Genomic DNA, 225502 nt, shown 5'->3' on the forward strand with positions numbered 1-225502 from the left:
TGGAGTTCATGAAGTTAGACTCTTTCCAATTGGAGTTACAAGGTTTTCAAGAACGAGAGCACTGACGAGAGAGGAGCTTCTCTTTGTGAAGAATGTTGCGTTAGAGAAGCAAAAGGAGCTAGATATAAAAATTATCATCCCTCCAATTTTCCAAGCCCTTTTAGGGGAGTTCACAACTGGCTTGAAACCCTTTGACATTGATATGAATATTCCAACGTATATCCTAACGGGCGAGCTTGCATATCCGGAGATGAAGCGCTTATTCCCAAAGCTCAACGTTGTTATGGTTAAGAATGAAGTATTTGGCGGGAATATCGGCACAGCTGGACTTTTGACGGGATATGATATATTGAGAACTGTCAAACAATTGCCGGAGGTTGATTTAGGCATTCTCCTTCTCCCAGAGGTCATGTTTCATGGCGACGTTACTTTAGACGGCTGGAGGAGGGAGGAACTCTTTAACAAAATTTTAATTGAAAAAGGTTATATCGTTGAGACTGCGCTTGAGCCTCAAGATATCCCAAAGATTTTAGAGAGATTTTAACTCCAAAGCTTTAAAAACCCAATTGTAAAACCTAAGAAAGGCGAGACAAAGAAAGAGGTGAGAGAAATGAAAAATCCTTTTGAAAAAATGCCAACTATCCTTTTAGCTGATGAACTCATTGATAAAGCCTTTAGGAGAGCCGAAAAAGCAGCATCATCATTCACCCCGCGAGGGAATAAAATAAGCAAAGCGAGACAGAGGGAGGAGCTTAGAATAAGAACTGTTTCAAACGTCATTAGGGATAATTTGAGGAAAATCCTTGACAGAACTCCTGGTGTCTCAACTCTGCCTCCATTCTATCAAGAGTTAGTTGACACGCTAGTTGATAGAAAGATGTTCCATAAGGCTTTAGCGTCTGTGAATTGGGCAATAAAGACAATAAGAACGCTTGAAGAGAGATACGTGGAAAAGATTAGATATTCAAGAGACCCAAATGAGATTGCTCAGCTTAGAAGGCAGTTTTACGGAAGAGTTGCAAGCGTCATTAAGGACATTGCAGACAACTTAGAGTATCTCAACAAGGCGAGAGATGTTTTGAAGGATTTGCCAGTTATTGACCTCAGCCTGCCAACCATTGTCATAGCTGGACATCCAAATGTTGGAAAGTCAACTCTTCTCAGGCAGCTCACAAATGCAAAGCCAGAAGTGGCGAGTTATCCCTTCACAACCAAGGGAATTAACGTTGGGCAATTCGAGGAGCACTGGCTCAAGTATCAGGTTATAGACACTCCAGGTTTGCTTGACAGACCTCTGAGTGAGCGCAATGAAATAGAAAGGCAAGCAATTTTAGCATTAAAGCACCTTGGAAGAGTAATAATTTACATCTTTGATCCATCAGAGTACTGTGGATTTCCACTTGAGGAGCAGATGCATCTCTTCGAAGAGATTTACGAGGAGTTCAAAGATTTCCCATTCATAGTTGTTTTGAACAAAGTTGATGTAGCTGATGAAGAAAAGATAAGTAAAGTTGAAGAGTTCTTGAGAGCTAAAGGGATAGAGCCTATAAGAATTGTGGCTAAAGATGGGCTTGGAGTTGACAAAGTTAAAAAGAAAATATTGGGAATTCTAAAGCCAGAGCTAGAGAGGGCAATTTACTCCGCCAAAGATGTTCCGCAGTAAGGACAAAATTCCAAATGAACTGGCTTCATTTCTCCACATTTTTCGCATTTCTCCCTCAGCTTAGCTTCACAGTTCGGGCAGACTAGATAATCATCTTTTATTGGAAATCCACAGATATAACATCTGTTTTGCCCAATTCTGCGCTTGTAAACTTTTTCGAGCTTGAAGTATTCTTTTCTGATGTAGTATAAAGCTAAAACCGTTGCTACAGCACCAAAAAGGCTCAAGCCAATTACTTGAAAAGTGTTCCAAACTGCTTGAACTATCAAGTAAGCGAACAGGAGGGACGAATAAGCGATTAGGGATACAGCATAGATGTTCTTATAACGCCTAAATATGAGGAACGAAGCCAAAAATATGGGGATTACAAAAATGAGCTTTAGGGCTAAAACTTTTGCTCGATAAGCAGAGTAAGCATTTCTATACTCTTGATAAGCCTTTTCTCTCAGCTGATCAATCTGTTGGTTAACGCTGTTTAGCTGTTTTTCTATATCTACATACGCCCTTTCAATGACTTGAAAAGCTAAATATGCTTTTTCATATTCCTCTTTTGCCCTTAAATACTCATTTTTAATCTCTTCTGCGGCATTGCCACTCTCTAAAGCAACCCTATATTCCTCACGCTTGAAAATATAGAGCTCATTTGCCTTTGTTAAATTGGTCTTTGCTTCTTCATGTAGGTTCCTAAAATGCTTAAACATGACTAACAATCTGCTCCGGTTTTCCAAAAGCTCTTTAGATACATACTTAGATTCATAATCTCGAAAATCTGGTCTTTCAATGGCATTGTTAAGCTCGCTCAGAAAATTTATGCTCGCTAAAAGGAGGAACAAGACAAAAGCACTCGCTAAAATCTTTTCAATTCTGCTATACTCCACAAATCTCACCAATCAAACATAAGCTCACATTATATATTAAGCTATTCACATCACAATTATTATGCAAAAAGGGTCAGCAAAAGTAAAATTATAGAAGAGGCTCAAAATCAGGCGCTCTTCTCCTCTTTTATTAAAACAGCGTTAACAACACCATCTTGCCCCGGTCTTGAGGTGACGATTGCCTTCCCAATCTCAGTCTGAATGATTGCGCCCTTTGTGATGATGTTTCTTCTAACGTACTGCCTGTTTGCTGGGTTCTCGACGACACCCAAAATTTTAACTTTCTTGCCCTTCCCGCCGTCGAAGACATTTGCATAGAGTGCCTGAACAAGTCTTACCTTTCTGTTTCCACCGAATGTTCTGATGATTTTTCTTTCCTCTTTGTATTCAGCAACTCTAGTGAAGGCTGGTTCTCTTCCAAGCTCCCTCTTTCTTTTCTTTCTTGCGAGGACAATTCTTCCACCTGAAGGCTTTTTGAGTGATCTTCCTTGCCAAATAGCCATATCTCTCACCTCATGATGATCTTAATCCTATGGGCATTTTAAGGAGTTTGTTTATAAGCTTTTTCCCAGAAAAGATTTAAAACATTCCAAACAATTACTGATTAAGGTGGTAGTTAATGGGAGCTATAAATGCCTTTGCTAAAACTATTGAGACTATAACCAAACATCCAAAACTATTGCTTATCCCTCTTGTTATTGCACTTCTGCTAGCACCAATCTCAGCTTACCTTCTGAAGGACTACACAGCGTTATTTACTGAGGAGATGCAAAAGAATCTTGAGCAAAAACAAGAGGGAAACGTTATTGTGGAGGAATATGGTAGCATAATTTCAAAAGAAGATATGGAGAAATTCATGGATTACATTAAAATTCTCTCCCTTCTGGGAGTTCTCTCGGCATTGCTAAATGCAATCAGCCAGTATGCAATTATAAAAGGAGTTCTCACGGCAGAGAAAGGTGAGGAATATCCCATATCCCAGCTATTCACAGAAGGTTTCAGGAATATGATCCAAGTATTCCTTGTAAACCTCATCATAGGGTTAATTGTGCTTGTAATAATAATGATCCCGCTCATTCTGGTTATTATCCCTCTGGCAGCTGGAGCAATGACGGGATCTGAGGGTCTTCTATTGGCAGCTATCTTCCTTGTGATACTAATTGAACTTCCCCTAGTTTTCTTCCTCGTTGGCTTGGGCTCAATGGCAGTTCCAATATATGTAATCAAAGGCTCAATAAGTGCGGCACTTGAATGCTTTAGTGTAGCTTTTAAAAACAAGCTCTCAACTTTGGCGTTTGGGATTCTTTTGTTGATTTCTACGGCTCTGATAATGGTGGTGCCAGGCTCTTTCATGGGGCTTGCAACACTGGGAGCGTCGGGATTTGTAACGCAGCTGCTTTTGAATTTAATTGAAGCACCGTTTCAAGCTTTAATGCAAGCTGTGATGTCTGTTGGAGGGCTAATGCTTTATCTCGAACTTACAAAAGAAGAGAGGAACCTTGAAGAGGAAATCTTGGAAGAAGTGCAGAAGGAGTTTAACGACTTTGGAGTCTGAAGTTTTCCACCTTCATCTTCCATTCTTTTCTCCTTGTATATAGTAACATTTTTAACCTGTGGAGTCGTTTTAACTATGGTGATGTTTGTGGGAGCTGTAAAGTCTGTAGAGAACGCCATTAACATGCTCACAAAAAATCCAGCCTTGTTGTGGTGCCTATCCTGATAGCATTCATCTTAGCCCCCATCAACACCTCCAACAACAATGCCAACTTCCAGTTTCCCCAGGAAAGTGCCGAGGTTGCAAAGGAGCAGCTGAGAAACTTTGTCCACGATTTTGTGAAAGATGCTGTAATTTTTGGAATTTTGACGTCTATCATACAGGCAATTTCGAGCTATTCAGTTAGTAGAGAAGTTTTAGATATTATAAGACAGAAGGACTACCAAATAACACAGACTGTATTTGAAGCCCTTAAAAATCTGCCTCAAGCGGCTTTTTTGAATGTTCTTAGCTGGATGGTTACCATTTTAGTGGTTGCCCCACCATTTGTGTATCTCTACAGCGAAATAATGAAAGCGGAATCCTTCACGATACCCGGAAGCGTCGTGAATAACTTCTTTTTCTTGGCAATTGTATCTCTGCTTATCTTACTTTATGTCGCTCCAGCATCCTTGCTTCTTATACCGGCATACGTGAAAACGAAATCCATAAGGTCAGCGCTTAAGGTTTACAGGCTTGCACTTAACAAGCTTTTTTCAACGATTGGCTTTGGAATTTTTGTCTTTACAGCCATGGTGATTATAGGCCTTCCCACAATGCTCACAAGATTCATTGACAACCAGCTCCTTGCGGGCATCATAAAGGCTCCATTTAACGGACTGAGCAACGCCTTTTCGATGACTGCTGCAACCTTGTTTTACCTCTCCCTAACAAAAGAAATAGAAGAAGAGTAAGTTCATTTATCAAATTTCTTTTCTTTTGCCGCTTTTACCAGCCCTCTGAATACTGGGGCTGGTTTCATAGGTCTTGACTTGAACTCTGGATGGAACTGTGTTGCAATGAAGTACCTATGCTCTGGCAATTCAAGTATCTCCATCCTCCTCCTGTCATCTCCAGATATTCCGCTGAAAATTAAACCGGCTCTCTCAAACTCCTCAATGTAATCCGGATTGACCTCCCATCTGTGCCTGTGTCTCTCATACACAAGCTCTGTTCCATATACTCTATGAGCTAACGTATTTGGTTTAATTTTCACAGGATAAGCTCCCAAGCGCATTGTTCCTCCAAGCTTGTCAATGCCTCTCTGCTCAGGCAGCAAATCAACGACGGGATAGGGTGTATTTGGATCAATTTCCGTCGAATGTGCTCCTTTGAGCCCCAAAACATTCCTTGCAAACTCTACAACAGTCAGCTGGAATCCAAAGCATATCCCCAAGAATGGAATGTTATTTTCTCTTGCATATCTGATTGCCATCATCTTGCCTTCAGTCCCTCTTGCACCAAAGCCTCCCGGTACTATTATGCCATCAACACCCTCAAGCAAGCCAGTGCCGTATTTCTCAACGTCCTCTGCTTCAATCCACCTGATTTTGACTTTTACTTCATTTGCAACACTTGAATGCTTCAATGCCTCGATTATGCTCAGATATGAGTCCTTGAGCTTCACATACTTTCCGACTATTGCGATTTCAACAGAATCTTTGAGGCTCTTGTATTTAGCAACCATTTTTTCCCAGGCTTTCAATTCAGGCTCTCTATTTTCAAGACCGAGCCTCTTAACGAGGTATTTTCCGAGTCCTTCTCTCTCAAGCAAAAGTGGAACCTCGTAAGTGTCTTCAACGTCATATGCGCTTATCACAGCTTCCTCTGGAACGTTCGTGAAGAGGCTGATCTTTTTACGTGCGCTTTCTTCAAGAGGATCTTCACTTCTTGCAACAATGGCATCTGGTTGTATACCCAAAGAGCGGAGTTCTTTAACACTGTGCTGAGTTGGCTTTGTCTTCTGCTCGCCAACAACCTTAAGCTTTGGAACATAAGTTACATGCACGAATGCAACATTCTCTCTTCCTTCCTCAAGCTGCATCTGACGGGCCGCCTCTAAGAAGGGCATGCTTTCAATATCACCAACAGTTCCACCAATTTCCACAATGACAACATCATAATCTCTGGCTATTCTCCTTATTCTCTCCTTAATTTCATTTGTGATGTGTGGGATGACTTGAACCGTCGCACCCAAATAATCTCCTCGCCTCTCCTTTTCAATAACTGCAGAATAAACTTTTCCCGTTGTTATATTATGGTCAAATGTAAGATTTGTATCTAAAAATCTCTCATAATTGCCTAAATCCAAGTCCACTTCTCCACCGTCATCGAGAACAAAAACTTCACCGTGCTGGTAAGGATTCATAGTTCCGGCGTCATAGTTGAGATATGGGTCAATTTTAATGTTTGTAGTCTTAAAGCCCCTTGCTTTCATGAGAAGGCCTATTGATGCGCTCGTTATTCCTTTTCCTAGACCACTCACGACTCCACCTGTGACAAATATGAACTTTGTCATGGCAAAACCTCCACACGTTATGTTGTGGATTGATTGATAAGTGCTTAAAAGCTTTATTTAGAAAAGACTAAAAATCTTCAAGGTAAGATTCATAATCCCCAGTAAGAAAATAAGAAAAAATTTTCAACAAAATCCTTTTAATTTCTCAAGAATTTTTCCTTTCTGAGGGAGAACATGAAAAGAACAAGCATTTTGATTTTTCTCCTGCTTATCACATCAGCATTGGTGAAGTCTTTTTCCACTGTGGAATATGGTAATGTTGAGTTCATTCCAGTTGCAACAGAAAGTGAGCTTAACGAGGTTATTGATGCTAATGAAGGTCAGTATATCCTCATTTACTACTACTCTCTAACCTGTCCCGCATGTAAATACATGCGTGATAATGTCTTCATAGACCCCAATGTAGTCCAGCTTCTCTCAGAAAGAGCTGTCCCTGTAATTGTGGACATTTACAAGGGAAGGGAAGTAACATCACTCCGATATAAAATTTACAGCAAGGTTCTCGTGATTCAGCCCGATAATTTAGGATATTACACTCCTAAATCCCCTGGAGAAGAAATTACAGTTTCAGTTCCAGGAACTCCTACAATGGTGATTTTCAAAGTTGAGAATGGAGAGAAGATTCTAACGGGAGTTGCTGTTGGAGCGCTGAATAAACAAGGTTTCGAGTTTTTCATTAAGGAAACCACTAAAAAGAGAGCAAATATCCAGACATCAAACTTCAAAACATCTACCACAACTGTTGTACAAACCCAAAACGAGAGCCATTTAACCTTTGCAGTCCTCTTAACAATTTTCTCTGCTGGTATTTTGAGCGTATTTTCTCCTTGTGTTTTGCCCTTGGTTGTCAGCGGATTTGCTCTGATACTCGCTAAAAGGAATCTTCAAATCATAATACTCGGCATGATTGCTGCATTTTCTTTAATTGGTGGATTGGCTGGAGCCTTGGGTTCATATGTGGCTCAGATTACGGCACTTTTCTATTTAATTGGAGGAGCTGGATTCATAGTTCTTGGTACGATAATGGTGAGTGAAAAAGCTAATCTATACTTCACTTCAAAAATGAACAAAATTCAACGCCTTGCTGAAAAAAATCGCAAATTTAAAGGTAAATTTGCAGACTTTTTGTTTGGAGCAGCATTGGGAGCTACTTGGATTGGGTGCATAGCCCCATACGTTGGCTTTGCAATCCTAACAGCAACATTAAGCGGAAACTTTACAAAAGGAGTTATTGTAATGTTCATTTATGCCCTTGGAATGGGATTAACTTTCTATCTGATACTCAGCTCCAAGGATTTAGCCCAGTGGATAAACAAGAAATTCCTCTCAAATAAGATTACACTAAAGGGCAGTGATAGAAAATGGGAAAAGGCAATTGGCATTTTAATGATCTTAATCGGCATACTGATGCTTACAGAATTAACTCCATTAAAGCTCTGGAGCCATCTTTTTGAAAAAATAGCTTGATAGAAATCTTTTTATATCCTAGGCTTTTTAACTTTTTTGGGTTGTATAATGCTCGGCACTATAATGGGAAATTCATTAACTGTCATTTTAAAAAGCAAGGAGATCAGAAAACTTGTTGCTCTAGCATTTCTGCTCCTTGTAGTTCTGCCTTTCCCGTTAACGTCGAGGTTTGCAGAGGACTATCAAGAGGCTAATGGGGATAAGTATTGGAATGCTCAAGAGGACATTAACGAATACTTTGAGCGGAACTGCATCGCATTAGCCCCACACAATGGGGACGAAGCAGAATGGAAAGTGATAGTTCTACACAAGAACTGTGACATTGAAAAGCCCGAGGGGAATCCATTGATAACAGTCAAAGATGGATATCTAATTTACAAAGAGCCTGTTTTTGTAGTCAAGGAGAAGAGAGAAGAGTTCATCTCCAATGTTCTTAAGTTCTATCTTGCTCCAGCTTTGATTTTTATGTTAATCTCTTTTGTTGTTGAGTACTCCCTAGTCAAAGCTTCTTGGCTCTGGCTGAAGGGAAAGCGGAATTTTTCAGCAAAATCCTTGCTTAAGGAAGGGGCAGGGAATTTACCCTCAGTGGTTCTGGTCTATCTGCTGAGCTTAGCTACGGTTCTTGCTCTAGGTGTGCTTATATTCTTTGTGGGTTTTGCTGCATATTTCTTTGTGAGTCTGATTAAATATGAAGCTGGCAGCTTTGTTCTTTCCATTTTAAGGGCAGTTCTCATTGTATATGCTGTTTTGCTTTCCTCGACATTTTCAATGGTTCTCCCAATATATCTTCTCCAGGAAAAGCTCTCCGCAATTTTAGAGGCTTTTGAGCTGGTGTGGAATAATTTCTGGACTTGCGTGGGATTTGGAGTAATCATCACAGCTCTCACATGGATTGCTAACAAGCTCATGCTCATTCCGAAAACTTCAACAATTGTCTTGGTATCTCTGCTGTCATTTGCAGCTTTTCTACTCTCAGCGGTTGGTGGATTGAATTTGTATGTCACGCTTAGAGGTATCAAGGTGGGGACAAATGAAATCTACTAGGCTTTTAGTCGCACTCCCAATTTTAGCGTTAGTATTTAGCCACTTGATATTTCTCCCTCTCACTCTCCCAGTCTTCCAGCTTTACGTAGAGCTTAACAAAATCCAAGAGCAGATGATAAAGGAAGATGACTCAATAATGTGCCATAGAGTTATGGAAAACACAAAAGAGGCAAAAGAGCTGCTTGAAAAGGGAGCGAACATTTCATGGAGCTGTGATGACACTTACTATCGGGAAAATGCTCCAACAGTTACCGTTAATGGACTGACAGTTTACAAGGATACATATCAGCGTTATATGAGAGTCAAAAGTGAGCTCAGAAGGAAATTCAAGCAGTTCATATCTATTTTTACTCTCAGCATTCTCATGAGCATTGCTTTTAATTATGCCATGTCTATTGCTTTCATAGAAGCCCAAACGAGAAAGGAATTCAGCTTACTTGGAATAATTGGAGAGGGTTTTAAAAATACACCTTTCCTAATCTTAGCTTACCTTCTCAACGGCTCTCTGCTTTTTGTTGTCTCTCTACTCATTGCAATACCCATCGCCTTTGCAATACCCATAGCTAAAGTAGTCATTGGAATTATGTTAACGGGTGGAATTTCACTAGTTGCTCCAATCTATGCTGGTGAAAAGAAAATTTTCTCCCTCGACGTTATGTGGAACATAACAAAAACAAACCCACACATCTTCATTCTACTTGGAGGGGCTGTCTTTGCAGTAACGGAGCTTCAATCATACTCTCTGAAGAATGCATTAATCTGGCTGTATTTTGCTGCTATTCTGCTGAATACCACAATTTCAAATTATGGAGGTGCATTTGCTTACATGAGCTCTGCTGAAAATTTAGGGGTATAAAGAAAAAATCAAGCATTTTCTTCGTCAAAATGAACTCCTTCCCCCTCTCTTCCGTTATGAATTTCCTTAATTTCAAAAACTTTGAGCGGAACTCTCTTCAAGGCCTTTCCAACAACAGCTTTTGCAATTCTCTCTGCATGCTCTAAGCTCTGGGCATTGAAGACTTTAAGAGTCAGATAAATTCCAACTAAACCAACACTCCCAATAACGAAAGCACTCTCAAACGGACTTCCACACACAGGGCATTGGGAGTAGCCAATTTCAACCTTCACGAAGTCAAGCTTTTCTTTATTCAAAGCCTTCGCAACCTTTGATACGGCAACATTTATCGCATCCTCTGGTGTCTCAACGTCTCTCACAATTATTGGAGCCTCCAAAACAACGATGTAGTCACCCATCTTTCCCACCTCGTCACTCACCCGAAGGCAAAGAGTCTGTTGTCTTCGCCTTTAAACACCCCAAGTCTAACTCCAGCATCAATAAAGCCGTGTGCATAGTTTAAAGCAGCGAAAGCAGTCACATAATCACCTTTCTTGTAGTAGTATTTGGCATCACTGTAGTAGCTTTTAGCCATGATTAAAAAGTCTTTCGCAACAGAATAGAGGAGGCTTTTCTCATGCACTACTATTTCAAGTTTCTCGAGAGCTTGTTTTGTTATTTCAAAGTATTTTTTGAGTTTTTCTTCGCTGATCTCTCGCTCCACCGGTCTCGCCTCAGCTATAGCTAACTTGAAATCCTTATAAACCTTGCTTATTCACTAATGATGAGTGAGGTGATATCTATGTACACGCTCATTGATTTATTCGCTGGTGCAGGAGGATTTAGCAGGGGTTTCAAGGAAGCGGGATTTAAGATTTTAGCTGCTATAGAGAATTTTGCTCCAAAAGCTGATACTTACAAGTTCAACTTTCCTGAGGTTAAGATGTATGTTGAAGATATCAAGAAGATTCACACCATAGATGTCATGAGAGATATTGGAGTGCCAGATGTAATAATAGGTGGACCTCCATGTGAACCTTACACAGCCGCAAATTTAAAGAGAAAGGAGAATCCTCTTGATAGGCTTTACAATGACCCGATTGGACAGCTTGTTTTACACTTCATTCGCTTTGTGAAAGATTTCCAGCCAAAGATATTTGTCATGGAGGAAGTGCCCCAGATTATGGAAGGTGAGCTTAAAGATGCCTTGAGATACGAGTTTGAGAAAGCTGGCTATGAGGAGATTTACTTCAACATTCTTGATGCTCAAGATTATGAAACCGCTCAGAGAAGGAAGAGAGTGTTCATCTCAAACATTCGCATCAAGCCTAAGAGGGTTAAGGAAAAGCTGACAGTCTGGGATGTGATTGGAGATTTACCTGATCCGAGGCTTCCCGAGGCATTAGAAATTCCCAACCACAGATATGTTCCACTTTCACCAAGGAAGCAGAGGAAAATTATGAGGCTTAAGTGGGGAATGGCAATGCATAAGTTTGGAGACTCACAGAGGAAGTTCACGAACTGGGTCAGGCTTCATCCTTACAAGGTTGCACCCACAGTCAAAGGCGGTAGCAGGTTCATTCATCCCTTTGATGACAGGCTTTTAACTGTCAGAGAGCAGGCAAGGTTAATGGGATATCCAGATTACCACATATTCCTCGGTGGAAGGGATGTGCAGTATGATAGCGTTGGTGAAGCAGTCCCTCCAACAGTTGCGAAGGCAATAGCTGAATACGTGAAGGAGAAGCTTGATGAAGGCGATTATTAAGATTAGCGAAAGATTTATAATCTCCCCTTCGCTTTAACTTTGTCGGGAATGGGCCCGTGGTCTAGTTGGTCATGACGCCGCCCTTACGAGGCGGAGGTCCGGGGTTCGAATCCCCGCGGGCCCACCAGAAAACGAGCAATCTTCTAATCACATCCTCATACGTTTCACCCATCCTACCAATCTTTCTAAGCTCTTCCTTCAACTCCACACTCACCCAGATTGTCGTTTTCCGCCCACTTTCAACACCCATTGCCAGCGCCTCCAACTATAGAGCCTATAACCCCTATGGCAACAATACCATCAGCAATAGTAAGTGATATAAATCTAGATATAAAACACTTTTGCCAAACTGGAAGAAAAGAAGGAGAGGACTATGATGCATTCTCAAGAAGCGCTGCAACAATGAGGAGGAGAGCTCCAGGCAATGAGGCTACTGTAATTACTAATCCCGCAAGAAGTCCCAAGAGGAAAGCTACAAGTCCTAACTCTCCTCTCTCATTATATGCTTCAACTGCTGTAATGACAGGTTCGGCTTTGTTCAAGATTTCATAGATAAACAGTACAAGCAGACCTATCAGTATAATTCCTGAACCGACCATTACGTAAAAGCTTGTCAGTATCTCTTTGAAAGCTTCTATCACTGCACCTATGGGGTCTATTCCAGTAGCTAACAAAAGTCCTATAATAAACCCAGCACCAGCATACTTCCCCTTACTCATAGGCAACACCTACACAATTGTATAAAACAAGTTGTCACTTTCTTTCTTCTCACTTGAAGTTTAAATCTTTTTCTGCTTGCAAAAACAAACTTGCTAACTGGTGGGGGTACCGAGCCTCCAGCCACAAGAGAGAAGAAGCGGAGGACCGGAAACAACCATGGACATAATAATTATTAGTACACCCTCTCTCTGGTATCCCTTACCCCTTACACTACTTCCTGTCCACCAAAACGTCATAATCTACAGGAGGCAAGGGCTTGAATCTAAATCCACCAAATCGCCCCCACTCGATAACCGCATATCCGTCTCGGAGTGCGAGTACTACTTGCTTCCTCACTATACTGCCTTGTTCGACCTCAGCTCCTCTCAAGTATATTCTTGTTGGGATTTTCGTCCTGATTCTCCAATCGACATTCTTGAGTGTGTGAGTTGACATGATGAGCGAAACCCAACCCTTCCTCAGGTCTTTGATGATGTCTTTGACCCAATCTTGGAGAATAAACTGAGCACCTCTCGGTGTCTCTGGAAAGATGTCATCCACTTCGTCAATAAACACGCTGTACCATCTCCTATCCTTCCTGGTGAGGAGGCGGTAGAGGAGTTCAAACCAAAAGTAAGCGGGTTTCTCCTCCTCTAACTTGTCAGGTGGAATGATTTTTCCGGTCCTGTCCTTCACATCTTGTACCAGTTCTTCAGAAATTCTGTAGCTCACAGGTTCATAGATGACATTCAGCTTGTCTTTCCTTGCCAAACGGAGGATGTCCTCAGCACTTTCATAGGTAACGAGGTCCGGGATTTCAAGCTTTGTTGCTGGTGAGCCATCGTACGGGAGTTTCAAGAATTCTATGTTGTCATCCTTGTGAACCAGTATTCTTACTTTCTCCTCCCAACTTGGGAAGCGATGCCATTGTGCTAGGAATCTGCCTCTCCAGAAACAGATGTCAGGCATCTGGGAGATTAGAAACTTGGCAAAAAGTAGCTTCAAGGTGGTTTTCCCACTGCCTTGTTCTCCGGTGATTATCCCGACATTTCCTCCTCTTTCGGGTCTTCTGGACAAGAATTTGTTGAGAAGTTCAGCGCCCACTTCTGCGAAGATTTGGTCACCGGATTTGAGGCTTAATCCTTTCTTCTCCAGCACCATAACCACCCTCCCTCTCCCTGTGTAGATAGTTAAATGGACTTCTGATACAACCTTTTTGGACGGGGAGAGAGGGTAGATTACGGCAGAGCGAAAACAGGAGAAGATGCGGGAAAACTGAAGAAAGAAAGCATCAGCTAGGACAAGCCATAAGGAGATATGGGAACATAGAGATATAGCTCATTTCTCTACCTGCATTTGTCCTGATGCTTCTTACAGTAGTAGATTATCAGGTTGTCAATGACTTTGGGGATTGTTTGGTTCCATCCTCCAATTTTCTCGTCAATTCTCACTAACTCCTCCATTTTCTGCCGGCACTCCTCATTCCTAACGAATTCTGAAAGTACTCTGTGTACTTTTATGAACCTCTCTACTTCATTCTTAGGTGTAACTCCAAAGTGGAAATGAACCATAGTGTGTGTCCAATCAACAGGCATGATAAGGTTTGGGAGAAGGAAGTGCAGAAGTTTAGAACGCCCCACAATCTTTGTTTTAGTTCTTATAGGGTCAAGAGGCTCAAGACACCTATAAAGTTTCGTCACAGTTGTTTCAACATCCATAAACTCCTCTACTGAATGACCTGCTAACTCTTCAAGGCTCTTGAGAACTTTGGGTGTTCTTAAGTTGGCACTGAACTCCTCAAATGGCTTAAGCTTAGGACCTTTGTTTTGAAAGCGGAAGTTGTGCATTCCCCATGATACTAGACTAGCATAGAGAATGTTTAGAAATCCTCTATCCTCAAGAAGTTTGACAATCCTTTGTGGTGAGGCACATTTGGTTTGCTCAACAACCTCGAGATAGAAGTGAAGGTCTGGCCCCTTACCTAGAATTGAGTTAATTTTCTTTCCAAGGACTATTACCTCTTCTTCTAGGAATTTCTCAAGTTTTTTCAAACCTTCCCATACTCTACTCTCAAATCCCTCTACCATTCAGTTCGCCATGAGCATACTACAACCTTCATCCTAATACATGTTTCGTAGCAACTCCTCCCATCACTCTCAATGTTTTCCGCACTCCCCAAGTTATTCGATTAGGTGTACATTTTTATTTTCATCTGAACACACAAATCTCACTGCACATGTGTTCTTTGTTTGACCTGATTGTCCATAAAAAACATAACCTAATCGAATAACAGATGAAGTGAGGAAGAATTGTGGATAAGAAGTTACAGCCAAATCGAATAACGGAAGGCGTGAGGAAAGTAGAAGAAGTCAGAAAAAAATGGGAGAGTGTAGGGAGGACTAATCTTTCTTGAGAGGCTTGACTGTTATCCCGACCCATGCACGGACATAGTTGTTGGTTGATACAGCCTTCATGCTCTCCTGAATGTCTGGAAGGAGTCTTCTTAGTTCTCTGGCGAATGCTTTTTCTGTCAATTTTGGAAGTTTTCTACTCTCACAGAAGTCAACAAAGATTTCATACAACTCATCTTTTGGAATCCAGCTGTCTTTGTCTCTTACAACAAGCTCTTCAACAAACATTGCTACTGGATTTGATAGCTTCTCGTAGAGTTTTTCGACTTCTTCTGGTGATTTAGCGTATATGAAACCGTTGTAATGCAAGAGTAAAGCCAATCCCACAAGCGCCAAGTTGAATATACCTGAAAGCTCTTCGGGAGTCGCTATCTTCTCATCAAGGTTTGGGATTTTTTTCTCTGGAGGAATCCTTTTTGGGAGTATTACTATCAACAGACGCCTGTAGAAAGCTTCAGTAGCATCGTGAGCTCTTGGAAGAACATTACCTGCGAAGATGAATTTTGCTCTGTTTTCAAACTCAAATGAATTCTTGAACTTCTTTTCTGCTGTTATTGTATCTCCGCTAGTGAACATCTTAAGTAGACCTGTTGACTTAAAAGCCTTCCATGGAATATCGTCAGAAATGTTAACCATCTTTCCGTACAAATCTGCTCTTGCGAATCTGTTTTCAATGAGGTCCTGGGGAGGACGAGCAGAGATGTTCTCCTTCCCTAGGAAGTGTTTGATTATCTTGATGAGTGTTGACTTTCCATTGTTCCCTGGACCAAAGAGAATGAGCATCTTTTGGTATCTGTTGTCCCCTAGAAGGATATAACCCAGGAACTGGGTGATAGTCACATAGTCTTCTCTTGTGCCTAGGACCTCATTGAGGAACTGAACAAATCTTCTAGGGACAGCATCAGGGTTAAACTCGGCGTTAATCTGTCTGAGGCTCAGGTACTCTGGTGTGTGAGGCAAGAATGTCCAGTTTTCAATGTCGAGAAGTCCGTTTTTGCAGTTCACTATGTATGGATTTTTGTCGAACTCGTCACGGCTCACGTAGGTGCTTCTCTGAATGTGTCCGATGACTTCATTCACGAAGTACCGAGTAGCTTTGTGTTCAAGTCCAACTTTTTTCATCATGTTTTGAACTTCTCTTTTGATGATGCGTGTTTCAGCACCAAAGTGATACTTGCCTTGATAGTAGAATAAGACTTCTTCTGTGTCATCAAGTGTTGCAAACCTGTAGTACTTCATAAGAACATCTGCAACATGTGAAGGTTTGATGTCATCTGGATGCTGTGGGTCAATCTTTTGTTGGAGGAGCTCATGCGGTTCAGGCAACTTGGCACCCAGCGGTCTTCCCCATTCGTCATACTTTGGAATGCCGCCAACTTTTATCCTCTCTTGAATGAAGTTTCTGATATCTTGAAGGATTTTCTCAAGCTCTTCAGGAGTCCATAAAGTACTTATACTGCCTCCAGCATAATCACTATTAGGGGTTACAGCTTCCATCCTCTATCACCTCTCTTTAGTTTTTAATCTGTTTTGTTTTGACTCAACAGCTTCTCGACCTCACTTTTTGGGATTAGATAGTACCCACTTAGTGTTTTGACAGCATGTAGTTTTCCAGTGTGAATCCAGTACACTACAGTATCGCTGGCGACATTCAGCATTGCAGCAAGCTGAGAAGGACGTAGATAGTCTTTATTTGGGTCAATACCATATTCATGCAGTAGTCGTTGAACCTCTTCTTCTGGAATTCTGTACCAGCCTCCTGCATACCTGTATGCCTTAATCTGGCCCTTTTCGATAGCTTTCTTGATGGTACTGTACTCTACTCTTAGCAACTTTGCTAGTTGGGTTGCCGTATGGTATGTTCTTCCCATTTTTTCCTCACCTCTCAATCCTTCTCTTGTTCAAATGTATTCTCCAAGAACTATAAATACTTTTTGGAGGTTTTTCATGCCTCTTTTCTTAACTTACACGGCTCTAAGAGGAGTAAGTTAAGATTTCTACTAGCGAGTGTAATCACACTTGGTCTTTAGTGAAAAGCAAAAAACACCCTTGACAGAACACCAAAATCTTTGACCAAGAACAGGTCTGGAAGCTCAAGGACTGGAGCCTGTCACTTAAGTTCTGGAAAGTTTGGCTTGTTGATAAAGACTACATTCTTTCTATCTTTCAAGAGGTCGGTGATGTCAATGTAAAAGTCAGCAGTGCGCTTATAAGGAAACGGATGACCATGCCAGTTAACTATGATTCCATTGTAAGACTTAAGTTTGACGAGCAGGTGCCCTCCTTCTGTTTTTGTCTGAGTTGGTTCAAGTATGAGGAGCATCTGGGCTGTAGGAGGAGACCCTTCTACTGTTAGCAAAACTGTTGACGTCAAGCCATACCAATCGGGCATAAAGGCAACAAACACTCGTCTTTCCCTTGCCTCTGCACCCATCTTTTCTACCAAATCTTCAAATCTTAGTACTGTTTCCATTCTCACCACCACTTTTAGTACACTTCCAGATTTTTAAGTATAGAGGTCTGGTCCTCCTGTCTCCTTGTTGTTTTTCAAAAAACCAAAGTAAGGAAGATGCTGTGGGCTTTAGGGAGGAGCAGGTGAATCTGTCGGTTTTCATGTTCTTCTCCCCTTACTGATTTTCTCAAACAGTTCCAAAGCAACTTGTTTTGCCTTCTCAATTTCTTCACCAGCAATCCGAATGCTGATGTGAAGGTCAGGCTTACTGATTTCTAGTTCCAGTAATGGTGATTGTAGGAGTTCCTCCTCTCTCTCAATTTCAGCATCTTCGCCTTCCTCATCGGTTGGTTCCACAGGGAGTTTAGGTGTGTCTTCAATCATGAGCTTGGGCTTCAGGTGTGGAGGCACTGTTTATCCCTCCGTTGTTTTTCAGCTTCAGGACTTCGCTTTCAGGTATCTTGTAGTAGAGGCCTACCTTGATGCCTCTGAGTTTGCCCTGTCGCACTAACTCACTTACAACTTCTTGCCTAACTCCAAGAATTTCAGCAGCTTGTCTGGTACTGAGGAGTTTATCTTTTGGAGGTTTCTCCTTCTTGAGCCTTTCAACTTCTTCTTCAGGAATCCAATGATAGACCCTCATCCCATAGCGGATTTTCAGGGAGGCGACTTTCCCCTGTTCTATCCACAGATAGATAGCGTCAGTCGAAGTGTCAAGAATCTTGGCTACTTCTCGTGGGGAGAGATATGGTCCTTCAGGCCTTGGAATCTTTGGTGTTAGCATCCTCCTCACCCGGTTGTTCTTCTGCAAGTTTGATAACTCCAATCTTTCCTTTCCAAATGGCCACCAATCCGCAATCTTTGGCTCTGCCATTGACTACAACCTTAGCGTCTTTGAGGGTGAGGAATTGATTGGTCTCCTGGACAAGAATGCCGACATAGGTGGTTCTGCTGTTCCTTTCGCTTACAATCACCTTGCGGTTCCAGAAAGGTTGGAATTCAGCCCAAGTGAGGTTCATGTTGCTCATGTTACTTCACCTCCTTTGGGATACTCAATGACAACAAGGTTCTGGATGAAGAGTTTTCTCACCACAGCAGCAGGTCTGTTGGTGAATTTTCTGCTTCTGGGAATCTTTATGTGGCAATCTGTTAGGTACAAGAATGCCCAGTCTTCGTTTTCGACAGTCCCGACAAAGACGCTTCCGTCATCCATTTTGATGCTGACCTTGGCACCAAAGTACTTCTCAAACTGGAGTTTGGGTTTCATTTCTCCTCACCTCCCAACTCTTTCTCTAAGGTCTCAACAAGGTTGATAGCCTCCTCGACATTCCTTCCAACACCTTTCCAGTACTTTGACACCTTTGTTGCTCGGATGCTGTACAGGTTGGTCTTGAGGTCTCTTACCAGCCGTTTGATTTCTTCTTCCTTCCCCATCTCGTTTCACCTCCGTCCTTTACTGATATTAAATCCTATTTACTGTTAGTAAACTTTTTGGACGGTTGTCATTGCTCTATTTTCTTAACATTCGTCAGATATCAGTTTGAAAGTTAAGAAAAGCCCGGTAAGAACTTTTAACTTTCATACAGAAAGTTAAGATTTCTGGGAGGCCATTGGTGACAGTGAGGAGAAGCGGAAGGTCTGATAGTGTTTAAACCGGTAAAACACTATGAAACCAGTCCAAAAAAGTTGTGTAAGTAGAGGATTAAACAGAAAATTGGAGGATGGGGGCAATTCTCTGTCCCTGTCCTCCCCTACAACCACAACAAACTTAGGAGGTGGTAAAAGGTGCTGGGGTACTTGAAGTGGTTCTTGAGTAAGGACAGTGCCTTCACAGATATCGAACTAGCAGGAAGAGCAATGATGTTTATCGGGATTCTCAGCTTAACATTCGTGTTCTTAGGCTATACAGCGAAAGTAACCCTCGACAACATCAACGTAACCGACATAACAGCGCTTCCGATATTTGGCGGTGTCTTCGGTCCACTGAACAATGCAATGAACGTAGGTGCAGTAGTCATACTGTTATTCTTCCTGATAATGGTCATTTACGCTTTGTGGAACATGGTTCAGCAGTTTGGCGGGCTTGGATACGGCGGATATCCAAGAGAGTAAAGTCCTCTCCCAAACTTTTCTTTTTTTCAGGTGGTTGGAATGTTAGGATTGCTGTTTGGGAGGAAGATTGTCAAGTCTGGTCTTGATGAAGTCCGCCAGGCCAGTGCATACTTCAGAAAGATTGAAAAACTGGAGAAACAGAGACAAAAACTGCTGGAAGAGAGGGCAAGGCTCATTCAGGAGATTAGGATGATTGACGCTGAGCTCAGGGAGATTGATAGGCAACTAGAGTTCTTGAGGAGATTGGAGTATTGGTGACTTTTGTTTCTTCACGGTTTTTTGTCATTGAGTGCTGGTTGTATTGGTTAAGAATGGCAGGAAAATCAAGAGCTTGTTTTAGCCTCCCTACATTCTCCTTGTATGCTTTTCTTGCCTGATGGAACAGGTTGATGTAGTGGGTTGCCAAAATGTCACCACTTTGGCTATGACCTATCATGAATTTGACTACAGACTCCTGAACCCCAGCTTCAATCATCTTGTTTATGAACCATTTTCTGGCGTATTTCAGTGGGAGACCTCGCTTAACAAAGTATCCTCCAACTCCGTCATACGTCACTCTGAATCTCCTTAACCTTTCCGCCAATTCGACTGGCATAAACACATAGTAGGATATCTTGCTCTTTCTCCTCCAGCCAAGCTCATAGTAGGCTATTCCGTCTTCTATGTGAAGTTTGCTCCTGTCGAATTCATTGACCAACTTGATTGCTTCCTTAACCCTGATGCCGCTGAAAACACACACAAGGCCAACAAGGAGATAGTCCTCCCTTGTTACCTTGCTTAAAGCCTGTCTAACTTCCTCATCGCTTGGCAACCTGACGTCAATCCCGTCTGGCCTCTCTTTTAAGAGTTTCAGGAGGCTTGAGGCAAATTCCTCACTAATCATGCCTTTCTCCAGTTGGAACCGGATTAGTGCTCTTACACTCCTAACAAACCAATTCCACCGTCCACTTTTGCCACTATCAACCTTGGAGAGGATTCCTCTTAGGTCAGCTGGGCTTGTGATGTCAGCCTCACCAAGATACTTGTCGAGATAGCGGATATAGTCCCGAGCAACATCTTTGTTTAGTTTGTTGTTAAGGTAGCGAGCAAACTCCTCTCTGATTGGCAGATAAGTGAGCCTATCCCTGCTGTTGCTGGCTGTTTTGCGGTTTTGCTGACCCTTACGAGGCGGAGGTCCGGGGTTCGAATCCCCGCGGGCCCACCATTCAACTCAAAAACGTTTCTAACAAAAAGTTTGATTAAGAATAACTGGTATTTGCTCAAATTCTGGATTATGCCCTCTGTCTTTATAGGGGATACGAAATCAAGATTTACACAAACAAAGTTTTCAGGAAAAGCTTTTTATTTCGTAAAATGTTTAACAATAGTGTAAAGCTTTGGGAGGTATGTTCATGGGAGTTGAAAAGGTTCCAAAATACGATATTCCTGTTAAAAAGGTTGAATATGTTTTTATTGAACTGGAAAAAATGAAACCTCACGAGCAGCTAGTTCAAAAGGAACTTGAAGCATTCATTGAAAGTGTTACAGGTTCAGGCGTTTTCTGGAAGCCTATGCTTCTGGCTAAAGTTCCTGGAGAGGATATGTACTTAATTGTGGATGGTCACCACAGATGGGCTGGTCTTATGAAGCTTGGGGCTAAGAAAGCCCCATCAGTAATTTTGGACTACTTCAGTGACGATGTAAAGGTTTATACTTGGTATCCAGCATTCAAAGGTGATTTAGATAAGGTTCTGGAAAGGTTAAAGAAAGAAGGGCTTACAGTTGAAGAGTGCCAAAATGCAGAAGAACTAGCGGAGAAAGGGGAAATTGCCTTCGCTCTCATCGGTAAACATAAAGCATTCAAGATTCCAGGTGGATTACAAGAACAAAAAATTGTGAGCAAAGTTCTTGATGAAATGAGTGTTGAAGGAGAAATTGAACTTATTTACTATGGTCTTAAAGAAGATGCAAAAGAGGATATGGACAAAGGAGAAATTGACTACGTCTTTATCAGAAAAGCACCAAGCAAAGAAGAAGTAATGGAGCTAGTGAAAAAAGGAGAAGTTTTCTCACCAAAGACAACGAGGCATGTATTGCCATTTATACCAGACAAAATTGATGTCAAGCTTGAAGACCTCTTCTGAAAAAGTTTTTAACCTCTCTTTTTTAGTTCTTTTTGACCAATGATGACGGATCAACCGGCTGAATAGTAGTGATGATATCGGTCTTGTCTGAGGTGTGTAAATTGATCAGGGCAGTTATCTTTGATGTTGACGAAACGTTGATATATTATGAAAATTACAATGCTCAAGAATGGTTTAACAGCTATCTCAAACCTGCATTCCAACGACATAGTATAAATGTAGATTTTGAAACATACAGGAAGATGGTTAAGGGGATTCTTCCTCGAAGTTATGTTGAAAAGCTCGGAATTAACCATGTGGAGTTCTGGAAGCTTGTCGATAATGTAAATCTTAAATATCGGAGAGTGTTGGCAAAAGAGGGTAAGATTAAGATTTTTCCAGATGTTTCTCAAACTCTCCAAGAGCTAAAAACAATGAGATTGAAACTTGCTGCTGTAAGCAACGCTTCTCAGGACTGTACAGAATTCGTGCTGGAGCTTTTTGATTTGAGAAAGTATTTTGAAGTAATTTTTGGCAAAGATTATTCATATCTCGATGGTGCAAAGCCAAATCCATACCTAATCCAAAAATCCCTTAAAGTTCTGAATGTTTCTCCCAGCGAAGCTCTCGTTGTTGGAGACAGTGAGCTGGATGTAAAAGCAGCACATAGAGCTGGAATTAAAGCAGTTCAAGTTTTGAGGTTTGATAATTTTGTGGAAGAAGCTGACTATCATGTTAGAGATCTCAATGAGCTTGTGGATTTAGTCAAAAAGTTAGTGAATGAAGAGAGACATTAATGTAATCTTTTCAAACGACACTACGACAGAATACGTAATATTACAAACAGCAAAATTGCCAAGAGTGTAAGGACTATTGTAACTCCAATAGCCTCTTCCTCCTTGAGCTTATACTGTGTTAGGATAACATTAGCAACAATAGCTGGAGGCATTGAAGCTTCAACAAGTACCGCCCAAAATATATCTCTCGGGGCTTTAAGTGTTAGGAAAACAAAAATAAAAGGCAAAACTATCCTAAAAGCCGCAACTTCAATTAGCTTTTTCACTTCAAACTTTCTCAGGTTTATTGTAGATCCAAAATAAATTAAAATCAACGGAATACTCCACCATCCAATTTTGTTCAGCATATTAAGGAACTGCGGAGGAAGTTCTATCCCACCTAACACAAAAAATAGGGCCAATAAATTCGCACTTACAGGAGGGAATTTCAATGCTCTTTTTATTGTTTCCGTCAATGAAGCTCTGCCACTTGAGTAATGAGCGGCTATAAAGCTTGAAATCGGCAGAGCTATAAGCGTATTTGTGCTTGCATAAATGATTGCTGGAGTCAAATCATTTAGGAATAAGCTTGCTATTGGAAATCCTAAGGCAACGGTATTTGGATATATTGAGAGAATCATTAAAGCAGCTTTCCATTTCTCGTCTTTTAACCTGAGACCATAGAGATATGCACCAAGAAATGAAACTCCAATTACCAGAAACACATAAATGAAAACTACCCTCACCTCCATTAAATATGCCAAGTCCTTTGAAGCAACGTTTGAGAATACATAAAACGCTAAAAGAACATTACTGGCAAGAAATCTAATTACAGAAAAAGGTTTTCGTGATTTAATCACTCTTTTCAGCAAAAATCCAATTGCTATCAACGAGAGCATCTCTGGAATATTCATGGTTTGAACTCAGTTTGGGTGTTAAAATCTTTTTTGGTATTAGCGGTCAAAGAATGTATTCATTTTCGACCAATAAATTTTTATATACTAAACACTCAATTTTAGTACAGAAAAATGTACTACAAAAATTTGTACCGTGATGAAAATGGAGGATTTGAGGAGACAACTTGAAGAGCTTAAGAAAAGGTTGGAGGTGCTTGAAGAAAGCATAGACCCGGTAGATGAGATAATGCTATCCATTAAGATGCGTCTAAGGAAGAAGCTTGAAGCCGGGAGCTTAGAACTAAATGAGGAAAAAGCCGCAAAGATTCTCAAAAGTCTTGCCAATCCAGATAGAATTAGGATTCTCAAAATGCTCTCGGAGAGACCTATGTCTTTCAAGGAGATTAAAGATGTCTTGGGAGTTGAGAGTCCTACTGTTTCTCACCATCTCAAGCTCCTTAAAAAAACTGGAATGGTGAGGAGTGTTGAAATGTATGAGATTACCGAAAATGGTCGCTTACTTTTGCGCTTACTTGAAATTATCACTGCTTTAGGGGAGGTGGAAGAATGAAATGGGATTATAGTATTTTCGAGGAAAAAAGCTTACGATTCAGGCTTGCTGAATATCTAAAAACGCTAACTGCATTAATGCTAATCCTCTGGCTCCTAAAAGGACCTCTTAGGCTCACTCCCTATAATGATTACATGGTCTACGCAATAATAGGCTTGATTTTTGCCTTTGAGCTGTTGGGTGTGGGTAAATGGATGGGAGTAACCCTTAGTGGTATTATATTTGCTTTAGCCAAGGCCTCATTCTGGACAAGTATCTTCCTGTTCTTTGGGAAGTGGCTTGGAATGTCACCTAAGCTAAGCGGTTACGCTGGGACTGCATTTGCTTATGCTGTTGTTCTGATGATAGCTGGAGTCCTAACAGCAAAGTTCAGCAAGGAGAGATTTGAGTTAAAGGTCGAAGGGAAAGCCTACGAATTTAAAGGGGCTGACTTTGGTGATGTAAAAGTTCAAGGTGACGGTAAGGTATATCCAATAAAGTTTGGAAAGAAAAAGGCTGGGTGGGTGATAGATGGAGATGTTGAGGTCATAGCAAAAACACCGCTGGGCGAGATTAGAAAGAGACTCATCTCTCCAGTTGCAATTTGGACTTCTGTCAATATAGCCGGTGAAAGGACTTCTTCTGATCCAGCATTCGTAGAGCGAGTAAATGAGCTGATAAATCCCGACAGACTCTACAAGAAGAACAAAAGCGATACTGTTGTTGACCTTGGCTTCATAAAGGTTTACGAAGGAGAAGGGTTTGAATATGTGAAGCTACCATTCATTGAGGTTATAGAAACACCAAGCGGTGAAGAGGTTAGAATAGGCCCAATTAGAATTCGTGAAGGACATCCAGAGAAACCATCAAGTGAGATGCTCACCATAAGAGAGCTCACCAACGGATTCCAGCTTACGAAAGTTGGAGGCAGGCTGAAAGTTCAGACAGAGGATTACTCAATAGAGGTTAGCGATGAAAGGGTCGTATATAGGAGTGGGAATGAAAGTTTAACTTTGGGAACGGATTACGTCTCACTTCACTCTGGAGAGATTTCAATAACTGTGGGAAGGGGTAGAGCCAAGATACGCATTGAAGATGTAGTTATTTCGGCTAGAGAAGGAAAGGTTAGGATTAGGGTTGGCGGGAAGAGTTACTCCATCGAAAGTTCTCAGGCTTACAAATTGGTTCTTGAGAAGGCAAAGGAAATCGTGGAGGAGCAAAGCACCGAGCTTATTGAAGGCTTGGGAATAGACAGAGCAAAGCTGAACAAGCGTGTAAAGGAGCTATTGGACGAGCTGATGCAGTATCTGGGGTGAGAATAGTGATATTTGAAAGTGTTGAAAAGATTAAGGTAAGCATAGAAAACGGTACCATAACAGTTGAAGGATGGAATGAGGGCTATGTTGAAGTTGAGTACACTGCAACTGACGAAGCGGGTATTATAACAAAAATGGAGGGGAACAAACTTATTATCGAGACTCCCCGAAGAAGATTTTTCAAGCTGTTTAAGAACTCTCCAAAAGGCGAAGTAAATGTCAAGATTAATATCCCCTCAGATGTTCCAGTTCAAGTTGTAATTGCAAACGGCTCTGTTAATGGTAGAAATGCTTTATTCGAGCTAATTAGCAGTGTAAACTGTGATATATCCCTTGAAGGCTGCAGGGCAAAAACCTTGGCAACGGTAAGCGGCAGAATAAGGGCATCAATAAAGACCGCAGATTCTCTGACCGTAGCCACTGTGAACGGTCCAATTGAATTAACCTTAGAGGAGCTTGAAGACAACGTTACGGTGAGTAGTGTAAATGGAGATATTCATATATTCCTGAGTGAATTCTGCGACGCTAAAATAAGAGCAAATGCAGTCAACGGCAGTATTCACATAGAAGATACCCACAGCATAAATGCAGGCAAATATGGGGTGAATGTAAGCACATTAAATGGTTCGATAACGATTGAGCTCATCTGACCAGTTATCCTCCAAAAGTTTTTTTGAAAAAAATCCAGAGGGTAGTGGAAATGCTCAATCTTGGGAAGAACTTCTGGCTCTACGCCATAGGGAGGTTCATTTCACAGCTCGGCTGGGCAGTTCAAGACGTAGCATTGCCCCTCTACGTCCTTGATGTAACAAAAAGCGGTGCAATGATGAGCATCTTCCTCATAGCCGAGCTGGTTCCTCGTTTAGCTCTATCACCAATTGCGGGTGTTGTAGGCGACAGATACAACAGAAAAGCCCTTATGGTGTGGCTCGACATAGCGAGAGGCGTTCTACTCTTTGGAGTAATTGCTTTTGAATTGCTTAATCTCAAGACGCTCTTAATTGTGCAAGTCTTGATGAGCATAATGGGAGCTTTCTTTGCTTCGGCAACAGGTGCCATGTTCGCTGATCTGGTTGAAAAAGATGAGCTTACGAGAGCTACATCAACGGTTCAAACTCTTGGCATAATAGCAAGGATAGCTGGGCCACTTCTAGGTGGCATTATCTACGCTTTTGGAGGCATAAGGTTAGCGCTCTTAATAAACGCAGTCTCGTTCTTTGGCTCTGGACTATTTGAGATGTTCATACATTATGAATGGAAAACAAAAGAACTGAAGGGCATAAGCGAAATTAAAGGAGATTTGTTAGAAGGTTTGAGGTTCATCAAGACGAAAAGGGCTTTAATGATTTTAATGAGTTATGCCTTGCTCATCAACTTCCTCTTCAATCCAATTGGAGCCGTCGTTTTGCCCTACGTCTTCAGGATTCAAATTGGCTTCTCAGCCCAGCAGTTCGGGGCATTGCAAACCGCTATAATGGTGGGCATGCTACTTGGAAATGCTCTGATAATGGCAAAGCTTGGCAATAAGGCAGAGATGTTGCTGTTCAAAGCTCTGTTCATGGAGTTGACTCTATTCTTGGTGATAACTCTGCTATGCTCACCATTCATAAGCTTAGAGGTCTGGACACTGTTTGTGGTGTTTATAGCAATTGATGTTTTACTGGGAATCTTGAATGCTCTCGTGAATGTCCCGATTTCAGCGAAACTGCAGAAGATGGTGCCGAGTGAGCTTAGGGGAAGGGTATTCTCGGTGTTTGAAATGCTTGCAATGGGGACGACTCCAATAGGAATGGCAATTGTCGGAGTTCTTTTAGAGAGTCTTCGGCCATATCAGCTGATGATTATCTCATGGCTCGCTGGATTTGGAGTCACTTTATATTATTTCATCAGATATGAGAGCGTTATCTTGGCACCAGAAGCTGAGAAAGAAGGAATTTAAAAATCACTCAAGCCAAATGCTGTCGTCTCCGAAGTAGTTCAACTTAACGACAAAAAGCCTAAATGGCTCTTCATTTTCATTGATGACCCAGTGAACAGTCTTGGGCTTAACTAAAAAGATATCTCCAGGCTTTGCATCATATTCTTTTTCTCCAATGCCGAGCTGTGCTTGTCCGCTAATTATGTAAAACAGCTCGTACTGCTTCTCGTGATAGTGCTTTGGAACAGTCTGCTTAGGCTTAATCTCGACTATTTGGGCATAACTCCCTTCAGGAAGCTCGCCCTCAAATAATGGAGCTTTCTTGTAAGTTCCCCTATCAATGAACTCATTAATTTCGGCTTTCATTTCCTTCACCTCTAGTGTAATTTAATTTTACTTCTCTAAAAAGACTTCCTTCAGATGAGTATTTAAGTGTTCAAATCTGCGCAAAATCCTTTTATATGGTGGTAATGTAGATTACTTGAGGAATAAATTCGAGGTGATCAACATGCAAGATGTTCTTGAAAAAGCCCTTGAATGGGCGATGAACAATCTGAAAGCAGAATACATAGAGTTGCGCTATGAGAATCTCAAAAAGACTAATCTTGAACTTAAGGATGGAACTTTTGTAACATTCACCAACAAAGTTCAAAGAGGAGTTGCAATAAGAGTTCTTGCGGATGGAGCTTGGGGTTTTTCCTCAACCAACCGTTTGGAGAACTTGGAAAAAGCAATTGAAGAGGCATACAAGCTAGCAAAAGCTGGAGCAAAAGCAAAGAGGGAAAAGATTCAGCTTGCTGAGATAAAGCCTGTTGAAGACGTTGTAAAGAGCAAGATGAAGATTAAACCGGCTGAAGTTAACATCGATGACAAAATTGGGCATCTCAAAGAACTTGAAAAACTCCTTAAGGAAGATAAAGTTGTCAAGTCCACAATGGTTCGCTATGAAGATGCAAGCGGTGAAAAAATCCTTCTCACAAACGAAGGGACAAATATAAGGTGGGACGTCAACTATCTTGTCCAGTACATCTGGGCAACTGGAAAAGAAGGAGATAAGTTAGCTGCAAGCAGAGACTCAATAGGGCAGGTAGATTATGGCTGGGAGATATTTGAGACAAAGGAAACCAATGAAGCTGTTGCTCAGAGAGTTTTAAAGAAGCTCCACGCTCAGCTCAACGGTGTTGCACCGAAAAGAGGAGAATTCCCAATTGTTGCGGGGCCAATTATAGTTGGAATCATTGCCCACGAGGCTTTAGGGCACCTAGCTGAGGCAGATCTTACAATCAATTCACCGTTTAAAGACCTCATGGGCAAGCAGATTGCACCGGAGTTCGTTACGATGAGTGAGAGAATCGTTGATGGCGGCTTCGGAAACGACAAATACGATGATGAGGGTGTTCCTGTTAGGGATATCCACATCATTGAGAACGGAATTCTGAAGGAGCTTATGGTCAATAGAGAATATGCCCACAAGTGGGGAATTGAGCCAAATGGGCATGCAAGGGCTCAGGATTACACTTTCCCACCAATCATTAGAATGCGCAACACAGTGTTTGAGCCCGGTGACTGGAGCTTTGAAGAGATGATTGAAGACATTAAGTTCGGCTATTATGTCGTTGACTTCAGAGGAGGTCAAGCTCAGCTCAATTCAGCATTCCAAGTTGGTGTGCAAGAGGGCTATATGATTGAGAACGGTGAAATTACAAAGCCAATAAGAGACACTTCTATCAGCGGAATTGCAATTGAAGCTTTGAAGAAGATAACTGCTGTGGGAAAGGACTTTGGAATTGAGACAGGCTTCTGTGGAAAGGGACAAACTGCATTTGTCAGTTCAGGTGGACCTCACATGAGATTTGATAGAGGAATAATCATCGGGTGATTGAAATGGAAGAACTTATTCGTTACGGTGAAAAGTTTTTTGACGAGCTTGAAATCGCTGTGTATAGAAACAGGGACGTTGGAGTTAACATTGAGCTCAATGAGGTTTCAACATCCTCCGTGAGACAAAGAACGATTACTGTAATTAGGGGCATAAAGGACAAACGCATAGGAATAAGCATAATTGACAGCGAGAGTAAAGAAGAAATCAAGAAGGCGATTGAGGAAGCATATAAGATGGCAAAGCTAAACGCTCCAGATGAGAAGTGGGTTTCACTTCCGGAGCCTGGCAAATATAGAGAGCCAAAGAAGATAAGCAAAGAAGTTAAGGAGGTTTCTCCAGATTACTTTGTGGACTTAGCAACCAAAGCCATCAAGCTTGCCTTGGAGAAAGACAAAGGCTTTGTTGTTGCTGGTGGCGGAGGAGGAGCAGAGTGGAGCGAGAGCTTAATAGTGAATTCTCATGGAATAAACGTCTTCCAAGAGGGGGGTGGGGCTTACTTCTATCTTCAGCTCATTGGTAGGAAAAACGGCAATGTAACGCCAGGTATATTTGAATTTGATGCCAAGCTAGGCTTGAACCTTGAGATTGAGAAGATCGTTGAAGAAGTTGCCCAAAAAGTTAAATGGGCCTACAATGTTGAGAAAAGCAAGACTGAGGAGGCGAAGGTGATAATCGGACCATGGGCAATGGCTTCACTGCTGAGCTATGCTCTCCTCCCGGCCTTCAGCGGTGAAAGGGTAATTAAAGAAACGACACCCTTACTGAACAAAGTTGAACAAAAAATTGCAAGCGAACTTTTGACAATTTACGATGATCCATTCCATGAGCTCAGCTTAAAGCCAGTTATAGCTGATGATGAAGGAGTTCCAACGAGAAAGAACATTCTCATTGAAAATGGCATCTTCAAAGGCTTCGTATGGAACAACTACTGGGCCAAAGTTTATGGAACAGAAAGCACTGGAAACGGGACGAGGAATCTCTCAACAGGTGGAGTTGGCGTAGGATTCCACAGCATTGTCATTGAGAAAGGAAAAGAAAGCCTAAGTGACTTGATAGCTGAGATTGGGCATGGTTATCTCGTTGATGGCTTCCAAGGAGCACACTCAAGCAACCCGGACAACGGAAACTTTGCAGTTGTGGCAAATCCAGCTTTCCTAATTGAGAATGGTGAAATCAAAGGTTCAACAGTCTTTATGATGTCTGGAAATGTTTATGAGCTTATTAACCAGATTTACGCAATCAGCAAAGAGCAAAAGGTAATTCCATTCCACGGAACGACAATAACTCCGTGGATTGCCTTTGAGAATGTTAAGATTGCTGGGAAGTGATTTTCGCTTTCTCTTTTATTCTTCAAATTCAAACTCAACTCCGTTTTCGTCTCCTTCCCAGAGGACAATTCTCTGAAGTCTGACATTTGAAGGTAGTTTCTCTCTAACCTTTTGGGCAATCCACAGTGCTATATTTTCGGTAGAGGGGTTGTCAAAAAACTTATTGAGATTTTTGTGTTTTAAGTTAGCTATAACGCTTTCAACAATCTTTCTAAGCTCCAAGAAATCAATTACATATCCCTCTCTAAGCTCTCCCTCTACAACTACTTCAAGCCTGAAAGTATGACCGTGGATTTCTTCTGGCTCCCCATTGATAATAACTGCATGAGCTGCATCAAATGTAAACTTCTCCCTTACCCGTGCTTTCATGCAATCACCGCAATGCTTTTTGAAACCAGGTATAAAATAAGTTTTTGGTGATCCTCATGGGCTGCGGCATGGAAGTAGAAGCACAAAAAGTGATTGCTGGTGGGCTTATGATATACGTTGATAGGGACACATTTTTAAAATTTGTAAAACTCAAAGAAACTCCTATTGTAGTTGTTGGAGAAACAGGGACATTTAAGAAGATTAAAGTCTCAATTCTTCCATATGAAGGGGCTCTAATCATTTATCGGGGGGAGATTGAACTCCCAGAAGGATGTATAATTGTGAAAGCTGAGAATCTTACAATAAGTGTGAGATAAATTATGTATACTTTTGCATATTTTTCTCTTTTGAAAATAACTCACCGTAATGTTTAAATTTCACAGCACTTATAAAGCCAATAATGTTAGTTTTTCGAGGTGATAATGATGACAAGATATATGGTAACATCAGCTCTACCTTACGCTAATGGTCCCATCCATGCAGGACATTTAGCTGGAGCATATCTGCCAGCAGATATTTTTGTCCGATATCTCAGACTAAAAGGAGAAGATGTCATCTATATCTGCGGAACTGATGAACATGGAACGCCGATAACATTTAGGGCATTAAAAGAAGGTAAAAGCGCAAGGGAGATTGTTGACTACTATTACGAACACATAAAGACCACTTTTGCAAGGGCTAAAATAAGCTTTGATTACTTCGGAAGAACGGAGTTGCCAGTTCACTACAAGGTCAGCCAAGACTTCTTCTTAAAAGCCCTCGAGAATGGACATCTTGTAAAGAAGGTAACAAAACAAGCCTATTGTGAGCATGATAAGAGGTTTCTTCCAGATAGGTATGTAATTGGAACTTGTCCCTATTGTGGGGCCGAAGAGCAGAGGGGAGATCAATGTGAAGTTTGCGGTAGACCACTAACACCCGAAATTCTGATAAATCCAAGGTGCAACCTCTGTGGGAATCCCATAACCTTCAAAGATTCAGCCCATTATTATATCAAAATGCAGGACTTCCAGGAAAAGCTTAGAAAGTGGATTGAGGGTAACGAACACTGGAAGCCCAACGTTAGGAATACTGTTCTTGGGTGGATAAATGAGGGACTTGAAGAGAGGGCTATAACCAGAGACCTGGACTGGGGAATTCCAGTGCCACTTGAGGATGAAGATATGAATGGCAAAGTCCTCTACGTTTGGTTTGAGGCTCCAATAGGGTACATATCGATAACAATTGAGTACTTCAAGCGCATAGGTAAGGAGGAAGAATGGAAAAAATACTGGTTAGCAAATTATGACGGAGAAGAAACAAGAATAATCCATTTCATCGGAAAGGACAACATACCATTCCATGCAATTTTCTGGCCGGCTTTCCTAATGAGTTATGGAAAGTTTAAAGACGAAAATGGAGAATTTGAGTGGCTACTGCCTTATGATATCCCGGCCAATGAATATCTCAACTTGGAGGGCAAGAAGTTCTCAACCAGCAGAAACTGGGCCATTTGGGTTCACGAATTCTTGGATGAATTCCCCGCTGACTACCTCCGCTATTACTTGACGGCAATAATGCCAGAAACGAGGGATTCCGATTTTAACTTCAAGGATTTCAAGGCAAAGATAAACGAGGAGTTAGTTAACATCCTCGGGAACTTCGTTCACAGGGCTTTAACCTTTGTTAACAGATATTTCGATGGAAAAGTTCCTGAGAGAGGGGAGCTTGATGAATTGGATAGACAAGCGTTCGAGGAAATCGAAAAGACATTTAAGGAAGTCGGAGAGCTGATAGCGAAATACCGCTTCAAAGATGCACTGAAGAGAGTAATGGCACTTGCTGCCTTTGGAAATCGCTACTTCGATTACCAGCAACCTTGGAAGACTGCAAAGACTGATAAACAGAGAACAGCGACAACAGTTAACGTTTCCCTCCAGATAGTCAAAGCCCTTGGAATACTCATTGAGCCGTTCCTCCCGGATGCGAGCGAAAAAATATGGCACCTCTTAAACCTTGAAGAGCTTAAAAAGTGGGAGTTCACTGAAATTCCGGCTGGACATAGAGTTAGAAAAGCTGAAATACTCTTTAGGAAGGTCACTGATGAAGATATCATATTTTTCATAGTCAAGCACATCGCCAGAGGAAATCCAGAGAGCGCAAAGCTTCTTCTTGAAAAATACTATAAGATGGACGAAGTCGTAAAGGTTACTCTTAAGAAGTTTGGCGAGAAAAGAAAGGAGGAAGCAATAGCAATACTTAGGAGCATCTACGGGGAAAAACTTGAGAAGAAGGAGAAGAAAAGGGAGGGCAAAAAGATGGAATATGTAAAGTTTGATGACTTTGTAAAGCTCGACCTAAGAGTTGGAAAGATAATAAGCGTAGAGGATCATCCAAATGCTGATAAGCTCTATATCGTCAAAGTTGACCTCGGAAATGAGGTTAGACAGCTTGTTGCGGGGCTTAAAAAGTACTACAGCAAAGAGGAGCTGCTCAACAAATATGTTGTTATTATAGCAAATCTTGAGCCAAAGAAGCTTCGTGGCATAGAAAGCCAGGGAATGCTTCTAGCTGCAGATGATGGTAAAAATGTTGCACTGCTAATGCCGGACAAAGAAGTAAAATTAGGGGCAAAAGTCCGTTAGAGTGTTAGTTCTATCCAGTTTTCTTTTCTTCCTTTGATTATTTTAACCAATCCTTGCTTTTCAAGGCGTTTAAACATCCTCCACGCTGTAGTTTTTGGAAGCCCTAAAGCATTTCTAACCTCGGCTTGACTTGCTCTTCCACCTTTTTCGAGAATGTACAGCAAAGCTTCTCTCTCTTCGTCATTTAAGTCGAATTTCTCCATCTTCTTTAAAAATGCCTCCTTGTTAACTTTAATGTCTTTTGAGACTTTTTTGCTAGAGATCCGCTTTATCCCAATAAATACTGCACTGATGGTTAAAACTCCTGCAAGGAAATAGTATACTACATTTTGAAAATTCCTCTCCGCATTGTATTCTAAAGTGTACGATATACTTTGATTTCCTGGAGGCATGGAAATAACATTTGAGCTTATCGAGAGTGGGATATCACTTAAATCAACAACTATCGAATTTTCTGGAAGCACAACTTTAAAAGAGTAAGGAGAAGAAACGTTTAGAGTCCAAACAAGTCCATGCTTGGAAGTTAAATCAGGAGTGTAATATGAGACCTTTATAAGCTGAGCATTGTTAACATAAATTATCACACTATTCCCAGAAACTTCAAAATTAAGAGGTTTTCCGTTTTCATCTTCCACAATTAGGTTTTCATAATTTTCACCTAAAAGAGGAACACTTATTTGAACAACATAGTCACTAGGAATAATTTGGTAATAAACCTTGACGTATCCATCCCTACAAATAGTGAGCTCTAAATCAGAAACAGTAAATTCAGCACTAACCAATGGAATCACAAGCAGAGCTATCCCAATCAGGATCATGATTTTTCTCATTTAATCACCTCTCCAAAAATTAAAAAATCAGGAATGGAGGAGGATAAACTGCTCAACATTGTAGAGCAGTCTCAGTGCAATGCCAAAGTGCTCCCTTGCAAGGGCAAGTTTCCTCTCTTTGAGCAGCCTCAATCCCATTTGTAACTCCTGTGCGGCAGTTCTAAGCTCGATCTCAGCTCTTCTTGTATCAACTCCCCTATTTTTAAGCTCCCGTAATGCTCTAGAGTCTTTTCTAATTCTGTCCTGCATCTCTTTGAGGAATACTTTCACATCTCTCTTTATCTTCTCTTCAGCAAATCTTTCGTGGATCTTATTGAGAGCCCTAAAAAATGCATCAATTTTTGGTTTGTTTTCGATTATAACTGTTAAAGCGTCTTTCCATTTTTCCTGCTCTGCCAAGCTTTTAACTTCTTCATAAATGGATTTTATTTCTTCAAGCTTAGCCTCTGCTTCAGAGGTATCTATTCCTCTCGCTTTTGCTTCTTGTATTGCTCTCTCAGCAAAGGTTATGCCCCTATCTGTTCTAACTAAAAACTCTTTTACAATCTTGTCAGCGTTTGCATAAGCCAGTTCTTTTCTGACCTTCCTTAATTCTTCATCGAGCTGTGCCTTCTTTTCCCTTGCTACTCGGAGATCTTCTCTTGCTTTCTCAAAATCTTTTGCCCTGATATCGTCTAACACGACTTTGTATGCTTGCTTTGTTTCATTATAGAGCCTTGTCAAGTTATTGACGTCAATTCCCTCTTTTTCAGCTAGGTGGATTGTCTTCTCAACGAACCTGAAGTATTGAATTGTTCTCTCTATTTCTGCTCTTATCCATTCTCTTGCATTCTCAAATTTTTCTTTTCCTTCTTTTAACTCCCTTAAAACAATCTTGTAATGGTGCATGGCCGTTAATGCATCGAGTATTGAGTTGTAATAATCGCCGTTGTTGAACTCTTCAAGTGCTTTTTCCTTGAACTCCTCTGCTTTCTCATAATGCACCAATATTGTTGAATTCTCAGGAAGCTTATCTCTAATGGGCTCAATTCTCGTTTTAGTAAATTCACTCAATCTCATAAGTTGGTTAATGAGCTGTTCTGCAATTATCTGCTCCCTTGTTGCGTTATCAAAGGTTAGCTGCTGAACCTCTGTTGTATTGCTGGCCTTATCCTGGGCCATGCTAAATGGCATCAAACTTCCAAGAAGCAACACTACTAGCGCCAAGGCACTCCATCTCATGGACATCACCAGTTATGAATGTGAGTTCAACTTATTTTAGGAACCCGATGAAAAGAACGTTTCGGAACGTTCCACTTATTAATTTGGATTTGCTTTTTGAGTATTTAACTTTTTTGAGCAAGAAAATTCCAAGATTTTGAATTTGAAACGATAAGAAAAAGAATAAATACCTCAAACTCAAATCTGGCATCTAGTTTAACAAAAAGTTAAGAAAGAGCGGAGGAATTATCAACAGGCATCACCAGAGCAAAGCCCAAGCTCAAGAATGCCATAGCAAATCCTGGCGAAAGCACCCACCACCAATAGCCACCATATAATGCTCCCTGTTGTAGAGCTTCAACAACGAATGAGCCCCAGTTTACGCCGGGTATTAATCCAAAGAAACCGAATATTGAAATCAGGGCAACAATTCTTGGCATTAAAAATGTAAAGTATCTGATGCTGTGTTCTAAAACTACAGGTAAAATGTGCTTTTTGATAATATGAAACCCAGAAGCTCCCAGAGAGATGCTGACAGTAATGTGCTCCCTCGACTTTTCTTGGATTGTCATTATCCTAATAGTCTTGGCAAATTTGCCCACCAGCAATATTGAGACCAAAAGCATGAACTTTACGGGATTAACTTCAACATGAGCCCCAATACCTTGCCTTGACATTACCCATGTGAGAACAACGAGGATGGGCAAAATTGGAAGAGCTGTAAGGACTTCTAAGAAAAATGTGACTATGGATGAGAGCAAGTTTTCAAAATAGCCAGAAACCAAGCCAAGTAGAAGGCCTAAAGCAATTATCATAACCGTTGTAAAGATTGCCAAATAAAGTGTGTTGACCATGCTCTTAACAAACCCCGCCCATATATCTCTACCATAGCTGTCGGTTCCAAGTAGTCCATAACTTGTCCCATAAACGATGATTTCCGGTGGAGCTGAGCAGTTGCATAGGATTCTAAAAATATAGGTTCCTTTTAGTGTGCTGAACTGAGAATTTGTGGAGAAGAGAAGTTCTGTAGGTGTTCTCGTGCTCAAATCTGAATCCATTAGGTTAAACTTTTTTCTTAAAGCTCTAAAAATTGAGAGAGTGGTCTTATCGTTTGTGTTTAAAGTAATATTTTGAAAAAGCATTCCATCATAAACATTAACTAAAATCTCATCGGGTCTCTTTACATCAACAACATAAAGGGCTGGGTGGTATATAATAATCGCAATGTCGTTGGGTTTTTCATCATATTCATGCTCATAAGTGTAGATATACTCTCTGTATCCTTGGGAAGACCAGTTTAGCTCGGAGAACAGCTTGATTGTTGATGTTCCCCCTAACCAAATGGGCTTTGCTCTCTTTGGATAATTCGTCCAGTATATGCCATTTTCCCAATTGTCAAGTTTCTCCTTTGAAACTGAGAGATAGCTAGCAATGACAAAAATTGTGAAGAGCGCTAAGATTACTGCACCGACTTTTTGTCTTCTCATCATTTCAGCTCACCCTTGGGTCTATAATGCCCTTAACAAATTCGAGGATTAAAGAGACAGCAAAGGATATTGTAGCAATTATTAGAGTTGTAGCAAAGAAAAGGTAGAAATTAAAGCTTATGGTAACGCCCACAACAGGTACTATCTCTCTCACAAATGAGTTCTTGAGAATCAAACCGAGACCCATTAATCCGAAAAGATAGTCTATGACAAGATAGTCTGTGAACATTTCCATGAACTTTTGGGCTGTGAAACTGCTCAACACGATTCCAATGTTTCTCAGAATGTGTTTTCTATAGATGACCTTTTCTGGAATACCTTTTGCTCTTTCCGTTTGTATATAGGGCTGATACATCTCTTTCTGTGTTTCTCTAGCAACTATACTCATAAACTCCCAAATAAATACCAGAAATAAAGTCATTATAGGAAGGACAAGATGCTTTATCAAATCAATAACATATGCAACACCATATAGAGGTTTTGGCGTGAAAAGACCGCCTGTAGGGAGGACACTCAGCTTAACAGCAAAGATGACTATCAGCAGAACACCAATCCACCAAGAAGGCAAACCATTGAAGAACCTCGTTATGCCTTCCACAATCTCTAACACTTTTGGATGATTTGCAAGCTTCATTCCAAAGAGAACTCCAAAGACCACAATTAACGCCATAGAGCTCAGCATTACAGTTAGAGTTACGAGGGTTGCACGAGAAAGACTTAATTCTCTTTCCTTCCTTTTATCAATTTGTGTTTTTAAAGGCTCTCCTTTATTTAAGAGGAGCTGAACCCCCATAATGAACGGATTCTTTGACAGACCGTACTTCTCAAGGAGGAAATGCTCGTAAACATACTCCCAAGGTTCAACACCTTCTTTTGCTGCCTCTCTTTTTATCTGCTCATAAAGAGCCGGATTTTTCATTCCAATGCCATATTCGGCTAAATCCTTAGCTTTCTCTTTTAGAAGGTGATTAGCAGTAACTCCTGCAGTTAAAATCAAAATCAACATGACAGTAATGTATATCGTAATAATTCTTCCCAATGCTCTCTTTGCAATCCTCATGGAGCACCTTTATCAATTTCTCTTGTCAAAGTTATAAAATTTTCTGATAAAGATAAGAAAATAACAATAACATTTTGTTATAATCTATATAAAAACAAAACAAAGTAGCGTTCAAAAAGTTAGATATCAAGGTATGACAAAGCCAAAACCCCTCAAAATCATCCTAATTGCGATTATGATAAGTATCAGTGAAAAACTCCTCTTAAGATGCTCCGGATGTGTATTATGCGCAATTTTAGCTCCTAAAAAGCCCCCCAATATTAGTCCCGGGGCTAGTAATATGGCTTTGTCAAAATGAACTTGTCCAAGCGTATAATGTCCAATTACACCAGCTAGAGCTGTGAAGAATAGAGCAACGCTTGAAGTACCGATAGCATAGTGAATCGGAAGTCCTAACGAATAAAAAAGCGGAACGTTTAAAATTCCACCACTTATTCCTAAAAGTCCAGAAGAAAAACCGGAGATAATTCCTATCATTGGAACCTTCTTGTAGTCAACTTTAACCTTCTTTTTTGTTGAGACTATTTCAGGCTCTTTAATCAGCTTGTATGCAACGTATATCAAAGCAAAACCAAATATCGCACTTAATTGCCTTGTATTTAGGAATGCAGTTATGTAGGCACCAAACAATGCGGATGGGATTGAAAATACTTCTTTTAATATCACAACTTTAAAAATAACATTCTCTCGTTTCAAGTGCCCATAAGCAGATGCGAAGGAACTCATAGATATACATGCTAGACTCGTTCCAATCGCATCATGGATGGGCAAACCCATGAGAGTTAGAACAGGGACTATCAAAAAACCTCCGCCAACTCCGAATAGACCAGCAAGCAAACCTATGAAAAGGCCAATGAAAATGTTGAGGATATACTGAAGCATGAAAAAGAGTAAAAAAGAACAATTTTAAAGATTACGGAACCGCGATTCCTAACCCTTTTAAAATCATTCTTAAGGCTAATAACGCTAAAACTACTGCAAATGCTTTTTTCAAGTTTGAAGCCTTAGTTCTCTTTGCTATTTTAGCTCCAAGCTGTGCCCCAATTATCAAGCCAGGAACCAAAAGGACAAGCCACTGAATTTCAACGTTTCCCATCATGTAATGCTTGATTGCCCCACTTGTAGCGGTGAAAACTATTGCAAAGCTTGAAGTTGCAACAGCATAGTGAATTGGCATTCCAAGCCAAACAAGGAATGGAACATTTACTATTCCTCCTCCAACCCCTAACAGTCCAGATGCTATTCCAGCGAAAAATCCACCAACTGGAACAAGCTTATAATTTATTTTAACATCCTCTAGCTTAACTTCACTTGGCTCTGCTGTCTTCTTGCGGTAAATCCTAATTGCAACGAGTATTAACGTAGCACCAAAGATCACCTTAAGCTGTGCTGGATTCAGCAGAGAGGTCATCCAAGCTCCAATGTATGCTCCGATTATTGCAGTGCTTGCCAATAGGAGTCCAGCTTTGTAATGAACTCTTTTCTGCCTTGAATATGCTAAAGCAGAACTGAGTGAAGTAAACACAACAGCTGCTGATGATGTCCCTACAGCGTGGTGAATTTCAACTCCCAAGAGGTTGAGTGTAGGAACTATCAAAAATCCCCCACCCAATCCGAAAAGAGCAGCTAAGATTCCTATGAAAACACCAACTGCGAAATAGCTGATATATTTGAGCAATTAATCACCTCCATTTAAAGCTCAAACACTATTGCCTCAATCAGCTTTATCAAGGCATCCAAATCATCCAAGTGAAGCATCTCTGCTTCGCTGTGCAGATATTTAATCGGCACGCTTAAGGCGAGGACTTCGCTCTTATGCTGGAATACAGACGCATCAGTCCCTCCACCGGTGACACCTATCTGAAGAGGTATCCCATTCCTGTCAGCTATTTCAACAACTCTCTTTGCGAGTTTTCTTGTGTAAACTGCTGAGTTGTCCACAGCCCTAATCACAGCACCTTTGCCTAACCGGACATCACCTGTTAAGAAAGAGCAGCACGCGAAAGAGTCAATAGCGAAAGCAAAGTCTGGGCTGTAATGTTCCACCAAAGACTTAGCGCCCTTAAGCCCTATCTCTTCCTGCACAGTGAAGGCGAAAATGAACTTTCCATTCAAGTCATGATCAACTAAATCTTTGATAGCCTCAAACAGTGCAACAACGCCAAAGCGGTCATCAAGAGAGCGAGTTGAAACATAACGTTTGTTTAAAACCGCAAAGTGCTTTTTGAATACAACATAGTCTAAAGGCTTAACCCCCATTTCAAGGGCTTCCTCTTTTGATTCTGCACCAATATCGATTTCCAATGCATGCCAAGGAATCGTGTCAAACCTCCTCTCGAGGTTAAGATGAACTGGTGTGACCCCTATAACCCCATCGAGCTTTCCATTCTCTGTTATCACATCCACATGTCTACCAATCAATAGTCTGTCATCAATGCCGCCGATTTTCCTGAACTTCAGCTTTCCATCATTTGTTATTCCTGTAATCAAAAGCCCAATTTCGTCCATATGTGCCATGAAAATTGCTCTCTCTTCTCCTTCTCCGAGCTCAACTATTAGGTTCCCTATTCTGTCAACTTTATAATCCGCGAAAGGCTCAATCCATTCAATCAGCTTTTCTCTAACTTTTTCCTCATATCCAGAAATTCCCGGAATTTGGGTTATTTCCCTAAGTTCTCTAATGAGATGCTCCATGATATCACCTCACAGCATCTTTATGCTTTCAATTGGTCTAATTTTCAATACCTCCTTGTTTACTAAATCCTCTGGAACCTCCCCTCTGAGGATTTTAAGCAAGTTTTTAACCGTTTGAAATCCCATATCTTCCATTGATTCTTTAGAGAGGCCAGCGTAATGAGGTGTTAAAACTGTCTCCCACTCCATCTCAAATAGCTCACTCTCTTGGATAGGCTCATTTTCAAAGACATCTGTAGCGTAGCCCTTCAGCTTTCCCTCTTTGAGAGCTTTAATCACAGCTTTTTCGTCAACCAAAACGCCGCGACCAATGTTCACAAGATACTTGCCTTCCATGAGTTTGAGCCTCTTCTCGTTGATTATGTGGTATGTCTCTTTTGTCGCCGGAAGTGCCAGAACGATGATGTCGCTCTGCTTGAGAACTTCATCAAAAGGAAGATATTTGGCATTTACTTCCTTCTCTATGTCTTCTTTTCTGCTTCTTGACCAGTAGAGAATTTCAGTTCCCAAGGCTTTTGCTCTCCTTGCTATTGCTTTTCCAATTGCTCCCATGCCAAGAATTCCAACTTTTTTTCCATAAACGGTTTCGATATCTTTGAATCCACTCCAAACAACCCTATGGGATTCCCATTTTCCTTGTCTGATGAACTTATCGGAATATACTATCTTTCTGAGCAAAGCAATTATTAAGCCAATGGCAAATTCAGCAACGGCTTCACTTAAAACTCCACTTACCTTTGTGACATAGATGCCTTTTTTTGTTGCCGCATCTACATCAACATGGTCATATCCAGCGGAATGACAGCTTATTACTTTGAGCTTTTCAGCTTTCTCGATGATTTCAGCATCAATTTTGTTTAGGGGCGAGATCATAAGACCGTCATATTTGTGGATTATGCTTAAAAGCTCCTCCTTGCTTGGATATAAAATAACATCAGCATCACAGTATTTCCTAAGCTCCTCTAACGGTTTGCTCTTCATCTTAAATAATACGGCAACTTTTGGTCTCATGCTATCACCATTCAAATGTTTATCGAAACGAGCTAATAAATCTTTTTGATTTGAAGCGAAAAATTAAAAACTTCTTCTGAAGTTTTAAGGGGTAGGTGGTATTATGGTAGTTGAAAGAGAAAAATGGCAAAACAATTTCAGCGAGTGGTATAATGAGTTAATTGAAACAGCGGGAATACAAGATAAGAGATATCCAGTCAAGGGAATGAACATCTGGCTACCCTATGGATTAAAAATTATGAAGAACATAGAGAAGTTTATTCATGAGGAAATGGAGAGAACTGGTCACCAGGAAGTTTTATTCCCAGCCTTAATCCCTGAAACAGAATTCAAGAAAGAGGCGGAACACATAGCGGGGTTTGAAGGAGAGGTATTGTGGGTCACTCATGCAGGTCTTAATCCTCTTGACGTCAAACTAATCCTAAGACCAACAAGTGAAACTGCTATGTATCCAATGTTTGCACTTTGGATTCGCTCTCATGCAGATTTGCCCTTCAAGATATACCAAATCGTTAACGTTTATAGATACGAGACAAAGCATACAAGACCGCTGATTAGAGTTAGAGAGATTAGCAGATTCTTTGAGGCACATACAGCTCACGACAGCTTTGAAGATGCTGAAAGACAGATAAAGGAAGATTTGGAGATATTTGACAATTTAGCTAAGAAGCTTGCGTTGCCTTATATAATATCAAAGAGACCAGATTGGGATAAATTCCCCGGTGCTTACTACTCACTCGGTGCGGAGGTAATAATGCCCGACGGAAGAACCCTGCAGATAGGAACAATGCACAACTACAAGCAGAACTTTGCAAAGGCATACAACATAATGTATGAAAAAGAGGACGGAACTCACGATTATGTCCATCAGACAACATATGGAATGAGCGAGAGACTTTTAGCCGCTGTCATCGCTATCCACGGCGATGATAGAGGAATGGTACTCCCACCAACAATTGCACCAATTCAGGTTGTAATCGTGCCAATTCCAAAGAAGGACTCACCGTATGATGTCTTTGCCTATGCAAGAGAGATTGCTGAGGAGCTTAAGCTTGCTGGCATAAGGGTTCATGTTGATGAGAGGGACATAAGGCCAGGAAGGAAGTTCTATGACTGGGAGCTTAAGGGAGTTCCATTGAGAATTGAAGTTGGTCCAAAAGATGTTGAGGGACAAAAAGCTGTGTTTGCAAGAAGGGACACGTTAGAGAAATTCACAATTGAAAGAGCTGAACTCGTTGAAAAGGTCAGAGAGACACTTGATGCAATAATGGAGAACCTCTATGTAAGAGCTAAAGAATTCCTCGACAGCCACATTAAGAGAGTTGACACACTCGAAGAGGCAAAGAAAGTCTTCGAAGACAGAAGGGGAGTCGTTGAAATTCCCTGGTGCGGTGAAGAAAGCTGCGGACTTGAAATGGAAGAAATCCTCGATGCGAAGATGCTTGGAATTCCATATCCGGAAGAAACAGCCAAGATTGAAGGTAAAAAGTGTGCCCACTGTGGAAAAGAAGCAAAGTTCATCGCAAGATTTGCAAGAACTTATTGAATTTTCTTTCCTTTTCTATTCTCTTGGTGATTCATTATGATACTTGGAATTCACGATGGTCATGACGCTGGAGCAGTTCTAATTAAAGATAAAGAAATTTATGCAGTCAATGAAGAGAGGCTTAACCGAATTAAGCATTATCGTGGCTTTCCGGAGCTGAGCATAGCCAAAGTGCTAGAAATGGCAAAAGCAAATCCAGAGGAAGTTGAAATTATTGCAATTGCTGGTATCTTCAGAAAACGCTCCCGTCTTTTAGAGCTTGAAGAGAACTTAGCAAGGATTTTTGGAAGAGATTTCAAGAGAAAAGTTATCTATGTTGAACATCACTTAGCTCATGCTTCATCCGCTTACTTCACTTCCGGCTGGAGAGATGCAGTTGCTTTAAGCATTGACGCTGCTGGAGATGGCTTAAGCTCATCAGTTTACATTTGCAGGGATGGTGAGATAATTAGGATTGCCCAGAGCACGTATCTAGATTCTTTAGGGGATTTTTACGCATCAATTACAGAGCTCTTGGGATTCAAACCGATGAGACATGAAGGGAAAATTATGAGCTTGGCAGCTTATGGAAAGCCAAGCTATGATTTGTCTGCGATAATTGAGCTTAATGATTTAACCTTTGAAAATCATCTCAAAGTTGTTGGAATTGAAGCAACCAAAAAGCTTGCTGAATTTTTCAATTTTCCTTTTGAGAAAGCTAAAGAAGTTTCTGCAAATCTCAAGATGGGAAAACTCGACGGCAAACTGGAGAGAAAAGCAATTGAGATAGCAGCATCAGCCCAAAAACATCTGGAAAAGATTATTGATGAACTCGGACTTAGACTTACAAGCTATGGGCTGCCTTTGGCCTATGCTGGCGGTGTTGCGCAGAATGTTAAAGCAAACATGATTTTAAGAAAACACTTTCCGGATTTGTGGGTGTTTCCAGCGATGCATGATGGTGGTTTAGCCTTTGGAGCTGCTATCTTTGTCAAATCCCAGCTTGAAAGACTAGATGGTAGGTGGAAGCCATTTAAGCTGAAGCATGTTTATTTGGGACCTTCTTACTCTGAGAGCGAAATTGAGGAATTTTTGAAAAAAGAGGGAGTGAAATATGATGAAATCAGTGATGTTTCTGGTTTTGTTGCCGATTCTCTAATTGATGAAAAGATTGTGGCCTTTTTCCAAGGAAAAATGGAATTTGGACCAAGAGCTTTGGGCAACCGCTCTATTTTAGCTGATCCAAGAGATGAATCTGTGAAGAAAAAACTCAACTTAGCGTTGAAGAGAGATGTCTTTCAGCCATTTGCACCCACAATTTTAGAGGAAAGGATTAGGGATTATTTAGTTGATCCCTATCCCAACAAGTTCATGACAATGAGCTACTATGCCACAGAAGAATTTGCAAAGGAAGCACCAGCAGTTGTTCACGTTGATAGCACAACAAGGCCCCAAACCCTTGAAAAAGAAGATAACCCGAGGTACTACAACATAATTAAGCTCTTTGAAAAGCAGAGTGGAGTTGGTGCTGTGCTGAATACCTCATTTAATATGCATGGTGAGCCGATAGTTTGCTCACCTAGAGATGCCCTTAACAGCTTCAGAAAGGCAAAGCTTGATGTGTTAGTTTTGGAGAAGTTTGCTGTTTATTTGTAATTTTTCGACTCTATTTTCCTTAAATCGAATATTTTACAGCGGCAAAATTATAAATCTCAAAGCTGAGTTCATTTTGGTGATTCTCATGGCGCTAAGTGATGTATTGGAGCGTGTAAATCCTTCTGAAATTAGAAAACTTTTTGATTTGGCTCAGGGTATTGAGGGAATAATCTCATTAGGAATTGGAGAGCCGGATTTTGATACGCCAGAGCATATCAAGGAGTATGCAAAAGAAGCTTTGGACAAGGGACTAACACATTATAGCCCTAATGCTGGAATCTTAGAACTTAGAGAAGCGGTTTCTGAAAAGCTGAAGAGAGATAACGGTATTGATACAGACCCTAAAACGCAAATTATGATAACTGTCGGCGCTAATCAAACCTTACTGATGGGATTTGCAACATTTCTTAAGGATGGGGATGAAGTTTTAATCCCCTCACCGATGTTTGTCAGTTATGCTCCCGCTGTTATTCTAGCAGGGGGAAAGCCGGTTGAAGTCCCAACCTATGAAGAAGATGAATTCCGCTTGAATGTTGATGAGCTTAAAAAGTACATAACACCAAAGACAAAAGCGTTGATAATAAATACCCCAAATAATCCAACCGGATCAGTTTTAACTAAAAAAGACCTTGAAGAAATTGCAGACTTTGTAGTTGAGCATGATTTGATGATTCTAAGCGACGAAGTTTACGAATATTTTGTTTATGATGGTGTTAAGAACCACAGCATCGCTTCTCTTGATGGAATGTTTGAGAGGACTATCACAATAAATGGCTTCTCAAAGACTTTTGCAATGACTGGCTGGCGTTTAGGCTTTGTCGCTGCTCCAGAATGGGTTATTGAAAAGATGGTTAGGTTCCAGATGTACAACGCAACCTGCCCAGTAACATTTGTCCAATATGCAGCTGCTAAGGCTTTGAGGGACGAGAGGAGCTGGAAGGCCGTTGAGGAGATGCGCAAGGAATACGACAGAAGGAGACAGATGGTCTGGAAGCGCTTAAATGAGATGGGACTGCCAACAGTCAAGCCTAAGGGAGCGTTTTACATATTCCCACGCATAAAAGAGACTGGGCTAACGAGCAAAGAGTTCAGCGAGCTTATGATTAAGGAGGCAAAAGTTGTAGTAGTTCCGGGAAGTGCTTTTGGACGAGCCGGAGAGGGCTACATAAGGATCAGCTATGCAACAGCCTATGAGAAGCTTAAAGAGGCCATGGACAGAATGGAGAAAGTGCTGAAAGAAAGAAAGCTTGTGTGACTTTTGCATTCCTATTTTCAATTTTGCATCAAATTTTTGTAATGGCTGGATGCCTAACACTTGCTAAAGCTTCTCCAGCGTTATGTTTACTCTCCCCCTTTGTCTACATCAATCACAGCGTAATATCCTCTAAACAACGGACCTGGATTGACTATCAATGTCTTTCCAATTTCATCGACTCCCCTCGCTTCGTGAATGTGCCCGCAGATGACTAAAGGAGGCTGCTTCTCTTCTATGAATTTTCTCAAAGCTTTGCTTCCTACGTGAAGACCAGTGAATGTCCTATCAACTTTTGTTCCATAGGGTGGAACATGCATAAGCAAAATGTCTCCATCGCGATAGTTTCTGTTTAAGCTCTCCCAGATTTTATCTTCATGAAACTCCCAGATTGTTGAGAAAGGAGTTATGTTTGAACCACCAAAGCCTACAATCCCAATTCCATTAATTTCAATTCTTTTGTCATGAAGACTGATTCCAAGTTCTTCAAGCAAATCCAAAACATTTCTACCATCACAGTTGCCCATTACAGCGTATATTGGCTTTCTAAGCTCCAAAAAGTAGCTTAGACTCTTTTCTGCACTTTCTCTGCCTTTGAAATGCGTTATGTCACCAGCTATCAAAATGATATCAAACTCCTCTCCTTTAAGTCTCTCAGCCAACTGTTCTGCTTTGTTGGAATTTCCGTGGATGTCAGTTACTGCAATTATTCTCATCTAACCACCCCCATACTAATTTAGCAATCAATCCTTTAAGCGTTAGCCTTAAGTCTATGAAAAGTTTTTCATAAATTGGTGGGAGTATGGAAGAGTGGAAAGAACAGCTGAGAGAGGAAGGATACATAGAGATTGGGGACTTTTTCATCGAGCTGAGTATTGATATGGAGTGTCCCTGCAAAGATGACGAAGTCTATCCTGCAATAACCGTTTATGATAACAAAACTGAGAGCTGGTACTATATAGATGAGCCTTTCGAGCCAGTCAATAACTTCACTGAGGCGTGGGAACAGACAATAAAAGTTCTTGAGGATTATATAAACGGAAGAGAACCGAGGCTCAAAAGAAGTCCAAAGAAATTTGCACCTAGCGATGTAATTCAGAGGTTTGCTGAGGCTCTAAAAGAATTCAAGAACAAATGATTTAAATACCCTACTCTCTGAATCAGCGCCCATGAGACAAATGAGAAATCCAATTGCCAGAAAGTTTATGGAAGAGTGGCTTCTCACTCTAACACTTGTGGGATTGGTTATAACATCCCTTTACTTGGAGCGTTTTCCGTCATACAGCAAAAATGACTTTAAAGTTATCTTTACACTCTTTGTCTTTTTAGTTATCATTAGAGGTCTAGAAAGGAGTGGCTTTTTATACAGCATAGCGTCCAAAGTTGAAAAAGGACGACATTTATCTTTAAAGTTGATTTTCCTCACAGCTCTTCTATCAATGTTCATGACAAATGATGTTGCTCTATTAACGATTGTTCCACTAACATTGGCACTAAACGTGGAAAATAAAGGCATTTTGGTAATTCTAGAGACTATAACAGCCAATGGGGCTTCTTCACTCACCCCCTTCGGAAATCCACAAAATATCTTTATCTATTATCACTATCACGTTCATCCCTGGGAGTTCATTAGGACAATTGCACCTTTCACATTCGCCTCACTTATCTTTGTTTTATTTATCGCTTATACGAAGGCTAAAATTAGGGGCTATGGCAGAGAGATAGCAAACTTCGACAAAAAAGCTTACCACTACTTATTTTTCTTTGTACTATTTATTTTGGCCGTTTTGAGAGTGTTACCCCTTGAAGTTGGCATTCTACCAGTAATCTACTCCCTACTATTTGATATGAGGGCTTTGTTCATTGACTATTTCCTTTTGGCAACATTTCTAGCCTTCTTTGGTTTTACAGACAATCTTATGCACATCCTAAGCTTTAACCTTCAGAACTCCACTCAGGTTTTCCTATATTCATCTCTTGCAAGTCAAGTAATCAGCAATGTTCCTTCGGCTCTGCTCTTTGCTGACTTTACGAGCGACTGGAGAGCCCTGCTCTGGGGAGTTAGTGTTGGCGGCTACGGAACTTTAATCAGCTCTTTGGCAAATCTAATCTCCTATCGCCTCTACAGAGCCTACTGCAACGATTCGAAAAGCTATTTATTAAGATTCCACTTCTACAACTTCCTAGCTTTCCTAATGGGAATTTTAGTGTATTTTATATTTGTAATGAATCATTTGTCTATTCTCCAAATTTTGTCCTAATGTGTTGGAAATGAAAGGACAACATGAGGGGCAGAGACATTTAAGTCAGTGTAGAAGAAAAGTTGAAATAGAGTGGCTTTAATAAAGCACAACCTCCACTTCTTCCCCCTCCAGATATCCCTCGCTGTCCTCTGGAATTGTTATGTATCCATTGCTCTCCACTAAAGAGCTTATCAACCCACTTCCACTCTTCCTTATCGGCTTTGCTTTTCCATCCTCATACCAAACCTTGACAAACTCATACCTTCCCAAAGTTGATGAAACCCTTGCTGTTAGCTTTGCTTTGACCTTAATTGGCTCGAAGTTGGCCCCAACAAGCTTTGCGAGGGCATATTTGACGAAGAGGTGAAATTGGGCAAAAACTGCAACTGGATAGCCACTCATTACAAAAACCCTCTCGCCGTATCCTACAGGCCTTCCTGGCTTTATTGTGGTTCCGTGGAAGAGCAACTTAACAAAGCGATGAGCATAGTCCTTGTCTCCAAATGCACTACCGCCCGTGATCAAAACCAAATCGCACTCGTTCTTAGCTCTCTCAAGCTTTTCTTTGATAGTACTTTCATCATCTGGAACAACTCCGTAAAACACTGGCTCTCCGAAGTACTGCCTAACTAAGCCTTTTAACATTATTGAGTTGCTCTCTAAGATTTTACCCTCTGTCAGAGCTTTTTCATCGAGCTCTTCAATGAGCTCATCTCCCGTGACAATTATTCCTACTCTCGGCTTCCTCTTAACCTTCACTTTCTTTATCCCAACACTTTTTAAGAGAGACAAATCCTGAGGTCTAAGAATTTGTCCTTTTTTTAAGATAACTTGCCCTTTCTTTATGTCTTCACCTTTGAAGGCAACGTTCTGTCCTGGAGCAACAGGTCTTAACACATAAATTTTGTTTCCTTCTCTCTTCACATGTTCCTGCATAATGACGGCATTAGCACCTTTTGGCATTTTATTTCCTGTCATAAGCTTTACAGCCTTTCCTGATGTAACCTCTGCCTTGCTCTCCATCCCTGCAGTTATCTCATATATGACCTCTAATTCAACGGGGGCATATTCTCTAGCTTGGAAAGTGTCTTCAGCTCTTACAGCGTAGCCATCAACCGCTGAACGGTCGAAAGGTGGAGAATCTATCGGGCTTTTTACATCTTCAGCAAGAACTCTTCCAAGGGCTTCATCTAAGCTTACTTCTTCAACATCTGGGATTTCACTAATGTCATTAAGCATGAGCTGGAATGCTTCTTCGTAGGGTGTCAGCTTTTTAAACTCGCGCATTTGAATCACCGAATTACCTAATTAAGCAATTATGTAATTATATCATTCTCTTGCATGCTTCAGGATGTGATATGCTTCCTTCTTGATTATCTCAACCCCAGTTTTCACTGCATTCAAGCTACCTGGTAGGCAAAAGACCACTTTGCTCTCTTTATCCCTTATTATTCCAGCTGTTGTCCTTGTCAATACAGCAGCAGTTCCAACTTCCTCAAAGCTCTTGAGTCTGAAGATTTCACCAAAGCCCACAAGCTCCTTGTCGAATAGAAGTCTTATAGCTTCAATTGTAACATCTCTTCTTGTTATTCCAGTGCCGCCCGTTGTAATTACTACATCGGCCTTTTCAAGGGCCTCAAGTACCGCCCTGAGGATTGCCAGCTTTTCATCTGGAACAATCTTATAATAGGTATTCTCATTTCCTGCTTTCTTCAGTTCCTCAATTATGTAATAACCGCTCAAGTCTTCTTTTTTACCAGCACTTGCAGTATCGCTAACCGTTATAACAGCAAATTTAAACTTCTTAGGGGCTTTTGCTCTATGCTCTTCATGGGACATTTTTACACCACCATTTAACAATATGCAGAGAGGTTAATAACTTTTAGCCTTAGGTTTACCTCAAATTTATAAGAATTCCTTTTCACATTTCTTTGGTGATGCTATGTACGAGCTCTATACCGTTTTGGCTGAGTACTACGATGCGATTTACCGACGCAGGGTAGAGCGGGTTAAGGAGGAGATAGACTTCGTCGAGGAAATTTTCAAGAACGATGCAAAAAGAGAAATCAAGAAGATTCTTGACTTAGCTTGCGGAACTGGAATTCCAACGGTTGAGCTGGCAAGGAGGGGTTATGAAGTTACCGGTCTTGACCTTCATGAGGAGATGTTGACCGTTGCCAAGAAGAAAGCTGAGAGAGAAGGTCTTAACATTGAGTTCATCCATGGTGATGCTCTTGATATGGACTTTGAAAATGAATTCGATGCAGTGACGATGTTCTTTTCAAGCATCATGTACTTCGACGAAAATGCAATTAAAGAATTATTTAATTCTGTAATTAAAGCATTAGAGCCAGGAGGAGTATTTGTTGCAGATTTTCCGTGCTGGTATTATGGGAGGAGTGATAGGCCAATAGTATGGAATGCAGAAAAAGGTGAAGAAAGGCTAATAATAACAGATTGGCGTGAAGTTGAGCCAGCGACCCAAAAACTGCATTTTAAAAGGCTTGTTCAGATTATCAATCCGAATGGAGAGGTTAGAGCCTTTTTTGTCCATGATGTACTCAACATTTATACAGTCAGAGAGATGAAGCTTTTAGCTAAAGAGTACTTTGAAGACGTGAAGATATACGGCAATCTTAAGAGGTCGCTAAGTCCCAATGACCAAAGATACTGGCTCGTTGGAATAGCACCTTAAACTTTTTAAACTTCGAGTTCATCTTTATTCTTTGGTGGTGCCTATCGTCCATCGGAAGACAGGAGAGTGGTCCGAAATGTTCCCAGTTAGGAAAGCGCTACATAGCAACTGGATTACTGGGGTCTCTGGCTTCGTCGGTTCTTGGCCCGTATCTGAGTCTATGGCTTAAAGGCATTGGTCTGAGCTTTTCTGAGATAGGTTTAGCCCAGAGCGTTTCTGAGATTGCGCAGCTCCTCACTGACTTTCCGACTGGAGGAGTTGCCGACAGGCACGGTAGAGTCAAGACCTATGCTGCTGGAAGTTCCCTCTTTGGTGTTGGACTGCTTATCATAGGACTCACACAGAGCCTTTCGGCAGTTCTGGTGGGGGCTACACTTTCGGGTTTTGGCATGGCACTCGTAAGTGGAACGTTAGTTCCATGGCTCTACGATGCGTTAAACGACAGAAAGGCCGTCCAGCAAACTCTTGGAAAGTTAAAGGCAATCTCGGGACCAGTGAGATTCGCTGGAGGATTCATTGGCGGTTGCCTTGCCTCGGTCGCTCCAAATCTGCCCGTGCTAACCGCGGGGATGCTCTCGATAGCCTCTGCGATAATCGCTCTGTTTTTGCTGCCCGACAACTACGGCAACAGAAAAGCAAAATATGGGGAGCTGCTCAGAAGAGGGTTGAGGGAAATCAGAAAGAACAGGGCACTTCACTTACTGTTGGCTTCCTCTTTCTTTCTGAGCTTCACTGCGAGAGCATTCTTCACATTTTGGATGCTCCTGCTGGTTCAACGCGGTCTCCCCAGAGAATATCTTGGAGTGTTCTTCGCTTTACTGCTTCTCTCAACATCTGCAGGAGGTCTGATTGCCCAAAAGCTTGAACCAACATCGAAAACCGCGGCAATACTAACCGCCCTGCTTGGGGCAGAGATTGCCATGCTTGGCATCATTGAAAACTTGGCTATAAGCATTGCCCTGCTCTTTGCGCTTGAGGTAACTCTCGGTGCAAGGTTTCCTGTGGTAGCGGTGCTTAAGAACAACTTTATCCCGAAAGAAATCCGTTCAACAGTAACTTCAGCGATGAGCACTATCGGAAGCGGATTTACAGCTATAAGCAATGTGCTGGTCGGTGCCTTTGCTGAAAAACTGGGTCTTGGGAAAGCGTATTTTATCGCGGGATCTCTTGGAATGCTGGCGGCACTCCCCCTGCTAGGATTAACCTTTTTAAGTGTCCCTGATGAAAGAGGAAACATGCCTGAAAAAAGTTGATGGAGGTTGATAACATGCTACCGAAGAATTATAATCCCGAAGAAGTTGAAACCAAGTGGCAGAAGTTCTGGTTGGATGAAAAGATTTACAAGTATGAGCTTGATGAGAAAAAGCCACCATATGCAATTGATACACCACCACCATTTACAAGCGGAACTCTTCACTTAGGTCACGTGCTGAGTCACACATGGATTGATATCGTGGCGAGATATAAAAGGATGAGAGGTTACAATGTTCTCTTCCCACAAGGATTCGATAACCATGGACTCCCCACAGAGCTTAAGGTGGAGAAGGAGTTTGGAATCAGCAAGGATGAGCCAGAAAAGTTTCTGCAGAAGTGTATCGAGTGGACCTGGCAGGCTATTGAGGCAATGAGAAACCAGTTTATCAGAATTGGTTATTCCGCCGACTGGGATTTGGAGTATCACACTATGGATGACGAATACAAGGCTTTAGTGCAGAAATCTCTGCTTGAGTTCTACAAGAAAGGTATGCTTTATCAAGCAGAACACCCTGTATTCTGGTGTCCAAACTGTAGAACGTCCTTAGCTAAAGCTGAAGTAGGTTACGTGGAAGAGGACGGCTTCCTTTACTACATAAAGCTCCCATTGGCTGATGGCAGTGGATATATTCCAATAGCAACAACAAGACCAGAGCTTGTGCCAGCTTGTGTAGCTGTATTCGTGCATCCTGAAGATGAGAGATATAAGGATTTAGTCGGCAAGAAAGTAAGGCTCCCAATCTTTGAGAGAGAAGTTCCAATCTTAGCCGATGAGGATGTTGATCCAAGCTTTGGAACCGGTGCTGTTTATAATTGTACTTACGGTGATGAGCAAGATATAGTGTGGCAGAAGCGCTACAACTTGCCAGTGATTATTGCGATTGACGAATATGGAAGGATGACAGAAGTTGCCGGTAAATACAAGGGCATGAAGACAGAAGAAGCAAGAGAAGCAATTGCAAAGGACTTGGAAGAGATGGGCTTGCTATATAAGAAAGAAAAGATAAGGCACCGCGTTTTGAGGCACACAGAGAGAAGCTCATGTATGGCTCCAATCGAGTTATTACCCAAGAAGCAGTGGTTTATTAAGGTGAAGGAGTTCACAGAGGAGATCGTAGAGGTTGCGAGACAAATAAGGTGGTTCCCAGAGGACATGTTCCTAAGGCTTAAGGACTGGGCAGAGAGCATGGACTGGGACTGGGTTATCAGCAGACAGAGAGTATTTGGAACTCCAATTCCATTCTGGGTATGTAAGGACTGTGGACATATAATCCCGGCAAGAGAGGAAGACTTACCAGTTGACCCAAGATTTGACAAGCCACCTGTAGAGAAGTGTCCAAAGTGCGGCTCAACTAACTTAGAAGGAGTTAGAGACGTCCTCGACTGCTGGATTGATTCATCTATAACCCCACTCGTCATAACAAAGTGGACTAGGGATGAGAAGTGGTTCAAGCACAACTTCCCCACAGCATTGAGACCTCAGGGAACAGACATCATCAGAACATGGGCATTCTACACAATCTTCAGAACTTACATTCTCACTGGACAGAAACCATGGCATGACATCCTAATCAACGGAATGGTGGCTGGACCAGACGGAAGAAAGATGAGCAAGAGCTACGGGAATGTTGTCTCGCCGGAGGAAGTGATTCCAAAATACGGCGCTGATGCTTTAAGACTCTGGACAGCACTGGCTCCACCGGGAGAAGACCATCCGTTCAAGTGGGAAACTGTGGATTACAACTTCAGATTCCTGCAGAAGCTCTGGAACATCTTCCGCTTTGCGGAGAGACACATCAAGGATTTGGACTACAATGCAAACAAGAACATCAACCTAGAGCCTCTTGACAAGTGGATACTCTCAAGGCTTCACCGCTTAATCAAGTTTGCAACAAATGAGATGGAAATCTACCGCTTCAACTTGCTCACAAGGGAGCTTATGACGTTCATATGGCACGAGGTTGCAGATGATTACATTGAGATGATTAAACACAGGCTTTATGGAGATGACGAAGAGAGCAAGCTTAAAGCAAGAGTGGCATTGTATGAGTTGCTCTACAACATCCTCTTACTGCTCGCACCATTTGTGCCACATATAACAGAAGAGCTCTACCAAGAGGTATTCAAGGACAAAGTCGGGGCAAAGAGCATTCACCTCTTGGAGTGGCCTGCTTACAATGAAGCAAGGATTGATGAGGAAGCTGAAAAGCTCGGAGAGCTTGCGAGGGAAATTGTTGGTGCGATGAGGAGATACAAGAACTCCCACGGCTTGGCTTTGAATGCGAAGCTCAAGCATGTGGCAATTTATGCAGTAGACAGCTATGAAATGCTCAAGCTCATAGAGAAAGACATTGCTGGAACAATGAACATTGAGAAGCTTGAAATCATAAAGGGCGAGCCTGAGCTTGAGGAGAGGATAATTGAAATCAAACCGAACTTCAGAACAGTTGGCCCAAAATATGGAAAGCTCGTTCCAAAGATTGTTGCATACCTCAAGCAGAACGCTGAGGATGTGGCAAAGGCACTCAAAGAGAGCGGAAAGGTAGAGTTTGAAGTTGAAGGGCAGAAGATTGAGCTCAGCAAGGACGATATAGTGCTCAGAAAAGCTGTGTTCAGCGAGGGAGAAGAGGTAGAAACAGCAGTTGTGAAAGATGCCGTGATGGTGTTTTTCTGAACTTCCTTTATTTTTAATTTCCCTGAAAGATTACGCCCCCGTAAGTTACTTATGGTATTGTGGGTTATAGGGCGTTTAGAGGCCAACAAGAGGAGGTTTTGTTTATCCAACTTATTTGGTTAGATATATCTCAGCAACTAGATTCTTACTATCTTTTTTAGAAATTTTAAACCAAGATAATTTTTTGATGTTACCACATAACTCTGCTTCAATGCGGTTTTTAATGCTTCTTGCCATTGAATACAAGATAATCTCATCATCTTCACAGTAAATCACATAGTTTTTTAGTATGATTTTGAAATCTGGTTCTCTATGGGTTGTTTCTGCTTGATTAAGATTAAATTCCCTAGTTAAAAGTGCCTCTAATTTTTCTATACAGATTTCAATATTCTTATTCTGTTGAGGTTTCATCTCTTTAATAGTAGGTTTAGTTGAAATGACCCTATTTGAATTTCTTTCGAATTGTACAGAATACATGTTACATTTAGGAATGTATTTCCGTAGTAGAAGCTTGTTTTTAATTCTCTCCCACCAAAGAAGCCATTCCCAGTTTTCTATCCAGCTATCTAAACTCATGATAGGTAATCGCTGGTCGAGAACATAGTATTTGCCGTTTATCCTTACTGCTGTAGCAACATGGTTTGGAAGAGTAAGGAAGTAAACTTCTGGATATTTGTTAAGAAGCAATGCAGCTGTGAGTTTTGCATAATCTCTACAAACTGCCAAGTGATAGTCCAGGATTTCAGCAAGAGACAGATTTGGCTTGATAGTGTGCCAAACAAATTTAGCTAATTTTTTAAATTTCTCCTTACGAGTTATTTCTCGTTCTCGTGCTATATAACTATAATAATTGTAGGGTAGCATAAAACATACAAATCCAGCAAGAAAAATGCCTATAATTATGCTAATTAGTCCAAATGCCAGAAGTGTCTTCCTTGCGATTAAAGTTAGATACGGAACGTTAATCACGCTGAAGAGTATGACTAAAAATACAACTACCAAACTTACTAAGAATATTATCAACACATTGGAGACCCAATATCGTTCTTTCCAATATCTTATATTCTGTTCTTGCCATTCTAACAAATTTGTGAGCGTTTCTGCCTCGAAATTCCCCGCTAAGCGTTGATAAATCGCAGTCACGTATTGAACATCTTGAAGAGTCGGTAGAGACGTCTTAACTGACCTCTTCATGATATGTAGTGTATCCCACGAAATATTTTAACTTTCTCCTTAGGAATAGAAAGTTCTCAGCAGTTATAGCAAAGCAAAGCCGCTCTCTTCAGCAGAATAACTCTGTAGAGCTTCCCGTTGATAATTCTCGCTACCGCTATCTTATTGAGATGATGTATCCTCTTCCTCTCAAGGGCAACAAAGTTGAGTTCTCTTAAAACCTGTACGAAGTCCTCCCACCTTATGTTGAGCCATTTTGAATACTCATCAAAGAGTTCCTTTTCAACAACCAGATACTTTCTGCCGTCTATCAGATACCTCCGCTTGTGCTTTGGCAGTTCCTTTCTCAGTCTCCACCTTGCATGTAATGGCGACTGCACTGTAAGAATGGCTTCCTCCATGCTTTTGCCTTCTACGAGCATCTCAAAAAGAATTTTGAGTATGTGGTTGATTCTGTCAGGAACTCCGATTATATCTCCCCTCAGCGTGATTTTCCTTCTCCTGACTTTGATTCCCTCACTCTCAAGAGCTTCTCCAATCTTTGCAGTGGTTCCCTTCTTAGTACCGCCAGTATCAACAATCCCTCCAATGATGAAAGCTCTAACATCAAAGTCTCTCTCGCTTAAAACTTCCTCAGCTCTTGGATCAAGGAGAACAACTTCATCAATGCCCTTCTCCTTTAAGAACTCCCCAGTTGAACCTTCATAGGCAGTAATCTTCTCAAGGGGAAAGTGCGCCTTCTTCTTAAATTCCTCATTAACCCATGTTAATGCTAAAAGCTCGCTCCATAGATAATCCCTCAAAACACCGTAGCTTTGAGCGGCTTGAAGGGCAACTTTGTTCTTTTCCTTTTCTGTGTGCTTTTCCCAGTGCATGAGGTCGATTATGAAGTAGGGATAATCCTTTGGAAGCTTATCTCTCAGCTCTTCGGGAGAAATGATAACTTTAAACTTCTTTGCTATGCACAATGGAGCATAGGCGTATTTTGATCCATCTGTTCTTTTCCCGCTCAAGTCCCAAGCTATCGCTGTAGGTTCATCAACTTCGACTATAGCTCCCTTACCTTCAAGAACATCCAACGCTATATCTTGGAGCTTGTTCTTTGATTTTCTGTATCTCTTGGAGAGTATACCTATCTTGTCTATTCCCTTTTCTTTGAGCAGCTCTGCAAAGATTTCGCTAAGTTTTTTCATTGGCATCGGTTTGAGCATCGGCAGTGAATTTTTAAGGTTTTCTCTCAAAGCTTAATAACTTCAAAAGCAGATACATTAGTGATGAGAAGAGGAATTGCTGAACTTCCTCTCCACGGTGGTCATGTACCTCCTTGGCTAGCTGCACGTATGAAAAGGCTAGCAAGGTTAGTACTGATTCTTTTGGTTGATGAATACGGCACAAAGGGAGTTCTTGAGAGGTTAGCTGACCCGGTTTGGTTTCAAGCTTTGAACAATTTAATTGGAATGGATTGGGATTCATCAGGGAGCACTACTGTAACAACAGGCATACTAAAAGAAATCCTCTCAAAGGAAGAGTTCGGCATAAAAGCTGCTGGAGGTAAAGGTGCAAAGAGCAGGGAAACTCCAGCTCAATTGAGAGATATATGTGAGAAATATGAATTAAACAGCAGTGAATATGTCAGAATTTCCCGATTGGTTGCCAAAGTTGATACTGTAGCATTACAAACAGGTTATCAGCTCTACCATCACGTCTTTTTCATTGATGAGGAAGGAAATTGGGCAATTGTTCAGCAGGGAATGAATCCAAAGATCAAGCTTGCAAGAAGATATCACTGGTTTGACGCTGAAAGCTTTACGCTAGAGCCTCACAAAGGAATAAGCGGGATTAAGCTTGAGTATGCACTGAACACCGTTGATAAGAACGCAAGAGAATATCAAAGAACCCTGCTCGATCTTGTAAAGGAAGACCCAAGAAAGCTCGAGAGAGAGCTAAGAACAATTACAGCAGTTGCAAAGGGCTACAAGCCATTAATTGTTTACAAACCCTACGAGAAGTTAAACCTCTTTGATACAGTTACGAGATACAAAAGTCTAGGGCAGATTGAATTAAATCAAAGGGCTTTGGAGCTTGCGAGAGAGCTCGATATTAAGAATTATGATGAGCTCTTACTCCTCAAAGGACTTGGCCCAAGCACACTAAGGGCTTTGTCCCTTGTATTGGAGCTTGTTTACGATGTTCATCCTTCATGGAGAGACCCAGTTACTCACCCACCTGATCCCTTCAAGTTTGCCTATGCCGTCGGTGGAAAAGATAGAGTACCTTTTCCAATTGACAAGCCCACCTACGACGAGCTGATTTCTTTCCTTGAAAAGCTCGTTGAAAAGAATCCGCAGGAGAGGCAGATAGTCAAGGCTGTCACAAAGATAACCAGAAACTGGAAGCCGCCTGAGGAGGATAAGGTGCCAACATGATTTGAACTCTAAACTGATATCTTGAAATATTGTTTTGGTTAAAAAAGCTGTCTTTTAGAAGAAAAAGTTTGTAATGGAGCCGGGACCGGGATTTGAACCCGGGACCTGGGGATTACGAGTCCCCCGCCCTACCGAGCTAGGCTACCCCGGCACTCAAGAAAAGATGATAGGGAGTGAATTTATAAGCTTTTCCTTAAACGAGTTCTTTTCCAGTAGTAGTCATAACAAGTTTCCCATGTTTAACTCCCTTGAGGCTGATAAGTCTCTCAGCAATCTTCTTTATTCTGCTTGCTTTTCCTTTAACAACAACGACTTCAAGACAGTTGTGCTCATCCATGTGGACATGCAAACTTGAGACAATTTCATTAATGTAATCATGTTGCAAATCCAAGAGCTCCTTGACAACCTCAGCCTCATCGTGATTGTAAACTATTGTAATTGTTCCAGCGACATCTTCATCACCAACTTCCCACTCATACCTAACAATGAAGTCTCTAATTAAATCTCTAATAGCTTCACTTCTGTTTGTGTATCCTTTCTCCTCTATAATTTTGTCAAACTTTGTGAGCAGGTCTTGTGGAATAGAAACTCCAAAGCGCACTATCTTCATAGCATCACCTAGAAATAGCTCACCTTCGGGATATTTAAAGATATTTCAGAATTCAGAAAAGTTGATAAAGTAACACACCCATTTTACAAATAGGGAAATGTTATGCAAATTGACTTGCGCAAGCTTGCCTTAATTCTTGTGCTATTATACCTTGTAGGTTTAGTAATCATATTGCATCCTCATCAAGTTAAAAAAAGTGTCCTTCCAACTAAATCATATTCCCCAGAGGATGATTATGAATACATAGCTGAGCATCTTGGATTTCTAAATGATGGAAAGATTGATGAAAAAGAACTGAAAATCGTAGAGCAGATCTATTCCCTTTACAAGTATAGAACAACATTATTTGAAGAGGTTTACATTACTAATCCTGAAAAGTTCGCAAATCTCAGTCAAGAAGCTATTCAGACCCTTAATATTGTTCCGCTAGCCTTAAGAGATGACATGGTTAGATTCCTGTTCTCAGATGCTCCTTATACCTTGGAAGAATTTTCCCAAAAGGTGGAACTATTCAAGACTCAGGTAAATGAATTTGTTAGCATTTATCTAACTCTCCCCCCGCATATTCGTGTTGGTATTGAGAACTCTCGCCAGATTTATCAAGTAAAAACTTTAACTGACTATATCCAACTTGTGAAGGAGCTTAGAATGGCACTTTCAGGATTACCCCCAGATGTTATTGACGCGATTGATAATATGCAGGGGCTTTTTGGAGGATTTGAACCAAGTGAAATATCTGAGTTTGTCTCCGGATTAAGGCAAATTAAGTCAGAGATTTTTATAAACACAACTTATAGGGAGTGGTTTATTAAAAATGCTCATAATTTCGAGATAGCAGAGATTTATAAAACGTGGACAGAATTCAAAACAGAACATGAAAATGACAAAAAACCGCCAGAGATGACGGGAAAAGTGGAGAGCCTACCTTCTGGATTAATTGAAGTCTCATTAGGCATTGAGGATAATGCAAATCCTCCAAAGAAGGTTAGAATACTCATAAATGGAAAAGAAAAAATTGAAATTTTAATGAGTACAGAATCCCTAAGATACGCAGATGTACTCCAGTTCTATGAAGATTGGGGGAATTATACAATAACAGTAGAGGCATATGATGCAAAAGGAAATAAAAACTCAGTGGATGTAATTCTTGGTCACTACCCATTAGTATTTCCAATTTATTTTAATGGGAAGGCTCCTTATGATTTCCAGAATGCAAAGCTTTATAACAAAAGCGAAATCGAGTATATGTGGAGGAAAGCTGCTCACTACAAACCTCTCCAAGTTTTTGAAGCAGTTTACCCTGACCTGGGTTTCATTCGTTACCATAAAATAAAGCTTGATGGTGCAATGGAATTTTTCTACAATGATACAAAACGTAAGCTTTTAAATTATTACAAGAAGCCCGTACCTTTTTATTCCATGACTCCTCTCCATATTGCATATTTTGTCAATGTTTACGTTCATTCCTTTAATACCCCAATAATAGGAACTCTTGAATCAGGAATATGTGGTTATGACGGTGAAACAGAAGTTATTCTAATGAACAACCTATTCATGGATTTTAATCTCAATGCATGGGCAATACAAATTCCAGCAAGCTTAAGCGGAGGAAAGCTTGACCATTCGGAAGTGGTAGTAATCTGGAAAGTCCCGCTATTAATTGGAAGTAGTTACAAGGCACTTTATGTTCTCGGTCTTGACCCATATCCCAAAGTCCCAGAACATATATATCCCTTCGAATCCGATTGGCCTAAAAAGTATTCCAGAGAGACTGTTGAGCTTATGACATTGGGACTTATTCCCTATAGACCAGATAAATTTGCTCTGAGGGAATTCTACAAACGCTTTGGTATAAGAGTTACACCTGCATATCCTCTCAAAGACCTATCAAGAGAATTCATAACAGGCTATGAGTTTTTTGCCTCTTACATAAACTTTCAGATAAGTGAAGCATATATGCAAAAACTCCTTAAAATGATTAAAAACGGCGATCTAAGGATTCTCGATGAACTGAATAAGCTTGAAGCAGCTAGAGAGTTATGGTATCGCTTAGATGGGCACAACCTCTACTATGGTCCGAAATATTCTCCAGATTACATTTACATTGATAGCGAAGGAAACTTCTACTATGTTCACAAGAACCGTTCCAAAGCTTTCCCATAGTTTGTTTTCTCAGTCCATCAATCTTCCACCATTCACATCTATCAGCTCTCCAGTTATGTGGTCATTCTCCAAGAGAAAAATCACTGCATGGGCGACATCCTCTGGCTTTGCTATTTCCCCAGTAAGAGAAAGCTTTCTCAGCTTCTCCTTGATTTCTGGAGTTATAAGCTCTGTATCAACTGGGCCCGGAGCAACGGCATTTACCAAAATATCTGGAGCTAGATGCCTTGCTAAATTGAATGTCAAAGCGATGAGCCCTCCTTTTGATGCAGCATAGTGAGCACCAACGGTTCCACCGTCCTTTCCAGCAATTGATGCTATGTTGACTATCTTTCCTTTTTTCATGTACTTCAGAACTTCCTGAGTTACAATGAAAGCGCCTTTTAGATTTACATCCAAGACTCTGTCCCATTCCTCATCAGTTATCTCCATGGGCTTCATTGCCTTCCCGAGGATTCCTGCATTGTTAATTAGAATATCTATTCTGCCAAACTTCTCAATTATCTTCTCAACCATAGCCTTAACTTCCTCTCTTTTGCTCACATCAGCTTTTACTACAAGAGTGTCAACACCATAGGCTTTGCAGAGTTCTTCAGTTTTTCTTGCCTCCTCTTCGTTATGACCATAGTTTATAACTACATTCGCTCCCTTCTGAGCTAAAGCAACTGCAATTGCTCTTCCAATTCCTCTTGAAGCTCCGGTAACTAGGGCAACTTTCGCTCTCAACTCCATGCTATCACCCTTTAAAATTTGCAGTGCTGAGATTAAAAACCCTTGCCCAATACCCGAAAATATTTTTACGTTTTAAACGCAAACAGAATAATATGGAGAAACTGCTAATTGGTTTTGTGATATTCGTTCTTTTGGCATCTGGATGCCTTCAGAAAGAGGAGGAGAAAGAAATGAGCTTGAAGGTTACTTCTGTCTTTGGTGAGAATGAATTTATACCAAGCAAATACACCTGTGAGGGCTTAGACATTAACCCACCTCTAAAGATTGAAGGGCTTAGCGAAAAAGCTGTTAGCATAGCGATAATTGTAGATGATCCTGACGCTCCGGTAGGAACTTTTGTGCACTGGGTTGCATGGAACATTCCTCCAGCGAAGGAAATACCCGAAGGAATACCTAAGAAAGAGACTGTTGAATTACCAATTCACGTTGTTCAAGGGAAAAATGACTTTGGAAGGATAGGATACAACGGACCGTGCCCGCCTAGAGGACATGGAATTCACCATTATCATTTCAAAGTTTATGTGCTTGATACAGAGCTTAACTTAAAACCAGGGGCTACAAAAAAGGATTTAGAGAAGGCAATGAAAGGGCATATTATCCAATATGGAGAATTGATTGGATTATATGAGAGAAAATAAAAGACAAGTTGAAAGTAGCTATCCATATCTAACTTTCACATAGAGATTAACAGCGCTCTGAAAAGCGGCAAGAGCGTTTAATACCAAAAATATCCAGTCTCCAATAATATACGAATAAATAGTCAGTAAGCTTGAAGCAGTCACATATATCAAAATAAACCTAAAGTTCAGGGGACAGTACTTTGTTTTTATAGTTTCAATGGTCTGAGGAACCCATGAACTTACCAAGAGCAACATTCCAATTAATCCTATTACTTCTCCACCACTCATTATTCTCACCTCACCTTATTTTTAAAGCCGCATAAACTTTTGAGAAAAGATAAAAAAGCATTGTGAATTAAATTTAGTCAAAGAAAATGGTTTAAAAAACAAAAATTAACAGAATCGTGTTTAATCTTCTCTCCTCTGATTGAGCTCTGCAGCTAGTCTTGAAGTAGCCCATGTCTTAACATCATCATCAAGGATATTATTGATTATTTCTAGAGCTTCTGGGATTTTCCCTTTCTTTGCAAGTGTTATAGCAACTTCTGCTTGAATTTTAGACCTGTTTGAGACATCTTTAATCATTGAAGCAATTTTAAGTGTTTCGTCAATCAAACCAAGGTTCAGGAATTCAAAGGCAAGGCTCATGAGTGCTTTTGTTATAGCCTCATCTTTTCCCATTTCAAAAATGGCATCGAGAGTTTTCTTTAGGATTTCATGATAATCCTCTCCAAGCCTAGCCATTTCAATAGCTATTTTTGAAAAAGCTTTTGCTTTTATTCCCTTGTCGGGAATTGTCTCAGCAACTTGAATTGCAGTTTTGAAATTGCGATTGCCTATGAGCTTTGAAATAGCCTCATATAAAGCTCTTGATTGGTACCATTCTTGCATCAATAACACCAAACTGAAATTTCACTTTTAATAGATTTAAGCTTTCCTAAAATTTAGAATCAATAAAAGAAGAGGACATAAATTCCAAGGATTATCAATGCAGAACCAGCAAGTATTGAAAGCTCTCTAGACCTTTGAACTATCTTCTGTGACAAACTTTTGCTTTCAGTTATGCTTCCAACAGTGAATAGGATAATCAATAATGGCAAAATAAAGATAATGTTGTATAATCCGAGCAGAATCCATGTTAGTGCTCTTCCGATTTTTGAAATAAGGATTGCATAAATCAAATAACTGCCAGCCGAACAAGGCAGCAAAGTGAACGATACCATAACTCCAAGAGCGAAAGCACCTAAAATACTTGCTTCCTGTCTAAAGATGCTCTTTCTAACTTTTTTCTTTCCAGCAACCCTGGATTTCTCAAGGTAACCTGTTATAACAGTATACCCTCCAAAAATTATCGAAACAATACCCGCAATCCATGTAGGAATGCTCTTTGTGAAAACCACAAGTCCAACTCCTAAGAGATAATACGAGATATATATCGCAATCACAAACGCCAAACCTATCGCATAAATTCTCCTCCTTGAAATGCTTTCCTTAAGTGAAAGGGCAATTAAAAACATCGTGTAGATTACAAATGTACATGGGTTTATAGAGTCAGATACTGCTAGTGAGATCAAAGGAAAGATCATAGACTGTAGATGTACTAATGAAAGTACTACAACAGTGAGCCCAAAAGATAGAGAGATAATTAAGAGCAGGGCTTTGATTTCATCCTTCACTGGGCTCACCATTCATGAAAATATTTTCAAGCTTTTTAATTGTTTCTGTTTGATTTGAGGGGAAGAGATATGTTTTATCTGCTATAAAAAGAACACCATTCTCCTTCAACGCAGTATTGACTAACCAAGGAACATTTTTAGCAGGATCGGGTATCTCCCCCTCAATGACTGCAACTAGATGATTGTCATAGAATATTCCTATTACTGGAACACCTGTAACTCCCAAAATATTGTACAATTCCGAGAAGAGTTGGGTATTATGCTCATTTCCTTGGAGCTCATAATATGTAAATTTATCTTTCCCAAAAATCTCCGGCAACAGCTGTTTCATTTTCCCACAGTGGGGACAGGTAGATACTCCAAACATATAGAAGTGAAGTTTTGTAATATCGATATTCTGCTCATGTGTTGATGTTGTTTCAGTTGAGGAAGGCCCTGAAGATTGAATAGTAGAAGTGGTTGTTAAAACTTGAGTTGTTGAAACAGTTGCTTGACTATTAGAAGTAGAAGCTATCTGTGTGGATGTTGATGAATTATTAGAGATACACATGCTCATAACTGTGCTTAAAACTAGTACAATCAGTATTCCATTCAAAATTCTTCTCATTTAATTCACCTTGTACAGTTATCCAACGATGACAATTTAAGTATTTTGGGTACTGCATATAGCAGCTCATGAATGCATCTCTCTTTACAAAAATCATTAAATAGTCAGAAATCTTAGAATAATCTGGTGATAAAATGAGTGAGATTGAAAGAGCCCTCCAAACATTCCACTCACTTAAAGTTAGGCAGATTATGCCCCCATTAGCCTCAATGCCAATTGTAACAGTAGATTCATCAATCATCGATGTACTAAAGCTACTCAAAACAAGACATCATGTATGGGTTGTAAACAACAGAGAAGAAATGAAACTTGAGGGTGTAATTAGGTATCTAAATGTGGTTGATGTACTCTTGCCACCTGATATCCATAAAGCTAGACTTGGGAATATAAGCAGCATCTTCAAATCAATTCTTGGAGGAGCAGACAGAGCAGAGCATGTAATGGAACGTAATGTTCTCACAATAAAAGACGATGCAACTGTTCTCGATGCTTTGACAAAAATGAAGCGATATAAGGTGCCCCTCCTGGCGATAGTTGGTGAAAATGAAAAACTCGTAGGGGAAATAAGCCTCAGGATACTTGTTAATGAGTTCATAAGACTGATGCGGATAGGTGGTGCCCAATGGAACCAGAGTGGATCCTCTTTACACTTGGAGTAGCACTAATTGTGGGAAAGATCGGCGACAACATAATGGAACGCTTTGAGCTTCCTGGCGTTCTGGGAGAAATTTTGATGGGTATGATCCTAGGAAACCTTATTTATTTTGGGATTATAAGTCCCGAATACCTAACTCTTCATTCAAATGAAACTTTTGAGTTTTTAGCCAAACTTGGAATAATTTTCCTTCTCTTCTTAGGAGGTCTCGACACAGATATAGAGATGATAAAAAGAACTGGAAAAGTAGCAACGGTTTCCACCCTTATGGGTGTGTTTACTCCATTAATAATGGGCTATTTTGGACTTAAACTTATGGGATATCCTTCAAGAGAAGCCTTTGCAGGTGGTGTTCTACTCACTGCAACAAGCATTGGAATTACAGTTAGGGTAATGATGGATCTAGGTGTTTTAAGGAGTGAAGTTGGCGCAGCTTCACTAAGTGCGAGTGTTATGGACGACTTTCTCGGCATAGCACTGATAATCTTTGCCGTTGGAACCGGAAGTATTTTGGGACTAATTGGAAAGATGGCGGCGTTTTTCATAATTACTGGAATCTTAGCATGGTATTCAATTGACAAATACGTACGCTTTTCTGAGCGACTCCACGTAGAGAAGGGAGTTCTAGCCATGGTTCTGGCGTTAATGTTTCTCTTTTCAGCCCTCGCAGAGAAGTGGTTTGCTGCCGCAATTGAAGGTGCATTCATGGCAGGTCTTGTTTTATCAAAGCTCCCAGAGGGGAGGAAAATAGCAGAGGACGTCAAAGCTATTGGATATGGCTTCCTAATCCCAATATTCTTCGTGTACACTGGAGCAATGCTTGATCTGAAAGTGTTTGCAAGCAGAGAGGCATTGGCTTTAGCAGTCGTTCTAACCACCATTGCAGTTATTGGAAAGGTTGTGGGGAGAGGAATCGGAGCAATGATAATGGGATGGGACTTCAAAAAGTCTCTCCAAATGGGGATAGGTTCAATTCCAAGAACCGAAGTTGCTCTCGTGGATTTGATGGTTGCAATTCATGGAGGTGCAATACCCCAAAGTGATGCACAAAAGTTCATAGCTGCAACGCTGATTTTCATCACGGTCTCCGTACTGATAACTCCCCCACTGCTGAAGTGGGTATTTAAGGAAGATGTTGAAAGGAAGAAGAAAGAGAAAGCAGAGAATAAGAAAGAGAAAGTTAAAGAAACTAAGAAGAAAATTGCAAAGATTAAACAGAGCTGAGTTTTTCTTTTACTCTCCTTTCAAATTCTACAAACGATGGAACTCCAATAAACTCAACTCTATTGTTTATTAGAATTGTTGGAGTTCCTAAGATGTTGTGCTCCATTGCTTTTTTCCTCCCTTCTGGAGTTGCAACGCTTAGCTCTTTCACAACTATTCCTTGATATTTTCTCGCTATCTCCTGTGCCATTTGAACTGCTATTGGACAGTAAGGACAAGTTGGTGATGTGATAACTTCAATAACAACTCTTGGCTTCTTTGGTTTGACCTCAACCATCCCCATCTTCTTCATAAGCTCAAGCATCTTTTTTCTTCTGATCATCTCAAGCTCATCCATGTTCTCACCAAGGAGAGCTTGGAGAAAGGGTTTTAAAAAGAAATTGTTGAAGAAAATTTCATGATTCCGTAAATTCAATCTCTAAATCAACGTCAAGGCCTTCAAAAGCTTCTTTTATTTGTTCTTCAAAAACTTCAGCCTCTGGGCTGTCCTTGGGAATATTAAGCATTATCTTAACTTTTTTGCCTTCAATCTTGCATCCCTTATATTTATCTCCCTTAAGAACACTCTCTCCAGTAAGTGGATCAATAACTGCCGCGAGAATCAATTTAACAAAGCTTTCGTCAATTTTTCTCCTCCCTTGGATAACATCCCATTTCGCCAAAGCCTGCTTAAGTCCTTCAGCCGCTAAAATTGCACAGTGATATTTGATCTGTGGCAATCCCCCAAGCTCTTCCACAATGTCCTTGAATTTAATTTTCTTAGCTTCTTCAACAGTCTTTCCTTTTATCATTTCCGTAAGCACTGATGCAGTTGCAATATTTGCAGCACAGCCATAACTCCTAAATTTAGCGTCAACTATTTTGTCATTCTCAATCTTCAAATAGAGCTTTATCATGTCTCCACATGCTGGACTTCCCGCTTTTGCTGTAACACTTGGATTCTCTATTTCCCCAACATTTTTTGGATGAAGAAAGTACTGTAAGACCTTTCTTGAATAGCCTATTCTTTTTTTCTCGTCCCATTTCCTAGCATCAAATCTTTCCATTTATCTCACCTTTTTCACGACGATTCTCCAAATACCATCTTTCTCATCAATTTCAAGGATTTCCTGCCCAGTTTCGTCTGCTGCTAGTGCTATTTCTCCCTTACTTAGCTCATGAGTGCCAACAATTTCAATTATCTCCCCAACTTTGGCTTTTCTCAAAGCCTTTCTGAATTCATTGAGAGGGATTGGACATTCTTTTCCTATGACATTGATCTTTATCATCTCTTACCACCGTAGATGCTGATTTCCCTTAGTTTTTCAACGACATCCTTTATAATCTCATACGCTTTTACTATCTCATCCTCAGTTGTCCACTTGCTCAAGCTCAGCCTCACTGAACCGTGGGCATCCTCAAATGAACCTCCAATAGCCCTAATTACATGACTCGGCAAAAGTTCTTGCGAATAACATGCAGAACCAGTTGAAAACACTAATCCCCTCAAATCACAGTGGAGTAAAATGCTTTCTCCTTCAACATGAGCAAATGAAACGTTTACATTATTGGGCAACCTTTTATCTCCTCTTGGACCGTTGAGCTTTGTATCAGAAATGCTTAAGAGCAAATCAATTAGCTTATCCCTGAGCTTTGCCATTCTCTTGGCATCATCATAGTTTATTAACTCTACAGCTTTTCCAAAGCCGGCTATTGCTGGAACATTTATCATCCCGGGTCTTATCCCTTTCTCCCTTACATCTCCATCGAGAAGAGGCTTGAGTTTAACCCCGTCTCTTATATAAAGTGCGGCAATTCCCTTGGGACCGTGGATTAAGTGGGCAGTAATGCTCATTAAATCAACATCCAGCTTTTTGACGTCGATTTTAACTTTACCAAAGGCATGATTTGCATCCAAATAAAGGAGAGCGCCTTTATCATGAACTATCTCAGAGATTGCTTTGATGTCTTGGATAGTTCCAATTTCAAAGTTCCCTAAGTGAGTAGCGAAAAGAATTGCATCATTCAAATTGTCTTGAAGGTCTTCAAGGTTGATAAAACCCTCTCTATCAACACTAACCTCATAAGTTTCGAATCCCCAATCTCTTAATCTTTTGACCGTGTTAAGAATTGCCTTTCTCTCAATTTTACTTGCCAGAACTTTTCCTTTCTCTTTAGTCCATGCTATACCTTTTATCGCCAAATTATCAGCTTCAGTTTCATCAGAGACGAAGATAATCTCGTCTGGAGACGCATTTATTTCCTTCGCTATCTTTTCTCTCGCTTCTTCTATGGCTTCTCTAGCGTCCTCGTCAAATATATGCCCAAATTCACCTCCCGGAGTTCCGTATTTCTCTTGCAGATATTCAAGCATTACCCTAATTACCTCTGGATCGGGCTTAGTCGTGTTTGCATTATCCAGATAAATTACCATTTTCCTCACCTGGGTATCACTAATCGGAGATCATTTTTAAGTATTGCTGGACATAACTGTATAACTAACCAAATAGATTTATACATATCTTGCATTCTGCTGGATTTAATTCAGGATCAATTTCTTCATGAAGAGAGCAGAGATAACCTTTTCCAAGCATTTTTAGTGCAATTTTAACAAGTTCCGCGTGTATTTGGTATTCAGTTGGTCTCTCTCTAATTATTTCTTCTGCAAGCTTTCTAAGATCTGTATCAATATCTGGAAATTTTGAAACTTCTATGAGTGCTCCCCTATTCATTCGCAAATACCTCGAAACAGCAGATTGAGTAATATGCAGAAGTTCAGCAACTTGAGTTTGAGTCAATTTATGCTCCTTGTAGAGAATTTCAACTAACCGCCTCCTTAATGAGGGGTAAACATACTTAGCCGCAACTTCAAAAGCATTTATTTTCATGATTCCTAATATGACGTGTGGCATATATAAGGATTTCGAATTTTAGATTTAGCGAATTTTTATATTCATTCTACAAAAATAATCTTTATATATTTCCAAAAATCAGCGTCTCTAGATTTTTATGACGCTTGTCATATAACTTCACATTATACATTACATAATTTTATGTTTTATCTGATTTATTGACTAATTTTATTACAAATTTGTGCCAAAATCAACATATTATGTCAAATTTTTACATCCAATTCTTTTCCTTTAGGTTAAACAACCAAAAAGTTTTTATGAATAAAAATTCATAAATTAGTTCGAATGATATGACAAGTGTCATAAAATTGGAGGTGGAAATATGTTGTGTAACCAATGTTCAATGAGCTTGGTTGGAGGATGTACTATCAAAGGAGTTTGTGGAAAAGACCCAGATTTGAATGCCCTCCAAGAAGCTCTACTCTACGGAATAAAAGGAACAGCGGCATATTATTACCATGCTCTAGAGGTTGGCTATGATAACAAGGAAATAGGTCACTTCTTAGCAGAGGCTTTGTACTCAACACTAACTAACGTCAACTTCGATAAGAATAGATTCTTGGAGTTAATTCTTGAAAATGGCAGGATACACTTGGAGGCTATGAAGCTCCTTGACAAGACCTATGTCGAGACCTTTGGAAGACCAGAGCCCACTTGGGTCTCTACGGGTACAGAAGAAGGTCATGGAGTTTTGGTAACAGGTCACAGCTATAAAGCCCTCTATGAACTCCTCAAGCAAACTGAAGGGACTGATATAAAGGTATACACCCACGCAGAGATGTTTCCAGCTCATGCATATCCAGAGTTCAAGAAGTTCGATCACTTGGTGGCAAATTGGGGAGGAAGTTGGCTTTATCAAAAGAAAGAGTTTACAGAATTCCCAGGCGTTATTTTAGGCACAAGCAACTGTGTTCAGCAACCAACAGAAGCCTACGCTGATAGGATTTTCACCGTCGGGATAGCTGGTCTTGAAGGAGTCCCACACATTAGAGATTATAACTTCGAGCCTTTGATAAAGAGGGCTTTGCAAACGCCAAGAATGGAGAAGAGAGAAGGAGAAAAGTTACTTACAGGCTTCCATCACACCAACATCTTGGCCATGAAAGACAAGCTTATTGAGCTCATACAAGAGGGTAAGATAAGGCACATCTTCGTGGTCGGAGGATGTGATACTCCTGATCCAAAGATGAGCTATTATGAAAAACTCACCGCCATGATTCCTGAAGATGCAATCATACTCAGCGCCGCTTGTGGAAAGTTCCGCTACAATGCAAGGAACTACGGTACAATTGAGGGCATTCCAAGGTTTCTCGACTTCGGACAGTGTAACAATGTTTACTCAATAATTGAGATTGCTGTAGCTTTAGCCAATGAGCTCGGAACTGATGTCAATTCATTACCAGTCTCAATAGTCCTCTCATGGATGGAGCAAAAAGCAATAGGAATACTGTACACACTGCTCTACCTTGGGGTTAAGGGAATTTACATCGGTCCAAGACCTCCAGAGTTCCTAACACCGAAAATCTTTGAAATCCTCAGGAAACAGTTTGATCTAAGGCTCACAGGTGATCCAGAGAAGGACCTTAGGGACATGCTCAATAAAGGAGTTAAAATAGAAGAAGGCCCAATATTGGCAGAAGAGCTAGATTGAGCTCGTTTTTTTCAATTTTTAATTTTTCAACAGTTATTTAGACGTTCACTTAAAAAGATTTTTTGATAGCATGGACAAAAATGTGTAGAAAGATTTAAAAGTGTTTAACTATGACATATGTCATGAAGGTGATAAGATGACTGAAATTTTGAAAAATCGTGAGTATAAAAAAGAGAAAATGAAAGAACTATTGAAGAAAATCCACGAGGGAAAAGATGTTGAAAAACTTAAGGAAGAGTTTAAAGAGCTCTTGAGAAGCATCTCACCGCTGGAAATACCACTTATTGAGCAAGAACTTGTTAAAGAGGGCATTTCTGCTAGAGAAATCGCAAAGATGTGTGACATCCACGTTGAACTTTTCAGAGAAGCAGTTTCTGGAGCTGAGAAGGAAGAGCTGAGTGATATTCCTCCGGGCCATCCTCTCCATACACTGTATGAAGAGAACAAAGAAATTATGAAAGATGCAGAAATGCTCAATCTTTACGCCTCAACTCTAGCCAACACAAAGGATGAAAGAATGAGAAAAGAAATTCTCGGAGTTCTTAAAGAGATTGCCAATCAGCTCAGAGCAGTTGGGTTTACTCACTACAATAGGGAGGAGATGCTACTCTTCCCATATCTCGAAAGGAGAGGCATTACAGCTGTTCCAACAGTCCTCTGGACAAAGCATGATGAAATAAGGGCAATGATCAAGCAGCTAATCGGAATATTAAACAGAGAAAACGAAATGGAGTGGGAAGAATTCGTAAGTAAAGTGAAAGAAAAAGCTTCAGAACTTTCGAGAGCTCTAGTTGACATGGTGTTCAGGGAGAACAACATACTTTACCCAACTCTAAAAGCTCTGCTCTCAGAAGGTGAATGGGTTGCTATTAGACAGCAGGAGGATGCGATAGGTTACTATAAAGTCAAACCAGGTAATGAATGGAAGCCAAAAGCAAAGCCGCTTCATCCCTATGAAATTGACACAACCTTAACCGCCGAACAGATCTTAAGCCTTCCAAAAGAAGTTCAGATGGCCTTGAGAGGGCAAAAGCTTGAAGGAGACAAAACAAAAGTAAAGAGAGAAGGTGACTTGGAGTTAGACACTGGCTATCTCTCACCAAAAGAAATAAACGCAATATTCAAACACCTGCCCGTTGATATAACCTTCATAGACAAAGATGACAGGGTAAGGTTTTTCTCAGGTGGAGATAGAATATTTACGAGGACTCCATCAGTAATTGGAAGACCTGTGCAACTCTGCCACCCACCGAAAAGCGTCCACATAGTTAATAAAATTCTCAGAGCTTTCAAGGAAGGTAGAAAAGACGTTGCAGAATTCTGGATTCAAATGGGAGGAAAATTCATACATATTCGCTATTTCGCGGTGAGAGACGAGAACGGTGAATACTTGGGAACTCTTGAAGTCGTCCAAGATGTTACCGAAATTAGAAAGCTCGAAGGAGAAAAGAGACTTTTAGATTGGAGGGATTGAAATGATTGTTGTAAGAGTTGAAGAAGCTGAGAAAGTTGAGAACCCTCATGGGGTAGATGTTAGAAAGCTGATTGATATGGGGAATGCCCAGATATTTCATATAACACTAAAGCCCGGAGAAGAACTTAAGAGGCACACAACACCAGTGGATGCATTTTTATACATAATAAAAGGAAAAGGGATAGCTGAAGTTGGAGAAGAGAAAGAAGAGGTAAAGAAAGCTACATTAGTTTACCTTCCTAAGGAAGTTCCTCATAAGGTCGCAAACACGGGCAGCTTAGAGATGGAGTTTTTGGTAATTAAGGTGAAATGAGAAATGAGAGAAAATGAAAAAATATTCAAAAAAAGACTGGAAAAATTCCAGAGGCTCCTAAAAGAGAACGAAATAGATGGGGCCGTTATAAGAACCCTCTCAACTTTTATTTATTTTACTGGGACTAAATGGCTCAGGCCTTCTCTCCTCATTCCAGCAGAAGGCGAGCCAATAGTTATTGTAGCTAAAGGAGAAAAGGAGCTTTTCATGGAGAGAAGCTGGATCAAAAATGTGGAAGAATTTCAAAAGACGGAAGATTTGATGGCAATGGTGACAGTATGGATTAGGAAAAACGGATACAACACCATTGGGATGGAGTTTTCCATTGAGAGGGATGCATACATTCTGTTTTATGAAATTTTTAAGCGGCTTAATCCCGGCGTGGAAATCGAAGATGTTAGACCCCTTACAATGCAGCTCAGGATGATAAAGGACAAGTGGGAGCTTGAAAACATAAGGAAGGCTGGAAAAATCGCGGTTAGAGGCATGGAAGTTGCAGTAGAAACTATAAAACCGGGCAAGAGTGAGCTTGAGATAGCTGCCGAAATTGTAAGAGAGCTGATGCTCAACGGGAGCGAAGACCCAAAAGTCTACGTCTCTGCAACGCCAAGGGCACATGCTGAGCCTTTTAGAGACATTAAAGTCGAGAGGGGTAAGTTTGTGACCGTAGTAATCGGTGCTGACTACAACAACTATTATGCAAACATGACGAGGAGCTTTTTTATTGGTGAACCAAATGGGAGATCCAAAAGTGCTATTGAAGCCATGGAAAGAGTCCATCAAATAGCTCTGGAGAAGACTCAGCCGGGAGTTACTTTCGCTCAAGTGGAAAGAGAAATAGCCACAGTTTACAGGGAGAAAGGACTTCAAGAGTACTACATAACAGGCTATGCTCATGGAGTCGGGCTCTTAATTGAGGAAGATCCGATAACGACAATAGTTGTTCCACATAGGGCAATGAAAGCCCAAAAGGGAATGGTTTTAGCAATGGTGCACGCACCTCTCATGATTCCTGAAGGTGCTGTGAAGAAGGAAGACACCATAATACTCGGCAGAGGACTTGAGAACGTCACACTCTTTGATGCCTCAATCTCCCCCTGATTTTATATTTTGATTAAGGTTCATGCATAATTTTGCCAATTTGTTAAAAATAAGAGTTATATCCTGTTCAAAAATCTGTTAGATTGACCTAATAAATGTTGGAGGTGCTAATCCATGAACATTGGAGCCTTCCTGATAACCTTTAGGGAATCACTTGAGGCCGCTATAATTGGGACAATTATCATAGCATACCTGAAGAGGACAAAAAGAGAACAGCAAATTAAAAGTGTGTGGACGGGACTTGGGCTCTCAGTATTGGCGAGCTTCGCCCTTGGGGTAGCAGTCCTTAAAATCTATGGCGGACTGGAGGAGAAAGAGCTCTTTGAGGGACTGGCATCATATTTAGCTGTCATTGTCTTGACGAGCATGATATACTGGATGGCGACTAAGGGCGCGAACATAAAGGAGGAGATAGAGAGCAAAGTGTCTCAGGCAATAAATCCCCTGGCTTTGACAGCTTTCACATTCATAGTGGTCTTTAGAGAAGGCCTAGAAACTGTACTCTTTTTAACACCGTTTGCAACTCAAGACTTAAGTGGTACTTTATTGGACTTGATTTTAGGGCTGGCTGGAGCTTTAGGCTTGGCCTATCTCATCTATGGTATTGGAATGAGGATTAACATGAGGACCTTCTTCTACTACAGCTCAATACTCCTGATATTCGTTGCCGCTGGACTTTTAGGCTATGGAACACACGAACTCATTGAATTTGCCGAAGAAGAGGGGATAAGCTTAGGTTGGTTTGCCCAAACAGCTTACGACTTAGGAATTCCTAAAGACAGCATCTGGTATCACAAAGGTGCTGTAGGCTCAATATTTGCGGTGCTCTTTGGATATTCAACAAAAATGGAGTGGGGGAGGTTAATTTTGCAGTCTGGTTATATGGTGTTTGCTCTCCACCTCGTGATGAGGGCTTATAAAAAAGAGCCCCAGCTCAGTCTGCAAGGGCAACGTGGAGTGCTAAGAGAAGGTACATGATCACCGTCCATGTGATGTGAAGCTTTCTCCATAGTCTAAACTTTTTAAGGAGCTCTTTGAGCAGAGGGTTGTCTACCTTCACCCTAAGTCTCTCTATTTTTGCATGGAGGTAGCGTCCATAAAACCCGCTGACGTTCTCTATAAGCAGAGATACTCCAAGGAGGAGTCCAGTAATTCCAAATGGTGTTGTGTAGTCCTGGCATGAGAGGAAGTGGGGCACTGTAAGTAATGAGCCAACAATAGCAAGTATCTGATGAACCCCGAGAGGCGTTATAGGTGCTCTAACCCTTAAGAAAGGCATCTCTGGACTTATTGCTATGCTAATTTTTCCTTTCCTGAAGTCCATGAATGGCGTCCTCTTCACTGTAGAGTAGAATAATACTCCAATAGTTATGAGCACAAAGCCGACCTCAGCCAGTCCAGCGAACTCTGCTCTATCCTCTTCATAATCATCATCCGCAAGAATTAAAGGAAGAATAAGAAGGAAGAGAAGCATTAGAACTGCTATTTTGCTACCCTTCATCTACACCACCAAAATAGTTGGAAGATTAAAAAGCTCCGCTTCCAATTCCGCAAATCTTTGCAAAGGGACACTTCTCGCAGTTCTCAGTGTATGGTTTAAGATAAGGCTCTCCCTTAATCTGCTTTGTAATCTCCTTCGCTTTTTCCATGTCCTCATCGTCGCCTTCCAAAACCAAAGTTACGCTTCCCTCTGCCCCTCCCGCTCCTCCGGCGGCTATTGGAATTGCATCAACGTTGGCCAAGATGTCATAGGCTTCAACCTCAGTTATTGGTATCGCGTGTGGAATTGGCACTAATGCAGCGTAAAGCCCTGTTCCCCAATCGAATGAGTGAATTCCCGTTATTTTCGCACTGTATTCGACAGGTGTTGGAACAAGTTTCTCTAAGCTTATTGGTGTAATCGTTAGGACACCTTTCGTTATAGTCCATCCAAAGGTTCTACCTATCGTTCCTCCATCTGGAGCTGCAGCAAAGACAGCTACGTTCCAGTTAACATCTATCGCATTTGCTCCCTTGATGAAAACATCATCTGGACCCATTTCTTTCAACGCCTCTATCGGCTCGCCTTCAAATGGTTTACCTTTATAAAGAACGAGATGTTTAGGCCATGTCTCTTTTGGAGTTACACAAGTTCTTCCCTTGCTTATAACTCCCACAGTCCACTTTTCTTTCTCAATTCTTTCCCCTAAAATTTCCTCCGCGATGTAAGCGGCTGTTGTGCCTGTTGCAATGTAAACGAAGCCGTGCTTTAATGCATATTGGACTTCATCCAATGCCACAACGGCTTTGGCAATTAAGCGCTTGCTCTCAGGTGGGGTGAGTGTGACTAAAGCTCTTTGCATGTGCATCACCACCTTAAAATTTGCATCGAAGTTATATTAAAGTTTGTGAAAGGCGAGTCCAAAAATCAAAAGACCATGGGAACATAGCCTTCGTTTATGAGTTTTGAAATGACTGGCCCTATATACTCCACCTTTGTATATGGCTTTAAGCTCTCTACAATGCCTTCATCTTCCGCTATTTTCCTGCAGGCATATGGAGTTTTGTTGAGTTCGTTGAGCTTCTCTATCCAGGGCATTAGCTTTTCATTTCCTTTTGCAATTTCCCGCTCTATTGGGCCAAATAGCACAACTTCAACTTCTTCAAGCCAGCTATACCTCACTGAGTTGACTGCGTACATAAATCCTGTTAGGGCTTTTTCTATTTCGGCTGTAGAGATTATTATCAAAACTTTAGTCATTTTTAATTCTCCAAAGCCTTTATGAACTCGTCCAAGCTCTCCGTGGATATTTCTTTTCTCTTATCCTAACGTTAATCCTCCCACAGGCGTATTTAGCGCATAGGCCAATGCACTTAATGACTTCAACTCTGTAGTTCTTTGATTCTAAAGTTGCTCTAATTTCATCCAGATACTCCCCAGCACAATATTCACAGACTTCAGCTTTCATAGATATCGCTAATTAATAAAAATTCCATCGTGCTTATAGATCTCATTTTTGACAAAATGAATAGTCCATACCTCTTGAAGTTATCAGAATTAGAAATCTTTGGCTCAAAGTTAAGGAGCCTGAGCAGTTTGAGATAATTACAAAAAAGAGTTAGAACTAGATGTATGAGGAAGTCCTAAGAAGCAGATAGAGAGAATGATAACCAAAAACAAAATTAAGTTGTTAATCCAAAGTATTCATCAACATTTATTTTCTTTCGTGGTTCCACACTAATAGGCATTTTTGAAAAGGCAATAATTTGATAAATCCTAGCCAACAGCCATAGTATTGCGCCAATTAGGATTATTAAAAGCCACACCCCCATCCACAACCAGTCAGCAACATTCTTAAATTCCTCTGTTCTTGTAATCCAGTACATCTCCATCCAGACCTCTTTCTCAAAATAAATAGCTAAGAACAGTAGTGCATAAACCCCAAGGAGTACCAAGAGTAGAACAAGTTTTGAGTCAGTTTTATCTAGGATTATTATCCCAAATCCTCCGATTAGCATTAAAATAGAACTCCACATTCTTTGATCTTTTTCACCGTGTACATTCACCAATTATACCACCATAGTATGTAACAAATTAACTTTTAAAAGTTTTTTGTAATGTGCAAAAAACCAAGTAGAAAAGAGCAAGAAAAGAAAATCATGAAGAGTTTTCTTCACTCTTTTGCCCTTTTTTCTCCTCAGGTTTCTTCACTTTCTTTGCTTCTTCTGCTTTTGGAGCTGCTGGTTTAGGCTTAGCTGCTGCCGGCGGTCTAACTCCATAGCCAAGAATCTTAAACTTGAACACATCGCCATCTCTGAGGTAGTATGTTACTTCTTTCGTCTCCTTGTTGAATTCAATCTTTCCAACGGGGAACCTATAATCTGGGAACTTTTCGTTGATCTCTCTGAGTTTGTCTGGATGTATTGGAACCCAGTCAAAGAGCTCAAGCTCTTCATCTTTCCACTCAGTTGTCAGCATGAAGTTCTCAACAAATCCAAGTGCACCTGTTGGACATACATCCACACAAAACTCACAGAATGTACATCTTCCATAGTCAATCTTTGGATGCGGTCTCTTCTCGACTTTGCCATCAACCTCAATCCACGTCATCTCAATTGCCCTTGCCGGACATATCTGACCGCAGAAGTTACAGCCAATGCACTTCTTCCAGTCGAGTGAGTGGAATCCCCTATAATTTTTAGCGATTTGAGTCTTTTCATAGGGTATCTTAATCGTCACAGGCTTCTTGAAGAGATACTTTAGCCCAAGCCAAGGCTTAATGTATGAAGGTCTTTTCTTAATCTTACTCTCAGGTGCAACCTTAAAATCGATCTCCTCCATTTTCATCACCTATCAATGTCAGGTGGACAGTTATCAAGGCTCATTAGAATGACTGGCACATCCGCTATTCTCGCTCCAACTAATAACTGCTCAAGGACTCTGATACCGTGGGCAATGCTTGGACCCCTTATCTGCACTCTGTAAGGCTTGTTTCCTCCAGTGCTGACTACATAGGCACCAAAGTCACCTTTTGTTGATTCCACATGAGCAAAAGCATCTCCAGCTGGTACCTTGAACCTTGGTAAATTCTTTAGCCTTGGATCTTGGACTTTGTATGGCCCACTAGGTGGCCCCATTTCAAGAAGCTGCTCTAATATGTATAAATCCTGCTCAAGCTCGTATCTTCTGATTAATGCTCTTGCTAGTGCATCTCCTTCTTTCAATACTGGAACTTCAAAGTCAAGCTCTGGATAAAGTAGATATGGATCCATTCTTCTCACATCATATGGAACTCCCGTTGCTCTCAAGTTCGGTCCAGTTACACCTTCAGCTAGGGCAAACTTCTTGTCCATAACACCTATTCCTTCCATTCTCCTGTGTGTAATGTAGTTTTCAAACACAAGATTATCAAAGTCAGGAAGCTTGCTCTTAATGTACTCTACTGTATCCTTCAGCTGGCGGAGCCACTTGTCTCCAGGAATGTCTCTTCTAACGCCTCCCGGAATTGTGTAGATGTGATAAACTCTCGCACCGGTTAACTCCTCAAAGAGCGCCATAAATCTCTCTCTATAAGCTGCTGCCCACTGACCAGCTGTGTAAACACCTAACTTAAAGCTGAGACCCATAATCCAGAAGAGATATGCAGAAACCCTTGCCATCTCCAAAACAGTTGTTCTAATCCACTGTGCCCTCTCTGGAACTTCCCAGCCCATCAATTCGTCAACAGCCATCGAGTATATCATCTCTGGAACATCAGGTTCTGGAACACAAATTCTCAAGAGCAGAGCAATGTTTGTGTACCAAGGCCTAAGCTCCGCTAGCTTTTCAAATCCTCTGTGCAAAAATCCAGGATTAGCTATTGCCTTAACAACCCTGTGTCCATCCATTTTGAGAATTATGCTGAAGTTCTCGGTAGCCATGTGCTGCGGACCGAAGAACAACTCATAAGTATCTTTATCGAGAGGTAAAAGCTCCATGCCATTTTCTCTCGCTTCTTTAATAAGTTCGCTTTGTGAGACCATTTCTCTCACCTCAAATCACGTAATTATCTTTGTTCTCATCAAATCTGTCCAAAATCTTGTACTTCCTTTTCACATAGGCAAGCATGTCAAAGTCCTTCCTGTGTGGGAACAGTCCTTGCTCTGCATCATCGAGAATCCATGGCATCTCCATCTTTTCATTGCCCTCAAAGTAGACTCCATAGAAGTCATGGGCATCTCTCTCATAGGTTTCTGCAACTGGGTAAATATCCTTGACAGTTGGCATCCTTGCCTTATCTAAATCCCTTGGAATCCTCGTTCTAACCATTGCGTGAGTTCTGTGGGTTATGCTCCACATTTGGTAAATCAGCTCATATTCTCCCTCCTTAAGCCAGTCAACCACCGTTATCTGCAGCATGAGCTCGAAGTTGTTCTCTTTGAGGGTCATCAGGAAGTCTCTTATTCTATCCGCTGGAACTTTGAACTCAATCCTCCTTTCTCTTCTGACTTTTCCTTCAGCATAAGGGGCTTTTTCTAGTATTTTCTGAACAATAGCTTGTTCTCTCTCCCACTTGACCTCTGTCATTTCCTTCACTCCTCCTTTTTCTTCTTGTCCATTAACCATGGAATCCACCTCCTCGCTTCTCTCTCACGCCATCCTTCTCCAAACAGCTCGTCTTGGTTCTTCTTGTACCATTCATAGTTCTCTTTGTATCTCTTCCAGCCATCAGCAGTTCCGTTCTCAATCATTTCCATGATTTTCTTAATTCCATCCATCACAGCCTCTGGTCTTGGCATACATCCAGCTATGGCAACGTCAACCGGAATATATCTGTCAAGATGCTTGATTGCATTGTATGCATCCCAGTAGATTCCACCGTTGAGCGGACATGAGCCGTGGGCTAACACGTATTTGGGATCTGGCTGCATCTCGTAGGTTATGATAATCCTTTTGAGGGTCTTTGGAGTAACGTAACCAGTAATTAAGAATAGATCAGCCATTCTCGGGGCTGGATTTGGCATCATACCGAATCTTTCGAGGTCATATCTTGATGTCATGAGCGGCGGCATTTCTATTCCACCGCATCCTGTACAGAATGAAACAATCCAAAGGCTTCTCTTTCTCGCAAATTCAAAGAGAGGTTCAAATAAACGCCAATCTACCATTTCAACCACCTCACAGAGCTGCTAATATAGCACCTGCAGCTGCTAATATCGTTGGCCACTTCCAGTAAAACCTTGCAGCTTGATCAATTGTAAATCTTGGAAATATTGCTCCAACGAAGATTGCAATCATCAGCACTGCAATTTGCTTAACTAGGAGTATAGCTAAGCTTGCTATTGTGTTGAGGATTGGGCTGGTAAATGCAGTGACGACTGCTCCTCCAAGGAATATGTTTGCAAAGAATAATGTCTCAGCGAAGAGTGCTATAGCGTGCTGTATCTGAAGGATTCCCATGTGCTTTCCGCCGAACTCAACCATTGGACCCAATGAGATTTCACCCGGGGCAATCATGATGTCAAATGGCTCCTTACCAAACATTGCCTGCAAAACGAGATCGTAAGCTATTGCCACTAGGAGTAAGGGCATATGAGTTATGCTCCATCCCATTGTCTGCTGGGCCATAACTATCTCATATGTACTGAATGTTCCGTAAAATTCTGCCAGAGCAACTATTGCAAATCCTAACGGCACTTGAATAGCCAGCAAAGTAAGTAAAGCTCTTTGGGCACCTAAGCCAGCCCATGGGTTTCCTGAGCTCATTGCTGCAAACATGATACCAAGCATTGGGATTTCAAGTAGGAAAGTGATTAATATTAAGTCACCATATGCCCTCAGTATGCTGACTCCACCGATAGGTATGAACATCAGAGCAAGGATTGTTGCTCCTAATGCATAGATAATTCCAAAGTCGTAGATAAGTCCGTGAGTTATGTTGCTCTTCTTTGAGAGCAGTTTAATCGTATCAAGGATAGGCTGGTAAATCGGTGGTCCAACTCTTCTGTGAATTCTCGCAGTTACAATCCTGATTATTCCCATGAACATGAAGCCTACGAAGACCGCATAAAGTAAAATTAGGAAAGCTCTAACGGCAGTCATCAACATTCTTCACACCCCCCAAAGTGCAAGGATTAACAAGATTATCGCCAGATACCAAGCGTAGGCTTGAACATTTCCGTTGTAAATGTAATGCCTCAAGGTTTCTGCTAAGTCCTCAACCCAGCTTCCAATGTCTTGATAGAGCCTGTCAAAGCTTATCCTGAGCCAGAAAGCCAATGCCTCCTTGAGCGGAAGGAAGAAGTTTCTTCTGATTGTTAAGTTGTACTCCATTGTCACTGGGTTACCTGCTTGGTAAGTGTCTGTAACTGGAACTTTTCTGACCTTTGCTCCAAGGAAGTAAATTATCGCTGCAATTACCAAGCCAACTACAAGCCAGATTGTGAGGAGTAAAGCATTGTATCTTCCGAAACCGAGGTTGAGCTCATATATTGTTCCCTTAATAACTTCCTGACCAAATATCTTGTTGATCTCCTTGGCGACTAATCCCGGTGCAATTCCAAAGACAACATTGAGCAATGCCAATATTCCCATAGCTATTGCAAGCGGAAGTGGTGCATCCTTTGTATCATCTAAGTCTGTAGGTCTTTGACCGAACCACACTGCATAAGTAAACCTGATAAGGTAAACGAAACCTATTGCACTACCAAAGAAGACCATGCCACCAAGGATTGGCATATTCTCGTGAATTACTGCTTCAAAGAGCAGCCACTTGCTTGCAAATCCAACCAGTGGCGGTATTCCAGCCAAGCTGAGGATTGCAACGAAGGCCATTGCAAATGTTATCGGCATCTTCTCAGCCAAGCCTCCCATATCTTTGAACTCTGTCTTTCCGGTGCGGTAGATTATTGTTGCTACTATGAGGAAGAACAGTCCCTTGAAGAGTGCGTGGCTTATTGCGTGGTAAATTGCAGCTTCAATGCTCAACGCTGTTCCGACGCCTATACCAATGAGAATGTACCCTATTTGGCTTATACTTGAATAAGCAAAAAGCTTCCTTATGTCCTCTTGTAAAGCAGCTAAGAGACCACCAACGATTATAGTGAGACCTCCAAGGATAGCAATTATGTAGCCGAACTTTGGAGCCGCACCGAATTTTCCAAACTCATACATGAGTCTAGTGCCTAGTAGAATGTAAATTACTAGCATACCATAAACTCCCGCTTTGCTCAAAACACCGCTGAACATTGCCGTATAGCTCTGATTGGTTTCGCTGTATGCATCCGGTGCCCACACGTGAAGTGGGAACATTCCGGCTTTGACACCAAATGCTATTAGGAACAATCCAAAGACTAATATTATTTCATTTCTGCTGAAGAGTGTATCAGTTCCAAAGGCTCCTCTCATAGCATCTTGATAAAGTACCTGTTGAATTGTAGCGAAGTCTAAGGCTCCAACCTTTGCATAGATGATTCCTATTGCTATGAGCATTGCGTAAGCTCCAAAGACGCTGAGCAGGAAGTATTTGAGAGATGCTTTTCTGTTGTATTTGAGCACCATCATAAATGAGGCAAATGTCATCACTTCCCAGAAGATGAAGAATCCTGCCAGGTCATCTGCTAAGAACACTCCAAGTACTCCTGTTAAGCTCATCAAAGCAAATAGCCACTCATAGCTGTCCTTCGCTGTTGATACCATTCCCAGTACTGCTGCAAAGCCTACAACTCCAGCAATCATTGCAAATATCCAGTTGATTTGATAGAGAAGGAACTCAAACTTAAAGCCTGCAAGGGTTATTGAATACTGAATACTCGGCTGTGTGCTGAGAGCTTGATAAGCCTGAATAAGATAAGCCAAAGGAATTGCAGCACCAATTACTCCTATGGCCTCTCTAATACCCTTGATGTCAATCAACCAAGCTAGCACTCCAGCCAACAATGGTGCAAAAATTATTATGAGGAGTTCGTTAATCATGGGCTCACCCCCAGAAGTGGGACATTTTTAACATAGTTCGCTACATTGTACAAGTCTGTAGCAGCTTTCTGGATGATGTTCCAGATGGTTTCTGGATAAATACCTATGATTATTATTAAGGCAACCAGTAGGAGCATTATTATGCTCAATACTAGATTTTCCTCGATCTTCTCTCCTCCTCCTTCAAACCATATTGTGTGAATCAGCCTGAAGTAATAAACTGCCTCCACGAGGCTTGCACCAAGGATTAATGCCACTATCCCTGTTTTTCCTACTTGGAGGGCTGCAAGTAAAAGCCTAAATTTGCTCCAGAAGATGTTGAACAGTGGGATTCCTATGACACTTATTGCCCCAACTGTGATGGCAAAAGCAGTGAGTGGCATTCTCTTTCCTAATCCCTTGAAGTTCTCTATGTGTGGGCTTCCGAATGTTACTGCAACATAGCCAACAGCTAGGAACATCAGAGCTTTAACTATTGCATGATTAACCATGTGGAACACAGCGGCATCAACGGCTTGAGGTGTTGAAACTCCAAAACCGACAGCGATAAGGCCAATCTGGGCTATACTTGAATAGGCGAGCATTCTCTTAACGTTTGTCTGTCTTAATGCAGAAAGCTCACCTATGATAACGGTAAGCGTACCAAGGATTAGAATTAAGTTAAGTATTCCCATGAATGCTGGAGTGTCTTTGAAGAGGTAAACAATTCTAACCATTGCATACAGGCCAGCTTTAACGACAAAGGCTGAGAACATCACTGTTACTGAATGAGGCGATGCCTGATATGCATCTGGTGCCCAAGCGTTAAGTGGGAAAAGCTCAGCTTCTACCGCTAAGCCAAAGACGAGTAATGCTAATGCTGCTTGAGCCACTGTTGGATTCATCTTTGAGGCGAGCATAGCAATTTGGGCCAAGTTGAGTGTTCCAAGGCTTCCATAGAGCAATGCCACACCAACTAAGAAGAAGCTTGAACCAATCCCACCTAAGATAATGTACTTCATTGCTGCTTCACTTGCCTCTCCAGTCTTGTTGTAGCCTGTCAAAGCGTAGGCGCTGATTGCTGTGATTTCCATGAAGACAAAGAGGTTGAATATATCCCCCGTTGCAATCATTCCGGTGGCACCAAGCATTAAGAGGAGGAACAGCATTGCGTATTTGTCAATTGGCTCAACGTTAATTGCCTTCATGCTGAACACTGCCATGAAAAAGCTTACTATTGCGATGATCAGCACAAACAGTGCTGCAAAGTGTCCAATGTAGAGGTTTATTCCAACTGGTGGCTGAAATCCACCAGCAAGGACTATTATCGGCTGTCCAGTTGTGTAGACTTCCTTGAAAGCCCAAGCCGCTATACCAGTCTGAATTAGGGTTACTAAGGTCAGATAAGGTAAGATAACCTTTCTACCGGCTCTCTTGATGAGCGGAACGAGGAATGCGCTGAATAAAGGTAGAGCTATGAGGAGTGAAGCATATTGGGGATTCATCCTCTCAACCCCCTAATCTTTTCGATATCCAAAGTCTTGTACTTCTCGTAGAGGTTTATCGCAACAGTTAATGCCAAAGCAGTTGTTGCTACACCAATAACAATTGCCGTAAGAACAAGAGCCTGTGGTATTGGATCAACTGCAGTTTGAGGTGTTGCACCTTCTGTCAAAATAGGCGCAGTTCTGCCACTTACATATCCAACGCTTATTAGGAGCAAGTTCACGCCAGTCTCCATTATGCTGAGTCCTACGAGGATTTTGAGCAGATTTCTCTTTGTGAGGATTGCATAAAGCCCAATCAAGATGAGCGAGATTGCTCCAAAGTAATAGACACTAATCATTGCCCTCCCTCCTTGGGCTCCTTAACCATGTTGTCAACGATTCCAGTAAGCTCAGTTCCAACCTTGAGACCTATTAGCGTGTAGATTATTGGTATGAATCCAGCACTGAAAAGCTTCCCTATGTTGTCATGGCCAAGTTGCCATGTTTGCCATATCCAGTCAAAGAGGAAGTAGCCGCCTATTGCAAGTCCAATAAGGCCAACGATTACATAGCTCATTCCCGCTAAGCCTTCGAGAGGCTCGAAGACCTTGTGCGGAATTTCATACTCTCTGAATGCCAAGTAGAGCATCAGGAATGCAGTGGCAATCGTTGCTCCGCCCGGGAAGCCTCCTCCCGGTGTTAAGTGGCCATGGATGAATATGTAGGCACCAAAGAGCATTATGAATGGCAACAATAACCTTGAACCAGTCTGGAGAACAACGCTACCTTCGCTCTTTGCCGTTCTTTCTCTCTTCTTTCTCCAAAGGAGTGCAGCAACACCAGTTGCTGCTATAAACAGAACAGTGACTTCACCGAGTGTATCGAGACCTCTGTAGTTGACAACAACTGCAGTAACAGCATTTACAGCACCAGTTTGGTCTTTTACATTCTCAAGATAGTACTTCCCTACAAGCATTTTATCAGCACCAAATGGAACTTGAGCCAGTGCATTTGCAAGCCAGTATCCTGTAATTAATATAAGGACGATTGCAAGTGCCCTCTTCACCATCTGACCCACCACCCTGTTCCTTCCTCCTCGCTCTCATATCTCTCAGTCCTCTTTATTGCGAAGATAAACACAGCAGCACTCATTGCTGCGCCAATAGCTGCCTCAACCATGGCAACATCTGGAGCTTGGAGCAGGAAGAAAGCGATTGAAGCAAATAAGCTCACTGCTGCCATTCCAACTACTGCTGCCAATAAATCCCTCCACTCTACTGCGAAGATTGCTGAGATTATCATGAGGATAACAATCAGGTACTCAATACATTGGACACAGTTAATCATTGTTCTCCCTCCTTTGTCTCATCAGAAACTTCCTCTTTGCCCTCTTCTTTTTCCAAATACTCCCTATACTTGTCAACAATGCTGCCTTCCCACAGAGGAATTCCGCTCTTATATGCTGCTCTAATTAATGCATGGGCGCTTATTGGGTTAGTTAACAGCAAGAACACTGCAATCACGAAAGTCTTTGGAAGCCACGCATAGGAACCAACATGTCCAATTGCCCAAATGCCAACTCCTATGATGACACCCAATGAACCAAGTGTAGCGCTCTTAGTTGCAGTCTGCATTCTGTTGTAAACATCGGGCATTCTGATGAGACCGAGAGATGATAGGAAGTAGAATATTGTTCCAAAGAGGACCAAAAACTCTCCAATAATTTCTGAAATCATATTCCTCCCTCCAAGTATCTTGCGAATGCTATAACACCCAAGAAGGCTAGAACTGCATATACCAGTGCAACATCAAGGAATATCGCTCTCTTATAGTAAAGTGCAAACAGAACCATTAGCCCGGTAGTTATTGTAGTCATGATATCAACGGCAACCAGTCTGTCAACTGTTGTCGGCCCTCTAAAAACTCTGTACATGCTGAGGAGTGTTGCTATTGCTATAACCGCAAGATAGATGTTAATCCCTATCATTCGAAAATCACCTTCAGGAATTTTTCAAAAGGTCTTGTTATGTTATCTGAGGCACCTTCAACACTTGCATCCTTAACGTCGATCCAGTGGATAAAATAGCGGTCCCCTTTAACGTCAAGGGTTATTGTACCTGGTGTTAGGGTAATTGAGTTCGCCAAAGCTAACTTTCCTGCATTGTTCTTCAGAACAGTTTTGCACTCAACAATTCCTGGATTTATTGGCCTCTTTGGATGTAAGACCCTATATGCAACATCCAAATTTGCCATAATCATGGCCCATAGGAAGTATGGTATGTATGCTATTGCATAGGCAATTCTTCTTGGGTGAAGATTTGCTAAGCCCCTTTCTGTAAACACTTCATAAGTCAATGCACCAATGATGATAGAGAATAGCAGTCCAATTGTAAGCTCTTGCGGATCTAAGCTGCTGGTTAGGAAAAGCCAAATCACAAAAAGCACAATCACGGTATATAGGTAACGGCTTATCTTGCTTGCCTTCTCCATTACCAACCCTCCAAAGCTTAAACTTGAAACTTTTTACATCTTAACATTTGGTTCAAAATTGATGTTTATAAACTTTATCAAGTGAACTTTTAGTTTTAAACTGAAAGTTAAAAATAGAGGTAGCAAAAATGTCCTTTGCTGTAGCAGAGCATTCTTTAAAGTGCATAGCATATCGTCAATGCTAAAATTATTTTTTGAATTGTAAAGATTTAACAAAGCCACACAGCCACCCAGCAGTTATAACAAAAATTTAAGCAAAGAAGAATCCAAGCTAATAAATTGAGATTCTCTTGACGCCTTCGAGTTTTGAAAGCTCATTAATCAAATCGCCAGGAATTGGTCTCTCCGTAATTATAGTTAGGGTAGCCTCTGGATAAAGCTCCGGATCTTCAGCTACTACTTGAACAATGTTTATCCCTCTCTCTGCAATCTTTCCAGCAATCTTGGCTAGGATTCCAATAGCTCTCGGCTCTGGCTCAATTTCAATAACCCCATAACCAACATGTCTACCAACGAATTTCATGTGAACTGTTGGTTCCAAGTTAGTGTAGATTTCTCTAAGCTCTGGTATTTTAAGAATCATCGCCACTGTCTCTTTAACAACCCTTCTGTCAACGTCCAGTGCCTTTGCTATCTTTGTATATGGGACTTCAATGTTTCCACACTTTATCTTCATGTCATCTGAAACTTTAAGTCCATACTTCAGGAGCGTCTTTGCTATTTGCTTTCTAACAGGATATTCATCAAAATAATGCTCAATCTTTCCCCACATAGGTACCACCTTGAGCAATTCAGTCCAGCATTATACTCTAGACGACAATAATATTAAAATGTTTCCATGTTCACATTTATCACTAAGAATGTACGAATGAGACATTATAAAACTTTACTCAAGATTTTTAAGCCACTACTTATGAATGACAAACATGATCAAAATTAAGTTTTCCTATTCATACTTTGAAGATTTAGGTGAGAGCGTTAGATTAGTCTGGAGAAACACTCTCTATGCAGATTTTGAAAAAAAGCTCCTTGCAAGGGTTATAAAAAAGAAATACCGAGTTAAACCAGAAATTACGGCTCAAGATGGATATCTTCTCATTAACGTTGACAACCCAGATGTTGAGAAGTTCATCACATTTTTCATTCAGAATAATCTTGGAGAGTTTTTGAGAAACAGATACACAAGAAGGAAAGTGATTTATATTCATGAAGGCATGAGTGTTCCCTTATTGGGGTACAACGCCTTTGGTCTGATTGATAGAGGCACAAACCTAATTCAAGTAAGGGGCTCAAGTGGATGCAATCTTTCATGCGTTTTCTGCTCAGTTGATGAAGGGCCGTATTCGAGAACTAGAAAGCTTGACTATGTTGTTGATATAGACTATTTAATGAAATGGTTTGATGAAGTTGCAAGATTTAAAGGCAAAGGGCTTGAGGCACACTTGGATGGGCAAGGTGAACCATTGCTTTATCCATTCATAGTAGAGCTTGTGCAGGCACTGAAGGAACACCCGAATGTTGATGTTGTATCAATGCAGAGCAATGGTATGCTTTTGAATGACAAGCTAATTGAAGAACTCGCTGAGGCTGGGCTTGACAGAGTTAACTTATCAGTTCATTCACTCGACCCTGAAAAAGCAAAGATGCTCATGGGCATGAAAGATTATGACCTAAACCATGTTCTAGAGATGGCAGAAGCTTTGGTAAATGCTGGGATTGACGTCCTTCTTGCTCCAGTAATTATCTTTGGAGTGAATGACAATGAGGCTGAAGCATTCATAGAGTTTGCAAGGAGGATTGGTGCTGGAAAAAGGTGGCCAGCATTGGGCTTCCAGAACTACATGCCATATAAGTTTGGTAGAAACCCGGCTATAGCTAAACTTGTGCCGTTTAAGCGTTTTTATGAATGGCTGAGAGAGCTTGAGAAAAAGACAGGGATGAAGCCCCTCGTCTTAAGACCAGAGCACTTTGGGATGCATAAGAGAAAATTTATCCCATTAGCCTTTAAGACTGGAGAGATAGTGAAAGCCGAGATTGTTTTGCCTGGAAGAATTGAAGGTGAGATGCTCGGAGTTGCGAGGAACAGGCTGATTGAGATAATCAACACCAATGCCAAGGTTGGAGATAAAGTAAAAGTAAAAATTGTGAGGACGAGGCATGGAATTTATGTGGCAACTCCAGTTTAACTATTTATGTATTAAAGATAATAACTTCGAAAAGTTTAAATTTTTAGCTGAGAATTTTTGTAGGGTGGGTTATGAAAAAAAGTACACTTGTAGTCGTCAGCTTTCTGTTTGTAGCACTCATATTCTTTGCAGGAAACTTCGTCTTTGTCAAGTCTCACTCAACTTCGAATGCTGCAACCGGTATTGCAAAAGCAGGAAATATTTCCACCTTTAAAGATGGCTTCTGTGTTTATCCAGACTCCTATTTTAGAAAGCTTGTGGCAGAAGAACTCAGAAATGAAGGACATAAAGTGAAACTGCTAGAGGAACCAAAAGAATGTGATGGACAGTTTCTAGCAGTATGGATTGAAGAGATTAACTTAACGTATACCCCTATTAAATCATCAGGAGCAGTTAGAGTTATTGCCATCTACTCTAGCATTGGAAGGCCCAAGCATTATTTGGAATACATAAACTCCGAGAACAAGACCGCAGCACTAAAAAGCTTCGTAGGTGATGTTAACGGTGAAGTTCAGGCATACACAATAATTACAGTTAGAGACTCTTCATGGGGCATTATGAGCCTTAGAGGATATCAAGATTATCTCCTCAAGCTTGCAGCTAGAGAAATTGTAAAAGCAATTGATAAAATAAGCCAGAGATAAAATGGTCCCGCATTAGATAAAATGCTATTGGAGCCTCAAAAGAAGTTTAAGAAAATAAAGTGAAATATCCTGAGACAATAAAATCGGAGTAGCATATTGGAAAACATAAGGATAGCTAGGGAAGACGTAGAGAGTAAATGAAAAGCTAAATAAACCTCGAGCTCTTAACTCTCAGTTCTCCTTTTTCATAAAGTTCAAGTAAAATCTTCACAATTCTTTCTCCTGCTTTTCCATCTCCAAAGGGATTCTCTGCAGATGCCATTTTTTTGTAGAAGTCCTTATCATTCAAAAGCTTGTTAACATAATGCAGTGCTCTATCTTTCTCAAGTCCGACTAAAATATTGCCACCAGCTTTAACTGTCTCTGGCCTCTCAGTATTGTAGCGCAAAGTTAAGCATGGAACATTGAGAATTATGCTTTCCTCCTGCACTCCGCCAGAATCAGTCATTACAATCTTGGCATTCTTCTGCAACTTTAAAAAGTCAAGGTATCCCAGGGGCTGTGTGACAATGAGGTTTTCAATTTTCTTAACTCTCTCCCACAGCCCAAACGCTTTAAGTCTGTTTCTCGTTCTCGGATGTATTGGATAGATAGCCTTTATTGGGAGGGCTTCAAGAATCTCAACTAATTTTTCAAGATTTTTTTTACTGTCGGTGTTTTCTGCTCTGTGAGCTGTTATAAGGATATATTCTTTAGGCTTCAGCCCAAGTTTTTCAAGAATTCTGCTTTTCCGCTCAGCTATCTCTGAGTTTTGCAAAACTGCATCAACTATAGTATTTCCAACAACATAGACACCTTCTCTAATCCCTTCATTCTCCAAATTTTTCTTAGCCTCTTCTGTTGGGGCGAAGAGAACTTCACTTGCATGGTCTGCTAAAATTCTGTTTATTTCTTCGGGCATTGTTCTGTCAAAGCTCCTTAGTCCAGCCTCAACATGAGCAATGGGGATTTTGAGCTTAACACTAGCCAAAGCTCCAGCCAAAACGGTATTCGTATCTCCCTGAACAAGCGTAACGTCGGGCTTCTCTTTCATCAAAACCTTCTCAATCTTAATCATAGCGATTCCGGTTTGTTCCGCTTGAGTTCCAGAGCCAACTTCAAGGTGATAGTCAATGCTGTCAAGCTCAAGTTCCTCTAAGAAAATGCGGCTCATCTCGTAGTCATAATGCTGTCCAGTATGAATTAAGAGAGGTTTAACCCCTCTTTTTTCAAATGCTCTAATAACCGGAGCAAGCTTTATAATCTCAGGTCGTGTTCCAAAGACAAAGGCTGGCTTCAATACTCGCCCCTCCCAATGCCCCTAAATATGAAACCCTTAGGAGGTTTGTCTATTATATGCCTGCCATCTACTATAATTTTATTTCTCATCAGTTTTCCCAGTTCTTCCCAGTTGAGTCCCGTAAACTGTGAATGATCAGTTGCAATTACAATTGCATCAGAATCTTTTACTGCTTCCTCAAGGGTTTTATGCGTCCCATTAACATATGGGTCATAAGAACGAACCTCTTTAACGTCATCTTGGATGACCTCAATAAACACATAGGCTGGCGAATTCCGTGTGTCATCAGAGTTTCCTTTGTATGCCAAGCCAAGAACTGTCACAACAGCTTCCTCTGGAGGCAGGTTTATCATCTTGAATGCCTCAAATAGCAAGTCCTTTGCCATCAAAGGCATGCTCTCATTGATTTCTCTCGCTTTCTTAATTAACCCAAAGTCTTCTTTTGCCGAACTGAGCAACAAATAGGGATCTTTTGGTAAACAGTGGCCTCCAACTCCTATTCCGGGAATGTGGATTTTAACCCTTGGATGTGTGTTTGCCAGCTCAATTGCCTCAAAGATGTTGATCTTATACTGGTGAGCTAAAAAGGCGAATTCATTTGCTAATGCAATGTTGACATCTCTGAACGTGTTCTCCATGAGCTTTACCATCTCACTTGTGGTAGAATCTGTTTTGAAAATCTGTCCTTTAACAAAGGCTCTATACAAAATTTCAGCCAAGTCAGCGCTCTCTTTGGTTATTCCACCAAGAATTCTTGAATTATAAACAAGCTCCTTGAAAATTCTTCCCGGCATTACTCTTTCTGGAGCGTGAACCATGTAAAAATCTTTGCCGGCTTTAAATCCAGTGAGGCTCTCAATTAATTCTGCCATTCTTACAGTGGTCAAGGGAGGAACAGTGCTCTCAATTATCACCAAGGAACCTTTTTTCATGGATTTTGCTACAGTTTTTACTGCACTTTCGAGATACTCTAAGTTAGGTGTCTTATCCTCTTTGAGCGGAGTTTGGACACAAATTATGTAGATGTCCTTATTCTTAATATCCTCCGGGTTTGACGTGGCTCTAAGTTTGCCATTTTTCAGAGCTTTTAGGAGTAGCTCATTTATTTCCGGCTCAACTATATGAGCGTTCCCAGAGTTAAGTTTTTCTACAACTTCTCTCCTGATTTCATATCCAGTTACATTAAATCCAGAGTTAGCAAACATTATAGCAGTTGGAAGGCCAATGTATCCCAACCCAATTACAGCAATCTCTGCCTGTCTGTTTTCTATCTTCTCCCTCATTTCACTCACCTAACATTAAAGGTAGAAAAAATAAATTTAAGGGTTTTCTAAGTAACGATTTCAGGGCTCAATATGATGTACTTGCTGTGAAATTCCAATTTCAACAACCGTACGAGCATGTTTCTGCTGTGTTTTCCAAATATGTCTGTTTATATGGGTAAGATCATTTGATGAAAACGTAATAAACGTTAAAACATTGAAATCAACGATAAGAAATCCTAAAAAACAAGTTCTCACAATCGTTTTACGGAAATCCTTTTAATGGACAAAGTTGCTCATTATAATTAGGTGAGAATATATGAAAATATGGATTGACATTGTAAATTCACCTCATGCTCACTTTTTCAAGGGTATAATCAGAGAGCTTGAAAAAAGAGGTCATGAAATTTTAGTTACAACGAGAGAGTTTGATGGATTAACTGATATTCTTGACATGCTTGGAATTGAATATTATGTCGTTGGCAAGCATGGAGGATCAACCTTAGAAGGCAAGCTTATTGCAAGTGCTGAGAGGCAGTATAAACTTGCGAAGCTGATAATCGAAGAAAAACCTGACCTATGCGTATATAAAAATTCCCCCGAAGCTCCAAGAGTAGCTTATGGACTAAGAATCCCAACAATTGGATTTGTTGATAACGACACTTCAATTCCGGTTAACAAACTCATGCTGCCATTCACAAACAGAGTTATTTACCCAAAAGCCATTGATGCTTACGACCTAATTAAATGTGGAGCAGATGCCAACTCTTTGAGACCAATTAATGGATTTCCAGAGCTAGCTCACTTATATGGATTTAAACCAAATACAGAACCTTTAAACGAACTTGGACTTGAAAAATATGATTATATCGTTATGAGAACCGAGCCAATAAAAGCAAACTACTTCAACGGAGATGCAGAAAAAAGCATCCTCGAGGACATAATTCCTCTACTCCCTGATATTCCAATAGTCCTATTCCCAAGAACAGAAGAGCAAGCAAAGAGGTTTGAGCGTTTCGAGAATGTTATAATTCCAAAACATGTAACAGACAGCCTAAGTCTCCTTTACTACGCAAAGCTCATGATCGGGGCTGGAGGAACTATGAACAGAGAAGCATTAGCATTAGGCACTCCAACGATTTCAACGTATCCAGGAAAGCTTCTGGCAGTTACAAAGTGGCTCATAAGTCTAGGAATTAAATACCACTCAACTAATCCAATTGAAGTTGCAAGTAAAGCGTGGGAGATGATCAGAAAGAACGGTGCGTATCGGAATTACATTCGCAGTGTTGTTTCCGCTCTTGATAATCCAATTGACGTAATGCTTGAAGAAATAGAAACCTACGAGGAATTCGGAACTTTCATTTCGCCAGAGAAATCAAAGATAAAAACTCATTAGGGGGTAGCTATGCCACTTAAATATTTTTTTGTCGCTTGGATTTCATTATCATTATTGATGGTATTTTCAGAGCAAATACATGGTTTGGGAATTATTATAGACAATCCAAGTAATCATCATGAAGAACTCTTAAATGAGAACAGATTTGACATTTTGCCTGTGACATATGTTTCTGATCCAGATGAAAGGGGATATATTTATGGAGTTAACTATCACGAATACAGGAGTGAGCGCAAAATAATTTATAGGAGCAGTGATTTTGGAGAAACATGGGAGGAGGTGTACCACCACAGATGGGAAATAACTTCAGTGTATGTATGGAAAAATCTTGTGTTCTTCTCTGACATTAAGGGGCAGATATTTGTGAGCAAAGATAACGGGAAAAATTTTGAAAAAGTATTACAGCTCGATGACGGAAAATATGCTGTGTGGTGGTCATGGGCTTCAAATGATGATTTTCTTTTAATCGGGGAATATGGAAGGAAATCTAACGACGCTAAGGTTTACAAAACCAAAGATGGATTTCATTTTCAGGTGTTTTTTGATATCAGAAATCACTACAATGTTACAGATAAAAACTGCCACATCCATAAGGTTAGCATTGACCCATATGACAGCTTGGTGTACGTATGCGTAGGTGATGGATTAGACTATAGAGGAGTATACATATATAATCTCACCTCAAAGCAATGGAAATTTAGAAATGTAAAAAACCATCCCAATGTGATAGTCGTAAGTAATGGTCCTCTTGCTGCTACCTATCCTGATAGGCATAGAGTATTCTTTTATACTGACAATTTCCCAGTAGTTCTTGAGTACGATAAGCAAAAGGATGAGATTACAATAATAGCTGCATGGTTTGGATGGTATTACAGTGTAGGGATGAAGTTCTATGATGCAGTCAAAGATCCAAGAACAGGAATACACTATACAGTCAGCGTTGACTATCTAGATGCAAACGCCAAATATCTGTGGATATCCCTTGATGGAATCACGTGGTATAGAATTGACAATAGAGTTATTAATGGAAGCAAAATTCTGTATCCAATGCACATCGCTGGTAACTGGCTTTTTATGAACAATATCAGAATGAAACTGCTTACAAGAGAGGAAGCTGTTAGGCTCATTTACAATGGAGGTCTCAATTTACCCATTTCAACGACATTAATTGAGGGTAGGACTGTACTATTGCCTGTTAAGAATCCCAAGAATATAACGGTTGTTGTAATTGGAAAAAGACTGCAAAATCTCATACCCAATCCCGAGAACTGGATAGTCAGGGGAGGAAAATCTGAACTTAGGGGAAAGACTCTCAAAGTCACATCTTCTGAAGAAAATGTCATCATAGACATACTGAAGACCAAAAAATTCAACCTGAAATCGGGAAGATGGTACACCTTAGGAGCATGTATAAAAGCAAACGTTTCATGGAAAAATAGACTCAGTCAAGCTTTCATCAGTATGTGGACAGAGAATCAAGAGGGTGCCATTAACATAACGGGAAGCAGGATTCAGGTAAGTAATGAATGGAGATGCACTTACTTCACAGTTTACATCCCAGAGAGTAGCAGATTCAACAGGATACGCATATATCTTCCAAATGAAAGTGGCACATATTGGATTAAAGATGTCTTCCTGTCATCTCAAATGGGCAGTCCAATTGTTAATGGAAAATTTCTGGAGGGAGATACATACTCCAAGGATGTAAAAATTTGCATTGACAATAGGACTTATTATATTGGGGATTTAAAGCCTGGAGCGAAATATATAATAAAGCTAGAAATCCTTAACGGCAAATTTAAACTTCTCTCTGGAGGTTCAGTGGATTTAGTGGTAACTAAGGATAGGAAGGATGGTTTTAACCTTGTGCTGGTAGAAGAGGCAATCGAGAATAAGAAAACATCAAATAATCTGATGTTCATTCTTTTCATAACCCTAACAGGTGCACTAATTCTCCTACTTAAAGTTCATATCCTGCTAAAGAGGGAGTGATATAGGCCTCAATAAATGCTGCAATTAAAAGCAAGAAAATCGCTATACCGAGCATTTTCATAGCTATTTTAAATCCTTTTATAAATCTCCCCCCAACAGTTCCCTCTCCTTTAATAATTTCCAGATACCACTCGATTCCTCCCAAACCAGCAATTGCAAATGCGGGAATTTCAACAATACCATGAGGTAAAATTGAGAGCAAGATTTTTGTTAGGCTTTCACCTTGGAGATATGAGTATTCCACAACAATTCCAACTAAGAAGCCATTAAAGAAGAGAATTCCCAGCGGCACAACACCAAACAATACACCGCCAAAAGCTGCTAAAATTGCCACTCGTGTATTGTTTAGAAATATCAATTTGAAAAGGCTAAAGCTGTCTTGGACTCCATCAAGCTTGCCACCAAAAAGCTGTTTTAAATTTGAGAATAAATTCTCTGCAAACTGTAGATTTAAGACCGTAAAAACTATCCCCAATGAAACTCCGATCAAAAATGTTCCAAGTAATGCCAAGAAAATTCTACTCTTATTCATTTTCTCCCCTCAATGCATTCTTCAGTGCTATTTTAAAATCTTCAACATTTATATATGGCATTTCAACATCCAATCTCATTGCAAAAAACTCATCAATTATATGCTCAAGCTCTTCAAGTCTATGTCCTTTGAGTTTTTCTTCAAGCTCCTCGATAGTATTTTCGGGATATATAAAGAAATCTCCAGTAATTTTGACGCTCTCTGCAATTCCATCCCTTTCTTCGATCTCAAACCTAATTAAACCCTTCTTTGCTTTATGTTCTCCAATTCTCTTCATTGTCCTCACGTAGGAATGTAAGGCGGAGAAGTTTTTAAAGGTTAAGCTCAACTCCACGTTAGGTGGTGGCAGATGGCTTACGATGACATAAAAGAAGAAGTAAAATCAATCCTAGAAAAGAGGATCAAAGATATGCTTGAAAAAGAGGGAAAAAGTTGGGAAGGTGAGATATTATTTGACGAGACACCAAGTATGGAACTTGGTGATTTTGCAACTACAGTTGCTTTCCAACTGGCGAGAGTTTTTAGAAAGGCTCCTCGTTTGATAGCTCAAGAAATCGTAGAAGGAATTAAGGATGAGCTGCCAGAGTACATTTTGAAAGTTGAAGTTGCAGGAGCAGGTTACATAAACTTCTTCCTCGACTATGAAAAATTTGGAAAGCTCATTACAGAAGAAATCCTCACAAAGAGGGAAGATTACGGAAAGAGCAACATTGGAAAAGGAAAGAAAGTCATTGTAGAGCACACTTCAGTAAATCCTACTAAACCACTTCATATGGGACATGCGAGAAATTCAATTCTTGGAGACACTATGGGAAGGGTCATGAAAGCTTTAGGATATAATGTTGAAGTCCAGAACTACATTGACGACTTAGGAATCCAGTTTGCCCAAGTTCTATGGGGTTATCTAAATCTAAAAGAGGAGTTTGAAAAAATTAAGGCTGAAATTGAAGAAAAGGGCATAAAAGAAAACATCATAGATCACGTTCTTGGTTTGCTATATGTAGAGGTTCATAAGAGAATGGAAGAAAATCCAGAAGTTGAAAAAGAAGTTAGAGAACTCATGAAAAAGCTTGAGGAGGGAGATAGCGAAATAGCAGAGCTTGGAAGAAGATTAGCAGAAGAAGTTGTTAAAGCACAAATGGAAACCACATATCGCTTGAACATTGCCTATGATTTGCTGTCATGGGAGAGCGACATAGTGAGGAGCGGTATCTTTGAAGAAGCTTATAAGAAAATAGAACAAAATGAGCACTTTGAATGGGCTAAAGATGGTAAGTATAAAGGAGCATTCATAATGAAGCTTGGCGACCTTTTCCCTGACATGGAGAATCCAGATATGGTTCTCATAAGAAGCGATGGAACTGCCACCTACACTGGAAAAGATATAGCATATCACATGTGGAAGTTTGGGCTTGTAAGTGCAGATATGCTTTACAAGATTTGGGACAGGGTAATTTTTGAAGGAAGGGAACATGAGACATGGACAACTGCAAAAGACGGCAAATCGATGCCCGGAAAGTTTGGACATGCGGACATCGTTATAAACGTCATCGGCGCTGAACAGAGGTATCCTCAAAAAGTTGTTGCTTATGCACTCAAGCTTTTAGGTTATGAGGAAGCTTACAAGAATTTCCATCACTTAGCCTATGAGCATGTGGTAAGGCCAGAAGGTAAGTTTAGTGGTAGGAAAGGAACATGGATTGGATTCACTGTTGATGAAGTTGTAAATGAAGCTGTAAAGAGGGCAAAAGAACTTGTTGAAGAAAAGAACCCCAACTTATGTGAAGAAGAAAAGAAGAAAATAGCAGAGGCTGTAGGAATCGGAGCAATAAGGTACAACATGCTCAAATACTCCCCAGAAAAGATAATCACATTCCGCTGGGAGGATGTGCTCAACTTTGAAGGCGAAAGCGCCCCCTATGTTCAATACGCACATGCGAGATGTGCTTCAATCCTGAAAAAAGCCGAGGAAAAAGGGATTGTCTTAGAATTCGAGAAGCTCTTAGAGAATGCGGACTTCTCAAACCTCGACAAAAAAGAAAAAGAACTCATAAAACTGCTCTCAAGATTCCCAGAAATAGTTAAGGAAGTAGGAACAGAGATAAAGCCTCACCTTCTAGCTTGGTATGCCAATGAAGTCGCAATGGTGTTTAACAAGTTCTATATGGCATTGCCAGTGCTTAAAGCAGAGAAAGGAATACTCGAAGAGCGTTTATTATTGGTTATGGCAACAAAGCAAGTCCTAAGGAATGTGCTTAATTTAATGGGAATAGAAGCTCCAGAAAGAATGTGATTATAAAAAGGGCTTTCCAGTGTTTACTTCAATTTTTTGTTTTCTTTCACTTGTTAATATCACTGTCCCAACCCCTATTAAAATCACAGAAATTGCATATTCTATAGCTGAAGGATGTTGCCTAAGTTCGGCATAAACTATGCATTCTTGATCGCTTTCAACTTCTATTAGATGTTCACCCCTAAACCTTGCAGAATAAGTTTTGAATTCTCCAACTTTCTCTCCATCGATTTTTACTGTAAATGGTGTATCAGAGGTCAGCCTCACTGAAATATCACCATTCAAATAAAGAGCATCCGTAAACTGGTTGTTTTTATTTAATACCATTTGTTCATGTGAACCATATTCCCTTACAAGCATTGGATATAAAGTAAGGAGAAACACCAAATACAAAAAGCCGCACAATAAGATCGATACACCTAGAAGTTTTCTCATGCTCTCACCTATTTTGATTATCATTATTTGTCTATATAACTTTTACTCAAAAATCGAGTATTACTGAAATTTGGAAAACCCTAAATAGAACAAAAACTAAAGGAATACGGTGAGTTTATGAAAGGTGTGATAGTCCCGTTGGTTACTCCGTTTAATGAAGACTATTCACTGGATTTCCAGGCTTTAGAGGAGCACATAAACTACCTCCAAAGAGTCGGGGTTCATGGAATTTTTATAAACGCAACTACTGGAGAATTCACGAGCTTAACCAAAGAAGAAAGAAAGCTCCTAGCTGAAAAAGGACGGGAACTTGTGAACGCATCGTTTTACCTAGTAGGAACGGCCTCAACAAACACTTTTGAAGTTATAGAGCTCACAAGACACGCTGAAGATATTGGGGCAGATTACGCAGTGATCGCTCCACCATACTACTGCCCCTTAAATGACGAAGCCCTCTTCACTCATTATTCACTGATTGCTGAGAAATCAGACATTCCAATAATTCTCTACAACATTCCAAGTTGCGCGAATCCTCTGAGTGTCCCACTGATAAAAAAGCTAGCCCTTGAGTATGATAACATAGCTGGAATTAAAGAAACAATAGACAGCATAAGCCATGTGAGAGACGTTATCTTTGAGGTTAAAGGAGAGAGAAAAGACTTTAAAGTGTTTACTGGTTTGGATCATCACTTCCTAAACACACTAATTCTGGGAGGCGATGGTGGAATAATGGCGTGTGCAAACTTTGTTCCTGAAATTCATCTCAAGCTTTTCAAGGCATTTGAAGAGAAAAAGCCCGAGATGTTTGAATATGCCAAAAAACTGGCAAAACTTTCCCAGATTTACAGCTTGGCATCTTCCTTTGGCTCTGCAATAAAGATTGCAATGCAACTTAGAGGATTTTCAATAAAGCCAGTATTGAGACCTCCATATGTGATGGATGGAAAGGAAACAAGGGATAGAATAAAAGAGCTTCTAGCTTCACTGGAGCTTATACCTTAAGAATGCTCCCAGTCCACCAAAGGCCTTATAGAACTGCTGTCCTTCCTCGGTGTCAAGCGAAATGATTTCAACGTTAGCCCCTATTTCTTCTGCCATTTTTATTAGCTCCTCGGCAACATCCCACTTCTCAAAGCTGATGTTCTGACTTCCGCACTTTGGACATGTCTTAAGTTTCCTCTTGTAAACTTCAAACTCCTGCTCGCTCATTGTTTTAAGCTCTTCCCAACCACAGTTGTTACATTTAGCTTTGACTCTAACTTTGTCGTATCCTTCGCTTATCAATAATGTATCAACGGCTCCAAGCTCCAAAGCCTTTCTAACTTCCTTTTCACCATAAGTTATCAGTCCAGTGTCTTTAACTAGGTGTCTGAAGAAGTCCTGAACAAGCTTTTTCTCCTTAATTGCTTCATGTTCTGATAGAATATCGCTTGCCTTTTCAACAAGTTCCCTCAGTCCATATTCTCCATGATAGCTGATGTCGACTACTCCAATTATCTTTTTCCTGAGTTCATGATGGAGGTAGTCCCCTTCAACAAACTCCTCTTTTGTTGGTCCGGGACCACCAATAATTATCCCTTTGAGCTCTCCTTTCTCTAGAAGAGGGAGAAATGCCTTATTAGCATGCTCTCCAATCCTTTTCATGAATTCGTGAGTCTCCTGCTCTCTAATTCTCTCGTATCTTCTTGCAGACTGACCACCGGCTCTGGTCTTTCCTGGAACGTTGGATGTGAGTTCATCAACAACTTCAATTCTCTTTCCTCTGAGGATCCCTATAGTAGCCTCGTTTTTCTCAACTGTTATAAGACCATAAGCCTCTTTAACACGAAGCATTTCTTCCAATGGTTCTGTAACAAAAGTCTGATCACATCGATATAGTCTAACTTTTAGAGGCTCTGGTGGAATAATTGCAAATACCCTGATGTCGCTAACTCCTTCTTGCTCGCTCACGTTTCCGACAAACAAAGCTAGCCCAGTTGGTGGTGTCTGTTTGTAGAGTTTCAAGTGCTGCATTGCCCTTTCCAAAGCCCCAAGGACATTCTTTCGAGTTGATTTTGACTTAATATTCTGGGCGGTTCCATACTCTTCCCTAAGCTGCTGCATGACTTTATTGAGATCATAACCTGCGGGGATATACAGAGAGACAAGCTCAGTTGCTCGCCCTCTAAATTTTTTCAATTCCTCAACCTTTTTCTTCAATTCATACATTTCAGCTGAAGTGTGAGACATGAGCATCACCTCAAAACCGCTCTCGCTAACGACTTAAAAGAATTCGAATTTATAAAGATTTGGTCATAAAAAGGCAAAAGGCTAGATAAAAGACAATACCAACAAAATGAAAACTCCAACAACTCCACCCACAGCTATTATCAGAAGATTAATGAGGTTCAGTTCAATATGAGCAACGCCGAGGAAATTAATTATTCCCACCAAAATCAATCCCACTATTGTGTTCACTGCCATCCATTTTAATATTGCCAATGTCAGTTTCAAAATTAAATAACCTGCCAAGATAAGAAAAATTAAAAGTATGAACCATTCAAACATTTTTATCCCCCAATACCTATTAATGGATTGAAGGTTAAAGCTTTTTTGCATAGTTAACTTTAAAACTTCAACATAGAGGTTAGTTTAGGCAATGAAGAGAGCGAATTGCACTGAAGGGTGATGAACCTCCACTGCGGAGCCTTTCAGAGGTGATAAGATGGAAATTAAAGAATTCCAACAGATGATAAAAAACATATACTTTCACAGGGATTCAAAGAGGGGACTAGAGAGAACTTTCTTATGGTTTGTTGAAGAAGTTGGTGAGCTAGCTGAAGCTTTAAGAAAAGAAAAACAAGAAAATATAGAGGAGGAATTTGCTGATGTTCTTGCATGGCTTGTGAGTTTAGCAAATTTGGCTAATGTTGACCTTGAAAAAGCAGCCCTAAAGAAGTATCCAAATAGGTGCCCCTATTGTGGAAAGAATCCATGTGAGTGTGAGAAGGAGTAGCACTACACCTTTGATTACCTTTTTAACTTAAAAAGAAATATTAAGAATCATGAAATAGAGAGATCTAGAATTCCTCTAAAGGTGACAAAATTATGAGGAATAAAAAAGAAGTCACATACTTTTCTGTTATAGCAATATTCTATTTGCTTACGCGATTATATCTAACCTTAACTTATTTTGATGAATATTTTGATTATGACGAAGGGACATATCTTTTAATCGCCAGACTAATAAATTGGGGATATCTACCATATAGAGACATCTTTGCTGTGCATCCGCCTCTCTATTACTACACATTAGCATTGATTTTGAGAATGTTTGGAGACAATTATATCATTGGACGACTATTTTCCGTATTTCTAGGTTTTGCATCACTAATAATTGCCTACTATGTTGGAAAAGAAGTGAGAAACGAGAGATTGGGAATAATACTTGCTGGATTTTTGGCTATGAACCCTACTTTACTTCTCACGAACTTTTTAGCAGTACAGGAAACATTTATAGAATTTTTTGCTCTTATTTCGCTCTATTGTCTTATCAGATATCTAAAGACAGAAAAAAAGCACTATGCATATTTGTCTCTATTCTTAGCAGGTCTTGGGTCTACAGTTAAATTTACAATAATACCCCATGCCATCTCTATTTATCTAGCATTGTTAATTTTCAGGAACAAAAACATTTATAGGTATTTATTAAAAGCAAAACAGATTATCGTGAATAAAGAACAAATAAAGATAATTACGATAACATATGTCCTAATGACCTTAGTTGTATCCTCTTTTCTTGTTATATTCCCAACAAAAGCAACTAAAGATATAATGGTTGTACCTGGATTTTGCAGGATGGATAATTTTTATCAAACTCTCCCTTCACTTCTTTTAATTTCAATATGGTTCATTTTTACAGCAATGTCGTTTAGGATAAAATTTGTTAATGCTTTTTTGGAAATTATGTCTCTAATAATTAATGATACAAAGGAAATTTTAAAATATGGTCTTATGATACTTCTGCCGAAGATTATTGTAGAGGGATTACTTGGATTAGTGAGCACAACCCAATATGTTAACCAAACATACCTGCTCCAAGGTGCAAGAATGTGGCCAGTATTTAATTTCTTTTGGTATATTGGGGAGGTTTTTAATGATGTGTTTTCTAAGAGATTTGATGATTTACTTTTTAGGTTTCCTATTATCCTTTTGGTGTTATTTGTTTTGATAGCTAGTTTATTTAAAATTGATTCATCAAAAAATGCAATTCGTGGAAAGTTAGTAATTTTGTTCTTAATCAACTTTTTTGTATATTTCTTTATGTCTCCCATAGTCCCATTTGAGAAATTCCTCATCCCAATGTGGATAATTTTGTACATAATATTGCTCGATTTTCTTTTAGGTAGTGGGTTATCAAAAAGACAAGCTATAGCTTTTATATTAGCTGGCATTTTGTTCCTCTCGATTGCTGATTTTGGAATTATATACCGGTATTCCGAACAGAGAGTTATAATCCGGAAATATGGTAATCATTCAAAGGAATTAAGAGATGAATTAGAACTGTACTTGAGGGAAAATTATACTATAAAAGGAAAAGTTTATTCTGCGAATCCTATGAATACGTATTATCTGAACTTAGGTACGGCTCCAAGGTACTTGGATCTATATGGCCTAGCCGTGCTTAAAGAGTTAAATGCCTCACAATTTTTCAAGATTTTAAAACAAGAAAATATCACCCACTTTATCTGTAGTACCTGGTGCTACATAACATGGCCAAGCAAAAACCTCAACAACATTTTGCGCTCTCTCTTAAGAACTTTACCAAGTAACTACACTCTTTTATATGGCAGTTCTTATGAAAATGGAGATACTATTGAGCTATATAGCCTTGAGAAAAATAATTCTACAATTACAATAAAGCCATATTTCGGGACTCTTTTACTGATAGTTGAGGGGAAATATATTGGGAAGATGTATGTAGAGGATAACAAGATGGTGTATAATTTCAAAACAACTGTTTCTCAGCTTAACGAGAACAAATATAAAATTATCCAATATTCAGCCAATAAAAATAAAAAACATGAATTTATGGCAAAGATTAGGAGTAATGGAGTTATATTCTATTTTAAGAATTCAACAACAATATTAGTAAAGTTCTTATCTCCAATAGCTGTGTTAAATCAGACTAGAGAGACAAAAAGTGCTGATGGTGTAATTCTCATTATAGGAGATCGAAAAATAAAAATATATGGAGAAGATCTAGAGATTACGAAAATATCTAGAACAAAAATTAGAATACATGGAACAACTCTAATATTGCAGGAGGAATGGTAACAATGAATATCACTAAATTCAAAAAAATCGAATTGTTTGCAATTTTAACAATTTATGTGGTTCTAAGATTGCCCCTCTTGACTGTTATGAATGAATACTGGGACTATGATGAGGGAACATATCTGTTGATTGGGAAACTTATAACTCAAGGTTATTTACCATATAGAGATATTTTCGCTGTTCACCCCCCAGGTTATTATTACCTCCTAGCTCTCTGGATGAAAATATTTGGCTTCAGTTACATTGTAGGAAGAAGCTTGTCTCTCTTTTTGGGTGGTATTTCTGTAGTTATTGCATATCTCCTAGGAAAAGAAGTTAAAGATGAAAAGCTTGGCTTTGTCTTGGCCTTAATTATTGCCCTGGATCCTATGCTCCTCCATGTAAACACTTTGGCAATGATTGAAAATGGTTTTGAACCAGTAATCCTAGCTTCCCTTTACTATTTTGCAAAATTTTTAAAGAGCGAAAAGGATAAGTACGCAAACTACTCCCTTTTGCTAGCAGGCTTTGCAACAACGATAAAGTTCACTGCAGCCCCGTTTGCTGCTGGATTGTTCCTAACAATCTTATTCTACAGACTTCAAGAGCTATGGGAATATATTAACAGCTTTTTAAGTGTGATTTTTAACAAACGCCAGGTATTTATCCTCCTTTCAAGCTTCACAATTATGACAATTATTGTGACTCTAATAATTTCGCTCTTTCCAAGTGACCTTAATAGAAAGCTTTTTGTTGTCCCAATACTTCACAAAATTCCCTTAGTCTGGACTGTTATTTCTGTTGCAATATTCCTGTTAATTTGGGGGTTTTTAACCCTATATGCTTACGACATCTCCTATGTTCAAAAAGTGATTAGAACTATAGTATTGGTTGTTTCAAACTTCAAAACTGTGCTAACTCTTGCTTTTTGGATCCTTTTGCCAAAGTTATTAGTTGAAGGAACCTTGGGAATTCTCGTAAGTCCCAATTATCTCTCTCAAACTTATGGTATTCAAGGAAGCAGATACCCACCAATTTTAAACTTTTTTGATTTTCTTAGTGATAAGATGGAAGCCATTAAAGTAAACGAACCTGAGTTTTTGCTCTTTGACTTATTAATTATCATAATCCTTGCAGTTTTGTTCTTTAAGTTTGTAATGGATAAAAAAAGCGAGCAAGACAAGATACTTAACGGCTTTGCGTTCCTATTTGTGGCAAGTCTGGGCATTTATACAATTATACCTACTATTATGAATACAAGGTTCCTTATTCCAACGCTTTTAACACTTTATACTCTCTCGGCTTATTATATATCAAAACTTAATTTCACACGAAAACAATTTGTGTCAATTTTCATTCTTTCAATACTTGTCCTTTCTCTTGCTGATATATCTTTAGCATTCGTCCAGCCAAGGGGTAAGTTAAAACTTGCATCAACACCTCATGCTAAAGAGCTCAGAGATTCTCTAAAAGAATATCTTATGAAAGTTCCACTAGATGGAATCATTTATGGGGTCAGTCCAATGGAAAACTTTTACTTGGGATTAGACACTGTGCCATATTATGTTGACAACTTTGGGTTAATTTTAGCAGGAATGAACTCAAGTGAACTTTTAGAAAGAATTAAAGAGAATGGGACAAAGTATGTAATTGTCAACACCTGGGTTTATGCTTTTACTTCCGAAAATAAGCTCAGAGGTGAATATCTAAAGCTTGTGAAAAATTTAAGGGCAAATTATTCTCTTGTATATGGTGATTCCTATGACAAAGGGGATGTCAAGGAGCTTTATTTCATAGGAAAACTGAACCCTCAAAATCTAACATTCCGCAGTGGATGGGGCAAGCTTGAGCTTTTGGATGGAGATTTTAAACTGATTAATGTTTATCCTCAAATTGATAATGAAACATTCAACCACCGCTGTAAGGTCTTCCTTGCGGATAATGACGAATACTGGCTGAAATTTTATTCAAATAACTCAGAAACTTCCATGAAACTCATCAAAAGAGGAAACATCGTTAGGATAAGAGACATTCCAAAAGACACGAAGTTTATAATCGAGTTCGAAGGAGTTAGCAAGATAGTGAAGGTTGGAAATGAAATGTACCCCATAGAGGTTTTATCAAAAAAGAATAATAAAGAAGTGACACTGTTTCCATTAAAGGGTGGGGAATTGAAAATCCTAGGCAACTTTATCATAGAGTCGATGGACAGTAATATCGTAGTAGAGGTGAAATCAAATGAAATTACGATTCAATTCCTTAAATCCTAAGGTCATGATAGTGCTACTTTCAATACTCACTGTTCTATTAGCCAAACTGAATCCTTATTTATCTCTCCTTTTACCATGGTATCTTGGATTCCTCATGATTTCTGAAGAAGACTTTGATTTTATTGAAAAACTTGCCCTTGCTCCCGCACTCGGGTTAGGAGTGGTAATTTTCATAATGCATATCCTAAGCTGGTTGAAAGTATCTTTAAGGTATTCATACCCAATAATTGTCCTTTTAGTTATTGCACTCTCCTTAGCAAGAGAATTGAAACTCGAATTAAGCGCAATAGATAGAACCACAATCTTTGGTTTGTTAATTGCTGTTTTTCTTTCCGTAGGAATTAAGATCCCCTTTCTTCATGTCCCTCCATACTACGGGAAGGACACAATTTTCCACGCTTATAAACTATTGGAAATCATGAAAGAAAACTCACTATTTATTTCTCAGATTCCCAGCTATGCTCCTATTGGAATAAGGACTTATCCTGCAGGGTACCATTCTATTTTAGCATGGATTATTCTACTAACTAACATACCTATACCAACCGCTATGCTGTGTTTTAGGGTATTCATATGGCTTTTATTACCTTTAGCAACTTTTATCGTTTCGTCACAGATGTTCAATAAACAAACTGGAATACTATCCTCGATTTTGGTACCATTAACGTATTTATACTATTATTATTTGCATTATACTCTTTTTCCAGCATTTTCAAATTATTATTTCTTTTTAATCGCTCTCTTCCTTTATAATCAACTCCTATTGGAGATTGAACAAAAAGATGGGAAAATTTTAAGACTTTTCATATTAACTTTCTTCATCATAACAACTATGCTACTGATACATCCATACTCTTATTTACTCTTCCAAGCATATGCAGGAATAACTTTAGTTATGTTCTCGCTAATGAATAGAAGAATAGACCCAACTATAATACGAATCTTTATAATACAATCCATTGGAAGTTTTTTGTGTTATTTTCTTTTGGAGTATCCCACGAAGTTAGATATTATTTCTCACTCCCGGCCTATTTTTAATTTGCCCCAATATTCTCTTAAAGATAATCTAGCATGGTTTAACATGGCACTATCTAATACTTTTATTCACAATGGACAACTATTTTTAGGCCTCTGTTTTATCATAGGGATTTTGTATATGTTACTAAAATGTGAAGATACAATCCGCCTATTATTTTGGAACTCATTGCTCTTGACAGTTGTATATGACATCTTCCTAATTTTAAACAAAGTTCACTTTCATATTCCGATTCCTCTCTATTCCTCAATATGGAATGCAGAGAGAATATACATATTAATAACCCCCATTATACCAATAATTGAAGGAGTGGGCTTATATTTGATTCTTCAAAAGGCCATTTCTTTAATATCTATCCACATTTCTCCAAGTTGCACAATAGAGAAAGGATTAAAAACAATTCTAATAGTTATGTTGATTTCTTTTTTAATGCCATCTCTTTTCTATACACTAATAATTGATATATCTTTTGAAAAGATGCACATACTAAACCACGAAAGTTATTCTGCTTTTAATTGGATTAACAACTCTCTCCCACCCAATGCTTCGCTTATAGTCTCCAATACCCACGACTCTGGTGAATGGATACCTGTCTTTACCGGAAAAATAATTATCTTTTCTCATAACTCTGATATCCCCTTTAGAGAGAGTAAAAATACATATGTTTATATAGATTCAAGAGGAATTGGGGCAATTGGTGATAACATCGTTTCTTTAAACCCATTTGAGTTTTTTGGCAAGTATGAGTTATTGTACTTTAATTCAAACATTTGGATTTACAACCTGTCCGCAACTTGGAATGCTACAGATCCAAGAGTGATAGAAAAACTTAAGGAATATTACAAACTCCCCAAAGATGACATAATTGGAACGGATTTCAGAGATTGGAAGTATTTAGCTTATGGATTTCTCCTCAGAAATCCGGTTGTAATTAGGGGGGCTATATTAAACAAATGGAATTTCGCGTTTGCTCCAAGAGGATGCGGCTATATAGTATTTGTTCCCACTCAAAGTTATAACAATCTATTCCTAAAAGTTATTTTCTCAAAACAAGATCAGACTATTGAGATTTGGGTAAATAACAAGAAGATTGGAGAAATTAAAAATGAAACCCAGACATTTAGATATGAATTTAAGGAGAATGGGCTTTATATAATTGAACTAGAAAGTGAGGAACCTTTCGGATTTATACTCCTAGAGTTGGAATGAACAAAAAATAGGGTTAAAGAATTGAGAATAAAAACAAGTCAAATCAACTTGTTGCTGATTGTAGTTGTTCGCTTAACTCGCTGCTTATTGCTCCAACACCGCTCTCTACAGTACTGCCAGCGGTGCTAGCTGAACCTCTTAGGAATCTGATAACAATTGCTACTATGATTAACACTGCCGCAATTATAAAGAGGTATTCGACTGCACCTTGAGCCTTCCTCATCATTTCCCAACACCTCCCCGAAAATTTTACAATATATTGGACACAGAACCCTTATATATACCTTCCTCCGTAAATATGGGCATATACTACTTAAATTTGGAGAAACAAGTTAAACAAAAAATAAAAACAACAAATTCCAAATATGCCAAATGGTTTACATCAGTATATTCTTTCACGAACTTGATTTTGACAATTGCTCACTAAGCTCACTACTGATAGCACCAACGCCACTTTCTATTGTCCCACCCGCTCCACTACTACCCCTCTTAAGGAATCTTAATGTAATTGCCACTATAATCAACGCAGCCGCAATGACGAACAAATACTCAACAGCAGTTTGTGCCTTTCTTTTCATAAAAACACCCCAAGCAGATATCAAAACAGTATAAAAATAAAATTATCGCAAAAACTACAAAATTTGGAAGGAAAATCACTCCGTAGCTGCTGACTGCAATTGTTCGTTTAACTCTTGGCTTAATTGTGCAACGCCACTACTTACTGTACTACCAGCAGCACTAGCTGCATCTCTTAAATACTTAATAACAATTGCTACTATGATTAACACTGCCGCAACCATAAAGAGGTATTCGACTGCACCTTGAGCCTTCCTCATCATTTCCCAACACCTCCCCGAAAATTTTACAATATATTGGACACAGAACCCTTATATATATCTTTCGCCCTAAATTTAAGGAAATTTTACCCAATAATGTATGTGCGAGGTGTCATCGATGGCATTAATAATATTACAATCTGAGTCCTCAAGCATTAAAGATTGTTTAAGAGATCTCGCGGAAAATGCAGAAAAACAATTCAGAATGTATAAAGGCACAATCAGGCAAGCAAAAATTAAATTAAGTTTTGGTGCTTTTATGAATGTGACTATGACACTTAGTATTGATCAAACCAAACATGCCAAAAAAGGCATAATCGCAACGTACTCCACAGGAAGAAACAAGCAAGAAGCATTAAGAAAATTACAAGAGTCAATAAACTCCCAAATAAACAATCATGTAAATATAGTAGATTTTGAAATTGGAACTTATGTGACTCCGGTTACAAGGAGAACATACGCTGTAGGAGTTGTTGTATACAATACCCCACTTCACAAGATAGAACTTGACAAGTTAAGCATAAAGGAGAGGAGAAAAATACTTGCCAAAGCTCTAGAGCTGTTTAACTACAATCCAAAAGTGCTGAATATTTCAGAGGTTGCAAGAACCTTCGGAGTGTCTAGAGACTCAATTTATTATGACATAGAGCAGATATTAAAAGAAAGAAAGTCAGCTGGTAGCTAGAGGCACAGGTGTTACAGAGAGAATAAATATCAGAAGGGTTATAATTGCTAATACTTTCCTTTTTGTGGAGATTGGACTTACTTCATCAAGAGCTCCTGGATTCCCTATTCTTCCCATTAGAAGTATAATCCCACCCCATATTAGCCAGCCAACCCAAAGATAACTCAAAGCAAGCAACGCAAAACCTAAACCAAAAGTTAGGTAAGCATGAGCCTTTTCATTTAGAAACGCCCTAGCAATGTGCCCTCCATCGAGCTGGGCTGCAGGAATCAAATTCAGAAAAGTTACCAAAATGCCCACCCATCCAGCTATTGCCACCGGATGGAAAAGTATTACATAGTTATCTCCAATATGGAGAAAGTACTTTTCTAGGATTATGAAGAATAAATTTGTCCCAAAGATTATACCTCCCTCAAGAGGCACAAGTGAGGCCGGTAACGTTATGGAGAGCTTCAGTCCGATTATAGAAACTGGTAATGCAACTAAAAACCCAGCCAAGGGTCCACTAACTCCTAAGTCAATAGCTGCATTTCTTGTTGGAATTGGAGACTTAACCCTAATTACTGCACCCATTGTTCCTATAAATGAAGGGAAGGGAATAAAATAGGGAAATGTTGATTTTACTCCATGCAGAGTTGCCGCTATTTTATGTCCCATCTCATGAGTTCCAAGAATTGCCATTATACTTATTGAGAACGCCAAAGCATTGAGATAGATGTTTCTAATTCCAGGAAGATTGTACTGATCCAACGCTTGAACATAACCTAAAGATAGAACATAACCAGCGCCAAAAGTGCTTATTAGAGTTGCTATAAACAGCATTATCCCAATGAGGGGATTTTCCTCTTTCATATGCTGTGCGGGAAATACATAGAGGACAATTTTTCCATTCCTCCTTTTTAATGCTGCCCAATGTCCTAAGACCTCGAGTTCTTTTAACACTTTCTCAAAATTCTTTTCCTTAATTGAATGAACTTCAAATGCAATTAAATTGCCTTCTTGTCTGAGAATACCCCCAATCTCGTAAAATTCCCTAATTTTATGCATCAACTCTTGGGATATTGGCTCTTCCACAACTTCAATTTCCTCAGTAAATCCTACAAGAACCATGTCTCCTCCACAATGGGGGCATGAATCTTCAAGTAGAGGTTCAGTAAAGTCTTTTGCTTCTCGATGGCCACAGTTAATACATTCGTAAATTCCTTTTGGCATCTTTCCACCTTATTTTTCTTTTTATTCAATCATTTAAATGCCTTACTTCTCATGGATTATAACATCACCCTTATCAGCATCAACCTCAATGATCTGGCCGCTCTTAATTTTCTTTATGTCAATTTTATCCACCATTGGAATTTCTGCAATTATTGCACCAGTTGCCACTATCGTCTCAGCATCTTCAACTACAATGGCTTTTGGAGCAACATTATTCTTTTTGAGCTGGTAGATAACGTAAGATCCAACAGTTGATCCCTTACCACGTGGAAATACGAGGATTTTGTCTTTTACACTCTCTCCCTTTATGTCGCTCTCGGCATCAGTCACAATACCTGTTTTAGGATCAATTCCACCTAAAAATGAGAGCGGCTTTTGGGAAACCAACGCAATCCCTTTTGCCTTTCCTTTTGTTATCTTTCTCCCTTTAAGCACTTTCATTTCGATCACCTCATGGAGCTTCGAGAATCAACCTGTCAGTCTTATCAAGCCTTACTTTTAGTCCAGCCGATGAAAAGTAGAAGCTCGCCTTTCCACTGTTCGTTGCAATTCCCCTGTACCAGCTCTCAATTGGTGAAACAATTAAGCATGCATCAACGATTATTCTTCCGTTGTAGCGCTCTATAACTTCGGTATAGCCCAAAGAATCTGCCAGATATTTTACAACTTTACTTGCTGTTATGAAAAGGGGCATTTTCAGCGGTTTCCCTCTCATCTTCAAAAACTCAGCAATTTCTTTAATTTCCTGGATTGAAGCATGTGGACATCCAATTAAAATGGCATCGATTTCGTTCCAATCAGCATTGTATCTCTCCTTAACCTCTTTGAGCTCCCTATCATCAACTTGTATTTTATCAAGCTTGTCTGCAATGGCAGTTTTGTACTCTGGAGTTTCTCCTTCAACATGATACAAAGCAATTGAGCCTGTTGCAGCCATTGAAGCCCCAAGCTCCTTTAAATAATCCATCTTTTCAGGTTTCAGCCCTTTAAAATAGGGAATATCGTTTTTGAGAACAGTTCCAAGGTAATATCCTAAAAAGCTGTAATCAACAAAATCCTTAACTTTAGCCTGAACTTCAATGATAACGGTTGCTTTTCTGTTTTCTTCTAAGTGAAGACCATAATTTGGTGTTTTCCCCACAATTGCAGCTGCCAAACTTGAGGGTCCACCTTCGCGGTTTGTTCGTGCACCGAGAACAGAGTTTGCGAAGCTTACAGCAGAGCTTTCACTCCAAGCCAAGTGATCACCAAACTTAGGTATATTTGCTCCATAATATGGGGTGCATGTTGAAGTTACCTCAATCCCCATTGCTTTGTAAAGATCTAAAATCTCTCTTTGTTTTTCCATGAACTCTTCATTGCCAATTCCTGCAGGATTTAAGGTCGTATACACACTAACCTTAGCCCCTGCATCTACAAAGTCCCTCAAAAATTCTATGCCAGCATCTCCAATATTTTTATAAGAAACTCCAGCTATTTGGGCACTTTTAATTGGAATTAGCCTATCGGCACCATAAATTTCACCAAGAGCAACAAGAATTTCCATTGCTTTCTGAAGAGCGTATCCGTACTCTCCTGCCAAAATTAGCTCCTCTTCTTTTGTTAGATACATACCATCACCGTAAGAGATACCTCATAAGGGTTTAAAGCTTTTACAGTCTTTAAATTTTGACTAAAAAGATTGCAAAGGCTTAGTTTGATACTAAGCTTCGTCAAATTGAAGATAGGGGTTATATAATAAGAGTTTTTGGACAGTAAAGTTTATAAACCCACTGTATATTAGTATGTATCGGGTTGTGCAGCGGGGTGGGGCAGCTAGGAGTGCCCGCCGGGCTCATAACCCGGAGGTCGGAGGTTCAAATCCTCCCCCCGCTACCATAAAAATTTTGGGTTTCTCTCAAAATTTTCGAAGGTTTTTCAGAAAGTTTTGAGAAAGTCATTTAACTTTATTTGTTTTCTCTTGATTAGGAGGTTAAGACTGTGAGAAAAGCTCAGATATCAGTTGAGGATATTCTCGTAATCACTGTAGCCATTATCTTAGTAGGGCTTGTTTATCATTATCTAGCAACTACCACCTCTAATTATGGAGAAATAATAACCCAGCTTTCAGAAAACCTAACAAAAATGATGAATGACCAGACATGCGGAAACACGTCTACTATTGTCATTTACTATGTCCATTACAATGCTAAAGGGAACGATTGGCTAAATCTAAACGATGAATACGTTGTTATTTCCAATATAGGATGTAAAGATGAAGATCTTACAGGATGGCAATTAAAAGATGAAGCTGGACATATCTATACTTTCCCAAAATTCGTATTAAAAGCTGGGGCAATGGTTACTGTTCATACAGGTAGTGGAACAAATACAGCCACTGATTTATATTGGGGAAGAAATGCTCCTGTATGGAACAACAATGGAGACACTGCGTATTTGTACGACTCAAAGGGAGTGCTCATAGACAAATGCTCTTGGACAGGAAAAGAGGGTGACGCTGTTACCTGCCACTAAGGACAAACTTTTTAAACACACTTTGGCAATTCCAATTGGCTATGCCATAAGGGGCGGCTGGCGGGAGCTGGCCGTCGCCAAGGAGGTGTTGTGCATGGCAAGGATACATGCGAGAAAGAGAGGTAAATCTGGATCAAAGAGACCCCCAAGGACTGCTCCGCCAACTTGGGTGGAATATACAGCTGAAGAAGTTGAGAACCTCGTTATAAAGCTTAGGAAAGAAGGTTACAGCACAGCTATGATAGGAACTATTCTCAGAGACCAGTATGGAATCCCAAGCGTCAAGCTGATTACAGGCAAAAAGATAACTAAAATTCTCGAAGAGCACGGATTAGCTCCAGAGATCCCAGAGGACCTGATGTTCCTCATCAAGAGAGCAGTTAACTTAAGGAGGCACCTTGAAGAGCATCCCAAGGACATACACTCAAGAAGAGGACTTCAACTCATTGAGAGCAAGATTAGAAGACTTGTGAAATACTACAGAAGAACAGGAAAGCTCCCACCAAAGTGGAGATACGATCCAGAGCAAGCAAAGCTCTTAGTCCGCTGATTTCTTACTTCACTTTTTCCTTCTTAAGGTGATATAATGGACAAGAGCGGCTTTTTAGATAAAGCTAGGGAAGGTGCTGAACTAATAAAAATGCACATCGAGTTAGGACACACTATACGCATAATTTCTCATAGAGATGCCGATGGAATAACTGCAGGGGCTATTCTAGCAAAAGCCGTTGCACGGGAGGGTGGAAACTTTCATTTAAGCATCGTTAAGCAGCTCAGTGAAGATTTAATCAAGGAACTTGCAGATGAAAAGCAGAAAATTTATGTTTTCAGTGATTTAGGCAGCGGGTCGATAAAACTCATTGAGAAATACCTTAGTGATGCAAGCGTTGTTATAGCTGATCACCATCCACCAGAGGATGGGGAAATTAAGAACGACAATCACATCCTAGTTAACCCGACACAATTTGGAGCTGACAGCGTCAGAGATTTAAGCGGTTCTGGGGTTGCTTATTTTGTTGCAAAGGAAATCAATGAGAAAAACAAGGATTTAAGCTATTTGGCCTTAGTTGGTGCCGTTGGAGATATGCAAGAGATAGATGGACAGTTCCACGGCATGAACTTGGATATAATAGAAGATGCAAAAGAACTCGACTTGATTGAGATAAGGAAAGAGATTAGGCTCTATGGAAGAGAGACAAGAAAGCTTTACCAAATGCTTGCTTATGCCACTAATCCAGAACTTCCAGAGATTACTGGAGATGAAAGAAAAGCTATTGAATTCCTCAGAGCTAAAGGATTTGACCCAGATATGTACTACTGGCAACTTAGAGAAGAAGAAAAGAAGAGGTTCAACGACTTAGTAGTCATTCATCTGATTAAACATGGGGTTGGAAAGGAAGTAATTGACAGAATAATCGGCGATGTGGTTCTAATAAAGCTCTACAAAGAAGGAGATCCAAGACATGAGGCAAGAGAATTTGCCACTCTGCTCAATGCGACTGGAAGACTAAATGCTGGAACTCTCGGAGTAGCTATATGCCTAGGAGACGAAGATGCATTTAGGGCTGCACTAAAGCTGGTTGATGAATACAAGAGAGAGCAGATTGAGGCTAGGAAATACCTAATACAGAACTGGAACAGCACAGTTATTGAAAAGGAAAACGTCTATGTTTTCTATGCTGGTAAGAACATCAAGGATACCCTTGTTGGCATAGCAGCAAACATGGCAATAAGCTCCAGATTAGCAAATCCAGAGAAGCCAGTGATTGTTTTAGCAGACAGTGAAGAAGACGATAGCCTCATTAAAGGCTCAGCAAGAACTACTGAAAGAGCGTTAGCTAAGGGATACCACCTAGGAGAAGCATTGAGAAAAGTTGCAGAGATTATTGGCGGAGAAGGCGGAGGTCATGCGATAGCCGCTGGTATTAGATTTCCAAAGGACAAACTAGAGGAATTTGCAGAGCTTATCAACAAAGCGTTGGAGGAGCAGACAAATGGAAATTAAAGCCAGAGCAGAGATAATCTGGCACTATGAGGATGAAAAAACCGCTGAGGCAATAGCGAGAGCTGTTGATGTTGATAATTTAAACCTTCCAAAAAATTTAAAGGTTAAAACTTATTGGGAAGATTGTAAGGTCATGACAAAAGTTAAATACTCCGGTGAGATTGAAAGCCTTATAGTGGCTTTGGATGATTTAGTGTTTTCAATCAAGATCGCCGAAGATAGTTTAAAACTGTGAAAGTTAGGAGGTGTTAAGATGGCTAGAGCTAACCCAAGAAAAAAAGCTGCCGCTGCAAGGGATAAGTGGAAGCTTAAGCAATGGTATATTGTTTATGCTCCTGAGTTTTTTGGAAGTCAAGAGATTGGTTTAACACCAGCAGACGATCCCGAGAAAGTTAAGGGAAGAGTTATAGAGACAACTCTCAAGGACTTAACTGGGGACTTCACAAAAGGTCATGTTAAGCTTTACTTCCAGATTTATGATGTCAAAGGCCAGAACGCTTACACAAAGTTCAAAGGGCACAAGCTTGCAAGGAGCTACATTAGGAGCTTAGTTAGAAGAAGAACAACAAGAATTGATGGTATCTTTAATGTTACCACAAAAGACGGCTACAAGCTTAGAGTTATGGGAATGGTAATTGCAATAAGAAGAATCCAGACAAGCCAAGAAAGAGCAATTAGAGAAATTATGAGGAATATCATATATAAGAAGGCTGAAGAGTTACCATTCACACAGTTCGTCCTTGAGGCAGTCACAGGCAAAATGGCTGCTGAGATTGCCAAGGAAGCAAAGAAGATATATCCACTCAAGAGAGCAGAAATCAGAAAGATTAAGGTTCTTGCTGAGCCAGAGATTTGATTTCTCTTTGCTTCCATTTCTCCCCTAAAGCGCTTCTGCTAAAGCTTTTAAGCTTATTCTCCAATTTTCATCAGGTGGTAGTGATGAAATTCCTGATAAAGACCCAGAGAGGAATGGAGGCTGTCGCTGGCAATTACATCAAAGAAACTTTGGAAGATGCTAAGGTTTGGATTTCACCTCAAGGTTATTCCGGATTGATTTTAGTTGAAACTGACGATGAAAATGCAAAAGAGAAGATTTTAGAAATCCCGGAAGTTGAAAGGGTTATTGAGGTCTTACATGAGGTTCCTGCGAGAATTGAAGATATTTTGAGTGTTGCTGAAAATCTTGCTAAGTTTATTAATGATGGAGAAACTTTTGCTGTCAAGACCAAGAGGAGAGGAAAGCACAACTTCACAAGTGTTGATGTAAATGTTCAGCTTGGAGCTAAAATAAAAGAGCTTACAAATGCTGAAGTTGATTTGAGCTTTCCAGATAAAGCAATTTTAGTCGAGATAATCGGTGATAAGGCATATATCTCCATTGTTGAAAAAGAGGAGTGGAAGAAGTACACTCCAGAGAAGACAGATGCTAGGAAGCTTTTCAAAAAAATCAGCATAGTCCAGATGCCGTACTGGGGAGATTATAAAGCATGCAGAAACTTTGGTGAGAAAATTGGCAGAGCTGCTCAGGCATTTGAAGTTAAAGAGCTAATAATAGCACCGAAAGAAAAAATTGACGGTTATGAGCTTATGGAATTCTTGAGGGGAGTAAAGATTGGGCAAGAGTCAAGGTATCAGATTCAAAGAGAAGCTTACCCCTGGAAAATTGAGAAAGTTCCTGTGTATGTTTGGGATTTATATCAAGTGATAAGAGACAAAAGGAGAAACAAGCGTTTGCTTATAATTACAGATCCCAAAGGGCATACTTTAGCTGAGGTTAAAGATAACTTGGCGAAAGACATGTATTACGCAAAGGAAGTTGTTGTGTTCATTGGTTCGCGAGAAGGCATTCCAAGGGGGCTGTTTAGATTTGCGGATTACGTTGTTGACTTAGCCCCCTATATGACATTTGCAACAGAACATGGAATTCCCGGTGCATTAATAGCACTGTGGACAATTTATGAAGAAGAGCTTAGGAAAAGGACACAAAAGGATATTACCCAAGAAACATAGGGCTTTTTAAAGTTTTCCGAGAAGACTTATTAATCTCAATCCCTATTTTTCTCTTGGGTGGTGGTTGTGAAGTATAGCGAGCTAGATTCAAGGCTTAGAAAAGTTTATTCCAGAATCAGAATGTTGGATGATTATCACTGGGATTTGGGTGAGGACAAGATACTTGGGAGACACAAAAAGAGCAACCTAAAAATCAGGATTCGAGTTGCAAACAGCAGAGAAGAAGCTGAGAAACTCAGTGAAGTGAAGGAAGGAGAAGGCCTCGACATAGTGGTTGTCCCAGACAAAAGCACATTTTACATTCACAACGGGACATTTATCATGACATCAAAATTCCTCAAAGGAACACTGGTAGACATAAACGACCACATAGTCTGGAAAGGGTTCAAGGTTGTTGAGCAGGATGGAAAGCTCATTCAAGAGGATTTCTACGAATACTTAGGGGGCAGATTTATTGAGCACTTGAAGAACAGTATGACAATCGGGCAGGACTTTGTGTTTTGGCAGTTCTACAAATGTGAGGTGTGTGGCAAATACGTTGATATCGACAGCGTGAGGAGCCACTTAAGGAGTCACGGAATTAAGATTGAGGACAAAGACGAGATGATGTACGAAGTTTTTGAAATTAACTTAATTGAAGGCAAAGTTTATGACAAATATGGAAAGGAAGTTAAAGAGGAAAAGCTTAGCGAAGAAGCTAAGGACTTCATTAAAGAAACCTTTGAGAGCTTTAAATCTTAAAAGCAGCTTTTAAATCTTGTCCTTAAATCTTTTATTTGTTACTTGCTGAACAAACAGAGGAAGAAAGAAAACCAATAAGTTGTGAGTAAAAATCAACCTCTAAACTTGGGTCTCTGGGAAAGCAGTAACGGTAGAGGCCTTGGCTTGTATGGGAAGCCTTCTGTCTTCTGTCTTATCTCCTTTATTAGATCCTCAAGCTGCATCTCATACTGCTTGCCATCTTCTCTCTTTCTGACAGTAATAATGCCCTGTCTCTTCTCATTTTCACCAACTACAATAATGTATGGGATCCACTCTTTCTCTGCCTTTCTAATCTTCTTTGTAAGTCTGTCACTTGTGTCATCAACATCTACCCTAATTTTTGCACCCTCCAGCTTTCCTGCAATGTAGAGGGCGTAGTCGAGATAATCTTCGCTAACTGGGATAACCCTAACTTGTACTGGGCTGAGCCAGAGAGGATACATTGGCTTCTTTCCTTGATTTCTGAGTTTCGCCTGTTTCTCAAGTATTGCGTACATCACTCTTTCAATTGCACCGCTTGGTGAGCAGTGGAGTATAAGTGGGTACTTCTCCTTTCCATCTTCATCATAGTACGTAATTCCAAATCTCTCCGCGTTCTCAACATCAATCTGCACTGTGCTCAAAGCGGCAGCTTTGTCTAAGTTGTCAACGAAGTTGAACTCGAACTTGAGGATGAAGTAGAAGAACCTCTGCTTCCACATCTCAATTAGGACTGGTTTTCCAATAATCCTCGCTAATTCAATTATGAAGTCCTTGTTCTCGTTCCAGAAGTCCTCTGTAAATCTTATTGCAACCTCATAGTCCTCTGGTGTTAATCCAACGCCCTTAAGAACTTCCATGCTTAACTTATACTGCTTCTTAAACTCTTCCATTGCCTGCTTTAAGTCCTTAGCGACTGTGTGCATATCCGGCATTGTGAATGCTCTAAGTCTTCTGAGACCGCTTAACTCACCACGCTTCTCTCTTCTGAATGAATACCTTGTGAGCTCGTACATTCTCAATGGCAAGTGCTTGTAGCTTATTGTTGCATCTTTCTTTATGAGGAACTGACCAAAGCAAGCAGCAAATCTGAGGAAGTACTTCTTATCACCGCTCTTGACAATGTACTGCCTCGCTGGGAATCTGTTTAGATACTTTTCAAGAGCTGGGTGTTCAAAGTCATACATTATTGGCGTCTCAACTTCCATAGCACCGTATTCTATAACTTTCTCTGTAACATATTGCTCAAGCAATGACTTGATGAGTCTTCCCTTTGGATAGTATCTTAAGTTTCCTGGGTCGCTTCCTGGCTCATAGTCAACTAGCTCTTGCTCAAGCATTATCTTAACGTGAGGTGGCTCCTTTTCTGCTATTCTGCTTTTGCTTATCTCATAGTTTGCAAACTTCTTAAGATTCTCATACCCTGTGAAGTCAAACTTATCAACCTCAATCAGCTCTCCTTCTGGTGTGAGAATATACCAGTAGCTGACAAGCTCCTCTTCTTCTTTCTTCAAAGCTTCTGGAACTTCCTCCTCTTTCCTAGCCTCTCCTGGGACTACTGTCCTTGAAAGCTCTGCCAATGGGTGACCTTTACAACTCAGCTTAAACGCTTTGTAATATCCAAATGGTGCCCTCTTAACGTTGAAGCCCTCTTCCTTGAGCTTCTCTTCAATCGTCTTGAGAATCTCGAGAGCAACATCTGGTGAAGCTAATTCACTGCTTAGGTGCGCGAATGGATAAACAAATATGTTTTGGGCTTTGACTTGAGAAGCAACATCTTTAATTTCAGCAACAGCTTTTTCGACAACTTCCTCTGGATTTTGCTCGTCAACCTTCTCAACGCTTACAAAAACAGCAAGAACTTCTTCAAGCCTCCCTCTTTTTTGCTCTTCACTTATCTCTTCGGGCTTTTTCAAAGCTTTGTCTTTAACTTCATACTCAAGATAATCGCTGTGGATTAGAAGCATTCTCATCTTTACCACCATCCAAGCCTTTTGATAAACTTACTAAAAATAATTCCCGGGTTTCCTTATAAAGTATATGCTGTGCCCATAAGCTTAAAAGATTAGATTATCAAAATTCACTGGGGTGTGAGAAATGGATGTAGATAAGAGAAAAGAATCTGCGAAAAATGGAGATTTTGTCATTCCAGGTGATTATCTTGGGGTTATCGAAGAGTTTCTCCCAGGGGAAGGGGTTATTGAAGAAAATGGCGAACTTTATGCAACAAGAGCTGGAAAAGTTAAGATAAACCAAGAAAAGATGGAAATAAGCGTAGTTCCAGTTACAGATACTCCCCCAATTCCAAAAGTCGGGCAAGTTGTAATTGCAAAAGTGATTGAAGTGAAGCCTCAAGCTGTGATTGTCCAGCTTCTCAGGATTGAAGGAAGGGAGGATTACAGGGAGATAGCAACTTCAAAGCTTGCTGGAATTCATATATCCCAAGTTAAGGATGGTTTTGTTGAAGACATGAGCAGGGAATTTAAAATTGGAGACATAGTAAGAGCAAGGGTTTTAACTGACGAAAAAAGCCCAATTCAGCTCACAACCAGAGCTTCAGATTTGGGAGTTGTCTTTGCATTATGCTCAAACTGTAAAACCCCATTAGTAAGGAGAGGCAATCAGCTTGTATGTCCTAGGTGTGGAAACGTTGAGACTAGGAAGCTCTCAACGTTTTACCGGAAGATTAAAATCTAGTGTACGGTGTGAAATATGAAAGCCAAAAAAGTAATCGTTATCCACGTAAAAGATGATGTGGAAAAAGAGGAGTTTATGAAGGAACTGCAGAAGCTTAATCTGCCCGCTTTTATTTATGTCCACGGAAAGCTGGACTCCCTAAAGATCAACATTCAAGGTACCAAAGATGAAATTAAAGATGCTATTTATAAGATTAAGGACATTCACAGAAGAGTCCGTTCCCGTTTGTATGCAAACAAGCGTGGATTGTATAGGTACACACTCGATGATATATTCAGAGAAGCGGGTGTCAGCATTTCAGCCCCAATTCTGCTGAAAACACTTGAGTTGCTTGGAGAGACCGTTGAACTTAAAGACAATGAACTTGAGACATCAATGTCTTGGAACGAAATAATTGCCCTAACAAGGAAGCTTGGAGAGTATCTTGGAGATATTTCACTCCAGACTACAAGGCAGATAAGAGAAGTTGCATTGCCTTTGGCTATTGTCTTTAACATTGATCCAGAAGAGATTCTGGACTTAATGATTGAGCTTGGAGTAGCAGAGTACAAAGAGGATAAGTTTAAATACGAACTCGTGAAGAACAAAGAGCAGGCTATGGAAATAATGCTAAAGTATTTGGTGGGTGAGGGGAATGAAGATTGAGGTTATTAAGCGCGAAGGGAATGTAATGGAGTTTTACCTTGTTGGAGAAGACCACACATTTGCCAATCTTCTCAATGAAGTTCTTCATGAAAACAAGCACGTTACATTTGCCGGCTACACGATTGAGCATCCAATCTTAACTGCCAGAAAGCCGAAGTTTAAAATTGTTACAGATGGCAAAATAACTCCAGAAAAGGCTTTGGAAGAGGCAGCACAAAAAATCTTCGATAGAGCTAAAGAGGCCCTTGAAGTTTGGGAAAAGGCTATTAAGAAGTGATTTTGATTTTTCAATTTGATCTTATTTTTCGACTAAATCTTTCAAATTTTGGTCTGAAATTAGACCAAAAAGCTTAAGTTTTAAGCAGTTTTCAGATCGAATATGAGGTATTCAAAAGACTTCACAGATAAAAACCTCTCAAAGTTCGGGGATTCTTTGGTCAATTTTATATTCTCCCTAGCCCTAAGCGAGTATTTAGGATATCCAGCGGCTGACAGAGTCCCGAATTCCTCTTTAGCCTTAGCTCTTGATAGAGCCAACCTCTCCCATTTGATTCCCCCAAGAACGGACAAGCATAGGAAAGGGGATATAGCCGAGGCAATAATAGCCTATGCATGGCTAGAGAGAAAGATAACAATCCAAGAGGCGGCTGAAATAATTAAGAAAAATCTTACTCCTGATGTAGTTCACTTTGTAAGAAGGAAGGAGATAATTGGACTGGCCTTCGGAGAACTCTTAAAAGTGATAAAGGAGAGAATTGGGCTCTAAATGCTTGTCAGAATTTCAATCAATGTCTGCTTGTCTGGCAGCTTTGCAAATTTGTCTGGGTCTTTGACTTTAAGCAACAGTGGGACTTCTCCGAATAGCTTAAGGACTTTTCCAAATGGTATCTTGCCTTCACCGGGTAGGAGATGCAAATCACCTACTCCGTAAGCAAGTGCATCTTCTGGTTCAACTTGAGGTGTGAGCTTTCCAAAGTTGTCATGAATCATTAGAATTATTGTTTTTTCAGTTCCTAACTTAACATCTTCAAGAAGTTTGTTCTCGTCTCCCTGAGCACTTAAAAAGGCATGAGCAACATCTAAAGCAAAACCAACATTTTCTCTATTTACATTGTCCACAACATAAAGTGTGTCTTTAACACTAAAGGTGTTCTCCAAGGCTATTTGAATTCCAAACTTACCTGCCACATCTGCCAGCTGCTGAATTGCTTCGATCTCCAAGTCGAGTCTTCCTGTTTTTCCGCTCTGCATGACGATGATTTTTGCACCCAGCTTTATCGCAACATCAACCACAGCTTTTGCAACTTTGAAATGTCTGGAATAATAGATGTGATCTCTGAGGTTAACTGAGAGGGGCATTCTGACTATATAATTTATTCCCACCCCTTTTAATGCTGTTTCAACAGAGCGAAGTTTCTTCTCAACTACTTCACCATTTTTTATCAGCCCAAGAGCGTGAGGAAATATCTGAACGAAGTCGTACTTCTTGATTTTCACATCAGCTAAGACTGATGGCAAACTCTTATCTTTATTCACAAAGTGAGGATATATACTAACTCCAATCTCCATCTTTTACACCTGCCTTTGTTTTTCTTTGAATTGTATAAAAATCTTTAGCACCACATTTAAAAGTTTCCAGCATAATTTCTAAGTTAGGTGATATAGGTGGAGAAAGGGGAAGTCTGGAAGTACCTCACGTTCATCTTGACTCTTCTACTAGCTTTAGCAATTGTGAGCAACGTACTGCTTTACACACAGAACAGCGAACTTCAGAAGGCTTTAATGAAAAATAGAACAACTGAAGTTAAAGTTGAAATGCCCAACATAACAGTTCAGGCTCCTACAGGGAACATAACAGCATTGCAAGCTAAAATAGAAGAGCTTCAAATGCAGATTGAATATCTTAAGGAGCAACTAAGGGAAAAGCAGCCAGCGGAAGCGAACACAACAATAGTTATACTCCCCATAATGGGTCCAATTGACGAAGCAATGGCACTTGATATAGTGTCCAAGATCCGAGAAATCAAAGAAAATGAAAGCATAGGTGGAGTTTTGCTCTGGATTGAGAGCCCTGGAGGCTATGTAGGTCCAGTTAGAGTAATTTACAAAGAGCTGAAAAAGCTCAGTTATGAAAAGCCGATAGTTGCATATACTGGCGGCTACGCTGATTCAGGAGGCTACTTTATAGCATGTGCAGCTGATAAAATCATTGCCGATCCATTGGCAGAGGTCGGCAGCATAGGAGTTCTCTATGTTCATTATGACCTTGAGCAGTACTATGCCCAAAACGGCATAAAAGTCAATGTCTTCAAGACTGGTAAGTACAAAGACATGGGTGCTGAATGGAGAGATTTAACTCCCGAAGAAAGGGAAATGATAAAGAACATTATTGACACTTACTTCCAAGATTTCCTCCAAGCAGTCAGCGAAGGAAGACACCTTAATATGAACACAACAAAAGAATACGCAACTGGCCAAACTTGGTTTGCTACAGAGGTCAAAGGAACTCTAGTTGACGATACTGGAGATTTAGATTATGCAATTAAGGTTCTTGAGGAACTTATGGGTGTTAAAAGCGCTAGAGTAATCATGTACGATGCTCAAAAAACAGATTTTGGAATTTATGAGAGCTCATCCCTCTATATGCCCGCCAATTACGTTTACTCTTACATAAGGGGGTGAGCTCATGCAGTGTGAGGAAAAGCTTGAAGTATTTGAAAACGGTTTTGAGGACGGAAAGTTCAACTTGAGAATAGAGTTTTATGGAGCTGATGCTAGAAAAGTGCTACTTGCAATTCTTTATGAGCTTTATCTTCCAGACTATGGACTAGAATATGTCTATCCTTTCGAGTGTGCAAAAGAGTTTTGGGACATTTACATGGATGCCAGCGAAGTTCAACCAGAGGAACTTAAGCTCGGTAAACCCAAATTTGTGAGTAGAGCAGTTATTGACAAGCTTGAGGCAATTTTAGAGAACATCGAAGCTCCAAGAGAAGTAAAAGAAAGCATAGACTTAGAAAAATCAGAAATTTATAAGCTTAAGGATGGACTTTTAGCTTTAGGAAAGAACTTTCTGCTTGACGGCATTAAAAACCGCTTGTTTATCTTTAACAAGCCCTCTGCAAGGGAGTTAATTTTGAAATACATTGGGAGATGGTAATATGAAGACAGAATCTCTTGTATGGATTGGAGTATCTCTCATTATTCTCTTTTTGGTTTGGCTTACAGTCAAACCTTTAATTTCGCCGATAATTTTCAGCTTAGCTATGGCATATGTTTTTCATCCACTTCACATGAAGCTTTCTGAAAAATTTGGTAACAAAAAATCTGCCGTATTGTTAACAGCCGTGATGGCACTGTTTGCCAGTGTTTTACTGATAGGAGCAGCTCTTTGGTTGAGAGAGACTTTAACTTACCTATACATCTACATTGGTGATGTTTTTAACTGGCTTTTAGGAGTCAACCTGCCTTTTGGAATAGGCGAGAGCATTCAAACTCTTTCAAAGACAATTCCCGAAAAACTTGGCGGCATTTTACTTGGTTATACCTTTTCACTCCCAAAATTCATGCTCCAAGCAATAGTTTTCCTTGCTTTGTTCTATGCCATCCTAACAAATTCCGACTTCCTTTCCATGGAGATCTATCGTCTTCTGCCGAAAGAGAACAGAGAGCTGGGCATACATCTAGTAGAAAGAGCAAAGACAACACTTAATGCTATTCTGCGAACTTGGCTGATGCTCAGTGTCCTCAAAGGTGTCTTTCTTACTGTTGGTTTTGTGCTGTTTGACATAACAACTGTTAGCGGAGCAATTGCGGCAGGAATCTTATGTATAGTCCTCGAGCTCCTGCCTGTAATTGGAGGCTGGATTCTTTGGGTAATTGGAGCAGTGTATTTAATCAAAACAGGCAATATGGCCTTTGGAGTACTCTTTGCAATATATGGTGCGGTTTTTATTTCACCTATCCCTGATATTACAGTACGTCCAAAACTTGTCGCTAAAGGTGCAAAGGTGAGCTCAGTTGTTGCATTGATAGGAATTTTTGGTGGAATAATGTCATTTGGGATAAAGGGAGTTATAATTGGGCCAGTCGCTTTGGGTCTACTTGTAACACTGCTGGAGGAGTGGAAAGAACGAGAAAAGGAAACTTTGACACAGGAAACTACACAACTTTCCAAAGCTCATCGCTCAAAGGTTGCTTGAGTTCTTCCTCTTTGTCTTCTTTTACAATTACTCTTTTTTCTTTGTCTCCAAGGAATTCCCCAATTATCGAAGCAACTATTCCTTCTTTTTCAAGAGCAGCAAGTATTTTTTCCGCGTTTTCCCTTGACGTAGAAATGAGTAGCGCCCCGGAACTTATCAGTGCCAGAGGATCCAAATTAAAGTACCCACAGATCTTCTTCGTTTCCTCTGCTATTGGTATCTTCTCATAGTAAACTTTAAAGCCTAATCCAGAGGCATCTGCCATCTCGTGAAGCCCATTAGCAATTCCACCTTCTGTGGGGTCATGCATAGCATTTACTCCAATTTCGTTCGCTATTAACGCCTCTTTCACAACACTTATCTTCCGGAGAAAGGCTTTTGCTCTCTCAACGAACTCTTTTCCAAACACTTTAACTAGCTCTTCCTCACGCTCGCTTGCTATGATTGCTGTTCCTTCGATTCCTGCTCCTTTTGTGAGAATAATCACATCTCCCGGCTTTGCATTTCCAGCATACACGAGCTTTTCTTTTTTGACCTCACCAAGCATTGTACCAACAACTATCGGCTTCTTTAAGCCAGGAGTAACTTCGGTATGTCCTCCAATAATTGCAATACCAAGTTCTTTTGCACTTTTGTCAATATCTGTCATTATCTCCTTTAAGAGAGCCTCATCAGCATTTTCTGGTAAAAGAACTGAGACTAGGAACCACTTTGGCTTTGCCCCAAAAGTTGCAACGTCGTTAGCGTTCACATTAACAGCATAAAATCCTATGTTCTTCTCTGCACCTGTTATTGGGTCTGTGGATGCTACGAGGACTTTATCGCCAAATTCTACGGCAGCTGCATCAACCCCAACACCGGACTTAATTAATACCCTCTCCCCCTGAACACCCAGGTGTTTGAAAACTATCTCTCTAAGCTTCTCTGGTGGAACTTTTCCAGTAGGCAGCATCTTTCATCCCAAATGGAGTGCCATTTTAAAAATATAAACATTGTCTTATTCAGATGTTTAATTCTGTAATTGTTGAATTATTTGATTGATTAATTACATCATAATGGCACTGAGCAGTTAATTCTCTAGAGGCTCATTATTAAGTAAGATTGTAGAAAAAGCGTCTTTCAATTCTCTTAGAGTCTTATTGGAACAATGTAGAATTGCTGAACATCCTCGCTAGCACTAAGCACTTTCAATTCTCTTAGAGTCTTATTGAAACCGAGCTTGTCAATGAGATTAAGCCAGTCAAAATTAAGGCTTTCAATTCTCTTAGAGTCTTATTGAAACTTATGAAATGTTACAAAATGAATTCGATACAAAGTTTACTTTCAATTCTCTTAGAGTCTTATTGAAACTCCTTTTACTGTGTTGAATTGCTCTTCATCTTCAATGCTTTCAATTCTCTTAGAGTCTTATTGAAACACAGCTGTAGCTGAACCACCTAGTGCAAAAATCCAAGCTTTCAATTCTCTTAGAGTCTTATTGAAACAGAAATGAAAGTAGATAAAGAAAAAATCAGAGAAATGCTTTCAATTCTCTTAGAGTCTTATTGAAACCCAGAACTCTCGCAAACGTTGAAATATCGAGCTTTGTCTTTCAATTCTCTTAGAGTCTTATTGAAACCATTTTCCCACCTCTTGTATGCATCCAAGAAATGTATCTTTCAATTCTCTTAGAGTCTTATTGAAACACAAAACTTGCACTCTTGAGTCTAATCCTGATTATTATCTTTCAATTCTCTTAGAGTCTTATTGAAACCTGTCACAGTTACTGAATCAGCGTTGGGGAAGTTGCTCTTTCAATTCTCTTAGAGTCTTATTGAAACGATTTCAGGACTGTTATTAAGTCCCTGGTAGAACCAGCTTTCAATTCTCTTAGAGTCTTATTGAAACTGAGCCTGGCATTTACACATTCAGAATCGAGGCAATCTTTCAATTCTCTTAGAGTCTTATTGAAACATACACTACTGTATGATATGCTAACTTACTCCTATGTCTTTCAATTCTCTTAGAGTCTTATTGAAACTTTCCATCAGTAGCAATTTCTAAGTCAATTCCCATGTACTTTCAATTCTCTTAGAGTCTTATTGAAACCATGGCTGCTATTGACCGTAGCGGGGGTGATAGCCCGCTTTCAATTCTCTTAGAGTCTTATTGAAACTCCAATCTCCTCGAAACCCGCTTAACAACAATAGCCTTTGTCTTTCAATTCTCTTAGAGTCTTATTGAAACATACACCGTTCCAGACGAGAAAAGACGACTTGAAGGCCTTTCAATTCTCTTAGAGTCTTATTGAAACCCACAAACAATACAACGACCCTCCTCATCCCCAAAGGTCTTTCAATTCTCTTAGAGTCTTATTGAAACCCCAAAGATGACGATTTAGACCCCTATGAGCTTGCACACTTTCAATTCTCTTAGAGTCTTATTGAAACGTTATACTCCTAGTTATGACCTTCAATTCTTTCCCTTCTTTCAATTCTCTTAGAGTCTTATTGAAACAATACTTGGTCAATTTGACCTCTGAACACCTTCATTCCTTTCAATTCTCTTAGAGTCTTATTGAAACCGTCGATTTCCCATTTGCCCTCTCTGAATAATTTTGTCTTTCAATTCTCTTAGAGTCTTATTGAAACCGAGTTCAAACAAGAACGTTCTCTTTATCAAGCTTACTTTCAATTCTCTTAGAGTCTTATTGAAACCCTAGCCTTTTTAATAAAAATAAGGTTTATCGGTAATCTTTCAATTCTCTTAGAGTCTTATTGAAACTCACGATTCTGCAAAACGGCTCAGTTGTGCTTGATTTCTTTCAATTCTCTTAGAGTCTTATTAAAACGTTATACTCCTAGTTATGACCTTCAATTCTTTCCCTTCTTTCAATTCTCTTAGAGTCTTATTGAAACAATACTTGGTCAATTTGACCTCTGAACACCTTCATTCCTTTCAATTCTCTTAGAGTCTTATTGAAACAATACTTGGTCAATTTGACCTCTGAACACCTTCATTCCTTTCAATTCTCTTAGAGTCTTATTGAAACAATACTTGGTCAATTTGACCTCTGAACACCTTCATTCCTTTCAATTCTCTTAGAGTCTTATTGAAACAATACTTGGTCAATTTGACCTCTGAACACCTTCAACGTTCTCTTTATCAAGCTTACTTTCAATTCTCTTAGAGTCTTATTGAAACCCTAGCCTTTTTAATAAAAATAAGGTTTATCGGTAATCTTTCAATTCTCTTAGAGTCTTATTGAAACTCACGATTCTGCAAAACGGCTCAGTTGTGCTTGATTTCTTTCAATTCTCTTAGAGTCTTATTGAAACGATTCCTCCTTTCTTTCCTTCGCCATGTGTTAAAACTCTTTCAATTCTCTTAGAGTCTTATTGAAACAGGACGCAATTTTGTTCTATTTTCTCAATAAGACTATAAAAACGCTTAAATTATAAAAATTTTTTGCTGAAGGGTTAATAACAGAGTCAAAGCAAGCCTCGAATTTAGAAACTTTGTATGATTTCTTGTTGACGAATAGGTTCCACCATTGGATCCAATTCTTTGTTACACAATAATGTCCAAGAGGGTTCCAATGGCCAAAAAATTCCTTAATTCCAAAAATTTAACTTCTTTGGCTTTTAATTTTAAAATGGTCAAGTTTTCATTAGGATAACATACTAAAGAAGCTCTCAAAAATCTTAAATCCAAATGTGTACATTCAAAACGTTACAATTTTAATGGAAATTTATAACATGATGTAATTTAATAACAAATGATTACTAAAGGTTTCCAAGAAACTCTTAGAGTAGTATTCCAGAAAAGAAGACTGCAAAGAGCCAAAAACTACAAAAACAAGAAAGGACGCAATTTTGTTCTATTTTCTCAATAAGACTATAAAAACGCTTAAATTATAAAAATTTTTTGCTGAAGGGTTAATAACAGAGTCAAAGCAAGCCTCGAATTTAGAAACTTTGTATGATTTCTTGTTGACGAATAGGTTCCACCATTGGATCCAATTCTTTGTTACACAATAATGTCCAAGAGGGTTCCAATGGCCAAAAAATTCCTTAATTCCAAAAATTTAACTTCTTTGGCTTTTAATTTTAAAATGGTCAAGTTTTCATTAGGATAACATACTAAAGAAGCTCTCAAAAATCTTAAATCCAAATGTGTACATTCAAAACGTTACAATTTTAATGGAAATTTATAACATGATGTAATTTAATAACAAATGATTACTAAAGGTTTCCAAGAAACTCTTAGAGTAGTATTCCAGAAAAGAAGACTGCAAAGAGCCAAAAACTACAAAAACAAGAAAGATAATGAGAAGCGAAAATTATTCAATCAACGTAATAGTACTCCCCTCTTTCCTTCTGCTCTCTGTCCTTAACGCTGCCCTCTTTATTTGCTCTTGGTCTTCCGGTGTCTGGGTCTCTTCTGAATGTAATTCCAACGGAAGCAAGGAAGCGGTTCATGCCCTCTCTCATACCCATCGGCTTTGTGGCTTTACCGAATTTACCTGGCTCACCTTCAAAGACAATCAAGCGGTCGCTTATGTAGTCAATCATCAGAACATCGTGCTCAACAACTAATGCTGTCTTCTCGTTCTTCTCCATTAAATGCCTTATTGCCCTTGAAACTGCTAATCTCTGCTCAACGTCGAGATAAGCTGAAGGCTCGTCTAACAGATAAAGGTCAGCATCTCTAAGCAGACATGCAGTTATTGCAACCCTCTGCAATTCACCACCGCTGAGCTCATTCACTGGTCTGTCATATAGCTCTGGAATGCCGAGAGGATTCAGCAGTTCGGTCTTATAGAAGCTGCTCATGAGCTTTGATGCATCAATCTTGCTTAAAAGCTCAAACACCGTTCCTTCATAGTCTGCTTTTATGTACTGAGGCTTATAGCTTACTTTGAGCTCCCACTCGACTTTCCCTTCTGTTGGCTCTTCCACTCCAGCGAGCATCTTCACGAAAGTAGTCTTACCAATTCCATTTGGTCCAACTATGCCAACCACTTCTCCTCTATACAGCTCTCCGCCTTCAGCTTCCAACCTAAAGCTTCCATAGTCCTTAACTAAAGATGGGTACTCAACCAGAACGTCTCCTGCTTGACTCTTCCTTTCGCTCAGCTTTGTGAATCTAATCTCATACGGCCTAAAGCGGACGTTCTCATCTGGAAGATATCCATCCAGGAATATGTTTATCCCAACCCTCGTCCCTTTCGGCATTGAGAATATACCATAAGCTCCTGGCTTACCATAAACTACGTGAATAATATCGCTTAGGTAGTCAAGAACTGCCAAATCGTGCTCTACAGCCAGAACTGACTTGCCCTCTTCAGCAAGCCTCCTTATCAGCCTTGCTGCCTTCAGTCTCTGTCTTATGTCGAGATATGAAGAAGGCTCGTCGAAGAAGTAGAAATCGGCATCTCTCAACACTGCCGCAGCTATTGCAACACTCTGCAATTCACCACCGCTTAACTGCTGGATTTCTCTGTCTAAAATGCTTTCCAGCTCAAGCTCTTTGACAACTTTGTCAAAAAGGCCTCTTTCATCTGCTCTCTTAAGCAAATCCCTCACTTTTCCTTTAACTACTTTGGGGATTAAGTCCACATATTGGGGCTTTACAACGGGTTTTATCTCCTTATTCTTCAGCTTTTCAAAGTAGTTCTGGAGTTCATTTCCTCTAAAGGCTTTAATCACGTTGTCCCAGTTGTCGTTGTCGCCGCAGAGGTTTGGGATAAGCTGTCCAGCCAGAATTTTAACAGCAGTTGTCTTACCAATACCGTTTGGACCCAAAATTCCAACTACCATGCCCTCCTTAATTACTGGCAGTCTGTAGAGGACAAATCCATTTATTCCATATCTGTGAACACAATCTTCTTCTAGCTGCTCTGGAAGATTTACGATGGTTATTGCATTGAAAGGACACTTGTGCACACAGATCCCACAGCCTGTACACGATGCCTCTTGAATTATCGGCTTATAGTTTTCCTCGTCTACTATTATTGCCTCTCCACCCATTCTGTTGACGGGACAAACTCTTTCACAGAGGAAGTGACCACACTTATCTGGATTACATTTATCATAATCAATAACCGCAACTCTCATCTTTCTCACCGGTCTATGGTTTTCAGAAAGGGTTTAAAATGTTGCGATATCTTACATCTGAATTTCCCAAAAATTTATTTCCCATCTGGACATAATTACGAACATGATAAAAGAACTTTTCAGTGATCTCAAGAGCGAAATAGTTTCAGTTAGAGAGTTCCCACCAAAAGAAGGGGAATACGGAGAATTTACATTTAAAAATCCCGAAATAAATCAGCTTGTGAAGAGCTTAGGGCTTAAGCTGTATAAACATCAAGTTGAAGCGCTTGAAAAACTCTATTCCGGAAAAAACATTGTTGTAACAACACCCACAGCTTCTGGTAAAAGCGAAATCTTCAGATTAGCTATTTTTGACAACTACCTTTCAAACCCTCATAACACTTATCTCCTGATATATCCCACCCGTGCTTTAATAAACAACCAGTATGAGAAGTTTTCTCTCGAAAACTTCCACTTCTTTCAGATAACCAAGAAAATGGTAAATGCAAAGATTTTAACAGGTGATGTTGAATGGAGTGAAAGGAGAGTAATTTTGAGGGAAAAACCCAGAGTCATCTTCACAACCCCAGACATGCTTCACTACAACATATTGAGGAATCTAAAAGACTATGAATGGCTTTTAAGGAATTTGCGGTATTTGGTTGTTGATGAGCTTCACATCTACAGAGGTGTCTTTGGGACAAATGCTGCTTACGTCTTCAGGCGGTTGTTGAGGGTATTAAAGCGGTTTGGGGCTAAACTTCAGATCATAGCTCTCTCTGCAACTCTCAGAAATCCCAAAGAATTTGCCGAGAACTTTTTTGGTCTGGAGTTTGAGAAGATAACAAGGGCAACAAACCCATTTCCAAAGCGCTATCTAATCCTCTTTGAGCCTCGAAGATTAAACGAAATGCAGCTTTTGAGAGCTGTAGTTGAAAAATTAGCAGAGAAGGGGATTAAAACTCTTGTTTTCTTTGACTCAAGAAAAGGAACTGAGAAGCTCATGAGGTTTTTACTTTCCTCTCCTGCCGTTTACAAAACATCCACTTATAAAGGAACCCTTCCAAAGAACATCCGCTGGGAAATTGAAAGAGATTTTAAAGAAGGGAGACTTTTAGTTCTGCTAACGACAAATGCTTTAGAGCTTGGTATAGATATTGGCGATTTAGATGCCGTAATTAACTATGGAATCCCACCAGATGGGTTGTTTTCTTTAATCCAGCGCTTCGGAAGGGCTGGGCGTTTAAAGGAGAGGGAAGCATTGAATGGGATAGTTCTTAGAAAGAACGGTCTAGACTATTACTACAAAGAACACTTAGACGAGCTTGTTAAGCGGTTAGAGAAAGGAATAATTGAATATATGCCCGTTAATCTGAAGAACCGCCTGGTTGTTAAAAAGCACCTTCACTACCTCCTGACTGAGCTTAAAGTCATTGACTGGAATGAGCTGAACGATTTTGAAAAAGCCGTGGCTGAAGAACTGATAAAGGATAAAAAGGCTAAACTCTATGAAAACCCACTAACTGGGAAGAAGGAGCTTAGAATTTTAAGACCGGCTTTTAGCTACTCCTCCATAAGGACAGCCAGCGATGAGAGCTACTTTTTAGTTTTGGATGAACCCTGGATAAAGTATAAACTGCTGGAAAAAGAAAGCTTAAGCGACCTTCTTCGCTTCATAAACTGGCTCAAGCTTAAAGGTTATGTCATTGAAGAAGTCGATAAGCCAGAGTACTATCGCTCGTTATTGCCGGGAATGGCTTACTTCTCAAGAGGGGAGCTTTATATGGCTAGAGACAAGCTGAAAATTGGAAAATTTCACTTCATCTTTGTTAAGCAGCTCAACAGATTTTGGGAAGTTGAAACTTTTGCATCAAAGCGTGAAGAAGTTGAAATTCTTGAGATTTACAAGAAAAAGCAGTTCAAAGATGTTGAGATCTATATTGGCCGGCTCAAAGTCAAGCATAGGTATTGGGGCTTTGCCGTCAAAGGAAAAGATACACATCTCTACCTCCAAGAGCTGATCAAGCTTAAAGAAGAGGGCATCTTGAAAGGTGAAATTTATGCGCCTCTCGTGGGAGGATTTGAAGCTGTTAACTTGGATGAGCTGAGCGATGAAGAATGGAAAATCCTCGATTGGGAAAAGTTTGCTAAGATCGAATTTGATGAACCATTAGAGAGAGAATTTGAAACTGATGGTATCTGGCTTGTGTTTTCCGATAGGATTAGGGACGTTGCAAGAGAGGAATTCCATGAGTTCTTTAGGATAGCACTTGAGAAAGACCAGGGAGATTTAGCGTTTTCCATCTATGAGCGTTTGGATAGGAGAAAGCTCTTCCCAGAGCTTTTAGGAGCTACAACTTATTACATAAAGAAAACAATCCAAGATGTCCTTGAGAAGGCAAATGCTAAAGATGATGAGCTTGCATTAGCTATAAAGAAAATGATTGACAGCAAGGATGGGATTGGAAACGGACTTCATGCAATAGAGCATAACATGATAAAGATTGCTCCAATCTTTACCTATGTTGACAGCAGAGAGCTTGGTGGCTACAGTTATGAGAGCTTTCCAAATCCTCCACACATAGGAAAGCCAGTAGTCTTCATTTACGACGGAAACGAGGGGGGCTTTGGATTAGCAGAGATACTCTATGAAAATGCAGAAAAGCTTATAGAAAAAAGTTTTGAGCATCTGAAGAGCTGCAAATGCAAAGATGGATGCCCACTTTGTGTTTATTCACCTAAATGCGGAACATTTAACGAGTTCTTAGACAAGTGGCAGGCGATGAAGATTTGGGAAAGAGTATTTACCTTTTCCGATGGATGAAAAGTACAAGGAAAGCTGTGAGGATTATTACACCAGGATTTATTGGTGCCGATATTTTTGATTTCGTTTGGACTAAAGTGTTTGTTGTAGTTACGATTTCTGCTGGAGCTTTAGTTTGATTCTCAACCGGAATATCAACTGGGATATTCCCTATAGAACCAGATATTGGAACCATCTCCCAATAAACTGCATTTGCAATTGGATCAAGAGCTCTGCTATCCATACGGAGATAAAGCTGAGCTGACTGTGAAGGTTTCATACCCTCAATCGTTATGTTTCCTTTAAAGTAAATGTTATTTAGGATATCTCTATTACCAACCTTGAGAGTTGTTTTAATGAATTCCTTGTTCTCACTCTTTAAAGTTAGTGTCGACTTCAAAGAGGTAAGGTCTATTTTCATTCCACTCCTGTAGGATATCGTTTCCTTTCTGTATGCCCCTCTAAGATAGGTATTCCTAGCTTTAAGGACTCCATTGACGTATATTTCACTAACAGGAAATTTGCTAACTTTAAAAACTCCGGAATTGTATATCCTAATGTATTTCCCTGATGTAACTTTGGAAAAGCGAAGCTCAACAATGTCACCTTTGCTAACATATATGTAACTGTTTGACGTTTTAATTCTCCCGTCCTGAAGAACCTTAAAAGATATTACACCATTCAGCGTCCAAACACTTCTATCTTTTCTTGTTGAGAGCTTTATAACCACAGGAACTCCAAAATCTGATCCAGAAAATCTGTGACTCTCCCATATTATACCATCTGCAAGCCCATAGATTCTCTTTGAGTTAAGCCGAATATCAAGCTTATGATTTTTCGACGCTTTTATGTTGTAGAACTTAAACTTACCATAGAAATGTTCTCCTGAAAATACTTTCAATCCATCAACTTTGAGATATGTTTTCACAAATCCCGTATTATCAACAATCAACTTGAGAGTGGAAGATACAATAGAAACTTTGAAATAGCTCCCAATATATCTACCAAGGATACCTTTTCGCCTCTTAACCTTTTTGATAAAGATCGAACTCCCTTTGACTTCTCCATTTACCTTTATTGTTGTGAGCATAAAGTTGGAAATATACAACTTACCACCACTAATCTTGAAATAGTTTCCATCACTAACATTTTGGAACACAAAGGTTATCTCATCCCCCTTCTTAACATAAATATTACCAAAGTCTGTTATGATAAGTCCATCTTCATCTGCTCTAAGGGTTATTTCACCACTAAGCTGCCATTCACTTTTTATTTTATCTCCAGATACCCTAAAGTAAAAGGAATGTGAAGATGAAGATACAGATGGCAAAGAGGAAATGACGATTGAGAGTACTAATATAACCACTATAACCTTTTTCATAGTGACTCCCATGTTTTAATATGCTAAACTATCTTTATGAATTTTGCTATCCTCTAAGCGTCGCTATCAGCTTCTTCTCATTCAGCAGCATAGCAATTGCATCCTTAACGTCTTTAACCACTATATCGCTTGCAAGCAGAGCGTCAACTGTTGCTCCTTCTTCACCGATAACACAGAAGGCAAGCTCAGCATTCTCAAGCATTCTAACATCGTTATTACCATTACCTACTCCAATGTACGGCTCATACTTCATTGCTTTCTCAAGCTTCTCATTGCCATCCTTAACACGCTCGATTTTGACATTTAAGCCTTTGAACTCCTCTTCTAATGTTCCAAAGGTGTCTGCACTCAAAACAACTACGATGTATTTCTCGCTTAGTCTTTCAAGAAGCTTTTTGACTTCCTCATTAACTTTCCCTTCAACTCCCAGAGTCCCGTTTAGGTCAAAAACCACCACCCTAGCTTCAATTTTTCCATAATTTGGGATTTCAATTGTCATATTATCACCACTGAGAGAAGGGTTTAAAGGGTCTTAAGACTTTTGGGAAAAAGTTAAATCTCAAAAATATGCTATTTCACTTGAGAGAAATGAACGAGAAAATCATAAATGAACTAAAGAATTTTGCAAAGGATTTAAAGGAACTGTTGGGAGAAAAGTTAGTGGCAGTTATAGTCTTTGGATCTGTTTTAGCATCTAAAAGGTTTGAAGACATTGATATTCTCATAGTAGTTGATAACACTTCCAAAGATGAACTCAAAGAAATTAGAAGATTAAAGCTCAAATACAGGTACAAACTTGGCAAATACATTGATTTGAATATGTGTAAATTTAGTGATCTCGACAAGGGTGTTGTATATACTGCAGTGGCCTTTGGAAAAGAGCTTTACTCAACAGAGAAGTGGATAAATAAGAAGAAAGAAATAAAGAAGAGAGCAAAAGAACAGAAACTTCAGTTCATAGAAAAGTATGGAAAAAAGGTGGTTAGATGGGAGTTAGCAGAACTTATAAATTGAGGCTTATTCAAGCAGATATTGACTTGGCAAAGAGTGCATATGAAAAAGGATACTATGAGATGGCAATATTTCACTGTCAACAAGCAATAGAAAAAAGCCTAAAATTGCTTCTTGAAGAAAAAGCTGGCAAATATGTAAGAACTCACGATTTAATATTTCTGAGAGATTTGGTTGGAGAATTTGAAGAAATTAGAGAGCTTTTGTTAGACGATGAATTTTTAGATAGGCTTGAAGAAGGTTATTTCTATGGAAGATACTGGGATAAACCAATAGAGCCATTTGAGGATCTTGAAGTCCAAAAAGCAATTTACTTAGCTGAAGAGATTTTTAAGAAGATTAAAGAACTGTTAAGGTGATTATATGAGAATAGCTTGGGGAATCAGTGGAGCAGGGCATCTCCTCAAAGAGAGCATTGAAATTCTCGAGAAATTGAAGGATAAGCATAAAATTAAAATCTTCTTATCAAGAGCGGGTGAGGAAGTTGTCAAAATGTACAGACTTTTTGATAGACTTGAAAAATTTCCTCTTGTTAGGGAGTCTAAACAGGGGATCTCATTTCCCTCATGTGGCGCCTTTAACTTAGGAAAATTCGATGTATTCATAATCTCCCCAGTCACTTCAAACACCGTTGCCAAGATTAGACTTGGAATTGCCGATTCCCTCTTATCCTGTTGCGCCTCTCAGGCTTTGAAGAGCAGAGTACCGCTAATATTAGTTCCAACTGATTCAAAGCCTGTTGTAGAGACTAGGGCTCCTAATGGCCAAATTTTCAAGATATATGTGAGAAAAGTTGATTTGGAACATTTAAAGGCACTAAAAGAGGAAGGAGTTATAATTTTAGAGCATCCTTATGAAATAGAACATGCTCTAGCTACTCTTCTATAGGCAAGGTATATTCCAATCTCCATTTATCACGTCAGTAAATGCCATGGAAAGATTTATAACTCAACTTTTTAAGTGAATGATGAGCAAGATTATCGTTAAAGGTGATGTAAATGGGAAGAAGGGAAGAAATGATTGCGAAAATTAAGGAGTTGATGACTCAGCCTGAGAGAATCAGGAATATGGGTATTGCCGCTCACATTGACCATGGTAAGACAACCTTGAGTGATAACCTGCTGGCAGGAGCGGGAATGATTAGCGAGGAACTTGCAGGAAAGCAGCTTGTCCTTGACTTTGACGAGCAAGAGCAAGCAAGAGGTATCACAATCAACGCAGCTAACGTTTCAATGGTCCACACCTATGAGGGTAAGGAGTACCTCATCAACCTCATCGACACTCCAGGTCACGTTGACTTCGGTGGTGACGTTACAAGAGCTATGAGAGCAATTGACGGTGCAATCATTGTTGTTGATGCTGTTGAGGGTGTTATGCCACAGACAGAGACAGTTCTGAGACAAGCCTTGAGAGAGTACGTCAAGCCAGTCCTTTTCATCAATAAGGTTGACCGTTTGATTAGAGAGCTCAAGCTTTCACCACAACAGATGCAAGAAAGATTTGTCAAGATAATTACAGACGTTAACAGGCTCATCAAGAGATACGCCCCAGAGGAGTTCAAGAAGGAGTGGCTGGTTAACGTTAATGATGGTAGTGTTGCATTCGGTTCAGCTTACTACAACTGGGCTCTCAGCGTTCCATTCATGAAAAAGACGGGAGTTTCCTTTAAGGAAATAATTGACCTTACACTGAAGGGAGACAACAAGACACTCAGAAAGAAAGCTCCTCTCCATGTTGTTGTCCTTGATATGGTCGTTAAGCATTTACCAAACCCATTAGAGGCTCAGAAGTACAGAATTCCCCACCTCTGGAGAGGCGACATTAACAGCGAAGTTGGTCAGGCAATGCTCAACTGTGATCCAAAAGGTAAAATGGTCATGGTTGTTACAAAGATTATCATTGACAAGCACGCTGGTGAAGTTTCAACAGGTAGAGTCTGGAGTGGTACTGTTAGGACAGGTCAGGAGGTTTACCTCATCTCTGCAAAGAGAAAGGCAAGAATCCAGCAGGTTGGTATCTACATGGGTCCAGAGAGAATTAACATGGAGGCCGTTCCAGCAGGTAACATTGTTGCTGTAACTGGTTTGAGAGATGCAATGGCTGGTGAGACAGTTGCCCAAGAGCCAATTGAGCCATTTGAAGCCTTGCACTACACAAGCGAGCCAGTCGTTACAGTTGCAATTGAAGCAAAGAACATTAAGGACTTGCCAAGACTTATCGAAGCCCTTAGACAGCTCGCCAAGGAAGACCCAACACTTCAAGTTAAGATTGACCAAGAAACTGGCCAGCACTTGCTCAGCGGTATGGGTGAGCTCCACTTAGAGGTTAAGCTTTACAAGCTCAAGGAAGACTGGGGAATTGATGTTGAGGTTTCAGAGCCAATCGTTGTTTACAGGGAGAGCATCACCAAAGTCAGCCCAATCGTTGAGGGTAAGTCACCAAACAAGCACAACAGATTCTATGTTGTTGTCGAGCCAATGCCAGATGAGATTTACCAAGCAATTAGAGATGGTGAAATTCCAGAGGGAAGACCAAAGGACAGAAAAGCTGTTGCTAAGAAGCTCGCTGAACTCGGAATGGACTATGAAATGGCCAAGGGTATTGTTGATGTATACAGAGGAAACATATTCTTAGACAACACTAAGGGTATCCAGTACCTCAACGAAGTTATGGATCTTTTAGTTGATGGTTTCCACCAGGCAATGGATGAGGGACCACTTGCAAAAGAGCCAGTCATGAAGGTTATCGTGAGATTAGTTGATGCCCAAATCCACGAGGACAATGTCCACAGAGGTCCAGCCCAGATCTATCCAGCAATCAGAACAGCCATTCACTGTGCAATGATGAAAGCTGGTCCAGTTCTCTACGAGCCATACCAGAAGGTCATCATCAACGTTCCATACGAGTACATGGGTCCAGTCAGCAGAGAAATCAGCCAGAGAAGAGGTCAGCTCCTTGACATGAGACAAGAGGGTGAAGTTATGACAATCATTGCAAAGGCTCCAGTTGCTGAGATGTTCGGATTCGCTGGAGCAATCAGAAGTGCAACAAGCGGTAGAGCATTGTGGAGCACAGAGCACGCTGGATTCGAGAGAGTCCCACAGGAACTCGCTGTCCAGATAATCAGACAGATCAGACAGAGAAAGGGACTCGATCCAAACCCACCAACAGAAAAGGACATCTGCCCACAGTTCTGACTTTTTCTCTTCTTCTGACTTTTCTACAATTTACATCTGTTTTTTTACAGTTTGTTCTAATTCGAAAATCTTTAATATTTGCGTTATGATGTATTTGCATGATGTCGCGAAAAATTCTCCTTGTGCTTATTACAGTGTCAGTGATAACTGGACTGGTGCTCTTCGTTCCTTTGCCTGGGACTGTTTTCTACAAGCACACCACCTATTTCTGGTGGGGCCCCTCATCACCTAAAGAAAAGACAGAGTGCGGAAAAGGAGATGCCCCATTTGAATTCCTTGAGGGAATACATTACTCTAACTCTAACTGGAACGTAGCGGTGGAGCATTCTGGAGATACTGAGATTCTGACCGCGAAGAGAAGCTTTCTCTCTAACGGTGGTTATGGAAGAACCTATCAGCGGCTTATTATAGTCAAGAAAAATGGTCGCATTTTAAAGATCAGCTACACGGCAAGGACGGGACCTTCAGAAAACGCTTACAAAACTGTCTGTGAAACCTCAGAAAACGGTACCAAAAAGTGTCAAAAAGTACTTATGGTATACGACCTTGATAGTGAGAAAAGAATCGAGTTCGAGATTTATTACAGTGTATGGGATTACCTGATAGCCTGCAAAACAAAATAGCCTCTTTTAGAATTTACAAATTCCTGTCCAACACAGAGTAGTTAACTTTTTAAACCCTCCTCTGTATCTTCCTTTGGACTCATGAGGCTCTCTTGTAAAAAGCGGGTTTCCCGCTCAAGAGAGCCGAGGTTACAGAAAGCTTTAAAAACCTATCCTAGTCAATAAGGTTAGGCACGAATTTGGAGGTGGATAAAAATGGCAAAGGAGAAGCCACACGTTAATATTGTGTTTATCGGACACGTCGACCACGGTAAGAGTACAACAATCGGTAGACTCCTCTTTGACACCAAGAACATCCCAGAGCAGATTATCCAGAAGTTCGAGCAAATGGGTGAAAAGGGTAAGTCATTCAAGTTCGCTTGGGTCATGGACAGACTCAAGGAAGAGAGAGAAAGAGGTATTACAATTGACGTCGCTCATACCAAGTTCGAGACCCCACACAGATACATTACAATCATTGACGCTCCAGGTCACAGAGACTTCGTTAAGAACATGATTACCGGTGCTTCACAGGCTGACGCTGCAGTTCTCGTCGTCGCTGCAACTGATGGTGTCATGCCACAGACCAAGGAGCACGCATTCCTTGCAAGAACACTCGGTATCGGCCACATCATCGTTGCAATCAACAAGATGGATATGGTCAACTACGACGAGAAGAGATTCAAGGAGGTCGCTGCTCAGGTTGAGAAGCTCCTTAAGATGCTCGGCTACAAGAACTTCCCAATCATCCCAATCAGCGCTTGGGAAGGCGATAATGTTGTGAACAAGAGCGATAAGATGCCATGGTACAAGGGCCCAACACTCATCGAGGCTCTTGACCAGATCCCAGAGCCACCAAAGCCAGTCGACAAGCCACTCAGAATCCCAATCCAAGACGTTTACTCAATTAAGGGTGTCGGTACAGTCCCAGTTGGTAGAGTTGAGACTGGTAAGCTTAAGGTTGGTGACGTAGTCATCTTCGAGCCAGCCAGCACAATCTTCCACAAGCCAATCCAGGGTGAAGTCAAGAGCATTGAGATGCACCACGAGCCACTCCAAGAGGCCCTCCCAGGTGACAACATCGGATTCAACGTTAGAGGTGTCAGCAAGAACGACATCAAGAGAGGTGACGTCGCTGGTCACACAACCAACCCACCAACAGTTGTCAGGCCAAAGGACACATTCAAGGCACAAATCATCGTCCTCAACCACCCAACAGCAATCACAATCGGTTACACACCAGTTCTTCACGCACACACCACACAGGTTGCTGTTAGATTCGAGCAGATCCTTGCAAAGCTTGACCCAAGAACAGGTAACATCGTTGAGGAGAACCCACAATTCATCAAGACTGGTGACTCAGCTATCGTCATCCTCAGACCAACCAAGCCAATGGTCATCGAGCCAGTTAAGGAGATTCCACAGCTCGGTAGATTCGCTATCAGAGACATGGGTCAAACAGTCGCTGCCGGTATGGTTATATCCATCCAGAAGGGCGAGTGAAGCCCTTTCTTTCTTAGTTCTTTCTTTTAATTGAAGTTTTCTTGAGAGGTGGCAAAAATGCAAAAGGCAAGGATCAAGCTTGCAAGCACTAATATAAAGTCCCTTAATGAGGTTGCTGACCAAATCAAGCAAATTGCAGAGAGGACGGGAGTTAGGATGAGCGGTCCAATACCACTTCCAACAAAGAGAATCAGGATTACAACAAGAAAAAGCCCAGACGGGGAAGGAACAGCAACATTTGACCGCTTTGAGCTTAGAGTTCACAAGAGGCTCATTGACATCGAAGCTGACGAGAGAGCTATGAGACAGATAATGAGAATTCGCGTTCCTGAAGACGTAACAATCGAAATCGAGCTCATCTCATGATCACTCTTCTTATTTTTAGTGCCGGGGTAGCCTAGCCTGGGAAGGCGCGGGCCTGGAGAGTCCGTGGGCGTTAAGCCCTCCGGGGTTCAAATCCCCGCCCCGGCGCCATACAAACTTTGTAGAATATAATATGTTACATTCCCTAAATCCTTTGCTTGACGTACCTACCCCCATAAATTCTTTAAGCATTTGTTAGTCAATTCTTACTTGATTTGATATCTCTGGTGAATCTCATGAACAGGGAAGTTAAAGGAACGCTATTTGCATTTTTAACTTTGATACTTGTAGGAATTGAACCAGTTGTTATTAAATCAAACCCAGCTAATCCACTTAGCTTTGCAGCATTTTCTGCACTGTTTGCCTCTTTGATATTATGGACAATGATTTTGCCATCAGGCAAATGGAGAGAGCTAAAAGAAAGCCCCGAGCATCTTCATAAAGCTTTTCTTGTAGGTCTTTTTGGAACAACCTTAGCATATATTGCATATTCATATGGTGCTCGAATGAGCACGGCAATAAATGCATCTCTAATAACGAGGAGTGAAGTGTTGTACTCATTTGTCCTTTCATATCTGTTCTTGAGGGAGAGAATAACTAAAAAGCAGTTCAGCTTTTCTTTGGTTATTCTTTTGGGACTTGTTCTTGTAATAACTCAGGGAAATCTCATAGAGCCCAAAAAAGGTGATATATTGCTTTTGCTTACACCTCTCTTCTGGCAGATGGGACATACAGTAGCCAAACAGTTACCATATTCTCCTTATTTAATAGCTACCCTTAGAAATACATTTGGAGGACTGGTTCTTTTACTCTTAACTTTGCCTTTTGGCTTGGAATTTACCAATTTGGCTATAATTGAGGGAATCATAATTGCACTAACACAGGTTCTCTGGTATTCAGCCTTAAAGCTTATCAATCTCTCAAAGGCCACTGCAATAATAACACCAGCACCAGCTGTTGCTATCGGATTATCAATACTTCTTGGAGAGAGATTTACAATTTATCATGCCATAGGTTTTATTCTAATTACTTTCGGAACTCTGGAAGTATCTAAAGTGGAAAGCAAGTTAAGAAAGTCTTCTTAAAAACTCATCAGCTTCTCTTGGGATTCTAATCCTAACATAAGAGTTGTTTAATCCAAAAGCGGAGCCACTTACTGTTAAAATGCCTCTCCTAAGAAAGTACTGATAGGTATCTTCTTTGCCCCAAAGTAGAAAAATTGGAGTTGTTGGGTGTGTTTTTGATATGAAGAATTCTTTCTTTAGCGCACTCATGATTTTTTGTTTTATTTGAGCTATCATTTTTCTAGTGTTTCTAACAAATTTAAAGTCTTTAAGAGCTTCAACAGCGAGAATTTCACTGATTCTACTTACTGGAAAAGGTAAATCGACTTTTTTGTATAGCTCACAAAGTTCTGGATTTTTGATCACTGCATAACCAATTCTCATAGATGCCAGCCCAAGTCCTTTAGAAAATGACCTTATGACAATTAGGTTATTATAATTCAAGTTAACCGCAGATTCTTTCTTTTCAACAAAATCCTCATATGCTTCATCAACCAATACTAAAATCCCTTTCTTCTCTGCTTCATCGACGATTTCTGTTATTTCTTTAAGCCTTAGAAATTGCCCTGTCGGATTGTGAGGGTTATCTAAATATAGGAGGGTATACTTCCGGTCTAATGAGTTAATAATTTCATCCACCTTGATCTCAAAATACTCTTCCTCCTTTAATTTTATCGATTCATAAATTGCCCCCAGTGCTGTAGCGTCACTTACATACCGAGGATACTGAGGAGAAACTCCCAGAATTCTCGTACCATCTTGTATTGTGAATTTGTTAACTTTTTCAAAGCATCCCATTGAACCATTACATATAAACAGGTCATCTTCTTTTACAGCTCCTTCCCAGTAGTTCACAAGTTCTTCTTTCAATATGTTATAATGAACATCAGGGTATTTAGACAGATCAATATCTAACTTCTTTAATTTTTTCTTCACACCTTCTGGAGTACCAAAAGGATTTGTTCCCAAAGCACAGTCTAAAAAGCTTTCGTTTGCCATTACCTTGTCTGCATATCCACCTACAACCTGGAGATCTAAGAGGGATTTCCTTATTTTTGATTTCCACCCCATTTTTATCGCCTTTTATTCATCAACAGGCTCTTCTAGGAGTCTTTCAATTGCTTTTCTCTTCTTCTTTTCAAGGTCCTCTTTATCTAAGAATTCCCAGTAGTGTTTGGGCTCTGGAAATTTGCCTTCCTTTACCTCATTTTTATATTCCTCAAGGGCAAGCTGAATCATACTCCTTAAATCGGCATATTTTTTGACAAACGGAGGAACATTTTCATAAATTCCCAAAAGGTCATGCCAAACTAAAACCTGGCCATCAACGTATGGTCCAGAGCCAATTCCAATTGTCGGTATCTTGACTTCCTCTGTTACAAGCTTTGCCACATCAGCTAGTACAAACTCCAAAACAACGGCAAATGCTCCTGCTTTTTCCAAAGCTTTTGCATCCCTAAGAATTTCCTCAATCTCATCTTCGGTCTCACCCATTAATCTGTAACCACCTAAACGGAGATAGCGCTGAGGTGTTAAACCAGTGTGTCCCATTACCGGAATTCCAACTCTCACAAGCTTCCTAACAAGTTTTATGTAGTCGTAACCCCCTTCAATTTTTACAGCATCGGCACCAGCCTGAATAAGCTTTGCTGCGTTCCTAAGTGCCTCTTCAATGCTTACTTCATAGCTCATGAAAGGCATGTCCGCTAAGACCATGCCCCTTTTAACGGCTTTGGCAACAGCTCTTGTGTGATAGACCATCTGTTCTATAGAAACATTTAGAGTATTTTGCTCACCGTAAACGACCATTCCCAGAGAATCTCCAACAAAAATAATATCAATTCCCGCTTTGTCTGCTATTAGCGCTGAGGGATAGTCATAAGCTGTCACCATGACGATCTTCTCTTTTCCCTTCATTTCCATAATTTTCCTTGGAGTTATCTCTCTCATATTCTCACCCAAGCCTAATAAACCCCTTAAGGAATATTAACCTATCGGAGGTGAAAGAATGAAGATGAGAAAATGGGAGCATTATGAACACACTGCAGATATAGGAATTAGAGGATACGGAAAAACGCTTGAAGAAGCTTTTGAGAATGTTGCCATAGCGTTATTTGATGTGATGGTTGATGTGAGAAAAGTCGAGCCAAAGGAAATGAGAGAGATTGAAGTTAGCGGTGAGGATTTATATGCTTTGCTTTACAACTTCCTTGAAGAGCTCTTGATTCTCCATGATACTGAAGGATTAGTGTTCTCAGATTTTGACGTCAAGATTGAGAAAACCAAAGAAGGATATAAGCTCAAAGTCAAGGCCTATGGAGAACCCTTAGATTATGAAAAGCATGAGCCTAAAGAGGAAGTTAAGGCAATAACATACCATGACATGAAGATTGAGCAGTTGGAAGATGGAACTTGGATTGCTCAGCTCGTTCCGGATTTGTGAAGCAAAGCTCTTAAATCATGTGAATGTGAATTTAATCTGGAGGTGAGAAAATGGTTCCATTAAAAAGGCTTGACCAAATAAGATGGGAGATACCCAAGTTTGATAAAAGGATGAGAGTTCCCGGTAGGGTTTATGCAGATGACGTCTTAATCCAGAAGATGCGCCAAGATAGAACACTTGAGCAAGCTGCAAATGTAGCTATGCTTCCCGGAATTTACAAGTACTCAATAGTTATGCCCGACGGTCATCAGGGGTATGGTTTCCCAATTGGTGGTGTCGCTGCTTTTGACGCTAAGGGAGGTGTCATTAGTCCCGGTGGAGTGGGTTATGACATCAATTGTGGTGTAAGATTAATTAGAACAAACCTAACAGAAAAGGAAGTTAGACCAAAGATTAAGCAACTTGTAGACACACTCTTTAAGAATGTCCCAAGTGGACTTGGAAGCAAAGGAAGGGTTAGGCTCCAATGGACTCAGCTTGATGATGTATTGGCTGATGGAGCAAAGTGGGCCGTTGACAACGGCTATGGCTGGGATGAAGACTTGGAGAGGCTGGAAGAAGGAGGAAGAATGGAGGGGGCAAATCCCTCATATGTAAGTGATACTGCTAAGAAAAGAGGAGCTCCACAGCTCGGTAGCTTAGGTTCAGGAAATCACTTCCTAGAAGTGCAAGTTGTTGACAAAGTGTTTGACCCAAAAGTGGCTGAAGTTTATGGCCTCTTTGAGGGACAAGTAGTTGTCATGGTTCACACTGGTTCAAGAGGATTGGGTCATCAGGTAGCAAGCGATTACTTAAGAATTATGGAAAGAGCAAACAGAAAGTACGGAATTCCATGGCCAGACAGAGAATTGGTCAGCGTTCCGTTCCAGAGTGAAGAGGGTCAAAGATACTTCTCTGCAATGAAAGCAGCAGCAAACTTCGCCTGGGCAAATAGACAGATGATTACTCATTGGGTAAGGGAAAGTTTTGAAGAGGTATTTAGACAAAAGGCTGAGGATTTGGAGATGCACATTGTTTACGACGTTGCTCACAATATAGCCAAGCTTGAAGAGCACGATGTAAACGGAAAGAAGGTCAAAGTTGTTGTCCACAGAAAGGGTGCAACTAGAGCATTCCCACCGGGACATAAAGCGGTGCCGAGAATCTATAGAGATGTCGGGCAACCTGTGCTCATTCCAGGTTCAATGGGAACTGCAAGCTATGTCTTAGCTGGAACTGAGGGTGCAATGAAAGAGGCATTTGGTTCAACATGCCACGGTGCTGGAAGAGTCCTCAGCAGAAAGGCTGCTACAAGACAGTATAGAGGAGACAGGCTCAGGAATGAGCTCATGCAGAGAGGAATTTACATCAGGGCAGCAAGCTTGAGGGTTGTCGCAGAAGAAGCTCCAGGAGCATATAAGAACGTTGACAATGTTGTTAATGTTGTTGCAAAGGCCGGAATTGCAAAGTTAGTTGCAAGAATGAGGCCAATTGGAGTTGCCAAGGGTTGAACTTCCTTTGAAATTTGTTCTTTTTCTAATTTTCAACTAATTCTTAAAAAATAATAAATCAAAAGAGCATAGCAAGTTATCTCAAATCACTTGTCATAAATTTAACATAAGCTACTGAAAATGGCAATAGGAGTGTCACTAGAATCATAGCTAAATTATTGAATCCCAGTGAAAACGCTTCACTTAACGGGGTATAGGTGTTGGTTATTCTATCTCCAGAGAAAATCAAAATCATCAGTTTTGCATAGTGATGAGCAGGATTTATAAAGTGCAGTCTTTGCTCCCAAAGATTAACGTTTTCACGCCACATATCAAATGCTGGAGTGCCATAGGGTGGCCTTTCGCCAGCTAAGTGCCCAGCTATGAGAGTAACGATTATGCCATATATAAGGGTTAAAAAAATTGCAAGACCTACTGATATAAGCATTGAGGTTTCTGATTTTTTGAAAAGCGTTGAAAAGAGAATTGAAATGCTGAGAAACACAAGGGTGTACAAAAGGGTCATCATAAACGCAATCAGCCCCCTAAAGAAGGATTCGCTATCTAGGGGAACACCTATTATAAGAAGGAATGCAATAGTAAAAACATACCCTACTAATATTGTGATTGCCAAAACCAATGCATTCCCAAGAAATTTGCCGTTTATGATTTCGTCTCTATAAACAGGATGCCCAAGAAGAACTTTGATTGTTCCAGTTTCAACCTCTTTGTTTATTGCGTCGGCACCCAAGGCAGCACCCATTATTGCTCCAAAGATTGTGAAGAAGGTGAAATTTAGAAATAGCATAGCCGATAGAGGAGTCATGTATGTATCCCCCTCGGCACCAAAAGGCCCAAGGTTTGTTCTGCTAACTTGTGGTTCGGTTAGTTCAAGAAAATGACCTTTTATAGAGTATGCAATGAGAAAAACAAAAAGAAGATAAACAGCAAGTATTATCACAAAGCGTTTGCTCTTTATTGAAGTGTAGAATTCTTTCATTGCAATGTTTAGGACATTCATCTCCTACCGACCCTCCTCATCATCCATATTACTGCCCCAAATGTTAGTACCAACATTAATATTCCAATGTAGGCTGACTTTGAGCTCTGGGTTACCCTAACTGTAATCTGAGTGCTTGCCTGGGCCTGATCCCCTTTTCCGGTAATTGTTATTTGGTATGTACCAGCTGGAGTGGTTTCGGGAACTTTTACAGTAATAGTTATCCGATTCTGTTCTGAGCCAATACCCACAACTCTGATGTTTTCTTTCTCTATGTAATGTGACTTTAGCTCTGGAATAACCTGGGGAACAACTTTAACCTCCCATCCTTGGGGAGCACTCACTTCAAATTTTATATTCGTTATTGGCGCAGTCCCAGTATTCTCAAGAGAAACATATGCAATACCTTCTTTCCCGGCTTTGATACTTATCATTGGCATTTCTGGATACATCTCAAATCTGTACTCCCCGATTAATTTTACCAAAAGAGCAAGTTTTCTCTCAAATCCTGATGAGCTCTTAACAACAATTGTCAGATTGTATTCACCAGGCTGAGCGTTAAATGGAGGAACGATTCTCAACATAACGTCCTTTGAGCTTCCAGCTTCCACTTTTATGCTTCTCACAGGACTCTGGACATAGTAAAATTCACTCGACCATTCTGATGGAAGCCCAAGAACAGAGAGGGTGTAGGCATCATCTTCCTTTCCTAGGTTCTCTATTGTTAGTGTGTATGTTCCTATTGACCCTGTTGTTACTGTTATTGTATCTCCCTCACCTTCAACTGTGAAATAGTACGGCAGTCTTTTGAGGGTTATTTCAATATTTTTCTCCTCTCCATCTTCAAGCGTAATCTCCTCCCTAACTTTCTCGTAACCCTCTTTCTCCACAAAAACTTTGTAATTACCAGCTTTAAGCTCAATCTCAGCTTTTCCATAGTTATCCGTAAATACTGTGCTGTTACCCACATGGATTCTTGCCTTGCGGACTGGATTGCCTTCTTCATCTTTGACCGTTACAATCAGTCTTGCAGGCTCTCCCTCATGTGTTTTGTATATGAAGATGCTGAAGGAATAAGTTGCGTTGTTTATTGCAAATTTTATTTTATGGTTTCCAAGCTCTGCATTTCTTGGAATTTCAGCGACAAGCGAAATTATTTCAGAAGTTGCTCCCTGAGATGTTGCACCAGGTAGAAGGAAAGACCTAACCCTAACTCCGTTGAGCATGAAGTATGCATCCCAATCTTTTGGCTTTTCAACCACTTGAAGATTTATTATCTTATCCGGACCATAATTAGTAAGTGTAATTGGAAACGCCACTTTTTCCCCAGCTTCGCTTTCTATGGAAAGAATTGGGAGCTTTACCTCGATTTCTTCCTTTTGCTGGACATATATCTTAATCTCACCAAGTTCTTTGCCGATTGAGAATCTAATAATCTTTAGACCTTTTTCCATTGAAGGAATCTTAATTTCGAGTTTAGCGGTTACAGAACTTCCTGTTTGACCATTTGGTTTTAATGTTAGTTCATTAACTTCGTAATCGGAGACCTTAATCTTCACCTCCCACCCTACCGGTTTGAAAACAACCCTTAAAGGTAATGTTATTGGGGTATCTCCTGTATTAATAATTTCGATTGGTATTTCAACAGTCTCTCCAGCTTTGGCAGTTATTGAATCAAAAGGATAATGGACTTCATAATCAAGCTTTGGAACTTTTTCTACAGAAACTTTAACGAGATAAGCGTAGAGCTTGCCCTCTTTATATTCAAGTACTAATTTATCATAAATTATTGAAGAGTTCATGGGTATTAGATAGTCTTTGGCATTAATTTTGAGAGAAGTTTGTTTATCTGTTACGTTCTCTATGTAAACAATATAGTCTCCAATTTTATACTCCTCGCCAGGTTTTGGAGAAATTTCCTCAACGAGCTCTGGCTTCCACTGAATCACAAGAAAGAGTTTGTCATCTTCAAGACTACCGACAACTATCTTTAAAGATTCAACCTCGATAACTGTTCCAAATGTGGCCATCTGCAAGGCTTTAATATCTTCCCCCTTGTAAACAATAATATATGGCTGATAGTCTTTATTCTGAGTGAGTTTTATTAAATAGTCCCCAACTTTCAGGCTTTCGCCAATTTTGACTCTTCCTTCAAATATTTCAACCCAAGGCTGAGCATTTGAAATGGGGAAAAATGAAACCACTAGAAGACCAGCAATAAGTAAAGCAAGCTTTTTCATGGATTTTCACCTCTTGTAAATTGTTTTTAGAAATACATCCTCCAAACTTGGTTCCTCAATTTCTAAGCTGACTATGGTTATCCCATTCTTTGATAGATATTCAGATATTTCTTCTCTAATATCGTTTTTTGCGAATATAATGGCTTTCTTATTGTTAAGATACTCCACTCTTATAATCCCCGGTAGAGCAATCTCCGGTAATGGCTGTTTCGTCTCAATTTTTATTTCGTATCCCTCAAGCTCCATGAACTGTTTTTTAATTTCTTCAAGTGTTCCTAAGGCCCTAAGCCTGCCCTTCACAATTATTCCAACCTTATCACTAAGCTCTTCGACTTCACTTAATATGTGGGAAGAAAAGAATACTGTTTTTCCCTTTTTGCGCTCTTCTTTTACGATGCTTTTGACAAGGAAAGCCCCTTCCGGGTCAAGCCCACTCGTTGGTTCATCGAGAATTAGTACTTCAGGGTCGTTTATCAAAGTTTGAGCCAGCAGCAAGCGTTGTTTCATTCCCTTAGAAAACGTTTTAACTTTCCTATACTTTACATCCCAAAGTCCAACAAGCTTCAAAAGCTCTTCAATACGCTTTTCTTTCTCCTGTTTGGAGAGGTTGTAAAAGTTTGCAAAAAACTCCAAGTTTTTCCAAGCTGTTAGCTCCCCATAGATGGTGGCATTTTCAGGCAAAAATCCAATCCTCTCTTTGACCTTAATAGGTTCCTTAAAGACATCATATCCCAAAATACTAATAGTGCCTTCGTCCGGTATGATAAGCCCGAGCATGCTTAAAATTGTTGTAGTTTTGCCTGCACCATTTGGCCCCAAAAACCCGAAAACAATACCCTCCTCAACATTTAGGGTAAGTTCATCAACAGCTTTAAAATTTCCATACTTTTTTGTGAGATTTTCAATTTCAATTGCATACATGCTATCACCTCAAATCAGCTTTCATAAACTTAGTATATGCAACTGCAAATGGAAGGAGGAGCATCACAATAAGTACAATGATGTATCTCCAAGCGAGTCCTATTGCTTCAAAGTAAGAAATAGTTTGATTCTGAAGTGTCATAATACCGGTAAAACCTCTAGCTACAATCTCGGAGGATGTGATTCCGTAGAATATTGCATTGTTTATATTGTCCAAGTTGTATCCAGGCACAATGGAGAGAAGCATATAAATTTTCTTCAGGCTTTCTTGGAGTGCCCCAACGTCTGTGGGCGAGACTCCTGAAGCTAACGCCTTAAACACTATTACCATTGAGACGATCGTTGGATAAATGAATTCAAGAAATATTGGAAGTAGAACTGCTACTATTATAGCTGTTGAGGGTTTTTTAATCAAAGTTGAAAGTAAAACACCAAAGGATAGGTAGACAAAAGAAAACAGCATAAAGAACGGTAAAGGCTTTATGAACGTCATAAATGCCTCCGAGCTAAGTGGAATTCCAAGCACAAGCAAAAATGCAACATTACTTATTGCAAACAACAGAAATGCAAAAAGCACTGTCAATGCTCTCCCAATATATTTTCCAAGAATAAATTGATCCCTGTATATCGGATGACTTAAGGTTACTTTCACTGTTCCACTTTCAATTTCTCTGTTTATAGCATCAGCGCCGAGAAGTATCGATAGCACAGCAAGAAAATATTTAACTGCTGAAAGTTGAGTGCCTCTGATTATATTTGTGCTTTCCATCTGTATTCCCATGGTAGCTCGCATCATGAGCATTTTCATCCAGTAAGCCATTCCAGCACCTGCTAAAAGAAAAATCGCAAATACTATAACCAATCTTTTGGTTCTCATGCTCTCATACATATCTTTTAGTGCAATGTTGAAAATCGAATTCATTCCGCTCACCTGTAAAGTTTTCTTTACATTTTTCATTACATTAATATTTATAAATTTTACGATTAAAAAGAATAAAGAAAAGTTCACTCTTTTTCTAGTATAACCGCTGTACCGTATGCAAAAATCTCAGCGGCTCCAGCCGCTACACTTGAGGTCATAAATCTAACCCCAATAACCCCATTAGCTCCCATCTCTTTTGCATGCTGTATCATCCTCTGAAGTGCAACTTCTCTCGCTTCTGCAAGCATTTCAGTGTATTCTTTAACCTCTCCACCAACGATATTTCTAAACCCAGCGAGAATGTCTTTCCCAATGTGCTTAGCCCTAACAGTTGCTCCCCTAGCTATCCCAAGAACTTTAACGACCTTGTAACCGGGAACATGCTCGGTAGTTGCAACAATAAACTCATCCATATTCTCACCCCCATACCTCGGACTTCGATGTATTTTAAGAGTTCAAAGCTTAAATACTTTTCCATTGTAAAAAGAATGGTGGTTGCATGAAGCTCACTCATGTAGATGAAAAAGGCGTTAAAATGGTGGAAGTTGGCCATAAAGATGTTGTGTTTAGAAAAGCAATTGCTAAGGGGAAGATAAAGCTCAAACCAGAGACAATAAAGCTGATTCAAGAGGGCAAGACTAAAAAAGGGAATGTACTTGCAGCAGCGCAGATAGCGGGAATCCTAGCAGTGAAGAGAACTTGGGAAATAATACCTCTATGCCATCCTATTCCGCTCACTGGGGTGGATATAAGCTTTGAGTTCGGCGAGGACTACATTGAAGCAACATGCGAAGTAAGAGCTTATTATAAGACAGGCGTTGAGATGGAAGCTCTGACTGGCGTAAGCGTTGCTTTGTTAACGATTTGGGACATGGTTAAAGCTGTTGAAAAAGACGAAAAAGGACAATATCCAGTTACGAGGATTTACGACATTAGAGTTGTTGAGAAGGTGAAGGAGAAGTGAAGGTGCTCTCGGCTCTTCTCTTGGGGGCCCTTGTTGGGCTTCTCTACATGCTCGCCCTCTACTTTCTCTTCACCGCAGGGAGTGTTAAGAAAACCCTGCCCGCGGCGTTAGTAGCTTTGGTGGTTTACGTTGCTGGATTTCATATGGTGAAAAAAGTTGTAATCTCAGGAAGAGAACTTGGCGCCTTTATAGCTGGAATGATCGTAGTTGCAATGCTTACGATAGTACGCCTGACGAAGAAACGCTGAGAAAGTTTAGGAGTCTTTCCGCCTGAAGGGTTCTCACAGGCCACCTACAGCCCATTGGGTATGGCAATTGGGCTTCTACCCCTTATCTTGAAATTCAACAAATTTTATGATTCCCAGCTTCAACTCCTCTTTAACTTTCTCTTTCTCAAATTTTAGCTTCCAAATTCTCAGGTGATATCTTGGATTGATGAGCTTCCCAAACAGCATAACAACTAATACACATTAAAAATTTTAAACTTTGTGTTGTATTATTGCAGGAAAATATTCATAAACTTTTGTGATAAGCATCAGGAGATGAAGCTCAACAGCGAAGCGAGAGCAATTTACAAAAGCATTCGTGAAGAAATAAAGAAGAGAATCCAGCTCAGAGAGAGCTTGGATTATCTTGATAAATTTGAACCAACAAATGATAAGAATGAAATTCTGAGGAGACAGGCTTATTTTAAGGAGAACCTTCCAAAGATTACACCAGAACTGAAGGAAATATTGGCCGAAATCAAATCAATTCGTTTTAAAAAGGATTTTCTGCACGATAGGCTTTTAGTTGTTGATGAAAGTGAGATTGAAAAAGCCCAAGCTTTGGGAGTGTGTGAGGTTTCAACAGAGCCTTTGGAGGGGCATGATTTAATTTTAAGCACCATAGGGATTGGAATTGACGTCGAGCTGAGTATAAGTGAAATTGCTCCCGAGCTTTACATCATGCCTCTTTGGGAAAATCGAAAAACCTTGAAAGCTTTAGTCCAAATTGGTAATCTTCTTGGAAAGAAGAGTGTTGCTGAGCCAATTTTAGAAAAATTAAAAGAATTAGAAGAAGTTATGAAGCGGAGAGAATTACTCGAACATCTTGATGAGATGATAGCAAAGGAAGAGAAAAAGCTGAATGAAAAGATTGCAGAGAAGCTTGAGAAGTTCAGCCTAACTTTGACTGGTAAAGAATTATTGGAGTTCCTAAAAGAACTTAGGGAAGGAAACTATGATACTATATTTAAGCATTTCAGTGAAATTGAGAGCGAAATCCTTGAGGAAATAAATGAAGTTGAAAAACAGCTCAGCGAAAAGCTGAACTTTACTGTAGAGCTGTTTTCACGAGAAAACCTCTATCCCGTTGAAGTTCCTCCAGAGAGTATTGAGGCTTTGCGTCGGGAGTTGGAAAGAGAACTCAAGGTAGAGATGTATTTGAAGAGCCGTGAAATTCTCGCTGAAATAAAACACCTCATACCAAAGCTTAAAGATGAAATAAGCAAAGCTTATGAGCTGGAGTTTCTGAGGGCTGTGAAGGAATTTACAGAAGGATTTACATTTCCAGAGCTGATCGAAGGTGGCATTGCCTTCATAAATGGGGGGCATTTGTTTATCAAAAATCCCCAACCAGTCAGCTACGTTGTTGGAGAAGCTCCAGTAAAGTTTGATAACGTGAATGGTGAGAGAGTTGTTATTTTGACAGGTGCAAACAGCGGTGGGAAGACTTCGCTACTTGAGCTTATCTCTCAAATAGTAATTTTGACTCATATGGGTTTTCCAGTTAATGCCGAGAAAACATGGGTTGAGGTTTTAGACGAGCTTTTCTTCTTCAAACGGAAGCGGTCTATTTATGGTGCTGGAGCCTTTGAAACGGCCTTAAAGAGCTTTGTGAGGGCACTAACAAACGATGGAAGAAAGTTGATTTTGATTGACGAGTTTGAAGCAATAACGGAGCCAGGTGCTGCTGTCAAGATAATAGCAGAGCTTCTGAAGATTGCTTATGAAAAAGGATTCTACGTCATTATTGTATCTCATTTGGGGGAAGACTTAAAGAAAGAACTGCCCTTTGCAAGAGTTGATGGAATCGAAGCTCAAGGCTTAGATGAGAATCTTAACTTAATTGTTGACAGACAGCCAAAGTTTGGGGTTTTGGGTAAAAGTACCCCAGAGCTGATTGTTGAAAAGCTTTACCGCACCAAGAGAGGAAAAGAGAAAGAAATTTTTGAGAGGGTGTGGAGGGCATTCACTTAATCCACTTTCTCTCCCTTACATACCTACCTCTACTTTCAATCTCCTCTATCTTCTCTTTCAGCTCTTGGGCTTTCTCTCTCCCTCTAACTTCTCCATAGCCCTCAAGAACAGCCCCAAAACCTTTTTCAAACCACTTATAGTGAGTGCTTTCCATAGCTCTTTTTAGGAGATGCAGATCAACACCTTGAGCTTCAACTGTGTTATCAAACTCTGCCAGTCCAAAATCTATGAGATAAATTTTTCCCTCTCTTAAAATCATGTTGGATGTCGTCAAATCTCCGTGAATAATACCCGCTTCATGCAGTTTTCCAATTTGCCTTCCAATTTCACGGCAGAGCTTTAAACGTTCGTCCATGGGAATTTTTTCCAAATACTCCTTCAAACGCTCTCCTTCGATAAATTCCATAACAATTTTCATATCTCTTATATCAACTTCATAGACATAAGGAACATTAACTCCAAACTCTTTAGCCCTGTGCAGAATTCTTGCTTCCCTAACAGTTCTTTCTTTCCTCAGTTTCTGGTCAATCTCCTTTATCCTGTACCGCTTTGAAATGCGGTGCTTTATGATTACTTTTTCATCATTAAATGGAAAATACAACTCTTCAAATTTAGCTAAATAAATTTTTGCCTCTGCCCCCTGCTTTATCAATTCCATCAACACCACCTGCTTAATCTGTAACCAGTTTGAAATCCTCAATGAATTTTTTGTACTCTTTTATTGTCGCTCTTATTGTTATTACATCCTCGATTTTTACTATGAGCACTCCCACATCACCTTTTATGACTAATCTTGCAGTGTCAACATCGTTCTCTTCCAGCTTTTGAATGGCATATCTAAGCTTATCTTCACTGCTTTTCAGCATATCATCTACAAGTGATGCGCGATTTTCAACATCAATATCAACTAAACCATACTGAATAATTTTCTCAAACATCTTTATGATGCCTTCTCTTCTGCATGGTATCCCATATATTTCCACTTTGTTCATATCTTACCGCCTCTTTTAGTTTGAATCGTTGTGTTTAAATAGCTTATTCACTTTACTTAGCTTCTGAACTTCTTAATTATTGTCTAATTATCTTAAATTCTCAATATCTTGTGACAATTTAACAAAAATTTCAATTAAAACTTGAATTTTTAAACAAAAACCTTTTATAGAACACTAACGTATGGGAAGTGTATTGAAACCTTAGGAGGAATGTTAAAATGGCACAATTAGTTGGACAAGGCGGGCAACCAATAGTTATTCTCCCTGAGGGAACCCAAAGATACGTTGGTAGGGATGCCCAGAGGTTGAATATTTTGGCTGCAAGGATTGTTGCTGAGACTGTTAGAACAACCTTAGGACCAAAAGGTATGGACAAAATGCTTGTTGACAGCTTAGGAGATATCGTTATCACAAACGATGGTGCAACCATTTTGGACAAAATTGACCTTCAGCACCCTGCTGCTAAAATGATGGTCGAAGTTGCTAAGACCCAAGATGAGGAAGCTGGTGACGGTACAACAACCGCTGTAGTTATCGCTGGCGAGCTTTTAAGGAAGGCTGAGGAGTTAATTGATCAGAACATTCACCCTTCAATAATTGTTAAAGGTTACACTTTAGCTGTTGAAAAAGCTCAAGAGATACTTGAAGATATTGCTATAAAAGTTGATCCAGAAGATGAAGAAACTCTTATGAAGATAGCAAAAACAGCAATCACTGGTAAGAGCGCTGAGTCTCACAGAGAACACTTGGCTAAGTTAGCTGTTGAGGCAGTTAAGCAAGTTGCAGAGAAAAAGGATGGCAGGTTTGAGGTTGACATTGACAACATCAAGATTGAGAAGAAAGAAGGAGAGAGCGTTGAAGAGAGCCAGCTTATCAGAGGTGTTGTAATCGACAAAGAGAGAGTTCACCCAAGAATGCCAAAGAGAGTTGAAAACGCAAAAATAGCTCTAATTAACGATGCTCTTGAGGTTAAGAAGACTGAAACTGACGCAAAGATAAACATTACTGCGCCAGACCAGCTCTATGCGTTCCTTGAGCAGGAAGAGAAGATGATTAAGGATATGGTTGATCAGATTGTTGCTACTGGTGCAAATGTTGTGTTTGTTCAGAAGGGTATTGATGATTTGGCACAGCACTACTTGGCCAAGGCTGGTGTTTTGGCTGTCAGGAGAGTTAAGAAGAGCGATATGGAAAAGTTAGCAAAAGCAACAGGAGCAAAAGTTGTAACAAATGTAAAAGACTTAACTTCAGAAGATTTGGGCTATTCAGAGCTCGTTGAAGAGCGCAAGATTGCTGGAGAGAGTATGATATTTGTTGAGGGTTGCAGAAATCCAAAGGCAGTAACAATCCTTATCAGAGGAGGAACAGAACACGTAATTGATGAAGTTGAAAGGGCAATTGAGGACGCCATTAAAGTCGTCAAGGATGTCATGGAAGATGGTGCAATCCTTCCAGGAGGAGGTGCAACTGAGATTGAGCTCTCTATAAGGCTTGATGAATATGCAAAAGAAGTTGGAGGCAAAGAAGCTTTAGCAATTGAGGCATTCTCAGATGCACTTAAGATAATCCCCAAAACATTAGCAGAGAATGCTGGACTTGACACAATTGATGTACTCGTCAAAGTTATTAGCGAGCACAAGACTAAGGGCAAGGCAATAGGAATTGACGTCTTTGCTGGTGAGCCTGCCAACATGCTTGAGAGGGGTGTCATTGAACCTATCAGAGTTAAGAAGCAAGCAATCAAGAGCGCAAGCGAAGCAGCAATCATGATACTCAGAATCGACGACGTCATCGCAGCAAAGAGAGTTAAGAGCGAAGGAGTAGGCCAAGGAATGGAAGGCATGGGTGGAATGGAAGGCATGAATATGATGGGCTGATGTCTGTTTGTTACTCTTTTACTTTTCTCTACTTTACTTTAGTTAGCTCTCAATAACGAGTCAAATCCCTGTCAATGTGCACTATTTTAGAAACAGTAGAGTGTTAGTGTTGCCCGCCCGTAACCCCCGCCTTCATTAAAGCCAAATAACGGCATTCTCAAGCGGGTTAACCCAGGCGGGCAGAATTGTGCTCGGTCAGGGTTACCCACGGTCATTGTGCTCCGTAACGCGGAAGGCTCTCCCGTGGGGACCTCGCTATGACCGAGCTGTTGCCCCTGCATCGCCCCCCGGTTCATTCTCCCCGGGGTCCTCGCGCAGGGGCATTATAATATTGATTACATCGGCTTTATAAGTTCTTGGTTGAATTAGTCATTGGACACCAATCTTATTGGCCTAATAACTTAGTCAATAATGCCCAGTTCTTTTCACCTAAAGCAGATTTCTCGGCAACTAAAATTAATGTGCCATTGTTGACTAGAACAAAGTCTCTCAGCTTGGTAAGGAATTTCATAACTGCCGATAGCTCATTGTAAACGAGAAGATATTCAAGACAGTCAATGATTATAATTCCAGTAGTATTGGCATCAGCAGCAGTTTTTAGGTATCTATATATGAGTTCTGTCATCTTTGCTAAATCCGTTGGAGACACTGCATTTTGTACTCCGTCTTTGAGAGCCGTGGTGACAAAAAAGTATTCCCATCTTTCTGGAACATTTGAAATGTCTCTTAAGAATGCTAGTACTGGCATATCCTTTAATTTCTCTTTTAGCTCCTTGTACTCTTCCTGATTCACAATTAGAACTCCAGGTTTAATATCTATTGTTATTTCTTCTACCTCTTTTGTTATTTCATATAACTTGGTAAACCGTGGGGATAAAACCAAACGTATCATGGCAGTTGTCAGCCAAACGATTAGGATAGTTGAAGCTGTGAGTCCAATTGGTGCATACCATTCCTCACGTGCAAAGAATGGATAGGGTAATAGGTGAAGTCCAAACAGGACAAATCCATAATAGAGATGTTTAGCACTCTTTTCATAAGTAGTAGTTAGGTTTTTCATAAAAATCCCTGCAAAGATTAGGAATGCACCTGCTATAAACCATGGACCTCCAATAATAAACGTCCATTCATTGATTCCTCCATACCATTTTAAAAGTATGAGGTATACAACAAATAATGGGGGGATTGCAGTACTTTTTCTCATTTGACTTAAGGTTACAGATTCCTTCTCCTCCTCTAAAAAGACTAACATCCCATAAGTGATCAATGCTCCAAATAGAGCAATAAAGAATGAATTCACCTCATGCATGCTAAAACCAGCTGATAATATTGCCAAGAAATCTGAAAGCCATGCAAGTGAAAAGATTAATGCAGATTTTCGTTTAGTTTTTAAATATGCTCGAAAAACAAAGATAGCAGCCAATATATCCAGACCAAGCACTAAAAAAACCTCAAGAGTAACAAGTAGACATCCTGAGAATGAACACTTTATCATATTATTTCCCTCCTTGGATTAGCAAATCCATCCCATCTGAACGGTTTCTTGGGAGGGCTCCTTGTTATAAGCTCGTTCTCTATTTTGACTACCAGTATTTCTGGTCTCGCTATTATAATGCCCGTGTAACCTCTCTCCCCGTACTTGGCGATTCGGTATCTTCCATCTTCGAGAACAAGAGGCAAGATTACTGTGAAGGGATAGTTAGGGTAATATCGTATTTCTTTTTCTGTGTATATCCCAATGGCATCGCCAAATGCAAAGTGTCCATAAAGCGGAATGAAAGTTGAATCTTCAAACTCTTTTTGATATCTCTTGAGTACATCAAGAGTTGTGCGAGTTCCACTCAGCATGATTATTTCCAGATTTTCTCTATATGGAACAAATATGTCCAGTAGCTGTACAGCGGTTCTTGTCAGGTTTATCTTGTCCTTTTCAAGGACTCTCTGGGAGTATTTAACTAGGGGCTCCAAAAACTTCATTGCACCCTGAATACCCTCCTTTTCAAGGACTCTCTTCAGACTTTCGGTCTCCGTGGCAATAAAATACAGAACTCCTCCGTATGACCACACCAGTTCACTCATCTCTTCCTGATACCAGCCATAGGGGCCATGAAGTAAAGCTCTCATTTGATGTGATTCATTGTACACATCGTTAAGTCTGTAAATTCTATCAAGAGAGTCCCTGAGATATTTAGTAAGAGCTTTAACGTACTCGTAATCCCAGTGACAGAAGGATCTTGGCCCAGTGGTCCCGGAAGACTGATAAAATCTTATCCTACCCTTGTATCCTCTTGGAAGAAATTCCAGCCAGTTAATCCTGAGTTCATTATCTCCAATGGGAATATTTGAGTTAAATATCCTTTCAATGGTATCTTCGAAACTTCCATTGAAGATCAACTTAACATCTATGTTATGTTTTTTACGAAGTTTGATCCAATAGGGACTATTATTAAAATGGAAGTGAAAAATATCCTCCAGATACTCAACGGTATCATCGGAGGAGATTTCAAGTGGATCGCCGTATTTATCATGGAAATCTTCATATTTCATAGATTCTCCTTCGTTTCACAACTTTTTAAAATTTTCGTATGATGTTCGAAGAGAGTTGGAATATTCCCAAATGTAATCCTAAAAATTTAAATATTTTTTAGCAATACTATCTAGGGTGGTTTTTATGGCCAAGTTCGTGGTTGGTAAAGCTGCCCCGGAACATTTCGAAGACCTCAGATATACTGCAAAAAAAGCTGCAGAGACTACCGAATACTGGAAAGAAAGGTTTTCTGGAATAGACATTGAAAGCATGACTCCGGAAACTCTTGTTTCAAATTTGAACTCTCTGTATATAACCCCCAAGAATCTCTACGATACTGAGAAGGTGTGGCCAGCTTACATCAAAAACTATGACATTTTCTACACCGTTGTCAGAACAAGTGGTACAACTGGTCAACCAAAGAGAATTCCGTATACCCTCGATGACAAGAGAAGGGTTGCAAGACAGTTCATCCCATGGCTTGAATACTTCGAGAAAGGGGACAGAATAGCCTCATTCTTCCCGCCTTTGCCATCTGCCTCGGGCATTATGGGATACGGGGCAGTTGAGGAGCTCAAGCTCAATGTAGCATACTTTCAAGTTCCAATTCAGTTTTTAAGGATGCCCGATATACTCTTAAATGAGCTAAGGGCAATCAGACCAACTCATCTTTTCTGCCTGACGACAACGGCATTTCTGCTTGGACTGAAGCTTCCGGAGGATATAAGGGAGGACGTGAGAGTAATCCTTGTGGGTGGCGAAACTCTAACTGAAGAACTAGCAAAAGCAACACTGGAGAACTTTCCAAATGCCATGATAATAGACGCACTTGGAATGTCCGAGGAGGGTGCTGTAGGATACAGGATCGTTACGAGAAAGAAAACAACGAACTTCTCCTTCCCAGAGTCGATCATAGTTCTGAAGAGCAATGAGGACGATGAATACAAAGAATACCACAAATTGTATGTAACAAAGGTCATGAGGAAAGGAGAACTTACCGGGCTTCCTTTGTTTAACTATGATGCCGGAGACTTAGCAAGAGTCGAAAATGGACAAATAAAGAGCATAATCAGAATAAATGATGCAATAAGCTTGGCTGGAGCAACACTGTATCTCGATCAGGTTATAAGTATTGTCCACAGATATCCATTCCTAGTTGACTTCGTGATCCTTTATTATCCACTCTCACCCAGCAATCCAAAGCCAAAAGCCATCATAAGAGTTGGATACGTAGGAGAAAAGCCCGCTGGAATTGAGGATGAAATCAGAAGCCTGATATACGAGGGTAACAATCCAGTGAGGTATGAAGTTGAGGAGTCAAAACAAGCAGAGCTTATAATTGAAGCCGTGCCGGCTGAAAAAGTTAGGGAAGGACTTCCACAAAAACCTGGAAAAACTAAGAGAATTTTCATAGTTGGAAAGGATATTTGACTTTTTTCTTTCCTTTGATCCCTAATTTCTTATGAAGACAATATTAGAGCAAGATAAATTGTCAAATTGCCAAAATCTATTTAAAAGCTCTTTCTGACATTCTTTCAGGTGAGATAAATGGACGGAAAGATAATCCATGACCCTATTCATGGGAGCATGAAAATTAAAGGAGTCATTCTGGATTTAGTGAAGACTCCAGAGTTTCAGAGACTTAGAAGCATAAGACAGCTTGGATTGGCCTATCTTGTGTATCCAGGAGCAAATCACTCACGTTTTGAGCATTCCCTTGGAGCTTATAATATAGCGAGCAGGCTAGCTCAAGAGGTTGAGCTTAGCGAGGACGAGAAAACTTTACTCGAAATGGGAGCTTTGCTTCACGACATAGGACACGGCCCGTTCTCTCACACATTTGAGCAGATTTACAAGCACTATGTTAAAGAATATGACCACATGCGCCTCGGTCAGAACATAATCCTCGGAAAAATAGATATCATTGATGGAGACATAGACAACAGAAAGTTCATTCCAGAGATAATTGAGAGTTATGGCTATTCACCAAAAGAAGTTGCTGACTTGATTTTGGGCAAATACGAGAAGCGCTATCTGGGTCAAATGCTTCATGGAGATGTGGACGTTGACCAGATTGATTATCTCATGAGAGATGCTCACTATACTGGTGTTGCTCATGGAATAATCGACATTGAGAGACTTTTAAAAGTCCTAAAAATTCATGATGGGCAGCTTGTGGTAGATGAAAAAGGAATTGAAGCAGTGGAGGGAATGATGGTTGCCAGAGCTTTGATGTATTCGAGAGTTTACTTCCATCATACAGTTAAAATTGCCGAAGGAATGCTGACAAGAGCTTTGGAGTTTGCTCTTGAAGAAGGTCATCTTTGGGACTTCTGGAAAATGACTGACTGCAGAGTTTTTGTGGAGCTTGAGGATCTCGAGGGCTATCCTGGTGAAATCGTAAGGCGCATTAAGTACAGGGACATATACAAAGCAGCCGTATTAGCAAGTGCAGATGAGCTTTCTGCAGAGGAGAAAAAAGAACTGCTAAGTGCATATAGAAACGTCAAGAGAAGACAAGAAATCGAGAGAAATCTGGCTGATGCTGTTGGAGCTAAAGAAGGGGAAGTAATTCTTGAATTCTCCATTGCCGATTTGATGCTGAGTGAACCAAGACTAAAAGCCACTGAGATTAATGTATTGCTCCATACTGGAGAACTGCAACCCCTTACAAAAGTGACTCCCCTAGCAAACGCATTGAAGAGAAGACAAACTCCAAGATGGGCTGTGCTTATTGCTTCACCGGCAAAATACGTAGATAAAGTTAGGGAAGTTTGGAAAAAAGTAATTTTCAGCTGAAAACTCTTTTCTTTATCTCTTTCTTCAACTCTTCAATCATCTCAATTAGCTCATCAGCATCTTTAATTTCTGAGAGAGCTTTTTTAGGTATCAGGGGAATCTCCCCGACGACCTCTGTTTTGGTTTTTTCCAAGATAAATACCCCATCACTCTGGATTACCTTACTAACTTCGTTGACCATTTGGGCTCTTTTCACAGTTGTCTTGGTTTTCCTCTGGTCTATCCCTGTTAGAATCTTAAACTCTTCTTCTTTTGAAATTGCATTAAATGGAGCTTTTTTGATTTTCACGACTCCCATTCCAAGGGCCTTCAATCGCTCAAAAATTTCCCTTTCAAGATTGTTCTCTGGCTTTACATCAAGCTTAGCCTCAACTTTTGCGTGCAGAATATCAATAGGCTTAGCCAGAGGCTCGTTGAATATCTCTTCTAATCTGAGGGCAACATCTAAGCTGACAGCCTGTTCTCCTCTTTCATAGTTTTGCAGGCTTTTTCTTGAAACTCCCAACAGCTCAGCGAGTTCGCCGATGCTGTATCCATATTTTTCCCTTAGATATCTGAGATATTCACCGTTTATTTTGACATAAAAGCCCCCTCTCTCGGCAAAAATTGCTGGCAGTTCATTTTCAACTATCACATCGTAGAGAGTTTGTGGGTTTAATGCATAGATTCCAAAGCGCTCGTAAACTACCCCCTCCTCAAGCTCATCGTTTTTGGTCTTGAGCCCAACTATCAGCGGTGAGGCTTGGAAGAACTTGGCTAAGCGCTTTAAATCTTCAGCTTGTTCCTTTGTAAGCGTGTCAATGTTCTGTAAAACTTTGATGAAGAGCAACAAGAATAACCTACTCGCTACTAAGTCGAAGCACGCACCTTTAAATTCCATTCTCGCTGTCCTAAATCCCGTGCCTCGCAAGATGCTCTCAACAACCCTAATCAATCTTTCCTTTTCTATCATCATTTATAAATAGGAAAAAGGAACTTAAAAATTTAAGGTGTATAACATGTGTATAACATGCAACGGCCTATAATCCTGAAAGGTAAGAGAGTCTCTCTTGGTGTTCTCTTGAGAGAAGACATACCGAAGGTTTGGTTATGGTACAATGATAGAGATGTGAGGAGATATCTGTCCTCACCAGATGCTGTGTTCTATTTTGAAGATGAAATGGAGTGGTACGAAAGAGTTAAACGGGAAAATGAAAAGCATAGAGTTTTTGCAATCGTTGAGAACAAAGGTAGTTCTCTCGTTGGAATTATCGGTGTTCATAGGATTGACCACAAAAATGGACATGCCGAGATAGGATACTTTTTGAGCAAGGAATATTGGGGGAAGAGATATGCAACAGAAGCCGTAAAATTAGTCTTGGATTACTGCTTCAAATGGCTCAATCTAAGGAAAGTTTATGCAAGAGTTTATGAGTGCAACATCGCTTCGCAAAGAGTTCTTGAAAAGAATGGATTTAAGTGCGTAGAGAGGCTAAGAAAGCACGTTCACATTCCAGAGGAAGGCTTTGCGGATGTTTTATTTTATGAGCTGTTTAAGGATGAATGGGAAAACGTTAAGAACATTGGAAACAACAGATAAATGGTGAGCAGAATGCTAATTGAGGAGATTATAGAGATCAAGGAGTTCAGAGGGATTAAGGAGCTTGCTGAACCTTTACTGCTTAGGAAGTTTAATGTCCTTATTGGGAAAAATAATTCTGGAAAATCAGCTTTGCTTGAGGCTTTGTTTTTGTTTCCACATCCTGAACGAATGCACCCTTTGCGCAAACAAGAAATAACCAACAAGAAAAGTAAAAAGCCAAATCGAGAACATTATGTTTTGTTCAACCTAGCTATAAGACGTCATGGGCTTAGCAGCCTTATCTATAAGTACTCGGGAACTGCAACGATCATTTTGAGGTGCAGTGAGGGAAAGAAGTGGGAGATTTCAATTAACGAAAGTGGAAGTAGTAAGGTCAAGTTGAATGGAAGATATCTCACATTAGATTCAAAAACAGACTTGCTGTATTACCAATCCGAAACAAAGAAAAAAATTAATATAATGCTCTCTCAACATCCAGATATCCCATTATCGTCAAGTAAACGTCTTATGACTAAAATCAGTACAATCTCCTTGTATTTTCCATATGATACAGATTTTATACGTAGTATTGATGAATATTTAACGAAAAACGAAAACTCACTCATGAAATATGGCATACATTCACGAATAGCACAGTTAGTGAGTCAAGAACTTGATGAAAAATTCACTGAAATCGTCCTTAAGAAAGATGGATGGTATTTAAGACGAGAAGATGCTACATATATTCATATCGATGACGTAGGTGATGGGCTCAAGAAAGCAGCTAGAATAATGATGGTTGCTGAGCTTTTGAAGCCTAAGCTCATACTCTGGGACGACTTTGACACATCTCTGCATCCATCCATGATCAAAATGCTCCTTAAGTGGCTCGCACAAGGAGACTGGCAGGTAGTCATAGCGACGCACAGCATTGACGTGCTTTATTACCTGGCAGACCTAAATGAAGAGCTTGACGACTTTGATGCTCAGCTCATACTCCTTAGAAAAGACCAAGAGGACATTCTGCATCATAAGGAGCTTAACATGGATGAGCTTGAGGACTTGCTTGAAGGAAACGTTGATCCGAGGATGCTCGTTGATGTTCTGAAAATCTAAAGGTGACCTCAGTTGAAAGTGGTCGAATCCCCATCACACAATGATAAAGTATTGGCTTTTGTAATAACTGGAGATGGTGAAACTGAAAGGAAAGTTCTGAAGTTTATAGCGAATAGGTACAACGGGAAAGATAAGGCTTTAGTTTTCCAAAAAAGCTCATTAGCAAAGAAAACAGGGTTAAGTGCCCTAAATGCCATTGATGAAGTGTATCGTCTGTCTGGATATGCCACCTTTCTGATTTTGCTTGATAAGGAGCACTTCACTCGTGAGAATCTTGAATACAAATTAGCCCGCCTTTTTGGGAAATACGAACTTAGTAGAACGAACCCATACATCATAACATCTGATGTTTTTAGAGTGTATCTTGTAGTTTTAGGACATAAAAAAGCCATAGAAGAGCACATTGCAAAACTCATTGAGCTGGAATTCAAAGAGTCAATACCACCAGAAAAAAGCGCAATTAAGACTTTTCTAAGGACTAATGGTCTTAAAAAATACAAAAAGTTATTTGAAACTGTAAAACTTGAAAACCTTGAGAAAGCTTTTAAACCCCTTGTTGAGGCTATAAAGCTCTTAGAGGAAGAAACATGATGCTCCACATAGGAATTGACGATACTGACTCACCAAATGGCATGTGCACGACTTATTTAGGGGCTCTGCTTTATAAGGAAATCTCAAGGTTAGCGGAGCCTTTAGATTTGCCAAAACTGATTAGGCTAAACCCTAACGTTCCGTATAAGACAAGAGGAAATGGAGCAGTTGCAATGAGCTTTGAAGTTGATGAAGAAGATGCTCCAAAAATTAAGAGGCTTGTTCTCGAGATGGTTGAAAAATTGGCTGATTTAACTCATGAGAACACGAATCCAGGTGTGGTGTTCTTAGAAGGTGAAGTTCCTGAAGAACTCACTAACTTCACATACAAAGCTATTTGGGAGCACGTAAGTATTGAAGAGGCAGAGAAAGTCGCCAAAGATGTTAATGTTGAAATTCACAAGTTCAAGTGTGGGAGGGGAATTGTTGGCGCTTTAGCTGCCATTGGGCATCCTTTAAATGTCTTCACCTATGAGCTTTTAGCATATAGAAAAAGAGAGCTTTGGGGAACTCCAAGAAAAGTAAATAGAGAGAGCGTTTTTGAAATGGATAAAAAGTTTTACCCGTTCACCTACGATAACGTTGATTGGGAAAAGCGCTCTGTTTTGATAACTCCTCACGGTAAAGATCCAGTTTTAGTTGGAATTAGAGGAATTGATGAGAATAAAGTTTTGTTGGCATTTGAGAGTCTAGTTTTTGAAGAGCCCATTGAATTCTATCAAGTCTTCAAAACAAATCAGAACACTGACGACCATTTGAGGTTTAAGCGCATTAAAGATCTGAAAAATTATGACAGCGTGATGATTAGAGCCAAGGTTGTAAAGAGCTATTGGGAAAAAGGGAGGCATGTTTTCATTAAGGTGAGCGATGGGACTGGAGAATTGAGGGTTGCAGCATACGAGCCAACTAAAGGATTTAGGAGATACGTGAGAATGCTGATTGAAGGGGACGAGATTATAGCGGCTGGGGGAGTCAAGGAGTTTGAAGGTGAGCTAACGCTCAACTTGGAGAAGTTTTATCCAGTAAAGTTAGCAAAGAGAATAGAGTATAGAAAGCCCAAGTGTCCAAAATGTGGCGGAACGATGAAGAGCAAGGGAGATTACTTGAAGTGCAAAAAGTGCGGTTATAAAATGCCTAAAGTTTTGATTCCAATTGAAGTTCCGAGAAAGTTGCAAAAGAAAATTTACGAAGTTCCCCCTGATGCAAGGAGGCATTTATCGAGGCCTTTAGTCCTACCTTTAGGCGAGGAGAAGATTTTGGAAGGTATTAATCTATAAAAAAGGAAGTAGAGATTCAGCAGTTTTGCCAAATCTCAGATCTTTGGGATAAGAGAAAGCTCCTTATGGATAGTACTCTTGGTCTTTCCTCCTTTGATATCAACCACTCTTCAATCTCTTTAGCAGCTCTAGTACCTTCTCTTATTGCTGCCCCAATGTTTCTTGGTGCAAGAACATCCCCAGCCAAGAATATTCCGGCATCTCTTAAAATTTTCTCGTTTGCACATATCAGCGCTTTTATTGGGGGTGTTGGGAACTGTCCTATAGCGTATACAAAGATGTCCGCGCTTAGCTTGAAGGTCTCATCTGTTGGAATTACTTTTCCGTTCACTAGCTTAGTTTTAACAAATTCTACCTCTTTAACTTCATCTTCTCCGAGAATTCTTGCAGGGGTAGCAAACTCTATGAAATTAACCCCTTCATTGATTAACCTCTTTATCTCATCCTTTGCATAGCTGTTCTCAAGCCCTCTGCGATAGACCATTGTCATCTTTTTAGCCCCTAGACTTTTTGCCTCTAAGGCAACATCAACTGCTGTATAGCCTGCTCCAACTATCACAACCTCCTTACCTCTCATCTCTGGAACAGCACTCCAAGGGATGTAGCCTATTCTCGCAAGTTTTATCTTGTAGAGTAATGTTAGAGCGTCCCATACTCCCTCAAGTTCAATGCCCTCAATTTTGAGTTTCTTCGGTCTCCAAGCCCCTGTTGCTATCAAGATAGCGTCAAAATCTTCCAGCAGTTCCTCCAAATAAACAACTCTCTCAACGAACTCATCACCAAGATCTCTCAAGTTATCATAAACGACTTTAGTTCTGAAGTTGAACTTTACTCCAAGTCTCTCCAAATCTTTAACACCTTCTCTCACAGTCTTTATTGGAATTCTTGATTCAGGAATCCCAAATGCAATCATACCTCCTCCTTCTGGCATCTTGTCAAAGACTTCCACCGGGTAGCCTTTGCAAGCTAAGTAGCCCGCAGCTGAAAGTCCTGCTGGACCTGCTCCGATAATTGCAATCCTCCCTTCTTTTGGCTCTTCCTTTTCTTTGCAGATGTAAAATTTCATTGTATCACCTCCAAAAGATAGTACTTTAATACACTTGAATGTCCCATAATGATCAGCTATGTGGAAAAATTTAGCATTTTTCGAAAGAAATTTGAATTTTATCCAGAAATTACCCAAAAATGAACCACTATTTTTGACAAAATGTAATATATTTCCAATTTTAAAGTAAAAATGACAAAATACATCGGGTTAAATTGATACATTAGTGAACAGAAAAATTGAGGTGTCAAAATATGCTCTCATGCCCAAAGTCATTCATTCTAAGATTGAGAAGATTGCAAAATTTAGGGAGTCGTTCTTATTCCCATTTGAAGCTCTTTTTGAAGTTAAATCCTCAATCAGCGGGAAGAAGTAAAGCGTGCTGATTAACCCAGGGTAGTATATAAAAATGTTGACCATCCCAATGTGAAAAGCGTTACAAAGTGGAGCCTTTCTTTGCTTAGCTTAAGCATAATTAAACTTTGGCGTAAATGATTTATAAGAGGAGAAAAGTGCTAAAACATTTTCTCAAGTTCACAAAATGTAAACAAAAAAGAAGAAAACATCAAACTTCCCATTCGTGAATCAGCTCCCCCTCAGCAAACACGTGCGTCGGATAGTTTTCCATGTGGAACGGGTCTCCATTCCAGACAACCAGTGAAGCCCATTTGCCCTTCTCGATGCTTCCTAAAATGTCATCTACTCCGAGAATCTTGGCATTGTTGTAGGTGATAATCTTTATTGCTTCTTCTTTGCTCATCCCTAACCTTATGAAGTGCCTGAGCTGGAGGTAAAGATTTGCCTGCAGAGTAACTGGATGGTCGCTCATAAGCCCAAAGAGGGGCTTCACTTCGAGGAGATACTTTGCGTTCTTCCAGTCTTCATGCTTCAGCTCAACTTTGTATGGCAGAGCATCAAATGGACCATAAACCAATGGAACTCCCTCTTTCTTTATCTTCTCAAATGTCTCTTTACTGTGAACATCACCAGCATGTTCGATGGTTATCTTAAGTCCAAACTTGCGCTTTATCATGAGCAATGCTGCTATATCATCCTCTTTATGCACGTGAACTCTCAGAGGTTCTTCCCCTTTTAAGACCGGAATCAGTGCTTCAACAGTTGGCTCAAGTTCCTCTGGCTCTTTCTTGCCTTTTTCAAGCAGAGCAATTGTCTTTTGTGTCTTTATGAGCCAATTCAGGAGAATTCCAATTGCCCCCATCCTTGTGCTTGGTCTTGTTCCTTTCCACTCTTTAGTTGACCTTGGATTGTATCCAAAAGCCGCTTTAACGCCGACATACTTCATGAATGCATCTTCAATGTCCCTTCCATAGTTTTTAATTAGAACAGCCCTTCCTCCGATAATATTTCCGCTTCCTGGTAGAACTGAAGAATACAGAACTCCAAATTCAATTGAGTGTTTGAAAGCTTTGTCATCCATGTAGATTGAATACAAAGCGTCAACTAAAGGCAGAACTGAATCCATCTGCTCATTCGCTTCTCCCTCTTGATATGGTTCACCATAGCGCTCCATTCCAATGTGTGAGTGTCCGTCAATGAATGCCGGCGTTACAACTCCTTCCGCAATTATTTCTGCATCTTTGGGCTTCTCTTTTGTGATTTTTTTAATTTCTTTGTCAAAAACAATGTACACATTCTTTTTGACATTGCCTAATCCATCATACAAAAGAGTAGCTTTCACTGCTTTCATAGCAACCACCAAATAAATTTCATGAGAGCGTTTAAATGCTTGTTGATGATTTAATTACATAATTAAACAATTATTGAATTCTGTAATTAATGCAAAGCAAGGAAAAGACTAGTTTTGCTGTTAAAGAAGGGGTGAAGCTCTATCACTAAGACTCTAGAAGAAAGCACTGCAGAAGTCAGAAGCCAAAAGAGATGCACAAAAAATGAAGTTAAAAGCAGCGAATATTTTTGATCAAACTTTGCACAGCAAAGTTTGTTAGAAGTACATGCCCATCTCCATTGCTATCTTCCTGAGCCTTTCAATTCTCTTTTGCGTTGGTGGGTGTGTTGAGAACAGTTCCGCAAAGCTTATTCCTCTGAATGGGTTTACGATGAACATATGAGCTGTTGCTGGGTTGCCGTCTCTGAGAGGTCTTCTTGAGACGTAATATTCAATTTTCTCAAGTGCTCTCGCTAATGCCCATGGTTTACCGCTTATCTTCGCTCCGCTTTCGTCAGCCAGATACTCTCTTGCCCTGCTTATTGCCATCTGAATCATCATTGCAGCTATTGGGGCAAGAATTATGAGGAGTACAGCACCTAAAAAACTTCCGGCATCTCTATCTCTATCCCTTCCTCCAAATCCTCCAAGCCAGAGCATCCAGCCAGCCCATCTGGCAATCATGATAATTGCTCCAGCCAAGACTGCCGCAAGAGTTTGAATAAGAATGTCCCTGTTTTTAATGTGACTTATTTCATGAGCTAATACTCCTTCAAGCTCATCTTTATCAAGAATTCTGAGTAATCCCTGTGTTACTGCAACAACCGCGTGTTTTGGGTCTCTGCCAGTTGCAAATGCATTTGGAACATCAGTAGGCACTATAGCTATCTTTGGAGTTGGAATCCCAGCTTCCCTCGCAAGCCCCTCAACTATGCGGTAGAGTTCTGGAGCTTCCATTTCATCAACTATCCTCGCTCTATACCAAGTAAGGACAATCTTATCACTGTACCAGTAGCTAAAGAAGTTCATGACTAAAGCAAATATAAATGCAAAGATTAATCCAGTTTCATTGCCAAGCACATAGCCCAATGCCATCAGCAATCCAGTGAGGAACGCCATTAACATGCCAGTTCTCAACCATAGGCCAAGTCCCATCTCACTCACCTCCTAAATTTAAGTATGGGATGACTTCATCATAAACCTGAGTCCAATCTACAATTCCAACTCTCTTTTTAATGCCCTTATTCAAAAGCCCCAGAATTTCTTCCACAACTTGATCTGGTGTTTTTCCTGTGGTATCAACCTCAATGACATTTTCATGCTCGTCAATGGCCTCAACTAAGCAAACATCAACTAATTCAGCCTCAACGTTCTCGCTTATCTTCTCCCTGCTGTAGCCTCTTTCCTTTAATCTTTCACCAATAACTTTTGGGTGCAGGCGAAGGATAATGACTTGATCAGCGGGCATAAGATGACTTAGATGTCCATCAAGAATGACATCCTTTCCTTTGAACTCCTTTTCAACGAAATATGCCAGCTCGTCAATCTCAATTTCAAGCTCATCTCCTTTAACCTCGCCTACTCCATGCTCAATTGCAAATTTCTTAAGGTCAACATACTTGTACCCGAGTTTTTCGGCTAAAAGTTTTGCAACTGTTGTTTTTCCAACTCCTGGGGTTCCGCTCACTGCAATTATCATTTTCTCACCTGAAATTAATTTAACTTTCTGGCTTTTTAAAGATATGGTTTGTTTAAGTTGATTGTCGAAGTAAACTTAGGTATTAAACGAAAATTTTTTAAAGAAGTGTGTGCTAATAAGTCCTTAGGTGACCCATATGGAGAACTTAAAGCTAATTCAGAAGAAATTAGAAGTTGTAAAGAAGCACAAAGAATTGCTCATGCTTGAAGAGGCTAAGCTCATTAGGATGATGTACCAAAGAAAAGCAGGGGTTTCAAAAAAGCTGGCTGTTGTTAAGAGAGAAAAATTTATGGCTTTAGCTCAAGAGGCAAAGCTCTTGAGAATTCTCAAGCAAAATGGATATCCAGCAGTTTAATATCCTTTACTCTTTGTAAAATTTTAAAATAAAAGCTAAAAGAGCTCAGAAGACATTCAGCTTGTCCTCGAGGATCATCTTTTGTATCTTTGTTATGTTAGCTAACCATTCGTCCGCAATTTCATAGGCATCCTTTTCAAAGCTCTCAACTTTGTAGCCCGGCTTTGGAATTACTTGAATGCTTGCTACTAAAGGCTCATCAATTGGCTTTCCAATCTGGCTGAGAATTCTGACATAAACCTCTTGGACTCCTTCAATCTGCTCGGCGATATCATTTGCAATCAGCATTGCGAGGAGGTTGTAAATCTTGCCAACGTGACTAACTGGATTCTTACCGGCAGCGGCTTCCATACTCATGTGTCTGTTTGGTGTAATTAATCCGTTAACTCTATTTCCTCTACCGACTGAACCATCATCACCAGCTTCAGCTGAAGTTCCGGTGACTGTTATGTAGTAGATATCCTTTTCTGGGTCATCAGCTGTATTCACGAAGATATTGACCTTTCTGTTTGTGTACTGCTCAACTAACTCCTTGACAGCGTCATAAATTCCTTGCTTGACTTCCAGATACTCCTTTGGATTGGCAACCTCGCTGTCAACAATAGCGGCGGCAATTGTAAGGTCTATCTCATCTCCTTTTCTAAGACCCATAACTTTGATGTCTTCACCAACAGCTGGCCACTTCTTTTTGAATTCCGGGCTGTTTAAGAGCTTCTCAGTCTCGAGGACAATCTTCTCCGTCTCACTAAGGGGAGCATATCCAACTCCAAATGAGGTATCATTAGCCAAAGGGATTGGAGTTTCTTTAGCTTTGTTAAAAACACTCACTAAATCAACACTTCCTTGTCCAATTCTTGAGTCAATAACAACATGCTCCTCAACGTTCAAGTGTCTGACTGCTTTTCTTAGATACTCTTTTGCAGCCTTTATGGCAACCTCGTGGACTGGGAACATCTCTCTATCAATGAACTCGACAGCTCTACCTGAAAGCAAGATGTAAATTGGTTTTATGACTTCACCGCCACCAAACCTTGGATAAGCCCTACCACCCACAACTTCAACTTGATCAGTGTTGTGGTGAAGTATAATACCATATCTTTTGATGTACTCCCTTGAAAGGGCTCTGCTGACTGCTTCTGCTATACCATCAGCTATGCTGTCTGGATGTCCAATCCCCTTTCTTTCAACTAATTCAACCTTCTGCATCTCTATTGGGGTTCTAACGAGCTCTTCCACAATTATATTTCTCTTTTTTTCTACCATGAGCATCACCCGTGAAGTTTTTCATGCATAGCTCTGAAGGTCTGCTTATATATTTTTCGGCATATCTTCGTGCTAAGAATATAACCAGAAGTTATTAAACAGAGAAATCCTTAAAATTCTAGGCAGAGATAAAACTAATGAGCATCCGACTCTGCCCGGTGGCCCGACCGCGGGAGCGTCCGGGCAGCGATGAGCGCGAGGGACGATGCCGGGCAGACAGGGCTTGGCCTCCGGGGCCGCTCGAGGAAAGCCGATAACGGCTGACGATGAAGGCGGTGGGATATGCCAAGCCCATACTTTTTAAGTTTTTCCTTCTAACAAGTTTTGGTGAAGACAATGAAAATTGCACAGATAATAACCAGAATCAGAGAGGTCCTTGATGAGAAAGATGGGCTGAGAGAAGAGGCTTTAAAAATAACGAGAGACATTGTTAGGCTCAGTGGAGATGCAATAAAGGCTCTTCATAGAGGAGATTTCGAGTTGGCTGAGGAGAGGCTTAACAAGGCTCAGAAATTGGTTAAAAACCTTAGAGAGATGCTCAAAAACCACCAGGATTTATATTTCACAGGTTATGTTCAAAATGCTCACCAGGAGTTTGTGGAAGCGATACTTTTTTACAGCTATCTGAAAGGTAAGGAATTTCCTTCACCAACAGAGCTCGGAATTCCAGAGGCAGATTATGCTCTAGGTATTGGAGATTTTATTGGTGAGTTGAGAAGATATTTCTTGATTCTGCTTATGAATGGGGACATTGCAAAGGCAGAAGAGGTTTATCATTTCATGGAGAGTATTTATGAAGAACTCATGACTCTAGAGTATCCAAAAGGTTTGGTAAACATAAGACAGAAGCAGGATCAGGCTCGCTATATTTTGGAAAGGACACTTGAAGACCTGACGAGAGCTAAAATAAGTAAAGCTTTGGAGAAAAAACTCGAAGAGGCTTTGAAGAGATGAGTAAGGCTAATGTGAATTTCAAAAAGATTGCTGAACTTCAAAGAAAGCTCAGCAAAGGGATAGTTGAAAAACCGTTAGATATTTCAAAAATTAAAACAATAGGTGCTGTTGACGTTTCATATAAAAAAGACAAAGCAAGGGTAGCTTTTGTCTTATGCTCTTTTCCATCATGCGAGGTTTTAAAAACCAAAGTCGTTGATACTAGCGTTGATTTTCCATATGTTCCAACATTTTTCTTTTTGAGAGAAACGAGACCCGTTTTGTTAGCACTTAAGGGAAAAAGCTTTGATGTCCTTCTGGTTGAGGGACACGGTAAGGCTCATCCAAGAGGCTATGGTTTAGCCTCCCACATTGGTTTGTTGCTTAAAAAACCAACGATTGGAGTTGCTAAGAAACCTTTGAGAGGTTATCCAGAGAGTTCCCTAATAAAAGTGGGAAAAGCTTATGTAAGCGTTGGAAATTTAATTGATTTGAACTCTGCAGCAAAAATTGTAGAGATGGTGAATGAGAACGGCTATCCGAAGCCACTTAAAATTGCAGATAAACTTTCAAAAGGTGCTGAAAATGAAAAAACTTAAATTAATTCTTCAAATTGCAAAAAACGGTGCAATTGGTGAGAAAACTAGAATCACTCTTAGGGAGCTAGCAAAAGAACTTGGGGTTTCTCCCCAAACTGTTTTAAGATGGCTCGATGAGCTTGAAAAAGATGGGTATATAGCACGTACAGTTGAAGGGAAGAAAACTTCCATTGAGCTGACTGACAAAGCTCTAAAGTATTTAGAGGAGCTTTATGAGGAACTTTCAAAGGTTTTGTACCAAGGAGTAATAATTGGTGAAGTTGTTTCTGGACTTGGAGAGGGGGCATACTATGTGAAACAGTATACTCCTCTAATTAAGGAGTATCTCGGATTTGAACCCTACCCCGGTACGCTTAATGTAAAGATAATATTTCCAAAGACTATTTTTGATGCCCTATGTAACGTTAAGCCAATCCTAATTCCAGGTTTTGTCAAAAATGGAAGAACCTTTGGGGATGTTAAAGCATACAGAGTCAAAATCAATGGAATTGAGGGTGCTATAGTGATACCTTCTAGAACAATACATCCTCCAAAGATCGCTGAAATTATAGCTCCTGTTTATCTAAGAAAGGAGCTTAACTTGAAAGATGGGTCAAGAATAAAGCTGAAGGTGATAGGATGAAGGAAAGAATCATGAGCATACTTGGTTTTGGAGGATTGGGTGTGACTTTAAGCTTTTTCTTAATTGTTTTGCTTTACCCCTCATACACAGCGATGGAAAAATTGATGCCTATTTACCTTGGTGGAATGCTTTTCGGTTGCATATTAGGGATTTTCAAAGCTAAACTTAATGCCAGCGGTTATGCATTCATTCTGGGATTTTCAATAACGGCAATGCTTTATTTAATATGGATGCACTTTCCGTTCACAATGGTTTATTCATTTGCATTTTTAGCTATAGTAGTCTTCGTTATGTGGATTGTTGAGTCAAAGAGTACACTAGATATAACAGTTGTCCCTTTCGCGTATTTTGGAGGATTTATCCTTGCAAATTTAATCTTTAGAAATGTTGAAATGTATAAGATTGAAGGGTCGATAATGAGTGTTGTTCTAGTTGGAGTTGCAGGCGCTGGAGTTAGTTTGATCATGGGGCTCTTTAGGGCATTTATGGAGATATCTCAATCATTCAGGAAGAAGATTTAAAAACAGAGAAGAGAATTTACTTTGGTGGTTGAGATGGTAATGAGACTATCAAAACTTTATGGGAAGCAGATATATAACACAAAAGGATACTACGTTGGCTATGTTGATGAAGTTCTGATTGATATTGACAGAGGCTACGGAAAGGTTTTAGCTCTTGGACTACCAGGGGAAAAGGTTGGAATACCCTACGATAGGGTCACAGCAATTGGAGATATAATATTGGTAAAGGCAAAAGAAGAGTAGTCTTTCAACTCTCCTTTATTCCTAATGCTTCTAAGAACTTTTCTGTTATTGCTTCTTCAGCCAGTCTAAGCAGGGAACTTTTGTCCTTTGCTAGTTTGAATATTCCTAGGCTAATTCTGGCTCCCCCTGATTGGGCATGTCCTCCTCCACTTCCTATCTCACCGAAAGCTTCTTTGAGAACCTTTCCAATGTTGACTCTAACATCCCTTGTTCGTGCAGAGATTTCTATTCTGTCATCCACTATCCCAAACACAAGAACTGTGGTTATACCCTCAAGCCTGAGAAGGAAATCAGCAGATTCTGCTATGGCATCTCTGTTTGTTATAAAACCCACATTTGAAATGACAACATTTTTGTATATCTTTCTGTTGAGAATTGCTCTGGCGAGAATTTCGGCAGTCTCTGTCGAGATGTCTGGATGCTCAATTTTATCGAGCAGCTCGTAGTTGACTTTCTCTGCTAAGAATTCAATGGCTTTTAAATCCACATGACTAAGTTTTGAAAACTTTTTTGTGTCGACATAAATTCCATAGAACAAGCCTGTAGATAATGTTTCATTTAACGGTAAATTTAGAGCCTTAAAGTATTCAGCGAGTATCGATGATGTTGAGTTGACTTCTGGTCTTATGTCTACAAATGCATCAGAGGGTAGTTTTTCTTTGAGGCTTTGAAGAATTTGGTGGTGGTCAATGATAATTTGAATATTGTTAAGATCGTCCTCTTCAAGAATTGTGAGATTGCCATTTGGCTGACAATCTATGAGGGCAATGAAAGGATACCTCTTGATCTCATAGGAACCTCTTGAAACTTTGCTCATGTCCACTCCAAGAACGTTTAGAAGAGCCTTATTTTCATGATGGGTTACTTCACCACCATACACTATATGAGCTTTTAATCCAAAGTTTTGAGCTATAGCTTTTAGTGCTGCTGCACTTGCCATGGAATCCGGGTCGGGGTTGTCGTGCATAATAATCAAGAGCGCATCCCCTTTCTGTTTGAGTTCTTGAAGCTTCTTAGCAAGCAGGTTTGCATTTTTCTTTTCGCCAAACATTTCAACTATCTCAACAATGACCTTGGAAATTGCTTTTCTTGGAGATACAGCATAATCTATTTTAACTTCAGTTTCAAATTCCTCTTTCATTTGATTTGCAATATCTTCTGGGGTAATGTCATCTGGAAGAATAGTAAGAATTGGGATTGTCTTGTTATTTGAGCGTATGACTTGAATGGTTCGCTTTATTGTTGGAACATCCATTGTCGTAATGATTGCCAAATCTGCCTTGTCTATATGTGCCTTAAGGAGCGTGGCGGTATATGAAAAATCTCCATGAACAACTTGAAAACCACTTTCAGCTAATGATTTAGCTCGCAACTCATCTTTTTCAATGATTGTGACCTCAAATTCTCCTTTCAAGGCCTCTGCGATGGTTCTTCCAATTGCACCCCCGCCAAGTATAAGCACTTTCATTTTTCTCACCATATCCATAATCATCAAACCTAAATCACTATATTGAACATTAGATTGAGTTTTAACACTTTTGCAAAAACTCAGCACTCAAGATCGTCATCATTGCATGGCTCAGTTCTGCCGAGATCATCACCCACTTAAAATGCTGTTGATTATAGGATTTATAAACTCATTTATGATATCTATCGAAACGTTAAATTTTTAAGCTAATTGGAAGACGAGATCACATGAACACACTGATGCTTGGAGTAACATTATCACTGCTGTCAGCATTTGGATGGGGGCTTTCATCGATACTGCTAAAGCTTAGCATGAAAAATAAAAGCGCTGTAACCGTGAATATATCAAGGCTCTATATTATCTCAGTGGTTTATGCAATTTTCTTTACGATAGATGGAAACTGGAAGGAGATACTGAATCTGACACCTCTCCAGTTCTTGATTGCTTTTATTTCTGCACAGTTTGGATTTGTTATAGGTGATTACTTCTTTTTCAATGCTATGAAAATTATGGGTGTTTCAAGGACAGTGCCAATAACTTCATCTTATCCTCTTTGGGCAATTTTGTGGGCCTACCTGTTTCTGGGAAGGAGCATTGATGTTCAAATTATTCTTGGAGCATTTTTGATAGTTCTTGCAATTATAATTGTAAGACAGGGAGAAATTGAGGAGCGCATGAACATGAAGGGGTTTATGTTTGCCCTCCTAGCGCCGCTGTCGTGGAGCTTTGCCATAATAACAATGGAGTGGCTCTCCTCTCAAATTTCTGCTTTTACTCTGGCTGGACTCAGAATGATGCTTGCTGCTTTAGGAATAAGTGTGTTCTTAAAGAAGTATGAAAGTGAAATAAAGGCAATTACAAAAAGAGAATTTGCAGCATTAACTGGAGCGGCGTTTTTAGGCTTGTTCGTTGGACAATATTCATTTGTAAAGGCAGTTAGTTTGGTTGGTTCTTCAATCGCAGCTCCAATTACAGCCATAAATCCAATCATTTCAGCAACATTGGCTATTCTTATTTTAAAAGAGCCTCCGAACAGCAAGATTTTGACAGGTTTAGTAATGGCAGTAATCGGTGTAGTATTGATAAGCACAGCATAAAGGTTAAATTTTCATCATCCTAATTACTACTGCCGACAGCGAGGGTACAATACCCTCGCAAGGGCTCGGTTGAACCCGCCTCCGCAAGGTATCGGGCTCGATGAGCGGAGTGTGCTCACGCCGAGCCTACAGGGCCGGTGCATCCGCCCCCGTGAGCCATGAGCGGGGTGTCTCTGTTGCCGGCCCACAGATTCAAAACTTTTATAATTCTCAAAGTCAATTTTAATAACTGGTGGTTATTATGGTAATTCTTCCTCGTCCAATTGATCCGCGAGAAATAAAGAGAATTAGAAAAGAATTGGGAATTACTCAAGAAGAACTTGCAAGAAAAGCTGGAGTAACTCAAGCTTACATAGCTAAACTCGAGGCTGGAAAAGTTGATCCTCGACTTTCAACTTTCAATAGAATTCTTGAGGCCCTTCTTCAATGCAAGAAAGCCCGACTGAGGGCTAAAGACGTTATGTCTTCTCCGATTATTGCGGTTAAACCCTATGATAATGTCGAGAAAGTAATCAAGCTGATGAACGAGCACAACATATCCCAAGTTCCCGTAATAGCAGGAAATAAGGTCGTAGGTTCAATAACTGATAAGGTTCTCGTGAGAAAAAGCTTAGAATATGAGGACATCTACGAGAGAAAGGCCATGGAAGTCATGGAGGAGCCTTTCCCAATAGTCAACGAGGAGGAGGACATTGAAGTTGTTAAGTATCTCCTTGAAGAGCATCCGGCTGTTATTGTGCAGAACAAAGAAGGTAAGCCCGTAGGAATAATAACCCGATCAGACTTGTTCCGACTTAAGTAATCAGCCAGCCGTCCATTCATCATCTCTCAGCGTCGGAAGGCCTCATCCCCAGTAGACTATTCCTGCTGCAGTTTTTAAGTTTTAATCTTTGATTTTCTCCCATTTCTTTATGCTATCCTCCAATGCTTTTCTAACAACTTTTCCAATGGACATTCCAATTTCAGTTGCAGTTCCAGCCCACTCTTCGCTTCCCTCGTAAGCAAACACTCCAATCCCATCGCTTGTTGTTCCCGTTGCGTTATAGCCAAGCTTCAGCAGGGTGTAAGTTTTTGCTTCTGTTGCAGTCATTATAGCATTTGCCAATGCTCCAATGGTTAGACCCTCATGTATTATGAGAGCAATGTTTATAGTTCCAGGCTTCCATGGCGGAGGATCATCACCCGCTATCGCAGGATTTGTTATTCCTGCCGTTATATATGCCTCAACTCTCCCGCTTTTTGCATGGGCGAGAACTTTTGGAATATCTGCTGCTGTCATAAAGCCTACAAAATTCTCTAACCCATTTTGTTTTTCAAAATTGAGGCAATCCTCTTTATAATTCCCATTGTAGTTCTTGTGAACCTTCATAAAGAAGAAGCCGTTAGCCTTGAATAACCCACCGTTATGGGGGGCATTGCTTAAGCTAAGCATCGGTTCTTTGAAGGGGTGAATATAGTGTTTGCCGAGCATGGATTTTAATACCCCTTTTCGTTTAAGAGCTTGACGATGCAAAAGTTTCGGAATACTTTTAAGTATTAGTGAGAAAAATGGATGATTGTATTGGGGGGTGTTAAAATGGATCCAATGGAAAAGATGTTTGATGAGGCCGCAAAGAATCCCAAGATGAGAAAAAAGATAAAAGTAAAAGCGATGCTTTCACTTATTCTGTTTGTTGTGTTCCTCTTAGCACTGTTTACTGCTATAGGCATGCTATGGGCTACAAAAAACGGAACGTTCCTCGGAATGACAAAGGCTCAAATCTTTGCAATTAGAACAAAAGTCGCCCTCATTATGAACATCCTTATCATTGCCCACATCATAGTCAACAGAAAAGTTTTCATCAAGGAACTAAAGGTTCTTTTTGGATGATTTTGTCTGTTTTATTTTTTGTTGCTCTAAAAATGTAAAGTGAAAGTAAAAATACAGAAAAACAACGAATTCAAGCTTTTCCCCCAATCTTCATTAGCCTTTCATAAAGCTCATCAACCTTCTTTGCGACATCTTCAACAGTAAAGCCTTTCTTAACGGCCAGCCAAACTGCTCCTCCTGCTCCCACGCCTTCTTTCACATAGCCCCTCTCATAATCTTGCAGACCCTTAAACCTGCTCTTTGAAAAATCAAGCTCGGCATAGTAGTAAATTATACTGATGTCTTTTGCTGTCTCCTTGAACGTTGAACTCTCATCATTTACAACCCACTTCGTCGTAGCAATCATGAATCTGCTCAAATCTTCTCCCATTGCCTTGAGGAGAGCAACTACTGCAAGCATTTGAGTTCCACCAGCTAAGACAACTTTGCCCTTAAATCCTTGAGAAATCCCAATAACCGTTGCCATCATTGGATCGCCGAACTCTTCCAATGCTCTTAAAGGATCATCTTTGAGATCTCCTTTCTCAACGCCAGCTCTCTTGAAGCCCTCCATGATTACCTTCTCCTTCAAGTTTTGTGGATTGTTTGGCGAAGCTGATGAAGTTCTTGCCCTATATCCCAAAGCCCAGAGAACTGCTTGAGCCGTTGTAGTTCCTCCAGGTGTTGATTCCCCAATTACAATTTCTTTTAATCCGAGCTTGTTTAGTTGATCTCCAAAGAGTTTGGCCTTTTCTATGATTTCCCTGGCCTCTGGAAGAGCTTTTTGTTTTCTAAAGTCTCTTCCAACAGCATCACTTATGTGAACATGAGGAACTAATGGAGCTAGATATGTACCTCCCCTAACAATTACAATTGGAAAATCCGCCAACTCTTTAGCGGCTTTTGTGATTATAGCCGGTGTTGGGTGACCTTCTGGGGTAACGGGGATAACATCAATGATTTTAGGCTTTTCATAAAACAGATATTCGGCATCTGCCGGAGGAGTCAGCTTTGTCAGTTCTGGTGTTGCTCCAGCAACACTTATTCCTGAAATTGTGCTTATCTCAGTATTTCCCAAAACTACCAGCATCATGGTTACCACCTCTGGCAATTTTATCCAACAAACTTATATACCCTTCGCCTATATTTTTGCTGAAGATTGGACAAATAATCCAAGGTGGGAATCATGAAGAAAAAAACTGCTTTGCTGTTGATATTGCTGATGTTTGGAGTAATAATAGCAGGCTGTATAAATCAACAGACATCTTCAACCCCAAGCACAAATCCAACAAGCACAGCCACTCAAACAACCTCACCCCTTAAAGAGACGGCAACAGCCCAGCCAACTTCAACTACACAAGTTCCAACAGACACCGAAAAACCAAAGTATCCGATTACTATTACCGATTTTGCAGATAGAAAAGTCACCATTGAGAAAGAGCCCCAGAAAATTGTTTCCTTAGCTCCAAGTATAACCGAAACCCTATACTTCCTCGGGGCTTTGGATAAAGTTGTAGGTGTTACCCAATATGATGATTTTCCACCTGGAGTTCAAGAAGGTAGAACAGTTATCGGTGGATTTAGCAATCCAAATATCGAAATAATTGCATCTCTGAAGCCTGATTTAGTCATTGCCACATCTATGCACATGAAGTACCTTGATCAACTTGAGCAGATTGCCCCAGTTATAATCATTGACCCCAAGAACATGGATGACATCTACAAAGCGATTGAGCTTCTCGGCAAGGTTGTCAACAAGGAAGAACAGGCACAAAAAGTCATTGCAGATATGAAGTCGAAGGTCGAGGAAATTCAAAATGCAGTTAAGAACAAGTCAAAAGTCAGGGTCTTTTATGTTGTCTGGAATAATCCTCTGATGACTGCTGGAAAGGGAACTTTCATTGATGATTTGATTAAATTAGCTGGTGGAGAAAACATATTCAGTGATGTTGAAGGTTGGGCTCAGGTGAGTGTAGAACAGGTTTTGGCTAAAGACCCAGAAGTCATAATTCTCACGCCTCATTGTGGAATGACAGTTCAAGACATATACAACAGCGAACTTTCAAAGACAACAGCCGCCAAGGAAGGAAAAGTTGTGGTCATTCAAAATGATAACGTTCTCGTAAGACCCTCACCTAGAATAGTCCAAGGCCTTGAGGAACTCGCAAAGGCTATTCATCCTGATGCCTTTGGAGGAAAATACCCACTCACTGTTGTTGACTTCATGAACAGAACAGTCACAATTGAAAAAGAGCCCCAAAGAATTGTCTCACTTGCACCAAGTATAACAGAAACTCTGTTCTATATAGGTGCCGGTGATAAGGTTGTTGGCGTTACAAAGTACGATGACTTCCCACCTCAAGTAGCTAATATTACGAAAATTGGTGGCTTTAGCGATCCTAATGTTGAGATTATCGCATCACTTAAGCCAGACTTGATTATCGGAACTTCAATGCACATTAAATATCTTGACCAGCTCCAGCAGATTGCGCCAGTAATAATCGTTGCGCCAAGAAACATTGATGAAATCTATAAACAAATTGAGCTTTTGGGTAAGGTTACCAACAGGGAAGAATATGCACAGAGTGTTGTTAATGATATGAAGGCAAAAGTTGAGTACATAACTTCAATGGTCAAGGACAAGCCAAAGCCAAAGGTTTTCTTCATAAGCTGGTGGAACCCAATCTACACTCCAGGAAAGGATACATTCCAAGGGGATCTTATTAAACTAGCTGGTGGAGAGAATTTATTCAATGATTTAACTGGCTGGGCACAGGTGAGCATTGAGCAGGTGTTGGCAAGAAATCCAGAAATCATAATACTCTCAGCTCATGCTGGAATTTCACCAGAACAGCTCTGCGAGGCAGAGCTCGCAAAGACAGATGCCGTGAAGAACGGCAGAGTTTATGTTATAAGCGATGACAACATAATTTCGCGTCCAGGGCCTAGGATTGTGCTGGGCTTAGAAGAGCTAGCGGAGTTCATACATCCTGAAGTTTTCAACTATGAACCGCAACCATTGAAATGCAGCGCTACAGCTTCTGGTTAAACTTTCTCTTCTTACTATTTCTTTTGGTGATTGCTATGACGAATGTTTACCACATTGTCCAATTTCAAAGCGGAGATGCATATGTGCTTTTCTATGGTTGCCATTGGCGCTGTTCTTATTGTGTATGGGCGTTTGAAAAATGGAATCTGTGTCTTCCAAACGATTTAAAGAGAAAGCTTGATAAGCTGTGGATCAAGAAGAACATTAAATTTTTGAGCATTGAGGAAGTTGTGGGAATTTTAAAGGAAAACGGTGTTAAGTTAGCTTTTTTCGGAGGCGGAGAGCCTACAATTGATAGAGAGCTCAAACCGTTGATAAAACGCCTGAAAAAAGAAGGGATTGACGTGTGGCTTGTTACTAATGGCGAGCTTTTGGATAAGGAGCTTGTTGATTTGGTAAAAGGAATAACATTCAGCATAAAAGCCCTTGATGATGAGCTTCACAAGAAAATAACTGGAGTTCCTAACTATAAGGCTCTTGAGAACTTTAAGCGCTTTGCAAAAAGCGGAAAAATAGTTGCCGAAACTGTTTATGTTAAAGATCTAGTAGAATGTGATGAAATCCTAAAAATAGCTAAGTTTATCGTATCACTAAACCCAGACATCAGGTTCAGAATTGACCCCCTTGTCCAGAATCCTGTATATGAAGAGGTTGATGAATGCATAAGGAAAGTGAGAAAAATCCTGCCAAACACATATAGAATAAAGGCAACAGGAAAAGGTAAGCTTCCTAATTTGCTTTATCCCAAACTAGGTGAGTAAAATGGGAAAGGCGCTCATGATTCAAGGAACATCATCTGGAGCTGGAAAATCTCTCTTAGCATTAGCTTTGTGCAGAATCTTCACAAATATGGGCTATGACGTAGTCCCATTCAAGAGTCAAAACATGAGCCTAAACTCTGCTCCAAGTATAGAAGGCGGAGAAATTAGCAGAGCGCAGTATTTACAGGCTTTAGCATGCAAAAAGAAACCCTCAATAAAGTTCAATCCAATTCTGCTCAAGCCTGAAGGGAATATGAGGAGTCAAGTTGTATTTATGGGAAAGCCAATAGGAAGCGTCTCCGCTAAAGATTATATGCTCTCTAAGAAGGAGGAGCTTTTTAGAAAAGCCATGCAGGTTTTAGATGAGCTTTTAAAAAAGCATGACATAGTTGTGATTGAAGGTGCCGGCTCACCTGTGGAAATTAATCTCAAAGACTATGATATAGCTAACATGCGTGTTGCAAAGCATGTAGATGCTAAAGTAATCCTCGTTACAGATATTGACAGAGGAGGGAGCTTTGCCTCAATAGTTGGCACAATGGAATTATTAAGCAAAGAAGAGCGGGAACTAGTGATGGGATTTGTCTTCAACAAGTTTAGGGGAGATGTCTCTCTTCTGAAGCCTGGCTTTGAATATCTTGAGAGGAAATACGGTAAGAAAGTTTTGGGTGTAATACCATACACGGAGCACAAAATCCCAGAGGAAGATTCTCTCGTTAGCTTTCCAAAGATTAAGGGCGATTTGCACATCCAAATTATTAAGCTTCCTCATATAAGCAACTTCACAGATTTTGAACCCCTTCATTGGGCAAATGGTATTGATTATGTAACGAAGGCTGAGGAAATCAAAGGGGATTTAATCATAATACCCGGAAGCAAGAATACCGTTGAAGACTTGTTCTGGATGAGAGAGAACGGCATTGAAGATGCTATAGTTCAGGCACACAAAGATGGAGCGTTTGTTGTAGGGATTTGCGGCGGCTTTCAGATGCTCGGAGAGAAAATTATTGACAGCATCGAATCAAAGCGCGGTGAGGTTAAGGGAATTGGACTGTTGAAAGCTAAAACGGTATTTGCTAAAACCAAGAGAACAAACCATTTGAAGGCTGAAGTTCTCTGGGAGCCGTTTAAGGGTATGAGGGTTGAGGGCTATGAGATCAGAATGGGACGCTCTGTATCAGAAAAGCCATTTTCAATAATACGTGAGATAAATGAAACTAAGGCTTTTGAGCCTGAAGGAGCTGTTGGTAGAAGAGTTTTTGGCACTTATCTTCATGGAATCTTCCACAACTTTGAATTTACAGAGCAGTTTTTGAACATGCTTCGCTTAGAAAGGGGTCTTGAACCGATTACAGTGCGGAGATGGAGCATTGAAGAAGAAATCGAACAGTTTGCAAAGATAGTTAAGAAGAGCATTGACATAGATTACATCCTTGAGGTGCTTGAGTAGTCAAAGTTTATTAATTTTGAAGTCCCAGATAAGAGTATGAAAGAGAAATTCACATCTATTGCACTATTAGTTTTGATTATTTTAGCAACTGCGTGTATATCTCATTTTAATTCCACAAACTCAACCCAGATTCCATCCAAGCTTCAAACATCTACCGAATCTCATGCTATTGAAACTACAAGTACTGTTTCTACCCAAACATTTACCACAGCTACTGCTTCAATCTCTGCAACAACTTCCTCAGCAACTACGTCAGCTCCTGCAGAGACACTACCATCAGCTTCCAGTATTCCCAAACCCACGACTTCTTCTCCAATTATGTCAACATCTACATCATCAACACCCACAACCAACTCAACTCTACTTCCAAAAACCTTAACAATCAGTAGCTGGGCGTATCAGCTTCAAAACGCAGACCCTGAGGAAATTGCTAAATCTGGTTTTGATCTTGTAGTTATCGATTACTCAAGAGATGGAACTGATGATAAAGCTTATTCAAGAAGCGAGATTGAAAAAATAAAGGCCGCAGGAGTTATCCCCGTGGCATACATCAGCATTGGCGAGGCTGAAGACTACCGCTTCTACTGGCGCGAAGAGTGGAAAACAAATCCCCCTGCATGGCTTGGCAAAGAAAATCCCGAATGGCCAGGCTGCTATGCTGTAAAATACTGGGATGAGGAGTGGAAGCGCATCGTGTTCGCGTATCTTGATAAGATACTTGCCCAAGGTTTTCAGGGGGTTTACCTTGATAAAGTTGATGAATTTGAATACTGGGCTGATAATGGATATAATGAGAACTGGATAGCAAAACAAATGATAGAACTCATCCTTGAAATAGCAAACTACACAAGAAGCAGAACTGGAGAGACCTTCCTCATAATCCCTCAAAACGGTGAGAACCTTCTCGACTATGATGACGGCAGACTTTTAGCAGCTGTGTCTGGCTGGGCCTCAGAAGATGTGTTCTACAATGGACTTGAGCTAAGTCCGTGGACCGCTGAGAAGGTTTCGTATCTCGATAAAATAATTAGAGTCAAAAAATTTGTGCTTGTAGTGGACTATGTGGATGATGGCACAAGAAGTGAGGAGGACATAAAGAGGATCCTTGATTTTCGCAGCAAAGCGATGAAACGGGGTTATATTCCCTATGCTGCTCTTGTAGATCGGGAACTGGACGAACTTAACATAATTCCAGGAATTCAACCATAGCCTAGTATTTTTGAAATTTTTTCTGCAAGCTTCAACTCCTCAGGGGTATTCACATTCAAGGCCAGCAGTGGATTGCTGAGCTCAAAAAATTCTTCTCCCTCTTCAGCCACAGCATTTAATCCAACAATCGCATATCCTTTATAGACTACAGGGTTGAGATCTTTTGGAACAAGGCTTAGAGGAAGGACTCCTGTTAAGCTTGTCTTTCCATCAAAGGCTTTCTTAATGAGCCAGAAATCACTTGCTTTCACAAAAGGAACGTCTGCAGAGACGCTTATAAAGGGTCCAAACTCTTTTAAAAGCTCTTGAATATCATGAATGTATCCCTTTCCGCTTGTTTCAACAAAGGAGATTCCTTCTTTAATGCAGAATCCCTTCGTTTTAGGCGTATTTTTGCTCAATGCAATTAGAACATCATCAACTTTTTCTGCCTGCTCATAAATCCAGAAAAACATAGGCTTACCTGCAATTTTAAGAATTGGCTTTTCCTTTCCCATTCTGCTTGATTTTCCGCCTGCTAGGATTATTATCATAAATACCACCAAACAAAAGCCAAAATCAAAAGCGTTCCTGCCCTTGTTATTTCAGCTATTGCCCCGATGCAGTCGCCATTTAAACCGCCAAAGTTGTCAAGGCTGAGCTTTATAACATAAGCTCCAATTAAAAGGCATAAAATTGAGAACACTACTTTTTGATTGTAAATTACCAGTGGAAGAAGCAATGCTATGTAAATCAAACTTCCAATGAAAAGCTGCTTTCTGTTCATGGCTTCCATGAAATATGCTCCCAATCCTTTTCCGAGAGGCTTTCTTGTTGCCAATGCAAGAACCATCGCATATTTTGAGTTGAGTTCACTGATGAAAAGGGCATAAAATGGGGCATAGTTCAAGGAATAAACCTGAATGAACAGAACCATAACAACTGCGAAGATTCCTGCTATGCCCGTGTTTAAGTCCTTCATGGCTTTAATTTTCCTTTCTCTGTCTCCTTTAACCATAATTCCATCAGCAAAGTCAGCAAGTCCATCAAGATGAAGCAGGCCTATTGTAAAATACAGGAACAGAACCGTGATTATATTCTTGAGGGGGAAGTCGAAGTAAAGGACAAGTGTAGGCAAAGCTGAAGTGATAACTGCTAAAAGAGGAAACGCCCAAATCTCATGCCTCACCTTTTCAAAATCTCCATGCAAGGGAATTCTCGTCATAAAAGGTATAATATTTTTCATTGGATCACCTCGGCTAATTAATCCAATGTTAAAAAGCCTTAAAAATTCTGCCTCTAATTATCCTGTGCAATGAAGAAAGAACACTACCGAATATTGCTCATCGTTGTTTTGGTTCTTGCCTTCATATACACGCTCGGCTTAGCTGGAATTCTGCCTTTTACGGTCAGCTATTACATTACGATTCTTTTCATATTTCTGTTTCTCTTCCTTCGCTGGGAGTCTCGGCTGAATCGAAATGCATAGTCTCGAAGAGCTTGGTCATGCAGCCAGCTATGAATCCTCCAACTGCATCATCTAAAAATGGGGGTAGCTCTTTTAACATTCCTGGCTTTTTGGTGTCGTAGTAGAAGAAGTTGAAGAGCGCCATCTTTCCGCCAATGTATTCTGCAAGGTCAATGCCAATTAATTCATCTGCAACTAAATTGACTGGGTCTCCTTTGACTTTAAAGTTCTCCTCAAGGAGCAATGCAGCCATAAGAAGGGCTTGAACATTGACATCCTTGAGATAGTGGAGCATCAGGGACTTAAGCTTTCTTCTGACTTCTTCAGCATCATCCCCAATGTAGAGCTCCATAGCTGCATCAAGCATCTTTTCAATGGTTATACCCTTAGATTCGAGCTTTTCAATCATTTTTTCACCAGCCTGAACCTCAACCACCAATACCTTTCACTCTCCTCAACTTTCAACGGCTTTAGCTCAAAGCTCTTCTCGAATAATGGACACTTTAAAACCACCGTGTGGAACTCTGCAAATTCTCCGACAGGGTCAACATCAGGATTTCTTTCTAAAAACCTCTCTAAATCTTCAATGCTTCCGAATGTATATCCAAGCCAATCCTTTGGGAGTTTCTCTTTGTTCACAGCGATAATTGAATATTCAAAGCCAGCGTTGATTATCTCTTTTGCTAACTCAAGCGTGTTTCTGTCCCACAGCGGTTCTAGGGCTTCTGTTCCACTCTTCTCAGCAAGCCATTCAACCCACTTTAAATGATCTTCAAGCAGGACATCACCTGCAATTATGTAATCAACATCGAGGGATGCTATGAACTCAGCTAGGGCTTCACTTCCTTTAGCCATATCAAAAATTAGCAGTTCTCTATTCATTGCATTTGCAATCTTTTTTAGTTCGTCCAGGTTTTCATAGTGAGGTGAAGCTCCAATGGTGGTTTTTAAGATCAAGAGATATGGGACTTTGATCCCTTGTTTTTCAGCTAAGTATGTTGCATAAAGTCCGTCTTTACCTCCCGAAAAGAAGGCTATGCCTTTCAAATTTGTCCCTCCAATTTACCCTGCTCATATTCCTCACGAATCTTTTGAAGAGTTATCTCATCAACATATGGTATTATTGCTCCGCAATCAATGCAAAGCCATGGGTAGGCTCTGATGATTCCACTAAAAGCTGCCTTCAGACCTTTTTTCCAAGGAGCTCTCCAGAAATAAGTTGCGTAACCTTCGTGATTGCTCTTAGCTTTTATCATGGTTCCACCACAGAAGGGACATTTTCTCGTTTCCATAAAACCACCTAAAAATTACAGCAACTTTGGATGTTTTATCCTTTGCTGTCTTTAATCGGTGCAATTGCTTAATTATTTAATTAAATAATTCGTTAATCACATAGTGTCCATCTGTATATTTTAAGACTGGGACGAGTTTTTCAATTAACTCAGGCTTCTTTAAAATGCTCCTCAGCCTCTTCTCATGAGCTTTAAAGCTCCTCGAAAGCCAAGAAGGGTATAACTTCAATCGTTCACCACACAAAAGTCTTTCTCTTTCGCATCTTTCCCATAAGTCCTCTGCTCTCGCTTTTCCTTTTTCGTAAGCTTCCAGATATAAATCCCACAGCGTCGGCCTCCTCGTCCACTCAACTTCTAAAAAGCTCATCCCACAGCAGTCAATGGTTTTAGGCTCGTGAAGATTGAAGAGACCTTCTTTGCACGTTGCAAATGCTAAACCTCTCCTTTTGGATTTCTTTGCAAATAATTCTGCAGTTTTAAGTTTGTACTCAAGAGGAACTTGAATAAGGGGTGTTTCTTCATTTGATGTCCTCGGCAGATATGAGTCCCATTCTTTGCTGTAAACCTCGCTATAGTTGGAAAAGAGTCTTTTATAGAACTCAAAATTTTCTCTTTCAACTCTGAGAAACTCGACTATGACCATTCTAGCACCAGCCCAAGCAATTTCATCTAAAAATTCCTCCACATTTCTGTCGCTTAGCCCCGGAATCAATGGCTGAATCCTAACTACCGTTGGAATTCCGACTTCACTCGCTTTTTCCACTAGCCTTAATCTTTCTTCAATTGAACTTGCTAAAGGTTCAAGGATTCTAACTTCCTTAGCGTCTTTCTCTGCCGTTATGCTGACTTGAAGAACCAGCAAACCTTCAGACGCCAAATCTTCAAGGACTTTGAGGTGTTTTTCTGAGGGATAAAGTTTTGTATTCACAATCACTGGCACTTTGAGCTTGTATGCCAACTTAAGTGCTTTGAGTGTTATTTTAGCTGGGGATTGAAAGGGGTCACTTAGAGCCGAGAATCTAACTGGAGCTACTGGAATGTTCTTTTCCACGAGTTTTCCCAAAGCTTTGATTAATCTAAAAACATCAAAAATAGGCCTAGGACTCCCATGAGAACCTCTATACCACCTTGCATAGCAGTAAGCACATCCAAGTGAGCAAGTTGTGAAGACTTCTCCTCTAATTATGCTGTGACATAGACCACTCACGTGACTGCTTGTGCCGATTGTAAAGTATTCCAGCTTGACCATCACTGATATAAATGCAAGTTTTGATTTATATTCATGCTGCTGAGATTTGAAAGTCTGAAAAAGATCGGCGACATTTACATCAACCCAAGGAACTTTAAAATTATGCCACTATTTTTGAGAGACTGGAGAGATTTACTCTTCCTAGACGAGAAAACTTATGGAATTTATGCTAAGACTATTTACAATCCAAAAGAGCGCTTTTTAATTAAAAGCGAGAAAGATGAGCAAAAGGCATTCAAACTTGTGGAGCTGTACAATGAATTGCTTAAAAATCCCACCAAGTTATGTCACAAGGAATACTACGAATACCAGCTCAAGGTTAAACAGTTTGAGGGCTTGCCTTTTGCTAATGGTTGGGTTGGTTCAAAGGTTGTTTTAGTTGGAGAAGCTCCGGGAAGGAAAGGCTGTGGATACACGGGAATATGCTTTTATAGAGATGCCTCTGGAATGCTGCTCAGAAAAGCTCTCTTTTCCCTTGGCATTAACCCGGATTTTGTGTATATCACAAATGTTGTAAAATGCAATCCCCCAGAGAATAAGCTCAAAGGATTCGATGAGCGAGAGCTTTCTCTTCTCAAGAAAGAGCTTGAAATTTTAAGACCAAAAACAATTTTTGCCCTAGGAAGGACAGCAGAAAAAGCGTTGAAAAGAAGTGGCTTTGATGCTATCTATTTGAGACATCCAGCCTGGTACGTGCGCAGAGGCTTGAGAGAGCCAAGCGAGGAGATGCTGGAAGAGTATGAGGTCATAAGGAAAAGCTTAAATATTACCAAATAAGTAATATACTTGGTGAGTAATATGTTCTACAACAGGAAGGTTGAGCTTGAAAAGCTTGAAAAAATTTATGCCCATCCAGGTTCAACTTTCATTGTCATTTATGGGCGGCGGAGAGTAGGTAAAACAGCGCTCGTTAGGGAGTTCCTTAAGAATAAGCTCGGTCTTTACTTTTTTGTCGGAGAGAAGGATGAAGCAATGTTGATTGGAGAATACTTGAAAGAGATAGAAAATGTTCTCGGTGAGCACCTTCCAAGCTACTTTACACCAAGATTTTCTTCCCTTGAAGAGCTCTTTGAATTTTTGCTTAGCTTTTCTAAGGAGCAAAAGCTTATTGTTGTCTTTGATGAGTTCCAGAACTTTCGCTCAGTTAAACCCTCTTTCTTCTCTTCCCTTCAAAAGCTGTGGGACATGAAAGGGGACTCCAATCTTATACTCATTGGGGTGGGTTCATATGTTGGCATGATGAAGCGCATTTTCATGGATAACAAGGAACCGCTTTTTGGCAGAGTTGATGAATGGATAAAGCTGAGACCGTTTGACTTCTGGACTGCCTATGATTTCGTGAATACATTTGCTAATGTGTCCCCTAATCATTTTGTTGAGCTTTACTCCGCCCTCGGTGGCATGCCCCGATACCTTCTTTACTTGAAGAGATACTACACAGGAAACGTGGCTGAAACTCTCAATAATCTCTTTTTCGATGAGTTTGCCCCCCTCCGTGAAGAGGGCTTAAATACACTCAAGCTTGAGTTTGGCAGATTTTACCGCTCATACTTCTCGATACTGGAAGCTGTTAGCCTTGGCTATGTTACGCCAAAGGAAATAAGCGACAAGACCGGGCTTAAGCTTCTCACCGTTGGCAAGTATCTCAGCGAGCTGACGAATCATTACGAATACTTGAGGAGGGAAGTGCCCGTTACCGAAGACCCACGAAAGACAAGGAAAGTGTCTTACAGAGTAGCTGATGAGTTCTTCAACTTCTGGTTCCGATTCGTCTATCACAACTACACATACCTGGAGGAAGGCAACCTTGATCTGGTGCTTGATGATCTGGAAAAGAACTTTCCAGCCTTTGTTGGAAAAACCTATGAGAGGACAGCCCTTGAATTCGTTAAGCAGATAAATCTGGGCTTTAAACCTATGAGGGTTGGCCGCTGGTGGCACAAAGGAGAGGAAATAGATGTTGTTGCCTATGACAGAGAAAATATAGCATTGTTTGAAGTTAAGTGGAGTGACCTGAAAAAAATTGATGTCTCAAGGATTCTCAGGAAGCTCAAGAGAAAGTCCAAACTTTTGCCCCTTACTGGAAGTCTTCGGTTGGGAGTTATCGCCAGAACCATTGAAGATAAGGAACATTTTTTGGAAAATGGTTTTCTGGTGTTTGATCTTGAGGATTTGTTGCTGAAAAGAAAAAAGAAAGAGCATCAGCAACTTTAAATCCATTAAGTCAAACACCAATCTTCTCCTCTCAGCTTCTCTTTTTCAGCCCTCTTTGCCACATGTCCGTAGATTTTTCAGTTGTCAGGTACAGCTAATTCCGCTTTCATTTTCAAATTTTTTAGTATTTTTCTGGCTATCCTTTTCTACCTAAGTTCCTCCCCTTCACCCCAACAAAATCCTCAAAGTGCTCTATCGGATGTTCAATTAAACCAAGCTCTATCTCCTCTTTAAACGGATAAATAAATGAGTAGGAAGAGCTGACAAAGGAAATCAGTGAGCTTAGAATGCTCGTCCTTAAAAAGTTCTCATGACTAAACAACAGGAAAACTCAAAAGTTAAAAGGACAAAATATCCAGCTATTCAAGATGAACATGGAGTACATCTGGATATTCATACTCGCCATTATCTGGGACTTAACTCTGGGTGAGCCTCCCGTTTTGCTTCACCCTACAGTGTGGTTTGGTAAGCTAATCGGCTTTTTTGATAGGCATTACAAAAGAAGGAGTCCAGCTTTAGATTTTGCTGCAGGAGCTTTTGCTTCCCTATTTGTGATTGCATTTGCTTTTGCTCTTTCAAGGCTTCCAGAGTTTTTACCTAAATGGATAGGTTTTGCTTTGAGCGTTTACTTCCTAAAGAGCTCATTTGCTATCAAAAGCCTTGCTCAGCACGTGAAAAACACAATAAAGGAGGATATTGAGGAGCAGCGAAAGTATGTCAGCTGGATTGTGAGCAGAGATGTATCAAAGCTGGATAGGGCTCATTTAAATTCAGCAGCAATTGAAAGCTTAGCTGAGAACATAACTGACAGCGTAGTTGCCCCTCTATTCTATTATCTTATCTTTGGACTAAGTGGTGCTCTAGTTTATAGAGCTGTAAACACCCTCGATGCCATGATTGGATACAAAAATGAACGCTATCTTTATTTTGGCAGGTTTGCAGCTCGTTTTGACGATTTGCTTAACTTTGTTCCTGCAAGAATTACCGTTCTGCTGTTTCTACCCTTTAATCCAAGAAAAGTCATAGAATACTGGAGAAAAGCCAAGTTCAAGCTTAACTCTGATAAGCCAATAGCCGCAATGAGTGCCGTTTTAGAGGTTTGGCTTGAGAAAACAGGCGTTTACAGATTTGAGGGGAAAGAACCGACATTAGAGGATATTAGAAAAGCTTTAAAGGTTTATTGGATTGTAGTTGGAGAATGGATAGCATTTGTATTTGTTTCCGAAATCGTTAAATCGTTTTTTGTACAATAACTGAAGGGGATAGTGATGAAGTCCCTTGAGGAGATTGAGGAAATCCTGCGCAGGCACAAAGACGAACTGCATAAAAGATTCGGTGTAAAAAAGATTGCAATTTTCGGATCATATGCGAGAGGAGAAGCTGATGAGCTTAGTGATATTGATATCCTCATTGAGTTTGAGAGACCAATTGGTTGGGAAATTGTGGATTTAAAAGAGTATCTTGAGGAAATCCTCGGAGTTAGAGTTGATTTAATTACTAAAAACGCTGCATTAAGCCGAAAAAGATTGTGGGAACAAATTAGGAGGGACATTGTTTATGTCTAAGAGGGACTATCGGCTTTTTCTTCAAGACATACTGGAAAGTATTGAACGAATTGAGGAATATACAGAAGGATATAATTTCGAAACCTTTGCAAAAGACAGAAAAACTTGTGATGCCGTTCTGAGAAACTTGGAGATAATTGGAGAAGCTGCCAAGCATATCCCTGAGAATATACGGATGCAACATCCCGAAATTCCATGGAAGCGCGTGATTTGATTAAGAAACGTAGTTATCCATCATTATTTTGGTGTCGATTTGAGCATAGTTTGGGTGATTATTAAAAAGCAGCTTCCTGAATTAAAGAAAGCTGTAATCAGCTTGCTGGAGGAAATATAATGCTTAAACCAGTTAAATTTAAAGCTTGCCACGGCGGTGCAAGAGAAGAAGGGCTGCTGGATTTTTCTGCCTCTCTAAATCCTTACCTTCCAGAATGGATAGATGATATGTTTGAACGTGCTAAGGCCTTAAGCAATCGCTACATTTATTGGGAAAAACTTGAGGAAGAACTCTCGAATTTGATTGGCGAAAACGTAACAGTCACAGCGGGAATAACTGAGGCTTTGTATTTACTTGGCATCCTTGCGATGAAAGAAAGAAGGAAGGTAATTATCCCAGAGCACACTTATGAAGAGTATGAAAGAATTGCAAGGATTTTTAATGCTGAGGTTATCAGAGCTCCAAATAACCCAGAAGCGTTGGCTGAATTTGTTGCAAAGAGGAGCATTGTCTTCTTCTGCAATCCAAACAACCCAGATGGCAAATTTTATCCGCCAAAAAAACTTAAACCTTTAATTCAAGCGGTGGAAGATACAGATTCACTCCTGGTTTTAGACGAGGCATTCATAGATTTCGTTAAAGATGCCAGAAGCCCAGAAGGAGAAAACATTGTAAAGCTGAGAACATTTACAAAAAATTACGGCCTTCCTGGAATACGGGTCGGCTACGTCATTGGCTTCAGTGAGGCTTTTAAAAGCGTTAGAATGCCTTGGAGCATTGGTTCCCTAGGCTATGCTTTTTTGGAGTTCGTTATCAAAGATGAGTTTAAGCATTTGAAAAAAACTATGCCTCTAATCTGGAAAGAAAAAGAAAGAATAGAAAAGGTCCTCAATGTCAAAAGCGATGCAAACTTCTTCATAAAAAATGTCGGAGATGCAAAAAGAGCAGTTGAATTCTTCAAAAAGAAAAGAATAGCAGTTAGAGACTGCACATCTTTTGGCCTGCCAGAATATGTTCGCTTCAGTGTGAGAAAAAGAGAAGAAAACGAAAAGCTGATAGATGCTTTCAGAGAATTCTTCCAATGCTCTCCATAACAGTGGAGGAGATCCTCTCTCTTGCAATCTTTTCTGCAGTTCTCCTTCTGATCTCGTCTTCAACTTCCTCTGGTCTTCCAAAGAATATTGCCTCTGCTGGACACATTTCACTGCACGCAGGCTCTAAGCCAACCCTTCTTCTGTCAGCACACATGTCACACTTTGTGACCACCTTAAGCCTTGCTTCATAGCTTGGAGCACCAAATGGACAGACTGCGAGACACATGAGACAGCCAATACACTTCTTGGGGTCAATGATTACTGCACCATCGGTGTCCTTGTAGATAGCATTTGATGGACATACATTCATACATGGAGCTTTCTCACAGTGTCTACAGTTTATTGGAATCGGCAACCCTGATTCAGTGTAGTAAATTCTTATGTGAGGTTTTCCATGGTGAATAAACTCACAAACACTTTGACATGTTTCACATCCAATACACAAGCTGTAATCAACGTGAAGAATTCTCCTTGCCATTTTAATCACCTCCCAAGAAGCCACATGTGCATACTTTCAGCAGCTAGCAGTCCATCCAACACAGCCCTACCGACTTTTGATGGTCCAATAACAACGTCACCAGCGGCAAAAACACCTTCTCTGCTTGTCATGTGCCTTGAATCAACGACAATTCTGCCCTTCTTGTCAACAGCAATTCCAACATCTTCAGAAAAGGGTGGGGTGGGCCTTTGTCCAACTGCAAAGACTACATAATCCACATCGATTTGGAAGTTTGAACCTTCAATTGGAATTGGTTTCCTCCTTCCACTTTCGTCTGGCTCTCCAAGCTTACATTTTTGCAACTCGACAGCGACAACTTTTCCGTGTTCACCAATTATTCTCACTGGAACTGTAAGCTCGAGCCACCTAACACCTCTCTGCTTAAGGAGGTTTATCTCATAAGCACCGGCAGGAGCTTCCTTTATGGTCCTTCTATAACTCATGTAAACCTTCTCTGCTCCAAGAAGTAAGCTTTCCATAGCAGCATCTACAGCTGTGTGTCCGGCTCCAACCACCATGACTCTCTTTCCATCAATTGGAGGAACTTCATCCCAGCTCATGTGGCCGAGCTTTGCTGATTTGATTTTGAAGAGATAGTCCAAAGCTGGATAAACTCCTTCCAAATCGACACCCTCAATGTTTGGCATCCATGATTCCCAAGTTCCTGTTGCTATAAGAACAGCATCATATTTCTCAACTAGTTCATTGAAGTTTACGACATTCTCAACGAATTCATCTCCTTCCTCTTCACCGTTTCCGAATGCAACTTTGGTTTTGGGGAAAAACTTGACCTCAAATACATTTTCGAGTTCTTCATACCCCTTTCTGACTCTGTAGATAGGTATTCTAAACTCTGGGATCCCAAAGAGCATCAATCCACCAGGTTCTGGCAACTTGTCATATACGTGGACTTCGTGACCTTGGCAGACTAAATAACCTGCTGCACTTAATCCAGCAGGACCTGCACCAATTATTGCGACTTTTTTTCCTGTTGGTTCCGGTTTTTCTCTACATAGGAAAGCAAATCTCATACCTTTCATTAACATTCACCCCCTCAAATTAAATATCCCTCATATTTGTCAGAGACAGAGGAAATCTTCTTCATCTTGCATTCATCACAGATAAACGCAAACTCAACCTTTTCGCCCATTTTAAGTAGCTGTTGAGCATAATATTCGGCTTCTTTTTTAGTGCGCATCATCTTTCTGCCACATTCAAGGCAGTAAGCGTATTCAAATTCCAGTGTTATTTTATCCGGTTTTCTCTCTATTGCCCTAGTTGGACATACTTCGTTGCACTCAAAGCTACAGTTACCACAGTTTTCAGGAGAAAAGTGTATTATTCTTTTGCTGTCATCAGCTACCCCAATAGCGTCAAAGGGACATACATTTGCACATGCCGTACATCCGATGCATAGCTCAACTTTTAACATTTTCGCATCACTTTGGACATTTAGGTACTGATTTGAGCTGTAAGGCTATTTTATATCCAAATGAATACTTCTTGTCATTTACATTTTTCAAAAGAGGTTATAAAAGCGTTTTTTAAACAAAGTTTTCTCAACCAAAGGTTAATTGTTTTGTTTATTTCAAAAATAAAAATAAAGAAACCAATTACCATAGTTTATATTTACATAGTTCTACATTAGATTTTATGTTAACTAAGATGCTGGACTAGTATAAAGAATAACAGATAACCAGACAATTTTTGTTTTCATCTTTATGGTTGTGATAACAAAAATGGTTAAGAAAGGAATTTTAACCTATTAAACCATTTTGTTTACTGTTTTACGCTAAATCTCCAAAATTCTGAACTTTTAGTTGGAAATCTCTTGTTTTAGAAAAGTTTTTATAGTGATAGAGATAATGTACTATTGAATACATTTGGAGGGATGTACAATGTTGTGGGAATCCCAAATCCCCATAAACCAAATTTTTGAGCTCCGCTGCAGGACTATTGACTATTTTGGTGTTGGTGCAATTAACAAGTTCTATGACATAGCCAAAGACCTTAAGGAAAACCGCGGCATAAGTAGAGTTATCCTCGTCACTGGAAAAAGCTCATACAAGAAGTGTGGCGCTTGGGATGTTGTTAAACCAGCCCTCGAGGAAAACGGCATTGAGTATGTTCACTACGACAAAGTTGGTCCAAACCCAACAGTTGACATGGTCGATGAAGCCGCACAAATGGGAAAGGAATTCGGAGCACAGGCTGTTATAGGAATCGGTGGGGGAAGTCCAATAGACACTGCCAAGAGCGTTGCTATTTTGCTTGAGTATACCGATAAAACCGCAAGAGAGCTCTACAAGCTCCAGTTCTCCCCAAGAAAAGCAAAGCCAATTATTGCCATAAACACCACTCATGGTACTGGAACTGAGGTTAACAGATTTGCAGTTGCTTCAATCCTTGAGGAGGAGTACAAACCAGCCATAGCTTACGACTGTATCTACCCGCTCTACTCCATCGATGACCCCACACTTATGACAAAGCTTCCAGCTGATCAGACCCGCTATGTGACAATTGATGCCCTCAACCATGTCAACGAGGCCGCTACAACAAAGGTTGCCTCACCATATTCAATACTTCTTGCAAAGGAAACTGCCAGGCTTATCTTTGACTATCTTCCAGAGGCCTTAATTCACCCAGACAACCTTCAAGCAAAGTACTACCTCCTCTACGCTTCAGCAATAGCTGGAATTAGCTTCGATAATGGTCTGCTCCACTTCACCCACGCTCTCGAGCACCCGCTCAGCGCTGTAAAGCCAGACCTTCCACATGGTCTTGGTCTTGCAATTCTCTTACCAGCAGTTATCAAGCACATTTACCCAGCCACTGCAAGGATACTTGCTGAGATATACAGGCCACTCGTTCCAGAAGTTAAAGGAGTTCCGGGAGAGGCAGAGCTCGTAGCCAAGAAGGTTGAAGAGTGGCTGTTTGCTATCGGCATTACCCAGAAACTCACTGACGTTGGATTCTCTGAGGATGACGTGAAAAGGCTTACAGAACTCGCAATGACAACACCAAGCCTCAACCTGCTCCTGTCCCTTGCACCAGTTGAGGCTACAAAAGAGACCATTGAAGCAATTTATCGCGACTCACTTTATCCGCTTAGCAAGTGACGTAAGGGATATTTCTCCTTTTTTCTTTTGGCTTATTGAGAAGATTGTTCACTCTTGAGCTTGTACTTCACCAAATATCTCCCTCTCTCAAACTCCTCCTCACTTTCTAGGACTTCGACAGGCTCAATATTTAATCCAAAGTTCATTGCCTCCCACTTTATGTCCTCAAAGTAATCGTAAAGCCCGCAAGTTTTACAAAAGCTACCGTCAAACTCAATGATAACCTCATCTCCCTCAGCCTTGACAATTTTAGCTTGAGCCTCACTCCCATGATATTTATTAAACTCCTGGATAACTCTCTTTAGGACTTCCATACCCTCACCTCATTTAGGTTTAGATTTTTCATTTAAAAAGTTTATTAAATTAACCGAAGAGTTTAAAAATCAAACCTAGGAAGGTTAGTCCGATGATAAGGTTCGCTCAGAGAGAATATACCGACGAGGAGATTTACGAGATATTAGTTGATCCGGTTAGAGAGTGGTTTAGATGGAAATTTGGAACATTTACACCTCCTCAAAGATATGCAGTCATTGAGATTCACAAGGGTGAAAATGTTCTTATTTCTTCACCAACGGGCAGTGGAAAAACTCTATCCGCTTTTCTTGCTGCCATAAATGAGCTGATTTTATTGGGAAAAGAAGGCGAGCTTGAAGATAAAATCTACGTTCTCTATGTTTCTCCCCTCAGAGCTTTAAACAATGATATCAGAAGGAACCTAGAAGAACCACTCAGGGAAATTAGAGAAGTTGCTCAAAAGATGGGCTACGACTTGCCGGAGATAAGAGTCGCAGTGAGGACAAGCGACACTTCAAGCTATGAAAAGCAGAAGATGGTTAAAAAGCCACCTCATATTTTGATCACAACCCCAGAAAGTTTAGCTATAGCTTTAAACGCTCCAAAGTTTCGTGAGAGGTTAAAAACCGTTAAGTATGTCATAGTTGATGAAGTTCATGCATTAGCTGAAAATAAGCGCGGCTCTCACTTATCTTTAAGCCTTGAGAGGTTACAAAATTTAGCTGGAAACTTTGTTAGGATTGGGCTTAGTGCAACAATACATCCTCTCGAAGAAGTAGCGAAGTTCGTTTTCGGCTTTAATGATGATGGAACCCCTCGCCTCGGTTTGATTGTTGATGTCAGCTTTGCAAAGAAAACTGAAATCAAAGTGGAGAGTGTAGTTGAGGATTTAGTTTATGCCCCCGCGAGTGAGCTGAGCGAAGCTTTATATAAACGCTTGGATGAGCTCATTGAGCAGCACAGGACAGTCCTGATATTTACAAATACAAGGAGCGGTGCTGAGAGGGTTGCCTATCATCTCAAGAAAAAGTTCCCAAAATATGCGGAACTAATTGAAGCCCACCATTCGAGCCTTTCAAGAGATGTTAGGCTTGAAGTAGAGGAGAAACTGAAGAGGGGAGAACTTCGCTGTGTTGTTAGCTCCACATCGCTTGAGTTGGGCATAGACATCGGAAGCATTGACTTAGTTGTTCTGATAGGCTCACCCAAGAGTGTGAACAGAGCTCTGCAGAGAATTGGAAGGGCTGGTCATAGACTGCATGAAGTCAGCAAGGGAGTTATCCTTGTCTTGGATAGGGATGATCTGGTTGAATGTACTGTTTTAGCTCACAACGCGAGGAATAGAAAATTGGACAGAATTAAAATTCCGCAGAATCCTCTCGATGTTCTTGTTCAGCATGTTCTTGGCATGGCTTTGGAAAGAGTGTGGGACATTAACGAAGCGTATAAGCTTGTGAGAAGAGCGTATCCGTACCGCAACTTGAGTTTTGAAGACTTTATGAGTGTTCTTAGGTATTTAGCAGGGGAATATGCTGGGCTCGAGGAGAAGAAGGTTTATGCAAAGATTTGGCTCGATGAAAAGGAAGGCAAATTTGGAAAAAGAGGAAAAATGACGAGAGCAATCTACTACATGAACACAGGCACAATTCCAGATGAAGCCAAGATTGAAGTTTACACAATGGATAAGAGATTTATTGGAACGGTTGAGGAGGAATTCGCTGAACGCTTGATGCCCGGAGATATTTTTGTCTTAGCTGGAAGGACATATGAGTTTAAAAAGTCAAGGGGCAACAGAATTTACGTCGAGCCCAAAGAGGGAGCAAAGCCGACGATTCCAGCGTGGTTCTCCGAGATGTTGCCATTAAGCTTTGATTTAGCATTGGACATTCAGAGGTTTAGAAGAGAGGTTAAGGGTCTGCTGAACAATAGAAGAGCCAAAAGCTTTCTCATGAGGAAATATCAGATTGATGAAAAAGCAGCAAAAGCAATCTTAGGATATTTCAGAGAACAAGCAAAGTATTCAACAATTCCAGATGATGAAACCCTTTTGGTTGAGGAAGTTTTGGAAGAGAAAAGGGCAAAGTACTTCTTCCACACGCTGATAGGGAGGAGAGCAAATGAAGCCTTGAGTAGAGCTTTTGCATATCTAGTGAGCAAAAAGAAAAGATGCAATGTGGGAATTGCCATAAGCGATAATGGTTTTATGTTGATTTTGCCGAGAGAGAAGAGATTAAGTGAGGAGGAGATTAGAGCTTTATTCCAGCTTGAGGATTTAAGAGAAACTCTTAAGAAAGCTTTGGACAACACGGAGCTTTTGAAGAGAAGATTCAGACACGTCGCCAACAGGGGTCTGCTTATTTTGAGGAGGTACATGGGAAGAAAGAAAAGCTTAAGCAGACAGCAGCTGAATGCTCAAACCTTGTTGAGACTCCTCAAGAAGAATTATCCAGACTTTCCCCTCCTCAAAGAGGTTTATCGCGAGATTATGGAGGATAAGATGGACATTGATAATGCAGAGCTGTTTTTGAAATGGGTTAAAGAGGGCAAGATAAACATCGTTTTTGAACAAAATGAATTGCCAAGTCCATTCGCCTTCAACCTTGAAGTTATTGGAGCGAGCGATGTTGTGCTTATGGAAGACAGAAGGGAACTGATTAAGCAACTGCATAGGAAGATAATGGCTATGATTGGAGAGTTCAATTGAATGCCGTGATAAACTTTTTAAGTGTGAATTCTTAGTATTCAGGGGAGTGGTAATGAAAAGCTGGACAAAAAAGTTTCTTGGAGTATTCCTTCTACTATCAATCCAGCCACTCTTGGGATATTATGATTACATAAAGAGTGAAACTTTTATCAAGGAGCCTATCTGGAGTCTTGACAAATTCACCACCGGGGGTTTTATTAGAGGCAAATTTTATGATGACAAGCTTGTGGTAGCTGAAACAAATTTAAGCATATTTTCAAATGAAGGAAGTATTATCATGATATTTTCAGAGAGAGGAGAGCTTTTAAAGAGGTTTAAGACGAAGTTTAAGGTATATTCCTTTGCAGTTGCTGATAACACATTGTTTGTGAGTGAGTCAAAAATTCTCAACATAAAGGGTTCAACAATACATACACAGAATTTTATCTCTGCATATTCCCTCGATGGAAAGCTTCTCTGGCGGCAGAATATTTCTGCTTTCGCCTTGACTTACTCCAATGGCAGAATTTTTGGAATTGACAAAGAAAAGATTTTTGTCCTCGACACTAACGGCAATCTGCTTTGGAAGAAAACTATTAAGGGAAATCCCTACAGGATACTTTCGTGTGAGAACCTAGTTATAGTGAGTACTGAAAACATGAGAAGATACGAAGTACTAGCATTTTCATCCTCCGGAGATTTTCTTTGGAAGCTTGAAAATGATGTATCTGCACTGGATACAAACTGTCACCGTCTTTTAATACGTGGAAGCAACTGGTATGGTCTCTTTGATATGAGCGGTAACGAGCTGTGGATGAGAGAGATATCTTCCAGAAATCAAGTTATATTCAAAAGGGATAGCATTGCATTCTATAACTTTCATGCTCACTTGAGTAGGGCAGGAAATGTTTATTTGAGCGAAGTCAATTCTTTCACAATCCTTAATAATGATGGCAAGGTTATTGCCCATTACAACAAAACAATGGGAGACTTTCAAATTTCTCCAGATGAGAAGTTTATTTTCGATGGATATCAAGTGTTCGTAAATCCGCTCTACGATAAAGACCATGATAAAATTCCTGATGATGAAGATATCCTCCCCATAAATAATGAATTGCTGCATCAGCTTTTCGCTGCTTTTGGGATTAGTTTCATCTTTGCCTCACTCTATGAATGGCAGAAGAAAAGAAAAAGCAGAAGAGCCCATGAAAAATACTTAAGATTGAAAAGTGAACTGGAAAGACACTTGCTGTAACTTTCGGGAAGTTATACAAGTTTATAATACACTTTCAAAATCCCCCAAGTCCCACACAAGCCAGCCCTTTTCTCTGAGTTTTTCATTCCCTTCAACATCCCTTGCTATCAACCCATAAAACTTCTCCCACCCTTCCAGCCCAACCAGCTCGCTTTTCATCTCCAAATCCTTCAAAACTTTCTTAGCTTCTCTTTCGCTCAGCTCCTTCCACTTGACTTCAACAAACAGGGCTTTTCTCTCACGCTTATTCAAAGCCACTAGATCAATCTCCTCATCCTTATGCCACCACTTCCCAATCTTGGTGAACTTAAATGGAAGTTTTCCGGCTTTATTTAGCCTCACAAGGAACTGCCTCGCAACTTTCTCAAAAACCCAACCAAGATACCGACTGTAATCCTCCCGTATCTCTACAACATTGAAAGTTCCCTCTTCAATCCTCGACAGGTTAGGATAGATGTAGCGGAACCAGAATGCCAAGAAGTTGTCAGCAACATAGTAGCGTCCCTTCTTTGAAGCAGGCTTTTCTGTGACTGGAACTTCTCTCACGACTAAATCAGTTTCAATGAGATTTCTGAGGTAGGGCGTTATGTCAGAGTGCCTCATCCCCGTGAAGTTCTTTATCTCCTTTGGCGTCGTTTTACCGAGTGCTATTGCCTCAAGTATGCGCCTGTAGGTTCTTGTTTCCGTGAATTCATACCTGAGCAGAAAATCAACCTCATCCCTGAAGAAGCTCACGGGATTGAGCAGCTCTTTCTCAAGCCATTCCCAGAAGGGTAGTTTAACTTGGATTATGTAGAAGGGTATCCCATCGGTAAACCCGTATATCTCAATCAGCTCTTTCCAGCTTATCCCCGGGAAGAACTCCCTTAAGGTGAAGAACTCCATTGGTTTAAGCTTCATTGAACCCGTTCTCCTGCCGTATAGCGGGCTCTTGTAGCTCAGCACCTTCTCGGTTATCATGCTTACTGAAGAACCGAGGAGTATAAGTTTAGTGTTTGAATTCGAGAGATTAAGATCAACCGCCTTTTGAAAGATGGAAACGACTTTGGGGTCTTCCTTAATCATGTTGGGAAACTCGTCTATGATTATCACCTTTCCTTTCAGAGCATGGAGCAGGCTTTCCCAATCTTCGCGTGCGTATCTCACTTCAGGGGCTATTCTCTCCGCAGTTTCCCGAAAATGTCTGAGGTTGTCACCCTCAACCGCTAGATAGTAGATGTGAGGGAAATCTTTAACTGCCTCAAGAACGAGTCGGGTTTTTCCAACTCTTCTTCTGCCATATATCACGATCAGCTCAAATTTCTTGCTCATCAGCTTTTCCCTTATTGCCCTCAGCTCATTTTTTCTGTCCACGAAGTGTTTCATATGATAATCACCATTATCATAATGGAGGTTATCACTAATAAATCTTCCCATCCTGAGGCTTTGAATTGCATAAGAAATCGCAGTAAAAAGCGTTAGAAAGAAGAAACTTTAATCTTAACCAAGCACCTTAACCACAAACGCCAACATATCAGTGAGTTCCTTAATCCTCGTTTCTGGCGAAGCTCCCATGTGTCCACTCTTCGTCTCAACGCGCAGATAAACAGGAGCACCGACATCTTTCAGCTTCTTGGCGAATTTGAGCGCATGTGCAGGATGGACTCTGTCATCGTGCAGACCAGTGTAGATTAGCGTCGGCGGGTATTTTTGAGGTTTTACATTATGATAGGGCGAATACTTCAGCAAAAACTCCCTGTCCTTCGGGTCATCGGGGTTTCCGTACTCTGGAATCCATACGCTTCCAATGTAGAGCTTGTGGAAGCGGAGCATATCTATTACTGGATATCCAATTAAAGCGGCATCCATAACATCTGGTCTCTGAACCAAAACCGCTGAAACCAAAAGTCCTCCGTTGCTCCTTCCCCAAGCGGCAACTTTGTAGCCTTCACTCTTCAGCTTCTCCAAAACAGCTATGAAGTCATCAAAGACGTTCTGTTTGTTTTCCCTCATTCCGGCTCTGTGCCACTCCTCACCGTATTCGCTCCCACCTCTTAAGTTTGCCATCACAAACGTACCACCGCGCTCGATGAAGGGAATCACCTGAGGAACGAACCTTGGGAGCAAGGCAATGTTGAAGCCTCCATATCCGAAAACCCAAGCTTTGTTGCTTTTTGCTCCTTTCTTCTTGACCATGAAATAGTGAACCCTTGTTCCATCCTTGGAAACTGCAAAATCTTCACTGACTTCAAATTCTCCTTCAACTTCAACCTCATCAATCAGCTCAAGCTTGTCTCTAAAGCGGTAAAGCCTGTAGGGAACTGTAAAACTCTCATATCTAAGTAAAACCTGCTCTCCATCATTGTCAAGCGGGTAAACCTGTCCCGGCATCTTAAAGCTTATCTCATCTATAAGCCTTCCATCAAGTGTAAACACCTTAAGTTTCGAGGAGGCATGGACTAAATAGCCAGCAAGTATTCTATCATTGACAATAACCGCCCACTCAAGCGGAAACTCATTCTCTGGAATAATCTCCTCAACTTTGTCATTTTCGATTGCAATAACTTTCCCAGGCCCTCTTCCTTTGCGTGTGTAGATGTAGAGCTTTCCATTGATGACATCTATCGGATGCGCTGGAACATCGCTTGAGTAAATCTTCTCCCACTTTTCTGGCTCATCAATTGGGCCAAGATAAATATCGGCTTTGTTCCAGCCGAATGTAACCGTTAGCATTGCCCATTTTCCATCCGTGCTCTTGTGCAGATTCATAAAATATCCTGAACCAAATCCCTCACCAAATACCATTATTTCATCTTTTCCTTTCTTCAGAAAAATTCTCTCCGCTGGCGGTTCCATGCCATCGGGAGTCTTTTCTTTTCGGTAGAAGCGGGCAAAATAATAACCATCATCGAGGAAAACGATATTCCACAATGACGGCTTTATCTCCTCGATGATTTCTCCAGTTTTAGGATCAACTATCCTCGTTATCCCTTCATCAGCCCCTCCAATTGAGAAGTTGTAGGCTAATCTTTTCCCATCTCTATCAACGGTAAATCCTTGAAGGAGAACCTCATCGCCAAGCTCTTCTTCAAGCTTTTTAGAATCAACTATAATTTCTCCAGTCTCGAGGAGTTTTATGAGCTGTCTTCCTGCTTCATTTATCTTCACAAAGGTTCCTCTCTTTGTAACTTGAGCCTCCCAGATGTTGGGCAGGTAATAGTACTTTCTCACATCATTAATCAGCTTTTCTGGTAAATCTCCAATAAATTGTCTAAAGCGCTTGTTTTCCTCCTCAATGAACTTTAGAACTCTCTCATCATTCAGATTCTCCATCCAAATGTATGGGTCTTCCATTTAAACCACCATTAAGATGTTGGGATTAGCGTTATTAAATGCATTATGGCAGAGCATAGACTAACCTTAAATACACAAAAAGCAAATACCCGATGGTGGTAACAATGATTCTTAGAGGTAGAGTCGTTGGTAATGAAATTCCACGCTTCAAGCACCGATGGTTTGGAATTCTTGAGGTTGAGGCTAAGGACGAAAAGTATAAGCTCTACATGAGCGGCGTTGCTCAGTGGTTTGTAACCGAGGATGAAGTTGAGATTCATGTAAAAGAGAAGCCGAAAGTTAAAAATGGTGAGAAAATTCTTGATTTTGATGATTATGAGCTTTACAAGTTCTATCAAGGAGATAAAATCAAAGTTTGGCCATTATGGGAAAAAGAATATGAAGCAAAGCGCTATTCCCCACTAACTGGTGAACTGCTCTATACCTACAAGATTAAGGCGAGAGAGGCAACTTATGAAAGCGACTTTGAGGCAATAGCGGAGCTTGAGCAGTATCACTATGCATCTCAAAAGGAGAAAGTTGCACTCTGGAGATGTGAGAGGTGTGGCAATGTCTTCGAAGCAAATACAAAGCAAAAATGTCCGAAGTGTGGAAGTGAAGATGTCCACATCTTGGAGATTAAGGGTTCAACCCCTGCTTCACGCTTCCTTATTCTTGAGCTTGAGAACAGAGAGGAGTATGAGCCAAGAATTTTAGCTTATGTTAGAATTGACCCACCAATTCCATTGATGCACAGGCGATTGCCTAACGGCGAAATAGAGAAGAACATTCGTGAGAAGGTCTTTCCAGAAGACTGGTTCCACCCAGCATTCTGGCCGGAGAAAATTTTGAAGGAGCTTTATGAAGAGCTCAAGAAGAGATATCCCAAAAAAGTTGCCCGCTCAATGCTCTGGGAGAAAGCAAAATGGCAAGCTTTAAGAGAGAGCAACACTGCTGGAGCAAGAATTGCAAGGGTTGTTGTTCATCCAGATTACAGGAGTGATGGATTAGGCCAACTAAGCGTTAAAGCTGCATTAGAATGGATTAAAGAACGTAGAATTCCAGAGATGAGAAAGAGGAAGCACATAGTAGAGACAATAGCCCAAATGGCTCGTTATAATCCCTTCTTTGAAAAAGTTGGCTTTAAGTTCCTCTGGGAGACTGCAAGTGGAAGACCTGTTCTATTTTATCCGCTGACTGATGAAGCCAAAGAATACATAGAGAGATTTTTGAAAGAAGACCCATATGCCCCCAAAGACGGAAGACTGTGGAGGCCAAGCTATGGAAAAGTTGAACCATTAAAGAGCTCGATAATTTTCAAAAATGTAAGCAAGGTCTTCGAGAGTGAGCTTGACATAAAAGGTCTTCCCGAGGAAATTCAAGAGCTTTTGAGGGCTTTTGGAGTTAGACATAGAGTGATTCAGAGACCCGTTCTGAGAAATCTAAACTTTGAGATCAAACCAAAAGAGTTGATTGTGGTTGTTGGAGCTAGCGGTGCAGGTAAGACAACTCTGCTGAGGTTAATTCTTGGAGCGGCTAAAGGTTACTGGGAAGAGAAATACAGACCGACAAGCGGAGAAATTGAAGTGCCAGAAAACGTTAAGGTCTCGGTCATGATTCCTGGAGAATTTGAGCCGGAGTTTGGAAGTGAGAGTATATTGGAGCATGTTTACAGGAAAATCAAGGATCTGAATGCAGCAGTTGAAGTTTTAAATCGCTCTGGTTTGAGCGATGCTGTGCTTTACAGGGCAAAGTTTAGTGAGCTTTCCACAGGACAGAAGGAGAGGGCCAAGATTGCGTCCCTGCTTGCGGAAAAGCCAAATCTATTACTTATGGACGAGTTTGCTGCTCACCTTGATACTCTAACTGCTATGAGGGTTGCAAAGAAGGTCAGCGAGATAATTCGTGAAGCTGGCATTACGGCAGTGATAATCACCCACAGACCGGAGGTCGTTAAAGCCCTCGACCCTGATAAGGTGCTCTTTGTCGGCTACGGCACAGTTAGGATCAGCAAGTAAAGTGCTCACTCCTGACCATATTTTACTTTTCCTTTGAGCATGCAATATAGTAATGGTGAGCAAGATGATTGAAATAATTGAGAGGGAGTATGAGGTAACTGATGGGTTGAAGCTTGTTCTCAGCAATGTGAATGGAGATATTAAAATAAAAGGCTACAATGGAGATACAATAAAAATGAGAGCAGAGAAAAAGTGGGGTCTCCTTGCATCAGAGCCAAAAATCAAGGTAAAGAAGGAAGGAAATGTTCTGAAAATCGAGGCTAAGTACAAGAAAACTTTTGGTATCGGCTTGGGTGGAAGTTCGGTTAATTTTGACATCCTTGTTCCGAAAAGCATTGAAGTAGAGAAGGTTGGCAGTGTAAACGGCAAAATCTCAATTTCAAATGTTAATGGAGTTCTCAAAATTGGAAACGTAAATGGATCAATTGAGCTCGAAAATGTGGAAGTTAGCAAAGTTGGAAATGTAAACGGTCCAATAAAAGCCGTGTTGAGGAGTGTTAGAAATGACGTGAAAATTTCAACTGTAAACGGTGCAATAAAAGTTTTGCTTCCAAGAGAAGCCGATGTAATTATATCAGCAAGCACGACAAATGGAAGAATTTTAGCAGAAGGTTTTGAAAATGTTACAACTTCTTTGACAGGGACATTCGGACCCAAGAGCTTCAGCGCACAGCTTGGCTCTGGAAAGTATTCAATCAAGCTCTCTACGGTAAATGGGAAAATAGAGATTAAACTGATATGATGCAAAGGATGTCAAAAATCACAGCTCCAATCCAGTGTAAAAAGAAGCTCGGCAGAAAGCTTTCGCTCTTCAAATCCATTTTTGCAAATACTATTCCGGCTATAAATGAGTATGGAACTTCTAAAGGAGGCTTTCCTATGTGGATTAAGGTGTAGGGAATGTTTTGGGCTAAAATTCCCAACCATTCGTTCTTTTTTGCTAGCGGAAACAGCAGAATTCCTCTATAAAACGCTTCATGTGCAAACATTATGGCTCCAACTAACAGCTCTTTGAAGACGAAATCGCCCCAAGAAGAGTAGCTGAAAATCGGGTAAAAGTTTCGGAAGCTCCCCATTCTGGATGCATAAATGCTTAGGGGCAGAGTTATTAGAAAAAGGACAAAAGCCCAGATATAACCTTCTCTTCTACCAATCTTAAATCCCAGCTCATTAGGCTTGAATCCCAAAAGGTAAGTTGTAATTAGGGGTAAAAACACATAGAACAAAACATCATAAAATACCCACTCATAGATATTTTGACCCAGATGCCGGTTAAGGATAATAAAAATCAAGGAAATTAAATAAAGAAGGAAAACCCTCATTCTTTAGCTTCCTCTCTGGCTGCTTCTTCTCCTTCAGCTTTAACTTCTTCGGTTTTTTCCTCTACACTTTCGGCGACTTCTTCTGTTTCCTCTTTGATCTCTTCGGATTCAACCTTTTCTTCTTTCTCTTCTTTACTTTCTTGCTCCTTTACTTCTCTCTCCATCTCTTCTTCAACTTTGACCTCTGGGGGCTTCAACAGCTCGTCAATTGTAGGCTTAAACTCAACTTGCTCATAGCCAATGAACCTGAGATCGCTCTCGAGGATGATCTCCCCAAGAATCAGCGTATTTTTGTCAATCTCAACGTCGCTGAAGTCAACTTTGACATCCTTTTCTCCAACTTCAATCTTGACTTTGCTAAGGTCCACCATTGGAAGTCTTAGCTCGATTAATGCTTTAACTTTCTCAATTGGGTCTTCAATTTTCTCTACAATTTCCACTTCATATATAACAGTCTTTCCAGCCAGTGGATGATTGAAATCAACTCTAACTCTTCCGCTTGAGACACTTAGAACTCTTCCCTTCAGCTTCTTTCCACTTTCAGTCTCTATCTCGACTTCTAACCCTGGGAATGGCATGATTCCTTGCCTTCTAAACTGACCAAGGGTAAACGTCTTGATGAGCTTGGGATCTCTCCTTCCAAATGCCTTCTCTGGAGGAACCTCAATTATGTATTTTTTCCCAACCTCAAGGCCTTCAAGCTGTTCATCAAGCCCTTTGAGAACATGACCAGCACCGATTGCAATTGGCACTGGGCCGTAGATACCTTTCTCACTGTAAATTCCAGCTTCCTTTGCAACTTCCTCATAGGTTGTGTCAAAGATTTCTCCAGTTTCTTTGACCTTTCCAATGTAATGAAGTCTTACAACATCTCCCTTTGCCACTTTCATGAGCATAACCTCCTGTTTTTTAAGCTGGTTTAAATTGGGGAATTGGGTTTTTAAGCTTTGCACTTGCCACCAACGATAGTCTAATAAAACCCGGGCAAAAAATTTTTTCAGGTGATAGAAGTGAAGGTGTACAACACGCTTACAAAACAGAAAGAAGAATTCAAACCTTTGAGAAAAGGAGAAGTCAGGATGTATGTCTGTGGTCCAACTGTTTATGATTACACTCATCTAGGCCATGCGAGGACGTACATTGCTTTTGATGTCATTAGAAGGTATCTCGAGCACAAAGGCTATACTGTTTTGATGGTCATGAACTTTACAGACATAGATGACAAAATCATCAGAAGGGCCCAAGAGACAGGTGAAGATCCGAAGAAATTAGCTGAAAAGTTTTTGAGGTATTTCCTTGAGGACATGAAAGCCTTGAAAGTTAAGCCAGCTGACATCTACCCAAGAGTTACAGAGCACATTCAAGATATCATTGAATTTGTGAAGAAGCTTGAAGAAAAAGGTTATGCATACGAAGGAGGCGATGGAGTCTACTTTGAGGTTCAGAGGTTCAAAGACTATGGAAAGCTCAGTGGAATAAAGCTTGAAGAGCTCAGAAAAGGAGCAAGAGTTGAACCAGGGGAAGGGAAGAGGAATCCAGAAGATTTTGCCCTCTGGAAGAAAGCCAAGCCCGGAGAACCAAAGTGGGATTCACCATGGGGTGAAGGAAGGCCAGGCTGGCATATTGAGTGTTCAACTATGAGTACCAAATACTTGGGAGAGCAGTTCGACATTCACGGCGGCGGAAATGACCTAATATTTCCGCATCATGAAAATGAGATAGCTCAAACAGAGGCCTGCACAGGTAAAGAATGGGTTAGGTACTGGCTCCATACGGGTTTCGTCATGGTAAAAGGAGAAAAGATGAGCAAAAGCTTAGGAAACTTTGTCACGATAAGGGAGCTTTTGCAGAGATATTCTCCGGAAGTTATAAGGTTCTTTGTCCTGCAGAAGCACTACCGCTCACCTCTAGACTACACGGAAGAGGGAATACAGCACGCAAAGAACAATCTAGAAAAGCTTTACAACACAATCGAAAACATCAGAATTGCCCTTGAAAAAGCGGAGATACCATTCAAATGGGGCAAAGAGGAGTTTGAGCTTTATGAAGTAATTAGAGAAGCAAAGAAGAAGTTTTATGAAGCAATGGATGACGACTTCAATACTGCTGAAGCCATGAGGCCAATATTTGAGGTCGCAAATGCTGTGAACAAGTATCTGGCAAAGGTAGAAAAGCCAAAGGAAAGCGTTCTGAGAAAAGCCCTTGAGTTCTTCAAGATGGTAGGTGAAATCTTTGGAATCTTTGAGGAGTACTTCAAAGAGACAAAGGAAACAAAAGAGGAGGAGCTGATTGAGCTACTGGTCCAGGTTAGAGCTGAGCTAAGAAAGCAGAAGAACTATGCCTTGGCCGATAAAATTAGAGCAGAACTTAGAGAGCTTGGCATCCAGCTTGAAGACACCCCACAAGGAACAATCTGGAAGAGGATAAATGTTTAATCTTTCTTCTTCCTAAACTCATTTATCAGCTCTTTCGCAGCTTTCACCATCTCTTCAAGTGTTGCACTGTTATGACTAATTCCAATCGTTATCTTAGCATGGGTTGTTGCGTATGAGAAATACAACGTATTTCCTTGGCTCTTTGCAAAGAACTGCTCCACAGTCTCTGCTTCTTCTCCTACATCATCTTCTCCGCCGGGCATGATTTCTGGATTGTCATCAAGTATCATGGGTCTTGGCTCCATTTTTCCACCTCCCTGGCTTTAATTTGCAGGAGATTCCTTTTAAAATTTGGGCCAAAAGGTTAAATATCATTTCGATGGAAATCTTAACGGTGTCAGAAATGTTAGAGCTATTATCTCAGCTGATTGAGTTTGAGACTGTGAACGACCCAACTAGAGGGAAGAAGCCAAGCAGAGAGTGTCCAAAATTCATTAGAGATACCTTAGATTCTTGGGGAATAGAAAGCGAGATAATTGAAGAAGATGGTTACTATGCTGTCTATGGTGAAGTGGGGAATGGTATTCCAAAAATCATGCTCATGGCTCACTTTGACGTCGTTCCGGTGAATATAGAAGAATGGAAAACTGATCCGTTTAAGCTGACGATAATTGGAAATAAAGCTTATGGAAGGGGAAGTGCAGACGACAAAGGTAACGTAGCTGGGATAATGCTTGCTTTAAAGGAGCTTTCAACGAAAAGGCTCAGTGGAAAGGTAATTTTTGCTTTTACTGGGGATGAGGAAATTGGCGGTAAATTAGCAATGCACATAGCGGAAAAGTTAAGGAAGGAGGGTAAACTTCCTAAATATTTGATCAATGCCGATGGAATAGGCATGAATCCAATAATCAGGAGGAGAAAAGGATTCAGCGCTATAATTGAAATACCACAGCAGAAAATTACAATCAAAGGGAAATTGATGAAAAAGTCCTTCACTATAAACACCCCTGTACTTCAAACGAGGCATGCTGCGTATTTCATGCCCGGAGTTGATATGCATCCTATGATTGCTCTTTCTCACTTCCTAAGGAATAGTGATGTCTTTGCTGTAAAAGTTGAAGGCAAATTTTTGAAGTCAAACGTTTTGCCCAGCAAAGTTGAACTGACATATGTAGAACCTGATGAAAGTGGGGAAGAGACTGAGGCAGATTTAGGTCTAACAAATCTTTTGAAGAGTATAGTTCCGTTAGTTAGAGCACCAATAAGTGCTGAAAGATACAGCGATTTTGGAGTTTCGATAACTCCCAACTTATACTCGTTTGAAAATGGAGTTCACAGGCTCAGATTGGATATAAGGGCAATGAGCCATTTGCCTGAGCAAATAGAAAGGGTGCTTAAGGAGGTCGTGGAGTTCAACATTCCGACTGCAAAGCTAACTATTACTCATAATGAAAAGGCAGGATACCTCTTCACTTCTCCAGATTCAGAGCTTGTCAGGGTAATGATGGAAACTCTAGAACACTTGGGGGAGAAAGTCAAGCCAGTTGAAGGCGCTGGAGCATCAGATTCAAGGTATTTCACCCCCTATGGCGTCGAAGCGATAGACTTTGGACCAAGAGGAGGGAACATCCACGGACCAAATGAATACGCGGATGTTCCATCCCTTAAACTACTCCCCAAAATTTATACAGATGTTGCAATGAATTTGCTTAAATCCTGACTATTTATCCATTTTTTATATGGAAACATTTAAATATTCCTATTCCATTAACGCCGTTAAGGGAAATCATGAAGAAGTTTCCGGCATATCTCGCTTCTTGGGATGATATTGAGAGATGGGCAAAAGAAGGGGCTTTGAAGGTTCTTAACGAAGGCTGGAAACCAGATGTTGTAGTTGGGCTTGCAAGAGGTGGCTGGGTTCCAGCAAGGCTGTACTGTGATTATCTCGGCGTTAAGGACTTAGTAAGCATCAAAGTTGAGCACTGGGGGGTAACTGCCACACCAGATGGAAAAGCAAAGCTCAAATACGGAACAGAGTATCCTTTTGAAGGAAAGAAAGTTCTTATTGTTGATGATATAGCTGATACAGGGGAGAGCCTAACCCTTGCTAAAAACTATGTTGAAAGTAAAAATCCAGCTGAAGTTAAAGCTGCAACGCTGTTGACAATAAAAACTTCAAAGTTCAGACCAGATTATTACGGAGAAGAGATAGACTGGGCATGGATTGTATTCCCATGGAACTTCGTTGAAGATATGATAAATCTGACAAACAACCTCTTTGAAGAAAAAGAAAAACTCACAACAGATGAAATCATTGCATTATTCAAGGAGTTACACGGTATTGATGTTCCAAAAGAAAAGCTTGAGGAAGCTTTAAGCATGGCAGAGAAGAGAAAAATATTTAAGAAAGAGGGTGGATTTTGGCTCAAACCTTAAGGTTGTGGTACTTTGGATAAAGAAAAGACCATAGAGGCAATCAAAAAGCACAGCAACTATTCAAGAGAAATTTACGAGATGCATGAGGAGAGTATAAATAACGCTATCGACAACTATGAACAGCTGAAAGAAGATTACCTGAATGACCACTCAAGAGCTAGGATAGTTAGAATCGTTATAAATGAGGACAACGACTTGCCATTGGCAATTGAATTCCATAAAAAAGACGACTCCTTCAAAGGCTTCAGCATTGCAATAGGAAAACCATACATAAAGAGTGAAAATAATGGGAAAATCGAAGAACAAGAAAATTACGAAGAAAGTAACGGCTGAACATAGAATCCATCTTCTATCTTTTCTCCATTATAAATTTCATAGCTGACAAGATAATAAGTCGGATTTCTGTATCTTCTTGTTGAATATCTATCTACGCCAGCAATCCACACTATATAATTGTCTTTTTTGAGGGGATTTCTTATGGCGAGCAATAGGGATGTCTGGGGAGAAGTATAAGAAAGCTCTGTAAAGGAAACTTCTTTTATGTTATCTGGAGTTATGACAAATGTTCTAACACTTCCAAAATCTGGATTTTTCTCTAAAACCCAGATGCCGTTCTCAAACACAAACCTTAATGGGAAGTAGTCCTCAAACTGCTGGACAACTTTGTTGCTAACAGGCCCACCTATGAGGATTAAGTCTTTCCTCAAGTCTTCATCCGTCAGGTTTACATCTGCCTTAACCTCGATTTTAATGTCTCCAGGCCACTGTGAGTAAAATGTTTCGAGATAGCTTTTCACGATCTCCGCAGTTTCTCTATCATATTCAGATCCTTTTTTATCTGGATTCTGAGTGCCATAGACAATTATTACTTCTCCTTCCTTTACAACATCATCTAAAGCTCTTAAAGGAGTAATAGGAACATTTTTCTCATAAAGCTCCTTGGCCTTTTCTGGAGGAACTTTTTTAGCCAGATCATCGAGCATCTTGTAGACATACTCATCAAAGGTCTTGTTCTCTTCTAAGCTTAAAGCGGTGTATTTTTGATAGAGCTCTATCATATAATCTTGCCAAAATTCGCCCCATGCTTTCTGCATTTGGAGACTCCACTCGGCATAATCCTTATCTATATGACTTAGGGCAAAGTATGCCCAGCCGTCCGCAAAGCTCTCATAAATCATCATTGTATCAAACCAGAAGTGAATATCATAGATTGCTAAATAGGGCATGTCATCTTCTATTGTGTCTTCAAGATAGCGGAGAGGTCTAACTTTATATCCGTAATATTCCTCCAGTTTTTCATTCGTGATATCATGTCCTAGCTCGTGATAAATGAAGTCCAAAACCCAAAGCTCATCAAATTTCCTGTTATTTACATAAACAGCGTTAAGAGGAAGACCAAAAATTGTATCTTTAGCTCTTTCCAAGCTCCATAAAGTCCTTGGCGGTGCTCTCCTTACTAGCGGAGGTATTCCACCTGAGCCGTAAATCTTAGTTCCATTCTCTTCTCTGTAAAAGCTGTGTCCATGGATGCATACTAGATACGGCAGATGGAATTCAAATTTGGTATTTGTTAGGTTCATGTAGGGTTTCATGAATTCATCTGGAGGTAATAGCTGAATAGCAGATGCATAAACTTCCAAATCTTGTTCATAATAACTTTCGTGGGCTTTGAAAAACTTCATAAAGTTCGTATCTTGGGCAAATTTTCTCAGAGCATTAACTATTTTGTCTAGCTCTGGGTCCTGCCACTCTGTATGAAGTCTTCTCATTTCTGGAGGACTCGAGAACTGAAGAACATATGCATCGAGGACAAAAAGCTTGTAGTCTCTCTGAGGGACTGTTTTTGCATCGCTGAAGTACTGCTTAAGTGCTTGAATTGCTTCATGATCTTTGTATTTGCCAAAATACGCATCAACATCTCTCAAATATTTCTCTCTGTGAATTACAAACTCATCTTGACCAAATGTAATATAATAAACAACGCTCAAAAGTTCCTCATTCGGGTTTATTCCAATGAGAACCTTATCCGTTTTATATTGATGGGCATAAGTGGGAGAAGCAAGAATTATGAAAACAAGAAGTATTAAAACTTTTCTCACATTACCACCCATGGTAATTTGTGAAAATTGGCTTAAAAATTTTGCACAAAGTTTTAAAGTTAAATAACTTAATGATTTTAGGGTGACCTAAAAATGAAAGTGAAAGCTGTTATACTCACGCTCCTTATCATTTCATTCATAATTCCCGGTGTGTGTGCCGAAAAGCCTCTTGTGGTTGCGAGCATATCTCCCTTAGCAGAGATAGTGAGGGAATTGTTCGGCGATTCCGTAGAAGTGGTTTATATTATTCCACCGGGAGCTGATCCCCATCAATACCAGCTTACTCCCGAGCAGATTGAACTCATCAAAAAGGCTGATGTTGTTGTTACAGCCAACGGACATTTGCCAGCAGAACAAAAGATAAAGCAACTTAAGGAAGAAGGAACAATAAACGCAGATGTACTGTTCGCAGAGGATTATGCGAAATATGGCTTCAGATTTCTACCCGAGAGATGGTACAATAATAAGAACAACCCTCATGGAGTTTGGCTTGACCCTCATAACGCTCTGGCAATTGCAAAAGCAACGACGGAGGCATTATCAGAAAGATATCCACAGAACAGAGAGCTTTATGAAAAACAGTATGAAAAGTTTGAGACAAAAGTTCTGGCAATAATCGAAGCTTACAAAGCTTTGGCTGAAAATGCAACTGCTGTAATCGAAATGCCCTCCCAGCAATATGCTCTTGAGTGGCTTGGCGTAAAAGCTGTTGCCTCAATTAAGCCTGAAGAGGAAGTTCCAGCTAAGGACGTTGATGATATGATTAACATGGGGCAAACTGTTGATATTATTGCTTATTCTTCTCAAAGCCCTGAATCATTAAAAAATGCTGCCCTTGAGTTCTCTCAAAGAATCGGTAAACCTTTAGCCGATATAACCACAAGTTGGATCGACAAGCCTTACACTGAGATTTTAATTGCAAACTCCAAAGCTGTGATAGAAGCATTAAATCTAAGAACACATGCAGTTCCACAAACTGTAAAAGCGGAAAACATTAATGAGGTTTACATCATCTTAGCCCTGGTTGTTGGAATTTCACTAGGCATGGCGATTGGAGTTTTGATTAAAAAGTAAGAAAAAAAGAAAATAAGCTCACTCTCTCTTGTAAGGTCTTCCATCCCACTTTGGCGGTCTTACTTTTCCAATGATTCCTGCAACGATAATTATTGTCACTATATATGGTAGTGTAGCAACAAACTGCCATGGAACAACTTGTGAAACTGCTGGATTTGTTCTTACCCACACCGAAAGATTATCAAAGAATCCAAAGAGAAATCCACCGATCAATGCCCTTACTGGGTTCCAGCCACTGAATACCATGTTCGCTAATGCAATGAAACCTCTACCTGAAGATATTTCCTTTGTGACAACTCCGAGCCAGTCAACGCTCAAATAAGCCCCTCCAAGTCCAGCTAGAGTTGCTCCATAGACTGTTGCTAAAAATCTGTATCTCTCGACATTAACACCCAATGCATCTGCTGCCTCTGGGTTCTCACCAACTGCTCTTATTCTAAGTCCTAATGGAGTTCTAAAGAGTACCCAGTGTGTTAGGAACACAATTATGAAAGTTACAAGCACCATAGGACTTAATCCACCATAAGGCGTGTTTATTAGTGGTTGGATTCTAATGTTTGATGGAACTTGGTGTTGTCCGGCTGTGCCCCAAATTGCTGTAATTCCGAAGGCAACTACACCTAAAGCCAACAAATTCACACCGATACCAGGAATAATGTGGTCTCCTTTAAGGTAGACTGTTATTGCACCATGAAGCATTCCAAGGAGCATCCCAATAAAAGCCCCTCCTAAAAGTCCAATCCATCCACTACCGCTCATCTCTGCAAATATTGCGCCAAACAGTGCTGACATGAGTAGAATTCCTTCATATCCGATGTTCACAACTCCTGCTCTTTCACTTACCACTGCCCCCGTGCTTGTCAATACTATTGGAACCATTGCTGTCAATGATCCAAGAAGGATTGAGAGTATCATATCTATCATTTTCTCACCACCCTCTTAACCAAGTCCCACAGGCCTGGAATTGCCACAGCAACGACAATTATACCTTGCACTACCTTAACCATCTCTAATGGAACTCCGGCATCTATCTGCATGTATGTTGCTCCTGCTTTCAATGCACCGAAGAAAATACCGCTGAAGATTATACCTATTGGGTGGTTTCTTCCTACTAAAGAAACACCAATTCCATCAAAACCGTAACCGTAGATGTTTGCCATTCCTTGGCTTATTGCATAGCTTGGTGGTCTGCCCATAACTTCAGTTGCTCCTGCCAAACCGCTCATCATGCCACCAAGGAGGAATGACCAGATGATAGCTTTTTTTGGATTGATTCCACCATATCTTGCAGCTCTCTCATTGTACCCGCTTGCTCTTAATTCAAATCCCAAAACTGTATGCCAGAGTATGTAGTATGTAATGATAGCAGCAGCTATTGAAATTATAAACGCAAGCGAAAATTCACTGCCTTTCATAAGCAGTGGCAACCTGGCACTTGCAGGAATTTCCAGTGTTTTGTTAGGATCATTGGGATTCGCTAGTGGGCCCAGAACAAGGTACAAGGCGGTATAAAACGCAATCCAGTTGAGCATGATTGTTGAGATAACCTCATGAACCCCTCTGTAAACCTTAAGCAAGGCAGCAGGAAGCGCCCAAAGAACTCCTGCTATAATTCCTCCGATGAGACCCCATAAGGGATTTGCAAACATGTTTGTAAAGACTATAGCAGCTATTGCACCAAAATAAACTGTACCCTCTGCACCAATGTTGAATATTCCAGTTCTTGCGCTTATTGCAAAAGTTAGTGCTGTTAAAATTATTGGAGTTGCTGCACTCAGAGTCATAGACCATCCATAAGTTGAACCCACAGCCCCTTTTACCAATGCAATATAAGCCTTAATTGGACTATATCCCGAAAACTTCAGAACTATTGCTCCGATTAATACACCTATTGCAACGGCTATAAGGCTCTCCATGATGGGTCGTATGAAGTTGGAAATTACAATTTTATCAGCTTTCATTTTTGATACCTCCCATCATAAGTCCGATTTGCTCTTCTGTTACCTCTTCGGGCTTTACAATGCCTACAAACTGTCCCTCATACATTATTGCCATTCTATCGCTGAGTTGGAGAACTTCATCTAAATCAGCGGATACCAATAAAACTGCTTTGTTCTCGTTTCTGAGCTTGACGAGATAGTTTCTGATGTATTCCGTTGATGCAACGTCGACACCTCTTGTAGGCTGAGATGCGACTATTAACAGAGGTTCTTTGCTAACTTCTCTTGCAACAATAAGCTTTTGTTGGTTACCACCACTCAAGCTTTTAACGGGAGCATCCACTCCTGGTGCAACTACTTCAAACTTTTCTATAAGCTCTTGAGCGTGTTTTTTAACGTTACTCCATTTGATGGAGTTCAATATTCCTGTAAACTTTTTATTCCAGTGAAGACCCAAGATAGAGTTTTCAGCAACGGTCATGTCAAGAATCAACCCCATGTTAGTTCTGTCTTCTGGTATGTGGGCTACTCCCAAATCATAGAGTTCTTTTGGAGGCCTGCCTGTGATATCCTTACCATTGAGGATTACCCTACCCTTTTCAATCTTTCTCAGGCCAGTGATAGCTTCAATCAATTCAGTTTGCCCATTTCCTTCAACACCTGCAATTCCAAATATCTCACCGGCTCTTACTTCAAATGTTAAGCCCTTAACGGCATCTTCTCCTCTATCTCCCTTTACCCACAAGTCTTCCACTCTCAATATAGGTTCCCCAGGTTCCTTTGGAGGCTTTTGAATTCTCAAAACAACATCTCTACCAACCATCATCCTTGCCAAGAGCTGAGGTGTAGCTTCGCTTGTGTTTACTGTTCCTATAAGTTCACCTTTCCTGAGAACTGTAACCCTATCAGTTATCTCCATTACCTCTCTAAGCTTGTGGCTGATGAAAATTATAGTTTTCCCTTGTTCTTTGAGCTTTCTCAAAACATCAAACAGCTCTTTAACTTCAATAGGAGTAAGCACAGCAGTTGGCTCATCCAAAATGAGGACATCAACATCTCTATACAAAACCTTCAAAATTTCAATTCTCTGCTGAACCCCAACTGGAAGATTCTCTACTGGTACATCCAGAGGAACTTGAAAATTCAGCTCATCCATAAGCTTTTGCAGTTTGGCTCTTGCCTTATTTACATCAATGTTAGAGAACAACCCATGTCCTTCCATCCCCAAAATTATGTTGTGAAGGGCATCAAAAACCTCAACGAGAGTAAAATGCTGGTGAACCATACCAATTCCATTAGCAAGAGCATCAGCAGGGCTTTTAAATCGAACCTCCTTTCCATTCACATAGATTTTACCCTCAGTTGGATGAAGCATACCAGAGAGGATTTTCATCAAAGTGGTTTTACCAGCACCATTCTCACCTAAAAGGCCATGAATCTCCCCCTTTCTAACAGAGAAGTCAACACCTTTCAGAGCCTTAGTTCCATCAGGATAAACCTTAACAATATTCTCCATTTTTATGATGGGGACTTCTTCCATTATTCCACCTCCAAAATCCAAAATTAAGAAGAAAGAAAAGAGAAATCAGCTGCTGCTTCCCCACTGTTTGGCTAGTTCTTCCATCTCTTGCCAGGTCTTTGCATTTCTTAGTGCTTCAATCTGTTCCTTGTTCGTTGCCTTTGGAACTACTATTTCACCACTGAGTATCTTCTGCTTGAGTTCGTCAACTGCCTGCCAGATCCAGTCTGGGATTTGCTTTCTTGTTTGTTCAAGCTTTGCAAAGAGCTCATCCTCACTCTTAAAGCCAAGCTCTTCGAGTTTCTTCTTCTTAACATCTTCTGGGAGTGAACCAAACATGGCCTTAACATCATCAATTGTGCTGACTCCAACACCGCCATCAGCAAGTCCGAGCTCTACGATTCCTCCTTTGAATGTTCCCTTGACTGCTGCTTCAACAGCCTTGTAGACACCAACGTCGACTCTCTTCATCATACTTGCAATGATCACACCTGGCTTAATCCAGTCCTGTGCTGAGTCAACACCGATGGCAAATGGTGGACCAAATTCTTTTCCTTGGCTCTTTAGGTATTCCTCAACTGCATCGAAAACACCCAAACCAACTGCACCAGCAATCTGGTAAATCACCCATGCACCTTGTCCAAGTTGAGCCTGGGCAGCGGTCTTACCCTTAGCTGGGTCAGTGAATGAACCTGTGTAGGTGTAGAGAACTTGTATGTTAACGTCCTTTCCAGTCTTCTTCTTATAGTAATCCTCAGCCCACTTTACACCAAATCTGTAACCACCTTCGAACTTGTAGAGAACTGGGATTTCAATACCAAGGACTGCACCAACCTTATCTTTGCCGTCGTTTGCAGCAATAAGTCCAGCCAGTGCACCAACCAA

General features: G+C 40.3%; 236 protein-coding genes, 4 tRNA genes, 1 pseudogene and 1 CRISPR repeat array (2 of these 242 cut by a window edge). Of the genes and pseudogenes, 116 read left to right on the plus strand and 125 right to left on the minus strand.

The annotated features are described in order from the left end of the window. Positions 1–544, plus strand: the 3' portion of a protein-coding gene (locus tag TES1_RS04085) for a DUF512 domain-containing protein (RefSeq protein WP_042682699.1). The gene continues 521 nt to the left of window position 1, outside the view; only the last 544 of its 1065 coding nucleotides appear in the window; its start codon lies beyond the left edge, outside the window; it ends in the stop codon at positions 542–544. A 66-nt stretch (positions 545–610) separates the two neighbouring features. Further along, entirely contained in the window at positions 611–1663 is a 1053-nt protein-coding gene (locus TES1_RS04090) for an NOG1 family protein (protein ID WP_042680470.1), read from the plus strand. On the opposite strand, the gene TES1_RS04095 is transcribed toward TES1_RS04090, so the two are convergent. Both TES1_RS04095 and TES1_RS04100 read right to left on the minus strand, forming a co-directional pair. Further along, positions 1636–2541: a zinc ribbon domain-containing protein gene (locus TES1_RS04095; protein WP_042680472.1), complete on the minus strand. Its 906-nt coding sequence runs from the start codon at positions 2539–2541 to the stop codon at positions 1636–1638. The two genes, TES1_RS04090 and TES1_RS04095, sit on opposite strands and share 28 nt — an antisense overlap. Positions 2542–2648: 107 nt before the next feature. Next, positions 2649–3044 (minus strand): 30S ribosomal protein S8e, encoded by a 396-nt coding sequence (locus TES1_RS04100; RefSeq protein ID WP_042680475.1) that lies wholly within the window; start codon positions 3042–3044, stop codon positions 2649–2651. 116 nt (positions 3045–3160) lie between these two features. Between TES1_RS04100 and TES1_RS04105 the strand changes: the two genes are divergently transcribed. Next, the gene (locus TES1_RS04105) at positions 3161–4096 is read left to right on the plus strand and encodes a hypothetical protein (RefSeq protein ID WP_042680477.1); all 936 of its coding nucleotides are present in this window, start codon (positions 3161–3163) and stop codon (positions 4094–4096) included. 152 nt (positions 4097–4248) lie between these two features. Next, positions 4249–4989, plus strand: a complete 741-nt coding sequence (locus TES1_RS04110) for a hypothetical protein (RefSeq protein WP_042680479.1) — start codon at positions 4249–4251, stop codon at positions 4987–4989. A 2-nt stretch (positions 4990–4991) separates the two neighbouring features. Here the strand turns inward: TES1_RS04110 and pyrG are convergent, their stop codons facing one another. Next, positions 4992–6593, minus strand: coding sequence for a glutamine hydrolyzing CTP synthase (gene pyrG, locus TES1_RS04115; protein ID WP_042680481.1), 1602 nt, complete (start codon positions 6591–6593; stop codon positions 4992–4994). Positions 6594–6767: 174 nt separating this feature from the next. Here pyrG and TES1_RS04120 point away from each other — a divergent pair, with 174 nt between their 5' ends. From TES1_RS04120 to TES1_RS04130, 3 genes are read left to right on the plus strand one after another with little or no spacing between them, the layout of a single operon-like run. Next, positions 6768–8060 (plus strand): urease accessory protein UreH domain-containing protein, encoded by a 1293-nt coding sequence (locus tag TES1_RS04120; RefSeq protein WP_042680483.1) that lies wholly within the window; start codon positions 6768–6770, stop codon positions 8058–8060. A 48-nt stretch (positions 8061–8108) separates the two neighbouring features. Next, a complete protein-coding gene (locus TES1_RS04125; RefSeq protein WP_042680486.1) occupies positions 8109–9104 on the plus strand; it encodes a hypothetical protein in 996 nt (331 codons plus the stop codon). Beyond that, positions 9091–9960 (plus strand): hypothetical protein, encoded by an 870-nt coding sequence (locus TES1_RS04130; protein ID WP_042680488.1) that lies wholly within the window; start codon positions 9091–9093, stop codon positions 9958–9960. The genes TES1_RS04125 and TES1_RS04130 overlap by 14 nt, the downstream gene beginning before the upstream one ends. Before the next feature lie 8 nt (positions 9961–9968). Here TES1_RS04130 and TES1_RS04135 read toward each other — a convergent pair whose 3' ends face one another. Continuing rightward, the gene (locus TES1_RS04135; RefSeq protein ID WP_042680490.1) at positions 9969–10358 is read right to left on the minus strand and encodes a DUF555 domain-containing protein; all 390 of its coding nucleotides are present in this window, start codon (positions 10356–10358) and stop codon (positions 9969–9971) included. 17 nt (positions 10359–10375) lie between these two features. After that, positions 10376–10663 (minus strand): DUF357 domain-containing protein, encoded by a 288-nt coding sequence (locus TES1_RS04140; protein WP_042680492.1) that lies wholly within the window; start codon positions 10661–10663, stop codon positions 10376–10378. A gap of 78 nt (positions 10664–10741) precedes the next feature. Here TES1_RS04140 and TES1_RS04145 point away from each other — a divergent pair, with 78 nt between their 5' ends. Continuing rightward, on the plus strand, positions 10742–11707 hold the full coding sequence (locus TES1_RS04145; RefSeq protein ID WP_042680494.1) for a DNA cytosine methyltransferase: 966 nt from the start codon (positions 10742–10744) through the stop codon (positions 11705–11707). A gap of 50 nt (positions 11708–11757) precedes the next feature. Further along, positions 11758–11834 (plus strand) — tRNA-Val (locus TES1_RS04150). Between the two features lie 244 nt (positions 11835–12078). Here TES1_RS04150 and TES1_RS04155 read toward each other — a convergent pair. From TES1_RS04155 to TES1_RS10965, 11 genes are all read right to left on the minus strand, one after another. Then, the gene (locus TES1_RS04155; protein ID WP_042680496.1) at positions 12079–12426 is read right to left on the minus strand and encodes a hypothetical protein; all 348 of its coding nucleotides are present in this window, start codon (positions 12424–12426) and stop codon (positions 12079–12081) included. A gap of 211 nt (positions 12427–12637) precedes the next feature. Next, on the minus strand, positions 12638–13510 hold the full coding sequence (locus TES1_RS04160) for a hypothetical protein (protein WP_144080594.1): 873 nt from the start codon (positions 13508–13510) through the stop codon (positions 12638–12640). Between the two features lie 242 nt (positions 13511–13752). Further along, positions 13753–14493: a hypothetical protein gene (locus TES1_RS04165; RefSeq protein WP_042680500.1), complete on the minus strand. Its 741-nt coding sequence runs from the start codon at positions 14491–14493 to the stop codon at positions 13753–13755. A gap of 312 nt (positions 14494–14805) precedes the next feature. Then, positions 14806–16314: a DNA primase family protein gene (locus tag TES1_RS04170; protein WP_042680502.1), complete on the minus strand. Its 1509-nt coding sequence runs from the start codon at positions 16312–16314 to the stop codon at positions 14806–14808. A gap of 23 nt (positions 16315–16337) precedes the next feature. Beyond that, entirely contained in the window at positions 16338–16688 is a 351-nt protein-coding gene (locus TES1_RS04175) for an excisionase family DNA-binding protein (RefSeq protein WP_042680504.1), read from the minus strand. 239 nt (positions 16689–16927) lie between these two features. Next, positions 16928–17290, minus strand: a complete 363-nt coding sequence (locus tag TES1_RS04180) for a hypothetical protein (protein ID WP_042680506.1) — start codon at positions 17288–17290, stop codon at positions 16928–16930. Between the two features lie 138 nt (positions 17291–17428). Then, positions 17429–17680, minus strand: a complete 252-nt coding sequence (locus tag TES1_RS04185; RefSeq protein WP_144080595.1) for a hypothetical protein — start codon at positions 17678–17680, stop codon at positions 17429–17431. Beyond that, entirely contained in the window at positions 17646–18053 is a 408-nt protein-coding gene (locus TES1_RS04190; protein ID WP_042680510.1) for a helix-turn-helix domain-containing protein, read from the minus strand. Before TES1_RS04190 ends, TES1_RS04185 begins: the two co-directional genes overlap by 35 nt. Further along, the gene (locus TES1_RS10960; RefSeq protein WP_042680512.1) at positions 18025–18297 is read right to left on the minus strand and encodes a hypothetical protein; all 273 of its coding nucleotides are present in this window, start codon (positions 18295–18297) and stop codon (positions 18025–18027) included. Before TES1_RS10960 ends, TES1_RS04190 begins: the two co-directional genes overlap by 29 nt. Further along, positions 18294–18536, minus strand: coding sequence for a hypothetical protein (locus tag TES1_RS04200; protein WP_042680515.1), 243 nt, complete (start codon positions 18534–18536; stop codon positions 18294–18296). Before TES1_RS04200 ends, TES1_RS10960 begins: the two co-directional genes overlap by 4 nt. Further along, on the minus strand, positions 18533–18703 hold the full coding sequence (locus TES1_RS10965; protein ID WP_158505952.1) for a hypothetical protein: 171 nt from the start codon (positions 18701–18703) through the stop codon (positions 18533–18535). Before TES1_RS10965 ends, TES1_RS04200 begins: the two co-directional genes overlap by 4 nt. 351 nt (positions 18704–19054) lie before the next feature. Here TES1_RS10965 and TES1_RS04205 point away from each other — a divergent pair, with 351 nt between their 5' ends. Together TES1_RS04205 and TES1_RS04210 are read left to right on the plus strand one after the other, a co-directional pair. After that, complete coding sequence (locus tag TES1_RS04205; RefSeq protein WP_042680517.1) at positions 19055–19381, plus strand: hypothetical protein; 327 nt, start codon at positions 19055–19057, stop codon at positions 19379–19381. A gap of 39 nt (positions 19382–19420) precedes the next feature. Further along, entirely contained in the window at positions 19421–19639 is a 219-nt protein-coding gene (locus TES1_RS04210; RefSeq protein WP_042680519.1) for a hypothetical protein, read from the plus strand. Here TES1_RS04210 and TES1_RS04215 read toward each other — a convergent pair. Further along, a complete protein-coding gene (locus tag TES1_RS04215; RefSeq protein WP_042680521.1) occupies positions 19587–20264 on the minus strand; it encodes an integrase in 678 nt (225 codons plus the stop codon). The genes TES1_RS04210 and TES1_RS04215 overlap by 53 nt on opposite strands. Before the next feature lie 508 nt (positions 20265–20772). On the opposite strand from TES1_RS04215, the gene serK reads away from it, so the two are divergent. Next, the gene (gene serK / locus TES1_RS04220; protein ID WP_042680523.1) at positions 20773–21504 is read left to right on the plus strand and encodes an L-serine kinase SerK; all 732 of its coding nucleotides are present in this window, start codon (positions 20773–20775) and stop codon (positions 21502–21504) included. 101 nt (positions 21505–21605) lie between these two features. Beyond that, complete coding sequence (locus tag TES1_RS04225; protein WP_042680526.1) at positions 21606–22280, plus strand: HAD family hydrolase; 675 nt, start codon at positions 21606–21608, stop codon at positions 22278–22280. A gap of 20 nt (positions 22281–22300) precedes the next feature. Here the strand turns inward: TES1_RS04225 and TES1_RS04230 are convergent, their stop codons facing one another. Beyond that, positions 22301–23173, minus strand: a complete 873-nt coding sequence (locus TES1_RS04230; protein ID WP_042680528.1) for an AEC family transporter — start codon at positions 23171–23173, stop codon at positions 22301–22303. 145 nt (positions 23174–23318) lie between these two features. Between TES1_RS04230 and TES1_RS04235 the strand changes: the two genes are divergently transcribed. From TES1_RS04235 to TES1_RS04250, 4 genes are read left to right on the plus strand one after another with little or no spacing between them, the layout of a single operon-like run. Beyond that, positions 23319–23726: an ArsR/SmtB family transcription factor gene (locus TES1_RS04235; RefSeq protein WP_042680530.1), complete on the plus strand. Its 408-nt coding sequence runs from the start codon at positions 23319–23321 to the stop codon at positions 23724–23726. Continuing rightward, positions 23723–25021: a hypothetical protein gene (locus TES1_RS04240; protein ID WP_042680532.1), complete on the plus strand. Its 1299-nt coding sequence runs from the start codon at positions 23723–23725 to the stop codon at positions 25019–25021. Before TES1_RS04235 ends, TES1_RS04240 begins: the two co-directional genes overlap by 4 nt. Positions 25022–25026: 5 nt before the next feature. After that, positions 25027–25671: a DUF4097 family beta strand repeat-containing protein gene (locus TES1_RS04245; RefSeq protein WP_042680534.1), complete on the plus strand. Its 645-nt coding sequence runs from the start codon at positions 25027–25029 to the stop codon at positions 25669–25671. A gap of 50 nt (positions 25672–25721) precedes the next feature. Further along, positions 25722–26960, plus strand: a complete 1239-nt coding sequence (locus TES1_RS04250) for an MFS transporter (protein WP_042680536.1) — start codon at positions 25722–25724, stop codon at positions 26958–26960. A gap of 3 nt (positions 26961–26963) precedes the next feature. Here TES1_RS04250 and TES1_RS04255 read toward each other — a convergent pair whose 3' ends face one another. Further along, entirely contained in the window at positions 26964–27305 is a 342-nt protein-coding gene (locus TES1_RS04255) for a cupin domain-containing protein (RefSeq protein WP_042680537.1), read from the minus strand. Positions 27306–27447: 142 nt separating this feature from the next. On the opposite strand from TES1_RS04255, the gene TES1_RS04260 reads away from it, so the two are divergent. Both TES1_RS04260 and TES1_RS04265 read left to right on the plus strand, forming a co-directional pair. Continuing rightward, positions 27448–28818, plus strand: a complete 1371-nt coding sequence (locus tag TES1_RS04260) for a TldD/PmbA family protein (protein ID WP_042680538.1) — start codon at positions 27448–27450, stop codon at positions 28816–28818. Positions 28819–28823: 5 nt separating this feature from the next. Beyond that, positions 28824–30149: a TldD/PmbA family protein gene (locus tag TES1_RS04265; protein ID WP_042680540.1), complete on the plus strand. Its 1326-nt coding sequence runs from the start codon at positions 28824–28826 to the stop codon at positions 30147–30149. A gap of 15 nt (positions 30150–30164) precedes the next feature. On the opposite strand, the gene TES1_RS04270 is transcribed toward TES1_RS04265, so the two are convergent. Further along, a complete protein-coding gene (locus TES1_RS04270) occupies positions 30165–30518 on the minus strand; it encodes a 6-pyruvoyl trahydropterin synthase family protein (RefSeq protein WP_042680542.1) in 354 nt (117 codons plus the stop codon). A gap of 56 nt (positions 30519–30574) precedes the next feature. Here TES1_RS04270 and TES1_RS04275 point away from each other — a divergent pair, with 56 nt between their 5' ends. Then, the gene (locus tag TES1_RS04275; RefSeq protein WP_042680544.1) at positions 30575–30835 is read left to right on the plus strand and encodes a hypothetical protein; all 261 of its coding nucleotides are present in this window, start codon (positions 30575–30577) and stop codon (positions 30833–30835) included. A 108-nt stretch (positions 30836–30943) separates the two neighbouring features. Beyond that, positions 30944–33142 (plus strand): methionine--tRNA ligase, encoded by a 2199-nt coding sequence (metG, locus tag TES1_RS04280; protein WP_042680546.1) that lies wholly within the window; start codon positions 30944–30946, stop codon positions 33140–33142. Here the strand turns inward: metG and TES1_RS04285 are convergent. The 8 genes from TES1_RS04285 to TES1_RS04320 form a co-directional block, all read right to left on the minus strand. After that, positions 33139–33972, minus strand: coding sequence for a helix-turn-helix transcriptional regulator (locus TES1_RS04285; RefSeq protein ID WP_042680547.1), 834 nt, complete (start codon positions 33970–33972; stop codon positions 33139–33141). The two genes, metG and TES1_RS04285, sit on opposite strands and share 4 nt — an antisense overlap. A 27-nt stretch (positions 33973–33999) precedes the next feature. Continuing rightward, a complete protein-coding gene (locus TES1_RS04290) occupies positions 34000–35193 on the minus strand; it encodes a hypothetical protein (RefSeq protein WP_042680549.1) in 1194 nt (397 codons plus the stop codon). Between the two features lie 206 nt (positions 35194–35399). Further along, positions 35400–36662 carry an ABC transporter permease gene (locus TES1_RS04295; RefSeq protein WP_042680552.1) on the minus strand — a complete coding sequence of 421 codons (1263 nt, stop codon included), beginning with the start codon at positions 36660–36662 and terminating at the stop codon, positions 35400–35402. 1 nt (position 36663) lies between these two features. Next, a complete protein-coding gene (locus tag TES1_RS04300; protein ID WP_042680553.1) occupies positions 36664–37719 on the minus strand; it encodes an ABC transporter permease subunit in 1056 nt (351 codons plus the stop codon). Between the two features lie 126 nt (positions 37720–37845). Continuing rightward, entirely contained in the window at positions 37846–38601 is a 756-nt protein-coding gene (locus TES1_RS04305; RefSeq protein ID WP_042680554.1) for a sulfite exporter TauE/SafE family protein, read from the minus strand. 31 nt (positions 38602–38632) lie between these two features. Then, positions 38633–39397, minus strand: a complete 765-nt coding sequence (locus TES1_RS04310) for a sulfite exporter TauE/SafE family protein (RefSeq protein WP_042680555.1) — start codon at positions 39395–39397, stop codon at positions 38633–38635. Between the two features lie 14 nt (positions 39398–39411). After that, on the minus strand, positions 39412–40413 hold the full coding sequence (locus TES1_RS04315) for a M42 family metallopeptidase (RefSeq protein ID WP_042680557.1): 1002 nt from the start codon (positions 40411–40413) through the stop codon (positions 39412–39414). 9 nt (positions 40414–40422) lie between these two features. Next, a complete protein-coding gene (locus TES1_RS04320; protein ID WP_042680559.1) occupies positions 40423–41424 on the minus strand; it encodes a 2-hydroxyacid dehydrogenase in 1002 nt (333 codons plus the stop codon). Between the two features lie 103 nt (positions 41425–41527). On the opposite strand from TES1_RS04320, the gene proS reads away from it, so the two are divergent. The 3 genes from proS (at position 41528) to TES1_RS04335 (ending at position 45860) form a co-directional block, all read left to right on the plus strand. After that, entirely contained in the window at positions 41528–42970 is a 1443-nt protein-coding gene (proS, locus tag TES1_RS04325) for a proline--tRNA ligase (protein ID WP_042680561.1), read from the plus strand. A gap of 36 nt (positions 42971–43006) precedes the next feature. Further along, positions 43007–44605, plus strand: coding sequence for a carbamoyltransferase family protein (locus TES1_RS04330; protein ID WP_173391290.1), 1599 nt, complete (start codon positions 43007–43009; stop codon positions 44603–44605). 85 nt (positions 44606–44690) lie between these two features. Beyond that, positions 44691–45860, plus strand: a complete 1170-nt coding sequence (locus tag TES1_RS04335) for a pyridoxal phosphate-dependent aminotransferase (RefSeq protein ID WP_042680566.1) — start codon at positions 44691–44693, stop codon at positions 45858–45860. A gap of 86 nt (positions 45861–45946) precedes the next feature. On the opposite strand, the gene TES1_RS04340 is transcribed toward TES1_RS04335, so the two are convergent. Beyond that, entirely contained in the window at positions 45947–46573 is a 627-nt protein-coding gene (locus TES1_RS04340) for a metallophosphoesterase (RefSeq protein WP_042680569.1), read from the minus strand. Between the two features lie 86 nt (positions 46574–46659). Here TES1_RS04340 and TES1_RS04345 point away from each other — a divergent pair, with 86 nt between their 5' ends. Next, entirely contained in the window at positions 46660–46995 is a 336-nt protein-coding gene (locus TES1_RS04345) for a hypothetical protein (protein ID WP_042680570.1), read from the plus strand. 31 nt (positions 46996–47026) lie between these two features. After that, on the plus strand, positions 47027–48118 hold the full coding sequence (locus TES1_RS04350; protein ID WP_084340016.1) for an SLC13 family permease: 1092 nt from the start codon (positions 47027–47029) through the stop codon (positions 48116–48118). A gap of 78 nt (positions 48119–48196) precedes the next feature. On the opposite strand, the gene TES1_RS04355 is transcribed toward TES1_RS04350, so the two are convergent. Together TES1_RS04355 and TES1_RS04360 are read right to left on the minus strand one after the other, a co-directional pair. Beyond that, positions 48197–49387 carry a molybdopterin molybdotransferase MoeA gene (locus TES1_RS04355; RefSeq protein WP_042680572.1) on the minus strand — a complete coding sequence of 397 codons (1191 nt, stop codon included), beginning with the start codon at positions 49385–49387 and terminating at the stop codon, positions 48197–48199. A 42-nt stretch (positions 49388–49429) separates the two neighbouring features. Next, on the minus strand, positions 49430–49939 hold the full coding sequence (locus tag TES1_RS04360; protein ID WP_042680574.1) for a MogA/MoaB family molybdenum cofactor biosynthesis protein: 510 nt from the start codon (positions 49937–49939) through the stop codon (positions 49430–49432). A gap of 103 nt (positions 49940–50042) precedes the next feature. Here TES1_RS04360 and TES1_RS04365 point away from each other — a divergent pair, with 103 nt between their 5' ends. The 3 genes from TES1_RS04365 (at position 50043) to TES1_RS04375 (ending at position 54723) form a co-directional block, all read left to right on the plus strand. Continuing rightward, positions 50043–50795 carry a class I SAM-dependent methyltransferase gene (locus TES1_RS04365; RefSeq protein WP_042680577.1) on the plus strand — a complete coding sequence of 251 codons (753 nt, stop codon included), beginning with the start codon at positions 50043–50045 and terminating at the stop codon, positions 50793–50795. A 152-nt stretch (positions 50796–50947) separates the two neighbouring features. Beyond that, positions 50948–52048 (plus strand): MFS transporter, encoded by a 1101-nt coding sequence (locus TES1_RS04370; protein WP_265100810.1) that lies wholly within the window; start codon positions 50948–50950, stop codon positions 52046–52048. A 14-nt stretch (positions 52049–52062) separates the two neighbouring features. Continuing rightward, positions 52063–54723 carry a valine--tRNA ligase gene (locus TES1_RS04375; RefSeq protein WP_042680580.1) on the plus strand — a complete coding sequence of 887 codons (2661 nt, stop codon included), beginning with the start codon at positions 52063–52065 and terminating at the stop codon, positions 54721–54723. A 111-nt stretch (positions 54724–54834) separates the two neighbouring features. On the opposite strand, the gene TES1_RS04380 is transcribed toward TES1_RS04375, so the two are convergent. Both TES1_RS04380 and trm10 read right to left on the minus strand, forming a co-directional pair. After that, entirely contained in the window at positions 54835–55917 is a 1083-nt protein-coding gene (locus tag TES1_RS04380; RefSeq protein ID WP_042680582.1) for a transglutaminase-like domain-containing protein, read from the minus strand. A 56-nt stretch (positions 55918–55973) separates the two neighbouring features. Then, positions 55974–57089 (minus strand): tRNA (guanine(9)-/adenine(9)-N1)-methyltransferase, encoded by a 1116-nt coding sequence (gene trm10, locus TES1_RS04385; RefSeq protein ID WP_042682703.1) that lies wholly within the window; start codon positions 57087–57089, stop codon positions 55974–55976. A gap of 81 nt (positions 57090–57170) precedes the next feature. Here trm10 and TES1_RS04390 point away from each other — a divergent pair, with 81 nt between their 5' ends. Then, the gene (locus TES1_RS04390) at positions 57171–58322 is read left to right on the plus strand and encodes a DUF763 domain-containing protein (protein ID WP_042682704.1); all 1152 of its coding nucleotides are present in this window, start codon (positions 57171–57173) and stop codon (positions 58320–58322) included. Between the two features lie 74 nt (positions 58323–58396). On the opposite strand, the gene TES1_RS04395 is transcribed toward TES1_RS04390, so the two are convergent. Further along, positions 58397–58473, minus strand: a tRNA-Thr gene (locus tag TES1_RS04395). 42 nt (positions 58474–58515) lie between these two features. After that, positions 58516–58932, minus strand: coding sequence for a nickel-responsive transcriptional regulator NikR (gene nikR / locus TES1_RS04400; protein ID WP_042680584.1), 417 nt, complete (start codon positions 58930–58932; stop codon positions 58516–58518). Positions 58933–59034: 102 nt separating this feature from the next. Between nikR and TES1_RS04405 the strand changes: the two genes are divergently transcribed. After that, positions 59035–61095 (plus strand): hypothetical protein, encoded by a 2061-nt coding sequence (locus TES1_RS04405; RefSeq protein ID WP_042680586.1) that lies wholly within the window; start codon positions 59035–59037, stop codon positions 61093–61095. A gap of 9 nt (positions 61096–61104) precedes the next feature. On the opposite strand, the gene TES1_RS04410 is transcribed toward TES1_RS04405, so the two are convergent. Next, positions 61105–61827 carry an SDR family NAD(P)-dependent oxidoreductase gene (locus TES1_RS04410; protein ID WP_042680588.1) on the minus strand — a complete coding sequence of 241 codons (723 nt, stop codon included), beginning with the start codon at positions 61825–61827 and terminating at the stop codon, positions 61105–61107. 92 nt (positions 61828–61919) lie between these two features. Between TES1_RS04410 and TES1_RS04415 the strand changes: the two genes are divergently transcribed. Then, positions 61920–62465 (plus strand): YbhB/YbcL family Raf kinase inhibitor-like protein, encoded by a 546-nt coding sequence (locus TES1_RS04415; RefSeq protein ID WP_042680590.1) that lies wholly within the window; start codon positions 61920–61922, stop codon positions 62463–62465. An 18-nt stretch (positions 62466–62483) separates the two neighbouring features. On the opposite strand, the gene TES1_RS04420 is transcribed toward TES1_RS04415, so the two are convergent. The 4 genes from TES1_RS04420 to TES1_RS10800 all read right to left on the minus strand — a co-directional run bounded on the left by TES1_RS04420 (position 62484) and on the right by TES1_RS10800 (position 64730). After that, positions 62484–62735 carry a PQ-loop repeat-containing protein gene (locus TES1_RS04420; protein ID WP_042680592.1) on the minus strand — a complete coding sequence of 84 codons (252 nt, stop codon included), beginning with the start codon at positions 62733–62735 and terminating at the stop codon, positions 62484–62486. 120 nt (positions 62736–62855) lie between these two features. After that, positions 62856–63338, minus strand: coding sequence for a hypothetical protein (locus tag TES1_RS04425; RefSeq protein WP_042680594.1), 483 nt, complete (start codon positions 63336–63338; stop codon positions 62856–62858). Positions 63339–63397: 59 nt separating this feature from the next. After that, entirely contained in the window at positions 63398–64123 is a 726-nt protein-coding gene (locus TES1_RS04430) for an electron transporter (protein WP_042680595.1), read from the minus strand. Then, positions 64113–64730: a glutaredoxin gene (locus TES1_RS10800; RefSeq protein WP_227738513.1), complete on the minus strand. Its 618-nt coding sequence runs from the start codon at positions 64728–64730 to the stop codon at positions 64113–64115. The genes TES1_RS04430 and TES1_RS10800 overlap by 11 nt, the downstream gene beginning before the upstream one ends. A 134-nt stretch (positions 64731–64864) precedes the next feature. Here TES1_RS10800 and TES1_RS04440 point away from each other — a divergent pair, with 134 nt between their 5' ends. Both TES1_RS04440 and TES1_RS04445 read left to right on the plus strand, forming a co-directional pair. Continuing rightward, complete coding sequence (locus TES1_RS04440; protein WP_042680597.1) at positions 64865–65389, plus strand: CBS domain-containing protein; 525 nt, start codon at positions 64865–64867, stop codon at positions 65387–65389. Continuing rightward, complete coding sequence (locus TES1_RS04445) at positions 65353–66609, plus strand: cation:proton antiporter (protein WP_042680599.1); 1257 nt, start codon at positions 65353–65355, stop codon at positions 66607–66609. The genes TES1_RS04440 and TES1_RS04445 overlap by 37 nt, the downstream gene beginning before the upstream one ends. Here the strand turns inward: TES1_RS04445 and TES1_RS04450 are convergent. The 5 genes from TES1_RS04450 to TES1_RS04470 all read right to left on the minus strand — a co-directional run bounded on the left by TES1_RS04450 (position 66596) and on the right by TES1_RS04470 (position 69476). Next, positions 66596–66946: a thioredoxin family protein gene (locus tag TES1_RS04450; protein ID WP_042680601.1), complete on the minus strand. Its 351-nt coding sequence runs from the start codon at positions 66944–66946 to the stop codon at positions 66596–66598. The genes TES1_RS04445 and TES1_RS04450 overlap by 14 nt on opposite strands. Before the next feature lie 58 nt (positions 66947–67004). Continuing rightward, complete coding sequence (locus tag TES1_RS04455) at positions 67005–67655, minus strand: iron-sulfur cluster assembly scaffold protein (RefSeq protein WP_051408174.1); 651 nt, start codon at positions 67653–67655, stop codon at positions 67005–67007. Continuing rightward, a complete protein-coding gene (locus TES1_RS04460; RefSeq protein ID WP_042680603.1) occupies positions 67656–67877 on the minus strand; it encodes a sulfurtransferase TusA family protein in 222 nt (73 codons plus the stop codon). Beyond that, positions 67874–69022 carry a cysteine desulfurase family protein gene (locus TES1_RS04465; RefSeq protein ID WP_042680605.1) on the minus strand — a complete coding sequence of 383 codons (1149 nt, stop codon included), beginning with the start codon at positions 69020–69022 and terminating at the stop codon, positions 67874–67876. The genes TES1_RS04460 and TES1_RS04465 overlap by 4 nt, the downstream gene beginning before the upstream one ends. Before the next feature lie 64 nt (positions 69023–69086). Beyond that, positions 69087–69476: a transcriptional regulator gene (locus tag TES1_RS04470; protein ID WP_042682710.1), complete on the minus strand. Its 390-nt coding sequence runs from the start codon at positions 69474–69476 to the stop codon at positions 69087–69089. A 346-nt stretch (positions 69477–69822) separates the two neighbouring features. On the opposite strand from TES1_RS04470, the gene hcp reads away from it, so the two are divergent. The 5 genes from hcp (at position 69823) to TES1_RS04495 (ending at position 75017) form a co-directional block, all read left to right on the plus strand. Then, a complete protein-coding gene (gene hcp, locus TES1_RS04475; protein ID WP_042680607.1) occupies positions 69823–71151 on the plus strand; it encodes a hydroxylamine reductase in 1329 nt (442 codons plus the stop codon). 136 nt (positions 71152–71287) lie between these two features. Continuing rightward, on the plus strand, positions 71288–72625 hold the full coding sequence (locus TES1_RS04480; RefSeq protein WP_042680609.1) for a DUF438 domain-containing protein: 1338 nt from the start codon (positions 71288–71290) through the stop codon (positions 72623–72625). Between the two features lies 1 nt (position 72626). Next, entirely contained in the window at positions 72627–72938 is a 312-nt protein-coding gene (locus TES1_RS04485) for a cupin domain-containing protein (RefSeq protein ID WP_042680611.1), read from the plus strand. Positions 72939–72941: 3 nt separating this feature from the next. Beyond that, complete coding sequence (locus TES1_RS04490) at positions 72942–74039, plus strand: M24 family metallopeptidase (protein ID WP_042680614.1); 1098 nt, start codon at positions 72942–72944, stop codon at positions 74037–74039. A gap of 114 nt (positions 74040–74153) precedes the next feature. After that, positions 74154–75017: an FTR1 family iron permease gene (locus TES1_RS04495; protein WP_042680615.1), complete on the plus strand. Its 864-nt coding sequence runs from the start codon at positions 74154–74156 to the stop codon at positions 75015–75017. On the opposite strand, the gene TES1_RS04500 is transcribed toward TES1_RS04495, so the two are convergent. The 19 genes from TES1_RS04500 to TES1_RS04595 all read right to left on the minus strand — a co-directional run bounded on the left by TES1_RS04500 (position 74974) and on the right by TES1_RS04595 (position 88200). After that, positions 74974–75540, minus strand: coding sequence for a hypothetical protein (locus TES1_RS04500; protein WP_042680617.1), 567 nt, complete (start codon positions 75538–75540; stop codon positions 74974–74976). The genes TES1_RS04495 and TES1_RS04500 overlap by 44 nt on opposite strands. A gap of 25 nt (positions 75541–75565) precedes the next feature. Next, a complete protein-coding gene (locus tag TES1_RS04505; RefSeq protein WP_042680618.1) occupies positions 75566–76381 on the minus strand; it encodes a hypothetical protein in 816 nt (271 codons plus the stop codon). A gap of 65 nt (positions 76382–76446) precedes the next feature. Beyond that, entirely contained in the window at positions 76447–76779 is a 333-nt protein-coding gene (locus TES1_RS04510; protein WP_042680620.1) for a hypothetical protein, read from the minus strand. Between the two features lie 19 nt (positions 76780–76798). Then, complete coding sequence (locus TES1_RS04515; RefSeq protein WP_227738514.1) at positions 76799–76987, minus strand: hypothetical protein; 189 nt, start codon at positions 76985–76987, stop codon at positions 76799–76801. A gap of 214 nt (positions 76988–77201) precedes the next feature. Next, a complete protein-coding gene (locus tag TES1_RS04520; protein ID WP_051408175.1) occupies positions 77202–77588 on the minus strand; it encodes a hypothetical protein in 387 nt (128 codons plus the stop codon). Positions 77589–77676: 88 nt separating this feature from the next. Next, on the minus strand, positions 77677–78360 hold the full coding sequence (gene nuoI, locus TES1_RS04525; RefSeq protein WP_042680622.1) for an NADH-quinone oxidoreductase subunit NuoI: 684 nt from the start codon (positions 78358–78360) through the stop codon (positions 77677–77679). Between the two features lie 5 nt (positions 78361–78365). Then, a complete protein-coding gene (locus tag TES1_RS04530) occupies positions 78366–79541 on the minus strand; it encodes an NADH-quinone oxidoreductase subunit D (protein ID WP_042680624.1) in 1176 nt (391 codons plus the stop codon). 10 nt (positions 79542–79551) lie between these two features. After that, positions 79552–80085 (minus strand): NADH-quinone oxidoreductase subunit C, encoded by a 534-nt coding sequence (locus TES1_RS04535; RefSeq protein WP_042682714.1) that lies wholly within the window; start codon positions 80083–80085, stop codon positions 79552–79554. Positions 80086–80090: 5 nt separating this feature from the next. Further along, entirely contained in the window at positions 80091–80666 is a 576-nt protein-coding gene (locus tag TES1_RS04540; RefSeq protein WP_042680625.1) for a NuoB/complex I 20 kDa subunit family protein, read from the minus strand. A 10-nt stretch (positions 80667–80676) separates the two neighbouring features. Next, on the minus strand, positions 80677–81606 hold the full coding sequence (locus tag TES1_RS04545) for a respiratory chain complex I subunit 1 family protein (RefSeq protein ID WP_042680626.1): 930 nt from the start codon (positions 81604–81606) through the stop codon (positions 80677–80679). A gap of 3 nt (positions 81607–81609) precedes the next feature. Next, positions 81610–83472, minus strand: coding sequence for a proton-conducting transporter transmembrane domain-containing protein (locus tag TES1_RS04550; RefSeq protein WP_227738515.1), 1863 nt, complete (start codon positions 83470–83472; stop codon positions 81610–81612). Next, positions 83469–84956, minus strand: a complete 1488-nt coding sequence (locus TES1_RS04555; protein ID WP_042680627.1) for a proton-conducting transporter transmembrane domain-containing protein — start codon at positions 84954–84956, stop codon at positions 83469–83471. Before TES1_RS04555 ends, TES1_RS04550 begins: the two co-directional genes overlap by 4 nt. Further along, on the minus strand, positions 84953–85297 hold the full coding sequence (locus TES1_RS04560; protein WP_042680629.1) for an NADH-quinone oxidoreductase subunit K: 345 nt from the start codon (positions 85295–85297) through the stop codon (positions 84953–84955). The genes TES1_RS04555 and TES1_RS04560 overlap by 4 nt, the downstream gene beginning before the upstream one ends. Continuing rightward, entirely contained in the window at positions 85294–86007 is a 714-nt protein-coding gene (locus tag TES1_RS04565) for a Na(+)/H(+) antiporter subunit B (protein WP_042680631.1), read from the minus strand. Before TES1_RS04565 ends, TES1_RS04560 begins: the two co-directional genes overlap by 4 nt. Beyond that, on the minus strand, positions 86001–86282 hold the full coding sequence (locus TES1_RS04570) for a DUF4040 domain-containing protein (RefSeq protein WP_042682717.1): 282 nt from the start codon (positions 86280–86282) through the stop codon (positions 86001–86003). The genes TES1_RS04565 and TES1_RS04570 overlap by 7 nt, the downstream gene beginning before the upstream one ends. Then, complete coding sequence (mnhG, locus tag TES1_RS04575) at positions 86282–86674, minus strand: monovalent cation/H(+) antiporter subunit G (protein WP_042680633.1); 393 nt, start codon at positions 86672–86674, stop codon at positions 86282–86284. The genes TES1_RS04570 and mnhG overlap by 1 nt, the downstream gene beginning before the upstream one ends. Next, positions 86671–86925: a monovalent cation/H+ antiporter complex subunit F gene (locus tag TES1_RS04580; RefSeq protein WP_042680635.1), complete on the minus strand. Its 255-nt coding sequence runs from the start codon at positions 86923–86925 to the stop codon at positions 86671–86673. The genes mnhG and TES1_RS04580 overlap by 4 nt, the downstream gene beginning before the upstream one ends. Continuing rightward, positions 86922–87428 carry a Na+/H+ antiporter subunit E gene (locus TES1_RS04585; protein ID WP_042680637.1) on the minus strand — a complete coding sequence of 169 codons (507 nt, stop codon included), beginning with the start codon at positions 87426–87428 and terminating at the stop codon, positions 86922–86924. Before TES1_RS04585 ends, TES1_RS04580 begins: the two co-directional genes overlap by 4 nt. 271 nt (positions 87429–87699) lie before the next feature. Then, positions 87700–88200, minus strand: coding sequence for an ACT domain-containing protein (locus TES1_RS04595; RefSeq protein ID WP_042680641.1), 501 nt, complete (start codon positions 88198–88200; stop codon positions 87700–87702). Positions 88201–88354: 154 nt separating this feature from the next. Between TES1_RS04595 and TES1_RS04600 the strand changes: the two genes are divergently transcribed. After that, a complete protein-coding gene (locus TES1_RS04600; protein ID WP_042680644.1) occupies positions 88355–89614 on the plus strand; it encodes a radical SAM protein in 1260 nt (419 codons plus the stop codon). Positions 89615–89685: 71 nt separating this feature from the next. Next, positions 89686–90258 (plus strand): hypothetical protein, encoded by a 573-nt coding sequence (locus tag TES1_RS04605; protein WP_042680645.1) that lies wholly within the window; start codon positions 89686–89688, stop codon positions 90256–90258. Positions 90259–90403: 145 nt separating this feature from the next. Here TES1_RS04605 and wecB read toward each other — a convergent pair whose 3' ends face one another. Beyond that, positions 90404–91537: a non-hydrolyzing UDP-N-acetylglucosamine 2-epimerase gene (gene wecB / locus TES1_RS04610; protein ID WP_042680647.1), complete on the minus strand. Its 1134-nt coding sequence runs from the start codon at positions 91535–91537 to the stop codon at positions 90404–90406. After that, complete coding sequence (locus TES1_RS04615) at positions 91534–92820, minus strand: UDP-N-acetyl-D-mannosamine dehydrogenase (protein WP_042680649.1); 1287 nt, start codon at positions 92818–92820, stop codon at positions 91534–91536. The genes wecB and TES1_RS04615 overlap by 4 nt, the downstream gene beginning before the upstream one ends. Before the next feature lie 298 nt (positions 92821–93118). Here TES1_RS04615 and TES1_RS04620 point away from each other — a divergent pair, with 298 nt between their 5' ends. Continuing rightward, positions 93119–94198: a DUF354 domain-containing protein gene (locus TES1_RS04620; protein ID WP_042680650.1), complete on the plus strand. Its 1080-nt coding sequence runs from the start codon at positions 93119–93121 to the stop codon at positions 94196–94198. Positions 94199–94207: 9 nt separating this feature from the next. Continuing rightward, positions 94208–96190 (plus strand): WD40/YVTN/BNR-like repeat-containing protein, encoded by a 1983-nt coding sequence (locus tag TES1_RS04625; protein ID WP_042680652.1) that lies wholly within the window; start codon positions 94208–94210, stop codon positions 96188–96190. Here the strand turns inward: TES1_RS04625 and TES1_RS04630 are convergent. After that, positions 96159–96722, minus strand: coding sequence for a stage II sporulation protein M (locus TES1_RS04630; RefSeq protein ID WP_042680654.1), 564 nt, complete (start codon positions 96720–96722; stop codon positions 96159–96161). The genes TES1_RS04625 and TES1_RS04630 overlap by 32 nt on opposite strands. Beyond that, entirely contained in the window at positions 96715–96999 is a 285-nt protein-coding gene (locus TES1_RS04635; RefSeq protein ID WP_042680656.1) for a lipoate protein ligase C-terminal domain-containing protein, read from the minus strand. The genes TES1_RS04630 and TES1_RS04635 overlap by 8 nt, the downstream gene beginning before the upstream one ends. Before the next feature lie 72 nt (positions 97000–97071). Between TES1_RS04635 and TES1_RS04640 the strand changes: the two genes are divergently transcribed. Next, positions 97072–99015, plus strand: a complete 1944-nt coding sequence (locus tag TES1_RS04640; protein ID WP_042680657.1) for an arginine--tRNA ligase — start codon at positions 97072–97074, stop codon at positions 99013–99015. Here TES1_RS04640 and TES1_RS04645 read toward each other — a convergent pair whose 3' ends face one another. Further along, positions 99016–99450 (minus strand): hypothetical protein, encoded by a 435-nt coding sequence (locus TES1_RS04645; RefSeq protein ID WP_042680659.1) that lies wholly within the window; start codon positions 99448–99450, stop codon positions 99016–99018. A 117-nt stretch (positions 99451–99567) separates the two neighbouring features. Between TES1_RS04645 and TES1_RS04650 the strand changes: the two genes are divergently transcribed. After that, positions 99568–100452 (plus strand): dihydrodipicolinate synthase family protein, encoded by an 885-nt coding sequence (locus TES1_RS04650; RefSeq protein ID WP_042680661.1) that lies wholly within the window; start codon positions 99568–99570, stop codon positions 100450–100452. On the opposite strand, the gene prf1 is transcribed toward TES1_RS04650, so the two are convergent. Both prf1 and TES1_RS04660 read right to left on the minus strand, forming a co-directional pair. Continuing rightward, entirely contained in the window at positions 100432–101679 is a 1248-nt protein-coding gene (prf1, locus tag TES1_RS04655) for a peptide chain release factor aRF-1 (protein WP_042680663.1), read from the minus strand. The genes TES1_RS04650 and prf1 overlap by 21 nt on opposite strands. 81 nt (positions 101680–101760) lie before the next feature. Then, positions 101761–101997, minus strand: a complete 237-nt coding sequence (locus TES1_RS04660) for a pro-sigmaK processing inhibitor BofA family protein (protein WP_042680665.1) — start codon at positions 101995–101997, stop codon at positions 101761–101763. Positions 101998–102154: 157 nt separating this feature from the next. Here TES1_RS04660 and TES1_RS04665 point away from each other — a divergent pair, with 157 nt between their 5' ends. The 4 genes from TES1_RS04665 to TES1_RS04680 all read left to right on the plus strand — a co-directional run bounded on the left by TES1_RS04665 (position 102155) and on the right by TES1_RS04680 (position 109260). Further along, on the plus strand, positions 102155–102445 hold the full coding sequence (locus tag TES1_RS04665; RefSeq protein WP_042680667.1) for a MazG nucleotide pyrophosphohydrolase domain-containing protein: 291 nt from the start codon (positions 102155–102157) through the stop codon (positions 102443–102445). A gap of 92 nt (positions 102446–102537) precedes the next feature. Further along, positions 102538–104766 (plus strand): ArnT family glycosyltransferase, encoded by a 2229-nt coding sequence (locus TES1_RS04670; protein ID WP_042680669.1) that lies wholly within the window; start codon positions 102538–102540, stop codon positions 104764–104766. A 68-nt stretch (positions 104767–104834) separates the two neighbouring features. After that, positions 104835–107015 carry an ArnT family glycosyltransferase gene (locus TES1_RS04675; RefSeq protein ID WP_158505953.1) on the plus strand — a complete coding sequence of 727 codons (2181 nt, stop codon included), beginning with the start codon at positions 104835–104837 and terminating at the stop codon, positions 107013–107015. Continuing rightward, positions 106984–109260, plus strand: coding sequence for a DUF6541 family protein (locus TES1_RS04680; protein WP_042680673.1), 2277 nt, complete (start codon positions 106984–106986; stop codon positions 109258–109260). The genes TES1_RS04675 and TES1_RS04680 overlap by 32 nt, the downstream gene beginning before the upstream one ends. A gap of 43 nt (positions 109261–109303) precedes the next feature. Here TES1_RS04680 and TES1_RS04685 read toward each other — a convergent pair whose 3' ends face one another. The 3 genes from TES1_RS04685 to TES1_RS04695 all read right to left on the minus strand — a co-directional run bounded on the left by TES1_RS04685 (position 109304) and on the right by TES1_RS04695 (position 110099). Then, the gene (locus TES1_RS04685) at positions 109304–109486 is read right to left on the minus strand and encodes a class III signal peptide-containing protein (protein WP_042680675.1); all 183 of its coding nucleotides are present in this window, start codon (positions 109484–109486) and stop codon (positions 109304–109306) included. A gap of 169 nt (positions 109487–109655) precedes the next feature. Next, positions 109656–109838, minus strand: coding sequence for a class III signal peptide-containing protein (locus TES1_RS04690; protein ID WP_042680677.1), 183 nt, complete (start codon positions 109836–109838; stop codon positions 109656–109658). 75 nt (positions 109839–109913) lie between these two features. Continuing rightward, positions 109914–110099, minus strand: coding sequence for a class III signal peptide-containing protein (locus TES1_RS04695; protein WP_051408176.1), 186 nt, complete (start codon positions 110097–110099; stop codon positions 109914–109916). 115 nt (positions 110100–110214) lie between these two features. Here TES1_RS04695 and TES1_RS04700 point away from each other — a divergent pair, with 115 nt between their 5' ends. Continuing rightward, positions 110215–110781, plus strand: coding sequence for a hypothetical protein (locus TES1_RS04700; RefSeq protein WP_042680679.1), 567 nt, complete (start codon positions 110215–110217; stop codon positions 110779–110781). Here the strand turns inward: TES1_RS04700 and TES1_RS04705 are convergent. Genes TES1_RS04705 through TES1_RS04715 form a run of 3 tightly spaced genes read right to left on the minus strand, consistent with a single transcriptional unit; the run spans position 110767 to position 113605 of the window. Next, positions 110767–111993 (minus strand): site-2 protease family protein, encoded by a 1227-nt coding sequence (locus TES1_RS04705; RefSeq protein ID WP_042680680.1) that lies wholly within the window; start codon positions 111991–111993, stop codon positions 110767–110769. The two genes, TES1_RS04700 and TES1_RS04705, sit on opposite strands and share 15 nt — an antisense overlap. Before the next feature lie 42 nt (positions 111994–112035). Further along, positions 112036–112434 carry a DUF126 domain-containing protein gene (locus TES1_RS04710; protein ID WP_042680682.1) on the minus strand — a complete coding sequence of 133 codons (399 nt, stop codon included), beginning with the start codon at positions 112432–112434 and terminating at the stop codon, positions 112036–112038. A 10-nt stretch (positions 112435–112444) separates the two neighbouring features. After that, entirely contained in the window at positions 112445–113605 is a 1161-nt protein-coding gene (locus TES1_RS04715) for an aconitase X catalytic domain-containing protein (RefSeq protein WP_042680684.1), read from the minus strand. Between the two features lie 188 nt (positions 113606–113793). Here TES1_RS04715 and TES1_RS04720 point away from each other — a divergent pair. The 8 genes from TES1_RS04720 (at position 113794) to TES1_RS04755 (ending at position 119263) form a co-directional block, all read left to right on the plus strand. After that, positions 113794–113871: transfer RNA gene (locus tag TES1_RS04720), tRNA-Met, on the plus strand. Positions 113872–113973: 102 nt separating this feature from the next. Further along, on the plus strand, positions 113974–114507 hold the full coding sequence (locus TES1_RS04725; RefSeq protein ID WP_051408177.1) for a lamin tail domain-containing protein: 534 nt from the start codon (positions 113974–113976) through the stop codon (positions 114505–114507). A gap of 94 nt (positions 114508–114601) precedes the next feature. Beyond that, positions 114602–115057 carry a 30S ribosomal protein S15 gene (locus TES1_RS04730; protein ID WP_042680686.1) on the plus strand — a complete coding sequence of 152 codons (456 nt, stop codon included), beginning with the start codon at positions 114602–114604 and terminating at the stop codon, positions 115055–115057. A gap of 36 nt (positions 115058–115093) precedes the next feature. Continuing rightward, positions 115094–116512 (plus strand): DHHA1 domain-containing protein, encoded by a 1419-nt coding sequence (locus tag TES1_RS04735; protein WP_042680688.1) that lies wholly within the window; start codon positions 115094–115096, stop codon positions 116510–116512. Further along, the gene (locus TES1_RS04740) at positions 116502–116747 is read left to right on the plus strand and encodes a KEOPS complex subunit Pcc1 (protein ID WP_042680690.1); all 246 of its coding nucleotides are present in this window, start codon (positions 116502–116504) and stop codon (positions 116745–116747) included. The genes TES1_RS04735 and TES1_RS04740 overlap by 11 nt, the downstream gene beginning before the upstream one ends. Before the next feature lie 18 nt (positions 116748–116765). After that, positions 116766–117368 carry a 30S ribosomal protein S3ae gene (locus tag TES1_RS04745; protein ID WP_042680692.1) on the plus strand — a complete coding sequence of 201 codons (603 nt, stop codon included), beginning with the start codon at positions 116766–116768 and terminating at the stop codon, positions 117366–117368. Positions 117369–117451: 83 nt separating this feature from the next. Next, positions 117452–118522, plus strand: a complete 1071-nt coding sequence (locus tag TES1_RS04750; RefSeq protein ID WP_042680694.1) for an SPOUT family RNA methylase — start codon at positions 117452–117454, stop codon at positions 118520–118522. A gap of 66 nt (positions 118523–118588) precedes the next feature. Beyond that, positions 118589–119263: a TBP-interacting protein gene (locus TES1_RS04755; protein WP_042680696.1), complete on the plus strand. Its 675-nt coding sequence runs from the start codon at positions 118589–118591 to the stop codon at positions 119261–119263. Positions 119264–119355: 92 nt separating this feature from the next. On the opposite strand, the gene TES1_RS04760 is transcribed toward TES1_RS04755, so the two are convergent. Beyond that, a complete protein-coding gene (locus TES1_RS04760; RefSeq protein WP_042680698.1) occupies positions 119356–121236 on the minus strand; it encodes a threonine--tRNA ligase in 1881 nt (626 codons plus the stop codon). A 124-nt stretch (positions 121237–121360) separates the two neighbouring features. Between TES1_RS04760 and TES1_RS04765 the strand changes: the two genes are divergently transcribed. The 4 genes from TES1_RS04765 (at position 121361) to TES1_RS04780 (ending at position 123371) form a co-directional block, all read left to right on the plus strand. Further along, positions 121361–121960: an exosome complex RNA-binding protein Csl4 gene (locus TES1_RS04765; RefSeq protein ID WP_042680700.1), complete on the plus strand. Its 600-nt coding sequence runs from the start codon at positions 121361–121363 to the stop codon at positions 121958–121960. Between the two features lie 15 nt (positions 121961–121975). Beyond that, positions 121976–122605 (plus strand): DUF2067 family protein, encoded by a 630-nt coding sequence (locus TES1_RS04770; protein WP_042680701.1) that lies wholly within the window; start codon positions 121976–121978, stop codon positions 122603–122605. Further along, a complete protein-coding gene (locus tag TES1_RS04775; protein ID WP_042680703.1) occupies positions 122595–122882 on the plus strand; it encodes a DNA-directed RNA polymerase subunit L in 288 nt (95 codons plus the stop codon). Before TES1_RS04770 ends, TES1_RS04775 begins: the two co-directional genes overlap by 11 nt. A gap of 102 nt (positions 122883–122984) precedes the next feature. Further along, a complete protein-coding gene (locus tag TES1_RS04780) occupies positions 122985–123371 on the plus strand; it encodes a ribonuclease III family protein (RefSeq protein WP_042680705.1) in 387 nt (128 codons plus the stop codon). Here the strand turns inward: TES1_RS04780 and TES1_RS04785 are convergent. Continuing rightward, complete coding sequence (locus TES1_RS04785; protein ID WP_042680706.1) at positions 123368–124174, minus strand: sugar phosphate isomerase/epimerase family protein; 807 nt, start codon at positions 124172–124174, stop codon at positions 123368–123370. The two genes, TES1_RS04780 and TES1_RS04785, sit on opposite strands and share 4 nt — an antisense overlap. Before the next feature lie 96 nt (positions 124175–124270). Between TES1_RS04785 and sppA the strand changes: the two genes are divergently transcribed. From sppA to TES1_RS04800, 3 genes are read left to right on the plus strand one after another with little or no spacing between them, the layout of a single operon-like run. After that, entirely contained in the window at positions 124271–125287 is a 1017-nt protein-coding gene (gene sppA / locus TES1_RS04790) for a signal peptide peptidase SppA (RefSeq protein ID WP_042680708.1), read from the plus strand. A gap of 4 nt (positions 125288–125291) precedes the next feature. Beyond that, entirely contained in the window at positions 125292–125765 is a 474-nt protein-coding gene (locus tag TES1_RS04795) for a PH1570 family protein (protein WP_042680710.1), read from the plus strand. A 1-nt stretch (position 125766) separates the two neighbouring features. Further along, positions 125767–126807 (plus strand): AI-2E family transporter, encoded by a 1041-nt coding sequence (locus tag TES1_RS04800; protein WP_042680712.1) that lies wholly within the window; start codon positions 125767–125769, stop codon positions 126805–126807. On the opposite strand, the gene TES1_RS04805 is transcribed toward TES1_RS04800, so the two are convergent. Then, on the minus strand, positions 126767–127759 hold the full coding sequence (locus TES1_RS04805; protein WP_042680714.1) for an AIR synthase family protein: 993 nt from the start codon (positions 127757–127759) through the stop codon (positions 126767–126769). The genes TES1_RS04800 and TES1_RS04805 overlap by 41 nt on opposite strands. A 164-nt stretch (positions 127760–127923) precedes the next feature. After that, positions 127924–130191: direct repeats of the CRISPR family, unit length 30 nt; unit sequence CTTTCAATTCTCTTAGAGTCTTATTGAAAC. Positions 130192–131132: 941 nt separating this feature from the next. Continuing rightward, positions 131133–132905, minus strand: a complete 1773-nt coding sequence (locus TES1_RS04810; protein ID WP_042680716.1) for a ribosome biogenesis/translation initiation ATPase RLI — start codon at positions 132903–132905, stop codon at positions 131133–131135. A 103-nt stretch (positions 132906–133008) separates the two neighbouring features. On the opposite strand from TES1_RS04810, the gene TES1_RS04815 reads away from it, so the two are divergent. After that, entirely contained in the window at positions 133009–135708 is a 2700-nt protein-coding gene (locus tag TES1_RS04815) for a DEAD/DEAH box helicase (protein ID WP_042680718.1), read from the plus strand. Here TES1_RS04815 and TES1_RS04820 read toward each other — a convergent pair. Both TES1_RS04820 and TES1_RS04825 read right to left on the minus strand, forming a co-directional pair. Beyond that, complete coding sequence (locus tag TES1_RS04820; protein WP_144080596.1) at positions 135689–137080, minus strand: hypothetical protein; 1392 nt, start codon at positions 137078–137080, stop codon at positions 135689–135691. The genes TES1_RS04815 and TES1_RS04820 overlap by 20 nt on opposite strands. A gap of 34 nt (positions 137081–137114) precedes the next feature. Then, entirely contained in the window at positions 137115–137567 is a 453-nt protein-coding gene (locus TES1_RS04825) for an HAD family hydrolase (RefSeq protein ID WP_173391291.1), read from the minus strand. Between the two features lie 89 nt (positions 137568–137656). On the opposite strand from TES1_RS04825, the gene TES1_RS04830 reads away from it, so the two are divergent. The 9 genes from TES1_RS04830 (at position 137657) to TES1_RS04870 (ending at position 144829) form a co-directional block, all read left to right on the plus strand. Further along, on the plus strand, positions 137657–138082 hold the full coding sequence (locus tag TES1_RS04830) for a nucleotidyltransferase domain-containing protein (protein ID WP_042680722.1): 426 nt from the start codon (positions 137657–137659) through the stop codon (positions 138080–138082). Continuing rightward, on the plus strand, positions 138055–138438 hold the full coding sequence (locus TES1_RS04835) for a HEPN domain-containing protein (protein ID WP_042680724.1): 384 nt from the start codon (positions 138055–138057) through the stop codon (positions 138436–138438). The genes TES1_RS04830 and TES1_RS04835 overlap by 28 nt, the downstream gene beginning before the upstream one ends. A gap of 4 nt (positions 138439–138442) precedes the next feature. Then, positions 138443–138967, plus strand: a complete 525-nt coding sequence (locus tag TES1_RS04840) for a flavoprotein (protein ID WP_042680726.1) — start codon at positions 138443–138445, stop codon at positions 138965–138967. A 110-nt stretch (positions 138968–139077) separates the two neighbouring features. Continuing rightward, the gene (locus TES1_RS04845; RefSeq protein ID WP_042680728.1) at positions 139078–141276 is read left to right on the plus strand and encodes an elongation factor EF-2; all 2199 of its coding nucleotides are present in this window, start codon (positions 139078–139080) and stop codon (positions 141274–141276) included. A 98-nt stretch (positions 141277–141374) separates the two neighbouring features. Further along, the gene (locus TES1_RS04850) at positions 141375–141899 is read left to right on the plus strand and encodes a hypothetical protein (RefSeq protein WP_042680730.1); all 525 of its coding nucleotides are present in this window, start codon (positions 141375–141377) and stop codon (positions 141897–141899) included. A 195-nt stretch (positions 141900–142094) separates the two neighbouring features. After that, entirely contained in the window at positions 142095–143381 is a 1287-nt protein-coding gene (tuf, locus tag TES1_RS04855) for a translation elongation factor EF-1 subunit alpha (protein ID WP_042680732.1), read from the plus strand. A gap of 57 nt (positions 143382–143438) precedes the next feature. Next, entirely contained in the window at positions 143439–143747 is a 309-nt protein-coding gene (rpsJ, locus tag TES1_RS04860) for a 30S ribosomal protein S10 (RefSeq protein ID WP_013466878.1), read from the plus strand. A gap of 20 nt (positions 143748–143767) precedes the next feature. Continuing rightward, a tRNA-Ser gene (locus tag TES1_RS04865) sits at positions 143768–143855 on the plus strand. A gap of 125 nt (positions 143856–143980) precedes the next feature. Beyond that, on the plus strand, positions 143981–144829 hold the full coding sequence (locus TES1_RS04870) for a DMT family transporter (protein WP_042680734.1): 849 nt from the start codon (positions 143981–143983) through the stop codon (positions 144827–144829). Here TES1_RS04870 and TES1_RS04875 read toward each other — a convergent pair. Both TES1_RS04875 and panB read right to left on the minus strand, forming a co-directional pair. Beyond that, on the minus strand, positions 144812–145879 hold the full coding sequence (locus TES1_RS04875) for a pyridoxal phosphate-dependent aminotransferase (RefSeq protein WP_042680735.1): 1068 nt from the start codon (positions 145877–145879) through the stop codon (positions 144812–144814). The genes TES1_RS04870 and TES1_RS04875 overlap by 18 nt on opposite strands. Before the next feature lie 12 nt (positions 145880–145891). Continuing rightward, positions 145892–146758 carry a 3-methyl-2-oxobutanoate hydroxymethyltransferase gene (gene panB, locus TES1_RS04880; RefSeq protein ID WP_042680736.1) on the minus strand — a complete coding sequence of 289 codons (867 nt, stop codon included), beginning with the start codon at positions 146756–146758 and terminating at the stop codon, positions 145892–145894. Between the two features lie 64 nt (positions 146759–146822). On the opposite strand from panB, the gene TES1_RS04885 reads away from it, so the two are divergent. Then, positions 146823–147251 carry an archease gene (locus tag TES1_RS04885; RefSeq protein ID WP_042682728.1) on the plus strand — a complete coding sequence of 143 codons (429 nt, stop codon included), beginning with the start codon at positions 146823–146825 and terminating at the stop codon, positions 147249–147251. Between the two features lie 50 nt (positions 147252–147301). Further along, a complete protein-coding gene (locus tag TES1_RS04890) occupies positions 147302–148741 on the plus strand; it encodes an RtcB family protein (protein ID WP_042680737.1) in 1440 nt (479 codons plus the stop codon). 76 nt (positions 148742–148817) lie between these two features. Here the strand turns inward: TES1_RS04890 and TES1_RS04895 are convergent, their stop codons facing one another. The 5 genes from TES1_RS04895 to TES1_RS04915 all read right to left on the minus strand — a co-directional run bounded on the left by TES1_RS04895 (position 148818) and on the right by TES1_RS04915 (position 154216). Next, entirely contained in the window at positions 148818–149741 is a 924-nt protein-coding gene (locus TES1_RS04895) for an ABC transporter permease (RefSeq protein ID WP_042680739.1), read from the minus strand. Further along, positions 149738–151960, minus strand: coding sequence for an NEW3 domain-containing protein (locus TES1_RS04900; RefSeq protein WP_042680741.1), 2223 nt, complete (start codon positions 151958–151960; stop codon positions 149738–149740). Before TES1_RS04900 ends, TES1_RS04895 begins: the two co-directional genes overlap by 4 nt. A 6-nt stretch (positions 151961–151966) precedes the next feature. Further along, positions 151967–152881 carry an ABC transporter ATP-binding protein gene (locus TES1_RS04905; protein WP_042680743.1) on the minus strand — a complete coding sequence of 305 codons (915 nt, stop codon included), beginning with the start codon at positions 152879–152881 and terminating at the stop codon, positions 151967–151969. Between the two features lie 4 nt (positions 152882–152885). Further along, positions 152886–153803, minus strand: a complete 918-nt coding sequence (locus tag TES1_RS04910; RefSeq protein WP_042680745.1) for an ABC transporter permease — start codon at positions 153801–153803, stop codon at positions 152886–152888. Positions 153804–153886: 83 nt separating this feature from the next. After that, positions 153887–154216, minus strand: coding sequence for a YbjQ family protein (locus tag TES1_RS04915; protein WP_042680747.1), 330 nt, complete (start codon positions 154214–154216; stop codon positions 153887–153889). A gap of 86 nt (positions 154217–154302) precedes the next feature. Here TES1_RS04915 and moaC point away from each other — a divergent pair, with 86 nt between their 5' ends. Both moaC and TES1_RS04925 read left to right on the plus strand, forming a co-directional pair. Next, positions 154303–154767 (plus strand): cyclic pyranopterin monophosphate synthase MoaC, encoded by a 465-nt coding sequence (gene moaC, locus TES1_RS04920; RefSeq protein ID WP_042680749.1) that lies wholly within the window; start codon positions 154303–154305, stop codon positions 154765–154767. After that, entirely contained in the window at positions 154764–155015 is a 252-nt protein-coding gene (locus TES1_RS04925; protein WP_042680751.1) for a hypothetical protein, read from the plus strand. The genes moaC and TES1_RS04925 overlap by 4 nt, the downstream gene beginning before the upstream one ends. 75 nt (positions 155016–155090) lie before the next feature. On the opposite strand, the gene TES1_RS11170 is transcribed toward TES1_RS04925, so the two are convergent. Next, the gene (locus TES1_RS11170) at positions 155091–155222 is read right to left on the minus strand and encodes a hypothetical protein (protein WP_265100807.1); all 132 of its coding nucleotides are present in this window, start codon (positions 155220–155222) and stop codon (positions 155091–155093) included. An 87-nt stretch (positions 155223–155309) separates the two neighbouring features. Here TES1_RS11170 and TES1_RS04930 point away from each other — a divergent pair, with 87 nt between their 5' ends. Beyond that, on the plus strand, positions 155310–157007 hold the full coding sequence (locus TES1_RS04930; RefSeq protein WP_042680753.1) for a P-loop NTPase family protein: 1698 nt from the start codon (positions 155310–155312) through the stop codon (positions 157005–157007). On the opposite strand, the gene TES1_RS04935 is transcribed toward TES1_RS04930, so the two are convergent. Further along, positions 157000–157665 carry a Kae1-associated kinase Bud32 gene (locus TES1_RS04935; RefSeq protein ID WP_042680755.1) on the minus strand — a complete coding sequence of 222 codons (666 nt, stop codon included), beginning with the start codon at positions 157663–157665 and terminating at the stop codon, positions 157000–157002. The two genes, TES1_RS04930 and TES1_RS04935, sit on opposite strands and share 8 nt — an antisense overlap. Positions 157666–157678: 13 nt before the next feature. After that, positions 157679–157999: a hypothetical protein gene (locus tag TES1_RS04940; protein ID WP_042680757.1), complete on the minus strand. Its 321-nt coding sequence runs from the start codon at positions 157997–157999 to the stop codon at positions 157679–157681. 218 nt (positions 158000–158217) lie between these two features. Between TES1_RS04940 and thsB the strand changes: the two genes are divergently transcribed. Further along, on the plus strand, positions 158218–159876 hold the full coding sequence (gene thsB / locus TES1_RS04945; RefSeq protein ID WP_042680759.1) for a thermosome subunit beta: 1659 nt from the start codon (positions 158218–158220) through the stop codon (positions 159874–159876). Between the two features lie 385 nt (positions 159877–160261). On the opposite strand, the gene TES1_RS04950 is transcribed toward thsB, so the two are convergent. Both TES1_RS04950 and TES1_RS04955 read right to left on the minus strand, forming a co-directional pair. Beyond that, positions 160262–161317: a DUF835 domain-containing protein gene (locus tag TES1_RS04950; protein ID WP_158505954.1), complete on the minus strand. Its 1056-nt coding sequence runs from the start codon at positions 161315–161317 to the stop codon at positions 160262–160264. A gap of 50 nt (positions 161318–161367) precedes the next feature. Then, a complete protein-coding gene (locus tag TES1_RS04955; protein WP_042680763.1) occupies positions 161368–162423 on the minus strand; it encodes a hypothetical protein in 1056 nt (351 codons plus the stop codon). A 124-nt stretch (positions 162424–162547) separates the two neighbouring features. Here TES1_RS04955 and TES1_RS04960 point away from each other — a divergent pair, with 124 nt between their 5' ends. Then, on the plus strand, positions 162548–163834 hold the full coding sequence (locus TES1_RS04960) for an AMP-binding protein (RefSeq protein WP_042680764.1): 1287 nt from the start codon (positions 162548–162550) through the stop codon (positions 163832–163834). Between the two features lie 117 nt (positions 163835–163951). Then, a complete protein-coding gene (locus TES1_RS04965; protein WP_042680766.1) occupies positions 163952–165202 on the plus strand; it encodes an HD domain-containing protein in 1251 nt (416 codons plus the stop codon). On the opposite strand, the gene TES1_RS04970 is transcribed toward TES1_RS04965, so the two are convergent. After that, positions 165195–166154 (minus strand): transcriptional regulator, encoded by a 960-nt coding sequence (locus TES1_RS04970; protein ID WP_042680767.1) that lies wholly within the window; start codon positions 166152–166154, stop codon positions 165195–165197. The genes TES1_RS04965 and TES1_RS04970 overlap by 8 nt on opposite strands. Before the next feature lie 57 nt (positions 166155–166211). Here TES1_RS04970 and TES1_RS04975 point away from each other — a divergent pair, with 57 nt between their 5' ends. From TES1_RS04975 to tiaS, 4 genes are read left to right on the plus strand one after another with little or no spacing between them, the layout of a single operon-like run. Further along, a complete protein-coding gene (locus tag TES1_RS04975) occupies positions 166212–166781 on the plus strand; it encodes a GNAT family N-acetyltransferase (RefSeq protein ID WP_042680769.1) in 570 nt (189 codons plus the stop codon). Positions 166782–166793: 12 nt separating this feature from the next. Then, entirely contained in the window at positions 166794–167879 is a 1086-nt protein-coding gene (locus TES1_RS04980) for an AAA family ATPase (protein ID WP_042680771.1), read from the plus strand. Positions 167880–167891: 12 nt separating this feature from the next. Then, a complete protein-coding gene (locus tag TES1_RS04985) occupies positions 167892–168470 on the plus strand; it encodes a hypothetical protein (RefSeq protein ID WP_042680773.1) in 579 nt (192 codons plus the stop codon). Beyond that, complete coding sequence (gene tiaS, locus TES1_RS04990; protein WP_042680775.1) at positions 168467–169747, plus strand: tRNA(Ile2) 2-agmatinylcytidine synthetase TiaS; 1281 nt, start codon at positions 168467–168469, stop codon at positions 169745–169747. Before TES1_RS04985 ends, tiaS begins: the two co-directional genes overlap by 4 nt. A 16-nt stretch (positions 169748–169763) precedes the next feature. On the opposite strand, the gene TES1_RS04995 is transcribed toward tiaS, so the two are convergent. The 4 genes from TES1_RS04995 to TES1_RS05010 form a co-directional block, all read right to left on the minus strand. Continuing rightward, entirely contained in the window at positions 169764–170813 is a 1050-nt protein-coding gene (locus TES1_RS04995; RefSeq protein ID WP_042680777.1) for an FAD-dependent oxidoreductase, read from the minus strand. Between the two features lie 544 nt (positions 170814–171357). Then, positions 171358–172500: an amidohydrolase gene (locus TES1_RS05000; protein ID WP_042680779.1), complete on the minus strand. Its 1143-nt coding sequence runs from the start codon at positions 172498–172500 to the stop codon at positions 171358–171360. A gap of 255 nt (positions 172501–172755) precedes the next feature. Beyond that, positions 172756–173634, minus strand: a complete 879-nt coding sequence (gene htpX, locus TES1_RS05005; protein WP_042680781.1) for a zinc metalloprotease HtpX — start codon at positions 173632–173634, stop codon at positions 172756–172758. 1 nt (position 173635) lies between these two features. Next, positions 173636–174178, minus strand: a complete 543-nt coding sequence (locus TES1_RS05010; protein ID WP_042680783.1) for an adenylate kinase family protein — start codon at positions 174176–174178, stop codon at positions 173636–173638. A 136-nt stretch (positions 174179–174314) separates the two neighbouring features. Between TES1_RS05010 and TES1_RS05015 the strand changes: the two genes are divergently transcribed. Then, positions 174315–174533: a hypothetical protein gene (locus TES1_RS05015; RefSeq protein WP_042680785.1), complete on the plus strand. Its 219-nt coding sequence runs from the start codon at positions 174315–174317 to the stop codon at positions 174531–174533. A gap of 45 nt (positions 174534–174578) precedes the next feature. Here TES1_RS05015 and TES1_RS05020 read toward each other — a convergent pair whose 3' ends face one another. Beyond that, a complete protein-coding gene (locus TES1_RS05020; RefSeq protein ID WP_042680787.1) occupies positions 174579–175796 on the minus strand; it encodes a methionine adenosyltransferase in 1218 nt (405 codons plus the stop codon). A 336-nt stretch (positions 175797–176132) separates the two neighbouring features. Here TES1_RS05020 and TES1_RS05025 point away from each other — a divergent pair, with 336 nt between their 5' ends. The 5 genes from TES1_RS05025 to TES1_RS05045 are packed head-to-tail and all read left to right on the plus strand — an operon-like array spanning position 176133 to position 178714. After that, entirely contained in the window at positions 176133–176750 is a 618-nt protein-coding gene (locus tag TES1_RS05025) for a translin family protein (RefSeq protein WP_042680789.1), read from the plus strand. Continuing rightward, entirely contained in the window at positions 176747–177328 is a 582-nt protein-coding gene (locus TES1_RS05030) for an endonuclease V (RefSeq protein WP_042680792.1), read from the plus strand. Before TES1_RS05025 ends, TES1_RS05030 begins: the two co-directional genes overlap by 4 nt. Next, positions 177315–177950, plus strand: a complete 636-nt coding sequence (locus TES1_RS05035; RefSeq protein WP_084340021.1) for a DUF120 domain-containing protein — start codon at positions 177315–177317, stop codon at positions 177948–177950. The genes TES1_RS05030 and TES1_RS05035 overlap by 14 nt, the downstream gene beginning before the upstream one ends. Continuing rightward, positions 177947–178471: a hypothetical protein gene (locus TES1_RS05040; RefSeq protein WP_042680794.1), complete on the plus strand. Its 525-nt coding sequence runs from the start codon at positions 177947–177949 to the stop codon at positions 178469–178471. Before TES1_RS05035 ends, TES1_RS05040 begins: the two co-directional genes overlap by 4 nt. 33 nt (positions 178472–178504) lie before the next feature. After that, on the plus strand, positions 178505–178714 hold the full coding sequence (locus tag TES1_RS05045; protein ID WP_042680796.1) for a PRC-barrel domain-containing protein: 210 nt from the start codon (positions 178505–178507) through the stop codon (positions 178712–178714). A gap of 4 nt (positions 178715–178718) precedes the next feature. Here TES1_RS05045 and TES1_RS05050 read toward each other — a convergent pair whose 3' ends face one another. Then, the gene (locus TES1_RS05050) at positions 178719–180200 is read right to left on the minus strand and encodes a DHH family phosphoesterase (RefSeq protein WP_265100808.1); all 1482 of its coding nucleotides are present in this window, start codon (positions 180198–180200) and stop codon (positions 178719–178721) included. Between the two features lie 209 nt (positions 180201–180409). Here TES1_RS05050 and TES1_RS05055 point away from each other — a divergent pair, with 209 nt between their 5' ends. Together TES1_RS05055 and TES1_RS05060 are read left to right on the plus strand one after the other, a co-directional pair. Further along, the gene (locus TES1_RS05055; RefSeq protein ID WP_042680801.1) at positions 180410–181279 is read left to right on the plus strand and encodes a DMT family transporter; all 870 of its coding nucleotides are present in this window, start codon (positions 180410–180412) and stop codon (positions 181277–181279) included. A 241-nt stretch (positions 181280–181520) separates the two neighbouring features. After that, positions 181521–182081, plus strand: a complete 561-nt coding sequence (locus TES1_RS05060) for a CBS domain-containing protein (RefSeq protein ID WP_042680802.1) — start codon at positions 181521–181523, stop codon at positions 182079–182081. 81 nt (positions 182082–182162) lie between these two features. Here the strand turns inward: TES1_RS05060 and TES1_RS05065 are convergent, their stop codons facing one another. Beyond that, a complete protein-coding gene (locus TES1_RS05065) occupies positions 182163–182750 on the minus strand; it encodes an adenosylcobinamide amidohydrolase (protein WP_042680804.1) in 588 nt (195 codons plus the stop codon). 105 nt (positions 182751–182855) lie between these two features. On the opposite strand from TES1_RS05065, the gene TES1_RS05070 reads away from it, so the two are divergent. After that, a complete protein-coding gene (locus TES1_RS05070) occupies positions 182856–183149 on the plus strand; it encodes a hypothetical protein (protein ID WP_042680806.1) in 294 nt (97 codons plus the stop codon). 70 nt (positions 183150–183219) lie between these two features. Here TES1_RS05070 and cobT read toward each other — a convergent pair whose 3' ends face one another. After that, positions 183220–184221 carry a nicotinate mononucleotide-dependent phosphoribosyltransferase CobT gene (gene cobT, locus TES1_RS05075; protein WP_084340022.1) on the minus strand — a complete coding sequence of 334 codons (1002 nt, stop codon included), beginning with the start codon at positions 184219–184221 and terminating at the stop codon, positions 183220–183222. Positions 184222–184314: 93 nt separating this feature from the next. Between cobT and TES1_RS05080 the strand changes: the two genes are divergently transcribed. From TES1_RS05080 to TES1_RS05090, 3 genes are read left to right on the plus strand one after another with little or no spacing between them, the layout of a single operon-like run. Next, positions 184315–186177 (plus strand): ABC transporter substrate-binding protein, encoded by a 1863-nt coding sequence (locus tag TES1_RS05080; protein ID WP_042680808.1) that lies wholly within the window; start codon positions 184315–184317, stop codon positions 186175–186177. A gap of 35 nt (positions 186178–186212) precedes the next feature. Continuing rightward, entirely contained in the window at positions 186213–186938 is a 726-nt protein-coding gene (locus TES1_RS05085) for a radical SAM protein (protein ID WP_042680809.1), read from the plus strand. Between the two features lies 1 nt (position 186939). Further along, a complete protein-coding gene (locus tag TES1_RS05090; RefSeq protein WP_042680810.1) occupies positions 186940–188388 on the plus strand; it encodes a cobyric acid synthase in 1449 nt (482 codons plus the stop codon). Between the two features lie 161 nt (positions 188389–188549). Here TES1_RS05090 and TES1_RS11085 read toward each other — a convergent pair whose 3' ends face one another. Then, positions 188550–188735: a hypothetical protein gene (locus TES1_RS11085; RefSeq protein ID WP_227738527.1), complete on the minus strand. Its 186-nt coding sequence runs from the start codon at positions 188733–188735 to the stop codon at positions 188550–188552. On the opposite strand from TES1_RS11085, the gene TES1_RS05095 reads away from it, so the two are divergent. Next, positions 188707–189597, plus strand: a complete 891-nt coding sequence (locus TES1_RS05095) for an MJ1477/TM1410 family putative glycoside hydrolase (protein WP_265100809.1) — start codon at positions 188707–188709, stop codon at positions 189595–189597. The genes TES1_RS11085 and TES1_RS05095 overlap by 29 nt on opposite strands. On the opposite strand, the gene TES1_RS05100 is transcribed toward TES1_RS05095, so the two are convergent. The 6 genes from TES1_RS05100 to TES1_RS05125 all read right to left on the minus strand — a co-directional run bounded on the left by TES1_RS05100 (position 189588) and on the right by TES1_RS05125 (position 193585). Then, positions 189588–190130, minus strand: a complete 543-nt coding sequence (locus TES1_RS05100) for an NTP transferase domain-containing protein (protein ID WP_042680814.1) — start codon at positions 190128–190130, stop codon at positions 189588–189590. The genes TES1_RS05095 and TES1_RS05100 overlap by 10 nt on opposite strands. Continuing rightward, positions 190127–190822, minus strand: a complete 696-nt coding sequence (gene cobS / locus TES1_RS05105) for an adenosylcobinamide-GDP ribazoletransferase (protein WP_042680816.1) — start codon at positions 190820–190822, stop codon at positions 190127–190129. Before cobS ends, TES1_RS05100 begins: the two co-directional genes overlap by 4 nt. 187 nt (positions 190823–191009) lie before the next feature. Next, the gene (gene cobZ / locus TES1_RS05110; RefSeq protein WP_042680818.1) at positions 191010–191453 is read right to left on the minus strand and encodes an alpha-ribazole phosphatase CobZ; all 444 of its coding nucleotides are present in this window, start codon (positions 191451–191453) and stop codon (positions 191010–191012) included. Continuing rightward, positions 191450–192091 carry a PAB0415 family putative ATP pyrophosphatase gene (locus TES1_RS05115; RefSeq protein ID WP_042680820.1) on the minus strand — a complete coding sequence of 214 codons (642 nt, stop codon included), beginning with the start codon at positions 192089–192091 and terminating at the stop codon, positions 191450–191452. The genes cobZ and TES1_RS05115 overlap by 4 nt, the downstream gene beginning before the upstream one ends. Next, positions 192088–192336, minus strand: coding sequence for a hypothetical protein (locus TES1_RS05120; RefSeq protein WP_042680822.1), 249 nt, complete (start codon positions 192334–192336; stop codon positions 192088–192090). The genes TES1_RS05115 and TES1_RS05120 overlap by 4 nt, the downstream gene beginning before the upstream one ends. A 76-nt stretch (positions 192337–192412) precedes the next feature. Beyond that, entirely contained in the window at positions 192413–193585 is a 1173-nt protein-coding gene (locus tag TES1_RS05125) for a radical SAM protein (protein ID WP_042680824.1), read from the minus strand. Between the two features lie 33 nt (positions 193586–193618). Between TES1_RS05125 and TES1_RS05130 the strand changes: the two genes are divergently transcribed. The 6 genes and pseudogenes from TES1_RS05130 (at position 193619) to TES1_RS05160 (ending at position 198672) form a co-directional block, all read left to right on the plus strand. After that, positions 193619–194362 carry a uracil-DNA glycosylase family protein gene (locus tag TES1_RS05130; RefSeq protein ID WP_042680825.1) on the plus strand — a complete coding sequence of 248 codons (744 nt, stop codon included), beginning with the start codon at positions 193619–193621 and terminating at the stop codon, positions 194360–194362. 21 nt (positions 194363–194383) lie between these two features. Next, positions 194384–195799: an ATP-binding protein gene (locus TES1_RS05135; protein ID WP_042680827.1), complete on the plus strand. Its 1416-nt coding sequence runs from the start codon at positions 194384–194386 to the stop codon at positions 195797–195799. Positions 195800–196173: 374 nt separating this feature from the next. After that, on the plus strand, positions 196174–197052 hold the full coding sequence (cbiB, locus tag TES1_RS05145) for an adenosylcobinamide-phosphate synthase CbiB (RefSeq protein ID WP_042680831.1): 879 nt from the start codon (positions 196174–196176) through the stop codon (positions 197050–197052). A gap of 15 nt (positions 197053–197067) precedes the next feature. Continuing rightward, on the plus strand, positions 197068–197364 hold the full coding sequence (locus TES1_RS05150; protein ID WP_042680833.1) for a nucleotidyltransferase family protein: 297 nt from the start codon (positions 197068–197070) through the stop codon (positions 197362–197364). After that, positions 197357–197698: pseudogene (locus tag TES1_RS05155) on the plus strand (HepT-like ribonuclease domain-containing protein). The gene TES1_RS05150 and the pseudogene TES1_RS05155 overlap by 8 nt, the downstream one beginning before the upstream one ends. Then, positions 197698–198672 carry an aminotransferase class I/II-fold pyridoxal phosphate-dependent enzyme gene (locus TES1_RS05160; RefSeq protein WP_042680835.1) on the plus strand — a complete coding sequence of 325 codons (975 nt, stop codon included), beginning with the start codon at positions 197698–197700 and terminating at the stop codon, positions 198670–198672. Before TES1_RS05155 ends, TES1_RS05160 begins: the two are co-directional and overlap by 1 nt. On the opposite strand, the gene TES1_RS05165 is transcribed toward TES1_RS05160, so the two are convergent. From TES1_RS05165 to TES1_RS05175, 3 genes are read right to left on the minus strand one after another with little or no spacing between them, the layout of a single operon-like run. Continuing rightward, complete coding sequence (locus TES1_RS05165) at positions 198644–199150, minus strand: 4Fe-4S dicluster domain-containing protein (RefSeq protein ID WP_042680837.1); 507 nt, start codon at positions 199148–199150, stop codon at positions 198644–198646. The genes TES1_RS05160 and TES1_RS05165 overlap by 29 nt on opposite strands. Before the next feature lie 5 nt (positions 199151–199155). After that, positions 199156–200211 carry an FAD-dependent oxidoreductase gene (locus tag TES1_RS05170; protein WP_042680839.1) on the minus strand — a complete coding sequence of 352 codons (1056 nt, stop codon included), beginning with the start codon at positions 200209–200211 and terminating at the stop codon, positions 199156–199158. A 14-nt stretch (positions 200212–200225) separates the two neighbouring features. Beyond that, positions 200226–200603 (minus strand): 4Fe-4S dicluster domain-containing protein, encoded by a 378-nt coding sequence (locus tag TES1_RS05175; RefSeq protein WP_042680841.1) that lies wholly within the window; start codon positions 200601–200603, stop codon positions 200226–200228. Between the two features lie 466 nt (positions 200604–201069). On the opposite strand from TES1_RS05175, the gene TES1_RS05180 reads away from it, so the two are divergent. Then, entirely contained in the window at positions 201070–202290 is a 1221-nt protein-coding gene (locus TES1_RS05180; RefSeq protein WP_227738517.1) for an iron-containing alcohol dehydrogenase, read from the plus strand. 32 nt (positions 202291–202322) lie between these two features. Here the strand turns inward: TES1_RS05180 and TES1_RS05185 are convergent, their stop codons facing one another. Continuing rightward, positions 202323–202604 (minus strand): hypothetical protein, encoded by a 282-nt coding sequence (locus TES1_RS05185; RefSeq protein WP_042680843.1) that lies wholly within the window; start codon positions 202602–202604, stop codon positions 202323–202325. 92 nt (positions 202605–202696) lie between these two features. Here TES1_RS05185 and TES1_RS05190 point away from each other — a divergent pair, with 92 nt between their 5' ends. Both TES1_RS05190 and TES1_RS05195 read left to right on the plus strand, forming a co-directional pair. Then, a complete protein-coding gene (locus tag TES1_RS05190; protein WP_042680845.1) occupies positions 202697–205288 on the plus strand; it encodes an ATP-dependent helicase in 2592 nt (863 codons plus the stop codon). Positions 205289–205340: 52 nt separating this feature from the next. Next, positions 205341–206522, plus strand: coding sequence for an outer membrane protein assembly factor BamB family protein (locus tag TES1_RS05195; protein ID WP_042680847.1), 1182 nt, complete (start codon positions 205341–205343; stop codon positions 206520–206522). Positions 206523–206543: 21 nt separating this feature from the next. Here TES1_RS05195 and TES1_RS05200 read toward each other — a convergent pair whose 3' ends face one another. Both TES1_RS05200 and TES1_RS05205 read right to left on the minus strand, forming a co-directional pair. Further along, complete coding sequence (locus TES1_RS05200; protein WP_042680849.1) at positions 206544–207887, minus strand: ATP-binding protein; 1344 nt, start codon at positions 207885–207887, stop codon at positions 206544–206546. 114 nt (positions 207888–208001) lie between these two features. After that, the gene (locus TES1_RS05205; RefSeq protein WP_042680851.1) at positions 208002–209855 is read right to left on the minus strand and encodes a prolyl oligopeptidase family serine peptidase; all 1854 of its coding nucleotides are present in this window, start codon (positions 209853–209855) and stop codon (positions 208002–208004) included. Positions 209856–209959: 104 nt separating this feature from the next. On the opposite strand from TES1_RS05205, the gene TES1_RS05210 reads away from it, so the two are divergent. Together TES1_RS05210 and TES1_RS05215 are read left to right on the plus strand one after the other, a co-directional pair. Further along, entirely contained in the window at positions 209960–211852 is a 1893-nt protein-coding gene (locus TES1_RS05210; RefSeq protein WP_042680852.1) for a GNAT family N-acetyltransferase, read from the plus strand. 64 nt (positions 211853–211916) lie between these two features. Continuing rightward, positions 211917–212594 (plus strand): DUF4097 family beta strand repeat-containing protein, encoded by a 678-nt coding sequence (locus TES1_RS05215; RefSeq protein ID WP_042680854.1) that lies wholly within the window; start codon positions 211917–211919, stop codon positions 212592–212594. Here the strand turns inward: TES1_RS05215 and mrtA are convergent. Continuing rightward, on the minus strand, positions 212581–213174 hold the full coding sequence (gene mrtA, locus TES1_RS05220; protein WP_042680856.1) for a CPBP family archaeomyxosortase MrtA: 594 nt from the start codon (positions 213172–213174) through the stop codon (positions 212581–212583). The genes TES1_RS05215 and mrtA overlap by 14 nt on opposite strands. Further along, entirely contained in the window at positions 213171–214070 is a 900-nt protein-coding gene (locus tag TES1_RS05225) for an FKBP-type peptidyl-prolyl cis-trans isomerase (protein ID WP_051408243.1), read from the minus strand. The genes mrtA and TES1_RS05225 overlap by 4 nt, the downstream gene beginning before the upstream one ends. Positions 214071–214178: 108 nt before the next feature. On the opposite strand from TES1_RS05225, the gene cysS reads away from it, so the two are divergent. After that, a complete protein-coding gene (gene cysS / locus TES1_RS05230; RefSeq protein WP_173391312.1) occupies positions 214179–215609 on the plus strand; it encodes a cysteine--tRNA ligase in 1431 nt (476 codons plus the stop codon). Here the strand turns inward: cysS and TES1_RS05235 are convergent. Then, on the minus strand, positions 215606–215854 hold the full coding sequence (locus tag TES1_RS05235; RefSeq protein WP_042680862.1) for a hypothetical protein: 249 nt from the start codon (positions 215852–215854) through the stop codon (positions 215606–215608). The genes cysS and TES1_RS05235 overlap by 4 nt on opposite strands. A gap of 98 nt (positions 215855–215952) precedes the next feature. Between TES1_RS05235 and TES1_RS05240 the strand changes: the two genes are divergently transcribed. The 3 genes from TES1_RS05240 (at position 215953) to TES1_RS05250 (ending at position 218318) form a co-directional block, all read left to right on the plus strand. Continuing rightward, positions 215953–217269, plus strand: a complete 1317-nt coding sequence (locus TES1_RS05240) for a M20/M25/M40 family metallo-hydrolase (protein WP_084340024.1) — start codon at positions 215953–215955, stop codon at positions 217267–217269. A gap of 68 nt (positions 217270–217337) precedes the next feature. Further along, positions 217338–217985, plus strand: a complete 648-nt coding sequence (locus TES1_RS05245) for a phosphoribosyltransferase (RefSeq protein ID WP_042680864.1) — start codon at positions 217338–217340, stop codon at positions 217983–217985. Between the two features lie 12 nt (positions 217986–217997). Next, positions 217998–218318 carry a hypothetical protein gene (locus TES1_RS05250; RefSeq protein WP_042680865.1) on the plus strand — a complete coding sequence of 107 codons (321 nt, stop codon included), beginning with the start codon at positions 217998–218000 and terminating at the stop codon, positions 218316–218318. Here the strand turns inward: TES1_RS05250 and TES1_RS05255 are convergent. Next, positions 218297–220096: a DUF4932 domain-containing protein gene (locus TES1_RS05255; protein WP_042680866.1), complete on the minus strand. Its 1800-nt coding sequence runs from the start codon at positions 220094–220096 to the stop codon at positions 218297–218299. The genes TES1_RS05250 and TES1_RS05255 overlap by 22 nt on opposite strands. Positions 220097–220177: 81 nt before the next feature. Here TES1_RS05255 and TES1_RS05260 point away from each other — a divergent pair, with 81 nt between their 5' ends. Then, entirely contained in the window at positions 220178–221158 is a 981-nt protein-coding gene (locus TES1_RS05260) for a metal ABC transporter solute-binding protein, Zn/Mn family (protein ID WP_042680867.1), read from the plus strand. 18 nt (positions 221159–221176) lie between these two features. Here TES1_RS05260 and TES1_RS05265 read toward each other — a convergent pair whose 3' ends face one another. The 4 genes in view from TES1_RS05265 to TES1_RS05280 are tightly spaced (at most 45 nt apart) and all read right to left on the minus strand, a layout consistent with a single transcriptional unit that may run on beyond the window. Next, positions 221177–222082 carry an ABC transporter permease gene (locus TES1_RS05265; RefSeq protein WP_042680868.1) on the minus strand — a complete coding sequence of 302 codons (906 nt, stop codon included), beginning with the start codon at positions 222080–222082 and terminating at the stop codon, positions 221177–221179. Then, on the minus strand, positions 222079–223119 hold the full coding sequence (locus tag TES1_RS05270) for an ABC transporter permease (RefSeq protein ID WP_042680869.1): 1041 nt from the start codon (positions 223117–223119) through the stop codon (positions 222079–222081). The genes TES1_RS05265 and TES1_RS05270 overlap by 4 nt, the downstream gene beginning before the upstream one ends. Next, complete coding sequence (locus tag TES1_RS05275; RefSeq protein WP_042680870.1) at positions 223109–224638, minus strand: ABC transporter ATP-binding protein; 1530 nt, start codon at positions 224636–224638, stop codon at positions 223109–223111. The genes TES1_RS05270 and TES1_RS05275 overlap by 11 nt, the downstream gene beginning before the upstream one ends. Before the next feature lie 45 nt (positions 224639–224683). Beyond that, positions 224684–225502: the 3' portion of a BMP family lipoprotein gene (locus tag TES1_RS05280; protein WP_042680871.1), read on the minus strand. The gene runs 507 nt beyond the window's last position; the window shows 819 of its 1326 coding nt (coding positions 508–1326); its start codon lies off the right edge, out of view; its stop codon occupies positions 224684–224686.

It is taken from the genome of Thermococcus paralvinellae, from assembly GCF_000517445.1.
Taxonomy (GTDB): domain Archaea; phylum Methanobacteriota_B; class Thermococci; order Thermococcales; family Thermococcaceae; genus Thermococcus_B; species Thermococcus_B paralvinellae.

Excerpts from the sequence above, each read along its gene's own strand:
- TES1_RS04330 (WP_173391290.1), top strand. The coding sequence starts at position 43,007 with ATGATACTTGGAATTCACGATGGTCATGACGCTGGAGCAGTTCTAATT.
- TES1_RS04470 (WP_042682710.1), bottom strand. The coding sequence starts at position 69,476 with ATGAAAATAAATGCTTTTGAAGTTGCGGCTAAGTATGTTTACCCCTCA.
- htpX (WP_042680781.1), bottom strand. The coding sequence starts at position 173,634 with ATGGGACTTGGCCTATGGTTGAGAACTGGCATGTTAATGGCGTTCCTC.
- TES1_RS04165 (WP_042680500.1), bottom strand. The coding sequence starts at position 14,493 with ATGGTAGAGGGATTTGAGAGTAGAGTATGGGAAGGTTTGAAAAAACTT.
- TES1_RS05040 (WP_042680794.1), top strand. The coding sequence starts at position 177,947 with ATGAAGGAAAGAATCATGAGCATACTTGGTTTTGGAGGATTGGGTGTG.
- TES1_RS04210 (WP_042680519.1), top strand. The coding sequence starts at position 19,421 with ATGTTAGGATTGCTGTTTGGGAGGAAGATTGTCAAGTCTGGTCTTGAT.
- TES1_RS04805 (WP_042680714.1), bottom strand. The coding sequence starts at position 127,759 with ATGCTGCCTACTGGAAAAGTTCCACCAGAGAAGCTTAGAGAGATAGTT.
- TES1_RS05090 (WP_042680810.1), top strand. The coding sequence starts at position 186,940 with ATGGGAAAGGCGCTCATGATTCAAGGAACATCATCTGGAGCTGGAAAA.
- TES1_RS04500 (WP_042680617.1), bottom strand. The coding sequence starts at position 75,540 with ATGAAGGGTAGCAAAATAGCAGTTCTAATGCTTCTCTTCCTTCTTATT.
- TES1_RS04760 (WP_042680698.1), bottom strand. The coding sequence starts at position 121,236 with ATGAGAATGCTTCTAATCCACAGCGATTATCTTGAGTATGAAGTTAAA.
- TES1_RS04130 (WP_042680488.1), top strand. The coding sequence starts at position 9,091 with ATGAAATCTACTAGGCTTTTAGTCGCACTCCCAATTTTAGCGTTAGTA.
- TES1_RS04190 (WP_042680510.1), bottom strand. The coding sequence starts at position 18,053 with ATGCTAACACCAAAGATTCCAAGGCCTGAAGGACCATATCTCTCCCCA.
- TES1_RS05000 (WP_042680779.1), bottom strand. The coding sequence starts at position 172,500 with ATGAAAGCAGTGAAAGCTACTCTTTTGTATGATGGATTAGGCAATGTC.
- TES1_RS05270 (WP_042680869.1), bottom strand. The coding sequence starts at position 223,119 with ATGAAAGCTGATAAAATTGTAATTTCCAACTTCATACGACCCATCATG.
- TES1_RS04295 (WP_042680552.1), bottom strand. The coding sequence starts at position 36,662 with ATGATGAGAAGACAAAAAGTCGGTGCAGTAATCTTAGCGCTCTTCACA.
- TES1_RS04820 (WP_144080596.1), bottom strand. The coding sequence starts at position 137,080 with ATGGGAGTCACTATGAAAAAGGTTATAGTGGTTATATTAGTACTCTCA.
- TES1_RS04320 (WP_042680559.1), bottom strand. The coding sequence starts at position 41,424 with ATGAGACCAAAAGTTGCCGTATTATTTAAGATGAAGAGCAAACCGTTA.
- cobT (WP_084340022.1), bottom strand. The coding sequence starts at position 184,221 with ATGATGCTGGTAGTTTTGGGAAATACTGAGATAAGCACAATTTCAGGA.
- TES1_RS04365 (WP_042680577.1), top strand. The coding sequence starts at position 50,043 with ATGTACGAGCTCTATACCGTTTTGGCTGAGTACTACGATGCGATTTAC.
- TES1_RS04690 (WP_042680677.1), bottom strand. The coding sequence starts at position 109,838 with ATGAAAAGAAAGGCACAAACTGCTGTTGAGTATTTGTTCGTCATTGCG.
- TES1_RS04255 (WP_042680537.1), bottom strand. The coding sequence starts at position 27,305 with ATGAAAGCCGAAATTAATGAGTTCATTGATAGGGGAACTTACAAGAAA.
- TES1_RS05205 (WP_042680851.1), bottom strand. The coding sequence starts at position 209,855 with ATGGAAGACCCATACATTTGGATGGAGAATCTGAATGATGAGAGAGTT.
- TES1_RS04510 (WP_042680620.1), bottom strand. The coding sequence starts at position 76,779 with ATGACTAAAGTTTTGATAATAATCTCTACAGCCGAAATAGAAAAAGCC.
- TES1_RS05125 (WP_042680824.1), bottom strand. The coding sequence starts at position 193,585 with ATGGTCAAGCTGGAATACTTTACAATCGGCACAAGCAGTCACGTGAGT.
- TES1_RS05135 (WP_042680827.1), top strand. The coding sequence starts at position 194,384 with ATGTTCTACAACAGGAAGGTTGAGCTTGAAAAGCTTGAAAAAATTTAT.
- TES1_RS04685 (WP_042680675.1), bottom strand. The coding sequence starts at position 109,486 with ATGATGAGGAAGGCTCAAGGTGCAGTCGAATACCTCTTTATAATTGCG.
- TES1_RS04995 (WP_042680777.1), bottom strand. The coding sequence starts at position 170,813 with ATGAAATTTTACATCTGCAAAGAAAAGGAAGAGCCAAAAGAAGGGAGG.
- pyrG (WP_042680481.1), bottom strand. The coding sequence starts at position 6,593 with ATGACAAAGTTCATATTTGTCACAGGTGGAGTCGTGAGTGGTCTAGGA.
- TES1_RS05060 (WP_042680802.1), top strand. The coding sequence starts at position 181,521 with ATGGTAATTCTTCCTCGTCCAATTGATCCGCGAGAAATAAAGAGAATT.
- TES1_RS04490 (WP_042680614.1), top strand. The coding sequence starts at position 72,942 with ATGAGAGAAAATGAAAAAATATTCAAAAAAAGACTGGAAAAATTCCAG.
- TES1_RS04445 (WP_042680599.1), top strand. The coding sequence starts at position 65,353 with ATGGAACCAGAGTGGATCCTCTTTACACTTGGAGTAGCACTAATTGTG.
- TES1_RS05010 (WP_042680783.1), bottom strand. The coding sequence starts at position 174,178 with ATGATAATTGCAGTGAGCGGAACCCCAGGAGTTGGAAAAACAACAGTT.
- TES1_RS05180 (WP_227738517.1), top strand. The coding sequence starts at position 201,070 with ATGTTGTGGGAATCCCAAATCCCCATAAACCAAATTTTTGAGCTCCGC.
- TES1_RS04390 (WP_042682704.1), top strand. The coding sequence starts at position 57,171 with ATGAGAAGAGGAATTGCTGAACTTCCTCTCCACGGTGGTCATGTACCT.
- TES1_RS04700 (WP_042680679.1), top strand. The coding sequence starts at position 110,215 with ATGGCATTAATAATATTACAATCTGAGTCCTCAAGCATTAAAGATTGT.
- TES1_RS05185 (WP_042680843.1), bottom strand. The coding sequence starts at position 202,604 with ATGGAAGTCCTAAAGAGAGTTATCCAGGAGTTTAATAAATATCATGGG.
- TES1_RS05025 (WP_042680789.1), top strand. The coding sequence starts at position 176,133 with ATGAAAATTGCACAGATAATAACCAGAATCAGAGAGGTCCTTGATGAG.
- TES1_RS05255 (WP_042680866.1), bottom strand. The coding sequence starts at position 220,096 with ATGGGTGGTAATGTGAGAAAAGTTTTAATACTTCTTGTTTTCATAATT.
- TES1_RS04410 (WP_042680588.1), bottom strand. The coding sequence starts at position 61,827 with ATGGAGTTGAGAGCGAAAGTTGCCCTAGTTACCGGAGCTTCAAGAGGA.
- TES1_RS04360 (WP_042680574.1), bottom strand. The coding sequence starts at position 49,939 with ATGTCCCATGAAGAGCATAGAGCAAAAGCCCCTAAGAAGTTTAAATTT.
- TES1_RS04120 (WP_042680483.1), top strand. The coding sequence starts at position 6,768 with ATGAAAAGAACAAGCATTTTGATTTTTCTCCTGCTTATCACATCAGCA.
- panB (WP_042680736.1), bottom strand. The coding sequence starts at position 146,758 with ATGAGAGAGATAACTCCAAGGAAAATTATGGAAATGAAGGGAAAAGAG.
- TES1_RS04885 (WP_042682728.1), top strand. The coding sequence starts at position 146,823 with ATGAGAAAATGGGAGCATTATGAACACACTGCAGATATAGGAATTAGA.
- TES1_RS05070 (WP_042680806.1), top strand. The coding sequence starts at position 182,856 with ATGGATCCAATGGAAAAGATGTTTGATGAGGCCGCAAAGAATCCCAAG.
- TES1_RS04125 (WP_042680486.1), top strand. The coding sequence starts at position 8,109 with ATGCTCGGCACTATAATGGGAAATTCATTAACTGTCATTTTAAAAAGC.
- TES1_RS05095 (WP_265100809.1), top strand. The coding sequence starts at position 188,707 with ATGTCAACATCTACATCATCAACACCCACAACCAACTCAACTCTACTT.
- TES1_RS04605 (WP_042680645.1), top strand. The coding sequence starts at position 89,686 with ATGAAAAAAAGTACACTTGTAGTCGTCAGCTTTCTGTTTGTAGCACTC.
- TES1_RS05235 (WP_042680862.1), bottom strand. The coding sequence starts at position 215,854 with ATGGAGCCAAGACCCATGATACTTGATGACAATCCAGAAATCATGCCC.
- TES1_RS05260 (WP_042680867.1), top strand. The coding sequence starts at position 220,178 with ATGAAAGTGAAAGCTGTTATACTCACGCTCCTTATCATTTCATTCATA.
- TES1_RS04460 (WP_042680603.1), bottom strand. The coding sequence starts at position 67,877 with ATGATAAAGATCAATGTCATAGGAAAAGAATGTCCAATCCCTCTCAAT.
- TES1_RS04620 (WP_042680650.1), top strand. The coding sequence starts at position 93,119 with ATGAAAATATGGATTGACATTGTAAATTCACCTCATGCTCACTTTTTC.
- TES1_RS04305 (WP_042680554.1), bottom strand. The coding sequence starts at position 38,601 with ATGCTTCAGTATATCCTCAACATTTTCATTGGCCTTTTCATAGGTTTG.
- TES1_RS04090 (WP_042680470.1), top strand. The coding sequence starts at position 611 with ATGAAAAATCCTTTTGAAAAAATGCCAACTATCCTTTTAGCTGATGAA.
- TES1_RS04515 (WP_227738514.1), bottom strand. The coding sequence starts at position 76,987 with ATGAAAGCTGAAGTCTGTGAATATTGTGCTGGGGAGTATCTGGATGAA.
- TES1_RS04495 (WP_042680615.1), top strand. The coding sequence starts at position 74,154 with ATGAACATTGGAGCCTTCCTGATAACCTTTAGGGAATCACTTGAGGCC.
- TES1_RS04595 (WP_042680641.1), bottom strand. The coding sequence starts at position 88,200 with ATGTGGGGAAAGATTGAGCATTATTTTGATGAATATCCTGTTAGAAAG.
- TES1_RS05050 (WP_265100808.1), bottom strand. The coding sequence starts at position 180,200 with ATGGATATGGTGAGAAAAATGAAAGTGCTTATACTTGGCGGGGGTGCA.
- TES1_RS04155 (WP_042680496.1), bottom strand. The coding sequence starts at position 12,426 with ATGAGTAAGGGGAAGTATGCTGGTGCTGGGTTTATTATAGGACTTTTG.
- TES1_RS05130 (WP_042680825.1), top strand. The coding sequence starts at position 193,619 with ATGCTGCTGAGATTTGAAAGTCTGAAAAAGATCGGCGACATTTACATC.
- TES1_RS04810 (WP_042680716.1), bottom strand. The coding sequence starts at position 132,905 with ATGAGAGTTGCGGTTATTGATTATGATAAATGTAATCCAGATAAGTGT.
- TES1_RS04905 (WP_042680743.1), bottom strand. The coding sequence starts at position 152,881 with ATGTATGCAATTGAAATTGAAAATCTCACAAAAAAGTATGGAAATTTT.
- TES1_RS05065 (WP_042680804.1), bottom strand. The coding sequence starts at position 182,750 with ATGCTCGGCAAACACTATATTCACCCCTTCAAAGAACCGATGCTTAGC.
- TES1_RS04415 (WP_042680590.1), top strand. The coding sequence starts at position 61,920 with ATGGAGAAACTGCTAATTGGTTTTGTGATATTCGTTCTTTTGGCATCT.
- moaC (WP_042680749.1), top strand. The coding sequence starts at position 154,303 with ATGAAGCTCACTCATGTAGATGAAAAAGGCGTTAAAATGGTGGAAGTT.
- TES1_RS05015 (WP_042680785.1), top strand. The coding sequence starts at position 174,315 with ATGGAGAACTTAAAGCTAATTCAGAAGAAATTAGAAGTTGTAAAGAAG.
- TES1_RS04100 (WP_042680475.1), bottom strand. The coding sequence starts at position 3,044 with ATGGCTATTTGGCAAGGAAGATCACTCAAAAAGCCTTCAGGTGGAAGA.
- TES1_RS04505 (WP_042680618.1), bottom strand. The coding sequence starts at position 76,381 with ATGCAAAGAGCTTTAGTCACACTCACCCCACCTGAGAGCAAGCGCTTA.
- TES1_RS04565 (WP_042680631.1), bottom strand. The coding sequence starts at position 86,007 with ATGGTGAAGAGGGCACTTGCAATCGTCCTTATATTAATTACAGGATAC.
- TES1_RS05120 (WP_042680822.1), bottom strand. The coding sequence starts at position 192,336 with ATGGAAACGAGAAAATGTCCCTTCTGTGGTGGAACCATGATAAAAGCT.
- rpsJ (WP_013466878.1), top strand. The coding sequence starts at position 143,439 with ATGCAAAAGGCAAGGATCAAGCTTGCAAGCACTAATATAAAGTCCCTT.
- TES1_RS04710 (WP_042680682.1), bottom strand. The coding sequence starts at position 112,434 with ATGAAAGTGCTTAAAGGGAGAAAGATAACAAAAGGAAAGGCAAAAGGG.
- TES1_RS04550 (WP_227738515.1), bottom strand. The coding sequence starts at position 83,472 with ATGATTAACGAACTCCTCATAATAATTTTTGCACCATTGTTGGCTGGA.
- TES1_RS04340 (WP_042680569.1), bottom strand. The coding sequence starts at position 46,573 with ATGAGAATAATTGCAGTAACTGACATCCACGGAAATTCCAACAAAGCA.
- tiaS (WP_042680775.1), top strand. The coding sequence starts at position 168,467 with ATGATGCTCCACATAGGAATTGACGATACTGACTCACCAAATGGCATG.
- TES1_RS04275 (WP_042680544.1), top strand. The coding sequence starts at position 30,575 with ATGGGCTGCGGCATGGAAGTAGAAGCACAAAAAGTGATTGCTGGTGGG.
- TES1_RS04485 (WP_042680611.1), top strand. The coding sequence starts at position 72,627 with ATGATTGTTGTAAGAGTTGAAGAAGCTGAGAAAGTTGAGAACCCTCAT.
- TES1_RS04665 (WP_042680667.1), top strand. The coding sequence starts at position 102,155 with ATGGAAATTAAAGAATTCCAACAGATGATAAAAAACATATACTTTCAC.
- TES1_RS04900 (WP_042680741.1), bottom strand. The coding sequence starts at position 151,960 with ATGAAAAAGCTTGCTTTACTTATTGCTGGTCTTCTAGTGGTTTCATTT.
- TES1_RS04615 (WP_042680649.1), bottom strand. The coding sequence starts at position 92,820 with ATGAGGGAGAAGATAGAAAACAGACAGGCAGAGATTGCTGTAATTGGG.
- TES1_RS04375 (WP_042680580.1), top strand. The coding sequence starts at position 52,063 with ATGCTACCGAAGAATTATAATCCCGAAGAAGTTGAAACCAAGTGGCAG.
- TES1_RS04845 (WP_042680728.1), top strand. The coding sequence starts at position 139,078 with ATGGGAAGAAGGGAAGAAATGATTGCGAAAATTAAGGAGTTGATGACT.
- TES1_RS04670 (WP_042680669.1), top strand. The coding sequence starts at position 102,538 with ATGAGGAATAAAAAAGAAGTCACATACTTTTCTGTTATAGCAATATTC.
- TES1_RS04640 (WP_042680657.1), top strand. The coding sequence starts at position 97,072 with ATGGCTTACGATGACATAAAAGAAGAAGTAAAATCAATCCTAGAAAAG.
- TES1_RS05085 (WP_042680809.1), top strand. The coding sequence starts at position 186,213 with ATGACGAATGTTTACCACATTGTCCAATTTCAAAGCGGAGATGCATAT.
- TES1_RS04835 (WP_042680724.1), top strand. The coding sequence starts at position 138,055 with ATGGGAGTTAGCAGAACTTATAAATTGAGGCTTATTCAAGCAGATATT.
- TES1_RS04175 (WP_042680504.1), bottom strand. The coding sequence starts at position 16,688 with ATGGGAAGAACATACCATACGGCAACCCAACTAGCAAAGTTGCTAAGA.
- TES1_RS04290 (WP_042680549.1), bottom strand. The coding sequence starts at position 35,193 with ATGAGATGGAGTGCCTTGGCGCTAGTAGTGTTGCTTCTTGGAAGTTTG.
- TES1_RS04770 (WP_042680701.1), top strand. The coding sequence starts at position 121,976 with ATGAAAGCCAAAAAAGTAATCGTTATCCACGTAAAAGATGATGTGGAA.
- TES1_RS04650 (WP_042680661.1), top strand. The coding sequence starts at position 99,568 with ATGAAAGGTGTGATAGTCCCGTTGGTTACTCCGTTTAATGAAGACTAT.
- TES1_RS04825 (WP_173391291.1), bottom strand. The coding sequence starts at position 137,567 with ATGACAATTGAAATCCCAAATTATGGAAAAATTGAAGCTAGGGTGGTG.
- TES1_RS04235 (WP_042680530.1), top strand. The coding sequence starts at position 23,319 with ATGGAGGATTTGAGGAGACAACTTGAAGAGCTTAAGAAAAGGTTGGAG.
- hcp (WP_042680607.1), top strand. The coding sequence starts at position 69,823 with ATGTTGTGTAACCAATGTTCAATGAGCTTGGTTGGAGGATGTACTATC.
- mrtA (WP_042680856.1), bottom strand. The coding sequence starts at position 213,174 with ATGAGGGTTTTCCTTCTTTATTTAATTTCCTTGATTTTTATTATCCTT.
- TES1_RS04215 (WP_042680521.1), bottom strand. The coding sequence starts at position 20,264 with ATGATTAGTGAGGAATTTGCCTCAAGCCTCCTGAAACTCTTAAAAGAG.
- TES1_RS04955 (WP_042680763.1), bottom strand. The coding sequence starts at position 162,423 with ATGAAATATGAAGATTTCCATGATAAATACGGCGATCCACTTGAAATC.
- TES1_RS04735 (WP_042680688.1), top strand. The coding sequence starts at position 115,094 with ATGGACAAGAGCGGCTTTTTAGATAAAGCTAGGGAAGGTGCTGAACTA.
- nuoI (WP_042680622.1), bottom strand. The coding sequence starts at position 78,360 with ATGGAGGAGATCGATTTTAAGGTTGCACCTGAGAGTAAGATTAAGAAA.
- cbiB (WP_042680831.1), top strand. The coding sequence starts at position 196,174 with ATGGAGTACATCTGGATATTCATACTCGCCATTATCTGGGACTTAACT.
- TES1_RS04355 (WP_042680572.1), bottom strand. The coding sequence starts at position 49,387 with ATGCGCGAGTTTAAAAAGCTGACACCCTACGAAGAAGCATTCCAGCTC.
- TES1_RS05215 (WP_042680854.1), top strand. The coding sequence starts at position 211,917 with ATGATTGAAATAATTGAGAGGGAGTATGAGGTAACTGATGGGTTGAAG.
- TES1_RS11170 (WP_265100807.1), bottom strand. The coding sequence starts at position 155,222 with ATGCTGTTTGGGAAGCTCATCAATCCAAGATATCACCTGAGAATTTGG.
- TES1_RS04600 (WP_042680644.1), top strand. The coding sequence starts at position 88,355 with ATGATCAAAATTAAGTTTTCCTATTCATACTTTGAAGATTTAGGTGAG.
- TES1_RS05035 (WP_084340021.1), top strand. The coding sequence starts at position 177,315 with ATGAAAAAACTTAAATTAATTCTTCAAATTGCAAAAAACGGTGCAATT.
- prf1 (WP_042680663.1), bottom strand. The coding sequence starts at position 101,679 with ATGTCTCACACTTCAGCTGAAATGTATGAATTGAAGAAAAAGGTTGAG.
- metG (WP_042680546.1), top strand. The coding sequence starts at position 30,944 with ATGACAAGATATATGGTAACATCAGCTCTACCTTACGCTAATGGTCCC.
- TES1_RS05225 (WP_051408243.1), bottom strand. The coding sequence starts at position 214,070 with ATGCTCATGAAAGTGGCAAAGGGAGATGTTGTAAGACTTCATTACATT.
- TES1_RS04715 (WP_042680684.1), bottom strand. The coding sequence starts at position 113,605 with ATGTATCTAACAAAAGAAGAGGAGCTAATTTTGGCAGGAGAGTACGGA.
- TES1_RS05100 (WP_042680814.1), bottom strand. The coding sequence starts at position 190,130 with ATGATAATAATCCTAGCAGGCGGAAAATCAAGCAGAATGGGAAAGGAA.
- thsB (WP_042680759.1), top strand. The coding sequence starts at position 158,218 with ATGGCACAATTAGTTGGACAAGGCGGGCAACCAATAGTTATTCTCCCT.
- TES1_RS05080 (WP_042680808.1), top strand. The coding sequence starts at position 184,315 with ATGAAGAAAAAAACTGCTTTGCTGTTGATATTGCTGATGTTTGGAGTA.
- TES1_RS05020 (WP_042680787.1), bottom strand. The coding sequence starts at position 175,796 with ATGGTAGAAAAAAAGAGAAATATAATTGTGGAAGAGCTCGTTAGAACC.
- TES1_RS04105 (WP_042680477.1), top strand. The coding sequence starts at position 3,161 with ATGGGAGCTATAAATGCCTTTGCTAAAACTATTGAGACTATAACCAAA.
- TES1_RS04405 (WP_042680586.1), top strand. The coding sequence starts at position 59,035 with ATGCAAATTGACTTGCGCAAGCTTGCCTTAATTCTTGTGCTATTATAC.
- TES1_RS05200 (WP_042680849.1), bottom strand. The coding sequence starts at position 207,887 with ATGAAACACTTCGTGGACAGAAAAAATGAGCTGAGGGCAATAAGGGAA.
- cobS (WP_042680816.1), bottom strand. The coding sequence starts at position 190,822 with ATGAAAAATATTATACCTTTTATGACGAGAATTCCCTTGCATGGAGAT.
- TES1_RS04680 (WP_042680673.1), top strand. The coding sequence starts at position 106,984 with ATGAAATTACGATTCAATTCCTTAAATCCTAAGGTCATGATAGTGCTA.
- proS (WP_042680561.1), top strand. The coding sequence starts at position 41,528 with ATGGTAGTTGAAAGAGAAAAATGGCAAAACAATTTCAGCGAGTGGTAT.
- TES1_RS04440 (WP_042680597.1), top strand. The coding sequence starts at position 64,865 with ATGAGTGAGATTGAAAGAGCCCTCCAAACATTCCACTCACTTAAAGTT.
- TES1_RS04270 (WP_042680542.1), bottom strand. The coding sequence starts at position 30,518 with ATGAAAGCACGGGTAAGGGAGAAGTTTACATTTGATGCAGCTCATGCA.
- TES1_RS05210 (WP_042680852.1), top strand. The coding sequence starts at position 209,960 with ATGATTCTTAGAGGTAGAGTCGTTGGTAATGAAATTCCACGCTTCAAG.
- TES1_RS04535 (WP_042682714.1), bottom strand. The coding sequence starts at position 80,085 with ATGACAGAGGTCAAGTGGGAGAGAGAACAAGCTATTGTTCAGAAAATA.
- TES1_RS05150 (WP_042680833.1), top strand. The coding sequence starts at position 197,068 with ATGAAGTCCCTTGAGGAGATTGAGGAAATCCTGCGCAGGCACAAAGAC.
- TES1_RS04285 (WP_042680547.1), bottom strand. The coding sequence starts at position 33,972 with ATGAGAAAAATCATGATCCTGATTGGGATAGCTCTGCTTGTGATTCCA.
- TES1_RS04480 (WP_042680609.1), top strand. The coding sequence starts at position 71,288 with ATGACTGAAATTTTGAAAAATCGTGAGTATAAAAAAGAGAAAATGAAA.
- TES1_RS05170 (WP_042680839.1), bottom strand. The coding sequence starts at position 200,211 with ATGAAAGGTATGAGATTTGCTTTCCTATGTAGAGAAAAACCGGAACCA.
- TES1_RS04940 (WP_042680757.1), bottom strand. The coding sequence starts at position 157,999 with ATGAACAAAGTGGAAATATATGGGATACCATGCAGAAGAGAAGGCATC.
- TES1_RS04315 (WP_042680557.1), bottom strand. The coding sequence starts at position 40,413 with ATGGAGCATCTCATTAGAGAACTTAGGGAAATAACCCAAATTCCGGGA.
- TES1_RS04800 (WP_042680712.1), top strand. The coding sequence starts at position 125,767 with ATGAAGACAGAATCTCTTGTATGGATTGGAGTATCTCTCATTATTCTC.
- TES1_RS04560 (WP_042680629.1), bottom strand. The coding sequence starts at position 85,297 with ATGATTAGTGTCTATTACTTTGGAGCAATCTCGCTCATCTTGATTGGG.
- TES1_RS04645 (WP_042680659.1), bottom strand. The coding sequence starts at position 99,450 with ATGAGAAAACTTCTAGGTGTATCGATCTTATTGTGCGGCTTTTTGTAT.
- TES1_RS04465 (WP_042680605.1), bottom strand. The coding sequence starts at position 69,022 with ATGGTAATTTATCTGGATAATGCAAACACGACTAAGCCCGATCCAGAG.
- TES1_RS05245 (WP_042680864.1), top strand. The coding sequence starts at position 217,338 with ATGAAGAAGTTTCCGGCATATCTCGCTTCTTGGGATGATATTGAGAGA.
- TES1_RS04870 (WP_042680734.1), top strand. The coding sequence starts at position 143,981 with ATGAACAGGGAAGTTAAAGGAACGCTATTTGCATTTTTAACTTTGATA.
- tuf (WP_042680732.1), top strand. The coding sequence starts at position 142,095 with ATGGCAAAGGAGAAGCCACACGTTAATATTGTGTTTATCGGACACGTC.
- nikR (WP_042680584.1), bottom strand. The coding sequence starts at position 58,932 with ATGAAGATAGTGCGCTTTGGAGTTTCTATTCCACAAGACCTGCTCACA.
- TES1_RS04765 (WP_042680700.1), top strand. The coding sequence starts at position 121,361 with ATGGATGTAGATAAGAGAAAAGAATCTGCGAAAAATGGAGATTTTGTC.
- TES1_RS05160 (WP_042680835.1), top strand. The coding sequence starts at position 197,698 with ATGCTTAAACCAGTTAAATTTAAAGCTTGCCACGGCGGTGCAAGAGAA.
- TES1_RS04890 (WP_042680737.1), top strand. The coding sequence starts at position 147,302 with ATGGTTCCATTAAAAAGGCTTGACCAAATAAGATGGGAGATACCCAAG.
- TES1_RS04875 (WP_042680735.1), bottom strand. The coding sequence starts at position 145,879 with ATGGGGTGGAAATCAAAAATAAGGAAATCCCTCTTAGATCTCCAGGTT.
- TES1_RS04625 (WP_042680652.1), top strand. The coding sequence starts at position 94,208 with ATGCCACTTAAATATTTTTTTGTCGCTTGGATTTCATTATCATTATTG.
- TES1_RS10800 (WP_227738513.1), bottom strand. The coding sequence starts at position 64,730 with ATGAGAAGAATTTTGAATGGAATACTGATTGTACTAGTTTTAAGCACA.
- TES1_RS04530 (WP_042680624.1), bottom strand. The coding sequence starts at position 79,541 with ATGGTCTCACAAAGCGAACTTATTAAAGAAGCGAGAGAAAATGGCATG.
- TES1_RS04555 (WP_042680627.1), bottom strand. The coding sequence starts at position 84,956 with ATGAATCCCCAATATGCTTCACTCCTCATAGCTCTACCTTTATTCAGC.
- TES1_RS04170 (WP_042680502.1), bottom strand. The coding sequence starts at position 16,314 with ATGGAAGCTGTAACCCCTAATAGTGATTATGCTGGAGGCAGTATAAGT.
- TES1_RS04630 (WP_042680654.1), bottom strand. The coding sequence starts at position 96,722 with ATGAATAAGAGTAGAATTTTCTTGGCATTACTTGGAACATTTTTGATC.
- TES1_RS04380 (WP_042680582.1), bottom strand. The coding sequence starts at position 55,917 with ATGAAGAGGTCAGTTAAGACGTCTCTACCGACTCTTCAAGATGTTCAA.
- TES1_RS04580 (WP_042680635.1), bottom strand. The coding sequence starts at position 86,925 with ATGATAGGGATTAACATCTATCTTGCGGTTATAGCAATAGCAACACTC.
- TES1_RS04695 (WP_051408176.1), bottom strand. The coding sequence starts at position 110,099 with ATGATGAGGAAGGCTCAAGGTGCAGTCGAATACCTCTTTATGGTTGCG.
- TES1_RS05240 (WP_084340024.1), top strand. The coding sequence starts at position 215,953 with ATGTTAGAGCTATTATCTCAGCTGATTGAGTTTGAGACTGTGAACGAC.
- TES1_RS05165 (WP_042680837.1), bottom strand. The coding sequence starts at position 199,150 with ATGGCAAGGAGAATTCTTCACGTTGATTACAGCTTGTGTATTGGATGT.
- TES1_RS04230 (WP_042680528.1), bottom strand. The coding sequence starts at position 23,173 with ATGAATATTCCAGAGATGCTCTCGTTGATAGCAATTGGATTTTTGCTG.
- TES1_RS04930 (WP_042680753.1), top strand. The coding sequence starts at position 155,310 with ATGAAGCTCAACAGCGAAGCGAGAGCAATTTACAAAAGCATTCGTGAA.
- TES1_RS04980 (WP_042680771.1), top strand. The coding sequence starts at position 166,794 with ATGCTAATTGAGGAGATTATAGAGATCAAGGAGTTCAGAGGGATTAAG.
- TES1_RS04780 (WP_042680705.1), top strand. The coding sequence starts at position 122,985 with ATGAGGTATTCAAAAGACTTCACAGATAAAAACCTCTCAAAGTTCGGG.
- TES1_RS05175 (WP_042680841.1), bottom strand. The coding sequence starts at position 200,603 with ATGTTAAAAGTTGAGCTATGCATCGGATGTACGGCATGTGCAAATGTA.
- TES1_RS05195 (WP_042680847.1), top strand. The coding sequence starts at position 205,341 with ATGAAAAGCTGGACAAAAAAGTTTCTTGGAGTATTCCTTCTACTATCA.
- TES1_RS04345 (WP_042680570.1), top strand. The coding sequence starts at position 46,660 with ATGGAAGAGTGGAAAGAACAGCTGAGAGAGGAAGGATACATAGAGATT.
- TES1_RS04450 (WP_042680601.1), bottom strand. The coding sequence starts at position 66,946 with ATGGATGAGCTTGAGATGATCAGAAGAAAAAAGATGCTTGAGCTTATG.
- TES1_RS04965 (WP_042680766.1), top strand. The coding sequence starts at position 163,952 with ATGGACGGAAAGATAATCCATGACCCTATTCATGGGAGCATGAAAATT.
- TES1_RS05265 (WP_042680868.1), bottom strand. The coding sequence starts at position 222,082 with ATGATAGATATGATACTCTCAATCCTTCTTGGATCATTGACAGCAATG.
- TES1_RS04740 (WP_042680690.1), top strand. The coding sequence starts at position 116,502 with ATGGAAATTAAAGCCAGAGCAGAGATAATCTGGCACTATGAGGATGAA.
- TES1_RS04840 (WP_042680726.1), top strand. The coding sequence starts at position 138,443 with ATGAGAATAGCTTGGGGAATCAGTGGAGCAGGGCATCTCCTCAAAGAG.
- TES1_RS04935 (WP_042680755.1), bottom strand. The coding sequence starts at position 157,665 with ATGGAATTGATAAAGCAGGGGGCAGAGGCAAAAATTTATTTAGCTAAA.
- TES1_RS04180 (WP_042680506.1), bottom strand. The coding sequence starts at position 17,290 with ATGGAAACAGTACTAAGATTTGAAGATTTGGTAGAAAAGATGGGTGCA.
- TES1_RS04145 (WP_042680494.1), top strand. The coding sequence starts at position 10,742 with ATGTACACGCTCATTGATTTATTCGCTGGTGCAGGAGGATTTAGCAGG.
- TES1_RS05190 (WP_042680845.1), top strand. The coding sequence starts at position 202,697 with ATGATAAGGTTCGCTCAGAGAGAATATACCGACGAGGAGATTTACGAG.
- TES1_RS04455 (WP_051408174.1), bottom strand. The coding sequence starts at position 67,655 with ATGGAAAGATTTGATGCTAGGAAATGGGACGAGAAAAAAAGAATAGGC.
- TES1_RS04975 (WP_042680769.1), top strand. The coding sequence starts at position 166,212 with ATGCAACGGCCTATAATCCTGAAAGGTAAGAGAGTCTCTCTTGGTGTT.
- TES1_RS04915 (WP_042680747.1), bottom strand. The coding sequence starts at position 154,216 with ATGGATGAGTTTATTGTTGCAACTACCGAGCATGTTCCCGGTTACAAG.
- TES1_RS05045 (WP_042680796.1), top strand. The coding sequence starts at position 178,505 with ATGGTAATGAGACTATCAAAACTTTATGGGAAGCAGATATATAACACA.
- TES1_RS04250 (WP_042680536.1), top strand. The coding sequence starts at position 25,722 with ATGCTCAATCTTGGGAAGAACTTCTGGCTCTACGCCATAGGGAGGTTC.
- TES1_RS04240 (WP_042680532.1), top strand. The coding sequence starts at position 23,723 with ATGAAATGGGATTATAGTATTTTCGAGGAAAAAAGCTTACGATTCAGG.
- TES1_RS04635 (WP_042680656.1), bottom strand. The coding sequence starts at position 96,999 with ATGAAGAGAATTGGAGAACATAAAGCAAAGAAGGGTTTAATTAGGTTT.
- TES1_RS04135 (WP_042680490.1), bottom strand. The coding sequence starts at position 10,358 with ATGGGTGACTACATCGTTGTTTTGGAGGCTCCAATAATTGTGAGAGAC.
- TES1_RS04350 (WP_084340016.1), top strand. The coding sequence starts at position 47,027 with ATGAGACAAATGAGAAATCCAATTGCCAGAAAGTTTATGGAAGAGTGG.
- mnhG (WP_042680633.1), bottom strand. The coding sequence starts at position 86,674 with ATGATTTCAGAAATTATTGGAGAGTTTTTGGTCCTCTTTGGAACAATA.
- TES1_RS04970 (WP_042680767.1), bottom strand. The coding sequence starts at position 166,154 with ATGATAGAAAAGGAAAGATTGATTAGGGTTGTTGAGAGCATCTTGCGA.
- TES1_RS04265 (WP_042680540.1), top strand. The coding sequence starts at position 28,824 with ATGGAAGAACTTATTCGTTACGGTGAAAAGTTTTTTGACGAGCTTGAA.
- TES1_RS04730 (WP_042680686.1), top strand. The coding sequence starts at position 114,602 with ATGGCAAGGATACATGCGAGAAAGAGAGGTAAATCTGGATCAAAGAGA.
- TES1_RS04585 (WP_042680637.1), bottom strand. The coding sequence starts at position 87,428 with ATGGAGAAGGCAAGCAAGATAAGCCGTTACCTATATACCGTGATTGTG.
- TES1_RS04775 (WP_042680703.1), top strand. The coding sequence starts at position 122,595 with ATGAAGATTGAGGTTATTAAGCGCGAAGGGAATGTAATGGAGTTTTAC.
- TES1_RS04785 (WP_042680706.1), bottom strand. The coding sequence starts at position 124,174 with ATGGAGATTGGAGTTAGTATATATCCTCACTTTGTGAATAAAGATAAG.
- TES1_RS04705 (WP_042680680.1), bottom strand. The coding sequence starts at position 111,993 with ATGCCAAAAGGAATTTACGAATGTATTAACTGTGGCCATCGAGAAGCA.
- serK (WP_042680523.1), top strand. The coding sequence starts at position 20,773 with ATGGGAGTTGAAAAGGTTCCAAAATACGATATTCCTGTTAAAAAGGTT.
- TES1_RS04815 (WP_042680718.1), top strand. The coding sequence starts at position 133,009 with ATGATAAAAGAACTTTTCAGTGATCTCAAGAGCGAAATAGTTTCAGTT.
- TES1_RS04420 (WP_042680592.1), bottom strand. The coding sequence starts at position 62,735 with ATGAGTGGTGGAGAAGTAATAGGATTAATTGGAATGTTGCTCTTGGTA.
- TES1_RS04540 (WP_042680625.1), bottom strand. The coding sequence starts at position 80,666 with ATGGTAGATTGGCGTTTATTTGAACCTCTCTTTGAATTTGCGAGAAAG.
- TES1_RS04300 (WP_042680553.1), bottom strand. The coding sequence starts at position 37,719 with ATGAGGATTGCAAAGAGAGCATTGGGAAGAATTATTACGATATACATT.
- TES1_RS05055 (WP_042680801.1), top strand. The coding sequence starts at position 180,410 with ATGAACACACTGATGCTTGGAGTAACATTATCACTGCTGTCAGCATTT.
- TES1_RS04895 (WP_042680739.1), bottom strand. The coding sequence starts at position 149,741 with ATGAATGTCCTAAACATTGCAATGAAAGAATTCTACACTTCAATAAAG.
- TES1_RS04260 (WP_042680538.1), top strand. The coding sequence starts at position 27,448 with ATGCAAGATGTTCTTGAAAAAGCCCTTGAATGGGCGATGAACAATCTG.
- TES1_RS04660 (WP_042680665.1), bottom strand. The coding sequence starts at position 101,997 with ATGTTTGAATGGTTCATACTTTTAATTTTTCTTATCTTGGCAGGTTAT.
- TES1_RS04795 (WP_042680710.1), top strand. The coding sequence starts at position 125,292 with ATGCAGTGTGAGGAAAAGCTTGAAGTATTTGAAAACGGTTTTGAGGAC.
- trm10 (WP_042682703.1), bottom strand. The coding sequence starts at position 57,089 with ATGAAAAAACTTAGCGAAATCTTTGCAGAGCTGCTCAAAGAAAAGGGA.
- TES1_RS04750 (WP_042680694.1), top strand. The coding sequence starts at position 117,452 with ATGAAATTCCTGATAAAGACCCAGAGAGGAATGGAGGCTGTCGCTGGC.
- TES1_RS04545 (WP_042680626.1), bottom strand. The coding sequence starts at position 81,606 with ATGTTGATGACTGCCGTTAGAGCTTTCCTAATTTTACTTTATGCGGTC.
- TES1_RS10965 (WP_158505952.1), bottom strand. The coding sequence starts at position 18,703 with ATGGGGAAGGAAGAAGAAATCAAACGGCTGGTAAGAGACCTCAAGACC.
- TES1_RS04830 (WP_042680722.1), top strand. The coding sequence starts at position 137,657 with ATGAACGAGAAAATCATAAATGAACTAAAGAATTTTGCAAAGGATTTA.
- TES1_RS10960 (WP_042680512.1), bottom strand. The coding sequence starts at position 18,297 with ATGAGCAACATGAACCTCACTTGGGCTGAATTCCAACCTTTCTGGAAC.
- TES1_RS04745 (WP_042680692.1), top strand. The coding sequence starts at position 116,766 with ATGGCTAGAGCTAACCCAAGAAAAAAAGCTGCCGCTGCAAGGGATAAG.
- TES1_RS04960 (WP_042680764.1), top strand. The coding sequence starts at position 162,548 with ATGGCCAAGTTCGTGGTTGGTAAAGCTGCCCCGGAACATTTCGAAGAC.
- TES1_RS04335 (WP_042680566.1), top strand. The coding sequence starts at position 44,691 with ATGGCGCTAAGTGATGTATTGGAGCGTGTAAATCCTTCTGAAATTAGA.
- TES1_RS04425 (WP_042680594.1), bottom strand. The coding sequence starts at position 63,338 with ATGCAAGAATGGTACCAATCAAGAGCTTTATATGAGGCTATTTCAAAG.
- TES1_RS04850 (WP_042680730.1), top strand. The coding sequence starts at position 141,375 with ATGATGTCGCGAAAAATTCTCCTTGTGCTTATTACAGTGTCAGTGATA.
- cobZ (WP_042680818.1), bottom strand. The coding sequence starts at position 191,453 with ATGATTGAAAAGCTCGAATCTAAGGGTATAACCATTGAAAAGATGCTT.
- TES1_RS04910 (WP_042680745.1), bottom strand. The coding sequence starts at position 153,803 with ATGAATTCGATTTTCAACATTGCACTAAAAGATATGTATGAGAGCATG.
- TES1_RS05275 (WP_042680870.1), bottom strand. The coding sequence starts at position 224,638 with ATGGAAGAAGTCCCCATCATAAAAATGGAGAATATTGTTAAGGTTTAT.
- TES1_RS04200 (WP_042680515.1), bottom strand. The coding sequence starts at position 18,536 with ATGAAACCCAAACTCCAGTTTGAGAAGTACTTTGGTGCCAAGGTCAGC.
- TES1_RS05030 (WP_042680792.1), top strand. The coding sequence starts at position 176,747 with ATGAGTAAGGCTAATGTGAATTTCAAAAAGATTGCTGAACTTCAAAGA.